A 226,996-nucleotide genomic window follows, 5' to 3' on the forward strand; every position below is an offset into this window, starting at 1 on the left:
CGCTCCCACAGACGAATGCATTCCCCTGTGGGAGCGGGCTTGCTCGCGAAGGCGGCTCGTCATGCCGCATCACTTTCCAGTTGGCAATAAAAAACCGGGAAGCAACATCTTCCCGGTTTTTTATCGAGCAGGCCTCTGTCAGCGGTTAAACCGCTCCACCAAGGAATACTGGGTATTGGCGGTGCGGGTCAGTTCTTCGCTCAGCAACGCCGAGCTGTGGGCCTGGCCCGAGGTCTGGTCGGCCAGTTCCGAGATGTTGCTGATGTTGCGGCTGATCTCTTCGGCCACCGAACTCTGCTCTTCGGTAGCGGCAGCGATCTGTGTGGTCATGTCGGTGATGTTGGCCACCGCTTCACTGATGCCCACCAGCGCCGCGTCCGCTTCCATGACCCGAGCCACGCCTTCTTCGGCCTGGCGGTGGCCGGCATCCATGGTCTGCACGGCATTGGTGGCGGTCTGCTGGAGCTTGGCGATCAGGGCGTGGATCTGCCCCGTGGACTCACTGGTACGTTGCGCCAGTTGTCGTACTTCATCGGCTACCACGGCAAAGCCTCGGCCCATTTCCCCAGCACGGGCTGCTTCGATGGCGGCGTTGAGGGCCAGCAGGTTGGTCTGGTCGGCAATGCCTTTGATCACGTCCACCACGCCACCGATCTCGTCGCTGTCCTTGGCCAGTTGGGTTACGGTCTGCCCGGTCTCGCCCACCACCACCGACAAACGTTCGATGGCTTCACGGGTTTCCCCGGCGATGTCGCGTCCGCGACTGGTCAGGCGATTGGCTTCCTGAGTGGCGTCGGCAGTGCGTTGCACGTGGCTGGCGACCTCCTGGGTGGTCGCAGCCATCTGATTGACCGCTGTGGCGACCTGTTCGGTTTCCACCCGCTGACGCTCCAGCCCACTGGAGCTGTTGTGGGCCAGGGCGTTGGATTGGCTGGCCTGGTCGTTGAGGTGCTCGGCGGTATCCTGCAGGCGCGTCAGACAGGTTTTCAGGCGAGCTTCCTGGCTGAGGATCGACATCTCCAGGCGCGCCTGGACGCCCCGGCTGTCGGTGTACATCCTGGCGATCAATGGGTCGGAGGTGGTTTGTTCGGCCAGGCGCAGCAGGCGCTTGATCCCGCGTTGCTGCCATTGCAGGCCCATCAGGCCCAGCGGCACCGAGAGTGCGGCAGCCAGGGCAAAGCCCCAGGAGGAATTGAGAAACGCGCCAACGACGAAGCTCAACTGGCTGACCAGGATAAACGGCAACCAGTCCTGCAGGATCGGCAGCCACTTGTCGCTGCGCGGGATCGCCGGCTTACCTTGGTTGATGCGTTGATAGAGCGCTTCCGCCCGGGCGATCTGCTCGGCGGTGGGCTTGACCCGCACCGATTCGTAGCCAACCACCTGGTTGCCTTCGAACACGGGGGTGACGTAGGCGTTGACCCAGTAATGGTCGCCGCTCTTGCAGCGATTCTTGACGATGCCCATCCATGGCAAGCCTTGTTTCAGCGTGTCCCACATATGGGCGAACACGGCCGACGGCACATCGGGATGGCGTACCAGGTTGTGGGGCGCGCGGATCAGTTCCTCTTTCGAAAACCCACTGATTTCAACGAACGCGTCGTTGCAATAGGTGATCACACCTTTGGCATCGGTAGTGGAAATCAGACGTTGTTGGGCCGGGAAGGTCCTTTCGCGTTGTGTGACGGGCTGGTTGTTACGCATGATGTGTAGATCCGCAAGGCTGTGAAAGGTTGTCGGCGCCGTCAGGTTTTTATTGAGGTTATTTTTCCGGTCGGTATCACGCCAGCATTGGGTAGGTAAATAGGGCGAAATGAAGCAGATTGAGGCCAAAGTGGGCAGCAATCGCCGCCCCCAGCCCACCAAAGCGATAAGCGAGGCCGTAACCGAGCCCCGCCATGCCTGACAGCAGCACCCATTGCCATCCCGCCCCGGCATGCACCAGGCCGAACAGCAGCGAGGCCAGGAGCAGTGCCAGGTTGTCGCCATAGCTCAGATGCTTGAAGCGCCGGATCAGGCCACCCTGAATGTAGCCACGAAACAGCGCTTCCTCCACCAGCGTCACCAATAAAAGATTATTGAGTACCCATAACCAGGCCAGCTCCGGCCACTTCGGTGCCCAATGGATCATTCCCAGCAGCATTGCCCCGCCCAACGCCAGCACGGCGCTCAGGGTCAGGCCCAGGGCCGTGGCCTGTATCGACAGGCGAAGCGAGCGCCTGCCGATGATCCAGGGACACGCCAGCAGTAACCAGAAGCCGATCAGCGGCTTGTCCTGATTCAGGTACATGGCAAATGGCACGGCATCATCGGTGAAGCGTTGCGGCGGGATCGCCCGACCGTTGAAAAAGCCCGGCATCCAGTGCAAGGCCAGCGCCAGGGCCATCACCACAAATAGGGCATGGCCGAGAAACTGGCCAACCGGCGTCTGCTGCTGGCGCACCGCATACCCGGCGAACAGCAACAGCGCGACCGAGATCGCAGCAGTCCAGGCCAGTTGGCCGAAGGCCAGGGCAAGGGCATAGCCGATGGAAAGAAAGGCCAGGTATGGCCAGGGCAGGGCAGGCATAGCACATCCTTGGAGATTGGAAGCGGTTAGAGCTGGCAAGACGGGCGGGATTATAGGCAGGCCGATACAAAAACACCGCCCATAAAAGGCGGTGTTTTTGTAAGACGCTTCTTTTTATCCCGCAATTAATTGCCGTAGGACGTAATGCAGGATCCCCCCAGCCTTGAAGTACTCCACTTCATTAAGGGTATCGATCCGGCACAACACCTCGATTCGCTCCTGGCGCCCGTCCTCGCGGGTGATGACCAGCGGCAGGTTCATGCGGGGCGTCAGTTCGACGTCGCTCAGGCCCAGGATGTCCAGGGTTTCCTTGCCGGTGAGGTTCAGGCTCTTGCGATTCTGATCGAGCTTGAACTGCAACGGCAGCACGCCCATGCCCACCAGGTTGGAGCGGTGGATGCGCTCGAAACTCTCGGCGATCACCGCCTTGACCCCCAACAGATTGGTGCCCTTGGCTGCCCAGTCCCGACTCGAGCCGGTGCCATATTCCTGTCCGGCGATCACCACCAGAGGCGTGCCGCTGGCCTGATACGACATGGCGGCGTCGTAGATCGGCATTTTCTCGCCACTGGGGATGTAGATCGTATTGCCGCCTTCTTCGCCGCCGAGCATTTCGTTGCGGATGCGGATATTGGCAAAGGTGCCGCGCATCATGACCTGATGGTTACCGCGCCTTGAACCATAGGAGTTGAAGTCCCGGGGCTCCACGCCCTGTTCGCGCAGATAGCGGCCGGCCGGGCTGTCGGTCTTGATATTGCCGGCCGGGGAGATGTGGTCGGTGGTCACCGAGTCGCCGAGCAACGCCAGGACTCGAGCGCCCTCGACATTTTTGATGACCGGCGGTGGCCCGCTGATGTTCTCGAAGAAGGGCGGGTGCTGGATGTAGGTCGAATCCGATTGCCAGACGTAAGTCGCCGCTTGCGGCACCTCGATAGCCTGCCATTGCTCATCACCGGCAAACACGGCGGCGTATTCCTTGTGGAACATGCTCGTGTTCACCTGGGCCACCGCGTGGGCGACTTCCTGGCTGCTGGGCCAGATATCCCGCAGGTACACCGGGTTGCCGTCGCGGTCGTTGCCCAGCGGTTCACTGCTGATGTCGATGCGCACCGTGCCGGCCAGGGCATAGGCGACCACCAGGGGCGGTGATGCCAGCCAGTTGGTTTTGACCAACGGGTGCACGCGGCCTTCGAAATTACGATTACCCGACAGCACCGAGGCCACCGTTAGGTCAGCGCTCTGGATGGCTTTTTCGATGGGCTCGGGCAATGGCCCCGAGTTGCCGATGCAGGTCGTGCAGCCGTAACCCACCAGATCGAAACCCAGTTTGTCCAGGTATTCGGTCAATCCGGCGGCCTTGTAGTAATCGGTGACCACCTTCGAACCCGGCGCCAGGGAACTCTTGACCCACGGTTTACGGGTCAGGCCTTTCTCTACGGCCTTTTTCGCCAGCAGCCCGGCGGCCATCATCACGCTGGGGTTGGACGTGTTGGTGCAGGAGGTAATGGCTGCAATCACCACCGCGCCGTTCTTCAGGCGATGGGTCTGGCCCTCGAATTCGTACTCGGTTTCCCCCACCTGATCGGCGTTGCCTACCGCGACCCCACCGCCCCCCTCGCTTTCCAGGCGGCCCTCTTCCTTGCTGGTGGGTTTGACGTTGAGGCCCAGGAAGTCACTGAAAGCCTGGCCGACATTCGGCAGCGAGACTCGGTCTTGAGGGCGCTTTGGCCCGGCGAGACTGGCCTCGACGCTACCCATGTCCAGTTCCAGTGTGTCGGTGAATACCGGTTCCTGGCCGGGCAGCCGCCACAGGCCCTGGGCCTTGCAATAGACTTCCACCAGCTTCACGGTTTCGGTCGGACGTCCGGACAGGCGCAAGTAGTCCAGCGTCACGTCGTCCACCGGGAAGAAGCCGCAGGTGGCGCCGTATTCCGGGGCCATGTTGGCGATGGTGGCGCGGTCGGCCAACGGCAGGTCGGCAAGGCCGTCGCCATAGAACTCGACGAATTTTCCCACCACACCTTTCTTGCGCAGCATCTGTGTGACCGTCAGCACCAGGTCGGTGGCGGTGATGCCTTCGCGCAGCTTGCCGATGAGCTTGAAACCAATGACTTCTGGAATCAGCATCGACACCGGCTGGCCGAGCATGGCCGCTTCGGCCTCGATCCCACCGACGCCCCAGCCCAGAACACCCAGGCCATTGATCATGGTGGTGTGGGAATCGGTGCCCACCAAGGTGTCCGGGAACGCGTAGGTGCGTCCGTCTTCCTCTTTGGTCCACACGGTGCGGCCCAGGTATTCGAGATTGACCTGGTGGCAGATGCCGGTGCCCGGCGGCACCACGCTGAAGTTGTCGAAGGCGCTCTGGCCCCAACGCAGGAAGGCATAGCGCTCCCCGTTGCGCTGCATTTCGATATCGACGTTCCGTTCGAACGCCTGGCTGCTGGCGAAATTGTCCACCATCACTGAGTGGTCGATCACCAGGTCCACGGGTGAGAGCGGGTTGATCCGCTGCGGATCGCCGCCGGCCTTTTCCATGGCGGCGCGCATGGCGGCTAGGTCGACCACGGCCGGGACGCCAGTGAAGTCTTGCATCAGTACCCGAGCAGGGCGGTATTGAATTTCCCGGTCGGAGCGACGCTCCTTCAGCCAGCCGGCGAGGGCCTTGAGATCGGTGCCGGTGACCGTTTTTTCATCTTCCCAGCGCAGCAGGTTCTCCAGCAGCACTTTGAGGGACATGGGCAACCGGTCCAGGTCACCCAGGCTTCGGGCGGCGTCCGGCAGGCTGAAATAGTGGTAAGTCCTGGAATCGACTTGCAGCGTTTTAAGGGTTTTCAGGCTATCGAGGGACGGCATTGAAATGACTCCTTTGAGTCCGCACGGCTACGGACTGACGGGACGGGCAGAGCCTTTAACCTAGCCCTGTTTTAAGCGTATGACTAATCACAGGACACCATAGGCAGGTTTGGGGTTCCGAACTCCGCTATCATGCGCCGGTTTTCGTGACAGGCTTTGCTACGGAGTTTCAATGAACACGCTTTTCATGCACTGCCGACCAGGTTTCGAAGGCGAGGTCTGTTCCGAGATCGCCGAACACGCCGCGCGGCTGAACGTGGCCGGCTACGCCAAGGCCAAGCCGGCCAGCGCTTGCGCCGAATTTGTCTGCACCGAAGACGACGGCGCCGAGCGACTGATGCGTGGCCAGCGTTTCGCCGAGCTGATTTTTCCGCGTCAGTGGGCGCGCGGCACCTTCATCGATCTGCCGGAAACCGATCGCATCAGTGTCATCCTGGCCCACATGGCCGATTTCCCGACCTGCGGCAGCCTGTGGTTGGAGGTGGTGGACACCAATGACGGTAAAGAACTGTCGAACTTCTGCAAAAAATTCGAAGGGCCGCTGCGCAAGGCGCTGACCGGCGCCGGCAAACTGGTGGATGACCCGTACAAGCCGCGCCTGCTGTTGACCTTCAAGAGCGGTCGCGAAGTGTTCCTGGGCCTGGCGCAGCCCGATAATTCGGCCATGTGGCCGATGGGCATTCCACGCCTGAAATTTCCTCGCGAGGCACCGAGCCGGTCCACCCTCAAGCTGGAAGAGGCCTGGCACCACTTTATTCCTCGGGATCAGTGGGACGAGCGCCTGCACAGCGACATGACCGGTGTGGACCTCGGCGCCGCGCCGGGCGGCTGGACCTGGCAACTGGTCAACCGCGGCATGCTGGTGACGGCCATCGACAACGGGCCGATGGCCGAAAGCCTGATGGAAACCGGTCTGGTGCAGCACCTGATGGCGGACGGCTTTACCTTCAAGCCCAAGCAGCCGGTGGACTGGATGGTCTGTGACATCGTCGAGAAGCCGGCGCGTAATGCGGCGATGCTGGAAGAGTGGATCGGCGAAGGGCACTGCCGCGAGGCGGTGGTCAACCTCAAACTGCCCATGAAACAGCGTTACGCCGAAGTCAAACGCCTGCTCGAACGCATCGCCGAGGGCTTCAAGGCCCGGGGTATCAAGGTCGAGATCGGCTGCAAGCAGCTGTACCACGACCGTGAGGAAGTGACCTGCCACTTGCGGCGGCTGGACACGAAAAAGCCCAAGTCCCGCTAACGATCACAAGGTCATGAAAGTTATCTGTGGGAGCGGGCTTGCTCGCGAAAGCGGTGTGTCAGTCAGCACTTGAATAGCAGACAGATCGCTTTCGCGAGCAAGCCCGCTCCCACAGGTAAAGTGCCAGACCAGGGGTGACCGCGCAGCGACATTGCGCGACAATGCCCGCCAGTTTCAGGAGTAGAGCATGAGTGAAATGAACGATACGCCGGTCGACGGCACGTTGGATGCCACGGGGCTCAATTGCCCGGAGCCGGTGATGATGCTGCACCAGCATATCCGCGACCTGGCCCCCGGCGGATTGCTGAAGGTGATCGCCACCGACCCTTCGACCCGCCGTGACATCCCCAAGTTTTGCGTGTTTCTCGATCACGAACTGGTGTCCCAGCATGAGGAGGCTGGCACGTACCTCTACTGGATCCGCAAGAAGCTCGCTTAACCCGCCGAACGACTGATGCGGATCTGCTTGCGTGCGCTGCGGGCCAGGCGAATCGACAGCATCAGCGCCGCGCAGCTCAAACCCACGATCAGGCCCTGCCACAAGCCACTCGGGCCGCTGGCCGCGCCGAGCCAGTCGGTCAGGCCCAGGATGTAACCCACGGGCAGGCCAATGCCCCAGTAGGCGAACAGCGTCAGGATCATCGTCACCCGGGTGTCCTGGTAGCCGCGCAATGCGCCTGCCGCTGTGACCTGAATCGCATCGGAAAACTGAAACAACGCCGCATAGACGATCAGCATCGACGCCACTTCGATCACCACCGGGTCGCCGGTATAGATCGCCGCGATGGGCCCGCGCAGCCAGAACATCAGGCTCGCCGACAGGCAGGCATACGCCAGCGCCGTACCCATGCCCACTCCGGCGGCGAAGCGCGCTTCGCGAGGCTGGCGCCGCCCCAGGGCCTGGCCGACCCGTACTGTCACGGCCATGCCCAACGAATAGGGAATCATGAACACCAGGGAGCTGAAGTTCAGAGCAATCTGGTGCCCGGCCACCACCGTGGCGCCGAGGCTGCCGATCAACAGGGCAATCACCGCAAAAATGCTCGATTCGGCAAACACCGCGATGCCAATCGGCAGGCCGATGCCCAGCAGGCGCTTGATGACGGCCCATTTCGGCCAGTCGAAGCGGTTGAACAACCGGCTCGACTGGTAGGCCGGTGCCCAGCGCGCCCAGCCGGCCATGCCCAGGGCCATGAACCACATCACCAGGGCCGTGGCCCAGCCGCAACCGACGCCGCCCATGGCGGGCAGGCCCAGATGCCCGTAAATGAAGATGTAATTGAGCGGAATGTTCAGCGCCAGTCCACACAAACCCAGCACCATCGCCGGTCGTGTCCGGCCCAGCCCGTCGCTGAAGCAGCGAAGCACGTGATACAGCGCCACCGCCGGCAGGCCAGTGGCGATGCCTTGCAGGTACTCCATGCAGGGGCCGATCAGTTCGGGGTCCACATTCATGATGTGCAGGATCGGTTCGGCGCCGAGCAGCGCCAGCGTCGCAATCAATCCCACCACCAGCGCCAGCCACAACGCCTGGCGCACCAGCGGACCAATCTCGTCGAACGTGCCGGCGCCGAAGCGCTGGGCGACTTTCGGCGTGGTGGCCAACAGGGTGCCAGTCATCAACAGGAACACCGGTACCCAGATGGAATTACCCAAGGCCACCGCCGCCAGGTCCCGTGGTCCGACTCGCCCGGCCATCACCGCGTCGACAAACCCCATGGCAGTGGTCGCCAACTGCGCCACCATGATCGGCAATGCCAGGGCCAGCAGCGTCTTGAGCTCCAGGCGAACCCGGGCCGGGCGGGAGAGGGAGGTGGTGTCGTCGATCACAGGATTCACAGGCCAAACGTCCGAAAAAAGATAAGCGCGAGGCGCCGCATTCTACGCCTTGACACAGTGGTCAGGAAAAAACCTGTGTTGTGGATTTGTAATCGTTTAGCTGGCATGCGAATACCTTGTGGCGAGGGGATTTATCCCCGCTCGACCGCGCGGCAGTCGCAAAGTCGCAGGGGCGCTGCGCACCCAACGGGGATAAATCCCCTCGCCACAACATCATTCGCTTCGGGTAATGCACAGGCCTAACGGAACGCCTACACTGCCCATCCCGCCAAAGGAGCTCTGCCATGCTGATCGTCGCTGACGAAAATATTCCCCTGCTCGATGCGTTTTTCCAAGGTTTCGGTGATATCCGCCGGGTCCCGGGGCGGGGCATCGACCGGGGGATGGTCGAGCAGGCCGATGTGTTGCTGGTGCGCTCTGTCACCCAGGTCAATCGCGCGTTGCTGGAAGGCAGCAAGGTACGTTTCGTCGGCACCTGCACCATCGGCACCGATCACTTGGATCTGGATTATTTCACCCAGACCGGTATTCGCTGGGCCAGCGCACCGGGCTGTAACGCCCGTGGCGTGGTGGACTACGTGCTGGGCAGTCTGATGACCCTGGCTGAGATCGAAGGCGCGAACCTCAAGCAGCGCACCTTTGGCGTGGTCGGTGCCGGGCAGGTGGGCGGGCGGTTGATTGAGGTGCTCAAGGGCCTGGGGTGGACGGTGAAAGTCTGCGACCCACCCCGTCAGGCTGCCGAAGGCGGCGATTACGTGAGCCTGGAGCAGATCATCGAACAGTGCGATGTGATCAGCCTGCACACACCGTTGACTCGCGACGGGGCGCAACCGACCTGGCACCTGTTCGATGAGCAACGCCTGCGCCGGCTCCAGCCCGGCACCTGGCTGATCAATGCGGCCCGTGGACCGGTGATCGACAACACAGCGCTGCGCGAGGTGCTGCTGGAGCGCGAAGACCTGCAAGCGGTGCTGGATGTCTGGGAGCATGAGCCGACTGTCGATGCGGATCTGGCTGACCTGTGTGTGATCGCGACCCCGCACATTGCCGGTTACAGCCTTGATGGTCGCCAGCGTGGTACGGCGCAAATCTACGAAGCGCTGTGCGCGTTCCTCGAGCAGCCGGTTGCGATCAGGCTGGGCGACCTGTTGCCCCGGCCTTGGCTGGCGGGCATCACACTGGATGCTGAGACGGATCCGGACTGGGCGTTGGCGATGCTGTGCCGTGGCGTGTACGACCCACGCCGCGACGACGCGGATTTTCGTCGCAGCCTGGTGGGAACGGTCAGCGAACAACGCAGTGCCTTCGATGCCTTGCGCAAGCATTACCCTCCGCGTCGGGAGATCGACAGCTTGAAGGTTCGCATCGAAGGGCAGTCGCCGGCGTTGCAACAGATCGTCAGCGCTCTGGGTGCCATCACCCTTTAATCGTCTTGTGGCGAGGGAGCTTGCTCCCGCTCGGCTGCGCAGCAGCCGCCAGGTTTTGGGCCTGCTTCGCAGTCCAGCGGGAGCAAGCTCCCTCGCCACAAGAGACAACCCACAAGTGTCCGCAAAAAGGCTGCGGGCATAAAAAACCCGACATCAAGGTCGGGTTCAATCGAAGACGGGCTGTATCACTTTTGTTCGGCAGGTTTGACCAGTCGTTTTTCCAGCTCGCTGCAGGCTTTCTGGATCATGTCTTCGGTGATCGGTACTTCGCGCCCTTGGGCGTCGATGAACGAGCAGCCCAGAGACTGGTCCGGTTGCGTGCGGATCACTTGAATCTTGTCGTCGCTGCTGTGTTGCAAGGACATGGCCTGTCTCCTCATCAGGTTGTGTGCCTATTTTAGTGTCGCCAGGTGACCGAGCCATGACACTCCTTGTAGGTTCATGGCGACAGCTCCACTCAATCAGAAACGCAGTCACGTTTCCAGCCAGACTTTAGACCGATAACATCTAGCCTCTAGTCGTTACGGTCATATTTAACCTGACTCATTCTGATTCAACCAAGTTCCGCTACGCTTCGGCACCCTGGGTGGTCCATTCCTGCTGTACTTATCGGATGCTTCTGATGCTTTCTTCCCAACAACGCCGCGCGATACGCCTGGCCAGTGGTTTCATTGCTCCTTATCGCAAGCAGGTGGCTGGCGCCTTATTGGCCCTCATCGTCACCGCCGGTATCACCTTGTCCATGGGGCAAGGCATCCGGTTGCTGGTGGACCAGGGGTTCATGACGCGCTCCCCGCACCTGCTCAACCAGTCCATTGGCCTGTTCATGGTGCTCGTGGTGGGATTGGCGATCGGCACTTTTTCCCGTTTCTACCTGGTGTCCTGGATTGGCGAGCGGGTGGTGGCCGATATCCGCCGGCAGGTCTTCAATCATCTGGTGTATTTGCACCCGGGCTTTTACGAGAACAACCGCAGCTCGGAAATCCAGTCGCGCCTGACCGCCGATACAACCTTGTTGCAGTCAGTGATCGGCTCGTCGTTGTCGCTATTTCTGCGCAACGCCTTGATGGTGGTCGGCGGCATTGTGTTGTTGTTCATCACCAACCCCAAGCTCACCAGCATCGTGGTGATCGCGCTGCCGTTGGTCTTGGCGCCGATCCTGATATTCGGGCGGCGAGTGCGCAGCCTGTCGCGCCAGAGTCAGGACCGCATTGCCGATGTCGGCAGCTACGTCTCCGAGACGCTCGGCCAGATCAAAACCGTGCAGGCCTACAACCATCAGGTCCAGGATGAGCGGCGCTTTGCGGTGACCGTGGAGCAGGCCTTCGACACCGCCCGCAAGCGTATTGCCCAGCGGGCCTGGCTGATCACACTGGTGATCGTACTCGTGCTGGGGGCGGTGGGGGTGATGCTCTGGGTCGGGGGGATGGACGTGATCGCCGGGCGGATTTCCGGTGGTGAGCTGGCGGCGTTTGTGTTCTACAGCCTGATCGTCGGCAGCGCCTTTGGCACCCTGAGCGAAGTCATCGGAGAGTTGCAACGGGCGGCCGGAGCGGCTGAGCGCATTGCCGAATTGTTACGTTCGGAAAATATTATTCAGCCGCCGACCTCTGGCGTCGTGACACTGCCTGAGCGGGTTCGGGGCGATTTGCGTCTGGAAGGCGTGCGCTTCGCCTATCCGTCGCGGCCGGACAGTTATGCGGTCGACGGCCTGGATCTGAGCGTCCAGGCTGGCGAGACCCTGGCCCTGGTCGGGCCGTCTGGTGCCGGAAAATCCACGGTGTATGACCTGCTGCTGCGTTTCTACGACCCGGCACAAGGGCAGATCCTTATCGACGATGTACCGCTGACCCTACTCGACCCGCTGGACCTGCGTCGCCATTTCGCCCTGGTTTCGCAGAACCCGGCACTGTTTTTCGGTACGGTTGAAGAGAACATCCGCTACGGCAACCCCGAGGCGACGTCCGAGCAGGTGCGCGAAGCCGCGCAGATCGCCCACGCTCACGATTTCATCGAAAAAATGCCGGAGGGTTACCAGACCCACCTGGGGGACGGCGGTCTGGGGTTATCGGGCGGTCAACGCCAACGCCTGGCCATCGCCCGGGCGCTGCTGGTGGACGCGCCGATCCTGCTATTGGACGAAGCCACCAGTGCCCTCGACGCGCAAAGCGAACACTTGATCCAGCAAGCGCTGCCCAGCCTGATGAAAAATCGCACCACCCTGGTCATCGCCCACCGCCTGGCCACAGTGAAAAATGCCGACCGGATCGCGATGATGGACCAGGGCAAAGTGGTTGCCGTGGGCACCCATCAGGAACTGGTCGCCAGCAATGCCCTGTATGCAAGGCTGGCGGCGTTGCAGTTCAATCAGCAAGGCGAGCCTGCTCAATGACTGACCCCGAATCCCCCAACAGCCCGGCACAGCGGTATCGCCTTACTCAGTCGGATAAGCGGGCTTGCGTGCAGGTTGGTTGAACTCTGCTCCCACAAGTCCCCGCAACCAACCAAAAAAATGCCCGCATCTTTCGATACGGGCATTTTTTGCTGTCCAGGAACAGTTTGCCGCTTGAAGCTTCACGCTTGGCGCTAACGCCTACTGATCATCAAAATACCGCTCATGCCAGTCCACCAGCGGTTGCGGCGAGTTGAGTTTCTGGCCGTAGATCACCGAGTACGACAACACGTTCTGCACGTATTGCCGGGTTTCGTCGAAGGGGATGCTTTCGACCCAGACATCGAAGCTCAGGTGGTCGGCACCGCGCAACCACTGGCGCACCCGACCGGGGCCGGCGTTGTAGGCGGCGGAGGCCAGGACGCGATTGCCGTTGAACTGGCTGTGAACCTGACTCAGGTACGCCGCGCCCAGTTGGATGTTTTTGTCCGGGTTCAGCACTTGCCTGGGCGAGGCCAGGGGAATGTTGAACTTGCGCGCGGTTTCCTTGGCGGTGGCCGGCATCAACTGCATCAGGCCGCTGGCGCCGACACCGGAGCGTGCATCTTCCATGAAGGCACTTTCCTGTCGAGTGATGGCAAACACCCAGCTTGAATGCAGGCCGCGAACCTTGGCTTCCCGCACCAGGGTGTCGCGGTAGGCCATTGGGAAGCGAATATCCAGATCGTCCCAATACTTGGCTTGGCTGATGGTGCGGATCGCCGGAAAGTACCATTTCAGATCGTAGGCCAGTTTCGCCTGGGCGACCATTTCGTCCCGGTTGAAGTGGCGGGTGACGTGATACCACTCGCGGCGACCGTCGACGATCTGACCCCGGGCATGAAACTCCAGGGCGCGACGAATACCTGGTGTGTTGCGCACTTTATTGATCAGCGCCTGGCTCATCACCAGGGGCTTGTTGTTGAGCGAATAGGGCGATTGGGAACGATCGGCGGCCAGGAAACCGTAGAAGTCCCGCTCACGGGCCAGCTGCTTGTAAAGCGTCAGTGCCTCGGGATTCTGAGGCTGCGCCAGCTCCAGGCTGCGAGCCTGCCAGTAACGCCAGCGACTGGTGCTGGCCAGCGTCTCGGGCAGGCGGCGGGTCAACTCATAGGCGTCGTCCCAGCGGGCCAGGCGCAACAGCAGGCGCAAGCGCCATTCCGAGACGGTATCGTCGCGCAGTTCCGGGTCGTATTTTGTCATCACGCCCAGGGCGCGGCTGTCGAAGCGCTTGGCCAGGGTCAGGCCTATTTCCCGGGCGATGGCTACTTTTTCGTTCTTGGAGAAGTGCATGGAGCTGGCGTAGCCGTCCAGCAGCGCCATGGCCTTCTCTGGATCCTGGCGGGCCAGGCGCCGCAAGCCGAGGCTGACGATATCGGCCATTGGCTCATCGGCCGGGCTGAAGCGCGATGGCTGATTGAGCAGTTCCGGTTTTTGCGCCACATCCACCAGTAACTTGCCGCGAGGCGCGAGGGAGGTCAGGCCGCTGATCAGGCTTTTGGCCAGTGGGTAATTGCGGGCGTGGGCGGCCAGTTTGGCGCGCTCCCAGCGTTTCTGTTCAGTCAGTTGACCCTGACTCGCCCACAGGCCGAACAGCGCATCGCACGCGGCCGGTTGGGATTTGCCGGTGAGCCAAAGCTTTTCGGTGTTGGCGTAGCCTTCGGCCTTGAGGCCATGACTGAGCTGATACTGGGCGTTGAGACAGTCCAGTTCGGTGAAGTTGAGCTTGGGGTCGTAATACTTGACGAAGGTTGCCCAATCGCCGCGGTCGGCCAGCCAGCGCAACCAGCGCAATTTCATCCAGCTGGCCTGGGGCAGGTCGCCATGCTCGGCGAGAAATTTCTCGATTTCGGCATTGCTGGCGCTCTTGAGGCGAGCGGTCAGTTCGTCGTAGGCCAGATAGGGCTCCAGCGGGTAATCACGCAGGGCCTGGCTGTAGCGAAAATAGGGGCCGGAATCACCTTTGGCCAAGGCACGCTTGGCTTCATCGTAATACTGACGCTGGGTGGAAATATCCACCGCCTCGGCGGTTTGAACGGCAGTGGCACATACAAAAAAACAAGATAAAACACTGAAAAGGCGACTGCGCATGATACGTCCGGGCAGAAAAAAACATGACAAGCCCAAGGTCTGACCCCGGGTAACTGTCTGTAGCTTAGCCTTTTGCCAGCAATGGGCGAAAGCTTTGCGGGGGCATCCGCGCAAGTTCGCAACATTTGTTATGCAGAGTGCTTCACTGGCGAAATTGGCGGACTTCTGGGGCCTCATCTCAGGTAGAATGCGCGCCCGGTTTTTGGAGAAGCTCATGACCCTGCTCAAATTCAGCGATGTGTCCCTTGCTTTCGGCGCTATGCCGTTGTTGGACAAGGTGTCCTGGCAGATCGCCCGTGGTGAGCGGGTGTGCATCATCGGCCGCAACGGCACTGGCAAATCCAGCATGATGAAGCTGGTCAAGGGCGATCAGAAGCCCGATGACGGCTCGGTCTGGCGCGCGCCAGGCCTGAAAATCGGCGAATTGCCCCAGGAGCTGCCGGTGGCCGACGAGCGGACGGTGTTCGACGTGGTCGCCGAAGGCCTGGACGGTGTCGGCGCGCTGCTGGCGGAGTATCACCACCTGAGCCAGAACATCGTCACCGACGCTGATCTGGACAAGTTGATGCATGTGCAGCATGACCTCGAGGCCCGTGATGGCTGGCGCCTGCAGCAGTTGGTGGACAGCACCCTGAGTCGCCTGCAACTGCCGGCCGACAAGACCCTGGCCGAGCTGTCCGGTGGCTGGCGTCGCCGGGTGCTGCTGGCCCAGGCCCTGGTGTCCGAGCCGGACCTGCTGCTGCTCGACGAGCCCACCAACCACCTGGATATCGGCGCCATCGCCTGGCTTGAAGAAGCCTTGAAGGATTTCCAGGGCGCGGTGCTGTTCATCACCCACGACCGTTCTTTCCTGCAGAACCTGGCGACCCGCATCCTCGAGCTGGATCGTGGCGGCCTGATCGACTGGAACGGCGACTACGCCAGCTTCCTGGTGCACAAGGAAGCGGCGCTGGCGGCGGAAGAAACCGCGAACGCGCTGTTCGACAAAAAGCTGGCCCAGGAAGAAGTCTGGATTCGCCAGGGTATCAAGGCCCGCCGCACCCGCAACGAAGGCCGTGTACGGGCGCTCAAGGCCCTGCGCATGGAGCGCAGCGAGCGTCGCGAGCGCACCGGCAAGGCCAATATTCAGTTGGATACCGCTGACAAGTCCGGCAAGCAGGTGATGGTGCTTGAGAACGTGAGTTTTGCGCACCCTGGTGGCCCGTTCCTGATCAAGGACTTTTCCATGGTGCTGCAGCGCGGTGACCGCATTGGCCTGCTGGGCGCCAACGGCACCGGCAAGACCACCCTGCTCAAGCTGATGCTCGGCGGCCTGGTGCCGACCAGTGGCAAGGTGGAGGAGGGCACAAAGATCGACGTCGCCTACTTCGACCAGTTGCGTCATCAGTTGGATCTGGAGAAAACCGTTATCGACAACGTGGCTGAAGGCCGCGATTTCATCGACATCGACGGCCAGAGCCGCCATGTCTTGAGCTACCTGGGCGACTTCCTGTTCAGCCCTCAACGTGCCCGTACCCCGGTCAAAGCGCTGTCCGGCGGTGAACGTGCGCGTCTGCTGCTGGCCAAACTGTTCAGCAAACCGGCGAACCTGCTGGTGCTCGACGAACCGACCAACGACCTGGACGTGGAAACCCTCGAGTTGCTGGAAGAGGTGCTGCTGACCTTCAACGGCACTGTGCTGATGGTCAGCCACGACCGGGCATTCCTCGACAACGTGGTTACCAGCACCCTGGTGTTCGAAGGCGAAGGCCTGGTGCGTGAATACGTCGGTGGTTATCAGGACTGGCTGCGCCAGGGCGGTTCGCCACGTCTGTTGGGCGTGACTGAGAGCAAGTCCGGCAAGGCCGACCTGAACTCGGCGGTGGTCAAGGCCGAGCCTGCTCCGGTGGCTGCCACAGCGGCCCCGGCCCCGGCGAAAAAGAAGCTCAGCTACAAGTTGCAGCGTGAGCTGGAAGCGTTGCCGGGTGATATCGACGCGAAGGAACAGCAGATCGCAGCGGTGCAGGCCGAAATGGCCGACGCAGGCTTCTACCAGCGACCTGCCGCCGAAACTGCCAAGGTGATCGCGCATCTGGAGCAGTTGCAGGCCGAGCTGGACGCATTGGTCGAACGCTGGGCTGAACTGGACGCTTGATCCCGTACGCTCAATGACTGTGGCGAGGGAGCTTGCTCCCGCTTGAGTGCGAAGCACTCACCGCTAGGGGCCGCTACGCAGCCCAGCGGGAGCAAGCTCCCTCGCCACAGGTTCAGTGAACTCCTTGGGTGAATCAGCTGCGCTTGACCAGATGCACCGCCAGCACGTCGCAAGGCGCGCCATGCAGCACATCGTTGGCGGTCGAGCCCAGCAGCAGCGCCAGGCCGTGACGGCCATGGCTGCCCACGACGATCAGGTCGCAACCCTGTTCCTTGGCCAGGTGATGGATCTCCTGGCGCGGCTGACCGTAGGTCAGGTGGCTGTATTCCTTTTTCAGGGCAGGGTATTTCACGATCAGCCGGTCAAGGCGTTCCTTGGCTTGATCGAATTGTTGTTGTTGCAACTGGGAAAGGTCCATCGGCACATCACCACCGAAGGCCATGGCCATGGGTTCGACGATGTGAACCAGCGACAGTTTGGTGTCTCGACCTTCGCAAAGGGCCAGAGCACGCTTGACGACGGGATCACATTCTTCAGTGAGGTCGACGGCGACCAGGACGTGTTCGTAGTACATGGAAGGTACTCCAGAGAATTGCGATACGTTAAGTATGGCTGGTTTCAAGCGCGTTGACGGCGACGTGGGTCAATCGTCAAGGGGCGCATCAGAATTCGGGGAGTACGAATATGACGGTCTGGATAGTGGTGTCAATCCTGTTGGTGGTATTAAGCCCCCTGGCATGGTTGCGCCCGTCCCGTGTTCAGAACGGTCGCATGGCGTTGCGCATGGAAGCGCGACGCCTTGGCCTGGCCATGCAACTGGCGCCTCAGGAGTGGCCTCACTGGCTCGGGCAACAGGCGCCAAACCCCTGCGCCCAGTACCATCGGCCCCGGCGGGGCAAGCAGCCGGCAATCTGGACCTACTGGCAAACCGCGCCGGGCGTATGGGTCAATCAGTGGCGCGAAGTCTGCCAGGATGAGTCGCTGCTCAATCATTTCGAAAAATTGCCAGCCAACGTCTACAAAGTCGAAGCCGACGGGCAAATGATCGCCTTGTACTGGGGCGAGAAAGGCGAGGCGAGTGTTTTGCAGGAGATTTCCTCGGTGCTGAAGGCGCTGGCCTGAATCTCCTGGCCTGCATCCTCCGTAGGAGCTGTCGAGCGAAGCGAGGCTGCGATCTCTCCTTAAATGATTGAGTCCTGAGCGATCAAAAGCTCGCAGGTTCCGACAGCGTCTATGCCCATAAAAAAGCCCGACAGTCTCATCGGGCGGGTTGGCCAGGCAGGCCGGTAATCGAAGTTGTTTTGTGGGCGTTCGTTCGAAACGTCCTTCTCCAAAGATTTAAAAGCGTTCCCGCCAGCTTAGCCGGTTGAGTCCGACGTGCATGGAATTAGGGCGACTTTTCTAAATATTGATTCTATGAATGGCCGTGTATGCAGCGCCGTGTTGCGGATCCGTGCGGTACGCAAATGACCGGGAAGTCGCGTTAACGCCCCTGTTTAGGGCGATTGACAATTGTCGGAAATTCCGTGAAGGTGGCGTACCCAAATCAAACGGGCGTATGAATTGAGCGTTTGTATTTTCCGAACGTTCCTACAGAACCCCGACTATCGCGTTGACGGGTGTGCCTGGCGGATTGGCGTAGCATCGGCGGTAAACGTCAATGCCGAACCAGCAGTCAGCGTTCAACGTGTACTGTTCAGCTTCCATATCGTGGAGATCAGTTGATGATTTACGAAGGTAAAGCCATCACGGTTAAGGCTCTTGAAAGTGGCATCGTCGAACTGAAGTTCGATCTCAAGGGTGAGTCCGTCAACAAGTTCAACCGTCTAACCCTGAATGAACTGCGTCAGGCCGTGGACACTATCAAGGCAGATGCTTCGATCAAGGGTGTGATCGTCAGCAGCGGCAAGGACGTCTTCATCGTCGGTGCCGACATCACCGAATTCGTCGATAACTTCAAGCTGCCCGATGCCGAACTGATCGCTGGCAACCTCGAAGCGAACCGTATTTTCAGCGACTTCGAAGACCTCAACGTACCGACCGTCGCGGCCATCAACGGCATCGCCCTGGGTGGCGGTCTGGAAATGTGCCTGGCAGCGGATTACCGCGTCATGTCCACCGTGGCCAAGATCGGCCTGCCGGAAGTCAAGCTGGGCATCTACCCGGGCTTTGGCGGTACCGTGCGCCTGCCGCGCCTGATCGGTGCCGACAACGCCATCGAATGGATTGCTGCCGGCAAGGAAAACCGTGCTGAAGACGCGCTGAAAGTCGGCGCCGTGGATGCCGTGGTCGAACCTGGCAAACTCCAGGAAGCGGCCCTTGAAACGCTCAAGCGCGCCATCAGTGGCGAGTTCGACTACAAGGCCAAGCGCCAGCCGAAGCTGGAAAAGCTCAAGCTCAACGCGATCGAGCAAATGATGGCTTTCGAAACCGCCAAGGGTTTCGTCGCCGGTCAAGCTGGCCCGAACTACCCGGCGCCGGTCGAAGCGATCAAGACCATCCAGAAAGCCGCGAACTTCGGTCGCGACAAGGCCTTGGAAGTCGAAGCCGCCGGCTTCGTCAAACTGGCCAAGACCTCGGCTGCCCAAAGCCTGATCGGTCTGTTCCTCAATGATCAGGAGCTGAAGAAAAAGGCCAAGGCCTACGACGAAATCGCCCGTGACGTGAAGCAGGCCGCCGTACTCGGCGCCGGTATCATGGGTGGCGGTATCGCCTACCAGTCGGCGTCCAAAGGCACGCCGATCCTGATGAAAGACATCAACGAACACGGTATCGAGCAAGGCCTGGCCGAGGCGGCCAAGCTGCTGGTGGGTCGCGTCGATAAAGGTCGCATGACCGCAGCGAAGATGGCCGAAGTGCTCAACGGCATTCGTCCAACCCTGTCCTACGGCGATTTCGGCCATGTCGACCTGGTGGTCGAAGCGGTTGTCGAGAACCCGAAGGTCAAGCAGGCGGTATTGGCTGAAGTCGAAGACAAGGTCAAAGAAGACACCATCCTCGCTTCGAACACCTCGACCATTTCCATCTCGCTGTTGGCCAAGGCCCTCAAGCGTCCGGAAAACTTCGTCGGCATGCACTTCTTCAACCCGGTGCACATGATGCCGCTGGTGGAAGTGATCCGAGGCGAGAAGTCCAGCGAACAGGCGATCGCCACCACCGTCGCCTACGCCAAGAAAATGGGCAAGAACCCGATCGTCGTCAATGACTGCCCGGGCTTTTTGGTCAACCGCGTACTGTTCCCTTACTTCGGCGGTTTCGCCAAGCTGGTCAGCGCCGGTGTGGACTTTGTGCGCATCGACAAGATCATGGAAAAATTCGGCTGGCCAATGGGCCCGGCGTATCTGATGGACGTGGTCGGCATCGACACCGGCCACCATGGTCGTGACGTCATGGCTGAAGGCTTCCCGGACCGCATGAAAGACGACCGCCGGTCGGCCGTCGACGTGCTCTACGAAGCCAAGCGCCTGGGCCAGAAGAACGGCAAGGGCTTCTACGCCTACGAAACCGACAAGCGCGGCAAGCAGAAGAAAGTGGCCGATTCGTCGGTGCTGGAAGTGCTCAAGCCGATCGTCTACGAGCAGCGCGAAGTCACCGACGAAGACATCATCAACTGGATGATGATCCCGCTGTGCCTCGAAACCGTGCGTTGCCTGGAAGACGGCATTGTTGAAACCGCCGCCGAAGCCGACATGGGTCTGGTCTACGGTATCGGTTTCCCTCCATTCCGTGGCGGTGCGCTGCGTTACATCGATTCGATCGGTGTAGCCGAGTTCGTTGCCCTGGCAGACCAGTACGCTGATTTGGGCGCGCTGTACCACCCGACCGCGAAGCTGCGTGAAATGGCCAAGAACGGCCAGAGCTTCTTCGGTTAAGCGCCCAACGACTAGAGCGAGAGAACATTTATGAGCTTGAATCCTAGAGACGTCGTGATTGTCGACTTCGGTCGTACGCCGATGGGCCGCTCCAAGGGCGGCATGCACCGCAACACCCGCGCCGAAGACATGTCGGCGCACCTGATCAGCAAGCTGCTGGAACGTAACGTCAAGGTCGACCCCAACGAAGTCGAAGACGTGATCTGGGGCTGTGTGAACCAGACCCTGGAGCAGGGCTGGAACATTGCCCGCATGGCCTCGTTGATGACCCAGATCCCTCACACCGCGGCCGGCCAGACCGTCAGCCGTCTGTGCGGTTCGTCCATGAGCGCGCTGCATACCGCTGCTCAGGCGATCATGACCGGCAACGGTGACGTGTTTGTCGTCGGTGGTGTCGAGCACATGGGCCATGTGAGCATGATGCACGGCGTCGACCCGAATCCGCACATGTCCCTGTACGCGGCAAAAGCCTCGGGCATGATGGGCCTGACTGCGGAAATGCTCGGCAAAATGCACGGCATCACCCGCGAACAGCAGGACGCCTTCGGCGTGCGCTCCCACCAACTCGCCCACAAGGCGACTGTGGAAGGCAAGTTCAAGGACGAAATCATCCCGATGCAGGGCTACGACGAGAACGGTTTCCTGAAACTGTTCGACTATGACGAAACCATTCGTCCGGAAACCACCCTGGAAAGCCTGGCGGCCCTCAAGCCGGCCTTCAATCCAAAGGGCGGCACCGTGACCGCCGGTACGTCTTCGCAGATCACTGACGGTGCCTCGTGCATGATCGTGATGTCGGCCCAGCGTGCCCAGGACCTGGGCATCCAGCCGATGGCGGTGATTCGTTCGATGGCCGTGGCCGGTGTTGACCCGGCAATCATGGGCTATGGTCCAGTACCGGCGACGCAGAAAGCCTTGAAGCGTGCAGGCCTGGGCATTTCCGATATCGACTTCTTCGAGCTCAACGAAGCTTTCGCTGCACAGGCCCTGCCAGTGCTGAAAGATCTGAAAGTGCTCGACAAGATGAACGAGAAGGTTAACCTGCACGGCGGCGCGATCGCCCTGGGTCACCCGTTCGGTTGCTCCGGTGCGCGTATCTCCGGCACGCTGCTCAACGTCATGAAGCAGAACGGCGGCACCTTTGGGGTGTCCACTATGTGCATTGGCCTCGGCCAGGGCATCGCCACTGTCTTCGAACGCGTCTAAGCGTTACGTCGATGGAAGCCGGGGCCAAGTGCCCCGGTTTTTGTTTTTTCCGGGTTTAGAAAAAAAATTTTTGTTTTTATTTTGAAAAGATTTGAGAGAGGGCCAAGACATGCCGATACAACCTGGGCTCTACCAACATTACAAAGGTCCGCAGTACCGCGTATTCAGCATCGCGCGGCATTCCGAGACCGAGGAAGAAGTGGTCTTCTATCAAGCCCTGTATGGCGATTACGGCTTTTGGGTGCGGCCGTTGAGCATGTTCCAGGAGTCTGTCGAAGTTGACGGCGAGCAGGTGCCACGCTTTGCTTTGGTGCAGGCCGAAGAGAGCCTTTTTTCCAAGCCTTGAGGCCGATACCGGGGCAACCCTGCGCTTGACCTCACCTTGCAGCCACTATATATAGCGGTGCCGCGTCAGGCGCCAACCGCCTTTCACTTTTTAGAATTCAGGAATTTTCTGATCCATGGGCAAATCGCTGGTCATTGTGGAATCCCCGGCTAAGGCCAAGACCATCAACAAGTATCTGGGCAACCAATACGTGGTGAAGTCGAGTATCGGCCATATCCGAGACCTGCCCACCAGCGGTTCGGCTAGCGCCAGCAAGGAGCCAGCCGCCAAACGCGGCAAGGCTGCTGCCGGTGAAGCGCCGGCGCTGTCGCCCAAAGACAAGGCGCGCAAGCAGCTGGTCTCACGCATGGGGGTTGATCCGGAACACGGCTGGAAAGCCAAGTACGAGATCCTTCCGGGCAAGGAAAAGGTCATCGAAGAACTGCGTCGGCTGGCCAAGGATGCCGACACCATCTATCTGGCGACGGACTTGGACCGCGAAGGGGAAGCCATTGCCTGGCACCTGCGCGAAGCCATCGGTGGGGATGACAGCCGCTACAAGCGCGTGGTGTTCAACGAAATCACCAAGAAGGCCATCCAGGAGGCCTTCTCCCAGCCGGGCGAGCTGGACATCGATCGGGTCAACGCCCAACAGGCGCGGCGCTTTCTTGACCGCGTGGTGGGCTACATGGTCTCGCCACTGCTGTGGGCCAAGATCGCCCGTGGCCTGTCGGCCGGTCGCGTGCAGTCGGTCGCGGTGAAGCTGGTGGTGGAGCGTGAGCGGGAAATTCGCGCGTTCATCCCTGAAGAGTACTGGGAAGTCCACGCCGACCTCGGCACCGCCAAGGGCGCCACCGTGCGCTTCGACGTGGCCCGCGAGAAGGGCGAAGCTTTCAAGCCGCTCAACGAGACCCAGGCCATGGCTGCGCTGGAGAAGCTCAAGGCTTCCAGCTACAGCATCGTCAAGCGTGAAGACAAGCCGACCAGCAGCAAGCCGTCGGCACCGTTCATCACCTCCACGCTGCAACAGGCCGCGAGCAACCGCCTGGGCTTCGGTGTGAAGAAAACCATGATGATGGCCCAGCGTTTGTACGAAGCAGGCTACATCACGTATATGCGTACCGACTCGACCAACCTCTCGGCCGATGCCGTGACAATGGCGCGCACTTATATAGAAAGCGAGTTCGGCAAGAAGTACCTGCCGGAGACGCCGAACGTCTACAGCAGCAAGGAAGGCGCACAAGAGGCTCACGAAGCGATTCGTCCCTCCGATGCCAACACCGAGCCAAGCAAGCTGTCGGGGATGGAGCGCGATGCCGAGCGCCTCTACGAGCTGATCTGGCGCCAGTTCCTGGCCTGCCAGATGCTGCCGGCGCAATACCTGTCGACCACGGTCACGGTCGGTGCGGGCGACTTCGAGCTGCGCGCCAAGGGCCGCATTCTGAAGTTCGACGGCTACACCCGCGTCATGCCACAAATCACCAAGCCGGGTGATGACGACGTCCTGCCAGACATGGCCCAGGGCGATGTGATGAAGCTGATCAAGCTCGATCCGACCCAGCACTTCACCAAGCCGCCGGCCCGTTATTCGGAAGCCAGCCTGGTCAAGGAAATGGAAAAGCGTGGCATCGGTCGTCCTTCGACCTACGCGGCGATCATTTCCACGATCCAGGACCGCGGTTACGTGGCGCTGCACAACCGTCGGTTCTATTCGGAAAAGATGGGCGACATCGTCACCGAACGTTTGTCCGAGAGCTTCTCCAATCTGATGGACTACGGCTTCACCGCCGGCATGGAAGAGAACCTCGACGACGTGGCCCAGGGTGAGCGGGACTGGAAAAACGTCCTCGACGAGTTTTATGGCGATTTCAAGAAAAAACTCGAAGTAGCCGAAAGTGCCGAGAATGGTATGCGGGCCAACCAGCCTGTGATGACCGACATCCCATGCCTGACGTGTGGTCGTCCGATGCAGATCCGTACCGCCTCGACAGGTGTGTTCCTGGGTTGCTCGGGCTATAGCCTGCCTCCAAAGGAGCGCTGCAAGGCGACGGTCAACCTGGTGCCGGGTGACGAAATCGCCGCGGACGACGAGGGTGAATCGGAATCCCTGGTGCTGCGCGGCAAGCACCGCTGCCCGATCTGCAGCACGGCGATGGATGCCTACCTGTTGGATGAGAAGCGCAAGCTGCACATCTGCGGTAACAATCCCGATTGCGCCGGTTATGAGATCGAAGAGGGCACCTATCGCATCAAGGGCTATGAAGGCCCGAGCCTTGAATGCGACAAGTGTGGCAGTGAGATGCAGCTCAAGACCGGCCGTTTCGGCAAGTTCTTCGGCTGCACCAATCCGACCTGCAAGAACACCCGCAAACTGCTCAAGAGCGGTGACGCGGCGCCGCCGAAGATGGACCCGGTGAAGATGCCTGAACTCAAGTGCGAGAAGGTCAACGACACCTACATCCTGCGCGACGGCGCGTCCGGCCTGTTCCTGGCGGCCAGCCAGTTCCCGAAAAACCGTGAGACCCGTGCGCCGCTGGTGCTGGAGATCGTGCCGCACAAGGACGAAATCGATCCGAAGTACCATTTCCTGTGCGAAGCTCCGCAGAAGGATCCGGAGGGTCGGCCGGCGGTGATTCGTTACAGCCGCAAGACCAAGGAGCAGTACGTGCAGACCGAAGTCGACGGCAAGCCAACTGGCTGGAAGGCGTACTACGACGGTGGCAAATGGACCGTCGAGGACAAGCGCTGAATAGCCTCAAGTAAACAAAAGGCCGCATGACAACCCAAAGGTTTTCATGCGGCCTTTTTGTTTTTGCCTTGCAGTGGCTGCGGTTGTTCCACGACACTGTCGTCCTTGCGTGAAGCTTTTATTTCGTTGGGGAGAATGCCGCCATGGCCCACGAACTCTATACCCGTACCAATCAGAAAATTTATTTCGCCGGCCTGTCGCTCGACGCGCTCGCCAGGGCTGAGGATGGGCGTGCCATGAATTCCCCCGCGCTGACCCAGGCCGGGCGTGAATCAGCGCTGTTCCATCTGTACGGGGCGTTGTTGGGGCTTTGCCATGAAATTGCCGGTTTCTACCGCCTGCCGCAGGCCAATGCACCCCGGGCCGAACTGTTGTTGACACCGCAGGTGTTGGAAACCATCGCTATCCCGGAACTGGCCGAAATGGTCGAGCTGGCGCACAACCCGCAAACCTGGTTGGCCCAACTGTTGGCGGCACACGCGGCACTGTTTGAGCCGCCCCGAGCTCCTCGCAAGCCTAAGGGGGACGTGACTCAGCCTTTGATCATGGCGGTCAATCTGGACGAAGAAGAGCCTGAGCAGGCGTTGAGCCGGGAAGAGCTGGAAAGCTGGCGTCAGAACCTCAAAAGCCTGGCAATCCGTTTTCGCGAAGGGTTGAACGAGTGTTGAGCTTCCTCCCCGATCCGTAATATTCGCCCATAACACTTGGTCAAGATCCCGAGCGAAGCCTGGCCGATGACTATATAATCCTCGCCTTTCGTGGAGAACAGACTTTTATGCCAACGTCCTTTCTAGAAATTGTCGAACTACCTGATGGCCGCATCGAGCTGCGCAGGGCCGAGGACGAGGGTTCTCTGGTTACCTTGAACTTCTCCGAGGATGCCAAGGCCTTCCTGCAAGGCCAGCACGTCGAAGTCGCCAAAGCCATGCTGAGTGTGGGCGTGCAGATGGCTGGTCGTCTGGTTGAAGGTGAATTCAACAAGGAAGAGGGGCCGCGGGTTCTTCATTGATCCCGCCTGTCGGCTTTTCCTGGAAAATAGTGTTCCTGGCCGGCTTCTCTGTCCTGGAGAAGCCCTGCGTTTGTCTTAGCCCAATCGAATATTCAGGCTTTGTGCGTCCCCGGTGCGAGCGGCGCTGATCAACTGCTGCCGTGCAATCGCGGTCAAAGGATTGAGCCAACTGACCACTGTATGACTGCGGCCCAGGCGCAGCGCTTCGCAGGTCAGTTGCTGGGCGCTTTGAGTGCCCCGTGGCTGCAGCAGCAGGATGCGCTCACGGTTCAGGCCCGCATCCCGCAGCCAGGCCTGGGTGACGCTGGCCGGTGGTGCGATCAACGTCAGCCAGCGAGCGTCCTGGTCCTGGCTCAGCTCGCGCAGGATCGGCGCCAGCAAGTTCAGGCAGTTCCCGGCGGCACCACGTAACGACAGTTCACTGAAGGCCTCGGGCTCGGTGCCCCAAGGTGACTCGATCACTTCTTTGAGGGCCGGAACCAGCGGTTGGGCCATGAACGCCTCGAACAGCGGAAGTTGAGTGTGTTGTGGTGTGTGTGGGAACTGCATAAAGCCTCCTTTAGCGGCGTATAACGCCGACACTCAAGCCTTCGATGACCAGATCCTGATCTTTAAGATCGACTTCGATGGGGGCGAACTCGGGATTCTCGGCAATCAGCCAGACCTTGCTACCGTCGCGCTTGAAGCGCTTGACGGTCACTTCATCACCGATTCGCGCCACCACGATCTGGCCGTTGCGGGCTTCGCGAGTGGTGTGGACCGCAAGAAGGTCACCGTCGAAAATGCCGATGTCCTTCATGCTCATGCCGTGCACGCGAAGAAGGTAGTCCGCCCGTGGATGGAAGAACGATGGGTTGATGTTGCAGGACTCTTCGACATGCTGCTCGGCAAGGATCGGGGCGCCTGCTGCTACCCGGCCAATGATCGGTAGGGTGGTTTCGTCAGCCTTGGCTTCAAAGCCAGGGATACGAATGCCGCGGGATGCGCCCGGGGTCATTTCGATAGCGCCCTTGCGAGCCAGCGCCTTGAGGTGCTCTTCAGCCGCGTTGGGCGACTTGAAGCCCAGTTCCTGGGCGATTTCCGCGCGGGTCGGCGGGTAGCCGTTGTCTTCGAGGCAGCGTTTGATGAAGGCCAGAATCTCTGCTTGGCGTGGCGTCAGCTTTAGCATATTGATCGCTCTGTCTTTTTATACAGTGACTGGGATTATATACAGTGGGCGCCGCTTGGCAATCCTCCTTTTCTCGCAGGCCGCTGGACGGTCGGTCGGGCCGCAAAAACGTCATGGGCTACAGCGGGCCATAGGTGTGGTTAAATATCTGACCGAGCGTTCGCAAAACGTCCCGGCAGGCTTGACAACCCTAAGGCTGAAACGTATGTTTCAAACAAGTGTTTGTCAGGCGGAGTAGCCATGGCCCAGTCGGAAACCGTTGAACGCATTCTCGATGCTGCCGAGCAATTGTTCGCGGAAAAAGGTTTCGCTGAAACCTCATTGCGTCTGATCACCAGCAAGGCCGGGGTGAACCTGGCGGCGGTGAATTATCACTTCGGTTCGAAGAAAGCGCTGATCCAGGCCGTGTTCTCGCGTTTCCTCGGGCCTTTCTGTGTCAGCCTGGAACGTGAGCTGGAGCGGCGTCAGGCCAAGCCTGACGTCAAGCCAACCCTGGAAGAGCTGCTTGAGATCCTGGTCGAGCAAGCTCTTGTCGTGCAGCCACGCAGCGGTAACGACCTTTCCATTTTCATGCGCTTGCTGGGCCTGGCATTCAGCCAGAGTCAGGGCCACCTGCGGCGTTATCTGGAAGACATGTACGGCAAGGTTTTCCGCCGCTATATGCTGCTGGTTAACGAAGCCGCTCCGCGCATTCCGCCGATCGAGTTGTTCTGGCGCGTGCATTTCATGCTTGGCGCCGCGGCGTTCAGCATGTCTGGCATCAAGGCGCTGCGGGCCATCGCTGAAACCGATTTCGGCGTGAATACTTCGATTGAGCAAGTGATGCGTCTGATGGTGCCATTTCTGGCCGCTGGCATGCGCGCCGAAAGTGGCGTCACCGATGAGGCCTTGGCCGCTGCGCAGTTGCGCCCGCGCAGCAAATCAACGCCGGCGCTCGCCAAGGCGTGAGGACACGGGTGGGCTCCGCTGCCTACATCCGCTAAGCTAGCGGCCCATGCCGATTCTCGTTCTGAACCCGCTTAATATTTCAATGCATGACCGTGACCTGCCCGGCCTGGTGCTGGGAGGCATGGTTGTGCAGGTGGGGTTCATGGTTATAAAGGAAATGCTATGACTGCTGGCCTGCAAGGCTCGTTGATGGTGGACGTCGCCGGTACCTGGTTGACGGCCGAAGATCGCCACCTGTTGCGCCAGCCCGAAGTGGGTGGCTTGATCATTTTTGCTCGCAACATCCAACATCCCCGCCAAGTGCGCGAGCTCAGCGCCTCGATCCGCGCCATCCGTCCGGACCTGCTGTTGGCGGTCGATCAGGAAGGCGGGCGTGTTCAACGCTTGCGCCAGGGGTTTGTGCGTTTGCCGGCCATGCGGGCGATTGCCGACAACCCGAATGCCGAATACCTGGCCGAGGAATGCGGCTGGATCATGGCCACTGAGGTGCTGGCGGTCGGTCTCGATTTGAGTTTCGCCCCGGTGCTGGACCTCGATTATCAACGCAGCGCGGTGGTTGGCAGTCGTGCCTTCGAGGGCGACCCCGAGCGCGCCGCGCTGTTGGCAGGTGCCTTCATTCGCGGTATGAACGCCGCCGGTATGGCCGCCACCGGCAAGCATTTCCCCGGCCACGGCTGGGCCGAAGCCGACTCCCACGTGGCCATTCCCAACGATGAGCGCAGCCTTGAACAGATCCGCGCCCACGACCTGGTTCCGTTCGCCAAACTCAGCAAGCAACTGGCGGCAGTCATGCCGGCCCATGTCATTTATCCGCAGGTCGATGCCAATCCAGCCGGTTTTTCCCGGCGCTGGCTGCAAGACATCCTGCGTGGGGAATTGCAGTTCGATGGGGTGATCTTCAGCGATGATCTGTCGATGGCGGGGGCTCACGTGGTGGGTGATGCCGCCAGTCGTATCGAGGCGGCGTTGTCGGCGGGTTGCGACATGGGCCTGGTGTGCAACGACCGCGCCGCCGCGGAACTGGCCTTGAGCGCTGCCCAGCGCTTGAAGGTCAAGCCATCGGCGCGCATCGCACGCATGCGTGGCCAGGCCTTCGCCTCCACCGAGTACCGCCAGGCCCCGCGCTGGCTGACGGCAATCGGCGCGCTGAAAGCCGCCCAACTGATCGATTAAGGACATTTGTCATGACCGTTTACGCAATTATCGGCGGCACTGGCCTGACCCAGCTTGAAGGTCTGACCATTCGCCAGTCCTTGGCAGTAGAAACGCCTTATGGTGCGCCATCGGCCGAGGTGCAGATCGGTGACTACGCCGGACGCGAAGTGCTGTTTCTGGCCCGTCACGGCCATCCTCATCGGTTTCCACCTCACCAGGTGAACTATCGCGCCAACCTCTGGGCCCTGAAGCAGGCCGGCGCCGAGGCGATCCTCGCGGTCAACGCGGTGGGCGGGATTCACGCTGCGATGGGCACCGGGCATTTCTGCGTGCCTCACCAATTGATCGATTACACCAGCGGCCGTCAGCACACCTATTTTGCCGATGACCTGGAAGCGGTCACCCACATTGATTTCAGCTACCCCTACAGCGAGGCGCTGCGCCAGCAACTGATCGCCGCCCTGGCCGCCGAAGGCTGTGGCTACAGCAGCCATGGTGTATACGCCTGCACCCAGGGGCCACGCCTGGAAACCGTCGCCGAAATCGCCCGCCTGGAACGCGACGGATGCGACATCGTCGGCATGACCGGCATGCCGGAAGCGGCGCTGGCGCGTGAACTGGAGCTCGATTACGCCTGCCTGGCGCTGGTGGTGAACCCGGCGGCGGGCAAGTCCACGGCTGTGATCACCATGGCGGAAATCGAGCAGGCGCTGCATGACGGGATGGGTCAGGTGAAGTCGACGTTGGCGCGGGTATTGAAGGCTGGCTAGTGGAACAGGCAGTGAAAACGGGCGCAAAGGTTTTCGGCTGTCGGTAAGGGATATTCGTACAAAGCTCTCGGAAGGCTCCGATTTTCGGTTTCGTCATCCATCAGATGAGGCAGCAGAGCGATATCGAAGCGCTGTTTGCGCCGCTGCCCAAGGCCTGATAATCCGTCATCGCGAGTACGCTTAATCCGTAGGAGCTGGCGAAGCCTGCGATCTTTTGATCTTTTTGCGTTGGATTTTATGGGCAGGGGAAAGATCGCAGCCTCGTTGCACGCGACAGCTCCTACGGGTGCCTGCGGGCGCCTATAAGTTCGCTCAGCGTTTTTCCAGCTTGTCCGGCAATGGCGCGAACAGTGCCTCGATATCGTCGCTTTGCAGTTTCCAGTCTCCGGCCACGCGCCCGTCCAGTACGCCGGCTGCGAGGTCGGATTTTTCCTTCTGCAGCAGTTGAATCTTCTCTTCCACCGTGCCTCGGGCAATCATTTTGTAGACGAACACCGGCTTTTCCTGGCCGATGCGATAGGCGCGGTCGGTCGCCTGGTTTTCGGTGGCGGGGTTCCACCATGGATCGTAGTGGATCACCGTGTCCGCCTCGGTCAGGTTCAGGCCTACGCCGCCGGCCTTCAGGCTGATCAGAAAGATCTGCCGCTTGCCGCTCTGAAATTCTTTGACGGGCGTGCGTCGGTCCCGGGTCTGGCCGGTCAGGATGGCGTAATCGACGCCGCGTTTCTTCAGTTCGTCTTCGATCAGCGACAGCATCGAGGTGAACTGAGAAAACAGCAGCACCCGACGACCTTCTTCAAACAGCTCTTCGAGCATCTCCATCAGGCTGTCGAGCTTGCCCGAGGTGCTGCCTCGGGCGGGCAGGGTGGCATCGTTGAGCAGGCGCAGGTCACAACAGACCTGGCGAAGCTTGAGCAGTGCCTCGAGAATGATGATCTGGCTGCGAGCCACGCCTTTGCGAGTGATCTCGTCGCGTACCTTCTTGTCCATGGCCAGGCGCATGGTTTCGTAGACGTCCCGCTGGGCATCGCTGAGCTCGACCCAATGGATGATCTCGGTCTTGGGGGGCAGTTCTGTCGCCACTTGCTCCTTGGTCCGGCGCAACAGAAAAGGTTTGATCCGACCGTTGAGGTGCTGCAGTCGCACGTCGCTGCCGCGCTTTTCAATCGGCACGCGGTAGTCGCGGTTGAAACTCTTGACGTCGCCGAGCCATCCCGGCAGCAGGAAGTGGAACAGCGACCACAACTCGCCCAGGTGGTTTTCCAGGGGCGTACCGGACAGGCACAGCCGCTGCCTCGCGTTGAGTTCGCGGGCGGCCTGGGCGGCTTTGCTGTTCGGGTTCTTGATGTACTGGGCTTCATCGAGGATCAGCACATGCAACGGCTGCGCCGCCAGGCGCTCGACATCCTTGGGCAGCAGCGCATAGGTGGTGAGGACCAGGTCGTAATCGGTCAGCCGGTCAAAATGCTTCTTGCGCCCGGCACCGTACAAGGCCAACACCTTGAGTTGCGGGGTGAAGTGGGCGGCCTCGTCGAGCCAGTTGGGGATCAGGCTGGTGGGCATGACCACCATGCAGGGGCGGTCGAGGCGCCCGGCGTTTTTTTCACTGAGGATGTGCGCCAGGGTTTGTAGGGTTTTGCCCAGGCCCATGTCGTCCGCGAGGATGCCGCCCACTTCCAGTTGCCGCAGCGATTGCATCCAGCTCAACCCTTCGAGCTGATAAGGCCGCAGTGTGGCGTTCAGGCCTTCTGGCGCCGTGCTGGTGTAGTCCTTGATGTCCCGCAGGCGCTGGGCCAGGCCACGGATGTGTTCGCCGCCTTCCCAGCGCAGGGGCATGTCTTGCAGCGGGTTCAGGCGCAGGGCATCTGCGCTGTTCAAGCGCAGTTTGGTGGTGCCCGGTTCTTGCAGGTAAAACTCGCCCAGGGTGGCCAGCACCGGTTTCAGCCGGCCATAGGGCAGGGCCACTTGCTGCGGGCCGAACTCGGAGTTCGGGCGATTAGGCAAGTTGACCAGAATGAGTTCATCATCGCGGCGCCTGGCCAGGCGTTCCGGGTTGAACAGCTCGATGTGCGAACGCATCAGGTTCAGCAGAATCGGCAGCAGGCTCAATCGCTCACCGTTGACGATGATCCCCAGTTCCAGATCGAACCAGTCCCGTTCCGGCGTTTCTTCGACCGTGGCGTACCATTCGTCCACCGCCGTCAGGTCGAAACCGAAATCCTCGTCGATCTGCAACTCCCAGCCCTGGCTACGCAGTTTCGGCAGATCGTTGAGGGTGAACGTCAGCCAGGCACTGTCGTTGACCATCTCGTACAGCTCACCGGCGCTTTCGGGCAGGGCCTTGCTTTGGCGGGTTGCGATTTTGAAGCCGAGGATGCGTAGCTGTTCGCGGTAGGACTGCTCGACTTCCGTCTGGCGTTTAATCCGCAGCGTTTGTGTTTCCTGGCGAATCAGTACGTCAGTGTTGCGCTGGCCGCTGATGTATTCGTCCAGGTAGCTGAAAGACAGGGCGGCGCGGTGCTGGATATAGCGCTGCATCTTGCCGTTGCGCGGCTCGAAAGCGCTGAACTCGATGCTTGCCAGCCACAGCCGCGGCACTGGCTGAACATTGTCCACCAGCACTTGCGGCGGAGCCTTGGGGCTGCGGTTTTCCAGCACGGCCTGGAGTTTCTCCAGCAACTGCGCGTCTTTCTCGGCGGCCGGGTAGGCCAGGGTTTCCTGGACTTGCAGCAGTACTGCCGCGCAGTGTTTGCAGTTGATGCGCACCGGGCAGGTACAGGCGGCTTCGAGCAGAATCAATGTGCCTTTGGCTGACTCTTTCAGGCGAATCGTCTGGCGGTAAACGTTGCCCCCAGAGCCTTCACAACTGGCGGTGATGGTGCTGTCGCCGGCCTCGACGATCCTGACGCGGTTTTCCAGCGCGTAACGACGCCCACGCTCCAGGCTCTGTTCCTTGAATCGATTGACCCAGGAGGGTGCCAGGGGTTTGCTCAGGGGCGAGGGCATAGGCGCGCCGATCAGTCCGCAATGGCGTCAGGCGCCTGCCGTGGCGCAGGCGCAGTCAGCGAGGTGATTTTGATCAGCAGGCCGAGGTGGCCGTTGTCGAGGAAATTCAACTGACCATTTTTGGTATGGCTCTGCTGTTTGAGGCGTTCGCTGGAAGTGACCAGCCCATTGGTGTCGATCTGGTTGATCCAGAAGTCCGCATCCACATCGGTAAACCGCCCCAGTTTCAATTCCAGGGTCCCCTCAATGGGGAACTGACCAAACTGTTCTGCGCCATCACTGACGGCAATTCGGCTGCCCTGTTCGCCCAGGTTCTGCTGCCAGGCTTTGTGCATCAGCACTGTGTACTGGCCGCTGGCGTTGAGTTTTTCCACGACGTGACCCAATGCAGGCGTGCGTTGGCTGTTCGCGTCCAGGCGTTGCGCACCCGCGTCCCAGTTCTCCGGCGCGGCGCGGCTGACAATCGCCGGTTCGGCGTTCTGGCGCATCAGGATCATTTCAACCTGATACAGGTCGTCGGCAAACGCCAGGGGAGCGACCAGGGTCATCAACAAGGTCAGTGAGCGAAACAGGCGCATGGGGCGTCCTTCAAGCAGGGGTCGGAGTGAGGCGCTCGAACAGCGCTTCTACGGTATTGAAACGCTCTTCCGGGCGTTCCATGGGCACCATGAATTTGAACATCGTGGCACCTTCGAACTTGTAGCGTTTGGGCTGGCCCTGGATCAGCTTGATCAGCACCAGCGGATCGACCGGCGTCTGGGCTTCAAACTCGATACGACCGCCATTGGGGCCGCCATCGACTTTCTTGATGCCCAGTTGTTCGGCCTTGAGCTTGAGCCAGGTGGTACGCACCAGGTTCTTGGTGGGCTCCGGTAGCAGGCCGAAGCGGTCGATCATCTCCACTTGCAGGTCTTTGAGGCCTTCTTCGTCGGTGGCCGAGGCGATGCGTTTGTAGAGAATCAGCCGTGCGTGGACATCCGGCAGGTAGTCTTCCGGGATCAGCGCCGGCACCCGCAGATTGATTTCCGGCCCGCCGCCCAACGGCTGGTCGAGGTTTGGTTGCTCACCCTTGCGGATCGACTTGACCGCTCGTTCGAGCATTTCCATGTACAGGGTGAAGCCCACGGCCTGGATCTGGCCGCTCTGGCCGTCGCCCAGCAACTCGCCTGCACCCCGGATTTCCAGGTCGTTGGTGGCCAGCACGAAACCGGCGCCCAGGTCCTGGGTGTTGGCGATGGCCTCCAGGCGCTTTTCCGCGTCCGGGGTGATCTGCTGGCGCGGCGGCGTCAGCAGGTAAGCGTAGGCCTGGTGGTGGCTACGACCGACCCGACCGCGCAACTGGTGCAACTGGGCCAGGCCGAATTTGTCGGCGCGCTCGATGATGATGGTGTTGGCGCTCGGCACGTCGATGCCGGTCTCGATGATGGTCGAGGCGATCAGCACGTTGAAGCGCTTGTGGTAGAAATCGCTCATTACCTGTTCGAGTTCGCGTTCGCGCATCTGCCCGTGGCCGATGCCGATGCGGGCTTCCGGCACCAGCTCGGCCAGGTCGGCGGCGCATTTCTCGATGGTCTTGACGTCGTTGTGCAGGTAATAGACCTGGCCGCCACGCAGCAGCTCGCGCAGCAGGGCTTCCTTGATCGTGCTTTTGTTCTGCTCCATGACGAAGGTGCGCACCGACAGGCGCCGGGCCGGCGGCGTGGCGATGATCGACAGGTCACGCATGCCCGACACGGCCATGTTCAGCGTGCGCGGGATCGGTGTGGCCGTCAGGGTCAGGATGTCGACCTCGCTGCGCAGGGCCTTGAGCTGTTCTTTCTGGCGCACGCCAAAGCGGTGCTCTTCGTCGATGATCACCAGCCCCAGGTTTTTGATCTTCACATCGTCCTGCAGCAGTTTGTGCGTACCGATGACGATGTCGATCTTGCCCTCGGCCAAGTCGGCCACCGCAGCGTTCACTTCCTTGGTGGACTTGAAGCGGCTCATCACCTCCACGGTCACCGGCCAGTCGGCGAAGCGGTCGCGGAAACTGTTGTAGTGCTGCTGGGCGAGCAGGGTGGTGGGCACCAGGATTGCCACCTGTTTACCGCCGTGCACGGCAATGAACGCGGCGCGCATCGCCACTTCGGTCTTGCCAAAACCGACATCGCCGCACACCAGCCGGTCCATCGGCTTGGGCGCGAGCATGTCGGCGCGCACGGCTTCGATAGTGGTCTGCTGGTCGACGGTTTCCTCGAAGGGAAACCCGGCGCTGAAGGTTTCGTAGTCGGCTTTCGGGTCGGCGAAGGCATACCCCTCGCGGGCGGCGCGACGGGCATAGATGTCCAGCAACTCGGCGGCGACATCGCGCACTTGTTCGGCGGCCTTGCGCTTGGCCTTCTGCCAGGTTTCCGAACCCAGGCGATGCAGCGGCGCCAGGGCGTCGTCGCTACCGGTGTAGCGGGCGATCAGGTGCAGGTTAGCCACCGGCACGTAGAGTTTGGCGCCCTCGGCGTATTCCAGGGTGAGGAATTCGGCGGCCTGGTTGTCGATTTCCAGGGTCGCCAGGCCCAGGTAGCGGCCTACGCCGTGGTCGATGTGCACCACTGGCGCGCCTTCGCGCAGCTCGGTGAGGTTCTTGATGACGGCGTCGTTGGCGGCGTCGGCGCGCTTCTCGCGACGACGACGCTGCATGACGCGCTGGCCGAACAATGGGCTTTCGGCCACCAGCGCCAGGGCCGGGTCTTCCAGGACAAGGCCATCGTTGAGCGGCGCGATGGTGATCGCCAGGCGATCTTTGCCGGCGACGAAGTCTGGCCAGCTATCGACGGTTTTCGGTCTCAGCTTCAGGCGTTCAAGCAGTTCCAGCAGCACTTCACGACGACCGGCGGATTCGGCGGTGAACAGCACGCGGCCGGGGAAACCGTCGAGAAAACCGGCCAGGGCCGCCAGTGGCTGCGTGGCCTTGGCTTCGATCGCCAGGTCTGGCAAGGCCTTGGCTGGGAAGCGTTCGCGGCCGACGCCGGTTTCCACGTCCTGCTGGCTCGCCACCACGCGTGGCCAGTTCTTGAGCCGGGCAAAACAGTCTTCCACCGGCAGGAACAGCTCGGCCGGTGGCAGTAAAGGACGGGAAGGATCGACGCGGCGCTCTTCGTAGCGATTGCGCACATCGTTCCAGAAGTTCTCCGCCGCCTGCTCGATGCCGGGCAGGGAAAACACCTGGGTGTCCTGGGGCAGGTAATCGAACAGGGTGGAGGTTTCTTCGAAAAACAGCGGCAGGTAGTACTCGATACCGGCGGGAGTGATCCCGCTGCTCAGGTCCTGGAAGATCGGGCAGCGCCGGAAATCCACATCGAAGCGTTCGCGAAAGCGCGCCTTGAATCGGGTCACGGCGTCTTTTTGCAGCGGGAATTCCTTGGCCGGCAGCAGGCGCACCGACTGTACTTTGTCGATAGAACGTTGGTTTTCCGGATCGAAGGTGCGCAGCGTTTCGATTTCGTCATCGAACAGGTCGATGCGGTAAGGCAACTTGCTACCCATTGGGAACAGGTCGATCAACGCGCCGCGCACCGCAAACTCGCCGTGCTCGTACACCGTATCGACGCAGCGATAGCCACTGGCTTCAAGACGACTGCGCATTTGCTCGACGTCGAGCTTCTGGCCGATGTCCAGCACCAGGCTGCTGCCCAGCAAAAACTGGGTCGGTGCCAGGCGATGTAGGGCTGTGGTGATCGGCACTACCAAAACGCCATGACTGAGCTCCGGCAACCGATAAAGGCTGGCGATTCGCTGGGAAACGATGTCCTGGTGGGGCGAAAACAGATCGTAGGGCAGGGTTTCCCAGTCCGGGAAATGCAGCACGGGCAAATCCGGGGCGAAGAAACTCAGTTCCTGTTCGAGCCGCTCGGCGCTTTGGCTGTCGGCGGTCAGCAGCAGGGTAAAGCGCTTTGCAGCGCTGGCAGCCTCGGCGATGGCCAGGCTCAGGGCGGCACCGGGCAGGTTGCCCCAGTGCTGTTTACCTGCCGCGGCAGGGAGAAGCGGGAGACGCAGAACGGGCACGGAAGGTTGAGCTCCAGCGTTGCGACAAAGTCGGCAATTGTAGCGGGGGAAGGGGGCGGCTGTCAGTCGCAGACTACCCTGGCGAACAGGAAAACCACGGTGCGACAGGCGCGCATTGCTCCGCCGAAGACTCGGCGGCATAATGTAGCCCCTTTTTTCAGCCCCTACATGTGGAAGGTTCCCGTGACTCAGAAGCCCGACCAGTGTCTTGGTGAATGGATCGATCGTGAAGCACTCGCAGAAGCGATGATCCCTCTCATCGGTCAGCTCTACCGCAATAACAACGTGGTGAGCTCGATCTATGGCCGCAGCCTGATCAACCAGTCTGTCATCGCGATTCTCAAGGCTCATCGCTTTGCTCGCCACCGTTCTTCCGACGACAGCGAACTCTCCGTCCACGAAACATTCCCGCTGCTCAAGGCCATGAGCGAGCTCAAGCTCGGCGCGGCTTCGGTGGATCTGGGCAAGTTGGCGTTCAAATTCCGTAACGAAGGCAATGGCCGTAGCGCCGAGCAGTTCGTTCGTGAAGAGATGGCTGATGTGGTTGGCCAGCAGAACGCTTCGCCTCGCAAGGGCACTGATGTGGTCCTGTACGGCTTCGGTCGTATCGGCCGTCTGCTGGCGCGCATCCTGATCGAAAAAACCGGCGGTGGCGACGGTTTGCGCCTGCGGGCCATCGTGGTGCGCAAAGGCGCCGAGAACGACCTGACCAAGCGCGCCAGCCTCCTGCGTCGCGATTCGGTCCATGGTTCGTTCAACGGCACCATCATCATCGATGAAGAAAACAACACCATTCTCGCCAACGGCAACCTGATCCAGGTGATCTACGCGAAGAGCCCGACCGAGGTGGATTACACCCAGTACGGCATCAAGGACGCACTGCTGGTGGACAACACCGGCGTATGGCGTGATGCCGACGGTCTGGGCCAGCACCTGGCTTGCCCGGGCATCGACCGCGTCGTTCTGACCGCGCCTGGCAAAGGCAAGCTGAAGAACATCGTTCACGGCATCAACCACAACGAAATCACCGCTGACGACAAGATCGTCTCCGCCGCCTCCTGCACCACCAACGCCATTGTGCCGGTGCTCAAGGCGGTGAACGACAAGTTCGGCATCATCAACGGTCACGTTGAAACCGTTCACTCGTACACCAACGACCAGAACCTGATCGACAACTTCCACAAGGGCGATCGCCGTGGCCGCAGCGCCGCGCTGAACATGGTGATCACCGAGACCGGTGCCGCCACCGCCGCTGCCAAGGCTCTGCCTGAGCTGGCCGGCAAGCTGACCGGCAACGCGATCCGTGTACCGACGCCGAACGTGTCGATGGCCATCCTCAACCTGAACCTTGAGAAAGCTGCCACCCGTGAAGAGATGAACGAGTACCTGCGCTACATGGCGCTGCACTCCGACCTGCACAAGCAGATCGATTTCGTCAATTCCCAGGAAGTGGTGTCCACCGACTTCGTTGGCTCGCGCCATGCCGGCGTGGTTGACGCTGAAGCGACCATCGTTCAGGACAACCGCGTTGTGCTGTACGTTTGGTACGACAACGAGTTCGGTTACAGCTGCCAGGTGGTTCGCGTGATGGAAGACATGGCCGGTGTAAACCCGCCAGCATTTCCGCGCTAAGCGTTAGCTGCAGATGAAAACGCCCCGACTTGTCGGGGCGTTTTTTTTGTCTGGAGGTTTTGTGTTGAGTGCGCCGGCCTCTTCGTCGGATCGCCGCCCGGAGCAAGCCCGCTCCGGGCGGCGATCTGACGAAGGCAATCTATCAGGCGCCGCTCACCATCGAAGCTTGTGCGGTCCGCAGTTCATGCCGATTACCCTTGAACAATACCAGGGTGGCAATCAACCCCAGCACCGCCGCGCCACTGAGCCAGATCCCCGGCGCGGCTTTGTTGCCCAGTACGTGAATCAGATAAGTGCAGGCCGCTGGGGTAAACCCGCCGAAGGTCGCGGTTGCCAGACTGTAGGCCAGGGAGAAGCCGGTGGTACGCACTTCGAGCGGCATGATTTCCGTCAAGGCGACGACCATGGCGCCGTTGTACGATCCATACAAGAATGACAACCACAATTCCACGATCAGCAAATGGCTGAAGCTGGGGTTCGCCACCAGCCAGGACAGCGCCGGATATGCCGTGAGAATCGCCAGAATAGTCGCACCCAGTAGCAAGGGCTTGCGTCCGATCTTGTCGGAAAACGCGCCCATCACCGGCAGCCAGAAGAAGTTCGACAGCCCGATGCATACCGTGACCAGCAATGCATCCAGGTCCGACAGGTTCAATTCGGCTTTACCGAAGGTCGGGGTGTACGCCGTGATCAGGTAAAACGACACCGTGGTCATCACCACCAGCGCCATGCCCGCCAGGACGATGCCGAAATTCTGACCGATGGAACGGATGATTTCCGACAGGGTAGGGCGATGTTTTCTCGCCTGGAACTCAGGTGTTTCTTCCAGTGAGCGACGGATCACGAATATCACCGGCACAATCATGCAACCCACCAGGAACGGCACGCGCCAGCCCCATTCACCCATCTCCTGGGGACTCAGCCAGTGATTGAGGCCAACGCCCAGCAGACCGGCAAACACGACGGCCGCCTGTTGACTGGCGGATTGCCAACTGACAAAGAACCCCTTGCGCCCCGGCGTGGAAATTTCCGCCAGGTACACCGACACGCCGCCCAGCTCAACACCAGCGGAAAAGCCCTGCAGCAATCGCCCCAGCAGCACCAGCAGCGGTGCCGCCACGCCGAGGGTGGCGTAGCCCGGCACACAGGCGATAAGCACCGTGCCGGCGGCCATCATCACCAGGGTGATAATCAAGCCTTTACGGCGGCCGTGGCGGTCGATGTAGGCACCCAGAAAAATCGCCCCCAGAGGACGCATCAGGAACCCGGCACCGAACGTGGCCAGGGACAGCATCAGCGAGGCGAAAGCACTGTCGGTGGGGAAGAACGTCTTGGCGATGGCCGTGGCGTAGAAGCCGTAGACCATGAAGTCGAACATCTCCAGGAAGTTGCCGCTGACAACGCGAAAAATCGCCTTGCCGTTGCTCGTGGTGGAAGGCATGGGTAGGTACTCGCTCTGACAAATCTTGTATGGAGGCGCTGCACGCTTTGGGGGCTGTGGGAGCAAAGCTTGCTCGCGATGAACGGATAACGCAGCCTTGTAGCTGGACCGTGTCGCATGCATCGCGAGCAAGCTTTGCTCCCACAGGTCTGCTCCCATAGGTTCGCGCATGCACGCGCTGAAGCCCATAATGGCCGGCGCGGTTTTGAGGGGGGATGAAGATTTGTTAACTGGACGGTGGGGAAAGCTTGTGGTCCTGGCCGGTGTCTTGTCCGGCTGCGGCAACGGCGACACCCTGGAGCGCTTCGATGGACCGACCATGGGCAGTCATTATTCCATTCAATACGTCAGGCATTCCGCCACCCCCAATCTGAAAGCGGTGCAGGCCGAGGTGGAAAACATCCTTGCCGAAGTGGATCGGCAATTCTCGACCTACCGTAGCGACTCGGATATCGAACGTTTCAACGCGCTGCCTGCTGATAGCTGCCTGGTCATGCCCGGCCCGGTACTCGAACTGATCGGTGTGGGTGAGCAGTTGTCAGCCCAAAGCGACGGTTCTTTTGACCTGACGGTGGAACCGCTGCTGAACCTGTGGGGTTTCGGTCCCCAGTCCCGAGAAGAGAAAGTGCCGACCACGGCAGCCTTGGCCCAGGTGCGCCAGCGCGTCGGGCAGGGTCATTTGCGCATCGACGGCGACCGGCTGTGCAAGGACGCCGCGGTGGAGGTCGACTTCAACAGCATCGCTGCGGGCTATGCCGTCGACCGGATCGCCGCCAGACTCCAGGCCCTGGGCATCGACAGTTACCTGGCCGAAGCCACCGGTGAACTCAAGGCTGCCGGGCGTAAACCCGACGGCTCGGCCTGGCGCATTGCCCTGGAGGAGCCTCGGGATGACCGGCAAGTGGCTGAGCGTGTCATCGAAGTCAACGGCTACGCAGTCTCGACGTCCGGTGACTACCGTCGTTACTTCGAACAGGACGGGGTGCGTTACTCCCACACCTTTGATGCACGTACCGGTGCACCGGTCCTACACAACCTGGCGTCAGTCACGGTGATTCATCCTTCGGCGTTGATGGCCGATGGACTGTCGACGCTGTTGCTGATTCTCGGTCCCGAACGGGGTTGGGACTATGCCGAAAAACATGGCATCGGGGTATTTTTCGTGTTGCGCGATGGCAATCGTTTTGTCACCCGTACCAACGACATGTTTGAACGGATCAGCAGCGGAAAAACCCAATGATGACATCCTTCAGGATGTAGGCGACCTGTGGCGAGGGAGCTTGCTCCCGCTGGGCCGCGCAGCAGACCCTTTTTTGTGAGCGCTTCGCACTCAAGCGGGAGCAAGCTCCCTCGCCACGATGATTCAGGTAAACGTTGAGTGAGCGACATTGCACCGCTGACAGCGCAATGAAAGCTTGCCTGTGGCGAAATAGCGCAGGCAAAACTAGCCTACGACGCGACCAAGGGGTAATGTGCGCGGCGTTGACGCTTCTATAGACTGTGGCCGGGCTCGTGAACCGGCCTGAAAATTGTTCCTTCATGTCGCTGGCCGGCATGATTTAGCCGTGGTGCCAAATGTGGTGCCGCGGCCTGTTCTGAGGAGTACGCATGGCTGTCTACAACTACGACGTGGTGGTATTGGGTTCCGGCCCGGCGGGAGAAGGCGCGGCAATGAACGCCGCCAAGGCAGGGCGCAAGGTCGCGATGGTCGACAGCCGTCGGCAGGTCGGTGGCAACTGCACCCACTTGGGCACCATCCCGTCCAAGGCCTTGCGTCACTCGGTCCGGCAGATCATGCAGTTCAACACCAACCCGATGTTCCGCGCCATCGGCGAGCCGCGCTGGTTCTCCTTCCCGGACGTGCTCAAGAGCGCCGAGAAGGTGATCTCCAAGCAAGTGGCCTCGCGCACCGGTTACTACGCCCGCAACCGGGTCGACGTGTTCTTCGGCACCGGCAGCTTTGCCGACGAGCAGACCGTTGAAGTGGTGTGCGGCAATGGCGTGGTCGAAAAGCTGGTGGCCAAGCACATCATCATCGCCACCGGCTCGCGCCCGTATCGTCCGGCCGATATCGATTTCAACCACGCGCGTATCTACGATAGCGACACGATCCTGAGCCTGGGCCATACCCCGCGTAAGCTGATTGTCTACGGCGCCGGGGTGATCGGTTGCGAATACGCCTCGATCTTCAGCGGCCTGGGTGTGCTGGTGGAACTGGTGGATAACCGCGGCCAGTTGCTGAGCTTCCTGGATTCGGAAATCTCCCAGGCCCTGAGCTATCACTTCAGCAACAACAACATCACCGTGCGCCACAACGAAGACTACGACCGCGTCGAAGGCGTGGACAACGGCGTGATCCTGCACCTCAAGTCCGGCAAGAAAATCAAGGCCGATGCCTTGCTCTGGTGCAACGGCCGTACCGGTAACACCGACACCCTGGGCCTGGAAAACATCGGCGTGAAGGTCAACAGCCGTGGCCAGATCGAAGTTGACGAGAACTACCGCACCTGTGTGACGAACATCTACGGCGCCGGTGACGTGATCGGCTGGCCAAGCTTGGCCAGCGCCGCCCATGACCAGGGCCGTTCAGCGGCTGGCAGCATTGTCGACAACGGGAGCTGGCGCTTTGTCAATGACGTACCGACCGGTATCTATACCATTCCGGAGATCAGCTCGATCGGCAAGAACGAGCAGGAACTGACCCAGGCCAAGGTGCCCTATGAAGTGGGCAAGGCCTTCTTCAAGAGCATGGCGCGAGCGCAGATCGCCGGTGAGCCGCAGGGCATGCTGAAGATCCTGTTCCACCGCGAGACGCTGGAGGTGCTGGGCGTGCATTGCTTCGGTTACCAGGCCTCGGAGATCGTTCACATCGGCCAGGCGATCATGAACCAGCCGGGTGAGCTGAACACCCTGAAGTACTTCGTCAACACGACCTTCAACTACCCGACCATGGCCGAAGCCTATCGGGTAGCGGCCTATGACGGGCTCAACCGGCTTTTTTGAGCGGCTCCGGCCGGTGGCCTGAGCCGGCCGGGGAGACCGATTTCAGCAATTCTCGAGAGTGGCAGTGGCCAAACCGGGAAAGTCTGTAATCAGGCTGTCAACGCCGAAGTCGGCGAGCCTGCGCATCAGCGCGGGTTCGTTGACGGTCCACACCGAGACATGCAACCCCTGACGCTGGGCCTTGATCAGGCGTTCCGGCGTACACAGCGTCCAGTTAAGCGCCAGAATCTGGCAGCCATAACTTTGCGCGACCTTCAGCGGGTCGAGCCAGGCGTACTCGGCCACCAGCCCGCGGGCGATGTCCGGGGTCAGGTCCAGGGCAGCCTTGAGTACTTCCCGGGAACCTGAGGTGATGGTGATTTTGTCCAGCAAGCCGAAACGCTGGGCCATCTCGCGGATCCCCAGCACGGTGGCGGCGGCGCGGGTGCGTGAGGCACTCTTGACCTCCAGTTGCCAATGCTCGAAATCACATTGTTCGAACAGTTCCTCCAGGCGCGGGATCGGGCACGGCTTGATCCAGCCCGGGCCACCCTTGCGTGCATCGTAGGTCACCAGCTCGGCAGCGGTATGTTCCACCACCTTGCCCCGGCGATCGGTGGTGCGCTTGAGGGTCGGGTCGTGGATGACCATCAACTCGCCGTCCATGGACAGGTGCAGGTCCAGCTCGCATCGGCGCACGCCGTGCTTGAGGCATTCCTGGAAACCGGTCAGGGTATTTTCTGGCGCTTCGCCCTTGGCGCCGCGGTGGCCATAAATGAGGGTCACGGTTCTTCCTTATTGATGCCGGATTCGTTCAGTTCTCGTGCCAGGCGCCGCTCTTGCGCCTGTTTTTGCAGGATGTAGCGGGCCAGCAGCTGGCGCTGGGCATCGGTAGGGCGCTCGAACTCGGTGCCCACGTCGTAGCCATCGCCCTTGGGGTCGCAATGAGTCACCCGGGCCCGCAGCAACAGCCCCAGGGCCTGGGGCATCAGCACCATCTTGATCGACAGATGCGCGCCGACGGCAATGGGAGTGGGGTATTGGAAGTCGACGCCCCCTTCAGAAATGATCACCGGCTGCGGCTCGCCGATTTCGCCGAGCGCGGTCAGGGCAATGACCTGACTGAGCAGGTCGATGCGTTTGTTCATCGCTTTGAGGTAAGCCGCGATGCTGCGCTCGCGCTCGCTGATCTGGCGCAGCAGGTGTTGCGATTCGAATTCGCTCAGGTGCAGTTCACTGAGCAGATTGAAAAGTGGAGAAGCATCCTGCAACACTTCCTGGTCAGCAGCTTCAGGAATGGAGAGGGGCCGAATTTCCAGTGCGATCGTGTCCTCGATACGGTAGTATTCGCGGCGATCTTCTTCATCTAATGTCGACATGGCGAACCCATGGTAGCGGCGGTGGTCTGAGTGTAAAGCTGGTTTGTGACCCCCGCCACAAGGACGTTCCTTTTCCCTCCGAACAAGCCCCGACATGTTCAGACCTCTCTTCGTATTTATCGGCACGCGTTATACCCGTGCAAAACGTCGCAATCATTTCGTATCGTTCATTTCCCTGACTTCAATCATCGGACTGGCCCTTGGCGTGGTCGTGATGATCGTCGTGCTGTCGGTGATGAACGGCTTCGACCATGAAATGCGCACTCGCGTGCTGGGCATGGTGCCCCACGCCACCCTCGAAACCGGCGAGGCCATCAGCGACTGGCCGAGCCTGGCCGCCAAGGTCATGCAGAACCCGCAGGTGCTGGCGGTGGCGCCGTTCACCCAGATGCAGGGGCTGCTGACCCACAACGGCAAGGTTTCCAAGGTCTTGCTCAATGGCATTGACCCCGGGCTTGAGCGGCAGGTGTCGATCATCGACAACTTCATGAAGCAGGGCCAACTCGACGACCTGGCGCCCGGCAGCTTTGGCATCGTGATCGGCGACAAGGCCGCGGCCAAGCTTGGCGCGACCATCGGCGACAAGCTGACCTTTGTGGCACCGGAAGTCACCGTGACCCCGGGGGGTATGTTCCCGCGTATGAAACGCTTTACCGTGGTCGGCATTTTCCATGTCGGTGCCGGCGAGCTGGACGGTTACCTGGGCGTGACCAACCTTCAGGACCTGGCCCGTCTGCATCGCTGGAAGCCGGACCAGGTCCAGGGCCTGCGCTTGAAGTTCGACGACCTGTTCCAGGCGCCGCGGGTTGCCTGGACCATCGCCCAGCAGCTCGGCGAAGACCGTTACTACGCCCGGGACTGGACGCGCACCCACGGCAATCTGTACCAGGCGATTCGCATGGAAAAAGCCATGATCGGCCTGTTGTTGCTGCTGATCGTCGCCGTGGCGGCGTTCAATATCATTTCCACCCTGGTGATGGTGGTGAACGACAAGAAGGGCGACATCGCCATTCTGCGCACCCTCGGCGCCACGCCGGGGCAGATCATGCGGATCTTCATGGTCCAGGGCACGGTCATTGGCGTGATCGGTACCCTCGTCGGTGCCTTGGTCGGCATGTTTGCCGCGCTCAACGTCAGCGCCGCGATTGCCGCCCTCGAAGGCCTGATCGGGCACAAGTTTCTCAACGCCGACGTGTATTTCATCGACTACCTGCCGTCGCAGTTGCAGACAGACGATGTGTTGATGGTCTGCGGCGCCGCGTTGGTCCTGAGTTTTCTCGCCACCCTGTATCCAGCCTGGCGTGCCGCGCGCACCCAGCCGGCGGAGGCGTTACGTTATGAGTGAGTTGGGTATGAGTGAAAAAGCAATCTTGAGCTGCCGTAACCTGGGCAAATCCTACGAGGAGGGTCCGGAGTCGGTGGTGGTGTTGTCGGGCTTGCAGCTGGAGCTGCACCCGGGCGAACGTGTGGCGATTGTCGGCACCTCCGGGTCGGGCAAGAGTACCTTGCTCAACCTGCTGGGCGGCCTCGATACACCGACGGCCGGCAGTGTCTGGCTGGCGGGCGAAGAGCTCTCGGCGCTGAACGAGAAGGCCCGTGGCCTGCTGCGCAACCGCTCCCTGGGCTTCGTTTATCAGTTCCACCATTTGCTGCCTGAGTTCACCGCGCTGGAAAACGTCTGCATGCCGCTGTTGATCGGCCGCACCGCGATTCCCGAAGCACGTCAGCGCGCCACGGCGTTGCTGGAGCGGGTAGGGTTGGGCCATCGCCTGGAACACAAGCCGGCCGAGCTGTCCGGTGGCGAGCGCCAGCGTGTGGCCATCGCCCGGGCCCTGGTCAACAAGCCTGGGCTGGTGATGCTCGACGAACCCACCGGCAACCTCGACTCCCACACCGCCCAAGGCATTCAGGACCTGATGCTGGAGCTCAGCACGTCGATGCGCACCGCGTTCCTGGTGGTGACCCACGACATGAACCTGGCCCGGCAGATGGACCGCGTCCTGCACTTGCAGGAAGGTTGCCTGACGCCCATTTGACCGACCGAAACCCGGCGCTTGCTGCAAGCGCCGGGTCTTTTATTTTCATACGGTGCCCCGCGAATGTTCAGACCGTTATCGATCTTCATCGGCACGCGCTATACCCGCGCCAAGCGCCGCAATCGCTTTGTTTCGTTCATCTCCATGACCTCGATGATCGGCCTCGCCCTGGGGGTGCTGGCGATGATCGTGGTGTTGTCGGTGATGAACGGCTTCCAGCGCGAAATGAGCTCGCGCATCCTCGGCATGGTGCCCCACGCCACCATTGTCGGCGTCAAGCCGATTGATGATTGGCAGCCGGTGGCCGCCGCGGCGCTGAAAAATCCTGAAGTGATCGCCGCTGTTCCGTTCACTGAAATGGAAGGCATGCTCAGCCATAAAGGCGCGATGCAACCCATCCAGATCAGCGGCATCGACCCGGCCCAGGAAGGCAAGGTGTCCATCGTTGCCCAGCATATTGTCCAGGGGCGGCTCGATGCCTTGAAACCGGGCGAGTTTGGCGTGGTGATCGGTGAAATCACCGCCCGGCGCTTCCGGCTGAACGTCGGTGACAAATTGACCCTGATCGTGCCGGAAATCAGCACCGCGCCGGGTGGCATCACCCCGCGGATGCAGCGCTTGAATGTGGTCGGCGTGTTCAAGGTGGGCGCCGAGCTGGACGGCTCCATGGCGCTGATCCACGTGGCCGACGCCGCGCAAATGCAGCATTGGCAGCCGAACCAGGTGCAAAGCGTGCGCCTGGCGGTCAAGGACCTGTACGCCGCGCCGCAAGTGTCCGCCGACATCGCCACGGGCCTCGGTGCGGCCTACAAGGCCGACGACTGGACCCACACCCAGGGCAGCCTGTTCAGTGCCATGAAGATGGAAAAAACCATGATCGGCCTGCTGTTATTGATGATTGTCGCGGTGGCGGCATTCAACATCATCGCGACCCTGATCATGGTGGTGAACGATAAAGGCGCAGATATCGCGATCTTGCGCACCATCGGCGCCACGCCGCGGCAGATCATGGCGATCTTCATGGTCCAGGGCACGGTGATTGGCGTGGTCGGCACGCTGATCGGCGGCGTGCTGGGGGTGATTGCGGCGCTGAACGTCAGTGATTTAGTGGGGTGGTTCGAAAGGGTCACTGGCCAGCATATTTTCAGTTCCGACGTGTATTTCGTCAGCAACCTGCCTTCGGAGCTTCAACGCGGTGATGTGGTGCTGATCTGCTCGGCCGGGTTCATCCTCAGCTTCCTCGCCACGGTTTACCCGGCCTGGCGTGCGGCGAAGGTCGAGCCTGCACAGGCGTTGCGGTATTCCTGAGTCACCGCAAAATCTTGTGTCAAGTGGACACTCTCTGTGGCGAGGGGATTTATCCCCGCTGGGTCGCGAAGCGACCCTAAATCCTGGCACCTGAGTGTAGCAGGCAGGTTGAGTTGACTGTATTGGGGCTGCTTCGCAGCCCAGCGGGGATAAATCCCCTCGCCACAGGGAGCGTCGGGCTTAATCCTCTTTCGGCAACTCAATCAAAAACCGTGTCCAGCCATCGGCCGATTCGCAGCGGATCTGCCCGCCATGGGCGCGGACGATGGAGCGGGTGATGGCCAGTCCCAACCCGGCGTGTTCACTGCTGCCTTCCTGGCGGGCCGGGTCGGCGCGATAGAAGCGGTCGAACAAACGCGGCAGCAAATCCGCTGAAATCCCGTCACCGCTGTTCTCCACATTCACCTGCACCTGCCCGGTGCCCTCGACAATATGGACCCGCACTTCGCCACCGTTGGGCGTGAAGCGCAAAGCATTGTCCAGCAAATTGGACAGGGCTCGGCGCAACATGCTGCGGTCGCCCTCGATACGGCCGTTGCCTTCACGGCTCAAGCGCACGTGGGCGTCTTCGGCCAGCGGGGCAAAAAACTCCAGCAGCAGATCCACTTCCTGAGCCAGTTCCAGCGGTTCGCGGCTGGGTGCCAGCAAGCCGTGGTCAGCCTTGGCCAGGTAGAGCATGTCGTTGACCAATTGCGCCATCCATTGCAGCTCTTCAAGATTGCTGTGCAACGCTTCGCGATAGTCCTCCAGCGAGCGTTCGCGGGTGAGGGTGACCTGGGTGTGGGTCAACAGGTTCGATAACGGGGTGCGCAATTCATGGGCGATGTCGGCAGAGAACGCCGAGAGCCGTTGAAACGCATCATCGAGGCGTCGCAGCATGTCGTTGATGCTGTGGGCCAGTTCTGCCAGTTCGGCGGGCATGTGTTCTTCCGGCAATCGGGCATTGAGCGAACGGGCCGAGACGCTGCCGGCAATGGCCCCCATGCGCCGCAACGGTCGCAAGCCGCGCCGGGCGGCCCAGGCACCGAGCAGGGCGGTAGCCAGGGCCGAGAGGCCGACTGTCAGCCAGATCAGGCGCTGCATGCGTTGCAGGAAGTGCTGGTGGTGGGTGATGTCCAGCAGCAGCGTCAGTTGCGGTGAGTCCGCGCGCTCGGGGTACAACGGCGCATTCAATACCCGGTAGTCAGTGTCGGCATCGCTGAGGGTGGACAGGCCGGGACGCTCCGGCAACTGAGCCGGAATCCGCAGCGAACTGTCGTACCAGCGCACGCCATCGCGATCCTTGATGCGCAAGGCCAGGTCGGCCTGGCGACTGAGCTCATCTGCCAGACGGCTTTGGGTTTGCTCGGCATCAAGCCCTTGCAGGGCGCGACGCAGGCCGATCAGTTTGCCTTCGAGCAATTGCTGATCCAGCTCGATGAAGTGCGCCTCGCTGCCACGGCTGAACAGCACGCCGGCAAACAGGGATACCACGGCGGTGCAGGCGGCGAACAGCAGCGCCAGCCGGCTGCTCAGCGACCAACGCCCCCTCACAGGCTGCGCTCTTCAAGCACATACCCCATGCCCCGCACGGTGTGGATCAGCTTGCTGGGAAAGTCATCGTCGATCTTGATTCGCAGGCGCCGTATCGCGACTTCGATGACGTTGGTGTCGCTGTCGAAATTCATATCCCAGACCTGGGAGGCAATCAGGGATTTGGGCAGGACCTCGCCCTGGCGACGCAGGAGCAGCTCCAGCAATGCGAACTCCTTGGCCGTCAGGTCGATGCGCCGGCCGCTACGTTCGACGCGGCGGCGGATCAGGTCCAGGCGCAGGTCTGCCAGTCGCAGGCTGGTTTCCTGGGGTGCCGAGCTACCCCGGCGCAACAGGCTGCGTACTCGCGCCAGCAGTTCGGAGAAGGCAAAGGGTTTGACCAAGTAATCGTCGGCGCCCAACTCCAGGCCATGCACGCGATCCTGAACCGCATCCCGCGCGGTGAGAAACAGTACTGGCGTATCCAGGCCGGCCCCGCGCACGGCCTGCAGAATCTGCCAGCCATCGCGGCCGGGCAGCATCACATCAAGGATCAGCAAGGCGTATTCGCCGCTCAGGGCCAACTGCTGGCCGGTAATGCCATCGGCCACCAGATCGGCGTTGAACCCGGCTTCGGTCAGGCCTTGGCGCAGGTATTGGCCGGTTTTGGTTTGGTCTTCGACGATCAGCAGTTTCATGGGCAGCTCAAGGCGTTGTTGGAACGAGGGCGTTATACCGCGTCGGGCTGGGCCGTGGCGCTACCTGACAAAGTTGTAATCGAGCCGTCAGCCGATTGGCAGGCGTACAGGGATAGAGTTCCCCCACGCTCAATCCCATAGGAGTATGGACATGTTAATGGCAAACCGCTTGATCCTGGCCGCCTTTGCACTGGTGCTCAGCGCGCCATCGTGGGCGTCACCGGGCCATTTTGATTTCGGCCAGCCTGCATCGGCGGCCAAGGCCACTCGCAGCATCGATGTGGTGATGGGGGACATGACGTTCGATCCCGGTGCGCTGGATATCAAGGCTGGGGAGACCGTTCGGTTTGTACTGATCAATAACGGACAGTTGCTGCATGAGTTCAATCTGGGCAATGCCGCGATGCACGCCGAACATCAGCAGCAAATGCTCAAGATGCAACAGAGCGGGCAGTTGACCCCGACCGCCATGAAGCCAGGCATGGCTCATGACGCGATGGGTCACGGGCAGGCCGGTATGCGCCACGAAGACCCCAACAGTGTGTTGGTGGAACCGGGCAAAACCGCTGAACTGACCTGGACCTTCAGCAAGGCCATGCGCCTGGAATTCGCCTGTAATGTGCCCGGCCATTACCAGGCCGGCATGAAAGGCAAGTTGACAGTCAGTCAGTAAGCACTCAAAGGCTGGGGCAAAGGCTGATAGAATCGGCTGATTCTTCAGTCAGGTTTCCGTCATGCATCCCGCAGCCGAACATTCGCCGCTGGGCAAATCCAGCGAATACATCGCCACGTACACGCCGTCACTGCTGTTTCCGATCCCGCGCACCGCGAAATGGGCGGAGCTGGGCCTGACGGCCGAGACCCTGCCGTACAAGGGCGTGGATTTCTGGAACTGTTTCGAGCTGTCGTGGCTGCTGCCGTCCGGCAAACCGGTGGTGGCCATTGGCGAATTCGCAATCGCGGCGGACTCACCGAACATCATCGAATCCAAATCTTTCAAGCTGTATCTCAACTCACTGAACCAGACGCCATTCGCTGATACCGCGAGCCTGGAAGCGACCCTGCGCCAGGACCTGTCGGCGGCTGCCGGCAAACCGGTGGGCGTGCGGATCCGCAGCCTGAAAGAGGTGGAAAGTGAAGGTGTTGTGGCGCTGCCCGGTGTATGCATCGATGACCTGGACATCAGCGTCGACTCTTACGCCCATCCGCGCCCGGAGCTGCTGCGTTGCGATGAGTCGCGCATCGTGGAGGAAAGTCTGCACAGTCATCTGCTCAAATCCAACTGCCCGGTCACCAGCCAGCCAGACTGGGGCAGCGTGGCGGTGCAATATCGCGGTGCGGCGCTGGACCCTGCCAGCCTGTTGGCCTACATCGTCAGCTTCCGCCAGCATTCGGATTTCCACGAGCAGTGCGTGGAGCGGATCTTTCTCGACCTGCAGCGATTGCTCAAACCGGAAAAATTGACGGTGTATGCGCGTTATGTGCGACGGGGTGGGCTGGACATCAACCCGTATCGCAGTACCGAAGAGGTGCAGCTGCCGAACCATCGCCTGGTCCGGCAATGAAGATCTAATGTGGGAGCGGGCTTGCTCGCGAATGCGGTGTGTCAGTCGACATCTGTGTTGGATGTACCATCGCCTTCGCGAGCAAGCCCGCTCCCACAGGAGAGGGGATTTCATATCGTTGAAACTGAAAAGCCCCGCTATCAATAGCGGGGCTTTTTTGCATCTGGCGGGCTCAGATCCCCATGTTGCCCAAGGCTTGCACGATGTTGCGCAAGGTCCCGGCAATAGTGGGGTGATCCAGTTCGAAGCGTTCGACGGCCAGGTTCACGCCATCGACGAGGTCGGCGTTTTGAAGCTTGTTATCCAGTTCGATTTCGGCTTCGAGCTGAATCATCAGGTGATGCAGATTCTCGCGCTCAGGCCCCGAAAGCGGCGGGTTCTGTTCCAATTGCTCGCGCAGTTCATCAAGTTGTTTCTGCAGTTCGCGGGCAGGCATTGGCGTACTCCCTTTATTGATAGGCACAGCCATGGACCGCGACGGTGCGTCAAAAGTCCGTGGCTTGTCTTTAAGAGTAATCCACCCTCGTGCACCCTGCATGATCTCGGTCAGGGCTTTTCACCTTTGAGCCGACGCAGGCTGATATCCGCCAGGCAGGTGTCGAGCTCACCCAGGTGATCGATCACCGAATGCACGCCCAGGCCGAACAACTGCACGGTGGCCCTGGCACGCTTGGTCTCCCGTTCCTGTTGGCTCAAGACCTGCCATTCGTTCGGCGCCAGGCCACACAGCGAGCCGCAGGATGCCAGCCCGATGGTCCACAAGCCGGCATTGAGCCCCGACTGCAACAAGCGAGGCTCGCCGCTGACCAGCACGCAGCCGTCCAACTGCTGCACGTTCAACGCCATCAAGGCTTGCCAGCAGGCATGCGGGGCCGGCCACGGATAATTTGTTGCTGGAAGTTGCGGAGCTTTGATCCACGCCGGTAACGAAGCTGCCAGGCTATGACTGACGGCGGGGGGCAGTTCGTCGAGCCAGGCGCAGGGAATCTCCTGAAGCTGCAAAAGGCGCAGGCTTTCGAGGGCGCCGGGGGTTGGCTGCGAATGCTCGGTTGGCGTTGCGCCTGACGGTCGCGCCCGTGCCCCGAAGTCCACCAGGCAACCGCTCAAGCCAAACAGAACGGCGGTCAGGCTGGGGGCGGGCACAGGGAGGGTTTCGGCGCGGGGCATGGGAACGTCCTTGAAATACCCTGCAGCCTAACGGCCCTCGGTGACAGTCCGGTGACAGTGAAATGAAGGCGCCGAATTGCAGAAATATCCTACGGGCTGCTTCTCTTTCAGTGCTGTCTATCCCTGCGTTCCGCTTTATACTAGCTACCTTACCGCCTGGGCTCGGCGCCCTTGCCTGAATAATCCAAGGAGTTTTCCCCTATGCGCTGGAGCCATTGTCTAGCTCAGCTGAGTTTCTCTGCCTGCGTCCTGCTGGTTCCATTTGCCGCCCAGGCCGCAACGGAAGAAGATCCTTGGGAAAGCATCAACCGTCCGATCTTCACTTTCAACGACACCGTCGATACCTATGCGCTCAAGCCTTTGGCCCAGGGCTATCAGTACGTGACGCCGCAATTTCTCGAAGACGGCATCCACAACATGTTCCGCAACATCGGCGACGTGGGCAATCTGGCCAACAATGTGTTGCAGGCCAAGCCGGCCGCCGCCGGGGTCGACACTGCCCGCTTGATCTTCAACACCACCTTCGGCCTGTTGGGTTTCTTCGACGTGGGTACCCGGATGGGCCTGCAACGCAGCGATGAAGATTTCGGCCAGACCCTGGGTTACTGGGGCGTGGGCAGTGGCCCGTACGTCATGCTGCCACTGCTGGGGCCAAGCACCCTGCGTGACGCGCCGGCCAGGCTCGTCGATAACTACGCGGCCCCCTATCGTTACATCGACAACGTTTCGGTGCGTAATTCGATCTTCGGCCTCAACATCGTTGATACCCGCGCCAGTCTGTTGTCCGCCGATAAACTGGTGAGTGGCGACAAGTACGTGTTTATCCGCAACGCCTTCTTGCAAAACCGTGAATTCAAGGTCAAGGATGGCCAGGTCGAAGATGATTTTTAATTTTGACCGGTAACCCTCAGGAAGGCGGCCCTACGGCCGCCTTCTTTGCTTTGATGCACTGTTTGAACAGGGATCCAACCTTCCATTGAGTTACGCTTCGCCCGGTTCTTATAACTCTCTGTACTTTGACAAACCAAGACGGCAAGCGGCTATCTGCATGAGCTTGAAACACCCCGCGGATGGGAGTACCGTCTGCGCCTTAGAAGGGCACCTCTGATGTAACTGTGTGTAGGACAAGGACCTGCGTGCGGTGCGACAGAGAGGCTAGAAAGCGAATCCAGTAGCCAGCGCCAGGCCCAGTTGCCCAGCCCGCTACGCCAACCTAATTCTGGCGCCGTTTGCCCACATGCCAAAAACCAGTGCCACGCTGCTGATAATCGATGATGACGAAGTGGTGCGAGCCAGCCTCGCAGCCTACTTGGAAGACAGTGGTTTCAGCGTCCTGCAGGCCAGCAACGGTCAACAGGGTCTTCAGGTATTCGAGCAAGACAAGCCCGACCTGGTCATCTGCGACCTGCGCATGCCGCAGATGGGCGGACTCGAGCTCATTCGCCAGGTCACCGAGCTTTCCTCGCAGACCCCGGTCATCGTGGTTTCCGGCGCGGGTGTGATGAATGACGCGGTCGAGGCGTTGCGCCTGGGCGCGGCCGATTACCTGATCAAGCCCCTTGAAGACCTGGCCGTGCTCGAGCACTCGGTGCGCCGGGCCCTGGACCGTTCACGCCTGTTGGTGGAGAACCAGCGTTATCGCGAAAAGCTGGAAACCGCCAACCGCGAGCTGGAAGCCAGCCTGAACCTGTTGCAGGAAGACCAGAACGCCGGCCGCCAGGTGCAGATGAACATGTTGCCGGTCAGTCCCTGGACCGTCGACGATTTCCGGTTTGCCCACCAGATCATCCCGTCTTTGTATCTGTCGGGGGATTTCGTCGACTATTTCCGGGTCGATGAACGTCGCGTGGCGTTCTACCTGGCGGACGTTTCCGGCCATGGCGCGTCGTCAGCATTCGTGACGGTCCTGTTGAAGTTCATGACCACGCGCCTGCTGTTCGAATCCAAGCGCAACGGCACGTTGCCTGAGTTCAAGCCTTCAGAAGTCCTTGGTCATATCAACCGAGGCCTGATCAGTTGTAAGCTGGGCAAACACGTCACGATGGTCGGTGGAGTCATCGACGAGGAGACGGGTTTGTTGACCTATAGCATCGGCGGTCATCTGCCGTTGCCGGTGTTGTACACGCCAGACAGTGTTCGTTATCTGGAAGGGCGCGGTTTGCCTGTGGGCCTGTTCAACGAGGCCACCTACGAAGACCACGTACTGGAACTGCCATCGACTTTCAGCCTGACGCTGATGTCTGATGGCATTCTGGACCTTTTGTCAGAACCTACACTCAAAGAGAAAGAAGCGGCCTTGCCTGAACGGGTAAGCGCAGCGGGCGGCAGCCTGGAAGGCTTGCGTCAAGTGTTTGGATTAGCCACGCTAGGGGAGATGCCGGATGATATCGCCCTGTTAGTGTTGAGCAGGAATCTTTGATGAGTACCGGTAGAATCCAGTTCGCCGAGCAGGATGGCACCTTTGTCCTGAAGTTTGTCGGTGAAGTGCGCCTGACCCTCTGTTCGGCGCTGGATGCGACTATTGAGCGGATCTTCACCGCGTTGAATTTCAACGCCATCGTGATCGACCTGACCGAAACCCGCAGCATCGACAGCACCACCCTGGGCCTGCTGGCCAAGCTGTCGATCCTTTCGCGGCAAAAGGTCGGCCTGCTGCCGACCGTGGTCACCACCCACAACGACATCACCCGTTTGCTGCAATCGATGGGCTTCGACCAGGTATTCAATATCGTCGGCGATCCCGTGCCATGCCCTGAATGCCTGGACGATCTACCCGATCAGGATCAGTCGGAAGAGGAAGTGCGGATCAAGGTGCTCGAAGCCCATAAGATCCTCATGGGTCTGAACGATTCCAATCGTGAAGCGTTCCATGACCTGGTGAGTGCGCTGGAGCGGCCCTGATCCATAGGGCTTGCGTCGGCTGAGCGGGCCTCATCGCGAGCAGGCTCGCTCCCACAAGGCCACGCATCGACCACGATATCCGAATCTGCCCAAATCCCCCTGAGGGAGCGGGCTTGCTCGCGAAAGCGGTGGGTCAGCTTGCATCGATGCTGAATCTACCGGCCCCTTCGCGAGCAAGCCCGCTCCCACAGGGGGGTGGGTTCTGAGCACACAATCGAAGAACACCATCGATCCATTGTGGGAGCGAGCTTGCTCGCGATGACGCCCGGTCAGCCGCCACCTTCCCAAGCCTATAAAAAAGGGCGAACCCACCAAGGTTCGCCCTTTTGCATCACCTTTGAATCACCTCAAAGCTTGGCTTGCAGCAACGCCTCAAGTTTTTCCTGGTCCCGAGCGAACTGACGAATGCCTTCAGCCAGTTTCTCAGTTGCCATGGCGTCCTCGTTGGACAACCAGCGGAACTGAGCTTCATTGAGACTCAAGCGTGCTTCGCCGGCTTGCCCAGGCGCCAGTTTACGTTCCAGCTTGCCCTCGTCGGCGGCCAGTTTCTCCAGCAGTTCCGGGCTGACCGTCAAACGGTCGCAGCCGGCCAATTGCTCGATCTGGTTGAGGTTGCGGAAGCTTGCGCCCATGACCACGGTTTTGTAGTCATTGGCTTTGTAGTAGTTGTAGATGCGGGTCACCGACTGCACGCCCGGATCATCGGCACCGGTGTAGTCGTTGCCATTGGCCTTCTTGTACCAGTCGTAGATACGGCCGACGAAGGGCGAAATCAGGAACACGCCGGCATCGGCACAGGCCGCGGCCTGGGCGAAGGAGAACAGCAGCGTCAGGTTGCACTGGATGCCTTCACGCTCCAGCTGCTCGGCGGCGCGAATACCTTCCCAGGTGGACGCGATCTTGATCAGCACGCGATCGCGGCCAACACCGGCTTTTTCGTACAGGTCGATCAGGCGATGCGCACGTTTCAACACGGCCTCGGTATCGAATGACAGACGCGCATCCACTTCAGTGGAAATACGCCCCGGAATCACCTTGAGAATCTCTTGCCCGACCGCTACGCCGAAGCGGTCGCTGGCCAAGCCCACATCGCCCTTGCAATCCGCCACACAGGCGTTCAGCAGCTCGGCGTAGCCTTGAATGGCCGAGGCCTTGAGCAGCAGGGAAGGGTTGGTGGTGGCATCCACGGGTTTAACGCGGGCGATGGCTTCGAAGTCGCCGGTATCGGCCACTACGGTAGTGAATTGTTTGAGTTGTTCCAGCTTGGAAGTCATGAGCGTGCTCTGTCCTATGGGTCTGTTGACATTACCCGAGGGCCGGCAGCCACTCAAGGGCGTGAAGGGGGATCGATGGCCCCAGCGGCAACAACCTGAAAACGGCTGTTTGAAAGGCCGGGGCGGGTATCGATAGATACGATGCCAAAACAGGACTCAGGTTCAACACCATCGCCTGACGGTCAGGGTTGCTGTGCGTTCAGGAACAAGCCTGCGATACCTTCTGGCAGGCGTGCCGTCGAGATCAGGATCAGTCGCTGGCCTGCCCGGGTCATTGCCATGTAGAGTTTTCGCGAGTTTTGTTCGCACTCCTGGGCCGAGAGTACTCCCGCCTGGGACGTTTCCCTCATGAGCCTTTCCAGGCCCAACAGGAACACGACACTGGCTTCAAGCCCGGTTGCGGTGTCCAGGCTGGAAACACGCAGGTTGTCTGTGTCTACGTGCACAGACTCCATGCTGTTCAGATCCCAGATTTTGCGCGAACCGAATCGCTCGCTCAATGCCTTGAACAAAAGCTTCTTGTTGGTATCTCGTCCATACAGAACCAGCATATTGGATAGATTGATCTGCTGGGTTTGCAGGTAGCCGGCTATTTCGTTACAGGTCTGTATGACCGCATCCTGAGGCGTATCTGACCGGATCAATAGCGGGGCGATGCCTTCATCCATACCGGCGAAATCAGGTTGCAGATAATCGTCCGGGTCGGTTTGGGTGAATTCGGCCAGGACTAGGCCGGCCGCCCGCAATATGGCCTGAGTGGTTCGATAGGAGTGGTGAAGCTTCTTGGTTTTACCCGCCACATCCAAGCCGACACGCTTCCAGCTGAGTCGGCTTTTCAAAAAGCCCTGGTTAGGGTCGGCACATAAAAACAGGCTGCCTTCGGAGTCGCTCAAGGTGCTCTTGACCAGTTGAAACCAGGTCGGCGCGAAGAATTGCGCTTCGTCTACCAGGATATGCTGGTATTTATCCAGCTTGTCGAGCTTGGTCAGACATAGGTCCCGGGACAGTGAACTCCATAAACGGGCGCCTTTTTTGCTCAGCGCGTCATTGACTTGCCCGTAGAGCGACCACACTTGCACCCGTTCTTCCTTGCGCAAGGCAAACCCTTGGCCGGCGCGTTCAGCAGCCAGATAGTTCTGCTCGTCGCAGATCAGTGATTCATTGATGAAGTCGAACTCATCCAGAAGTTGCTGATCGCTGGGCTTCAGGTCCGCAAAGGACTTTCGATAATGGGCGATCTGGCTTGTCACCTCTTTAGGAAACGCCATCTCTGGCTGTGGCTCAAAATGATTGACCCATTGCTGCCGTATCCAGGCCAGGGCGGTCATGATGGTCAGGTTGCGCGGTAAACCCTCGGGGCTGGCCTTCTTCAAGCGATGCTTGAGGTCTTTGACCACCGGGACATTGTGGATCAGTATCAATATCTTCTGATCGGGAAATTTTTTTGCCAGGATCAATGCCCTGTTGGCGGCGATCAATGTTTTGCCGCTACCCGCCACGCCGTTGACCAGACGCACCGAAAAGTCATTCAAGGTTTGCGTCTGTTCTTCAGGCAGCTCCAGATCCAGCTTGCTGGCCCACTCTTGTTGGGAGTCCAGGAAGTATCGGGTGGTCTTGGGTGAGTTGTCCCGCGAGAAATGCCGGCGAGTCGTACATATCGAGGGTATCTCAGCTTCTGGAAAGTAATGGCCCATGAGCGTGTCGCTGGCTTCGTGGCTCAACGAGCTAAGCAATTTGAGCAGCTGTTCATGGCCATGTTCAATAAAGGTGCTCTTGGACATCAGCCGCGGGCCATCAGGCGTTGAATAGTGCTGCCACAACCGCTTGGTCTGGTCGGGTGTGCAGTTCCACATGACGATCAGCTTACCGAGCCGCTGCCCGGTCGGCATTGCGTCGGGCTCGGTTGTTTCCAGGCGTGAGAGCAGGTCCTTGAAAACCTGCTGTCCGGTCGCCGCGAACAGTTGATCAGGGTCCAGTGCTTCAAAAGAGAGTTCACACAGCACCATTGCCAGCCATTGATGTTGCGCGTGTTGCAGGAAAAAATCCGGCGCCCAAGCCTCTCGTGGGAGGCACTGGCGAACGACATGGTGGTCGTCCAGCTTGCGCAACACCCGTTTGACTTGCACATGTGCGCCCGTGCTGCGTTGCCATTCAGGGATAAACAACGTCATGGGGCGAGCACCACTTTGCGGCATCGACTGACCAGGCTCAAATAGTCATTGGCCCATTGCTGCGTGATGCGATTGCTGCATTCAATTCCTTGACTCAGTTCAGGCCCGATGATGATCAATTTAGTCATCGCCCGAGTGATGGATACATTCAACCGCTCAGGTTGGAAGAAAAACTCCGCTACAGACCCAATGAACGTCTCATCGCCACTGGCCAACGAGACGATGATGAGTTCACGTTCCTGTCCCTGCATGCGTTCAACCGTATCCGCGACAATGGTGCTGGCCGTTTCGCGCCCGAAACTGCGCGCCAACAGCGTTCGAATCGTCCGGCCCTGGGCTCGGTAAGGCGTGACGATGCCGATATCAGACAGGGCAAGGCCCATGGTTTGGGCGACCTTGCACAGTTCGAGTACACGCTGAGCGTCGCGATAATTGCGGGTCTTGGCCGTTCTGTCAGTTGTGGGGATAAACACGGCGCTTGCCTCTGGATCGAATACGCGATCCATGGGCGCCTCGACCTCAACGTAATTGAAACGCCGTTCCTTGTTAGGGCCCGCTGCGCGTAATTTGCCTTTGTAGTAGTTGTGGCTCGGCCATTCGGTCAACCACTGGTTCATTCGATACGTTTCTTCGAGCATCACCGTGTGGTCGGCGGTTTGGGCGGTGAGGCGACCAAATATCGACATCGATTCGCCAGAAAGAATCGACTGGGACAACAGCACCGGCGGCAGCTGTTTCTGATCGCCGATGAAGATAAACCGCCTGCCTTTGCGCATGGCCATTAGCGCGAGGGGGAGGGTGATCTGACTGGCTTCGTCAAAGATCACCGTGTCGAATTTGAAATGTTCCAGCTGACTGCAGGTGGCGAAGGGGGTCGCGCCAATGACATAGCCACCTCCGTGCGCCGGTAGATTTTCCCAGTCGGCGGGTGTTTTTGCCCAATCCACGGTCTTGCTTAGATCTTCCCGGCGACCCCCAATCTTCACGGTGGGGATGTTGCGCTCGGCGATCTTTGCGAGGGCATTGTTGATAGCCATGTGCGTATGGGAGGTGACGAACACCCGCTCTTGACGCTCTACCAGCAATTGGACGATCAGGGCCAGAGCACGGGTCTTGCCTGTCCCTGGTGGGCCCTGAATGCAAGCAATCTGCTCGGCGGCAAAGGCCATGGCGACGGCCCGGGCCTGATGCTCGTTACACTGGTTCTTGATCGCGAAACTTTCAGCGTAATCCAGGTCCGTGTCGTCGAACGTGATCACCGGTGCATCGCCGAGCAGCGGGACAATGATGTTGTCGGCATTGATCGAATCGGCGATATCTTCCAGGGCCTTTTCATAGCGAGACGTCAGGTCCAGCGCGTCCATGTCGGCATAGCAAGGTCCGTCCTGATAGGTGTCCCAGACCGTATTGGCCAGCTTTTCGCTCAGTAGCCATCGGCCGTCTTCTTCACGCTCAAACGTCATCCGGGCACATAACAAGCCTGTGGACGGATCGCCCAGGTGCAAGCGCAGCATGTCCCCTTCACGAAAGCGTGATTCGCTGTCATCGAGGTACGCCCAAAGACACGTAGCCTTGTCGGCTTTTTCAAGACGCGTGAAACCTTGGGTCAGACCCTTTTCAAGCTTCTGATGTAACGGTCGCTGCCAGGTTTGCAGGAGTTGATGAAGGTTCGCATCGCGCTCGGCATGGACAAACGCAAAAAGCTTTTCAATAAGCGGATGTTGCCCTTGCATGCGGTACTCGTCCTTGTGATCCGTGATGGCACAACAGTTTTACATACTGTTGGAGCAAGGCGCGAGTGTTGTGGATCCAGGATACGCCCGTTTTGGGGGAGGAAGAGCCGTGAATCGGATCAGTGAAGGCAAGTAGCGGTGGCCAACAAACTATAGTTGCGTTAACTGCGCGCGTCAGCGCCCCTCCAGCAACTGCCCTGCCTGATCCAGCAGCGCCAGCGGGTCGTTGGTTTTGTGAATATCCACCGACAACAATTGGCGAAAACGCCGTGCCCCCGGAAAACCGCTGCCCAACCCCAGTACATGACGAGTGATGTGGTGCATCGCCCCGCCAGCGGCCAGGTGCTTGGCGATATAGGGCCGCAACTGCGCTAACGCCTCGGCGCGGGTGATGACAGGCGCGCTGCTGCCAAACAGTTGTTGATCCACCTCGGCCAGCAGATAAGGGTTGTGATAGGCCTCGCGCCCCAGCATCACGCCATCGAATGTCTGCAAATGCTCATGGCAGGCTTCCAGCGTCTTGATCCCACCGTTGAGCACAATCTCCAGCTCCGGGAAGTCCTTTTTCAGCCGTGCCGCCACGTCGTAACGCAGCGGCGGGATGTCGCGATTTTCCTTCGGCGACAACCCCTCCAGAATCGCAATCCGCGCATGCACGGTAAAACTCGTACACCCGGCCTCATGCACCGTCCCCACGAACTCACACAACTGCTCGTAACTGTCCCGCCCGTTGATCCCGATCCGATGCTTGACCGTCACCGGTATCGACACCGCATCACGCATCGCCTTCACACAATCGGCCACCAGCTCGGGATGCCCCATCAGGCATGCGCCGATCATGTTGTTCTGCACACGATCGCTTGGGCAGCCGACGTTGAGGTTGACCTCATCGTAGCCGTGCTCCTGGCCCATGCGGGCGCAGGCGGCCAAGTCGGCTGGAACACTGCCGCCCAACTGGAGCGCCAGGGGATGTTCGGCTTCGTGGTGACGCAGAAAGCGTTCGTGATCGCCGTTGAGCAAGGCGCCGGTGGTGACCATTTCGGTGTAGAGCAGGGCGTGTTTGGAGAGGATGCGTAGGAAGAACCTGCAGTGGGGGTCCGTCCAATCCATCATGGGTGCAACGCTGAAACGACGGCAGATAGGCATTACAGTGATTGAGGGCATCGAGAGTATCTGGATTGGACGAGGGGCGAATAAGGCGACAGTTTATCAGGAATGAGCCTTGCGTTTTTAAGGCTGGATTAGATCCTTAGCTGACTGGCCTTGGCCACTGAAAGGGGCTATTTGTGCAGAAACCAAACAAGTCCTGTTCCATCCGCACTGTGTTTCATCAAGCGCTCTCCCCCTAGCATTCCTTCACTCAATCCCTAATGAAGGAATTTCCATGCAACGTTTCACTCGTCGTTTACTCGCCGCCTGTGCATTCTCCGGCATTGTCGCCAGCACCGGTGCATTGGCTGAAGCTCATCCAACCATCCGGGCCATGTCTGGCGCGGCACCGATCGGTCAACTGCCGGCCGGTAAAACCGCGCTACTGGTAATCGACTTTCAGAACGAATACTTCACCGGCAAAATGCCTATCCCTGACGGCGCCGCAGCGCTGGCCAATACCCGTGAGCTGATCACGTTCGCCGATGAACACAAGATGCCGGTCTATCACGTCCAGCACATAGCGCCCGCAGGTTCGCCGGTGTTCGCGCAGGATGGCGAAACCGTGAAATTCCACCCGGACATGCAGCCCAGGGCTCAGGATGTTGTTTTGCAAAAGACCACGGTCAGCGTCTTCGGCAGTACTGACCTGGACAAGCGTTTGAAGCGCGCGGGCATCGAAAACCTGATCATCTCCGGTCTCATGACCCACGCGTGCGTGGCGGGTGCTGCCCGTGATGCAGCGCCGCTTGGCTACAATGTGTTGGTCGCCTCCGATGCCTCGGCCACCCGCGCGATCACCCGGGCCAGTGGCGACGCTATCGACAAGGACGCCTTGCACAAGGCCGCACTGGCCGAAGTCGAGGATACGTTCGGTGATGTGATGACCACCGCCCAAATCATCAAGCTGCCGGTACGCTAAGAATATGAATCAGATGCTCGCCATGCGCGTGTTTCGCTGCATCGTGGAGGCTCAGGGTTTTTCAGCCGCGGCCGAGCGGCTGGACACCACTCACTCGTCGGTGTCGCGCCACTTGCAGCAATTGGAGTCCGCGCTGGGCGTGCGTCTGATCCATCGCAATACTCGGCGCATGAGCCTGACGGCAGCAGGTGAGCGCTATTACGCCGCTTGCGTGGATATTCTGGATCGGGTGGAGGCCGCGTCCCAGGCCGTGACCCTGGAACAGGAGCGGCCCTCGGGACTGCTTCGCATCAGTGCCCCGCTGGTAGTCGGTACGCTGGAGCTGGCCCGTTGGTTACCGGCATTCCAGGAGCGATATCCGGACATCCAGGTCGATCTGTCCTGCTCGGATCCGCTTGTCGATCTGGTGGCCGACGGGTTCGATGTGGCGTTACGGATTTCTGGACCGCTGGCCGACAGCAGTCTTGTCGCGCGCTTGCTCAGCGTTTCGCCGCTGGTTCTGGTGGCGGCACCGGCCTATGTATTCAAGCGCGGGCTGCCGCGCTGCATGGCTGAACTCAAAGACCATCGGCTGCTGACGTATGCCTCGACCACTCAGTGGGTGCTGGTGGGTGAAGCAGGGGAGTCGAGCACGGTGGATTGCGCCAGCAGCTTTCATACGGACACCATTACCGCCTTGCACGCCTGCGCCCTGGCGGGCAGGGGCATCGCCGCGTTTACCCTGGCGACGGTGCAGGATGATCTGTTGACGGGAAGACTGGTGCGGATTCTGCCTGAGTACACCCTTGGGGAGCGGCATTACTATGCGCTTTATCCGCATGCCCGGAATTTGCCGGCCAAGGTGCGAGTGTTTGTGGATTACATGGCGCAGTACTACGGCGGTAAGGTCTGATTGTCCCCTGAGTGAACAAGTGACCGTTGAGCGCCTCCGGTTGGTGGCACATTGATATGTTGGTAGGCTAAGTGCTCGTTACCTATCGAGTGGGTCAGTGTGTCTGCCGAACGAATTTGTCAGTTGGAACAAGCCCTTATGGCCGTGATCGCGGCGGCGGGAAAGATGGGGGTAAGCAGTGATGAGCTGTGTGCTCAGGCGGTGGGTGGGTTGATGTTTGAACACCACTGGGGCTGGGCAAACGTGCAATACGCACAAGGGGCGGCCGACGAGATCGACAACGCGTTGAGCCTGCTCGTGGGGAAAACCCCAGTGGATAAACGGAAATCGGCGATTGAGGCCGGCTCCGATGCGCTGCTCCATCGGCAAGCCAATCGGCGGCCTGTCAGGTTTATTTGATACGAGTGGGCGTCCATTTGCGTGTCCGCCCTCATCGCGAGCAAGCTTCGCTCCCACAGGGCAAGTGCTGACTGTGAGATTGGATATTAATGCTGCGATCGATACTCAGGCGCGGCCTCCAGCGAGGTCTTGTGACCGCTGTCCTTGGACGTTTGCCCCGGTGCATCAGGTAGCGAAGCGACATGAACGGTACGCGCCGGGATCGCGAACCGCACACCGATTCTGGCGAATTCTTCCATCATGCCCAGGTTGATCGCCTGTTGGACATCCATGTAAACGTTGTAGCTGGGGTCCAGCACGATGTACACCGTTTCGAATTCCAGTGCGCTCTCGCCAAAGCCGCGAAAGTGCGAGCGGTCGAAGCGGGTCTTTTCCTGGGCCTTGATGATGTTTTCGACAATAACTGGCACTTGCCTTAGCTGTTCTGTCGAGCAGTCATGGGGCAGGGCGAATTCAAAGACGATGCGTCGCTCCTGAAGCCGTTTGTAGTTCTGGATGGTGGTGCTGATCATTCCGGCATTGGCCATCACGATTTGCTCGCCACCCAGGCTGCGGATCCGCGTGGTTTTCAAACCGACATGTTCCACGGTGCCGGCCAGTGAACCCACGACAATGAAGTCGCCGACCTCGAACGGTTTGTCCACGGCGATGGACAGCGAGGCGAACAAATCACCGAGAATGTTCTGCACCGCCAGCGCCACGGCGATCCCCCCGACCCCAAGGCTGGCGATAAAGGCGGTGATGTTCACGCCCAGGTTGGAGAGCATCGCCAGGAGCACCACGGCCCAGAGAAACACCTTTGCGCCCCACAGGCTCAGGGTGGCCAAGGCACTTTTCTGATGGATGTCGGAATGGCTATGGCGGGCGAAGTAATGCAGCAACGCCAGGGCGATTGCCCGATTGGCCCACAGCCCTACTTGCAACGCTGCGACCACGAACCAGAGGCTGCTGACCCGGTCGAGCCAACGCTCTGGCAGGTCCAATACACCGACGCCAATAAGGATGGAGGCCAGTAACACCAGCGTATTGCTGGTGCTGGACAGTACTTCGACGGCGATGTGGCTGACGTAAGCGTCGGGTTTCTGTGCCCGGCCCCGCACTTTTCTCAACAACAAGCCGATGCCGGCCCTGACGATGGTAAAACTCACCACCATCACCCCCAGGGCCAGGAGCCAGTTGGCGATGGAGATGCCCAGCAATTGGGTGTCGGTAAGAAATTGGAGAGAGCTTGAGTCCATGTGAACGGTCACCTGTGCCATTGCTGTTCAGGTTTTGGCCCTGCCGACTGTGGCGTGAGAGCCTGGGCAAGGCATGAACCTGGTTAGTTCGCGCAAAGCGCGGGCCGTTCAATTTTGTTCTCCGCGAGCAGTTGCATACGAGGGTGCTGGCGGCGTAGTTTTCTATGCAGAACCTCTGTCAGAGCAATGCCATGCACATGACCGAACTGAGTAATGAGGCGTTGGAGCCGTTGCGCCAGGCGCTGATCCTGGCGGGGCTGCCAGTGGACGACCTGAACCAGCAGGGCCGACGTTTTTTCAGTTTCAGGCAAGCAGACGCTCAGGCGGCGTTTGGCGGGATCGAGGGGGAGGGCGCGGACCGATTGTTACGTTCGCTGGTGGTCCCTGAGGGACTGCGGGGGCGCGGTATAGGTGCAGCGATGCTGGTCGCTCTGGAAGACTTTGCGAAAAACCAGGGCGTGGAACGCCTTCACCTGCTCACTGACAGTGCCGCCGCGTTTTTTGTCGCCCAGGGATATAAGGCGCGTGACCGTTCGCTGGCGCCGATGCCGATCAGCCAAACAGCCCAATTCAAGTCCTTGTGCCCGGCCTCGGCGACCTACCTGAGCAAACGCCTCATTTAGTGGCCTGTGCGGCTAATTCCTGGACTCAAATCAACCCTGCCTGGATGGGCGAATTCGACAGGGTGATGGGCAGGTTTTTGGATCCATTGAGCCACCCATCGGCTACGCCACACCGGCAAATTGCCGCCCCCCCAAGCGGTAGGCTAAGCTCACGAATATTGGGGGCTTTGAGGGTTTCGCTCATGCTTTGCCCCCCTCAGGAATTCGCTTGCCTATCCCCCATTTCGATCCGTTCCATGTTCCGGGCGGTGCCCTCAAGCGCCTGCCGTTGCTCAAGGCAGCGGTGGCGTTTATCGCAGCGGTCTGCCTGTGTCTGTGTGGCTTGCTTTATTTGCAGCTGGAGCAGTCTCGTCGCTATGACCTGGAGTCGGCACGCGTCGCCTCGGCCAACCTTACCCGGGCCATGGCCCAGCAGGCCCAGGACACGTTCCAGCAGACGGACCTGGTCCTGACCTCCCTCGCGGACTGGATAGAAAGCGATGGTTTCGGTCCGGCGCTGCAACCACGCCTGCAGAAAACCTTCGCCCGGCGCGTGCAGTCACTGGAGCAATTGCATGGCCTGTTTCTGTTCGACAAGCACGGTCAGTGGGTCATTACGTCCTTTGAAGAACTGCACCGAGGGCCGGGGGTAGCAGATCGGGACTACTTTACTTTCCACCAGCAGAACACCGCGCTCATCGCCCATGTCGGGCCGGCTATCCGCAGTCGACAAAATGGCGAGTGGATCATCCCGGTGTCACGGCGCCTGAATGATCGGGACGGCAATTTCCAAGGCGTATTGCTGGCCGGGATCAAGATGTCGTACTTCGATCAATTCTTCGAAAGCTTCAGCCTCGATGACAAGGATGAAATGGTTCTGGCCTTGTCCGACGGGACCTTGCTGGCCCGGCGGCCCTTCGATGAGGCGAAAATCGGTCGATCCCTGGCCCAGGAACCCGTCTTTCAGCATGAGCCGTACAGCGACACCGGCACCGCGACCATCCGTTCCGCCGCCGATGGCGTCCTCAGACTCTATGATCACCAGCATTTGCAAGCCTATCCGCTGGTGGTCACCGCCGCGATGTCCGAACAGGCGATCCTGGCGGGTTGGCACGACAGGGCCTTCAAATCCAGTCTCATCGTGGCATTGGTGGTGTTGGGCATCTGCCTGTTCGGCTGGGTGTTCGTGCGTCAGGTGCGCAACAGCGAAAGGATCGAAGCCGACCTGCGCAAGGCCCAGGAAGCGTTGGAGCTGATTGCCACCCATGACAGCCTGACCGGGCTTGCGAACCGTCGGCTGTTCGAGCGGGCCCTGGACATCGAGTTCGGCCGCGGCGCCCGCCAGCGCAGCCCATTGAGCCTGATCATGCTCGATATCGATTTTTTCAAGCGTTACAACGACACCTATGGACACGTGGCCGGGGATCATTGCCTGGCAGAAATGGCGAAGGTGCTCAAAGGTTGCGTTCATCGCAAGGCTGACCTCGCCGTGCGTTATGGCGGCGAAGAATTCGCTGTGCTGCTGCCCGATACCAACCTGCAAGGGGCCTTGGCCCTGGCCGAGCAGATCCGCCGTAGCGTTATCGAACAACACATCACCCACGCCGGCTCTCCTACCGGCTACCTGACGGTGAGCCTGGGCTGCTACGCGTTTGTGCCCAGCAGTCTGGACAGCATTGAAGTGTTCCTCCAGCGGGCCGACGCGGCGCTTTATCAGGCCAAGCACAGCGGTCGCAATCGGGTGGCGGCGCTATCGATGGGAGACGGGTTTGATGCGCTGGCGCGCTCGGATCGTTGAGATCGTGGAATCATCGGCGGGTTGTCGCGGTCCACTGTTCAGGCACTTGGCCCGCGAAATGGCAATGATGTGCAGGCCCTGTCTTCTAACCCGGGGGCTTGCCAACTGTTCCGGCAGTGGGTGCTGAGGTCGAGGGCGTGAAGGAAGCTGGGCGCTGCCTGTTCTTGCACGTCGAAGCCAGCGTCGAAAGGACAGGAGCAGGTCAATGGATAGCGCTGCCGATACCCCTGCACATACCACGCGTCACACCCCCATCACCCGTCGTCTGGTGGTGGCCGTCGCCGGCCTGTTTGTCCTGGGTGTGCTGGTGGCCGTTGCTGCGCTGTTCAATATCGCCCATGAGCTGGACACGCAGGATGCGCGCAAGACCCATTTCTATACGGAGCGAGCCCTCGAGAACCGTATCACTGCCTCGAAAAACTACATCGCCAGTTATACCTACTGGACCACGGCCTATGAGCACCTCAACGGTGAGGTCGATGTGCGATGGGCCTACACCGAACAGAATATGGGCAAGACGCTCTTCACCAACGATGAATACGAGGGCGTGTTTGTCATTGACCGGGAGCGCACCAAGTACGCGGTGGTACGCGGGCAGAATGTCCAGGGGGATGCGGCGGCTTACATGAACCTGCCCCTGGCCGGTCTGGTGGCGCAGCTTCAGGATCAACCCGATCTGACCGTGTCTGCGGTTCGTTACACGCTGTTCGAAGGCTGGCCCGCCATTGTCACCGCGTCAGTGATTCTTCCCAATGACGAGCGCCCCCAGGTCGAATCCAAGGGGACATCGGTCCTGCTGTTCGTCGACCAGTTGACCCCGGTCAAGCTCCGCAAACTGGGGAAAAGTTACGGGCTGACCGATCTGACGCTCAAGCAAGACACGGCGCTGCAACCCGGGCAGGCAGCCGTGCCACTGGACAGTACCGGTTACAGCCTGGTGTCGCGGCTGGAGCGGCCGGGCCAGCAATTGCTCTGGTCGCTGATACCGCCCCTGGGCGGCGCGTTGTTGATTCTGGCGCTATTGACCGCTTACTTTTTTCGCTATGCAATGCGCACCGCGCGGCATGTGGATGCCAGCTACGACAGCCTGGAAATGTCGACCCAGGCCCTTGAAGCCAGCGAAGAACGTTTTCGGGCCGTGGCCGAGGCCGCTTCCGACTGGATCTGGGAAATTGACGAGCGGCAGCACATCACTTATCTGTCGGGACGTTTCAACACGGTCACCGGGTTCTCCGATCAGCAGTGGCTGGGCCAGGACCTCGAACAGCTGTTGTATTGCGACACGACCCCGATCGCCTTGTGGCTGGGCAAGCTGACGGAAGAACAGAGCGCCAGCAACCTGCGCTGTTCCTACCGCGATCATTCCGGGCAACTGCGCTTCTGTCGAGTGTCGGCGCGGCCGATCTACAACAAGGCGCAGGTGGTGGGTTATCGCGGCACTGCCAGTGACATCACCGACGAAGTGGCCGCTCATGCCCAGGTACAGCATCTGTCGCTGCACGATGCGCTGACGGGCTTGCCGAACCGCAACAAGCTGGCGCGGCATCTGGATGATGCGCTGGCGGCCAAGGAGCATGCGGCGCCGTTGACGCTGCTGATGGTGGACCTGGACAATTTCAAACCGATCAACGATTCACTCGGTCACCCGGCCGGCGACGCGGTGCTGCTGGAAGTAGCCCAGCGTCTGCGCGACAGTACGCGCGAGCAGGACCTGGTGGCGCGGTTGGGGGGCGATGAGTTCGTGGTGGTGCTCAGCGGGATGGAGAACAGCACCGAGATCGATCGGTTCTGTGGGCGACTGATCGAAAGCCTGCAGCAACCGATCCATTACGAAACCCATGCGTTGCACATTGGTGCCAGCATCGGCATTGCCGTCAGCCGTCGCCAGGGTTATGTGCCGGGAGAGTTGATCCGTTGCGCCGATATTGCCTTGTACCAGGCCAAGTCCGAGGGTAAGAAAACCTGGTGCTATTTTGCCTCGCAGATGAACGATCAAATCCAGCATCGACGGCAACTGGAAAGCGACTTGCGTCAGGCCGTGAAGAACAATGAGTTCGTCCTGCATTTCCAGCCGCGCTACAAAGTCGATGGCCGCGAGATCGTGGCCGTCGAGGCGTTGGTTCGCTGGCAGCATCCGACCCAGGGCTTGCTGGGCCCCGACGCGTTCATTCCTTTGGCCGAGCAAACCGAGCTGATTGTCCCGCTGTCGCGTTGGGTGTTGCGCGAGGCCTGTGAAACCGCGTTGACCTGGCCGGGTGAACTGATGGTCTCGGTCAACCTGTCGCCCGCGCAATTCGAGCGCAGCGATGTGGTGCAGGATGTGCGGCAGGTATTGATCGACACCCGTTTCCCGGCGAGTCGCCTGGAGCTTGAGATCACCGAAAACGTGATGCTCAACGATGTGGACGGTGCCCTCCAAGTCATGAATGCCCTGAAGGAGCTGGGCGTGCGCTTGAACATGGATGATTTCGGTACCGGCTATTCGTCACTTGGCTATCTGCGTACCTATCCCTTCGACGGCATCAAGATCGACAAGCGCTTCATTGCGTCCATGAGCAACAGCAGCAACGATCGCGCGGTGGTGCAGGCGATCATCAACCTGGGCAAGGCCATGGGCTTGACCGTTACGGCTGAAGGCGTGGAAACCCTCGCGCAATTGGGCTCGCTGGGTACGGACCAATGTCACGAAGTGCAGGGCTATTTCCTCAGTCGACCGATCGACAAACAGGCGTTTGCTAATTTGCTCGAGAGCGGCCGGCCGTTGCCGAAAACCGGTTCGTGAACGTCCGTTGCAACCACCACGGTGGCTTGTCGGTCACAGCTAGTGTCCTGGTTCTGGAGCTCTGGCCTGATGAAAAAACTGCGCATAGCAACCTTCAATATCAATGGCATTCGGGCCCGACTGCCCAATCTGCTGGAGTGGCTGGAGCGGGAGAAACCCGACATTGTCTGCTTGCAGGAACTCAAGGCCGCGGACAAGGATTTTCCCGCTGCACAGCTGGAATCGGCCGGGTATGGATCGCTCTGGCACGGCCAGGCATCCTGGAATGGCGTTGCGATCCTGGCCCGTGATGCGCAACCGCTGGAGAGCCGCCGTGGTTTGCCCGGCGGCGATGATGACCGCCACAGTCGTTATCTGGAGGCAGCGGTGCATGGTGTACTGGTGGGGTGTCTTTATCTGCCTAACGGCAATCCACAGCCTGGACCGAAATTCGATTACAAGCTGGCCTGGTTCGAACGGCTGATCGCTTATGCCCAGGAGCTGCAGGCCAGTGATCATCCGGTGGTGCTGGCGGGCGATTACAACGTGGTGCCCACCGACATGGACATCTACAACCCGCGTTCCTGGCTCAAGGATGCACTGCTGCAACCTGAAAGCCGCGAGTGCTATCAGCGGCTGCTCGACCAGGGCTGGACCGATTCGTTGCGCCATCTGTACCCGGACGAGCGGGTGTACACCTTCTGGGATTATTTCCGTCAGCACTGGCAGAAGAACGCCGGGCTGCGCATCGATCACCTGCTGCTCAACCCAGCGGCCAGTGCGTACCTGAGCGAGGCGGGCGTGGACGCATGGGTCAGGAATCAACCGCACCCCAGCGACCATGCCCCCACCTGGATCCGGCTCGCTTCGCGAAAACGTCGGTGACGGACGAGATCTCCCGGCCGGTTATTGTCTCGCAAAGGGGAATACCTTATATCTGACCCCCAGCAGCGTGCTTTTTGTAAGCCCTGCACTGGACAGGAAAGGACACCCTCATGAGCCAAACCCGACTGACCGACTCGGGCCGTTATCTGCAACGCCTGGGCTTCGACAAACCGCCAGCCCCGACCCTCGACACCTTGCGTCAGCTTCAACGACGCCATACCGCAGAGTTCCCCTTTGAAACCCTTTCAACGCTGCTGGGCCAACCCGTGCCCATTGACCTCGAATCAGTGGAGCGAAAAGTCTTCGAGCAAGGCCGCGGCGGCTACTGCTATGAGCTCAATCAATTGTTCCTGGCGTTGCTCCTGGAGCTGGGCTTCGAAGCCCGAGGCATCACCGGGCGGGTGGTGATGAATGCCCCCGAAGGTGCCTGGCCGGCCCGCACCCACCGCCTCAGCCTGGTGACGCTTGATGGGGTGCGATACACCACCGATGTCGGCTTCGGTGGCATGGTGCCTACCGCGCCGCTGCTGCTGGACAGTCGTGATACCCAGGCCACTCCCCACGAACCCTATCGTATCGAGACTCACCCAGACGGTTATCTGCTGCGTGCCTGCGTGGCCGGCGAATGGCGGCCGATGTACCTGTTCGATCTGCAGCGCCAGGAAGACATCGACTACATCGTTGGCAATTGGTATGTCAGCAACCACCCCGAGTCGCCGTTCATGGGCCGGTTGATGGTGGCTCGCACCGGTGATGGATTGCGCAAGACCCTCAACGGCAACAGCTATGCCTTGCATCGGATAGGCGAGCAGAGCGAGCGCCGGACAATCACCGACGCCGACGAACTGATCGACTTGCTGGAAAACGAGTTTGGTCTGCGCGTACCGCCCCGTGAGCTTTTACGGCCCGCAGTGGTCGGGCTTCTGTAGCGAAGTCAGGGAGCAGGGGGCGGAAGGAAGCGCGGGAGAGGAGGGGAGTGCGCAATAAGTTGTATACAACTCTATGGACATTTGTCCTAAGTTTTGAATACAGTGTGCGCATAACAAAAAACAGGGAACTCCCGAACCATGAAAACGCCCCATGTTTCACTCCCACGGCCCGAGGACGAAAACCTTGGCGTCGGCGCGAATATGGCTTACGGCCTGCAACATGTGTTGACCATGTACGGTGGCATCGTCGCTGTGCCACTGATCATCGGTCAGGCCGCCGGGTTGTCACCGGCGGACATCGGCCTGTTGATCGCGGCGTCATTGTTTGCGGGAGGGCTGGCAACATTGTTGCAAACCCTTGGCCTGCCATTTTTCGGCTGTCAGTTACCCCTTGTGCAGGGCGTTTCGTTTTCCGGGGTTGCGACCATGGTGGCGATCGTCGGCAGCGGCGGAGAAGGGGGATTCCAGGCCATCCTCGGCGCGGTGATCGCCGCGTCCTTGATCGGCTTGCTGATTACCCCGGTGTTCTCGCGAATCACCCGGTTCTTTCCACCGCTGGTTACCGGCATCGTCATCACCACCATTGGTCTGACCTTGATGCCGGTCGCGGCACGCTGGGCGATGGGGGGCAACAGCCACGCCGCCGATTTCGGCAGCATGGCCAATATCGGTTTGGCCGCCGTCACTCTGGTCCTGGTGTTGCTGCTGAGCAAAATGGGCAGCGCGACGATCTCGCGGCTGTCGATTCTGCTGGCAATGGTCATTGGCACCGTCATTGCCGTATTCCTGGGCATGGCGGACTTCTCATCCGTCAGCCAGGGCCCGATGTTCGGCTTCCCCACCCCCTTCCACTTCGGCATGCCGACTTTTCATGTCGCGGCCATTCTGTCGATGTGCATCGTGATCATGGTGACATTGGTGGAAACGTCCGCCGATATCCTCGCGGTGGGCGAGATCATCGACACCAAAGTCGACTCCAGGCGTCTGGGCAACGGCCTGCGGGCCGATATGCTGTCGAGCATGATCGCGCCGATCTTTGGCTCTTTCACCCAGAGCGCCTTTGCCCAGAATGTCGGGCTGGTGGCGGTGACGGGGATCAAGAGCCGCTTCGTGGTGGCCACCGGTGGGGTATTTCTGGTGGTGCTGGGCCTGCTGCCGTTCATGGGCCGAGTGATCGCGGCGGTGCCGACCTCGGTGCTGGGCGGTGCCGGTATCGTGCTGTTTGGCACCGTGGCGGCGAGCGGCATCCGGACGCTGTCGAAGGTCGACTACCGCAACAACGTCAACCTGATCATCGTCGCCACCTCCATCGGTTTCGGCATGATTCCCATCGCCGCACCGAATTTCTACGATCAGTTCCCGAGCTGGTTCGCGACGATCTTCCATTCGGGCATCAGTTCTTCGGCGATCATGGCCATCGTGCTGAACCTGGCCTTCAATCACTTCACTCAGGGCAACTCGGATCAGCAGTCCGTATTCGCCGCCGGTACCGAGCGGGTGTTGCGCTACCAGGATCTGGCGGCGCTGCGGGAAGGCGACTACTTCAGTGACGGCAAGCTGCACGATTGCGATGGCAACGAGATTCCCGTGGTGGCGGAAGCTGTCCATGCACCGGTAGAGCATGGCCCGGTACGACTGAAAAGCAGTGAGCATGTCTAACCCATGACAGCCGCGGCGAGCGCGCTTGCTCGCTTTCATGTCTCTCAAAAGAAAGGCCTGTGATCCTCGATCACAGGCCTTTCTTTATGCCTCGGAGACGGGTTACCAGCGCCCGTGATGACCACGAGGTGGGCCGTAGTAATAGCCCCGTGGTGGCCCGTAATACACCGGGGCCGGGCGATAGTAGACAGGTCGCTCGATGTAGACCGGCTGTGGCTGGTAGTAGACCGGTGGCGGCTGCTGTACATAAACCGGTTGTGGCTGGACGTAGACCGGTTGCTGCACGTAAACCGGACGATCACGGTTGATGATCGCCGAGCCGACGATGGCCGAACCAACGATTGCACCAAACACGGCGGGCCCCTCCCAACCACCTCGACCATGGGCGGATGCCTGGCCGGTGACCGCGAGTGCCCCCATGAGCAGGGCGATGATGGGAAGTTGACGGTTCATAACGATTCCTCGTTTCGGCCCCGGCGCCTGTGGTCTGCTACAGACCCGGATGAGGGTCGCGGGGATACTTGCTATGACCGCGATTTTTCCAGAATTTGCCGTGCCGTTGGGTAAATATTGTGTAAGGTCTGTAGCGGTTTATTTACTACAAGGAGTCACGCATGCAGATCAATCCTGACAAAGACACCCAGCTTTGCATGTCGCTATCGGGCCGCCCCGGGAATTTCGGCCTGCGCTTTCATAATCACTTGTATGAGCAACTGGGGCTGAACTTCTACTACAAGGCGTTTAGCAGCCAGGACCTGCCCGGTGCCATCGGCGGTATTCGGGCCTTGGGCATCCGTGGATGCGGGGTGTCGATGCCGTTCAAGGAGGCCTGCATTGCCCTGGTCGATGAACTGGATCCCTCGGCTGCTGCAATCCAGTCCATCAACACCATCGTCAACAGTAACGGCCATTTAAAGGCTTACAACACCGACTACATTGCTATTGCCCAATTGTTGAAAACCCATGCTGTGCCCAAGGACTCCACCTTTGCCTTGCGCGGCAGCGGCGGCATGGCCAAGGCGGTGGCCAGCGCTTTGCGCGACGGCGGCTATAAAAACGGTTTGATCGTTGCCCGCAATGAAACCGCCGGGCAAGCCCTGGCCAGCGCGTTGGGCTACGAGTGGCAGGCTGAACTGGGGGAGCGACGGCCGCAGATGCTGATCAATGTCACGCCGATCGGCATGACCGGCGGCCCGGAAGCCGACCAGTTGGCGTTCGAACCCGATGCGATTGCAGGCGCCGAAACCGTGTTCGATGTGGTGGCGATTCCGTCGCAAACACCGCTGATCGTGCGTGCCCAGGCCGAGGGCAAACGGGTCATCACTGGGCTCGAAGTGATTGCGATCCAGGCCCTGGAACAGTTTGTCCTGTACACCGGCGTGCGGCCGAGCGCGGAGCAGTTCGACAAAGCCGTGGCGTTCGCCCGGGCTGTGTAGCGATCTTTGGACTTTGATCTTTCGCGCTCGACTCAATTGTCCGGAACAAGATCGCAGCCTCGTTGCGCTCGACAGCTCCTACAAGGCTATTCCAGTCTGGCCAGACGCTCCTCCAGTGCGGCGATCCGCGCTTCGAGTTCTTCGATGCGCTCCAGTGACACGCCGCTGCCGGCACCACGCTCCACGGGATGCTGGCGGGCGGCGAGGATCGCTTCGATATCCGCCGGGTCGCCCATGGCGTGCATATAGCGGTCTTCCCGCTGGCCGGGCTGGCGCGGTACCAACAGCGCCAAGCCACGGGCGATCAGCCGTTCAAGCTGATGCACCACCTGTTCAGTGTCTTCGAAGTCGTGCATCCGGCCGCTACGGGTCAGCAGTTCATTGACTGTCTGCGGGCCGCGCAAGAACAGCAAACCCATCAGAATCACCTGGGCCGGCACCAGCTCCAGGGCTTTGTCGACCCGATGCTCCCAACGGTCGGCGCGGCTGCCCATCACCAGTTTGGTAAAGCCGCGACCTTCCAGCGCACGCAGGCTCTGGCCGACCTGGCCCGGGTTGAGGTTCATGACCGGCTCACGGCTGGTCTTCTGGTTGCAGGCCAGTACCAGGGCATTGAGCGTCAGCGGGTAGGTCTCAGGGTTGGTAGCCTGCTTTTCGACCAGCGCGCCGAGAATGCGGATTTCCGTGCTGTTGAGCCGCGGTTCTTCGGCCGGGCTTTGTTCTTCGATACTCATCGCGCGTTCCCTCTGCTGTGGAAGCCGCCTAGCCTAATCCTTGCGCAATAAAAGACAAGCTGTGCAATAAGGCGTGGCTATAATCGCACCCGTTTGATTTGTCCTTTCCTGCCACCTGCATGAGATCGCCATGACTATTTCCCTGTACGCCGCTTCCATCCCGGTTTTCAAGCAGATGCTCAACGCCCTGAGTGATGTCCTGAACAAGGCTGAAGCCCACGCCACTGCGAAAAACATCGACCCGAACGCGTTCCTGCAAGCCCGTCTGTACCCGGACATGTTCCCGCTGGTACGCCAGGTGCAGATCGCAGTGGATTTTGCCAAAGGTGTATCCGCGCGCCTGGCGGAACTTGAAGTGCCAAAATATGACGACAGCGAAACCACTTTCGCCGAACTGCAAGCCCTGATCGCTAAGGTATTGGCGTTCATCGACGGTATCAGCCCCGAGCAGATCGATGGCAAGGAAGGCATCGAAATCGTCACCCGTCCGGGCACGCCGAAGGAAAAACGCTTCACCGGGCAGAACTACCTGCTGACCTATGGTCTGCCGCAGTTCTTCTTCCACGTCACCACCACCTATGCACTGCTGCGCCACAATGGCGTGGAAGTGGGCAAGCGCGACTACATGGGCGCGTTCTAAACCCGCGAGTAAGAAAAAGCCCGGGACGGTGTGGGCCGTCCCGGGCTTTTTGGTGTTTGTTTGTTAGATCGGCGGCGGATGTACCACCGCTATCGCGAGCAGGCTCGCTCCCACATGGGCTTTGTGTGTGCCCAAAACCTGTGGGAGCGAGCTTGCTCGCGATGACGTCCGTACAGGCAACACATTTGTTACGCCGTACGCTCGCGCTTTTCTTCCTCACCCAAGCAAGCCGCCGCGGTGAACAGCACATCGGTAGAGGAGTTGAGCGCAGTCTCCGCCGAATCCTGCAGGACACCGATAATGAAGCCCACGGCGACCACCTGCATGGCAATGTCGCTGGGAATGCCGAACAGGCTGCAGGCCAGGGGAATCAGCAACAGCGAACCACCGGCCACTCCGGACGCGCCGCAGGCACAAATGGCCGCGACCACGCTCAGCAGCACGGCTGTCGGCACGTCCACCACGATACCCAGGGTATGCACCGCCGCCAGGGTCAGTACGGTGATGGTAATGGCGGCACCGGCCATGTTGATGGTCGCGCCCAGCGGGATCGATACCGAATAGGTGTCTTCGTGCAGGCCCAGGCGTTTGCTCAGTTCCAGGTTGACCGGGATATTCGCCGCCGAACTGCGGGTGAAGAACGCGGTGATGCCGCTCTCGCGCAGGCAGGTGAAGACCAGTGGGTACGGGTTACGACGCAGCTTCCAGAACACGATGAGCGGATTCATCACCAGCGCCACGAACAGCATGCAGCCAATCAGCACGGTCAACAGGTGAAGGTAGCCCAGCAATGCGCTGAAACCTGAGGTTGCCAGGGTAGAAGCCACCAGGCCGAAGATCCCCAGCGGGGCGAAGCAGATCACCACGCGCACGATCACCGTCACGCCGTTGGACAGGTCCCCGAGCACGGTACGGGTGGTTTCGCCAGCATGGCGAATGGCAATGCCCATGCCGATGGCCCAGGCCAGAATACCGATGAAGTTGGCATTCATCAGGGCGCTGACCGGATTGTCCACCACACTGAGCATCAAACTCTGCAGTACTTCGCTGATGCCGCCGGGGGCGGTGACGGCGACGTCATGGGACACCAGGACAAGGCTGGACGGAAACAGGGTACTGGCAACCACCGCGACCACTGCGGCTGCAAAAGTGCCGAGCAGGTACAGGAAGAGAATGGGCCGGATATGGGTTTCCTGACCGTGCTTGTGGTTGGCGATCGACGCCATGACCAGCACGAACACCAGGATCGGTGCCACGGCCTTGAGCGCTGACACAAAGACCTTGCCGATGAAGGCGGTGGACTTGGCAAGGTCCGGCGCCAGCCACGCCAGGATGATGCCGGCGATCAGACCGATGACGATTTGCGTCACCAGGCCGGTGCGTTTGAGGCGGTGTAGAACGGAAGGGGACAAAGCAGTCATAACGGCATCTCTGATTTTTTTTGTGTGCAACGGTCGACCCCTCAGGGCAACAAGCGGGCAGGCCACATGAGCGGGACCGAAAAGAAAGTACGGCGTTTGCAGGCCGCGGACTTTATCACAGCCGGTTGAAAAATCTGACGGACCTGTGACGATCCGTCGCTTGGGCGTTCACGCGCGTTTGTCTGAGGGGCACATTCTGTTAGGCTTTGGGCCAATCCCCTTTCTACTCTGCCAGCGGCCCTTCTGGGCTGACGCTGGTGTCGTTGTTTCGCTGGAGCTCTGCATGTTGTCTGTTTTTCTGTTGTCGGCGGCTGGTTTTACAGTGCTGACCACCGAATTCATCATCGTCGGCCTGTTGCCATCCATTGCCCGCGACCTGCAAGTTTCGATTGCCCAGGCCGGGCTGCTGGTGACGCTGTTTGCATTTACCGTGGCGGCATTCGGGCCGTTTCTGACCGCCTGGTTCGCCCGCTTTGAGCGGCGCAAGCTGTTTATCAGCGTGTTGGTGATGTTTGGCCTGGCCAACACACTGGCGGCTCTGGCGCCCAATATCGGCGTAATGGCCATCGCCCGATTGATCCCAGCGCTGGGGCTACCGGTGTTCTGGGCATTGGCCAGTGAGACGGCAGTGGACATTGTTGGGCCGCAGTTTGCCGGGCGGGCCATCGCCCGGATCGGGTTCGGCATCGTCTGTGCCACGGTGTTCGGTATTCCGGTAGGCACGCTGATTTCTGATGCGTTCGGCTGGCGCAGCGCCTTTGCGATCCTGGCGTTCATTGCGTTCGCCAAGGCTTTGCTGCTGTTCATCTACCTGCCCAAAACCAATCTGCACCAGCGTCAAGTCAGTTTGCGTTCGCAACTCAAGATCTTGCGCAGCCCTTTGATGCAGGGCCATGTGCTGCTGTCGATCCTGGTGTTCAGCGGCATGTTCACCGCGTACACCTACCTGGCCGACATCCTCGAGCGCCTGGCCGGGTTCGACGGCACGCTGGTGGGCTGGTGCCTGATGGGCTTCGGGGCCGTGGGGCTGGTGGGCAACTCCTTGGGCGGGCGCGCGGTGGACCGGCACCCATTGATCGCCTCGATGGTGTTTTGTCTGTTCATGATCGGCGGCATGGTGGCGCTGGTGCCGAGCATTCATTCCACCGTTGGGCTGGCGGCAGCGATGGGCATCTGGGGTGTGACCCAGGCGGCTCTGTTCCTGGTCAGCCATGTACGGCTGATGAAGGCCGCGCCTGAGGCTCCCGCCTTTGCCGCATCGCTGAACATTGCCGGGGCCAACCTGGGAATTGGCCTGGGGGCGATGGTCGGTGGACGCGTCATCGATACCCTGGGCTTGGGTAGCCTTGGTTTTGCCGCGTCCGGATTCATCCTCATATCGATCCTGCTGGCGTTGTGGCTGATGACCTTCAAGCCCCGTGCCGCCTGCGCGCAGGGCTAAGCGCTGAACAGCTCGCGTCGCGCGCCTTCGGCGATGGCGACGATGCCGGGGTGGCTGACCTTGCGCTCCACGGAGATGGCATAGAACGACTCGCTGACGGCATCGGTCTGGCCGATCACCTGTACGTTGTACTGGCGCTGAACTTCTTCGGCGATCACGCTAGGGCCGATGAAAATTCCGCTGCCTGATTGCCCAAAGGCCTGCATCAGCGCGCTGTCGTCGAATTCGCCAACGATGCGTGGCTGGATCTGTTGCTCGGCGAACCAGCGCTGCAAGCGGCTGCGTACCACGGTTTCGGCACCGGGAATCAGCAGTGGGGCATCCTGCAGACTGCGGGGAAAATCCTGCCCGTAGCGCTCGGCCAGCGCAGCGGTGGCAAAGAAGCTGATTCCACACTCCCCCAACTTCTGGCTATAGCCCTTGATGTCCAGGTGGGTCGGCATCGGGCTGTCGGAAATCACCAGGTCCAACCGCTGGATCGCCAGGTCGGCCAACAGCCGCTCGAGTTTGTCTTCGCGGCAGGTGATGCGCAGCGGCTCACTGAGCTCCATGGTCGGCGCCAGCAGCCGATAGACGATGGACTTGGGCACCACATCGGCCACCCCGACTCGGAAAAGCGTTTGCTGTTCGTTGGGTTGGGCCCGGAGCATCAATTCCAGTTCGCCGCCCAACTGGAACATGTGTTCGGCATAGGGCAGCGTCTGGCGGCCGGCCTCGGTCAGTTCCAGCTGTCGCCCGACGCGGCGAAACAACTTGATGTTGAAGGTTTGCTCGAGCAGAGAAATCTGCCCGCTGATGGTTTGTGGTGTCAGGTTCAGTTGCTCGCAGGCCCGCACGATGCTGCCGGTTTTGGCCACCACCCAGAAGTAATGCAACTGTCGGTAATTAAGCATGGGTTCGCCGATTCGTAAAACTCGAAGTATAACCGCTGAAAATACGAATTTTCCTGAAGTATCCCACTCTCTAGAATGCCGGGCCATCGGTGAGCCACCTTTGGTGCTCTGTTTAACCCTGAGAGGCATTTATCCATGACGTACAAAACCCTGGGTTTTGCGGCCTTGTTGGCAGTGTCTACACTAGCCCTCGTTGGCTGTGAACAGGCCGAAAAAAGTGCCCAGCAGTTGATGGGGCAAGCAGCCGAAACGGCCAAGCAGGCTATCGATGACACGCATAAGGCTGCGGAACAGGCTATCAGCGAGGCTACCGGCGGGTTGATCAGCCCCAAGAAGAAGCCGGCGGATGAGGCTGAAGAATCCGAAACCTCCACCCAAACCCTCTAACCCCGTCATATCGAGTCAGGACTGACCCATGGATTATCTTTTACAACTCGCTGCCAGCCCCACTGCATGGATCGCGCTGGCGACTTTGGTCGTCATGGAAATCGTGCTGGGCATCGATAACCTGATCTTCATTTCGATCCTGACCAATAAATTGCCTGAACAGCACCGCGCCAAGGCGCGGCGTATCGGCATTGGCATGGCACTGATCCTGCGTCTGGGCTTGTTGAGTACCATTGCTTTCATCGTGCAGTTGACTGAGCCGGTTATCGAAATCCTCGGCCAGGCGTTCTCCTGGAAGGACATGATCCTGATCGCCGGTGGCCTGTTCCTGCTGTGGAAAGCCACCACCGAGATCCATCACAGCATGGACCCGGCGCCGGATGATCCCAAATCCGCCACCTCCGGCGTGACCCTCGGCTTTGCCGCTGCGATCGGTCAGATCCTGATGCTGGACCTGGTGTTTTCCATCGACAGCATCATTACTGCGGTGGGCATGACCGAGCACCTGCCGATCATGATCATCGCCGTCGTGATCTCGGTGCTGGTGATGTTGCTGGCGGCCGAACCGCTGGCCAAGTTCATCAATGACAACCCGACGGTGGTCATGCTGGCGCTGGGCTTCCTGATCATGATCGGCATGACGCTGATCGCCGAAGGCTTTGGTGCTCATGTGCCCAAGGGTTACATCTACGCAGCCATGGCGTTCTCGGCAGCGATCGAGGTGTTGAACATGATGTCGCGTCGTCGTCAGCAGAAGGCCTTGGCCGAAAAAGCCTGATTGCAGACAGTCAAAAGCCGCCCGGGTCGATGCCCGGGCGGCTTTTTTGATTATTGAACGGCGGACGGGAGGGTCAGTGTGCGGCTGCGTGGCGCCTGGCCGGTTTTGGCGCTTTTTCCGCCCGCGTGGGTGAGGGAGCTGGATGATGGCGGCGTGCAATGCGCAAAACGCCCCACAGCATGGCTGTGGCGACGCTTAACCAGCCGAATATCAGCATCAGAATAGTTGTGGTCAGGCTCATCTGTGCCTCCTTCTGCCCAAGTTCAGGGCGACGCACTCGTTACAATGGACAGTCTAGTCGCTAAAGTGTTGCAGGGAGTCGATCGGTACTGACGACAGACGGACCGGTTCGTTCTATCGCTGCGGTGGGACTGTTGTTTAAGGCTATACCCACGTCTGTCTGCGCCTTATGATCGACGGCCCTTGCCTGGCCCGATGTCGGGTGCCTTAACAAGAGAGTCCTAATGTTGCCGGTAATTTCCTCTTTTCGATCACTGGTGCTGGTGACGGCCTGCCTGACAGCCCTGGCGGGTTGCGCAGGGAGTGTGTCGCCGCAGATTCAGCGCCTGCCCGAGCGGGTCGAACTCAACAGCGTGCCGTTCTTTCGTGGCGAGATGTACCAGGGCGGGCCCCAGTCGCTGGCCAGCCTCTTGACGCTGCAAGGCACGGTGATTACGCCGGGGCTGCTGGAGAAGCCTCTGCATCTGCCGGAAGGCGAAGCTCATTTGCAGCAGAACCTGCAGACCCTGGCGCGCGAGTATGGGTTGGTGGTGTACCCCCTCGACAGCGAGCTGCCGGCACTGTTGGAGCAAGTCGCAGCGGGTTATCCGGTGCTGGTGCGCTATACGCAGGGGTCGACCTTCTGGTCTGGGCCCAGGTACAGCATTCTCGTCGGTTATGACCGCCAAAAGCAGACGGTCTTGCTGCGATCGGGGATGAACCGGCGGCTGCTGATGAGCTTCAGTGGGTTTGAGTCGGCTCTCAAAGATGCGGGCGGCTGGGCGGTGTTGGTCCAGCGACCTACGCAGCTCCCGGCCAACGTCGACTCCCAGCGCTGGCTGAAAGCTGCGGGCGAACTGGCCGGGGCAGGGCAGGAACAGGCAGCGGCTCGGGCCACTCAAGCCCTGAGCGCCGCACACTGACTTCAGGCCTCCGTTCGTCACCTGTCGGGCACCACGCCTTATGCCAGAGGCTCCTAACATCAGGGCTGGAATATCCGGCCCATGATTGCGAGGAGAGAAGCATGGCACAGTCGAAAACACCTACGGGGCCACATTCTTCCGAACACTCTAGCGGCGATGATCTGGGGTTTGATCCCGACTCGCCGGATCTGGGTGACCCTCAAGTCGATCCGATCGGCCCCGCCAAGGCGCCTTTGGATGAAGACGACGAGCAGGAGGAACCCGGATCCAAGGCGTATGATCCGCTGGGTGACCTAAAGCCTTGAATAAAACAAAGCCCCGTTGATTCGGGGCTTTGTTTGCCAGATTAATTAGTTGGACGCCTCGACTACGCCGGTTTGGCGACTCTTGAGGTTCTTGGCCGCCTTGTATTGAAGGGCTGCGGCAGGGACGCTGGCGCTTTTGCCGGTTTCCACCCAGCTACGGATCCGGCTGGCGTCGGCGAAGTGGGTGTATTTGCCAAACGCATCCAGCACCACCAGCGCCATCGGTCGATTGCTCATTTTCGTCACCAGTACCAGGCAGTGGCCGGCCTGATTGGTAAAGCCGGTCTTGGTCAGTTGGATGTCCCAGCCGGCCTTGTGGACCAAGTGGTCGGTATTGCGAAAGCCCAGGCTATAAACCGGTTTGCGGAAGGTTACGGTCTTTTCCTTGGTGGTACTCAGTTCGCTCAGCAATGGATATTTGCGGGCCGCGATCAGCAGCTTGGTCAGGTCACGGGCGGTGGAAACGTTGTGAATCGACAGGCCTGTGGGCTCGACATAGTGGGTGCTGCTCATGCCCAGCGCCTTGGCCTTGGCGTTCATGGCCGCGATGAACGCTGCGTAACCGCCCGGGTAGTGGTGGGCGAGGCTGGCGGCGGCGCGGTTTTCCGATGACATCAGGGCGATCAGTAACACGTCCCGGCGTGACAGTTCGCTGTTGAGCTTGACCCGGGAAAATACACCTTTCATCTCCGGTGTATTGGCGATGGTCATGGAGATGTATTCATTCAGATCCTGCTTGGCATCCAGCACGATCAGACCGGTCATCAATTTGGTCACCGAAGCGATGGGCACCACTACGTCGGGATTGCTGGCATAAACGACTTTATTCGTCTGCAAGTCCAGCAGGATCGCACTGCCCGAGGCGACTTGCAGTTTTGAGGTGTCTCGGGGGGTGGCGATGGTTTCCCGCGCGTCGACATTTTGCGTGATGAAGGTGCCTGTGAAAGCGATGAGCAGGCTGAGGATCGAAAGACGGATTTTCACGCGAGTAGACTCGATAGAGTTGAAGGTGCCGTGCAGCAATGGCTTGTTAAAAAGCGCTGCATTTTATGAGTATGGGCGACGACAGCGCTATACGCCTGTACCGCCGGGGCTTGCGATTAAATAAAGTTTAATGAAGGGGCCGTAAACACCTGTGGGAGCGAGCCTGCTCGCGATGGCGGTGTGTCAGTCAACAATGATGAGGGCTGATACAAGGCTATCGCGAGGGGGGCGCGCTCCCACAGGGTTTGGAACTGGGCTGAAAAGGCGTATCAGCTATGCAGGGTCTCCGCCGCATACAAGGTGTTTTCCAGCAGGCAGGCGCGGGTCATCGGACCTACACCGCCAGGGACCGGAGTAATCCAGCCTGCACGGGGCAGGGCGGTTTCGTAGATCACGTCGCCGACCAGTTTGCCGTCATCCTGGCGGTTGATACCCACGTCAATGACGATGGCGCCTTCCTTGATCCACTCGCCCTTTACCAGGCCGGGCTTGCCGGCGGCAACTACTACCAGGTCGGCGCGGCCGACGTGACCAGCCAGGTCCTTGGTAAAGCGATGGGTCACGGTGACGGTGCAGCCGGCCAGCAGCAACTCCATGGCCATCGGACGGCCAACGATGTTGGACGCGCCAACAACCACGGCATCGAGACCGTAAAGGTCCACGCCAGTGCTTTCCAGCAGCGTCATGATGCCTTTGGGGGTGCAGGGGCGCAGCAGCGGGATACGCTGGGCCAGGCGGCCGACATTATAAGGATGGAAGCCGTCGACATCTTTGTCCGGGCGGATACGCTCCAGCAGTCTGGAGGCGTCGAGGTGTTCAGGCAGGGGCAGTTGGAGCAGAACGCCATCGATGTTCGGGTCGTCGTTCAGGCGATCAATCAGATCAGCCAACGCTTGCTGAGTGGTTTCGGAAGGCAGGTCGTAGGCCTGGGAAAGGAAGCCGACCTCTTCACAGTCTTTACGCTTGTGCGAGACATAAACCTGAGAGGCAGGATCGCTGCCGACCAGGATCACCGCAAGACCGGGCGTGCGCAGGCCTTGCTGGCGGCGCTCGGTGACTCGTTGGGCGATCTGCTGGCGCAGGCTGGCGGCGATCGATTTGCCGTCGATAAGTTGTGCAGTCATTGCGCGTGGTTAACCATCGAGAGGGGAAAAAAAGAGAACGCATTCTCGCATGCCGAGGCGTGAGGGCAAAGGCGCTTGGTCTGCAAATTCCCCTAACCCCTTTAATTAAATGAATTTTTTTTAAAAAAGAGTTGACGACCTATCAGGCCGTCTATAACATTCGTCGCACTTGTCGGGCACAGCCTAGCACTGGTTAAGAAGGTGAAGCGGAGTTAGTTGTTTTTAACTCGGTAACACTGAAAGCACTTAGTTTGTAATCGTCCAAGAATACAGATTAAAAAGGCGCCCGTAGCTCAGCTGGATAGAGCATCCGCCTTCTAAGCGGATGGTCGCAGGTTCGAGTCCTGCCGGGTGCGCCAATTAGGCAGCTTTGGCACAAGTAAGGCAACAAGGCAATATGGTGGGCGTAGCTCAGTTGGTAGAGCACGGGATTGTGACTCCCGTTGTCGTGGGTTCGATCCCCATCGTCCACCCCATATTCTAGAAAGGCGCCAGATTAACAATCTGGCGCCTTTGCTTTAAAAGCTTGATACGCGGATGTGGTGGAATTGGTAGACACACTGGATTTAGGTTCCAGCGCCGCAAGGTGTGAGAGTTCGAGTCTCTCCGTCCGCACCATACAAGTCGCTATTTAAATAGCAGAGAACGGCGCAGTACCTGAAGAGGGCTGCGCCGTTTTTGTATTCGCGGTTTTGTGTATCACCGGCCCCGGTTCGGGGGTGTGCGGGGTGCTCGGGTCGTCGCGATTGTGTTTCCTGATGATGCGCGGCATGCCGTCGGTCTCCTCGCGAGTCCGGATGCCGGGCGTGCGGGTTTGCTGCTTCTATATATAGAAGCATTGACCCAGAGCCTTGCGATGATCGACTGTATTTGCAATCCGGGTGAGGCATGACCGTATGTCCGCTCCTAAATTCGGCGCCTGTTTCCAGCCCTTTTTCAGTAGGGTGACTTCTTGAGTTTGACCTACTAGAATGCATGCCCTTGATTCTGGGGTCGGAAACGCCCGGCCAACGTCTGTGCAACGAGGAATATCCATGCAAGTTTCTGTTGAAAATACTTCTGCTCTTGAGCGCCGCATGAGCATCACCGTGCCGGCTGAGCGCATCGAGACTCAGGTCAACAAGCGTCTGCAGCAGACTGCCCAAAAGGCCAAAATCCCAGGTTTCCGCCCAGGCAAAGTGCCCATGAGCGTGATCCGTCAGCGTTATGAAGCTGACGCACGCCAGGAAGCCGTGGGTGATGTGATCCAGTCTTCGTTCTACGAAGCGGTCGTCGAGCAGAAGCTGAACCCGGCCGGCGCCCCGTCCGTCGAGCCTAAAGTGCTGGAAAAGGGCAAGGACCTGGAATTCGTCGCCACGTTCGAAGTCTTCCCTGAGTTTACGGTTGCCGGTTTCGAGTCCATCGCTGTCGAGCGTCTGAGTGCTGATGTTTCGGATGCCGACCTGGACAAGATGCTGGACATCCTGCGCAAGCAGAACACCCGTTTCGAAGTGGCCGATCGTGCTGCCCAGAACGAAGATCAACTGAACATCGATTTCGTCGGCAAGGTCGACGGTGAAGTGTTCGCCGGTGGTTCCGCCAAGGCTACTCAGTTGGTACTGGGTTCTGGCCGCATGATCCCTGGCTTCGAAGATGGCCTGGTGGGCGCCAAGGCGGGTGAAGAGCGCGTTCTGAACCTGACCTTCCCTGAGGACTATCAGAACCTGGACCTGGCTGGCAAAGCCGCCGAGTTCACCGTGACCGTCAACAGCGTTTCCGAGCCGAAACTGCCAGAACTGAACGAAGAGTTCTTCGCCCAGTTCGGCATCAAGGAAACCGGTCTGGAAGGTTTCCGCGCCGAAGTTCGCAAGAACATGGAGCGTGAACTGCGCCAGGCGATCAAATCCAAGGTCAAGAACCAGGTCATGGACGGTCTGCTGGCCTCCAACCCGATCGAAGTGCCAAAGGCTTTGCTGGACAACGAAGTGAACCGTCTGCGTGTGCAGGCTGTTCAACAGTTCGGCGGCAACATCAAGCCGGACCAGCTGCCAGCTGAGCTGTTCGAAGAACAAGCCAAGCGCCGCGTTGTGCTGGGCCTGATCGTTGCTGAAGTGGTCAAGCAGTTCGAACTCAAGCCTGACGAAGCCCGCGTGCGCGAGCTGATCCAGGAAATGGCTTCGGCCTACCAAGAGCCTGAGCAAGTCGTGTCCTGGTACTACAAGAACGACCAGCAGATGAACGAAGTCCGTTCGGTTGTGCTGGAAGAACAAGTTGTGGATACTGTTCTGCAGAAAGCTAGCGTGACCGATAAAGCGGTCTCTTACGAAGAAGCGGTCAAGCCGGTGGAAGCTCCACAAGCCGATTGATCGTTCTGCGGTAAGAAATACACACCCATAAGCCAGCCTTCGCGCTGGCTTATGCGTATTCAAGACATAACTATTTGGGAGTGACTGCGAGACATGTCCCGCAATTCTTTTTATCAGCAGAGCTCTGACATCCAAGCCGCAGGCGGCCTGGTCCCGATGGTTATCGAGCAGTCTGCCCGTGGCGAACGTGCTTATGACATCTACTCGCGTCTGCTCAAGGAACGCGTCATCTTCCTGATCGGCCCCGTTGAAGACTACATGGCCAACCTGGTTGCGGCGCAACTGTTGTTCCTTGAAGCGGAAAACCCGGACAAGGATATCCATCTGTACATCAACTCACCGGGCGGCTCGGTGACGGCTGGCATGTCGATCTACGACACCATGCAGTTCATCAAGCCCGACGTTTCCACCATCTGCATCGGCCAGGCCTGCAGCATGGGCGCATTCCTGCTCGCCGGTGGCGCTGCGGGCAAGCGTCACTGCCTGCCTAATTCGCGCATGATGATTCACCAGCCATTGGGTGGTTTCCAGGGGCAGGCGTCGGATATCGACATTCATGCCAAGGAAATCCTCCACATTCGTTCGCGCTTGAACTCGTTGCTGGCCCATCACACCGGCCAAAGCCTCGAAACCATTGAGCGCGACACCGAGCGTGACAACTTCATGAGCGCTGAGCGTGCGGCCGAATATGGCCTGATCGACTCCGTGATCAACAAGCGTCAAATGCCTGCCTAAGCCGCTCAAAATGCAGGTGGTTGGGATGACCGGCCGCCTGCGGGCTTGAAAAAGCCCGCAATTGCCTTCATCTTGTGTTGCAAGCCTATCGGATTTGGATCGATCGAATGACTGACACCCGCAACGGCGAGGACAACGGCAAACTGCTTTATTGCTCCTTCTGTGGCAAAAGCCAGCATGAAGTACGCAAATTGATTGCCGGCCCCTCGGTCTTCATTTGCGACGAGTGCGTCGACCTGTGCAATGACATCATCCGTGAGGAGGTGCAGGAAGCCCAGGCCGAAAGCAGCGCGCATAAGTTGCCTTCGCCTAAAGAAATCAGCGGCATCCTTGATCAATATGTCATTGGTCAGGAACGCGCGAAAAAGGTACTGGCCGTAGCGGTGTACAACCACTACAAGCGCCTGAACCAACGTGACAAAAAGAATGACGAGGTCGAACTCGGCAAGAGCAACATCCTGCTGATCGGCCCGACAGGCTCGGGTAAAACCCTGCTTGCCGAAACCCTGGCCCGTTTGCTGAACGTTCCGTTCACCATCGCCGACGCAACCACCCTCACCGAGGCGGGTTATGTGGGTGAGGATGTCGAGAACATCATTCAGAAACTGTTGCAGAAGTGCGATTACGATGTGGAAAAGGCCCAGATGGGTATTGTCTACATCGACGAAATCGACAAGATTTCCCGCAAGTCCGACAACCCGTCCATCACCCGGGATGTCTCCGGTGAAGGCGTACAGCAGGCCTTGCTCAAGTTGATCGAAGGTACGGTGGCTTCCGTTCCGCCTCAGGGTGGGCGCAAGCACCCGCAGCAGGAGTTCCTGCAGGTCGACACGCGTAATATTCTGTTCATCTGCGGCGGCGCGTTCTCAGGCCTGGAAAAGGTTATTCAAAACCGTTCCACCCGTGGCGGCATTGGTTTCAATGCCGAAGTGCGCAGCAAGGAAGAGGGTAAGAAGGTCGGTGAATCCCTGCGTGAAGTCGAACCTGATGATCTGGTCAAGTTCGGTCTGATCCCGGAATTCGTGGGCCGCTTGCCGGTCTTGGCCACGCTGGACGAGTTGGATGAAGCTGCATTGATGCAGATTCTGACCGAGCCGAAGAATGCCCTGACCAAGCAATATGCCAAGCTGTTCGAGATGGAAGGTGTAGACCTGGAGTTCCGTTCCGACGCGCTGAAATCGGTCGCCAAACGAGCCTTGGAACGTAAAACCGGTGCCCGTGGGTTGCGCTCGATTCTGGAAGGCGTATTGCTCGACACGATGTATGAGATCCCCTCGCAGTCTGAGGTGAGTAAAGTCGTGATCGACGAAAGCGTTATAGAAGGTAAGTCCAAGCCTTTGTATATCTACGAAAACAAAGAGCCGGCTGCCAAGGCCGCGCCGGACGCTTAAGCGTCCCGGTGCCGGAATAAAGAAGGGGCCTTCGGGCCCCTTTGCTTTTTGCGCGTTTTAGACGTGTCTTTGCGCTTGTTTTTTTTTAAGGCTGCCCCCATCTTGGTTTCAAGCTTACTTCCATCTGTTTCCGGCCTTGTGGCCGCCGTAGAGGCGAAATCATGAAGACAACCATCGAATTGCCTCTCCTGCCATTGCGTGATGTCGTGGTGTATCCGCACATGGTTATCCCGCTGTTCGTGGGGCGCGAGAAGTCTATCGAAGCCCTCGAGGCTGCGATGACGGGTGACAAGCAGATTCTTCTGTTGGCGCAGAGAAACCCTGCTGACGATGATCCCGGTGAAGACGCACTGTATCGCGTAGGCACAATTGCAACCGTTCTGCAGCTGCTCAAACTGCCCGATGGCACCGTCAAGGTCCTGGTCGAAGGCGAGCAGCGGGGCACGGTCGAGCGTTTCAGCGAAGTGGACGGCCATTGCCGGGCCGAAGTGTCGCTGATCGACGAAGTGGACGCGCCCGAGCGTGAGTCTGAGGTGTTTGTCCGCAGTCTCTTGTCGCAGTTCGAGCAATACGTGCAGTTGGGCAAGAAGGTGCCTGCTGAGGTCCTGTCGTCGCTTAACAGCATCGACGAACCTGGGCGGCTGGTCGATACGATGGCGGCCCACATGGCCCTCAAGATCGAGCAGAAGCAGGAAATACTCGAAATCATCGATTTGTCTGCCCGTGTCGAACACGTGCTGGCATTGCTGGATGGCGAAATCGATCTGCTGCAGGTCGAGAAGCGCATTCGTGGTCGTGTCAAAAAGCAGATGGAGCGCAGTCAACGCGAGTACTACCTGAATGAGCAGATGAAGGCCATTCAGAAGGAACTTGGCGATGGTGACGAAGGGCACAACGAAATCGAAGAGCTGAAAAAGCGCATCGATGCCGCCGGCCTGCCCAAGGATGCGCTTGCCAAGGCCCAGGCCGAGCTGAACAAGCTCAAGCAAATGTCGCCCATGTCTGCCGAAGCCACCGTGGTGCGCTCCTACATCGACTGGCTGGTTCAGGTGCCCTGGAAGGCTCAGAGCAAGGTCCGTCTGGACCTGGCCCGTGCCGAAGACATTCTCGACGCCGACCATTACGGTCTGGAAGAGGTCAAGGAACGTATCCTCGAATACCTCGCCGTGCAAAAGCGCGTGAAGAAAATTCGCGGACCGGTATTGTGCCTGGTGGGACCTCCTGGGGTCGGTAAAACATCGTTGGCCGAGTCGATTGCCCACGCGACCAATCGTAAATTCGTGCGCATGGCCCTCGGTGGCGTGCGCGATGAAGCGGAAATTCGTGGTCATCGCCGCACTTATATCGGGTCGATGCCAGGAAGATTGATTCAAAAGATGACCAAGGTCGGCGTGCGCAATCCGCTGTTCCTTTTGGATGAAATCGACAAGATGGGCAGCGATATGCGCGGCGATCCCGCTTCTGCGCTGCTCGAAGTGCTCGATCCGGAGCAGAATCACAATTTCAACGATCACTACCTGGAGGTCGACTACGACCTGTCGGACGTGATGTTCCTCTGCACCTCCAACTCCATGAATATTCCGCCAGCGCTGCTGGACCGGATGGAGGTGATTCGTCTGCCGGGCTACACCGAAGACGAGAAAATCAACATCGCCGTCAAATACCTTTCGCCCAAGCAGATCCAAGCCAACGGCCTGAAAAAAGGCGAGCTGGAATTTGACGAGGAAGCGATCCGCGACATTATCCGCTACTACACCCGCGAGGCGGGTGTGCGTGGTCTGGAGCGGCAAATTGCCAAGGTCTGCCGCAAGGCGGTCAAAGAGCATGCCCTGGAAAAACGCTTCGCGGTCAAGGTTACAGCAGACCTGCTGGAGCACTTCCTGGGGGTGCGCAAGTTCCGCTACGGCCTCGCCGAGCAGCAGGATCAGATTGGCCAGGTGACCGGCCTTGCGTGGACTCAGGTCGGTGGTGAGTTGCTGACTATTGAAGCGGCCGTGGTGCCGGGCAAGGGTCAACTGATCAAGACCGGTTCCCTGGGCGATGTGATGGTCGAGTCGATCACTGCCGCGCTGACGGTCGTGCGCAGCCGTGCGCGGAGCCTGGGCATTCCCCTGGACTTCCATGAGAAGCGCGACACCCATATCCATATGCCAGAAGGGGCTACGCCCAAGGACGGCCCTAGCGCCGGCGTGGGCATGTGTACGGCCCTGGTCTCCGCGCTGACCGGCATCCCGGTGCGTGCCGATGTCGCCATGACCGGTGAAATCACTCTGCGTGGCCAGGTATTGGCCATTGGCGGCCTGAAGGAAAAACTGCTGGCGGCTCACCGTGGCGGGATCAAGATCGTGATCATTCCTGAAGAGAATGTCCGCGATCTGAAGGAGATTCCTGACAACATTAAGCAGGATCTTCAGATCAAACCGGTTAAATGGATTGACGAGGTCCTGCAAATTGCGCTGCAATACGCGCCGGAGCCCTTGCCGGATGTGGCTCCAGAGATAGTCGCGAAGGACGATAAGCGCGAGTCTGACTCTAAGGAAAGAATTAGCACGCATTAATACGTATTTGCTTGGGGGGCTTCCTTGACAGTTTTTTAGAGCCCTTGTTATAAAGCGGCTCTTAAGTGTCTGTAGGCCATTCAGCACTCGTTTTTGCTTTCACCAAAAAAACTTAGAATCATCTCAAAATAGATATAAGGGGACTTAGAGTGAACAAGTCGGAACTGATTGATGCTATCGCTGCATCCGCTGATATCCCGAAAGCTGCTGCTGGCCGTGCGCTGGACGCTGTGATCGAATCCGTCACTGGCGCTCTCAAGGCCGGCGACTCCGTAGTTCTGGTTGGTTTCGGCACCTTCTCCGTGACTGATCGCCCCGCGCGTACCGGCCGCAACCCGCAGACCGGTCAGACGCTGGAAATCCCTGCTGCCAAGAAGCCTGGTTTCAAAGCGGGCAAGGCATTGAAAGAAGCTGTTAACGACTAAGGTTTTACCGAGTTTATCCGGGTCGGGGTCATGCCTGGCTTGGCAGCGGAGCGGTCATACAGCCGGTTTGTAGCCGGTGTGTCACGCCAGGGCTCGCGGGTTTGAGTCCGGTCCGCTCCGCCAGTTACGAGAAGGCGCATCCTCGGATGCGCCTTTCTTCTATCCGGATTCTACCCACGCTCCACGGTTGCCTAAATTTGAAGTTCAACCGTTTCTGGGGGACGCATGCTGCAGAATATCAGGGACAATTCACAAGGCTGGATTGCCAAAACCATCATCGGGGTCATCGTCGTATTGATGGCGTTGACCGGTTTCGATGCCATTTTTCAAGCCACCACCAACAGCAATGACGCAGCCAAGGTCAACGGCGAAGAGATCAGCCAGAACGAGCTGAGCCAGGCGGTCGACATGCAACGTCGTCAGCTCATGCAACAGTTGGGCAAGGATTTCGACGCTTCGTTGCTGGACGAAAAAATGCTGCGCGACTCAGCGCTCAAAGGCCTGATCGATCGCAAGCTGTTGCTGCAAGGCGCGCAAGATTCGAAATTCGCCTTCTCCGAAGCCGCGCTGGATCAAGTGATCCTGCAAACGCCTGAGTTTCAGGTCGATGGCAAGTTCAGCGCCGAGCGTTTCGATCAGGTGATCCGCCAGCTGGGTTACAGCCGCATGCAATTTCGTCAGATGCTGGCTCAGGAGATGCTGATCGGCCAGTTGCGCGCAGGTCTGGCGGGAAGTGGTTTTGTCACCGACGCCCAGGTGTTGGCCTTCGCCCGTCTGGAAAAACAGACCCGGGATTTCGCCACCTTGAATATCCAGGCCGACTCGTCGACGGTGAAACTGACCGATGATGAGGTCAAGGCTTACTACGATAAGCATGCCAAGGAATTCATGACGCCAGACCAGGTGGTCATCGACTACGTTGAGCTGAAGAAGGCTTCTTTCTTCGATCAGGTCAGCGTCAAGGATGAAGACCTGCAAGCGGCCTATCAGAAAGAAATCGCGAATCTGTCCGAACAGCGTCGTGCTGCGCACATCCTGATCGAAGTGAACGACAAGGTCACCGAAGCCCAGGCCAAGGCCAAGATCGAAGAGATTCAGGCTCGTTTGGCCAAGGGCGAATCGTTTGAGGCGTTGGCCAAGGAGTTCTCCCAGGACCCTGGTTCTGCTAGCAATGGCGGCGATCTCGGTTATGCCGGTCCGGGCGTCTACGATCCGGAGTTCGAAAAGGCTCTGTATGCCTTGAGCAAGGATCAGGTATCGGCGCCGGTACGTACCGATTTCGGTTTCCACCTGATCAAGTTGTTGGGAGTCGAAGCGCCTGAAGTGCCAACGTTTGCCAGCCTGAAGGACAAACTTGTCCGCGATCTGAAAACCCAGCAGGTTGAGCAGCGTTTCGTGGAGGCGACCAAGCAACTGGAGGATGCCGCTTTCGAAGCCTCCGATCTGGCACAGCCGGCCCAGGACCTGAAACTGACCGTTCACACGTCGGCACCATTTGGCCGTGAGGGTGGGGAAGGGATTGCGGCCAATCGCGCCGTGGTGACGGCCGCGTTCAGCCCGGAAGTATTGGATGAGGGTGCAAACAGCACCGCCATCGAACTGGACCCGGAAACCGTGGTGGTGCTGCGTGCCAAGGAGCACCGCAAACCTGAGCAGATGCCACTGGAAAGCGTGGACGGGGCCATTCGCGCTCAACTGGCAAAGGAACATGCCAGTGCGGCGGCCAAGACCCGGGCTGATGAGTTGATCGCCGGTTTGCGCGATGGCAAGACGGCCTTGGACAAACCTGTCGACGGCCAGAACTGGAAAGTCATCGAGGCGGCGAGCCGAAGCCAGGAAGGTATCGACCCGGCGGTGCTGCAGGCGTTGTTCCGGATGCCGAAGCCCGAATCGAAAGACAAGCCGACGTTCAGCAGCGTGACGTTGCCCGACGGCAGTCTGGTCGTCGTGCGTTTGAACCGTGTGAACGAAGCGGCAGCACCGAGCGATGAGGAGAAGGCGCAATATCGCCGTTATCTCGCTTCTCGCGTGGGTCAGCAGGATTTCGCCGCCTATCGCAAGCAGTTGGAGAGTGAGGCGGACATCGAGCGCTTCTAAGTGCCCTGATGGCTTGCCTCAAAACGACCCGGCCGAAAGGCCGGGTTTTTTGTGTCCGCTTGTTGCATCGGGCAGTATCTTCGTCGATCCATCGAATGGGCGTCTTTTTCCGGCAAATAACCCCCAGTAGACTTGTAACCCGTTTGAGACAAGATTAGCCACGCTGCCCGGCAGCGTTCTGTTGCACAATACGCCCCGGATCGTTTTCCTCAGGATGTTCAATGTTCAAATCATTTCCTATGCGCACCGTCGGGCTTGCGCTGGTGCTGGCCGTTGCAGCCGGTTGTTCGTCGAAGAAAACCGCGATTTACGAGCACGAAAACTTCGATGACTCCGGTACGTTCTCGCGCTCTTATTCAGTGAATGATGCGGCGACCTGCGAAGCCGGGCGCCGGGCATTGCTCAGCCAGGGCTACATCATTACCAGCAGCGATCCGAAGCTGGTCAGCGGTCACAAGAGTTTTCAGCAGACCGGCGAAACCCATATGGAGATCAGTTTCAATCTGGTCTGTGCTGAAGACAGCGGTCCCGGACACCGCGCGACTATGTTTGCCAACGCCTTGCAGGACCGTTATGCGCTGAAGAAAACCAACAACTCCGCCAGCCTCGGCGTGGGGGTGTTGGGATCGGTGTCGATGCCGATCGGCTCGTCCGATGATTCGATGGTCAAGGTCGCCAGCGAAACCGTGTCGTCGGCGAAGTTCTATGAGCGTTTCTTTGCCCTGGTGGAGTTGTTCCTGCCTCCCGAGGCGAAGAAACCCGTAGAGGAAACCGAAAAGCCCAAAGCCGAGCTTGGCGTTCCGGAAGCCCAGGTCGAGCCGGCAGCGTTGTCACCGGTTTCTACCCCAGCGCCGGCAGTGATGCCCACACCCGCTCCGCCTCCAGAGCCGGAACCTGCTCCTGCTCCTGCTCCTGCTCCTGCTCCAGAGCCAGAGCCAGAGCCTGCGCCAGAACCGGCACCTGTCGCGCCGATAGAGGAGGCCTCGCCCGCGCCTGTCGAGACTTCTCCTGCCAGTTCGGAGCCGGTCGCGCCGCCGGCAGAGCCCGCGCCCATCGCACCCAGCGAGCCTGAATCATCCGAGCCAGAGCCGTCGACGCCAGCCGTTACCCCGCCACCCTCCAGCGGCTTACCGGCCCCCGCCGAGCCAATCCAGCCGCTTCCCGCCTCTTGATGCTCAGTGGCAAGGGTGGAAATCCCTTGCCACACCTGCACACAGTAATTTCCCAGCGCTGTGCTACGTTTAATTCATGAAGCTTTTGCTTCATGTTTTGTTCATAAAGCGGCTTTATGCTGATTCCAGCGCCATCAGGCATCGGTTTCAACGTTACGTTATGGGAAGGATTCAAGATGGACGATTATCAGGAAGAGTTGCTGGAATATCAGGCGTATGAGCTTGATCCCCTGGAACCTGCCGAGGATGCGACGGAGTTGTAGATCAAGCCACACGTTGTAAGCGGCAAGCTTGAACTTAAGTGCTTCTCCGACTGCGCCGGAACTCTCCCGGAGTCTGGTTGTTCCAGCGCTTGAAGGCGCGTTGAAATGCCTCGGCCGAGGCGAACCCCAGTAAGTAAGCGATTTCGCCGAATGCCAGTTCAGTGTCGCGAATGTAGGTCATGGCCAGATCGCGGCGGGTGTCGTTGAGGATTGCGCGAAATTGCGTGCCTTCTTCGGCCAGTTTGCGCCGCAGCGTCCACGTTGGCAGCTTCAGACGCATCGCCACTTCTTCCAGGTCGGGTTCCCGGCCACCATTGAGCAATGGCCCCAGCAGTTGGATGATGCGCTCGCGCAGGCTGCGGGTGCGGGTCAATTGCTCCAGTTCCCGTTCACACAGCTGAACCAGGTGACGCCAGGTACCGGGGCAGTGTTGGGGGTTGCGTTCGGCGAGACTGTCGAGCCCAAGGCGTAGCTGATTGTGTTCTGCACCGAACTGGATAGGGCAGTCACCGAGTGCGCGATAGGCCTCCAGGTATGCTGGTTCTTCGAACTCGATTTCTACACGTTCAGCCCGCAACGCGACACCACTCACGCAGGACAATTGCGCCAGCCAGCCGGCGATGATCGAATCCACGACGAAGCGGTTGTAGGCGTTATAGGGGCTGATGGAATAGAACCGCAGCCACGCGCCTCGGGCGTCCTCATGAAAACTCGACTGACCGCGATAGTTGGAGCCGTACAGCGGCTCGAAGCGGATCATGCATCGCGCGGCTTCGCGCACTGTCGGTGCCTGGGCCGCCGTCACGCCTGCCAGCCCGGCCTGGCTCAAGCGGCTAAGTTGGCCCATGCGCAAACCCAAGGCAGGATCCTGGGTTTGTTGGATGGCGGCGTGCCCCAGGCGCATGTAGCGAGGGATCGACAAACGCGCTCCGGGCTCGGCCAGGCGTGCCGCATCCAGACCGTATTGTTCGAGCAAAGGCTGGGGATCCTGCCCATGGCTGGCAACCGCATCGGCCAGGCTGTGGACGAAGCTGACTGACAAGTCTCCCAGCCGCATCGGTTGCGGTTTCATGGTGTTACAGCCACAGGTTCAGCAGACGGGCGCCACGAGCTTCGCCGTCGGCGAAATGTTCGCCGTTATGGCTGATGAAACTCTGCCCCGCGCTGCCGCTGTCCCAAAACTGTCCTCGCAGGAAGACACTGACGCCGCCCTTGGCTTGGCTGCTGGGCGGCTGGCTGGTCAGTGTCAGGCGATGCCAGGCCTGGCCTTCACTCACTTCACCTGCCTTGAGACTTACTTCGCTCGGCGTCGGCAGCCCTTTATAGCCACTCCAGGGTTTGTCCCAAGCATCGCGACCGTTGACGAACGCAGGCACCGCCACCAGTTGCGCACCTTGTTCATTAAGCTGCCGATAGTGGAGCGGGTACCAACTGTCACTTCCGATCAGCACGCCCAGGCGCCCGGCGGGAGTGTCGACGACGCGGAGGGTGTCCGGGTGGTCTGCCCCAAGCACGTCCTGTTGCTCGAACACCGGATGCCGTTGGCGCTGCGGCTGGCCCAGCGGCCGACCGTCACTGCCGAACACCAGGCTAGTGTTGTACAGCGCGCCGCGGCCCACCTTGAGTTCGCCATCGCTGACACTCGGCTCGGGCAGCACGATGGAGCCGGCCACCAGGGTCACGCCGAACTCCTTGGCGAGCCTGCCGAACAGTGCCTGGTAGTCACGGGCCATGATGTCGGCTTTCATGCGCAGGTAAGCGTCGTCCAGGCGGTTGTCTCCTTTTGCGCTGACCAACGCCCGGATAAATGCCAGCGGGTTGCTGACCGCCAGCCAGTTCATGGCTTCCTTCAACGTGGCGGCCTGATACAACTCGTCTTTTTCACCGGTGATCATCAGCCAGGTGCCAATGTGCTCGGGCAAGACCACCACGGTTTTGTCATTGAGCAAGCCTTGGTCACGAGCGGTTTGCAGATAGGCCGCCAGTTTGCGGTGCAGGCGCTCGGGGCTCTGGTAGTCGGTGGGGAACAGTTCGGGCTGGATGCCCAGCAAGTTGCCTCGATCGGCGGGGGTGCCCTGGTTCACCGCCAGGTTGATGCGAAGGTCTGACAGGTAATGACCCGCCGGACGATCCACCGTCCACAGTGCGTAGGTGATCAGGGCGGCAATCAAGGCCAGTGACAACAGCAGGTACAGAAGTTTGCGCATGGGAAACAGTCAGCGGCCGTGTGCGGATTCGCTGACTAGGGTAGGGCCCACGATGGGGTGTTGCCAAGGGGCGTTGCGCATTTGGATCATTAAGTTGTCAGTTACGGCCATTGAGCACGCAGCTTCCGGCTCTTAGGCTGTTTGGCATGACCGATGGAAGCCACAGAGCCTCCACATTTTTCCGTGATCGCCCGTTGTGGAGTTATCGATGACCGCCCCTCATTACCCGCACCTGCTGGCCCCGCTGGACCTGGGTTTTACCACGTTGCGCAACCGCACCCTGATGGGGTCGATGCACACGGGCCTTGAAGAAAAACCCGGTGGTTTCGAGCGCATGGCGGCGTATTTTGCCGAGCGCGCGCGTGGCGGCGTGGGGCTGATGGTCACCGGCGGAATCGGGCCGAACGACGAGGGCGGCGTGTACTCCGGCGCGGCCAAGCTGACCACCGAGGAAGAAGCCCTCAAGCACCAGATTGTTACCCGTGCCGTGCATGAGGCCGGTGGCAAGATCTGCATGCAGATTCTTCACGCCGGGCGCTATGCCTACAGCCCCAAGCAGGTAGCGCCGAGCGCGATCCAGGCACCGATCAACCCGTTCAAGCCCAAGGAGCTGGACGAGGAGGGGATCGAGAAACAGATCAGCGATTTCGTCACCTGTTCGGTGCTGGCCCAGAAAGCCGAGTATGACGGCGTCGAGATCATGGGCTCGGAAGGTTATTTCATTAACCAGTTCCTGGCGGCCCATACCAACCACCGCACCGATCGCTGGGGCGGCAGCTATGAAAACCGCATGCGCCTGCCGGTGGAAATCGTGCGTCGGGTGCGTGAGGCGGTCGGTCCCAATTTCATCATTATCTTTCGCCTGTCGATGCTCGACCTGGTGGAAGGTGGCAGCAGCTGGGATGAAATCGTTCAGTTGGCCAAAGCCATCGAGCAGGCCGGGGCGACGATCATCAACACCGGTATTGGCTGGCATGAGGCGCGGATTCCTACCATCGCCACCAAGGTTCCGCGGGCGGCGTTCAGCAAGGTCACAGCCAAACTGCGCGGCTCAGTGAGTATTCCGCTGATCACCACCAACCGCATCAACACCCCGGAGGTGGCCGAACAGATCCTGGCCGAAGGCGACGCCGATATGGTGTCCATGGCGCGGCCGTTCCTGGCCGATCCGGAATTCGTCAACAAGGCTGCCGCCGGGCGCGCGGATGAAATCAACACTTGCATCGGCTGTAACCAGGCTTGTCTGGACCATACCTTTGGCGGCAAGCTCACCAGTTGCCTGGTGAACCCGCGGGCATGCCATGAAACCGAACTCAATTACTTGCCGGTCACCCAGGTGAAAAAAATCGCCGTGGTCGGCGCCGGTCCGGCCGGTTTGTCCGCTGCTACCGTGGCAGCCGAACGGGGGCATCAGGTGACGCTGTTCGATTCGGCCAGCGAAATAGGCGGCCAGTTCAACATCGCCAAGCGGGTGCCGGGCAAGGAGGAGTTCTTCGAAACCCTGCGTTATTTCAAGCGCAAGTTGCAAACCAGCCACGTCGAGCTGTGTCTCAACACGCGGGTGGATGTGGCGCAATTGGTCGCGGGCGGTTTTGACGAGATCATCCTGGCCACCGGTATTGCGCCGCGGGTGCCGGCGATTCCTGGGGTGGAGCATGCCAAGGTCCTCAGCTATCTGGATGTGATTCTGGAGCGTAAGCCGGTGGGCCGCAGTGTCGCGGTGATCGGCGCCGGCGGTATCGGCTTTGACGTGTCGGAGTTCCTGGTCCATCAGGGGGTTGCCACCAGCCAGGACCGTGAAGCGTTCTGGAAAGAGTGGGGTATCGATACCCGGCTCCAGGCGCGCGGCGGGGTCGCCGGGATCAAGGCCGAGCCCCATGCTCCGGCGCGGCAGGTGTTCTTGTTGCAGCGCAAGAAATCCAAGGTTGGCGAGGGCCTGGGCAAGACCACCGGCTGGATTCACCGCACGGGTCTGAAGAACAAGCAGGTGCAAATGCTCAACAGTGTCGAGTACCTGAAAATCGATGACCAAGGCTTGCACATTCGTATCGGTGAGGCCGGCGAGCCGCAAGTGCTGGCCGTGGACAACATCGTGATCTGCGCCGGTCAGGATCCGTTGCGCGAGTTGCAGCAAGGCCTGGAAGCGGCGGGGCAGACTGTCCACCTCATCGGCGGTGCCGACGTCGCGGCAGAGCTGGATGCCAAGCGGGCGATCAATCAGGGATCGCGATTGGCGGCGCAGTTGTAAGGCACAAAATTGAAGCCACAATCCCCCTGTGGGAGCGGGCTTGCTCGCGATAGCGGCAGGTCAGTCGACATTTATGCAACTGACAAACCGCTATCGCGAGCAAGCTCGCTCCCACAGGGAGGGCGGTGCACTCAGATCCTGAAGTCTCCCAACACCGAGCTGTTAAGATGCCGGCATCTTCCTATCCGGCCCTGCTGCAATGCTGCTTTCCTGCCTCGACTGGCACCCCCGACCCCGCCTGGAACCTCTACATCTGGATTGGCTCGCCCGTGCCGGCGTTGAAGTGGCGGTGTTGCGTCTGGACCGGATCGACCCGCTGATCAGTGGTAACAAGTGGTTCAAGCTGATTCACCATGTGCGCGCTGCCCATGAGGCCGGTGCCAAGGGGATCATGAGCGTGGGCGGCGCTTATTCCAACCATCTGCATGCCCTGGCCGCGGCGGGCAAGCGCTTCGGTTTTGCTACCGTCGGGTTATTGCGCGGCCATCCTCAGGACACGCCGACGGTGCTCGACCTGAAAGCGTTCGACATGGAACTGCATTGGTTGGGTTATGGCGGATATCGAGCGCGGCACGCTGCGGACTTCTGGGGGGCGCGTTATCCACATTTGCATCCGGTGCCCGAGGGCGGTTCAGGATGGCCCGGCGCGCAGGGCTGCATGGGCTGGCTGACCAGTGCCCGGGAGCAACTGGCGACAGTGGGATGGGCGGATTATCACGGCTGGTGGTTGGCCTGCGGCACCGGAACATCGCTGGCGGGGCTGGTGCTGGCTGAAGCGGGGGCGCACCCGGTCTACGGCGTGCTGGCGGTGCCTGAGGACCATGGCGTGGCGCAACAGGTCGAACGCATCGTGGGGCAGGCAGGCCTTTGCAACCCGCATTATGAGTTGTTCGATGGCAGTCGTGGTGGGTTCGCCAGGGTCGATGCCGAACTCAGCGCCTTCATCCAGACCACGGGCGCCATCGAACTGGAACCGCTGTACACCGGCAAGGCGTTGATGCTGCTCAAGGCCCGGGTCGAGGCCGGACAGTTTGTCCGCGGCACCCGCTTGATTTTCGTTCACACCGGCGGCCTGCAAGGCCGCCGAGGGTTTGAATAACCGGCGTCAGCCGCGTTTGGGCATCATCCGCAGCAGGGTGTTATCACGCACGATGTAGTGGTGGTACAGCCCCGCCAGGGCATGCAGGCCAATCAGCCAGTAGCCGATCGTGCCCCCCAACTCATGCCAGCCCTCCAGTTGCTTGGCAAAGTCTTTGTCCTGATCGATCAGCAGCGGCAAGTCAAAACCATAGAACATCACCTGATGTCCTTCAGCACTGGTAATCAGCCACCCCAGCAATGGCATGGCGATCATGAGCAGGTACAACGCCCCGTGCATCAGGTGTGCAAGGAAGGTCTGCCAGGCAGGCGAAGCGGGAAAAATGGCCGGGGCCTTGCCCATGCCACGGGCAAACAGGCGCAGCCAGACCAGCACAAACACGGTCAGGCCAAGCATGAAGTGAGCTTCCTTGATCAGGGTTCGGCCTTCACTGCCCTTGGGGAATATCCCTCGCAGTTCGATGCAGGCATAAACCACAGCCAGCAGAATCAGCATCAGCCAGTGCAAGGCGACCGTGACGGTGCTGTAGCGGTTTTCCGAGCTTTTCCAGGGCATCCGGGTATCTCCAGTCATCAGGTAGAGCACCGTCTTGAGCGGCGTTGTGCTTTTACTGTAAGCCCGTTTCGCTGGGTTTGCTTGAGCCAGATCACGTTTGCCGGCATGCAATCGGTCACTGCATTCACATGACGGCGGCTGTTGCGCAGCCGTGCGGGAGCAAGCTTGATCGCTGTGCAGAGGTGTCAGGGCGTCAGGTCTGGCGGGTTCAGGAGCCAATCCAATAGCGGCCGCGCATCATTGTGGACCTGCACCGGTTTGGGCGGCGTAGGAGGCTGTCCTCCGCCGGTATCGACTCCCCCCAGGCAGAGCACCGGCCGGTCGGGGTCGCCGTCGAGAAAACTCACCAGCACTTCGCTGCCGGCCATCAGGGCTGGGCTGTCGTTCAGCGTCTGTCGCGACACCGGCAGCGTGATGCCTTCGCCATCCGGCGTCCACAGGCTGACGGTGACATGGCCGCGCTCATCGCGGCCGGCCGGCTGACCGGCAGGGCCTAGCACATGAGCCAGGTGGTAACCGGGGATGCATGGCTTGGGATGCTTGAGGGCCGGCCGGAACACAGTGGACCATGGAATGGCCGAGAACCGGTTGCGGTAGTCCCGAGTTGCCGGTGTGCGCGGCAGGTTCGTTTCAAGGATGGAGAACTGCCGCCCGCGGTGCTGGATCTCGGTGATCAGCCATTGGTCGTTGAAGTTGGAGACCGGATGTTCACAGATCTGCACGATATGGCCGCTGCGCAGGACGGGGTGAGTACTGTGGCCTTGGATTTCCCGCTGTCGGCAGCGTAGTCGCTCAAGTTTCCGGCGACCGGTTTGATAACGATGAGCCAGCATCGGATTGCCCCGCATCCTCTCGTGGTTCTCACCTTCGAAGGCGTGGTTCGCCGCGCTGTCGCCGGCCCGGGCTATCTCGCGATCGCTGTATCCGAGCGGCAGGCCGGGCGCCATGGAATGGTGACGCTGGTACAACTGTTTGATGCTCGGCTGGTGGCCGGCATTCGGGCGCTGGGTCAGTTCGACAGGACGCGCACAGAAACTTTTCGGGTCTTCGGCGAACACCAGGACATGATCATGGAATGTGTGTTCGAAGTGGTAATGAATGCCTTCTTCTTCGCACAACCGGTGCAGCAGTTCCAGGTCGCTCTCATCGTACTGGATACAGAACGGGCGGCAGGGATACTGCCCATGGGGCAGATCGAAGCGGTAACTGTGGGCGGGTAGCGCGTGATCTTCCAACAGGCGATGCAGTATCTGCACAACGTTGAGCCGATAGAAAACCCGTCGCCGCGGGCCCTGTTCCAGGCGCTGGAGGTAAGGAACCAGCGTTAAGCGATAGCCGATGCGCAGCGATGCATGGGAAGTCAGGCCGACGCTTTGCACAATTGCATGCACGCCGGATTCGCCATCCAGTCGCAGGAAGGCTGGCTGGCCCAGCAGAATGTCGGGATTGATCGGCGGCGCCAGGCCGATCAGTTCAAGGTCGAAGCGGTACGGCTGGTTAAGGGCTTCGCGACCGTTGAACCTCAGTACTTGCAGTCGCAAGTTGCTTTGCGTGAGTGTCAGGCTGAAGGGACTTTCCGTGTCGTTGCGCATCGCCGTTCTTACTTGCTGAGGGAGAAGGCCATGAGAGTACGGAACCACGGGATGAAAGGGGGGGGCGAATCGTTGTTTCAGAAATTCCCTACAACACGCTGGGGAAATGTTGATTCATCAGGGGCAATTTTTTGGTCGATCAGCCGGTTTAGGCCGTATAAACTTGCGCCACAGCGCCGGCCAGCAGATGTCTCGGCGCGACAGACAAGAGAGTGAGTAATGGGCGCACAGTGGAAGGTTAAACACAAAGAAGCGGCTGCCAACGCCAAGGGCAAGATCTTCGGCAAGCTGGTGAAGGAAATCACCATTGCCGCGCGCAACGGCGCTGACACTGCCACCAATGCGCACCTGCGACTGGTGGTCGAGCAGGCGAAGAAGGCCTCGATGCCCCGCGAAACCCTGGAGCGCGCGATCAAGAAAGGCTCCGGCCAGCTCGGTGAAACCGTGCAATACCACCGTGTGACCTACGAAGGGTTCGCACCGCATCAGGTGCCGCTGATCGTCGAATGCGTGACCGACAACATCAACCGCACTGTTGCCGAGATTCGCGTTGCGTTCCGCAAGGGCCAATTGGGCGCCTCGGGTTCGGTTGCATGGGACTTCAACCATGTCGGTATGATCGAGGCCTCCCCGGACAGCCCGGACGCCGATCCGGAAATGGCCGCTATCGAAGCCGGTGCCCAGGATTTCGAGCCGGGCGAAGACGGCGCGACGCTGTTCCTCACGGACCCTTCCGACCTCGATGCGGTGCAGAAGGCGCTGCCGGAGCAAGGTTTCACCGTGCTGTCCGCCAAGCTCGGCTACCAGCCGAAAAACCCGGTCAGCGGCCTGACGGACGAGCAGATGGCCGAAGTCGAGGCGTTCCTTGAGGGCCTGGACAATCACGACGACGTGCAGGACATGTTTGTCGGATTGGCCGATTAAGCTCCACAAGACCTTGTGGCGAGGGAGCTTGCTCCCGCTCGGTGGCGAAGCCGTCGTGAACCGGGCGATGCGGTTTTACTGACAGACGGTGGTGCCTGTTTAGGGCTGCTGCGCAGCCCAGCGGGAGCAAGCTCCCTCGCCACAGTCGCGCAGTAAGCCTTCAATCTCCTCAAACCCCGGCCGCCCCAGCACCTCGGGCTGACAGCAGCGCGCCTGCAGATCCTGCAACGTTGCCAGTCCCTCAGCACTGAGCCCCGGTTCGATCCGCGCCAGCAATTCCCCCAGCAGTATCCCGAACGCCCGCACTTCGATGCGTTGTAACGCACGGGTTTGCACCGTGTCGGCAGTGGCGTGGAAAGACGCCGCGCCAAAGTCGCCCAACAGACAATCGCCCTGGTCATTGCACAGAATATTGTGCCCGTACAAATCGCCGTGAGTGATGCCCTGGCGGTGCAGGTGCGCCGCCACCGAGGCGATGCCCAGGGCGATGCGCAAAGCCGCGGGAGCGCTTAGATGCAGTGCGTCGGCATACACGTCGCGGGTGCAGGACGCCAGGCTCGGCAGCCCCGCCAGGTTGCGGTAGCTGGGCTCGATCAGTTCCATCACCAGTCCGGCCTGTTGCTCGGGGTGCCCGGTGATCTGGCCCAGCACGTCGATCAGATTCGGATGACGACCTGCGGTAATGCAGGCGTGCATTTCATGCAATGGCGAGCCGTCGCTGGTCATCTGGCCTTTGTACAGCTTGAGCGCGACGTTTCGCGCGACCTGGCCCAGGGGCTGCCACAGCGCCTGATGAATCACCCCCGAAGCGCCTTCGCCTAACGGTTGGTGCACGTTCAGTTGCGACCAGTCGATGGACGTCGCTTCGGCCAGGATATCGGCATTGGCCTGGGTTTCCAGCGGGTTGCCGGCATAAGCCAGCCAGCTCAGGCTGGGCAAATCCAGCAGCCATTGCGGCAGCTCGGTCAGTTGGTTGGCGGCGATGCGCAGCAGTTCAAGACGATGGCACTGCCCCAGGGTCGTGGGCAACTGCTGCAACCGGTTGCCGGCGAGCATGAGCTTTTGCAAGAACGGGCGTTGGCCGAGCTCATGGGGTAACTGACTGATGCGGTTGTCCGTCAGGATCAACCAGCGCAGCAGCGGCGGCAGGGCAGTGCCAGGCACATGTTCGATGCGGTTGGCCTTGAAGCCGACCATGGTCAAGGCCGCGCAGCGGCCCAGGCATTCGGGCAATTCAATGAAATGGTTGTCCGAGCAGAACAACACCCGCAGGTGGGTCAGGCGATGCAGATCGTCGGGCAGCGCAGTCAACTGGTTGCCGCTGAGATTGAGGACTTCGAGCGAGTCGGCCAGGTCGAAGATTTCCCGGGGGAACTGCGTCAGGCCGCAGGACAGATCCAGCCGTTTGATGCCCGATAGCTGGCCGGCGCGCAGTTGAGCGAGGGTGTGCATGAGAGGTTCGCTGCTGATCAAGGGGGCGTAGCGCCCGAGGCCAGACAGTTAACCAATAATCAGCCCAACACAAAACCCTGTTGCGAAGGTTTTATCTGTGGGAGCAAGGCTTGCCCGCGATGCAGGCACCTCGCTTTCTCAAAGACCGCGTTGCCTGCATCGCGGGCAAGCCTTGCTCCCACAAACGTGTCTAGCGTTCGACGCTGCGGTTCCAACGAGCGTTCCAGGCCGGGCGTTGCTCGTTGACCTGGTCCCAATCTACCGCAATGGCCGTTTCCAGGTACTGCTTCATCGCCTCTACCTGGCCGCGGGTTTTGTCAGTGGTGGGTGTGGTGGGGTTGGACGGGATCTGATCGCCTTCTTCCAGGGCAATGGCCTGGGCTTGGGGCGTGAGCAGGAAGGCGGCGAGCTTTTGCGCCAGTTCAGGCTGGGTGTTCTGGGCAATGGCGCATTCAGCGACGTTGAGCACCACCGCGCCTTCCTTGGGCTGCGCATACTCGACCGGCATGCCCTTGAGTTTGAGCGCGGTCACTTGGGTAGGCGTCAACGGGAACAGTGCGGCTTCGTCGGTCTGCAGCATTTCGGAGATCTTTGCGGAGCTCGGGATATATTCCAGCACGTTGCGTCCGACGGTGTTTGGCCAGGCCTTGAAGCCCGGTTCGACGTCGGCTTCGCTGCCGCCCTGAATACGGTTGAACATCAGGAAACCGTGCAGGCCGAAGGTCGAGGAAGCCAGGGACTGGAACACCAGTTTGTCCTTGAAACGCGGGTCGGCCATGTCCATCCAGGAGGTGGGCGCGCTCCAGCCATGTTCCTTGAACAACCGTGTGTTGTAGGCCAGTCCCGTGACACCGAGGCTGACGGCCACGGCTTGGTCCTTGATGCGACCCTTGGCCGGAATCTGCGCCAGGGGCGGGCTGTCTTCGAGCTTGTCGCACAGCCCCATGGCGATGGCCCGGTACATGATGCCGTCATCGAGGAACATCACGTGCATTTGCGGATTGCCTTTACTGGCCTGGACTTTCGCCAGGATGTCGGCGGAGGTGCCGGGCACGATCACCACTTTGACGTTGTTGGCTTTTTCGAAGGCCGGCAAGACCTTGTCGGCGTAAAGCCGCTCCATGGTCCCACCGTTCATGCCCAGATAAAGCGTCGTCTCGGCCAGCGCCTGGGTGACCGGGAGCAGGGCGCCCAGGCAGGAGAAACCCAACGAGCAGAAACCGAACAATGCACTGCGTTTGACGTTATTCATTGGCGCGACCTTCCTCTATCAAGCAACGGAGATGGAGTGAAACCGGGTGATTGAAAACGCATCCAGCGACGTTTTTGACGCGCCGCAGCAGATGATCTCGGTGAGCGCCTGGCCCACCGCGGGGCCGATCTGAAAACCCGCGCCGGCAAAGCCAAACGCGTGCAACAGGCCGGGTTGGGTGCTGCTGGGGCCGATCACCGGTTGGCGATCGGGCAGGTAACCTTCGGTGCCGCTCCAGGTGCGAATCGCCTGGGCACCCTCCAAAAAAGGGTAGAGCTCCACGGCTTGGCGCAGGATGTCGATCACTGCGTTCTGGCCGGGTCGGGCGCGGGCATCGTCCAGGGCGAAACCCTGGCCGCCCCCCAGCACGCAATTGCCACGGGCGACCTGACGCGCGTAGATGCCGCCACCCTCCACGCCGGTGCTGGCATCCATCACCAAAGGTAAGGGCTCAGTGACCAGCATCGCCGGATGCCCGGCATGCATTGGCACCGCTTCGCCAAATTGCCCGGCAAAATGGCTCGCCCAGGCGCCCGCGCAGTTCAGCAGCCAGGGCGCCTGGAGCGCCAGGCCTGTTTCGGTACGCACGCCAAAGCGCTGGCCGTCATGTTGCACATGGCTGACTGTGCATTGTTCAAAGACCTGTGCGCCATGCCTGCGGGCCGCCTGGGCAAATGCCGGGGACACCAGTCGCGGGTTGGCGTGGCCGTCGTCCGGGCAGAGGGATGCTCCGACTGCAACTGCGCCGACCCATGGGAAGCGGGCGCGCAACTGGTCACGGTCCAGCAGTTGCAGATCAAGGCCGAAGCCCTGGCTGCTGGCGGCATAGTCGTGCAGGGCTTGCAGGTCGTCGGAGCTGCGGGCCAGTTTCAGGTGACCGCTGCGCTGGTACTCCCCATCGATGCCGATCAACTGCGGTAACTGGCTCCAGATTTCATGGGCCCGTTGCGACAGCGGCAGTTGTGACAACGGTCGACCCTGGCGCCGCACGCCGCCGTAGTTGACACCGCTGGAGTGCGAACCGCAGAAGTCTCGCTCCAGCAACGCCACCCGGCGGCCGGCTTTGCTCAGGAACAGCGCGGCCGAGGCGCCGACGATACCGCCGCCAATGATCACGACATCCACTTCGATCATGGCTCGACCTCCAGGCCAAACGGTAGCGGTTTGACCGGTGCTTGCGCCCGCATCCGGCCGATTTCGCCGACCGGACGCCCGCTCTCGCTGGCAATGATTTCCGCCGCTGCCGCGCCGCACATTCTCCCTTGGCAACGCCCCATGCCGACCCGGCAATGGGCCTTGACCCGGTTGATTTCCCAATGGCCTTCACCCACTACCTGGCGGATCTCGCCGGCGCTGACTTCTTCGCAGCGGCAGATCATCAGCTCGTCAGCGGCGTGGGCGGCCCAATCCGTGGGAAAGACAAAGGCGCGCTCCAAGCCCTGTCGGAAACGGCCGATGCGTTTCAGGGATTGTTCCAGTTGGGCGCAACGCCGCGGGTCGACGAGGTAGCCGAGGTCTTCGAGCAAGGCCAGGGCTGCACGTTCGCCGGCTATCTCCGCAGCGTCGGCACCCATGATTCCAGCGCCGTCGCCTGCCAGGTAGACCCCTGGCACGCTGCTGCGACCGGCAGGGTCGCGCTGTGGCAGCCAGGCGCGGTTCAGGTGACTCCAGGAAAATTCGCAGCCCAGCAGATCAGCCAGTTGGGTTTCGCTGCGCAAGCCGTGGGCGAAGGCCACCGCGTCGCAATCGAGGGTTTGCTCGCCTTTGGCGTTGCGCCATTTCAGGGTCTGGACGCGCCTTTCTCCGTCGATACGCGACAGGCTCGCCCCCTGATGCACAGTGATGCCGTGGGCGGTCAGCCAGGCGCGATAGTAGAGCCCCTTGGCCAGTGTGGCCGGTTGAGCCAGCAGGCCGGGCAGGGCGCGGGCCTGGGCGCTCAAGGGCGAGCTGTCGAGTACCGCGACCACCTTGGCACCGGCTCTGGCGTATTGATAAGCCACCAGATAAAGCAATGGGCCGCTGCCGGCGAACACCACCCGTTCACCGATGGCGCACCCCTGAAACTTCAGGGCGATCTGCGCCGCGCCCAGGCTGTACACACCCGGCAGGGTCCATCCCGGAGCGGGAAGGATTCGGTCGGTGGCGCCCGTTGCGACGATCACACGGGAGTAATCCAGGCGCGCGGCGCGGCCCTCATGCAAGGTGTCCAGCAGGCCGGCCTCGGCGTTCCACACCAGTGTTTCAGGTCGGTAATCAAGCTGTTCGCGCAGGTCATTGAAGGTTTGGTGCAAGGCGCTGGCTTTGTGTGCCTCAAAGCCATACAGCTTGGCCGGCGAGCGTTTGAAATTGGCCGGTTGTTGCCGATAGATTTGTCCGCCACCGCGTGCGGCTTCGTCCAGCAGAATGGGGTATACGCCGTGGGCGACCAGGGTCTGGGCGGCGCGGATACCCGCCGGGCCGGCACCGATGATGGCGACCGGTTTCATAGCCACCTCGCAGGCGATGCTGTGGGATTTATGGTGCTATCGCCGCCGCCATCGCGAGCAGGCTCGCTCCCACAGGGGGACGGTGGTGATGCTTGCTGCAAGTCCCTTGTGGGAGCGAGCTTGCTCGCGATGAGGCCATCCCTACCGGCGCTGTTCATAGCTGACGCCCCGGTTCACGGATGACGTGCTGGCCGGCTTCAAGCAGCGTCGAGCAGGCGCGCACGCGGCGGCCGTCGCCCAGGCGGACCCAGCAATCCTGGCAGGCGCCCATCAGGCAAAAACCGGCCCGGGGCTCGGCGCTGAAGTCACTGCCGCGCAAATGGTCGCTGCAGGTCAGCACAGCGGTGAGCAGGGTATCGCCCAGCAGACCGATGGCCGGTTTGCCGTCGAGGGTAAAGTCCAGTGCCGGGCGGTCGCCTTCGGCCAGTCGTGTCAGCAGAGCCATGGCGCCCTCATTGTTTGCCCACCAGAACCCGATCCAGGCCATAGACCCGGTCGAGCAGAATCATGGTCAGCGCCGTGAGCGCGATGACCAGCGCCGACACCGCCGCCATCATCGGGTCGATGGATTCGGTGGCGTAGACATACATGCGTACCGGCAGGGTTTGCGTGGCCGGTGACGTGACGAAGATCGACAGCGTGACCTCATCGAAACTGTTGATGAACGCCAGCAACCAGCCGCCGGCCACCCCAGGCAGAATCATCGGCAAGGTGATTTTCCGAAACAGCGTGAAGCGCCCGGCCCCCAGCGATTGCGCGGCCTGCTCGGCGCTGCGGTCCAGACCGATGGCCGAGGCCAGCACCAGGCGCAGCACATACGGGGTAATCACCAGCACGTGGGCGAAGATCAGCCAGGTGAAGCTGCCGTTCACGCCCATCAGCGCAAACAGCCGCAGCAACGCCACACCCAGCACCAGGTGCGGAATGATGATCGGCGACAGGAACAGAGCATTGAAAAAATCCCGGCCAGGGAATTCGAGTCGAGTGATCGCCAGCGCTGCCGGCACCGCGATCAGCGTCGCCAACGACGCCGCGCTGAACGCCAGGATCAGGCTGTTGTAGAACGCATCGATAAAGTCGGCACGTTCGAACACCGCACGGAACCAGCGCAGGGAAAACGCCGTGGTCGGCAGGCTCAGGGTGTTTTCCGGGGTGAAGGCAACCAGACACACCACCACCAGGGGCGCCATCATGAACACCACCACCAGGGCATGAAACAACAGGGCGAAAGGACCGTTCCTGGACATGACGAGTTACCCCAATGACTTCTTGTAGCGGCCTTCGATCATCCGGTTCCACGACAGCATGATCAGCAGGTTGAGCAGCAGCAACGCGACGGCAATCGCCGCGCCCATTGGCCAGTTCAGCTCCGACAGGTACTGGTCGTAGATCAGCGTGGCGACCATTTTCAGACGGCGTCCGCCGAGCAGGCCGGGAATGGCGAAGGAGCTGGCGGCGAGGCCGAACACGATGAGGGTGCCGGACAACACGCCGGGCATGATCTGCGGTAGCACGACCTTGCGCATCACCGTGAACTGGCTGGCACCCAAGGACAGCGCGGCCTGTTCGGCGGCTGGGTCAAGCTTTTGTAGCGAGGTCCAGACCGGGATGATCATGAAGGGCAGCATCACATGCACCAGGGCGATGACCACGGCAAACGGCGTATAAAGCAGCTTCATCGGGGAGCCGCCGAAGGCTTGAAAAGTCTGGTTGACCAGCCCGTCGGCACCCAGCAGCAGGCTCCAGCCGAAGGCTCGCACCACCACCGAAATCAGCAGCGGCGTGAGAATCAGAATGAGGAAAATCGAGCGCCACGGCGCGCCCATGCGACTGAGGATATAGGCTTCGGGCACACCGATCAGCACGCACAATAGGGTGGTGAGTGCGCTGATCCAGAACGTGCGCAAAAAGATCTCGTAATAGTATGGGTCGCTCAGCAGGCTGGCGTAGTGGTCGAGGGTGTAGGCGTCCCCGTCGATGCCGGTGCCGTAGTCGAAGACGTTGAACGACAGCACCAACGTCAGCCCCAAGGGAATGACCAGCAGGCCCAGGTACCAGGCCAGGGCGGGGGCGGACATCAGGTAGCCCGGCCTTCCCCGGCGCATTGCATCGATCAGCTTCATGCCGGGACCTCGTCCACGCTCAGTACGCGCAGCAGCGCCGGATCCCAGTCAAGACCCACCGCCGTGCCTTCGCTCATCGGCGCGCAGCCGTCGTTGCGGCGCACCACGCTGAGTTCGCCCAGGTTGGTCGAAACACCGTACAGCCATTGGCTGCCGAGAAAGAAGCGGCTGACGATGACGCCTTGCAAGCGCCCCGAGCCGGCTTGGCACAGATCGATTTTCTCTGGACGCAGGCTCAAGACCAGTGGGCCGTGGCCCTGGCGACAAGCTTGAACGTTGCCCTGGCTGTCGCGCTCGCCGGGCAGCAGGTTGGCTTTGCCGACGAAGCCGGAAATGAACTCGGTGCGCGGGTGTTCGTAAAGGGTGTACGGCGCGTCGATCTGAGTGATGCGCCCGGCTTGCATCACCACGACCCGGTCACTGATGGACAGTGCTTCGGATTGGTCGTGGGTCACCATCAATGTAGTGATGCCGACTTCGCGCTGAATGCGGCGGATTTCGTACTGCATTTCCTCGCGCAGGTTGGCGTCGAGGTTGGACAGCGGTTCGTCGAGCAGCAATACCGGCGGTTCGATCACCAGCGCCCGCGCCAGTGCCACACGCTGGCGCTGGCCGCCCGAGAGCTCCCGCGGGTAGCGCTCGGCGTGCAGGTCCAGACGCACCAGTTTGAGCACCCGATTCACCCGTTGCTGCAGTTCGGCGCCGGGCACTTTGCGCATGCGCAGGCCGAAGGCGACGTTGTCCTTGACGGTCATGTGGGGGAACAGCGCGTAGCTTTGGAACACGACGCCCAGGCCCCGGCTGGCGGGCTTGGCGTGGGTGATATCGCGACCGTCCAGCAGGATGCGTCCACTGCTGACTTCGACGAAACCGGCGATCATTTGCAAGGTGGTGGTTTTGCCGCAGCCGGAGGGGCCCAGCAGCGAGACGAATTCGCCTTTTTCCACCGAGAGATGGGTGTCCACCACGGCATCGATATCGCCGTAACGTTTGCCAAGTCCTTCAAGTTGCACAAAAGCCATGATTGCGCTCCACCTGAGATTGTTATGCGTCGCCACAAGGCGCGCTTTTTTGTATGGGCAGATACGAAAAGATGCTGCGGGGTGCGTTGGCGCTCGACGTGAGGTCGGCTGCCGCTGTTGTTCGAATCGCCCCTGTATGGACGCAGAGTAGGACGAAGAATAGGATGGGCTCAATGGACTATTTCACTGAAGCGACGACTATTTTTAGTTTCCTTCGGTGAGTAAATTAACTACCGAGAAATTTCATGTCAGATTCCATTGATCGGAATAATGAAAAAAACGAAGTCGGGGTCGGCGCGGTCTCCCGACTGTTCGCCGTGTTGCGCAGCCTGGGAGAAACCATCGAGGGCGGGGAGCGGGTCACGCAGTTGGCTCAGCGCATCGGCCTGTCTCAACCAACCACGCATCGCATGCTGCGCAGCCTGATGGACGAAGGCATGGTCGAGCAGGACGCGCGCAGCAAACGCTATCGCCTGAGCCTGGACTTCTTTGCCTTGGCCGCGCGCGCCGGGAACACCGGCAACCTGCGTGAGCTGACGCGGCCCGCCATGCTACGGCTGTCGGCGTCCCTGGGGGATTCGTTATTTCTGCTGGCGCGCAGTGGTTTTGATGCGATCTGCCTGGACCGCAGTGAAGGTCCTTTCCCGATCCGCACGTTCACCGGCGACATCGGCGGTCGCGTGGCGTTGGGTGTGGGGCAGGGCAGCCTGGCGATCCTGGCGTTCCTGCCGGAAGAAGAGCGCGACACGGTGATCCAGTACAACCTGCCACGGCTCAAGGATTTTCATCTGTACGATGAAGTCTTCCTGCGCACGGAAGTGGAGAACGTGCGCGCACTGGGCTACGCCGGACGCAATACCGGCGTGTTGCAGGGCATGGCCGGAGTGGCTGTGCCGATCCTGGACCGGGAGGGCCGCGCCGTGGCGGCGTTGAGCGTGGCGACCGTGAGTGATCGACTGGGGCCCGACCGCCTGCCGACGGTGGTGGAGATGCTCAAGCGCGAGGCGGCGCTGATCGGGCCGCGGATCAATCCGTTCGACCCACTGCTGCGCAGGCCTTCGCAGGTGTTTGGGCAGGGTTAAATTTCACGGACATCCCCGACCCCTGTGGGAGCGGGCTTGCTCGCGAAAGCGGTGTGCCAAGCGACATTGATGTTGAGTGTCGCGAGCAAGCCCGCTCCCACAGGGATCTGCGGTGCTCAGAAATTCAGGGTCTGCTTGAGCTTTTGCGCCGCTGGCGTATCACTGGGTATGACCATCGCATAGTTGTATCCCGGCCCGGACCAATACTCGGCCTGCAACTCGCCGTCGCGACGGCTGCCGCGCGGTAGCAGGAAGTTTTTCGGGCCCGGTGGACGCACGTAGAAGCTGATCTTCTGGCCGCTCGGGTCCTGATAAACCACCATCGCCGCCGCCCCTTGCTCAGTGCTCAGCAATCGCCCGCTGACCGGCTTGAATCCTGCCCCCGACAGATCTGGCAGGCGGTTGGCCCGGGTGAAGTAACGGTCGAGCCAGCCTTGCATGGTGCTCTCGTCGCCGCCTTGATAATCGGCCGGCAGGATGCCTTGTTGGGCAAACAGTCGATACGCCTGCAAGGCGTCGGTCATGGGCAGCATAGCGCTGGCCAGCGTCATCTCCCGGGCCTTCCAGCCGCTCAAACCGCCGACACTGACGGCCAGCAGCAACACTGCCGCGCTGGCCAGATGACGATGGAACCGATGTTTCAGGCGTTGGCGGATCGCTGTCGGGTCGAGGTCCGGATTGGGCGCGTGTTGCAGGCCTGCGTTCAGGGCCGCGCGCAAGTGTTGTGCGTCCTGTTGCCAGGCCTGGACGCGGGCGGCGACTTCCGGGTGATTGGCCAGGTAGTTTTCCATCAGACGCTGGTCGGCTTCGCTCAGTTGACGATCGACGAAGGCGTGCAGGTCGTTGTCGCTGGGGGGCATGCTGATCATTTGAGTATCCGCAGGGCAGGGCGGGTGATTTCGCCGTCGCTGAGTTGGCGCAGGGCCTGGCGGGCGCGGGATATGCGTGACATTACGGTGCCGGTCGGTACGTCGAGGATGTCGGCCACTTGCTGATAGCTCAAGCCTTCCACCGAGACCCACAGCAACAGCGCGCGTTGTTCGGTGGTCAGTTGATCGAAAGCCTCGAGGGACGATTGGGCGATTACGCTGCGCTCGGCCGAAGGGTGAGCGTCGTCGCGGCCGGTGAAAAATTCCAGCATGCGGGCATAGCGTCGGGAGCGACGATGGCTGTCGAGAAACTGTCGATACAGAATCGAAAACAGCCAGGCTCGAAGGTCACCGTCGGCACGTTTGTCGTTCCATTTTGACAAGGCCCGCTCCAGGCACGCTTGCACCAGGTCGTCAGCGTTGCTGGGGTTGCGCGTCAACGACACGGCAAAGCGCCGTAGTCGGGGGATGAGCATACGCAACTGTTCGTCGAGTTCGTTCATGGCTGTGCTTCTTTGGCAGTCACTGCGCCGGGAGTGGAAAGACGACTCCCAAACGAGATTATTCCAGCCTGGAAAAAATAAATACGAAGCGTGGGAATAAAACCCTCAGGCTTTCGTCTGACGGGTCCTTTGTACAAATGGCCTTGGGCCTTGGAGCTTCGTCATGGTTGACCCTTCCTCTGAACCGAGCCGGCCGCCGTTGGGGGCCACCAGCCTGGCGCTGCGCCTGACCGGCATCGCCGTGATTGTCGCCGCGTTGGCCGGGACATTTGCCTACGTCAATGGAACCCTTGACCCACAACGCCTGACGCCGAATGCGCTGGTCAATGTGCTGGAAAAGAACAACGGCGTGCACCCCGGCTTTCGTCGCAATCACTCCAAAGGGGTTTGCGTTGCGGGCTATTTCCAAAGCAGCGGTGAAGCTCGCCCCTATTCCAGTGCGCAGGTCTTCATGGAGGCGCGCACGCCGGTCGTCGGGCGATTTGCCTTGCCCAGCGGCAACCCCTATGCGCCGGACAACAGTGTGCCGATTCGCAGTCTGGCGTTGCGCTTCACCCAGGCCAACGGCCAGCAGTGGCGTACCGGGATGAACAGTATGCCGGTGTTTCCGGTGGGCACGCCCGAAGCGTTCTATCAGTTGCAACAGGCCCAGTCGCCGGATCCCGCCACGGGCAAACCCAACCCTGCGGCCGTCCCGGCTTTCTTTGCTGCGCACCCGGAAGCCAAACCGTTCCTGCAATGGATCAAGACCGCGAAGCCCTCGGCCAGCTATGCCACCGAAACCTATAACGGCATCAATGCGTTTTACCTGGTCAATCCTGCGGGACAACGCCAGGCGGTGCGCTGGGGCGTGGTGCCGGTGATTTCGGATGCTACGGAAGTGGCGCCACCCCAGGGCGCTGATTTTCTGGAGCAGGATCTGGTGAAACGGCTGGCGGCGGGGCCGCTGCGCTGGCAGCTGAATATCACTTTGGCCAATCCAGGCGATCCGGTGAATGACGCCAGCAAAGCCTGGCCCGCAGATCGTAAGGTGCTCAACGCCGGTACGCTGGTGCTGGAGCGCACCCAGGCGCAGGACGACGGCGAATGCCGTGACATCAACTATGACCCGTTGATTCTGCCCAGCGGCATCGAAGGTTCAGAAGACCCGCTTTTGGCGGCGCGCTCTGCCGCGTATGCCAGTTCGTACTTGCGGCGCACCAGCGAAGTCAGTCAATTGCCCGCTAACAAGGAGTCCCGCCCATGAACGCCCCTCGACACTTCGCACCGCTGGCGCGACTGCTGCATTGGTTGATGGCATTGATGGTCATCGCCATGCTCTTTATCGGCGCGGGTATGGTGGCCTCGGTGTCCGAGCGCCATGAATGGCTGCTTCAGTTGCACAAACCCTTGGGCATCGCGATTTTGCTGCTGGTGATCGTGCGCCTGGTGGTGCGCTTTACGACGCGCCAACCGCCATTGCCGGCCGATCTGCCAGGCTGGCAGGCGTTGGCGGCCAAGGCGTCCCATGCGCTGCTGTATGCCTTGATGTTGATTTTGCCATTGTTGGGCTGGGGCATGATTTCAGCGGCGGGAGACCCGGTGATGCTCAGCAGTTCCCTGCAATTGCCTTCCATCGTGCCGGCAGATGCCCAGACCTTCGCACTGTTGCGCAAGGCCCACGGCTACCTGGCTTACCTATTGTTCCTGACCGTGCTGGTGCATCTGGCGGCAGCACTGTTTCATGGTTGGGTGCGTCGGGATGAGGTGTTGGACAGTATGTTGCGAGGCAAGGGCTGAAGGGCAAAACCCCGCGGCGAGGGAGCAAGTTCCCTGGCCACGGGGAAGGTGACAAGTCGTTGGATTAGCGCAATTCGTCGACCATGTTCGCTATGGTGCTCAATACATCCTTGCCCAGTTGCATCGAGCGTTTGCCGGACCAGCCGGTGCGAGGATCCGGGTGGTCGTCATGATCCTTGAACGGCATCTCCAGGGTCAGGGACAGGCAGTCGTATTTCTGCCCGACCGCGTTACAGGCCAGGGTCATGTTGGCCTGGCCCGGTTCGTCGCGGGTATAGCCGTGAGTGGTCTGAAAGTCTTTGGTCTGATGCTTGAGATCGCTGCGAAAGCGCTCTTCGAGTTCGGCAAGGCGTGGCGTGTAGCCAGGGTTACCTTCGCAACCGGCAGTGAAGACGTGCGGGATTTCCTCGTCTCCGTGAACGTCCAGGAATAAATCTACGCCGTATTTTTCCATTTGCTGCTGGACGAAAAATACCTCAGGACTGATTTGCGGACTGGCGCTCTGCCACGCGCGGTTGAGGTCCTGACCCATGGCATTGGTGCGCAGATGGCCGTGGAAGGCACCGTCAGGATTCATGTTGGGCACCAGATACAGATCGGCATTGGCCAGCAGTTGGTTCAAGCGCGTGTCGTCCTGATGTTGCAGGCGTTCGATCACGCCCTCCATGAACCACTCAGCCATGTGCTCGCCGGGATGCTGCTGGGCGATGATCCAGACCTTGCGTCGACCTTCGGCACCGCTGCCCTTGCGCAGTAGTTGAATGTCGCGGCCTTCCACGCTTTTGCCAATGGCCAGCAGTTCGGTCCCGGCCTTGTGCAGTGCCTGCTCGATCAACCAGTCGTGGCGGCCACGGCTATAGGGTTCGAAATAGGCAAACCAGGCGTGAGACTGTTCGGCTTCCAAGTGAAAGCGCAGGGCGTCGCCTTCGAACTGTGTGGGAATACGGAACCAGTTGACGTGATCGTAAGAAGCGACGGTCTGGTAACCCGTCCATGCTTTGTTGTAGGAAGATTGACTGGCATTGAGCAGGCGAAAGGAATATTCCTGGCCGACGTGCAAGCCGCTGGCCTTGAAGTGAAACCACTGGAAGTGGGCGCTACGGGTGTCGGGTCTGATCTTCAGCAGTGATTGCAAAGGGTTGCTGATGTCGACGATCTCGATATTGCCGCTGTCGAAATTGGCGCTGATATCAAAGGAAGATTTAGCCACGGTCACGGTTCCTGTGATGGATTTTATGACCGTTACTTTACACGCAAGGAGGAGGATGTCGGGACGATTTGCGTGACAGAAAAGAGGGGGCGTCCTCCCTGGACGCTATGGGAGCTTAGTGAGTCCGCGATTGATTCTCAAGTGCTGCCTGTCGATAGTTTTCGTCGGTAGGGCTGGGAGCGCTTGTAACGGGATATTCATTTGCTATCATCGCCGCCATTCAATCAGCGACACCCCAAAGACTTCATTAGCCTGAAGCCATAAGCCGAAAAATCGGCAAAAAAAGACCCGGCAAAAAGCCGGGTCAAAAACCGTGATTAGCCTGATGAGGAGATATTCCAGAAGTCCGACCTAAGGTCTTCTGGCCTATCGACTGATCTCGCGACCAGCTGATGCAATAATAATCATTATCATTTGCAAGTCAAATGTTTTTATCCCGTCTATTGGAAAATATTTTCCCGGTCCCGCATTCGCGGTGCCATTCCCAAGCGTTACGCCTAGCGAGTAGGGTAGCCATCCAGTGACCGGTCAAGCATCACCTTGACCAGATCAATCATATGCACCACAGAAAAAGCCAGGTCGCGGCTCGACCCTTGTAATCGGTTGGCGGATTCGTGGGCGGTGGCTGAAGCGCAGCGCAGCAGGTCGCACGCGTGAACCAAGGCTTCTTCCCCGCTGATATGACGGTTTACGTCGAAGAAACGATGGTCTGAAGGCGCATCTGAAACACCTGGTTTCAAGTAATAGTCCAAAGCGCGTTGGGCTGCCGGGCAGTCCTGCAGTGAGGTGAACGTACTGTCGAACGGGTGGGTGGTCTCATCGTTATTGAGTCTATCCATGGGGTCTAGATTCTCCGTGTGTGGGTTGAAATCCTGAATCCAGAATAGTACCTATCGTAATTGTGACGACAATTTAAATACTACATTTTGTGTTTTGATGGTCGGAGCCATCCAAGTATCGTGCCGCACATGGATAAATGGATAGAGTTGGTCAAGGCCAAGATGAAGGAGCTGCGCATCACGCAAGTGGTGCTCGCAGAACGTTTGGGGATGTCCCAGGGCGGGGTCGGCCATTGGCTGACCAAGCGCCGGCAACCCAGTGTCGACGACATGAACCGGGTCTTGCGGGAGCTGGGGCTGGAGTTTCTTGAAGTGGCGATGGTGATCCGCGAGCCGGACACCTCCACCGAGGAAGGCATGGCTCTGGCGCAGAAGTACAATCCGTACTTCCGCTACCCGGTAAGTGATTGGAGCGAGGTAGGCGAAATCCGTGAAGGAGATCTGGCGTCCTACAGTCAGGCGCGCTATGAACTGACGGATTATCACGCTCAGGGGGACGCGTTCTGGTTGGTGGTGATGGGGGATGCGATGACGTCACCCAGTGGGTTGAGCATTCCGGAGGGAATGTCGATCCTGGTGGACCCGGCCATTGAAGCCGTGCCCGGCAAACTGGTGATTGCCCAGTTGCCTGACAGCAGTGACGCCACCTTTCGCAAGTTGATTGAAGAGAGCGGGCAGCGTTATCTGGTTCCGCTCAATCCCACTTACCCGAAAAACCTCTACACCGAGCAATGCCGCATCATCGGTGTGGTCGTGCAGGCCACCATCAGGTTCTAACCGGATCGGCCCGGCGGAGCGGGCCGATACTTATTCTTCAAACGCCACCAACGCGCAGCCCTCGCTGACCATTTCGCCTTCCTGGCAATACAGGGCCTTGATCACACCGGCCTGGGGGGCGCGAATACTGTGCTCCATTTTCATCGCCTCCAGTACCACCAACTGCGCCCCGGCTTCCACCGTTTGGCCGGCGCTCACCAGTACCCGAACGATACTGCCGTTCATGGGGGCAGTCAGGCCGCCTGGATGGCTGTGGCTGGCTTCGGCGGCCGCCAGCGGGTCATACATGTCGACTCGGTGCAGGTCACCTTCCCATTGCAGATACAGGCTGTCGCCTTGGCGGATGGCGCGATGACTGCGACGCAGGCAGTTGCGCTCGATCACCAGTTGCTCATCCTTGAGCTCCGTCGGGCCGGCCGTGACGTCCAGGGTCAACGCTCGATCCTGGCCCTCACAGCCCAGGTGCAGAGTGATCTGCCTTGGCAGCCCCAGACGCAGGCCGGCGGTGTTGGCCCAAGGTGAGTTGGCGTCGTCGGGCCGTACGTGCGGCGTCAGACTCAAGGCGAAGCCATGGGCCGCCGCGAGCCAGAAGTCGTCATCCAATTCGCCAGTCTCTGGCAATAGTTGCGCCTGGTAACGTGGGATAAATCCGGTGTCCAGCTCCGCCGCCGCAAAGGCCGGGTGGGCCACGATACGTCGTAGAAAGCTGATGTTGGTTTTCAATCCGCCGATGGCAAACTCGTCGAGCATGCTCAAAAGTCGCAACCGCGCCTGTTCACGGTCTTCGCCCCAGGCAATCAGCTTGCCGAGCATCGGGTCGTAGAACGGTGAAATCTCGTCGCCTTCCTCCACCCCGCTGTCGACCCGACGACCCGGTGCCGCACTCGACTCGCGATATAACGCCAGGCGGCCGGTAGCCGGCAGGAAGTCGTTGGCCGGGTCTTCGGCGTATAGGCGCACTTCGATGGCGTGGCCCAGCAGTGGCACTTGCTCCTGCGTCATGGGCAGCCGCTCGCCACGTGCCACGCGAATCTGCCAGGCCACCAGATCGAGACCGGTAATGGCTTCGGTGACCGGGTGTTCGACTTGCAGGCGCGTGTTCATCTCCATGAAGAAGAACTCCCCGCGTGCATCCAGCAAGAACTCCACGGTACCGGCACCGACATAACCGATGGCCTGTGCCGAACGCACAGCGGCTTCGCCCATGGCCCGCCGCAGTTCCGGACTCAGGCCCGGCGCGGGTGCTTCTTCGACGACCTTCTGATGCCGCCGCTGGATCGAGCAATCACGCTCATTGAGGTACAGGCAATTGCCGTGTTGATCGGCAAAAATCTGGATTTCCACGTGCCGTGGCTTGAGCAGGTACTTTTCCACCAGCATCCGCGAGTCGCCGAACGACGATTGCGCTTCACGTTGCGCCGAAGTCAGCGCTTCGGCCAGTTGGCTGACGTCCTCGACCACTTTCATGCCTTTGCCGCCGCCACCGGCAGTGGCCTTGAGCAGTACCGGATAGCCGATGCGTTCGCAGGCGTCGCGGAAGGTGTCCAGGTCCTGGGCTTCACCGTGATAACCGGGCACCAGGGGCACGCCGGCGGTTTCCATCAGGGCTTTGGCAGCGGACTTGCTGCCCATGGCATCGATGGCCGAGGCGGGCGGGCCGAGGAAGATCAAACCGGCGTTTTCGATGGCCCGGGCGAACCCGGCATTTTCCGAAAGAAAACCATAACCGGGATGGATAGCCTGGGCGCCGCTGGTCTTGGCTGCGTCGATCAGTTTGTCGATTTGCAGGTAGCTGTCAGCAGCCTTGCTGCCACCCAGGTCAACGCGGATATCGGCTTCACGGCTGTGACGGGCATCGCGGTCAGTGGCGCTATGGACGGCAACCGTGGTCAGACCCATGGCCTTGGCGGTACGCATCACGCGGCAAGCGATTTCACCGCGGTTGGCCACCAGCAAGGTGGTGAGTATGGGGGCGCTCATCAACGCGGCTCCTTGGTGTTCGACTCGGCTTGCCAGCTTGGCGAGCGCTTTTGCAGGAACGCTCGTAAACCTTCCTGGCCTTGCGCACTGACGCGGATGCGGGCGATGGCGTTTTCGGTGTAGCGCCGCAATGCCGGTGTGAGGGCGCCGTTGCCGACTTCACGCAACAGTTCCTTGCTGGCGCGCATGGCCGCCGGACTGTTGAGCAACAGGTTGTCGACCCATTGTTCGACCTGCTGCTCCAGTGTTTCGGCCGGGTAACTTTCCGACAGCAACCCGATGGCTTTCGCCCGCTGTCCGTCGAAGCGTTCGGCGGTCAGGGCGTAACGGCGCGCGGCCCGCTCTCCGATGGCTTGCACCACGAACGGGCTGATCACCGCCGGCGCCAGGCCAATGCGCACTTCCGACAGACAGAACTGTGCTTGATCGGCGCCAATGGCCATGTCGCAGGCGCTGATCAGCCCCAGCGCGCCGCCAAAGGCCGCGCCCTGGACCACCGCCAGGGTAGGAATTTTCAACTTGGCGAGGTTGTACATCAGTTCCGCCAGTTCCCGGGCGTCGTCGAGGTTGGTGTGGTAATCAAGTTCGGCCGACTGCTGCATCCAGGCCAGGTCGGCACCGGCGCTGAAGTGTTTACCGCGACCACGGATCAGCAAAAAGCGCAGGTTCGGATCACTGCTGACCTGGTCCAGGGCGAGGATCAACTCGCGGATCATTTCGGCGTTGAACGCGTTGTTTTTCTGCTCACGGCTGAGCCACAAGGTGGCAAAGCCGCGGGGGTCGTTGAGCAGTTCGAGGGTGTTGAAGTTATCCATGTGTATTCCCCGTTTACATCCGGAACACGCCGAAGCGGCTCGGTTCGATGGGCGCGTTCAACGACGCGGACAAGGCCAGGCCCAGTACATCGCGGGTCTGGGCCGGGTCGATGACGCCGTCGTCCCACAGCCTCGCGCTGGAATAGTAGGGGTGACCCTGCTCTTCGTACTGGTCGAGAATCGGTTGTTTGATTTCAGCTTCCTGGGCGGCGCTGAACGGATGGCCGCTACGTTCGGCCTGTTCGCGCTTGACCTGCACCAGCACGCCAGCGGCCTGTTCGGCCCCCATCACGCCAATCCGCGCATTCGGCCACATCCACAAGAACCGCGGGTCGTAGGCGCGGCCGCACATGCCATAGTTGCCGGCCCCAAAGCTACCGCCGATGATGACCGTGAATTTCGGCACCTTGGCGCAGGCCACCGCCGTCACCAGCTTCGCGCCGTGCTTGGCGATGCCGCCGGCTTCGTATTTCTGCCCGACCATGAAACCCGTGATGTTTTGCAGGAACAGCAGCGGGATACCCCGCTGACAGGCCAGCTCGATGAAGTGCGCGCCTTTCTGTGCGGCTTCGGCGAAGAGGATGCCGTTGTTGGCGAGAATGGCGATCGGGTAGCCGTGCACGTGAGCAAAACCGCATACCAGCGTCGTCCCGAACAGCGCCTTGAACTCATCGAACACAGAACCGTCCACCAGCCGCGCAATCACTTCACGTACGTCAAAAGGCTGCTTGGCGTCGGCCGACACGACGCCGTACAGCTCGTCGCTCGAGTACAGCGGGGCGATGGGGGCACGTTGCTGCACTTCGCCGAGCTTGCGCCAGTTGAGGTTGGCAATGCTGCGCCGAGCAATGGCCAGGGCATGTTCATCGTTGTCGGCATAGTGATCGGCGACGCCAGAAATCTTGCAATGCACATCGGCACCGCCCAGGTCTTCGGCACTGACCACTTCACCGGTGGCCGCTTTTACCAGCGGTGGTCCGGCGAGAAAGATCGTCGCCTGCTGGCGGACCATGATCGCTTCGTCGGCCATCGCCGGCACGTAGGCGCCACCGGCGGTGCAGGAACCCATGACCACGGCAATCTGTGGAATGCCCATGGCACTCATGTTTGCCTGATTGAAGAAGATCCGTCCGAAGTGTTCACGGTCGGGAAACACTTCGTCCTGGCGCGGCAGGTTGGCACCGCCCGAATCCACCAGATAAATGCACGGCAGGCGATTTTGCTGGGCGATGGTCTGGGCTCGCAGATGTTTCTTCACCGTCAGCGGATAGTAGGAACCGCCTTTTACCGTCGCGTCGTTGGCGACAATCATGCACTCGACGCCTTCGACACGGCCGATCCCGGCAATCACGCCTGCGGCGGGGACATCTTCGCCATACACCTGGTAGGCCGCCAGTTGGCTGATTTCCAGAAACGGCGAACCGGGATCGAGCAAGCGGTTGATGCGCTCACGGGGCAGCAGTTTGCCCCGCGAGGTGTGGCGTTCCTGCGCCTTGGGGCCGCCACCTTGTTGAACCTGAGCGAGCAAGGTGTACAGCGCATCGACCTGTTTGAGCATCGCTTCGCGGTTGGCAATAAATTCCGCTGAGCGCGGATTGAGCTGGGTATGCAGCGTGGCCATGGACAGCTCCGTTTAGCGGGTTTCGTTGAACAGTTCACGACCGATCAACATCCGACGAATCTCACTGGTGCCGGCACCGATTTCGTACAGCTTGGCGTCACGCAGTAGGCGACCGGCCGGGAATTCATTGATGTAGCCGTTACCCCCCAGAATCTGGATGGCGTCGAGGGCCATCTGCGTGGCGCGTTCGGCGCTGTAGAGGATGACCCCGGCGGCGTCCTTGCGGGTGGTTTCGCCGCGCTCGCAGGCTTGGGCCACGGCATAAAGGTAGGCGCGGCTGGCGTTGAGTTGGGTGTACATGTCCGCGACTTTGCCCTGGATCAACTGGAACTCGCCGATGCTCTGGCCGAACTGCTTGCGGTCGTGGATGTACGGCACGATCAGGTCCATGCAGGCCTGCATGATCCCGGTAGGGCCGCCCGACAGCACGACACGCTCGTAATCGAGGCCGCTCATCAACACTTTCACGCCGCCGTTGAGCACCCCGAGGATGTTTTCTTCCGGGACTTCGACGTCATCGAAAAACAACTCGCAGGTGTTGGAGCCGCGCATGCCGAGCTTGTCGAATTTGTTGCTGCGACTGAAGCCCTTCCAGTCGCGCTCGACGATGAAGGCGGTAATGCCGTGGGGGCCTTTTTCCAGGTCGGTCTTGGCGTAGATCACGTAGGTGTTGGCGTCGGGACCGTTGGTGATCCAGGTCTTGCTGCCGTTGAGCACGTAGTGATCGCCGCGCTTGTCGGCCCGCAGCTTCATCGACACCACGTCTGAGCCGGCGTTGGGTTCGCTCATGGCCAATGCGCCGATGTGTTCGCCGCTGATCAGCTTGGGCAGGTACTTGGTTTTCTGTTCGTGATTGCCGTTGCGGTTGATCTGGTTGACGCAAAGGTTGGAGTGAGCACCGTAGGAGAGGGCGACCGAGGCCGAGCCGCGGCTGATTTCTTCCATGGTCACAACGTGGGCCAGATAGCCCAGACCAGCGCCGCCATATTCTTCCGGGACGGTGATGCCCAGCAGGCCCATGTCGCCGAATTTTCGCCACATATCGGCGGGGAACAGGTTGTCGATGTCTATTTGTGCCGCCCGTGGCGCCAGCTCAGCTTTGACGAAGGACTGAACCTGATCACGGAGCATGTCGATGGTTTCGCCGAGGGCAAAGTTCAGGGATGGGTAGCTCATGGGACACCTTTTGGCTTTTTTGTCGGGTATGGAGAGGGGGGGATTGGCTCTCACCTTTACGTTAACGTAAGCCTGTGACGAATGGCTGTCAATCACCCTTTACGTTAACGTCAACTTGCGCCACAGTAAGTGCGCTTGAGTCAGCAGGTTCACCGATACACCCACTAATAAAGACAAGAGGGGTCATCATGGATCAACCCGGTTCGCAATCGCAGCTCAGCTACACCCGCGGCTCTCAGGACAAGACTCTACTGGCGCAGACCATCGGCGAGGCCTTCGATCAGACTGTGGCCCGGTATCCCGATGGCGAGGCGTTGGTGGTTCGCCACCAATCGTTGCGTTATACCTGGCGGCAACTGGCCGACGCTGTCGACTTGCACGCCCGAGCCCTATTGGCGCTGGGCTTGAAAGCCGGCGACCGTTTGGGCGTATGGGCCCCCAACTGTGCTCAGTGGTGCATCAGCCAGTTCGCCAGTGCGAAGATCGGTGTCATTCTGGTCAACATCAACCCGGCGTATCGCAGTTCCGAACTCGAATACGTGCTCAAGCAGTCGGGTTGCCAATGGCTGGTCTGCGCCGCAGCGTTCAAAACCTCGGATTATCACGCCATGGTGCAAGCGCTTGCACCTGAGCTGGCGCAGCAGTCGATAGGTCAGTTGCACAGCGAGGGTCTGCCGGAGCTACGCGGGGTCATCAGTCTGGATGCTCAACCCCCCTCAGGTTTTTTGCCCTGGTCGCAACTGGCAGCCCTTGGCGCTGCGGTTTCGCCTGAGCAACTGGTCGAGCGCCAGGCCAGCCTGCATCATGATGACCCGGTCAATATCCAGTACACCTCCGGCACCACCGGGTTCCCCAAGGGCGCAACCCTCAGCCATCACAACATCCTCAACAACGGTTACATGGTCGGCGAAAGCCTGGGCCTGACGGCCAGTGAGCGACTGGTGATCCCGGTGCCGCTCTACCATTGCTTCGGCATGGTCATGGGGAATCTGGGCTGCATGACCCACGGCAGCACCATGATCTACCCCAGCGACGCCTTCGATCCGTTGCTGACCCTGCGTACCGTGGCCGAAGAACACGCCACGGCGCTGTATGGCGTGCCCACCATGTTCATCGCCATGCTGGATCAGCCGCAACGAGGCGATTTTGATTTGTCCAGCCTGCGCACCGGGATCATGGCCGGGGCCACTTGCCCCATTGAGGTGATGCGCCGGGTCATCAGCGAGATGCACATGGCGCAAGTGCAGATTGCCTACGGCATGACGGAAACCAGCCCGGTGTCGTTGCAGACCGGTCCGTCAGACGAACTGGAGTTGCGCGTCACCACCGTCGGCCGCACCCAGCCACAGTTGGAAAGCAAGATCGTCGACGAGGCTGGCAATATCGTTCCCCGTGGCACTATTGGCGAGTTGTGTACCCGTGGCTACAGCGTGATGCTCGGTTACTGGAACAACCCCAAGGGCACCGCCGACGCCATCGATCGGGACGGCTGGATGCACACCGGCGACCTGGCGAGCATGGACGAACAGGGTTACGTCTGCATCGTCGGACGCAACAAGGACATGATCATCCGGGGTGGTGAGAACATTTACCCGCGTGAGCTGGAAGAGTTTTTCTTCACTCACCCCGCCGTTGCTGATGTGCAGGTGATCGGCATCCCGTGCTCGCGCTACGGTGAAGAAATCGTCGCCTGGATCAAGTTTCACCCCGAGCACAGCGCCACCGAACAAGCGTTGCAAGCCTGGTGCAAAGAGCGCATTGCCCACTTCAAGACGCCACGTCATTTCAAGTTCGTCGAGGAGTTCCCGATGACCGTGACCGGCAAGATCCAGAAATTTCGCATGCGCGAGATCAGCATCGAAGAACTGCGTGATAAAGAAGGCTGAACAAGATCCTCTGTGGGAGCGGGCTTGCTCGCGAAGACGGCGGCATAGTCAACATTTAGGTCGCTTGGCACACCGCTTTCGCGAGCAAGCCCGCTTCTACAAGAAAACAGCAAACGCCAGACAGCACAAAGGGGAGCCGAAGCTCCCCTTTAATTTTGTCGTCACGTGCTCTTTTTTTATTATTGAGGGGCGGCCTATTGTTGTTTTTAGCAGCCGTGACCCTTTACCGCTGTTTCGGTGATCCCCATCCGGGATCAAGAGCAAACGTATTTTTTTGAGCGCTGATCTGCTTTTTCGCTTTGCGATCCAACCGATTCGGGGGCTACCTGAGGGTAGTTTTATTGTTCTCTGCCCGGTTGCGGGTGACTCCTGAAAGCACCCTGAAAAGCACATCTTCTCCAAAAAAATCTGTTAGCTGCGCCTCTGCCGTGTTGTTTTTGTTATGTCAGAGTCGTTTCGTCTTGTTTTTATTGGGTTTGTCGCTTTTTTTTATTCTTGTTATGCCAGAGATATAGCAGGTGTCGTGCCAACTTTTAAAATGTGATTAAAATCAACAAGTTATAGATTCTGTCAGAAAAAGCAGTCAGGCCAAACCTGACAAATTGTTTCCGTGTTACTCGTTTCGCCGTTGTTACACCCCGGTGCGGTAACACCTCAATGTGCCGCGCGAGCCTTGGCTACCCGCGAACCGGTCGGGCGACCCAGCACGGCACAGATCTGTCGGCCGGCAGCAATCAGCGCGTCCAGGTCGACGCCGGTGTCAATGCCCAGGCCATTGAGCAGGTACAACACGTCTTCGGTGGCGACGTTACCGCTGGCGCCCTTGGCATACGGGCAACCGCCCAGGCCTGCGATAGAGCTGTCGAACACGGCGATGCCTTCCAGCAGACTGGCGTAGACGTTGGCCATGGCTTGGCCGTAGGTGTCGTGGAAGTGCCCGGCAAGCTTGTCCCTGGGCACTTGTGCCGAAACTACCTCGAACATCTTGCGTGTGGCGCCAGCGGTGCCGGTGCCGATGGTGTCCCCCAAGGACACTTCGTAGCAGCCCATTGCGTACAGTTCGTGGGCGACCCACGCCACTTGTTCGGGCTTGACCGCGCCTTCGTACGGGCAGCCCAGCACGCAGGAGACGTAACCGCGCACGCTGACACCGTTCTGCTGGGCGGCTTCCATGATCGGCGCGAAGCGCTCAAGGCTTTCCTTGATGGAACAGTTGATGTTGCGCTGGGAGAACGCTTCGGACGCGGCGGCGAATACGGCGACCTCTTTGACGCCGGCCGCCAGTGCGTCTTCAAAACCCCGCAGGTTCGGCGCCAGGGCACCATAGGTAACGCCGGGCTTGCGCTGGATCTGCGCGAAAACTTCGGCGGAGCCGGCCATTTGCGGCACCCACTTGGGCGAGACAAAACTGCCGACTTCGATGTAACCCAGGCCGGCGGCGCTCAGGGCATCCACCAGGCGCACTTTGTCGGCGACACTGATGGGTTGTGCTTCATTCTGCAGGCCGTCGCGAGGGCCGACTTCAATCAGGCGTACAAAGGAGGGGAGGGACATGGGGATTGACCTGTAGTTGAGTGCGCCGATCCAATGTGGGAGCGGGCTTGCTCGCGAAAGCAGTATGACAGTCGCCAGATGAGCTGAATGTAAGTCTGCATTCGCGAGCAAGCCCGCTTCCACATGGGATTGGCGTCGTTATTGGATGAATTCCTGGCCTTTGATCGTCTGCTCCAGGGCCTGGATGCAGCGTTCTTCGGCGGTGTCGAGTTCCAGTTTCATCTGTTCGATGTCCAGCAGTTGCTGTTCGAGCTGCTCCCGGCGCTTGGTGATCTTTGCCAGCATGCTGTGCAGCTGTTTCTGATTGCCGCTGGTGGGGTCGTAGAGTTCGATCAGTTCACGACATTCGGCCAGGGAAAAACCGATGCGCTTGCCCCGCAGGATCAGCTTCAGGCTGACCTTGTCCCGAGGCGAATAAATGCGTTCCTGACCACGCCGCTCCGGGCTCAGCAGGCCTTGCTCTTCGTAGAAGCGGATGGCGCGGGTGGTGATATCCAGTTCGCGGGCGAGATCGGAAATGCTGTAGGTCTGGCTGCTCATGGAAGCGCTCGAAACGAAAGGGGCTGGCGCTAAACTACTGGCAGGTTGACGTTCGCGTCAAGCAGTCGTAGGTGCGTTGCCTGTACAGATCTATTCGCGAGCAAGCCCGCTCCCACAGGTTCTGCGTGGTACACAAATGTTGCCTGCACTGCAGGTCCAATGTGGGAGCGGGCTTGCTCGCGAAGAACGATGACGCGGCCCTAAGTTTTACACCACCTTATCAAGCTTCTTCTCATGAGCGGTCACTTGCTGGCACAGCTCGATCATCTGTTCGCGCATCCAGCGGTTGGCCGGATCCTGGTCGGTGCTCTCATGCCAGTAGAGATGGGTTTCCACCGGTGGCACGTCGTTGACTGGCAATACAAAGGCATGCAGATCGTGACGACGGGCAAAACGTTCGGGCACGGTCATGACCATGTCGGTCTGCTGTAACACTTGGGACGCCATCAAATAATGCTGGGAGCGCAGGGCGATCTTGCGCTGGATGCCCATCTTGCCCAGCGCGAGGTCGACATACCCCAGACCGTTACGGCGGCTGGAAATATGCACATGAGTCTGGGCCAGGTAATCATCGAGGCTGAGCTTTTCCTTGCCCGCCAAGGGGTGGCCCTTGCGCATGGCGCACACGTACCGGTCTTCCATCAGCTTGACGTGGCGCACTTGCGGGTCGGTATTGAGGGGCGCGTCGACGGCGAAGTCGAGGCGACCGGCGGCCAGCTCCTTGGTGGTTTCACGGCGCTTGGACAGGAAACTCTCGATGGCCACGGTCGGCGCCAGGCGTCGCAGGCGCTGGAACAGCAGCGGCAGGATTACGCCTTCGGTGAGGTCGGTCATGCTGATGCGGTAAGTCTTTACCGCCTGCAGCGGGTTGAAAATTCGGCTTTCCTGCACCGACACCCGCAGCAGCGACAACGCATTGCGCACCGGGCCAATGATGTTCTGGGCCATGGGCGTGGGCACCATGCCCTGGGCGGTGCGCACGAACAGCGGGTCATTGAAGGTCTCGCGCAAACGCGCCAGGGCATTGGACACCGCCGGCTGAGTGATGCCGACGATCTGCCCGGCGCGGGTCAGGTTGGCTTCGGTGTAGATCGCATCAAAGACGATGAAAAGGTTGAGGTCGACCTTGCTCAGATTCATGGCGCTGCACTCTTGTTATTGGGCTTGTTCTCAAGCTTGTTGTGAGGTGCCGGGTGGCGATGCAAATCAGTGAACCATATATCGGTGATGAATGTTAATACATGCCGAGAATAGGTTAGGTAAATTTTCGTAGCTGAACTAGCATCGATTTCATGACCTAAAAACAACCTCTGCCAAGAAGGTGCTTCTCATGGATTTTGCGTATTCCCCCAAGGTTCAGGAACTGCGTGAACGTGTCACCGCGTTCATGGACGCCTACGTATACCCGGCTGAAGCAGTGTTCGAACGACAAGTGGCCGAAGGCGACCGCTGGCAGCCCACCGCCATCATGGAAGAGCTCAAGGCCAAGGCCAAAGCCGAGGGGCTGTGGAATCTGTTTCTGCCCGAGTCTGAGCTGGGCGCTGGCCTGACCAACCTCGAATACGCGCCGCTGGCAGAGATCATGGGCCGTTCGTTGCTGGGGCCGGAGCCGTTCAACTGCTCGGCGCCGGACACGGGCAACATGGAAGTGCTGGTGCGTTACGCCAATGAAGAACAAAAACAACGCTGGCTGGAACCGCTGCTGCGCGGCGAGATCCGCTCGGCCTTCGCCATGACCGAGCCGGACGTTGCGTCTTCGGACGCCACCAACATGGCCGCCCGCGCCGAGCGCGATGGCGACGAGTGGGTGATCAACGGCAAGAAGTGGTGGACCTCAGGAGCCTGCGATCCGCGCTGCAAGATTCTGATCTTCATGGGCCTGAGCAACCCCGACGCGCCGCGCCATGCCCAGCACTCGATGATTCTGGTGCCGGTGGATACGCCTGGGGTCAAAATCGTCCGTCCGCTGCCGGTGTTCGGCTACGACGATGCGCCCCACGGCCACGCTGAAGTGTTGTTCGATAATGTGCGGGTGCCGTACGAAAACGTCTTGCTGGGCGAAGGGCGTGGTTTTGAAATTGCCCAGGGTCGCCTCGGCCCGGGCCGGATCCACCACTGCATGCGTTCCATCGGCATGGCCGAGCGTGCATTGGAGTTGATGTGCAAACGTGCCGTCAGCCGCACCGCCTTCGGCCAGCCATTGGCGCGCCTGGGCGGCAACGTCGACAAGATCGCCGACTCACGGATGGAAATCGACATGGCGCGCCTGCTGACCTTGAAAGCGGCGTACATGATGGACACCGTCGGTAATAAGGTCGCCAAGAGCGAGATCGCCCAGATCAAGGTCGTTGCCCCGAACGTGGCCCTGAAGGTGATCGACCGGGCCATCCAGATCCATGGTGGCGCCGGGGTTTCCAACGATTTCCCGCTGGCCTACATGTACGCCATGCAACGCACCTTGCGCTTGGCCGACGGTCCGGATGAAGTGCACCGCGCCGCCATCGGCAAGTTCGAACTCGGCAAGTACGTGCCCAAGGAGATGTTGCGTAGCGGGCGTTGAAGGCTTCGTTTAGCGGCTTTCTATTGGATGAGCCAGTCCAGAGCCCACTGCCATTCTCTGTGGGAGCGGGCTTGCTCGCGAAGACGCAGGCACATTCAACATCAACTGTTCAGACAAACCGCATTCGCGAGCAAGCCCGCTTCTACTGTTGATTGCAGGCGTCCATTAATGGATGACCCTGTGGGAGCGAGCCTGCTCGCGATGCGTCCTGCAATGTGACGCGGGAAGTCAGCTCACTCCTTGACGCTCATGTATTCCTCGGCCCAACGGATGTAGTCCTCGGGCTGGGTGTACGTGTGGGTCAGCTCGGTGGCGCTCAGGTCCGACGCCTGGGTGAAGATCTGCCGCTGTTCGCGCAGGCTGTCATAGGTGGCCTTGATCGCGGCGAAGTAGGCACCGTGACCATCAATGGTGACGCGCACGCCGAGCTCTGCCAGGCGTTTGTCGTCACGCAGCAATGGATTGCCATAGGTGACGAGCATCAACGGCACGCTCAGGTTTTCGCTGATCTGCGCCAGGTGGTCGAAGTCCTGCACACCCACCATGCAAATCCCGTCGGCGCCGGCACGTTCATATTGCTGGGTCCGACTGATGATTTCCTGGACCGGTAAGATCCCGGCGTTGGTGCGGGCAATGATCGCCATTTCCGGGTCGACCCGGGCTTCCAGCGCCGCGCGAATCTTGCCGACGCCTTCGGCAACGCCGATCAGGTCGGTGGATTTGCGGCCGAACTGGGCCGGCAGCAGCGTGTCTTCGATGGTCAGGGCCGCCACGCCGGCGCGCTCGAGTTCGATGATGGTGCGCATCACGTTCAGGGCATTGCCATAGCCGTGATCGGCGTCGGCAATCACCGGCAGTTGGGCTACGCGACCGATGCGCGTGGCCTGCTCGGCGAATTCGCTGAGTGTGATGAGGGCAAAGTCCGGCGCCCCCAACACTTGCAGCGACGCGACCGAGCCTCCCAGTATCCCTACTTCAAAACCCAGGTCGGCGGCGATACGCGCTGACATCGGATCAAACACCGAGGCGGTGTGGTAACAGGTTTCGCTCGCCAGCAGTTGGCGAAAGTTGCGACGCAAGTCTTGATGGGAAAGCCTGGGCATATGAGTTCCACCATTGGAATGGAAAGGCTTGAGCAAAAGTGTCAACGCCGAAAGATCCAAAGGCTATCACGGGCAAGGTTCAAAGATGATGACGAATGTGCATGGGCGATGCCGGATTGAACAGCAACTCGACAGGTTGCACGCAATGATTGACGTGACCAGGGTGCGGCAAAGGGTCGGTGGTTAACGCGTTTCAGTGGACGAGATATTTGTGCTCGAACCAGGCCTACGCCGCCACCGCCTGCCGCCCCTGTTTAAGCAACGCCACGGCGCGCACCGTGTCACCGGGTTGCATTTGCAGGCGTTTGGCGGTGAGACGGTCCACCAGCAGGCTGTGGCCGTGCAGGTGTGCTCGGGCACTGGTGACGCGACAGCTTTCCAGCCGTCGGTTATGGATCAGCCAGACCGGTGCCTGGTCATCCGGGGTGCCGATTTCCAGAGTCAGCGACTGGCTGTCGCGCACGGTGCGGATATTCGCTACCGGCGCCTCGATCACCGGGCCGCCATCGAAAATGTCGATGTAGCCTTTATGGGTAAACCCCTCGGCGCCTAGGATTTTCAGGGCCGGCTCGGTATTTGGGTGGGCCCTGCCGATGGCCGCCTGGGCCTGTTCGGTGAGCAGGCAGGTGTACAGGGGTTGGCGTGGCATCAGCTCGGCGATAAAGGATTTGTTGCCCATGCCGGACAATTGGTCGGCGTAGCTGAAGTCTTTCTGGAAGAAGTGTCGGCCCAGGCTGTCCCAGAACGGTGAGCAGCCGTGCTCGTCGGCGTGTCCGCGCAACTCGGCGATCAGCTTTTCACCGAACAGCTGGGAAAACTCGGCCACGAACAGCAGGCGCGCCAGGGACAACAGGCGCCCGTTATGGCCGCGGCGTTGTTCCGGGTGCAGGAACAAGGAGCAGATCTCCGATTGCCCGGTCATCTCATTGTTGAGGAACAGCGTGGGTATCTGCCGCTGGATGCCCAGTTCAGGCGCGGAGCTGACGGTGATGCCAACCCGATAGTTGTACCAGGGCTCCCGCAGCCCGACCGCACCGGTCAGGGCGCTGATGCCAACCACTTGCCGGTCATCGTCCTCGAGCACGAACAGGTAATCGGCATCGGCGCGCTCGACTTGTCCGGCAAAGGTGCGCTGGGCCCAGCGCACTCGATGGGCCAGACGTTCTTCGTTGGCCGGCAGGCTGGTGAACCCGGGGCCTGCGCAATGGGCCAGGTCCAGCAAGGCGGGCAAATCCGTCAGAGCGACCGGACGGACAATCATGATGCAGCTCCTTCATCGTGCCAGTCGGGGCGCTGATGCCAGGCAAGGGGGCGAGTGAGGTTCATAACGCGACCACCCGGATCTGTTCGTCGGCCGTGATGTCCAGTGCTGCCAGCATTTGCGGTGTCAGGGACACGGTGCCCTCGGCAATGACGTCAAGCTCGGCCACGATGGCCCGGTAATTCTTCAAGCCGTCGTTGCTCAGCAGAAAGCGCCCGCCCAGGTCAATGTTTGAGCATTGTCGGGCCGTGGCTATACGGCTTTGGGTAATCGATCGGATGTTCGCCACACGAGCATGCAGTGTCGGCCCGCCGTCGAAGATATCCACGTAGCTGTTGGTCTCGAAACCCTCGCGCTCCAGGATGTCGAAGGCCTCCTGGCCGTCGGGATGCACTCGGCCGATACAGGCTTGGGCCGCCTGGGACAGCATGGGTACATAAATCGGGTATTGCGGCATCAGTTCGGCGAGAAAGGTGCGGCTCTGCAGACCGCACAAGCGTTCGGCTTCGGCGTAGGGCAGGTCGAAAAAATGCTGGCCGACGGCATCCCAGAAGGGTGACTGACCGTCATCGCTGCTGAAGCCAACGATCTCGGTGATCACTGATTCGGCAAAACGCTGCGGATGGGCGGCGATGAACATCAGCCGCGCCCGGGACAGCAACTCCGATTCCGGCGTGCGTACCCGTTCGGCGTCGATATGAAAGCCGCGCAGCAGCGTCTGGCCATTGAGGTCCTGGCACAGCGACAGCGCGGGTACGCCGTGCTGGATGTTCAGTTCTCGCGACTCGCTGGTAAACGGGCGATGACGCAGGCTGTAGAACGGCTCATTGCAGCCGGTGCTGGCGAGGATCTCGGAACAGCCGGTCAGTTGCCCGGATGCCAGGTCCTCCAGGACGAAGAAATAATTCTCGGCGCCAGGGCTCTGCACGTCGGTCTCGAACGAGGCACATGAATCGAGGATTTTGTCCCTCAGGCGTTCGGTATCGTCGGGAAGCGATGTGACGCCCACCAGACTGTCACGGGCCAGTTGCTGCAATTGCGGCAGGTCGCTTAATTGAACTGGACGTAAGGCCAGCATGGATTGCACTCCTTTTCCAAAGAGCCCGGTGACGTGCACCGGGCTTGACGATCACTGTCGATGTCCACGCATTGTGACGACGGCTGGTCGAACCCCTTCGACCGCCGATCCTCACTGTCCCGCAGGGTCAGGCAGGGCAGTATCGGTGCCGAACTTATTGAGCACGGCCAGATAGACCAGGCCTGCGGCAATCCATATCAGGCCGAGCTTCTGCGCATCCACGCCCATGTTGTACATGATGGCCGCGACGATGGCGAAGCCGATCAAAGGGCAGACCAGGTGGCGAATCACCTGGCCGGACCGCTGGCGGCGCCAGTGATGGTTGATCACGGTGATATGCAACAACATGAAGCCGCTCAAGGCGCCGAAATTGACCAGGGAGGTCAGGGTGTCCACGGCATCGATGAACAGGTAGCAGATCAACAGCGACAGCACCGCTACCAGATAGATGCTCAAGTATGGGGTGTTATGTTTCGGATGGACCTTGGCCAGCACCTTGGGCAACTTGCCGTCCCGGGCCATGCCGAACAACAGGCGTGATACCGCCGCTTGCGAGGTGATCGCCACGGCCACGCCCCAGGCCAGCGCCGTGGCGACGGCGGTCAAAGTGGCCAGCCAACTGCCGGCCGCCAACTCGGCGATTTCATAAAACGCGGTATCGGCCGATTTGAAGCCCATGCCGGCCGCCAGGTCGGTGGCAATCCAGGTCTGCACGACGAAAATCACCCCCATCACCAGCAGCGTGATCAACGCTGCCTTGCCCACGCTGCGCCCCGGATCGTTCTTGATTTCTTCGGCCAGGGTGGAAATGGCATCGAAGCCCAGGAACGACAACACGGCGATGGACACCGCCTGCATCAACAGGGCGAAATCAAAACGCTCCGGGCTGTACAGCGGCGCCAGGGTCAGTTGGCCGTTACCGGCGCCACCCTGCAAGGCATTCCAGGCGTAGAACAGGAAGATGGCCAGCACCATCAGTTGTGCCAGCAGGAAAATGATGTTCATTCGTGCGGTGAAGGTGATGCCCCGCAGATTGACGAAGGTCGCGCTGACCAGGAATGCCAGAATGAAACCGACCTTGGGAACCTCCGGGTACAGGTGGTTCAGCGCCATGGCGGCGTAGACATAGAGCAGGGGCGGGATCAGCAGATAGTCCAGCAGCATCAGCCAACCAGCGATGAAGCCCACGTGTGGGTTAAGGCCCCGTTGCGCGTAGGAATAGACGGAGCCGGCCACCGGAAAAGCCCTGGCCATGCTGCCGTAGCTCAAGGCCGTGAACAGCATCGCCACCATGCCGATGATATACGCCAACGGCACCATCCCCGGCGCCTCGGCATTGACGTAGCCATACACGCCGAACGGTGCGATGGGGATCATGAAAATCATCCCGTACACCACCAGGTCCGTCAGCGACAGGCTGCGCTTCAACTCCTGTTTGTAGCCAAATGCCTCGATACTCATAAGCCGTTCTCCTTCTCAGCTGTGTGTGGGGGTGTTCTTGCTTGTCGCTCAAACCTTGTCGCTGCTTTCCTACAACAATGGCGCCAGGTAAGCACTCCAGGTTTGCACCGCTGTCGGGCTGCGTAGCAGGTCGTTGCGCACTTCGATCAACACCGAATCCAGACCGCGTCCATCGCCATGTACCGGAACCGTCATATCGGTCAAGGGGTTGATCTTGTATGGCTGGTTGCCGGCTACCCGCAGCGAGTGCCCGCTCAGGCCGTCGACGATGCGCTGGGCATAGTCCTTGGCTTCGCCGAACAGCACGCCGGCTTCCAGGGCGCGCGGTTGGCCGTAGAACACCGGCGTAAAACTGTGGATGCCCACCACCCGCACCGTCCGGTTGTCGGCCAGACGCTGGTCGATCAACGCTCGCAGTCGATCATGGAAGGGATGGAACAGGCACCGCTGGCGATATTCGCGGGTGGCCTCATCCAGCGACTGGTTGCCCGGAATCTGGTAGATCTCGCTCTGGGGCGGGATGCTGTCGGGTACGTGAAGCGGACGATTCAGGTCGATCAGCAGCCGTGAATAGGTCGCTGCCAGCAAGGTCGCTCCCAGGGTTTCGGACAGTCGTTCGGCCAGCGCCAGGGCGCCGATATCCCAGGCAATGTGCTCCTGGGCCGCGGTCTCATCCAGGCCAAGATCGTTCAACGCTGCGGGGATGAAACGGTCGGCGTGTTCGCACACCAGGATCAACGGGTGTTCGGCGTCTTCCCGGATCAAGCGATAGGCCGGCCCGGTATAAAGGCCCGATTCAGCACATTCAATAGATTCGCGCATAGTGCTCACACAGCTCGGCAGGTGACAGCGCCTGGGTCAAGGCCAGCTCCTGGGCCTTCAAGGCGAAATAGGTTTCGACCAGCGGGCCGGGCAGGGCTTCGAACAGCGCCCCGCTGTGGCGCAGGCAATCCAGCGCCTGGGCCAGGGTCGTCGGCAGGGCGATAATGCCACGGGCACGACGTTGTTCTTCGTTCAATTCATCGGGTATTTCATCGGTGACCGCCGTGAGCGCCAGCCGTTGCTCGATGCCCAGTCGCCCGGCGATCAACAGCGCCGCCAGCGCCAGGTGCGGCGAAGCGGTGCCATCCATGGCGCGAAATTCCAGGTTGTACTGGGTCGCCAGCGGTTTGCCGCTCACGCTTACCGTCGGGCAGATGCGCAGCGCCGCTTCGCGGTTACGTTGCCCCAGGCAGGCGTAGGAGGCGCTCCAGTGATGGGGTTGCAGACGTTCGTAGGACACTGGCGTCGGTGCGGTGATTGCGCACAGGGCGGGCAGGTAGTGCAGCACCCCGGCCGCCCAATGCTGGCCCAGGCCCGACAGGCCGTTGGCGCCGCCAGCATCATGCAGCACGGGGACGCCGTCCAGGTCTTGCAGACTCATGTGCAAATGCACGCCGTTGCACACGGCGTGTTCCGAAATCTTGGGGGCGAAACTCACCTCCAGGCCCATCTGCCGGGCGATCTCCCGGGTGATTTCCCGCACGTTCACCGCACGGTCGGCGGCGGCCACGCCCAGGGTCGGGCGGCAGGTGATTTCATACTGATGCTTGCCGTATTCCGGCAGGAACATTTCCGGTTCGACGCCGCCTGCCCGCAATGCGCTGAGCAACCAACCGGCAAACCCGGCCTGCTGGCGCTGGGCCTGAAGACTGAAGGCGAGGCGATCCGGTTGGGGGGAGGGGGTGTGGAGGCTGAATTCATGCTCGAACGCGGCGAACACCTGCAAGCCCAACTCGGCGCGATAACGTTGCACTTCGTCGTGCAGCAAGGTGCGAGGGCAAGCGGACCAGGGCCGACCGTCGGTTTCCCGCACATCGCAATGAATGAAATCCAGGGCGGGTGCCTGGGCATCCGGGCCATTGTCGACCGTTACCCGACTGGACAGGTCCGGGATCAGTCGCAGGTCGCCATAAGCCCCCCATGGGTTGGCCGATGCAATGATGTCCTGGGGCGTCAGCGCACTGTTGGCCGGCACCCAGCCACAACCGGCGTCGACGTAATGGGGCAGTTCATCACTGGGAAACGAGCGCCCACGGGTTACGCCGATCAGGTCGGTGCAGACCAGCGTGGACATGGGCAGCGGTGCCAGGGGTGTTCCGGGCTCGAGACGGCTCATGGCTGCATCTCCTGCAAACGACCCAGTACGGTGTCGGTATCGGTGATCCAGCAATAGCCTTTGATCGCGTTCAGGCAGGCCAGATGGCGTTGTTCGGTGTAAGTGGCGCACGCGTCTTCCACCAGTGTGACCAGATAGCCGCGGTCGGCGGCGTCGCGCACGGCCATGTCGACGCACTGGTCGGTGACGATACCGGCGATGATCAGATGACGGGTCTGCAGGTTGCGCAGCACGTAGTCGATGTTGGTGGAGTTGAAGACCCCCGAAGAGGTCTTGGGCAATACGATTTCGTTTTCCTGCGGCGTCAGCTCGGCAATGATTTGCGCTTGCGGGCTGCCCTTGGGCAGGTGCATGTCCGACAACTTGTGGTCCAGCGAGCGGTCGCGACCATCGGCGGTCAGGCTCTGTATGTGGGTGTGCAACACGTTTTGCCGCGCTGTACGCACCGCTTCGAGCAGGCGCTGCTGATTGGGAATCACCTGCTGGCGGGCACGGCGGATGAAATAGTCGGCCTCGGGCGTGACCAGGTGCGCATCGAATTGCGGTTCCAGCCAGGCGCGTTGCATGTCCACCAGCAACAGGGCCGTATGGTCACGGGTGAATGGCAAATCCCGAGGGGAGTGGTGGGGGAGCGAGAACATCCTTATTTTTCCTCCAGCAGGTGCGTGTTGAACTCCGTGCGCAAGGTGTCGATACCTTCCAGGCGCTCGGCCAGATCAGGGCATTGCAGGGTCAGGCAGGCGATAAGCGCTTCGACCTGGGCCAGCGCCGGCACCAGGCTGTCGAAGGCCGAGATCGATTCCACCGGAGCGCTGATGATCAGGTCGGCCAGTTCGCGTAGCGGTGAGGTGTAGACGTCGCTGAACAGTACGACCCGCGCATGGCGCGCCTTCGCCGCGCTGGCCACGCGTTGGGCCTGGGCCTGGTAGCGCCGATAATCGAAAATCAGCACCACGTCCTGGCGTTGCACGTCGAACAACCGATCGGGTAACTGAGCGTTGTCTTCCAGGGCAAAACAACCCGCACGCAGCAAGCGCAAGTGGTTGAGCAGGTATTGCGCAAGGAAGCTGCTGAAACGCCCGCCAAAACAATGCACCTGATGCCGGCTGTCGAGCAGCCATTGCACGAGAATACGCACGTCTTCGGGTTGAGTCAGGGCCTGGGTGTCGGTGAGGATACGCTGGCTGGTGGCCAGGTACTGGCTCCAGGTGTCGCCTTGCTGCAACTTGGCCCGCGGTTGCAACAGGGTGCGAGGGGAGCGCAGGCGATGGTCCATGTCACTGAGCAGCGCATCCTGGAATTCGGCATAACCGCCAAATCCGAGTTTTTTCACCAGCCGCACGATCGTCGGATCGCTGACGCCAGCATGATCGGCCAGACGCGACATCGGCCCCAGGCCGTTGCGCGGGTAATGATCAAGCAGGGCCCGTACGACCTTGCGTTCCGACGGCGTCAAAACCAGGCCCGGATCGGTCATCAGGTCTCTAAGAGGCGGCATCCGTGCTCCTTGCCTGGATGGGTGTTGGATTTCTTTCATAACTCCTGAAAATAGTATTTATGTAGCAGGTACTACATGTCCAGCGCTTTTTACGTTCTGTTTAAAATGCTCGAAAGTAGTGCGAAATCCTTGTAGGACGGGGACTTGATCACGTAGATCCGTTACGTCAGTTGATGCCTCTGACGATGTAAGACATAACGCCTTTTTGTCTCGGTTATTTGATTTCATATAAGGTGCTGTACAAGAAAAGCCTGCATATCGCCTCCATGAATCCCGTTCGATTACCTGAGTACCCCGCGTGCACGCCACTCGCCTGACCCTGATCTGCCATGCCCGCACCGTCGCCCAGAAACAGGCGCGTTTCGGCCTGGATGAACCGCTGGATGCAGCCTGGCTGGCCAAGCGCCCGGAGCCGGGGCACGGTTACCGAAATGTCCGGCAATGGTTCTGCGGGCCGGAGTTGCGCACCCGGCAGACTGCCGCCCTGTTCGGTGACGAGGCCCAGGTGGTCGCTGACTTGGCCGACTGCGATCTGGGACGCTGGCGTGGGTTGTCCATCGACGAGTTGCTCAAGGCTGAACCCAAACCACTGCAAGCCTGGCTTGACGATCCCGATGCCGCGCCCCATGGCGGCGAATCCGTCACCCGTTTGTGCCATCGTGTCGCAGCCTGGTTGGCGAGTCTGGAAGGCCGGTCGGGCCATCTGCTGGCCGTTACCCATCCGTTCGTGATCCGTGCGGCGCTGGTGACGGTGTTGCGCTGTCCGGCAGCCGCCTTCAACCGTATCGACATCGAACCGCTGTCCACTGTCGAGTTGCGTTTCAACGGGGTGTGGCGGTTGCGCACCCAGGGGGTCGGCCAGGAGTCACTCGAATGAAAAAACTGTCAGTCATCGGTATCGGTGCCGGCGATCCGGATTACCTGACCATCCAGGCGGTGAAGGCCTTGAATCGGGTGGATGTGTTCTTTCTCATGGACAAGGGGCCTGCCAAGCAGACGTTATTGGATCTGCGGCGGGAAATCTGCCAACGCTACATCGTTGATCGTACGTACCGTTTCGTCGAAGCCTACAGCCCCGAGCGACAACGCGACGACGTGGACTACGCCGCCAGTGTCGAAGATCTGAACCGGGCGAAGCAGGCCACCTTCGAGCGGTTGATCAATGATGAGTTGTCTGACGGGCAGTGCGGCGGTTTCCTGGTCTGGGGCGACCCGTCGTTGTACGACAGCACCGTGCGTATCTTGCAGTCAATCCTCGACGCGGGTCGCTGCGCCTTCGAATTCGAGGTGATTGCGGGCATCACCAGCGTCCAGGCCCTGGCGGCGCAACACAAGGTGCCATTGAACAGTATTGGTGGTTCGCTGGAGATCACCACCGGCCGCCGGTTGGCGGCGGGGCAGGTGGGTGACTCGGCAAGCGTGGTGGTGATGCTCGATGCCGACGATGCGTATCGTCAGGTGAACGAGCCTGATACGCATATTTACTGGGGGGCCTATGTGGGGACCCCGGATGAAATCCTCCTCGCCGGTCGGCTGGGGGATGTGGCTGATGACATCGAACGTGCCCGCAAGGCTGCGCGGCAGGCCAATGGGTGGATCATGGATACTTATTTGTTGCGCAAACCGTGATGGCTCAAATCCCAATGTTCGGCAGTTCCCGCGTCAGCTGACCGCCTTCGCCCCACGCCCAAACCGCTCCCGGTACACTGAGGGCGCCAGCCCCACCACGCTGCGAAATGCCACGCGAAAGCTTTCCACCGAGCGGTAACCGCACAACTGGGCGATGTTGTCGGTGTTGTCTTCGGTGCTTTCCAGCAGTTCACGCGCCCGGGCCAGACGCTCATGTTGCAGCCAGGCCTTGGGCGACAGGCCGCAGGCCTGGGTGAAGTGTCGCAAGAAGGTTCGCTCGCTCATGGCCGCCTGGCTGGCCAGTTCGCGCACACCGAGCGGCTCGTGCAGGCGTTCGCGGGCCCAGTGCATGACACCGGACAAATCGCTGCGTGGCGTGCGGCTGACCGGCGAAGGAATGAACTGCGCCTGGCCGCCCGTGCGTTGCGGTGACATCACCAGTCGCCGCGCCACGGTGTTGGCGACCTGAGTGCCGAAATCCCGCGCCACCAAGTGCAGGCAGGCATCAATGCCCGCAGCGCTACCGGCCGAGGTAATGACTTGCCCGGAATCCACGTACAGCACATCCGGGTCTACCAGGATGGCGGGAAAACTTTTGGCCAGTTCGTCGGTGTAGCGCCAGTGAGTGGTCGCGCCCAGCCCATCGAGCAACCCGGCGGCGGCCAGCACGAACGCCCCGGAGCAGATCGAGAGCAGGCGCGCGCCTCGGGCGTGAGCGCTGCGCAGAGCCTCAAGCAGCGCCGGCGGCGGTGGTTCGTCGCGACTGTGCCAGCCGGGCACCACGATGGTTCGCGCCGTTTGCAGCAGTTCCATGCCGCCATCGGCCAGGATCTGGAAGCCGCCCATGGCCCGCATCGGGCCGTCGTCAACGGCCACGATCCGGTGTTTGTACCAAGGGAAATCGAACTCAGGTCGGGCAAGGCCGAATATCTCGATGGCGATGCCGAATTCGAAGGTGCACAGGCCGTCGTAGGCGAGGATGGCGACCAGACCGGGATTGGGCGGCATATGGCGGAAAATTCCCACAGAGTGTCTTGTGCGCCACTGTAGCGGTAAGCATCGGCCGGATAAAGTCTGCTCACCCCCTCATTTGTCTGTGGAGTACACCCTCATGACCAGCCTGGTTCGCCAAGTGCCCGCCGCTCCGTCCGACGTTGCCCTGCAACATTTCAGCCGGCGTCTGACGTTCGAAACCGATTGCTCCGACGTCCACGCCAGCCAACAGGCGGGAGAAGTCGATTTTGTGCTGGTGGATGTGCGCGGGCCACTGGCTTTCGAGCGCGGACATGTGCCTGGGTCGATCAACCTGCCAACCCGCTCGCTGACCGCCCAGGCGCTGGCGGCTTACCCCAAGACCACGCTGTTCGTGGTTTATTGCGCGGGCCCGCACTGCAACGGCGCGAACAAAGCGGCAGTGCGTCTGGCGACCCTGGGTTATCCGGTCAAGGAAATGATTGGCGGTGTCATGGGCTGGCTGGACGAAGGCTTGCGCCTGAATGGTGCAGTGGAGTGTGTGCTGGACACGGCAGTCGGCTGCGATTGCTGATCCTTCCCAGCCAGTAGGATGCAATCCCTGTGACCCGGTTGTTTCTATAAATATTTGTCGCCTCAACACAATTCGCCTCCTGAGCGCCCCTCTAGACTGCCGGCCACTTCGGTTTTATTGACCGAACGCTGCCTAAACATCTGCCGATAACCTGCTAATAAAAAAACTGCGCCTCAGGAGCGAAAATGAACAAACTAGCAATGTTTGGTGCCCTGGCACTGTCCGTGTTGTCCTTGTCGGCCGTGGCCGAAGACGCCAAGCCGATCCGCCTCGGAATCGAAGCGGGATATCCCCCTTTCTCGATGAAAACCCCCGACGGCAAACTGACGGGTTTCGATGTTGATATCGGCGACGCGCTGTGCGAACAGATGAAGGTCAAGTGCACCTGGGTCGAGCAGGAATTTGACGGCCTGATTCCGGCGCTGAAAGTGAAGAAAATCGACGCGATCCTGTCGTCCATGACCATCACCGATGACCGTAAGAAGAACGTCGACTTCACCATCAAGTACTACCACACCCCGGCGCGTTTCGTGATGAAGGAAGGCAGCGACGTCAAGGATCCGCTGACCGAACTCAAGGGCAAGAAAGTCGGTGTACTGCGCGCCAGTACCCACGACCGTTTCGCCACCGAGGTGCTGGTGCCCGCCGGTATCAATCTGGTGCGCTACGGTTCCCAGCAGGAAGCCAACCTGGACATGGTCGCCGGTCGTCTCGACGCCATGCTCGCCGACTCGGTCAACCTCGACGACGGCTTCCTGAAAACGGATGCCGGCAAAGGTTTTGCCTTCGTGGGCCCGACCTATGAAGATGCCAAATACTTCGGTGGCGGTGCCGGCATTGCTGTGCGCAAGGGGGATAAGGCCCTGGCCGAAAAATTCAACGCTGCCATCACCGAAATCCGTGCCAACGGCACGTACAAGAAAGTGCAGGACAAGTACTTCGCTTTTGATGTCTACGGGCATTAATCGCTGAAACCAAGGTGGCCCGCCGTTGACCCGGTCGGCCACCTTTTTCATGGGCGAGTGTTTTACCCCGGCGCCCGTCGAAATACCGTTATTGGGAGTTCCTCATGCAACGTATCGACCATCCCCTGCCATGGAGCCACCTGGGCACCGAGCGCCGGCTCAGTGTGTTTCGTTACGGCCACGGTCCGCGCAAGGCGTATATCCAGGCCAGCCTGCACGCCGATGAATTGCCCGGCATGCGCACGGCATGGGAACTGAAGCAACGACTCAACGAGCTTGAGACCCAAGGCTTGCTCAACGGCGTGATCGAACTGGTGCCCGTGGCCAACCCCATCGGCCTGGACCAGCATGTGCAGAGTGCTCACCTGGGGCGTTTCGAACTGGGCAGTGGCAAGAACTTCAATCGTTCTTTCGTGGAACTCAGCGCACCGGTGGCACACCGCATCGGTGATCGCCTGGGCGACGACCCGGCCGCCAATATCACGCTGATCCGCCAGACCATGGTTCAGGTGCTGGATGATCTGCCGGCGCCGCCCTCACAACTCGAGGCCCTGCATCGCCTGCTGCTGCGCCATGCCTGCGACGCCGATGTCACCCTGGACCTGCATTGCGACTTCGAGGCGGCGATTCACTTGTACGCCTTGCCGCAACACTGGCCGCAGTGGCGCTCCCTGGCCGCGCGGTTGAAGGCGGGCGTGGCGTTGCTGTGCGAAGACTCTGGCGGCAGTTCGTTCGACGAGTCCTGTTCCTCACCCTGGCTACGCCTGGCCAAGGCCTACCCCGAGGCCGCGATCCCGCCGGCCAACCTGGCGACCACGCTGGAACTGGGTAGCATGGGCGACACCCGGGTGGATCAGGCCCAGGCCAATTGCGAAGCCATTCTCGGGTTCCTGGCCGAGCAGGGTTTCATCGGGGGGGACTGGCCGCCCGTGCCAGCGCAATGTTGTGAAGGTTTTCCGTTCGAAGGCACTGAGTACCTGTTTGCGCCGCATCATGGGGTGGTGAGCTTCCTGCGCGAGGCCGGTGAGTGGGTGGAGCAGGGCGATCCATTGTTCGAAGTGGTCGATCCGTTGAACGATCGGGTCACCACTGTACGGGCCGGCACCCGCGGCGTGTTGTTTGCCCTGGACCGTGGGCGCTATACCCAGCCTGGCATCTGGCAGGCGAAAGTTGCCGGACGAGAGCCGATTCGCGCGGGGAAATTGATCAACGACTGATAACTGCTGTCTACCTCAGCGCACGCTCGTTGCCGTGCGGCTATCGAATGATGGAGGAAGACTGATGTTCAAAGCGCTCGCCCTGTTGCTGTTGGTCGTGTCTTGCGGTGTGCAGGCTCAGCCTGCGCTGCACACCGATTTGCCCCTCAAGTACCTGGCCCACGCCGATGAGCAGGCCAGGAACCGGCCGCTGGTGATTTTCCTGCATGGCTCCGGCGGCAGCGAACAAGACCTGTTCGACCTCAAGGATGAACTGCCCAGTGACTACAACTACCTATCGGTACGAGCGCCCAAGACCGTGGAACGGGGCCAGTATCAATGGTTTGCCAAGAAGGGCGAGGGTGCCTACGACGGCGATACGGCGGACCTGAAAGCCAGCGGCCAGATGCTGTTGGATTTCATCGAGAAGGCCCGGGTCAAGTACCCGACCGATGCGAGCAACGTCTACCTGGTCGGTTTTAGCCAAGGCGCGATGATGAGTTACGAGGTCGCCTTGCGCCATCCCGAGGCCGTCGGTGGCATTGCCGCGCTGGGCGGGCGGGTGCTGTCAGTGCTGCGGGCCGAGCTGACCCCCGACGAGTCGCGTCGGACGCTGGCGGTGTTCATCGGTCATGGTACGGCGGATTCTGTGATCCCGTACCATGACGGCACCGAGGCCGACAGCTTTCTCAAGACCCTGGCCTTGGAGCCCGAATTCCATGCCTATCCGGGCGTTGGCCACAGCGTCAGTGCCATGCAGGTGCGGGATCTGCGCGCCTGGCTGGAGCGGCTTAATCCCTGATCAGTGACAGGGATCCTGAGTGTGCCACCGCCATCGCGAGCAGGCTCGCTCCCACAGGACCGGTGGCAATCCAGCATTTGAGCACCGCTCGGAAAAATGTGGGAGCGAGCTTGCTCGCGATGAAAACAACCCAGTCTATCGGGTCACTGACCCGCGACGATCTGCTTCACCAGTGCCTCATGCCCGGCCTTGTCGCTGGCCCGGGAAATGATCTGTACCACGGCCATACGCGTGCCGGAAGCACCCAGCAAGGTGGTATCGAGGGTAGGTCCACCGCCTTGGGTCGCGCGGGTATCGAGCTGGCGCAGACCCAGGCCGGTGCCTTTTTGGGTCAGGCTTTTCTCGCTCAGGATCTTGGCGTCCGGCAGAGCCTTGGTTTTCTGGACGGCGAAGTCGGCCATGGTGGCATCAAGGAATGTGCTGTCATCGTCCTTCACATTCGTGCCATCGATGATGGTGTTTTCAGCCGTGATCACCACGGTTTTGCTCGTGGCATTGCTGTACATCGTCCCCTTCGCCCCAGCCGTGCCCTGGGCGGCGTCGCCGGCCGGAAGCGGTGTCGCCGTGAACCCCTTGGGCAGGGTGAAGTTGAACTGGCCACTCAGCAGGGACACCTTTTGTGCCGGGGCTGCGCCGCCGGTTTTGGGCTGTGCGGCATAAGCAGGCATCACCATCAGGCAGGCGATGGCCGTCAGCGCCAGGGCAGTGGCTTGTTTTCTTACCATTGACATTGAAACGCTCCACAGAGGGGGGGCTTGAGCGCGATCATCCCATGGGCGTCCAACCGGCTCCAGCGCCGGTCACGAGTGCGCCACATCATTTGTGCGTGGAGCAGAGGCGCGCACCAGCAGGCGGCGGGTCACCAGCAGCATGACCACTGACACCGCGACACTCACGACAAAGGCCGGCATGCCGACAAGCGGCAAGGTGAGGGCCAGGGTCAGGCAAAACGCGGTGAAGCAATACATACCGGTGGCCGTGGCCCGCAGCAACGCGGCGGTGAAGGCCGCGCCCCGGGTTTGCTGGGAGAACACCGCCATGACGCTGCCCAGCACCGGGAACACCGCCAATAGCCCGCTCCAGCGTTCACCCACGGTGCTGGCCAGCAGCGTCACCGCGAGGGTCAACAGCGCGCCGGCGACCATGCGTAGCAGCAGTTTGTCGGATTTGGGCGCCGGACCGGTCATCACCGGTCGAACCGTCGGGAACAGATAAGGCGCGGCCAGTAACGCAACAATGGCGATCACGCTCGACAGCGGCAGCGAGGCCGGCAACCAGGACAGCACCATCGCCACCAGCGCCCAGACGCCCAACGCGATACCCAGCGCCCACGGCCAGTCACGATGTTGGGCGACCCGGGCGTACACCACGCAAAATGCAATCATTGCGAACATGGCCGACAGCGCCGCTGTGGCCGACTGAGCGGCAAATGCCTCGCCCTGTTCCAGGGCCAGGAACAACAGAATCGGACCCACCACCACCGGTAACCCCGACAGCCAACCGGCCACGCTCGGCCCCCAGCGCCTGCCGGCCAGGGAAATCAGCAGCAGGAAAGCGGGAATCACCAATAATTTGAGCAGCAGCACAGAGTTGTCCTTGTCAGGCGTCGGGCCGACACGTTAGCACCGACCTTCCAGTTTCAGCGATCCCAGTAGGGCACTTCGCCAAAGCACTGCAGAAAAAAGTCGATCACGGTACGCACTTTTACCGACAGACGTCGGCTGCCCGGCCAGAGAATGGCGATCTGTTGGGGCTCAAGGCTGTTGGAGGCTTCGTAGTCGCGCAATACCGGCACCAAGGTGCCGTTGCGCACGGCTTCGCCGATCAGCCACGACGGAAACATCACCAGCCCCAGGCCTTGTTCGGCCGCCTGGGTCAGGGTGTCGGCGTGGTTGCCGGTGATCGGCCCTTTGACGCTGTAGGGCGTCCAGGCCTGACCCGGACGGCGGAAAAACCAGCGCTGCTGGCCGGCCACACCCTTGTAGGCCAGACACTGATGGTTCGCCAGATCCTTTGGTTCGAACGGCGTGCCGTGACGGGCCAGGTAAGCGGGGCTGGCGGCGATCTGAAAGCGGTGAGGGGCGAGGATTCGCGCCTGCATGCCTGAATCGTGCAGCGGGCCGATGCGAAACAGCAGGTCCGCGCCTTCCTGCAGTGGGTCGACGTAGCTGTCGGTTTGCTGGATGTCCAGTTGCAGCTTCGGGTAGCGCTCACACAATGACCCCAGCCAAGGCGTCAGATGGCGCTGGCCGAACACCACCGGGGCATTGATCCGCACCAGTCCGGCCGGCTCACTGTGTTGCTCCTGCAGCGCCTGTTCGGCTTCTTCCAGTTGCACCAGCAACAGGCGTGCATGATGGCCCAGCAGGCGGCCCGCCTCGGTGGGCGAAACGGCGCGGGTGTGTCGATACAGCAACTGCTGGTTGAGGGCCTGTTCCATCAACTGGATTTGCCGGGAAATCGACGACGGCGCCAAGCCCTCGCGCCGGGCCACCTCCGAGAAGCTGCCGTGGTCGAGCACGGCGACAAACAATCGCAGGGCCTTGAAGCCGAGTTCATTGAGACCGTGCATGGACTGCTCCGCTGTGCGAGTTACGCAAAAGTGTTGTCGGGATGCTCCCATTTATCGCACAGCTGCGCCAGCCGATAATCCCGCTCATTGTTCTTCTCACAGGTTCTGATCATGCAAGCGTCTTCACTCAACGCCGCCGCTCCGGCGGCTGCCTCCAAACCCCGAGCGCTTTTGCGCTGGCTGTTATTGCCCCTGGTGATTCTGGCCGGCATGGGCCTGTCGGTCGAGGCCGGTCTGCTGGGGCCATTGGGGGTTCAAGTGGGGCATCTCTGGGCGACGCTGAGCATATTCGGCGTCGGTTCGGCGATTCTGTTTCTGCTGTTGCTGCTCAGTGGCCCGCAGCAGGGCCCCGCCTTGAATGAGTTGCCGCGCTGGCAATTGATCGGCGGTTTCCTGGGGCCGATCTATGTGGTGGTGCTGACGCTTGCCACGCCCCACATCGGCATTGCCATGACCATGGTCGCAATCCTTTCCGGGCAAGTGGGCAAAAGCGTGCTGATCGACCATTTCGGCTGGTTCGGCGCAACCCGCAAACGGGTCAACGGCGAGCGCTGGCTCGCCTTGGCGCTGATTGTCGTAGCCCTTGTCCTGATTGCCCGAGGTTGAACATGAATCTGTTTCTGCTATTGCTGCTGGTCGTTGTTGCCGGTGCGGTGTTGAGTGTGCAGGCGGCCATCAACGGTCGCCTGGGTCAGACGGTCGGTGTGCTGCGCAGCAGTCTGCTGACATTCGTGGTGGGGACGGTGATCACCGGGTTACTGATCGTGTTTTTTGAACCCGCTCACGCCGTCAGCTTGCTGGACGTGCCGAAATGGCAACTTGGCGGTGCCTTGTTTGGCGTGGTGTACATGATGGTCATGGTCGGCGCGGTGCCAAGGGTCGGCACCGCCGTGGCGACCGTGGCGGTGATCCTCGGGCAGTTGGCCATGGGCATGCTGATCGACAATTTCGGCTGGTTGGGCAACCCCGCTATGGCGTTGTCCGGGAACCGGGTACTGGCAATGGCCTGCCTGGCACTGGCGCTGGTGTTCATGTATCGCAGCAGTGCGCGGCAGGCCTGAGAACGGTCAGTCGGGCTCGACGTCCAGTTGCAGGCTGCCATCGTCCAGGCGCTTGGCAAGCCGGACAATACCGCCGATATGCCGGCCTTCAGTGCTGAAGACCACGACCTGGGCTTTTTCCAGATCATCCGGCAGTGGCGGCTGTACGTGGAGGGCGAACCACGGCGGTTCACCGTCATCCAGGCGTTGGACTTCGTAGCGGCAATCGACGCTTTTGGTCTGGCGGCCAAACAGCGTGTCGAGGCCATATTTAAGGTCGGTGCTGTCGTCGGCAGCAGGGGCGAGGGGCATCGGCGGTCTCCTGAGATGAGTGCTCGGCGGGTCTTCTAGTGATTCCTCTGCTGGGGGAAAATTCAATGGGTTCGCGTCGGCACAGAACCGGCGGCGTTGCTGCTAGAATCGCCCCCCTTGACTTACGAGAGGTATGCCCATGAGCGAGCCGATTCGCCTGACCCAGTACAGCCACGGCGCCGGTTGCGGCTGCAAGATTTCGCCACAGGTGCTGGAAGTGATCCTGGCCGGCAGCGGTGCGCAGAACCTTGACCCCAAGTTGTGGGTTGGCAATGCCTCCCGTGACGACGCCGCGGTGTACGCCATCGACGAGGAGCGTGGGGTGGTTTCCACCACCGATTTCTTCATGCCGATTGTCGACGATCCTTTTGATTTCGGTCGCATCGCTGCCACCAATGCCATCAGCGACATCTACGCCATGGGCGGTGATCCGTTGATGGCGATTGCGATTCTCGGCTGGCCGGTCAATGTGCTGGCCCCGGAAATCGCTCGTGAAGTGATTCGCGGCGGTCGTTCCGTGTGTGACGAGGCTGGCATTCCCCTGGCGGGCGGCCATTCGATCGACGCGCCGGAGCCGATTTTCGGCCTGGCGGTCACGGGCCTGGTGCAAAAGCGTCATATGAAGCGCAACGACACCGCCACTGCCGGTTGCCGCCTGTACCTGACCAAGCCTTTGGGCATCGGCATCCTCACCACCGCGGAAAAGAAAGGCAAGCTGCGCGCTGCCGATGTGGGCCTGGCCCGCGACTGGATGTGTACCCTCAACAAACCGGGCAGCCGCTTCGGCAAGCTCGACGGCGTGGCGGCGATGACCGACGTCACCGGTTTCGGCCTGCTCGGGCATCTGGTGGAAATGGCCGATGGCAGCCAGGTGACCGCACGTATCCGCTACGACGCGGTGCCGCGTCTGCCGGGCGTCGAGTATTACCTTGACCAGGGCTGCGTGCCGGGCGGTACGTTGCGCAACTACGACAGCTACGCCAGCAAGGTCGGGCGTCTGCAGGAACTGCACAAGCGAGTGCTGTGCGACCCGCAGACCAGCGGTGGCCTGCTGATCGCTGTCACGCCCGAGGGCAACGAAGCGTTTCTGGCGGTGGCCGCGCAACTGGGGCTTGCACTGGAGCCGATCGGTGAACTGGTCGAGCGACAGACCTGTGCGGTCGAGGTGTCTTGATGGCCAACGACCTCACCGATTACCGCGACATTTTTCTCAATGACCGGCCGATGATGGACACCCGTGCCCCCGTCGAATTTCTCAAGGGTGCATTCCCCGGCGTAGTCAATCTGCCGTTGATGACCGACATCGAACGGCAACGGATCGGCACCTGCTACAAGCAGCAGGGCCAGCAGGCGGCCATTGTCCTCGGGCATCAATTGGTGTCCGGCGATACCAAGGCGCAACGCATCCAGGCCTGGGCCGAGTTCGCAACGACCCATCCTGACGGCGTGTTGTATTGTTTCAGGGGGGGCTTGCGGTCACAGATTGTCCAGCAGTGGCTCAAGGACGAGGCGGGTATTGACTATCCCAGGGTCGGCGGTGGCTACAAGGCCATGCGTACATTCTTGCTCGACACCGTCGAGCAAGCGGTTGCCCAATGCGACCTGGTGTTACTGGGCGGCATGACCGGCACCGGCAAGACAGAAGTGTTGACTCAACTGGGCAACAGCCTGGATCTGGAGGGCTACGCCAACCATCGCGGCTCGAGCTTCGGCAAGCGCGCCACCGGGCAGCCTTCCAATATCGATTTCGAGAACCTGCTGGCGGTGGATGTGCTGAAAAAACGTGCCGCCGGTATCGAGCAATTCGTGCTGGAAGATGAAAGCCGCATGGTCGGCAGTTGCGCCTTGCCACTGCCTTTGTACCAGCGCATGCAACAGGTACCGATGGTCTGGCTTGAGGACAGCCTGGAGCGACGGGTCGAGCGGATCCTGCGCGATTACGTCATCAACCTGTGCGGCGAATTTGTCGCTGTGCATGGCGATGAAGGGTTCTCGCTGTTTTGCGAACGGTTGTTGGGCAGCCTCAACAACATCCACAAACGCCTGGGGGGCGACCGCCATCGACGTTTGCTTCAGATCATGGAAGCTGCCCTGGTCGAGCAGGCTTCCAGCGGCGCCGTCGACTTGCATCGCGGCTGGATCGAAGGCCTGTTGCGTGAATACTACGACCCGATGTATGTGTTCCAGCGCGAGAAGAAGGGCGGGCGGATCGAATTCGCGGGTGAGCAGGGCGCGGTGCTGGAATATCTGCGAGAGCGAGCGGCCCGCAAAGGATGATCGCTTCTTTCCAGACACAGCAGTCTATGTCGGACAAGTTTCCTGCCCGTTGTCCAGGCCTTGCTTGTAGTTCTGGCTGGTGAGACTGGCCTTGCCGTTGTGCCACGTCAGGGTCAGCACGTACAGCGAATCGAAATCCCCCGATTCCCAGTCATCGGTAATCGTCTGCTTCTTGCCCATCGCGTCGCTGGCGACCTCGTTGATCAGCTCCGGCAGATAGCCGTGCGACCAGGCCGTGTAGATGATCGAGTCGTGGTACTTGTCGTCCAGCAGTTCGTCCGCCAGGTCGCTGGTGTCATTGGCTGAATACTCGATGTTCACCGGCAGCCCGAGCTTGATGGCACTGGGGCTGATGGTCATCAGTGGGCGGATGTAGCTGTAGGAGTTGTCCAGCTCACCCTCTTCGACGTTGCGCGTAGGGTTGGCCGCAAACACATAGTCGGCCTTGCCGAATTTCTCCGGGAGCAGGGTGGCCAGGTCGATGGCGCGATTAAGACCCTGGCAGTTGAGCTGACCCAGGCCGCCGGCGGGTTTCTCGGCGTGGCGCAGGAACACCAAGGTCTGGATGCCGTCGGCCGGTTGGGCGCGACTGACGCTCGATTCCAGCAACAGCCCCAGGCCACAAGCAACAAGCAGCGTAGGTAACATCAGCCACGGTCGGCGCTTGAAGCGTTTGGCGAATTTCAGTGGGTTCATCATCGAATAATATTCTTCGGCTCTCTCTCATCAGGCTGACAAACCCGGGCACCACAGAGTTTTTGGCTTCAGGTGTTTTCCTTGTCGTGACGCCGCTTCGATTTCTCGGGGCATTGCTCAGAGTCTTCTGGCGCCCTTTGGTTCGATACCGACCGATTCCCTGCACTGTACGGCCTCCTGGCAGGAGGTAGGGCGAATGTTAGCGACAGGATGTTGCGGATTTAAGAATGGGGCGTGCGAGTTTCGTGACGCGTTCATTTGGGTTTTGTATTTAAAGAATCGCCTTACACCTGCCGTCTCCTCCTCTGACTTATTTTTCCTGCCGTCCTCGGCAAAGTCTCGCGTCCGTTTCCGCACCGCGAGATTCCCGCATGTTCGCCCCCGACAAACTCTTGGCTTTGAATAACGTCATCGGCTCGCTGGTGATTGCGGCCATGGACCCCGAACAGCCGAATGTCGAAGCGGTGCTGGCGGATTTCCGCACTTGTCTGAACGACTACGACAGCTGGGCTGAAAGCTTTTGGGCCGGCTGGGCGCTGGATATCGAGCAGGTGTTCAAGGTCGGCAACGAAGTGTCCCTGGCGGCGCCGAAGGACCTTGATCAACCCGTCAGCGCCACGGTCGTCGCTTGTCCGGCGGGCGGTCCGCTGACGCTGGTGCACATGTTCCAGGCGGCGCGCTTCGTCCCGATCGGCGACACGCCGGTGATGCTGGAGCCGGTCACCGGGGGCGAGCCGGGGAAGGAAACCTTCGGCGAGCCGGTCCATCACATGATCGGCCCCAGCGGCATCCTGGAAATCCCCAAGTGTTGGCGCGGGCAGCGTTATCGCATCAGCTTTTTTCCAAACGTGACGGCGGACCATACCCGGGCACTTTTTGCCTCTTACCAAGACGTGATCGGCGAACTCGAAGGTTGGCTGAAAGCGGAGTGGGAAAACGAATTTCAACCGCTGTGGGCGGCGTTTTCCGACAGCGGATTTCTCGAGCGCTACGACGTATTGCAGCAAGCCGATTGGCGCGGTTTCACAAACGCCCTGCATCAACTGTGGGATGACGTCAAACAGGTCTTCGAGCTGCTGGCGGACTTGCAGGTCAATAGCGAAAAACTGCTGGAATACTTGACCCAGGTCGAGCTTGAACAACTGCTCAAAGCTTCTTCGGATGCGATCGCCAAAGGGTTGATGGTGTTGAGCGACGAGCCGTTGCTCTTCGTGCATATGGCGGCGTTCGCCAGTTGGCTGCGAATGTTGCCGCCTCAGTACGCCGCTGAAGTCGTGGGCGAGATGCGCGCCTCGGTGCTGATCAATTTCCTGCTGATGCGTTTGACCGGGGGGCTGGGCCTGGGTGTGCGCATGAGCGGCAAAGTGCTGGGCCGGCTCCGCTCGGAGCGTGCCCGGGAGTGGTTGCTGGCGTCGAGCCTGAGATTGGGCCACCTCACCCCCGGCCGGCTCAATCAGCATGCCGATGTGCTCAAACCGTTGGTGGTCAGCCAGCGCGGGCCTTTAAAACCGACGCCTGTTGGCCCTTTGCACATCACCCCCGAACACTCTGCACCATTGTCCGTCAGTAACCCGGCCGCTGTGGCGCGGGAAAAATCCCAGGGTTCCACACGCCTTAGCCAGTTCGAACCCCGCGACGACGCCCCGGCCCAATCGAAAAATCCCAACGGTGACAGCGCCGACACCGCAGCCCTGACCCAAACCAGCGGCTGCCCGGTGTCGATGGTCACCGGCGAGGAACTGCTGACCCTGGACGACGGCACCCTCGATGGCTGCTTGCCGTTTGTCTTCACCCGTTTGTACCGCACCAGCGCGGTGGACCTGGACGTCGGCCTGGGCCGTGGCTGGAGCCATGCCCTGGCGCATCGTTTGTTGCTTGAGGGCGAGCAGGTCATCTGGCTCGACCAGGAAAACCGCCGTACGCCTTTTCCGCTGCCCACCGAGCAGCGCCCGGCGATCCACAACAGCCTGGCCCGGGCAGCCATTTACCTCGGGATCGAGCCGGACGAACTGATCATCGCCCAACCCGGGGAAAACGCCCCGTTCCTGCACTTTCGCGACGGCCATCTGACCGCCCTCAGCGACCGCTACGCCAACCGCCTGACGGTCCAGCGCAACATCCACGGCGCCATCAGCCGCCTGGACAACGGCGCCGGGCGTGCCCTGCGCCTGCGTTACGAACAGCGTCACCTGGTCGCCATCGATTATCAGCGCTTTCACCCGGCCCTAACCCTTGATGAGGCCTGGCGCACCGAACAGACGCTGGTCTCCTACCGTTACGACGGACGTTTCCGACTGATCGAAGCGACCAACGCCGCCGGCGAAAGCGAACGCTACGACTACGACGACCAGCACGTCATCCTCCAGCGGCAACTGGCCGGCGGCGCGAGTTTTTTCTGGGAATGGGAAGGCATCGGCAAAGCGGCGCGCTGCGTGCGGCACTGGGCCTCGTTTGCGCAGATGGACAGCCGCTACACCTGGGGCGAGGACGGGCAGGTCACGGTCCAGCATCTGGATGGCAGCCAGGAGGTGTACGTCCACGACGAGCGGGCGCGGCTGGTGCGCAAGGTCGAGCCTGATGGCGGCGAGCACCTCAAGGCCTATGACCCACAGGGCCGGCTGATCGCCGAACAGGACCCGCTGGGTGCCGTCACCGAATACCGCTACGACGAAGCCGGACGGCTGGTGGCGCTGATTCCACCGGACGATGAGCCCACGTCCTACGAATACCGCAACGGTTTCCTGCACGCCCGCTCGCGCGGCAAAGCCGTGTGGACCTACCGGCGCAACGCCCAGGGCGATGTGATCGAGGTCATCGACCCGGATCAACAACGCACCGCTTATGACTACGACGCCCAAGGGCAACTGCGGACGATCCGTTACCCGGACGGTGGCGAACACCGGTTGACCCGCAATCAGTTGGGCCAACTGACAGAAGAAACCCTGCCGGACGGCGGGCAGCGGTGTTTTTCCTACGACGCCCTGGGGCGTTTGCTGACCCGCCAGGACCCACACGGCGCCGTCACGCACTACCGATGGGACGCGGTGGGTCGTCTGCTCGAAACCACCTTGCCGAATGGCTCGACCCGCGCCTGGTGCTACAACGCCTACGGCAAGGTCACCGCCGAGCGCGATGAGCTGGGGCGGACCACCCGTTATGAATACGCCGATGACCTGCACCTGATCAGCCGCCGCCTCAATCCCGACGGCAGCGAACTGAAGTATCGCTACGACTCGGCGCGGCTGTTGCTGACTGAGATCGAAAACGAATCCGGCGAAAAATATCAGCTGGACTACACGCCTGGCGGATTGATCCGACAGCAGATCGGCTTTGACGGGCAACGCACCGCCTACGCCTACGACCTCAACGGCCACCTGCTGGAGAAAACCGAGCACGGCGCGGACGGCGCCCAATGGGTCACCCGCTACCAGCGCGATGCGGCCGGGCGGCTGCTGCTCAAGACCCTGCCCGACGGCCAGACCATCGAATACCGCTACGACGGGCTGGGCCGGCTGGTCCACGTCAACGACGGCAGCGATCACCCGCTGGCCTTCGAATACGACGCCCAGGACCGGCTGATCAGCGAACACCAGGGCTGGGGCACCCTGCGTTATCGCTACGACGCCTGCGGGCGCCTCAACCACCTGCGTCTGCCGGACAACAGCCAGCTCGACTACCACCACGCCCGGGGTGGCGCGCTGACGGCCATCGACCTGAACGGCTCGCGCCTGACCGGGCACCAGATCCGTGGCGGTCGCGAAGTGCAGCGCCAGCAAGGCCTGCTGCTCAGCCAGTACGCCTACGACGAACAGGGCCGGCTCAAGGCCCAGACGGTGTGGTAGCACCAGCAGCAACTGTTCTGGCGCGACTATGCCTACAGCGCCAACGGCAATCTGCAGTCCATTTCCGACAACCGCAATCGCCGCCATTACCAGTACGACCCGCTGGATCGCCTGATCGGCATCGACTATTCCCACAGCGAGCCGCCGGAGCACTTCGCCCACGACCCGGCCGGCAACCTGCTGATGCAGGACCGCCCCGGCCCGACCACCCTCAAGGGCAACCGCCTGCTGATGGAGGGTGACCGTCACTACGACTACGACGCCTTCGGCAACCTGATCCGCGAACGGCGCGGCAAGGCCCAGTGCCTCGTCAGCGAATACCGCTACGACAGCCAACACCGGCTGATCGGCGTCACCACGGCGGACGGACGCGAAACATCCTACCGCTACGACGCCTTCGGCCGACGCATCAGCAAGACCGTGGACGGCTTGACCACAGAGTTTTTCTGGCAAGGCGACCAGGTCGTCGCCGAAAGCAGCCCGCGCCACCATCGCAGCTACGTCTACGAACCGGGCACCTTCCGCCCACTGGCCCTGCTCGACGGCAAAGGCCCGAACGCCTGCCCGTTCTACTACCACCTCGACCACCTGGGCACACCCCAGGAACTGACTAACTACGGCGGCACCATCGTCTGGTCGGCGCGCTACAACGGCTACGGCCAAGTCCGCGAGATCCAGCACGGCGGCGGCGAACAGCTGGACCAACCGCTGCGCTTCCAGGGCCAATACTTCGACCCGGAAAGCGGCCTGCACTACAACCGGCACCGCTACTACAATCCCGAAACCGGCCGCTACCTGACGCCCGACCCGAGCAAACTGGCGGGTGGCCTCAACGGGTATCGCTACACCCTGAACCCGACGGGGTGGGTGGATCCGTTGGGGTTGGTGGATTGTCCGGGGAAGGGTGGGTGCAGGTCGGCGGTTGGGGAGCGGGATCCGGCGGGTAAGGTTGGGGTGGATGAGGGTGAGCCTACGCTCCCTCAAACCAAGCCCCAAAATACCTATACGTATCGAGGTGATACAAGGGAACCTTGGGAGATTTTTGACGTAGGTTTCGAGCCGTTAGGCTTTAGTACAGATCTATATCGGCATGCCAAGGATAATCGAAATCCGCCTAGTATTTATATTAGTACAAGTGTCTCAGAGTCGGAGGCGATAGAGTTTGCGACAAGCTTTGGATTTCAATCAGGGTATGTGTATGTCCTCAAAAATGTCCGAGGTATTGACGTTAATAAGAAGCTCGGTTTGTTGTCGCCACATCGAAAAGAAGTGGAGATAGCTGTGCCCGGTGGAGTTGACAGAAAGGATATAGTAGGGGCAACTCCTGTAAATGATGACGGGTCGTACGTGGGGTACTCTATACCTAATTTTGATAGGTGGTGAATATGGACGCGCGGGAAGTGTTAGTGGCAGTTGAAATTGACGGAATTGTGACGAGTGCGTTGTTTGAATGTGCGCGAGGAACTATTGAAATGAAAGTTAAGATGCCTGGTGAAGAGGCCCGAATCTACACCGGCTTGGATTATTACATCTGTTTAGGACAGGTTAGAGCGGATTTCCCTAATGTTAAATTTTTGTGTAAGGGTGCTAAGGTTAACGTGCATACGTCACGGATGTCTTCGCAGATGTCTTCTGGAATAGTTGCATATGAAGTTCGTTGGGGGGAACCGGCGGACAAAGGAGATATAGTAAATATTTTTAAGTATGAGGATCAAAATTTAACCAACGATATCCAGGAACAGGCCGAATATTATCGGCGCTGGCTGCAATCCTTTACCGGAGGATCATGACTTGGGATCCAAAATTCCCATGATCTGATTTATGCTTCAGCTCTCTCTAGCTAATACTGGGAATTCGCCTCATGCCCAACCTAACCCCATTCCCCATCACCCAAAAATGGCCCGCCCAATACCCGGAGTGGATCCAGCTCTACTCCTTGCCGACCCCCAACGGCGTAAAAGTCTCGATCATGCTGGAAGAAATCGGTCTGCCCTACGAACCCCACAAAGTGGATTTCGCCAGCAACGACCAACTGTCTCCCGAGTTCCTCTCCCTGAACCCCAACAACAAGATCCCGGCGATTCTCGACCCTCATGGGCCGGGGGATCAGCCGTTGGCGTTGTTCGAGTCGGGGGCGATTCTGATTTATCTGGCGGACAAGAGCGGGCAGTTGCTGGCCCAGGAGTCGGCGGCGCGCTACGAGACGATCCAATGGCTGATGTTCCAGATGGGCGTGATCGGGCCGATGTTCGGGCAGTTGGGTTTCTTCAACAAGTTCGCGGGCAAGGACTACGAAGACAAGCGACCTCGTGACCGTTACGTCGAGGAAAGCAAGCGTCTGCTCAAGGTGCTTGAGGGGCGTCTTGAAGGCCGGGACTGGATCATGGGCGAGCGCTACACCATCGCCGATATCGCCACGTTTCCCTGGGTGCGCAACCTGATCGGTTTTTATGAAGCAGGGGATCTGGTGGGTATCCAGAATTTCCCGAATGTTACGCGGGTGTTGGAGCGTTTCCTGGCGCGGCCGGCAGTGGCACGCGGGTTGAAAATTCCGGCATGAGTGAACCGATGACGAGCTGTTTCAATTTCAAGCAATTGGATGTGTTCAGTGAAGTGCCGCTCAAAGGTAATGCGCTGGCGGTGGTGCTCGGGGCAGACGAGATCAGTGACGAGCGCATGGCCGCTTTTGCCAACTGGACCAACCTCAGCGAAACCACTTTTCTGCTGGCGCCGCAGCATCCGGAGGCGGATTACCGGGTACGCATCTTCACCACCTCAACTGAACTGCCGTTTGCCGGCCATCCGACTCTGGGCAGTTGTCATGCCTGGTTGGAGGCCGGAGGCGTGCCGAAAGGGCCGCAGATCGTGCAGGAATGTGGCGTTGGCCTGGTAAGAATTCGCCGCAGCGATTTCGGCTTGGCTTTTCAGGCGCCGCCGTTGCTCAAGTCTGGTCCGCTAGAGGCCGAAGTGCTTGAGCGAGTGCGCAAGGGGCTGGGGTTGCAGGCCGAGGCGATTGTCGAGGCGCAGTGGGTTGATAACGGCGCCGGTTGGCTGGCCTTGATGCTCAAGGACCGCCAGCAGGTGCTGACGCTCACGCCCGATTACCATCAGTTGCGGGATCTGGCTGTGGGTGTCATCGCACCTTGGGACCCGACCGCGGATGGCGAGGAGGCGCAATTCGAGGTGCGCGGTTTCATTGCCGGCGACGGCATGCCGGAGGATCCTGCCACCGGCAGCCTGAACGCCGGGCTGGCCCAGTGGATGTTGGCCAAGGGACTGGCTCCGTCGCGCTATGTGGTCAGCCAGGGCTTGACCATGGGCCGGGCGGGGCGGATTCATGTTGAACAGGTGGGCGAGGACGTCTGGATTGGTGGTGCGGTGGTGACCTGTATCAATGGCTCGCTGACCTTGTAAGCCGATTATTGCCCGGCCGGTAAAACTCTGTTTTCCGGTCGGCGTTTGTGCCCAAGGACGGTGAGGGCATAAGCTTTGTCCCCTGCGATCGAACAGCCATTTTCCAGGAGTCCCATGTCTAGTCAGTTCCCCGAAGCACGTCCACGTCGCCTGCGTCGCAATGCGAGCCTGCGCAGCCTGTTCCAGGAAACCGAGTTCACCCTGAACGACCTGGTGCTGCCGATTTTCGTCGAAGAAGAAATCGATGACTTTGTGCCGATCAAGAGCATGCCGGGCGTGGCGCGCATTCCTGAATCGAAACTGGCCGGTGAGATCGAGCGCTATGCCCGTGCCGGCATCAAGTCAGTGATGACCTTTGGCGTGTCCCACCACCTGGACAGCGATGGCAGCGACACCTGGAACGAGCGCGGCCTGGTGTCGCGCATGGCCGGGATCTGCAAGGACGCGGTACCGGAAATGATCGTGATGTCTGACACCTGTTTTTGCGAGTACACCGATCACGGCCATTGCGGGGTGCTTCATGGGCATGAGGTGGACAATGACCGGACCTTGCTCAACCTGGGTAAACAGGCTGTGGCGGCGGCCCGTGCCGGGGCCGATGTGATCGCGCCGTCCGCCGCCATGGATGGGCAGGTCCAGGCCATTCGCCAAGCCCTGGACGACGCCGGTTTCAGCCAGACGGCAATCATGGCCTATTCAACCAAGTTCGCGTCTGCGCTCTACGGCCCGTTCCGCGAGGCGGGCGGCAGTGCTTTGAAAGGCGACCGCAAAAGCTACCAGATGAACCCGATGAACCGCCGCGAAGCCCTGCGCGAATCCTTGCTCGATGAGCAGGAAGGGGCCGATGCACTGATGGTCAAACCTGCCGGTGCGTACCTGGATATCATCCGCGACATTCGCCAGGCTTCGAACCTGCCCCTGTCGGCCTATCAGGTCAGCGGCGAGTACGCGATGATCAAGTTCGCCGCCCAGGCCGGCGCCATCGACGAAGCCCGCGTAGTGCGCGAAAGTCTTGGCGCGATAAAACGCGCCGGTGCGGACCTGATCTTCACCTACTTTGCGATGGATCTGGCGTTAAGCGGGATCTGAAGTCGAACTGCCTTTTCTGTGGGAGCTGAGCTTGCTCGCGAAAGCGGCGGCTCAGCTTGCATCACTGCTGGATGTGCCACCGTCATCGCGAGCAAGCTCGCTCCCACAGTTGATCAATGTCGGGCACAAAATCATCTTCACCGCAGCGCCCTATGTGGGAGCGAGCCTGCTCGCGATAGCGGCGGCTCAGCTTGCATCACTGCTGGCTCTGCCTCCTCCATCGCGGGCAACCCTGCTCCCATAATGCGTGCTTCGCCGGGAGGATTCTGGTGGCGGTCGAACCCGTGTTGTTCCCGGACTATTTTGTTGCCCAGATGAACGGGACATAGCCCATGTCTGCTTTTGATCGTATGGTTGCTGCGCAATAACAGACTTGATGGAGCAACATGCAACTCAATCGTTTGATGATAAGTCTCACCGCGTTGCTGGCCCTGGCCGGTTGCGGCACCCGCCAGGCGCAGGAGCCTGAGCGTCAACCTGCCGAGGTCAAGGCGCAGATCGTGCGATTGCTGCCGGCCAAGACCGTCGATCGCGAAGGCTGGGCGACGGATATCTACGTGGCTTTTGCCGCTCAGCAAATCTCACCCACGACGCAGAATATCTGTTCTGTCCTGGCGGTGACTGAACAGGAATCGACATTCCAGGCTGATCCGGCGGTGCCGGGGTTGGGCAAGATCGCCCGGCAGGAAATCGATCGTCGGGCGGCAAAGATGCACATTCCGGGTCTGTTGATCAGTGGCGCGCTCCAGGTGCGTTCGCCCAATGGCAAAAGCTACAGTGATCGGCTCAATGCTGCGCGCAGCGAGAAGGAGTTGAGTGCGATTTTCGATGACTTCATTGGCATGGTGCCTTTGGGTAAGACGCTGTTCGGCAGTTTCAATCCTGTGCACACCGGTGGGCCGATGCAGGTCAGCATCGCGTTTGCCCAGGCCAATGCCCGGGATTATCCCTATGCGGTGGAGGGGTCGATTCGTCGAGAGGTGTTCAGTCGTCGCGGCGGGATGTATTTCGGTATTGCGCATCTGTTGGGGTATCCGGTGAGCTACACCGAACCGCTGTATCGTTTCGCCGATTTCAATGCCGGGTGGTACGCCAGCCGCAACGCGGCATTCCAGCATGCAGTGAGTCGTGCCTCAGGCATTCCCCTGGCCCTCGACGGCGATTTGATCTTGCATGATTCCATCATGCCAGGCAGCACCGAGTTGGCGGTGCGCACCTTGGGCCGGTCACTGGGGATGCGCAACCCGACCATTCGCGACCAGTTGGAGCAGGGCGATAGCCTGGCATTCGAGGACAGCAAACTGTACAAGCGGGTGTTCGAATTGGCTGAGAAAGCTGAGGGTAAACGGTTGCCGCGGGAGGTATTGCCGGGAATCGTGCTCAAAAGCCCGAAGATTACGCGCAAGCTGACCACGGCGTGGTTCGCCAAGCGGGTGGATGAGCGCTATCGGCGTTGCATGACGCGGGCTGCGGGACGCTAGGCAATGGGCGGGTGACGAAAAAGCCCGGCGAATAAGGCCGGGCTTTCATTGTGATGCGTCAGGGGCCAGAGGTGTTTGATGCACGGTGGCGAGGGAGCTCCTTCGCCACACATAGCGTTGAACGTCATGGGGGCCTTCGTCAGGCATGTGGGTTGAACAGCTCATACGCGGTTCTGGGTTACGCGATCAGAGCCACCTTCGGCAACACGGTTCTGGAGCAGACGATCAGAGCCACCTTCGGCAACGCGGTTCTGTTGCAGACGATCGGAACCACCTTCGGCAACGCGGTTCTGGAGCAGGCGATCAGAGCCACCTTCGGCAACGCGGTTCTGGATCAGGCGATCGGAACCACCTTCGGCAACACGGTTCTGGAGCAGACGATCAGAGCCACCTTCGGCAACGCGGTTCTGGATCAGACGATCGGAACCACCTTCGGCAACGCGGTTCTGGATCAGACGATCGGAACCACCTTCGGCGACGCGGTTCTGGATCAGACGATCAGAGCCGCCTTCGGCAACGCGGTTCTGGATCAGACGATCGGAACCACCTTCGGCACGCGACGCGGTTCTGGATCAAACGATCAGAGCCGCCTTCGGCAACGACTGGATGGGAGGTGGCGGCGAATGCGTTGGCTGCCAGTACCGAGAAAGCGAGGCTGAGGATGATTTGACGTTTCATGATGGTGTGCTCCGGGGGTGCAGTGGGTTGGTGTGGAGCCATTGTTGTCCGGGGCGCCAATCAAGAGAACTTCATTGGCCTGATGGTGAATATCGACGGCGGTGATAACTGGCTGGATTGCTATCAGCCAATATCGATGTTGACTGATCCACCGGTATCGCCAGCAGGCCTGCTTCCAGGGAGTGTGCGTGTCGTCTAGCGGGTGGAACACTGGCGTGCGTGCGAGTTCTACCGGCTATCCCAACGCAGGAGGCAAGTTCATGTATCAGTTATTCGGCTACGGGCAATCGGGCTCCTCGGCTGTGGAGATCGCCCTGTGCCTGTGTGGCGTGCCCTATCGCCGCGTCGATGCCTATTCGACCGAAGACAACGAGGCGGCGAAAGAACTCAAAATGTTAAATCCTCAAATACAGGTCCCGACCTTGCAGTTACCGGACGGTTCGGTGCTGACCGAGGCTGCGGCAATTCTGATTCACCTCGGCCTGGTTTTCCCCGAATCGAAGTTGCTGCCGGAAGATCCCGCCCAACGTGCTCAAGCCATACGGGGCTTGGTCTATATCGTCGCCAATTGCTACACGCCCATCGGCATCATCGATTTTCCAGAGCGCTGGCTGGTCGATGCGGATGAAGCGACCCGGCAGCAATTGGTAGCGGGCACCCGGCAGCGGCTATATCGAAACTGGGCGCTGTTTGCCGACCAGTTTGCGGCTCGCCCTTTTCTCAGCGGTGCCGAGCCGGGCGCACTGGATATCCTGGCGGCAGTGGTCACGAAGTGGGAAGACACGCGGCAGGCCATGCTAAACGCCCGGCCGCCATTCTACGAACTACTGGAGCGCATCGACCGCCATCCACGCATTGCGCCGGTGCTGTCGCTGCACTGGCCTGTGTAGGAGCTGCGTAGGAGCTGACGAGTGCAACGAGGCTGCGAGCTTTCCTGGCGCGAACGTTCAAAAGGAGCGCAAGCCCCTGGTCAAGGGCACGCGTTTCGGGCGGCAGCTTGCTCAACGAGGCCGACAAGCTGCCGGACATTTTGCTGATGAGCCGTCACCAGTTCGTCGATGCTGCTTCCCGCCGGCGTTTGCAGGCTGTTACGACAAGTCAGGGTACGGGCTTCGTTGCCCAGGTCGCGCAGGCGCCATTGCACGTCCATGCGGGCATATTGGCCCGGGATCGAATCAAAGCGCTGCACATCCACCCGTAGCAATAACTTCGGTGCGCCGGGGTTGCTCAGTTGTTCGTCCAGGCTGCTGTGCAGTTCATCGGCCAGACTGGCGCCCCACCATTGCGTTTCCAGAATCGCCAGCCCGCTGTTGCCTTGGCGAATGACCATTTGCGCGCGGTCCACTTGAGGCGGAACGCTCACCTGCTCGAGCTGGATGTCCACGTTCGTGCGTGGCTGGCCGGCCGGTTGGGCGGGGCTGAGAGTGTGGTACTGAATCGGGTCGCCGCGGCAGGCGGCAAGCAGCAGCGCCAAGGCAACCAGGGTAAGTTTCAGCATCGGCGGCATGGGGCGTGCTCCTGTGGTCATTCTTTCACCGGCAATGTGAGGTTCTGCGCCGGTGCATCCTTGGGACGGCCGCGAAGCAGTGATTCGGGATGGCGGCTCAGGTAGTCGGACAGCTCACGCAGCGAACGCGACATACGCCCAAGATCATCCAGGGTCTGGGTCAGTTGTTCGCGTTGCGGCGAATCTTCGGCGAGGGTGGAGTTGGCTGATTGCAGGGTCTTGCTTACGTCCTGCAAGGTGTTTTGCACGCTTGGCAAGGTCTTGCTGTTGAACTGGGCCAGGCCTTTGCGCAATTCCACCAGGTTGCCGTTCAAGTTGCTGGCCACACTTTCCAGAGGCAGTTTGTTGATCCGCTCGACCATTACCTGCAGTTGTTCTTGCAGTTGCTGGAGGCTGCCCGGGATGGTCGGTATACGGACGGGGCGGGCGTTGGCATCGAAAGCGACTTTTTCGGCCTTGGGGTAGAAGTCCAGCGAGATGTACAACTGCCCGGTCAGCAGGTTGCCGCTGCGGGCCTGGGCACGCAGGCCGCGCTCGACGAAACTGCCGATCAGGCGAGCGCCGGCCGCTTCGTCGTCCGGGTTGTGATTGAGGGACTTGAGCAGCTTCTCATGGGCTTTCCCCAGGCGTTGGGGATAAATCACCACGCCGACGTTGACCGGAAAGCTGCGTTGCTTCTCATCGAAATCCAGGTTGATGGCTACAACCCTGCCCACTTCGACGCCCAGGAATTCGACCGGCGCTCCGACCCGCAAGCCGCGTAGTGCCTGATCGAAACGTAAAGCCAGGTATTGCGCCTTGCCGTCCGGCGGGGCCAGGGCGCTCTGCTGGTCGGCAAACAGCTCGAACGTCTTGTCCTCGTTGGCCGGGGTGTCGTTGGGGCTGTATTCCGGTGCCCGAAACGCGATGCCGCCCACCAGCAGCGCCGAGAGTGATTCGGTCTTGACCGCAAAACCGTTGGCCCCGACATTCACGTCCACGCCGCTGACGTTCCAGAACCGGGTGTTTTCGGTGACATGGACATCGTTGGGCGCATTGACGAATACGTCGATGTTGACCCCTTTGCCATCGGTGTCCAGCGCATAGGACACCACCTGGCCCACCGGGATCTTGCGCAGGTACACCGGCGAGCCGATGTCCAGAGAACCGAGGTCTTGGGAATGCAGGGTGAAGCGCTTGCCCGGTTCACCGTAGGTGATCGGTGGCGGGGCTTCCAGGCCGGTAAAAGACTTGGCACGAACTTTCGATTGACCGGCGTCGGCCCCGATGAAATCCCCCGACAGCAGGGTATCGATCCCGGAAATGCCGCCGGCTCCGATGCGCGGCCGTACGACCCAGAACACCGAGTCCTCGTGCGTGAAGGTATCCGCCGTCTTGGCCAGCTTGACCGTGGCGGTGACGTTCTTCTGGTCGTCGCTCAACTGCACGTCGGTGACCTGGCCGATGACCACGTTGCGATATTTGACCGGCGTCTTGTTGGCGGTCAGGCCCTGGCCGGTCTTGAAGGTGATGGTGATGGTCGGACCTTCCTGCAGCCAGTTGTTGACCACCAGGGACAACCCTACCAGCACCGCGATGATCGGCACTATCCATACCAGCGACACCGTCCAACGGCGGCGGGTGACGTGGGCGCGACCGGGTGCCGGTTGCTGCCCGTCAGTGGCTTGCGACTTCATCCATGGCCTCCTCGGATGGTGGGGTGTCCCAGATCAGGCGCGGGTCGAAGCTCATGGCCGACAGCATGGTGAACAGCACCACGAGGCCAAAAAACAGGATGCCCGGTCGCGGTTCGATATCGCTCAGTGCCTGGAATTTCACCAGGGCCGCTACCAGCGCCACGACCAGCACGTCGAGCATCGACCAGTAGCCGATGACTTCCACCAGCCGATACAGTTTCGCCCGCTGAAGCTGGGCCCAGGTGCTGCGCCGCTGCACGGTGACCAGCAGCAAGGTCAGTACCACGAACTTGATGCCTGGTACCGCGATGCTGGCGATGAAAATGATCAGGGCGATGTCCCAGGCGCCGCCCTGCCAGAATTCGATGACGCCGCTGATGATGGTGCTGTCGGCGCCATCCCCGAGCATCTGGGTATTCATCACCGGCAGCAGGTTGGCCGGAATGTAGAACACCAACGCTGCCAGCATGTAGGCCCAGGTGCGGGTGAGGGTGTCGGGTTTGCGCCGATGCAACGGGGCGTCGCAGCGGGGGCAGGTCTCGGGTTCGTCGCTCATGTCACAGGCCAGGCCACAGCTGTGGCACAGGCACAGGTTCAGGTCGCGGGCCAAGGGCGGGGGAGGCAACGGTTCACGGTTCATAGGTCGTCCCACAAATCGCGCACGTCGCGTCCGGCGATGCGGATCATCAGCAGGCTCAGGGCCGCCAGGGCAAACAGGCCGATGCCCGGCAGCACGTCCAGCAGCCCGGCCAGTTTGATCACCGCCACCAGCGCACCCAAGAGGCAAACCTCCAGCATGCTCCAGGGCCGCAGGGTTTCCAGGCCGCGCATGCATAGGCTGAACCCCGGCGCTCGTTGGTTGGCGTGGGCATAGACCAGCACCCAGATCAGCAGAACCAACTGAAAGACCGGTGCGATGATGATCGCCACCGCGGCCACCAAGGCGATGAAGGTGATGGGCCCCTGGCTCAGTGCCACGATGGAATCCCACAGCGTCGCGCTGTTGCTCAGGCCCTGGAGACGGATGCTCATCACGGGATAGATGTTGGCGAAGGCCCACAACACCGCTGCCGTCACGCTCAAGGCCAGGCGCTGTTCAATGGTCAGGCCGTTGTAGCGCTGGATCACCGCGCCACATCGCACGCACGAGGCTTTCTGATGCGCAACGAGCACCATCGGCTCGTACACCGCATCACAATGTTCGCAAATGATCAGTCGGTCGGTATCGGCCATCGGGATGCTCGGCAGGACAACTCCTTCAATATAGAAGGCGGTTGAGATTGAGCAACCCGACCGAGCGGGTCATTCGCCGCGAATGTATTGCTCCAGTTGTCGAATCAGATCCGCCTGTTCGGCAATCGCTTCCTTGACCAGGTCACCAATGGACAGCAGACCGACAAGCTTGCCGTTTTCTACCACCGGCAAATGCCGCAGATGCTTTTCGGTCATGATGCTCAGGCAGGCTTCGACATTCTGGTGGGGGTCTATCGTGATCACGGGCGATACCATGATGTCGCTCACTTTCGTGCCGACGGAAGAGCGGCCATGCAAGACCATTTTGCGTGCGTAGTCGCGCTCACTGATGATCCCCAGTACTTCACCGTTTTTCACCACCAGCAGGGCGCCGACGTTTTTCTCGGCCATGCGCATCAGGGCCTGCAGCACCATGTCGTCCGGTGAGATGGTGTGCACTTGCTGGTTTTTCTCGTCTTTGATCCGGAGCAACTGCGCGACGGTTTTCATGGAGAGCCTCAGGTGTTGTTTTTACGGGTGGTTTAAGAATCGTAGACCCAACGGCGCAGAGCAAGCGGTAAAGCGGCAGTCAGTCGTCCAAAAGCGTCATTGGCCGTGAATTCACCACCGAAGTGAGGCCATACCCGGTTGGAGCGAGGGGGTTTTTCGCCACGGTGGGAGCAAGGCTTGCCCGCGATGCGGGCGCCTCGTTTCCCTGGGAGACCGCGTCGTCTTCATCGCGGGCAAGCCTTGCTCCCACAGATAAATCCCCTCGCTACAGGTAGAATCGCAACTTACGCAAAATTCGAGGTTGCAGCGGTGGATTTACAGCAGGGCTTCGTCCTGACCCGGCATTGGCGCGATACCCCGGCTGGCACCGAAGTCGAATTCTGGCTGGCGACCGACGCCGGCCCCCGTCGCCTGCGCCTGCCGATGCAGTCTTCGGTGGCGTTCGTGCCACAGATTCAGCGCGGTCAGGTCGAAGCCTTGCTGCAAGGGGAGAAGGACGTTGAGTTGCGTCCCCTGGACCTGCTGGATTTCGAGCACCGCCCGGTGTTGGGCCTGTATTGCCGGCAACATGCCCAACTGATGCGCCTGGACACCACCTTGCGTCGGGCCGGCGTGGATGTGTTCGAAGCTGACATCCGTCCACCGGAACGCTACCTGATGGAGCGTTTCATCACCGCGCCGGTCTGGTTCGGTGGCACCGAGGCCGCTGATGGCCTGCTGCTGGACGCCCAGATGAAGCCGGCGCCCGACTATCGTCCGCCATTGCGTCTGGTCTCCCTGGACATCGAAACCACCGCCCAAGGCGATTTGTACTCCATTGCCCTTGAAGGCTGCGGCGAACATCAGGTGTATATGCTCGGCCCGCCCAATGGCGACGATACTGCCGTGGATTTCCAGCTCGAGTATTGTGAATCGCGCACGTTGCTGCTCAAGAAACTCAACGACTGGTTTGACCGTTTCGACCCCGACGCGATCATTGGCTGGAACCTGGTGCAGTTCGATTTGCGCGTGTTGCATGAGCACGCCCGGCGCCTGGCCGTGCCGCTGCGCCTGGGGCGAGGCGGGGAGGAGATGCAGTGGCGCGAGCATGGCGCGCGCAACAATCACTTTTTCGCCTCGGCGGCAGGCCGGCTGATCATCGACGGCATTGAGTCGCTGCGTTCGGCGACTTGGAGTTTCCCTTCGTTCAGCCTGGAAAATGTCGCCCAGACGCTGCTGGGAGAGGGTAAGTCCATCGACAACCCGTACCAGCGCATGGACGAGATCAACCGCATGTTTGCCGAGGACAAACCGGCCCTGGCCCGTTACAACCTCAAGGACTGTGAGCTGGTGACACGGATCTTCGCCAAGACCGAGCTGCTCAAGTTCCTGCTGGAGCGGGCCAGCGTCACCGGTCTGCCGGCGGACCGCAGCGGTGGTTCGGTGGCGGCCTTCACCCACTTGTACATGCCGCTGATGCACCGCCAGGGTTTCGTCGCGCCGAACCTTGGCCAGCGCCCGCCCGAGGCCAGCCCGGGTGGTTTTGTCATGGATTCCCAGCCGGGGCTCTACGAGTCGGTGCTGGTGCTGGACTACAAGAGCCTGTATCCGTCGATCATCCGCACCTTCCTGATCGACCCGGTAGGCCTGATCGAGGGCCTGCGCCACCCGGACGAAAGCCAGTCGGTGCCAGGTTTTCGCGGGGCACGTTTCTCCCGCACGCGGCATTGCCTGCCGGCCATCGTGGCGCGAGTGGCCGAAGGCCGGGAAACCGCCAAGCGTGAACACAATGCACCGCTGTCCCAGGCCCTGAAAATCATCATGAACGCCTTCTATGGCGTGCTCGGCTCCAGCGGTTGTCGTTTCTTCGATCCGCGGCTGGCGTCATCCATTACTCTGCGGGGCCACCAGATCATGCAGCGCACCCGGCAGTTGGTCGAAGCCCGGGGGCATGTGGTGATTTACGGTGATACCGACTCCACGTTCGTCTGGCTGCGCCGGGCCCACGGTCAACAAGAGGCAGCGTCCATCGGCCAGGAACTGGTGGCATACGTCAATCAGTGGTGGCGCGAACATGTGCGTGACGAGTTCGGGCTGGAGAGTGCGCTGGAGTTGCAGTTCGAAACCCATTTCAAACGCTTTCTGATGCCCACCATTCGTGGCGCGGAAGAGGGCAGCAAGAAGCGCTATGCCGGATTGGTAACCCGCGCCGACGGCAGCGACGAGATCGTCTACAAGGGCCTGGAAACCGTGCGCACCGACTGGTCGCCGCTGGCCCGGCAGTTCCAGCAGGAGCTGTACGGGCGGATTTTCCACCGCAAGCCTTACCAGGATTATGTGCGCGATTATGTGCAGCAGACCCTGGCCGGAGCGTTCGATGATCGGCTGGTCTACCGCAAGCGCTTGCGCCGGCCTCTGGAAGACTACGAACGCAACGTACCGCCCCATGTGCGGGCTGCCCGCCTGGCCGACGAGTTCAACCAGCGCCAGGGCCGTACGCGGCAATACCAGAACGGCGGGTGGATTAGCTACGTGATCACGGTCGCCGGCCCCGAGCCGCTGGAAACCCGCAGCGCGCCGATCGATTACGACCATTACGTGACCAAACAGCTGCAACCGGTGGCGGACGCGATCCTGCCGTTTGTGGATGATGATTTCTCGACCCTGGTGGGGGGGCAGATGGGCTTGTTCTGAGATTCCGTTGTACTCACGCCAAATCTTGTCTCCGGATCTGTGGGAGCAAGGCTTGCCCGCGATACAGACGCCTCGTTACCCAAGGAGACCGCGTTGTTTTCATCGCGGGCAAGCCTTGCTCCCACAGACCGGCTCGCAACAAGCCGGTGAGCCTCCCAAGCCCTGTGCCAGGTGTCAGACCATCGCCAACCGCTGCTTGCCCTCAGGTTGCGGGAACATCAAGTCCAGCGCCGCCAGATCCTGGGGTGCGAGCTTCAGGTTGGCCGCTTCGGCGTTCAAGCGCACATGTTCAGTCTGAACGGCTTTGGGAATGGCAATGACATTGTCCTGACGCAACAGCCAGGCCAGGGCGATCTGTGCCGGCGTTGCGCCATGGTGTTCGGCGATCTGCCCCAAGGTGGGGTCCTTGAGCAGTTGCCCGCCCTGGCCGACCGGGCAGTAAGCCATGACTGGCATGCGCTGCTGTTGGCACCAGGGCAGCAGGTCGAATTCGATGCCACGCTCCTGCAGATTGTACAGCACCTGGTTGGTGGCGCAGGCCGGTGAAGCCAGTTCTTCAAGGTCCGCGACATCAAAGTTCGACACGCCCCAGCGGCCGATCTTGCCTTCTTCGCGCAGGCGTTCGAACGCTTCGACGGTTTCTTCCAGCGGGTATTGCCCGCGCCAATGCAGCAGATAAAGGTCGATGTAATCGGTGTCCAGTCGCCGCAAGCTGCGTTCGCAGGCCAAGGGAATGCCTTTGCGGCTGGCATTGTGGGGATACACCTTGCTCACCAGGAAAACCTGGTCCCGCAGGCCGGTGATCGCTTCCCCAACGACTTCTTCCGCGCCGCCCTCGGCGTACATCTCCGCTGTGTCGATCAGTGTCATGCCCAGCTCGATGCCCAGGCGCAGGGCCGCTACTTCTTTCTTGTGACGGGACGGTTCTTCCCCCATGCGCCAGGTGCCCTGGCCAATCACCGGTACGGCCTCGCCAGCCAGTTCCAGAGTCCTCATGTCTACCTCCTGTTTGCAGAACATCAGACGTGTGGCAGCAGGATAGACCAGGTGTTCAAGGTTGATCGTCCCCACCGCCGTGGGAACGATCTTTTCGAAGGGCAGGATTTATTGCGCGGAGAACTTCAACACCATGGTCTGGGTGTAGGTCTGGCCGGGGTCAAGCCGGGTCGACGGGAAGTTCGGCTGGTTGGGCGAGTCGGGGTAGTGTTGGGTTTCCAAGGTGAACGCGCCCCAGTGTGGATACACCTTGCCTTGCTTGCCCTTGACCGTGCCGTCGAGAAAGTTGCTGGTATAGAACTGCACGCCAGGCTCGGTGGTGTAGAGCTGCAAGCGTCGTCCGGACTGGGGGTCGTGGACGTCGGCGGCGAGTTTGCTCACGTCGCCCTTGGCATCGAGCGCCCAGTTGAAATCGAAGCCGCCTTGTTTGGGCTCGGCAAATTTGAGCTGCGGATGATCAGCCTGGATATGGGTGCCGATGGCGGTGGGTTTAGTGAAGTCCATCGGCGTGCCGGCCACGGGGGCCAGTTCACCGGTGGGGATAAGCTTGTCGGTCACCGGGGTGTAATGGGCGGCGTGCAGGGTCGCGACCTGTTTCAGTATGTCGCCGTTCCCAGCGCCGGCGAGGTTGAAATAGCTGTGGTTGGTCAGGTTCAGCACCGTGGGTTTGTCAGTGGTGGCCTGGTACTCGATACGTAATTCGTTCTGTTCGTTGAGGCTGTAGGTGACATCTGTTTTCAGTGCGCCAGGGAAGCTCATCTCGCCATCGGCCGACAGGTAGGTCAGGGTCACGCCCACCGAGTCCTTGCCGTCATGGGGTTCGGCCTTCCAGACGCGCTTGTCGAAACCTTGCGGTCCGCCATGCAGGGAGTTGCTCTTGTCGTTCTGCGGCACCTGGTAGCGCTTGCCATCCAACTCGAATGCACCGCCCGCCAGGCGATTGCCGAAGCGACCAATGGTTGCGCCGAAATACACGTTGCCGTTCTTCTGGTAACCCTGCACATCGTCGAAGCCCAGCACCACATCGGCGGCCTGGCCGTTCTTGTCCGGCACGATCAGTGACTGGAGGATCCCGCCGTACGTGATGACAGTGGCCTCCATGCCATGGCTGTTGCGCAGTACGAATTTTTCCACTGCGGTACCGTCGTTGGTCTTGCCGAACGCTGCGCGTTCATTGCTCAGGCCGGCGGCCTGGGAAGCAGAGGTGGCGATCATCAGAGACACTCCGAGAGCCGTGAGCAGATGTCTGGATTCAAGCATGGTGTGACCTTCCTTCCTGTCTTGTTGTTGTGTGGAACGCGGGTCGAGTCCGGTGTTTAGTCGGACAGCGATGAAGGCTTATTCGATAAGTAGTCTTTCTATTTGAAAGGCTTGAAGAGGATATATAGCCATTAATCGCGATTAATCAATTAAAAAGTCATACTAATTGAGTGAGGCGGATCTTTTCCGTCTGTGTGGTTTTCCCTCGTCCATCGCACTTTTACGTTTTTTGCCGCTCTATCCATGGCCAGGAAGCGGCGACTCCCACCGCCTCCCCAAGCCCAGACCGAGACTCGATGGCCGGTGTTTTTCATTTCGTGATGGTGTCGCGACGTCGCTGTTCAGCGCTGTTGGCCGGCGTGTTGATGTTGCTTGGCAGCGGGTGCAGTCATCAGCAGGGGCAGGACATGGTCACCCAGTTCAGCAGCACCAGGCCCCAGGAGCTGCTGCAGACCAGCGTTGACCGCATGGCCACACTGGCGATGCACGACAATTTGCAAAGCCTCTATCTGCTGATGAACAAGCTCTATCTGCGCAACCCCGAAGAGTTGCGCAAGTCCGGATTTCTCGACGCCCGAGCCGCTGAAAAGCAGGTACGCCTGGCCATTGAGCAGCAACAACCGTTACCGACCCTGGGCGGCAAGAAGGACCTGGCCGCCCTGAGCTTTGCCATGAGTCCCGAGTTCCTGGGGGATCGGGTGGGGGCGTTCATCTACGCCATTGGCAGCATGCTGGTCACGGCCCACGGCAATCGTCTCGAGTTCTACATGACCGACACGATCGACCCGCGCTTTGTCAGCAACGCGGCGCGCAACATCGAAAAAGCCACTTGGATACTGAGCCAGCGACAGGACAAGGACGGCAAGCCGCTGCTGTTTTCCAATGAGATTTCGGAAGAGGGCAGTAATCTGAGCTTCGCCGTGGAATTCGGGAAAATCGTGGCGCGCCTGGACCTGCTCACTCAAATGCTGGACGAGCGATACCGGCGGATCGGTCTGAACTATGCACAGAGTTTGCTCTTTCTCAACTTCCTGCCGGTCCAGTAACGGAGGGGCAAAAAGGAATAAAGATAGATCACATCGATATAGGTGGTTATAAGAAAAATCGATATGCTCGCGACCAGATTTTTTTTTATGCGGTCGCGCTTAATGGATATCGGTAGTGTCGGTTTAGTCATCGCGGGCCTGGTCGTCGGTTTCATCGTCGGGATGACCGGCGTGGGCGGTGGTTCGTTGATGACCCCCATTTTGTTGTGGTTTGGTATCAACCCTGCAACCGCAGTGGGCACGGATCTGCTGTACGCGGCGATTACCAAGTCGGGCGGTGTCCTGGTTCACGCCAAAAACCGCAACATCGATTGGGCCATTACTGGCTGGCTGACCTTGGGCAGCGTGCCAGCGGTCGGCCTGACGCTATGGTTTCTCAGCAGCCTGCACAGTTCGCCCGACGCCATGAATGCGGTGATCAAGCAAGCCTTGGGTTTTGTGCTGTTCGCCACCGCCCTGGCGATTCTGTTCAAGAAACGCCTTTTGCAATTTGCCCATGATCGTGCGGGCGGCCACTACAATCCCACCGGCTCGCGGCTCAATGTGCTCACCGTCATCACGGGCCTGATATTGGGCGTCATGGTTGCACTGACGTCCATTGGTGCGGGCGCGCTGGGCACTGTCGCCCTGTTCATTCTCTATCCATTCCTGGTCACCAAGCGCCTGGTGGGCACTGAAATCGCCCACGCTGTACCGCTGACCCTGGTCGCCGGCCTGGGCCACGCGAGCATGGGCAACATGGACTGGCACATCCTGGGTTACTTGCTGATCGGCTCGTTGCCGGGGATCTACATGGGCAGTCACTTGTCGGGGCGCATTTCCGATGAGGTGCTGCGCCCATGCCTGGCAGTGATGCTGGCGATGATCGGGTTCAAGTTGGCGTTCTAGCCTTCACCCGATCTATGTGGGAGCGGAACTGCTCATCTCCGACGCCACGTTTGCGCAATGAACCCCCTGGCCTAAGCTTCAAGGCAGACAGACACGGCAATGGGCGACTGTCGCGGAACAATCGCCGCCATGCGCAATCAGTACAGCGTAGATATCAAAAGGAGAGGCGCATGCTCATTCGGTCGTTGACCTTCGCTACCTTGCTGGCCATTGCAGGTCCCTTGTTCGCCGCGGATGGCGACTCACCCTTGGCGGCGGACAAGGGCAAATCCCGCCCCTTGATTGTCATCGCGCCAAGCACTGTTGACCCGGTATGGGTCAGCCTGAAAAAAGCCCTGGAGGAACCGGCCGGCAAGCAGGGTTTTTCCGAGCGCAACCTGGTGCTTTACACCGTGCTCAACACGATGGGGCAGCGCGACGGCAAAGACCTGGACCCGCAAAGCACCATGGCGCTGATCCGTTCACTGAAGTTGGGGGCCGGTGCCCAGACCAAGATCATCCTGGTGGGCAAGGACGGAGAAAAGAAGCTTGAGCACTCAGGAGCGATTGAGCTGAAGGACATCTTCGACACGGTCGATAAGCTGCCTCCAGCAGAAAAGGAAGCGGCGGCGCCAGCCCCGACTCCCGCGCCTGAAGCCGCGCCGGCCCAGGAAGGCAAGGGCGCCAAGGCGGGCAAGGCAGGTAAGCCAATGACTGAGCCGAAGCCGCTGGAGGATTGACCGGGCAGGCGATGAGAGCCCTTTGTGGCGAGGGCGCTTGCTCCCTCGCCACAATAATTTGCGTAGCCTATTGTTTCTCCAGCGCCGTCAGGATCTTGTGCGCGGCTTTCACCCGTTCCTCGATCGGGTAGTTTTTGTTTGCCAGTATCACGATCCCCATATCCTTCCCTGGGACGAATGCCGCGTAGGCACCGAAGCCGCCGGTCGACCCCGTCTTGTTGATCCAGCTGTCAACCGGCGCGGGCGAGGGTGGGTCGAGCGGTGCCACTTTTTGTGGCATCAGCGCCATTTGCGGTGTATTGCCGGCCAATAACGCGTCAAGCGTGACCGGGTAGGGATAGAACTCCCAACCCAGCCCCTGGGTCATGCCATTGACCTTGTAGAACCCGGTGTGTGTCGTGGCAATGGCCTGCCGCAGATCGGCGTCGAGCTTCTCAGGCCGCAGGTTCGCCTCGATGAAGCGAATCAGGTCCGATGAACTGGTTTTCACGCCATAGGCCTCGGCGTCCAGCGCCCCCGGTCCAACCCGCACAGGCTTGCCGTCCTTCGCGTAGCCTTGGGCGTATCGGTTGAGGTGATCCTCGGGCACCCGCACATAACTGTGCTTGAGGCCCAATCCCGGCATCAGCGTCTGTTCCATCACCTCATCAAACGGTCGTCCCAGGCTGCGGGCCGCGAGGTAGCCGAACAAGCCGATGCTCGGGTTTGAATAGAGCCGCTGGGTACCGGCCGGGTAGAGGGGTTTCCAGGCCTTGTAGTAATTGAACATCCGGTCCGGATGGTCCGCATCGCCAGGAAACTGCAACGGCAGGCCACCCGGCGTGTAGGTGGCAAGGTTGAGCAGGCTGATGCCTTGCAGCGCGCTGCCGCTCAGCTCGGGGGCGAAGCGACCGGCCGGGTCCGACAGGGACAGCTTGCCTTGAGCCTGGGCGTAGGCACCAAGGGTGGCGGTGAAGGTCTTGCTGACCGAGCCGATTTCGAACAACGTCTGGTCGGTTACTGCCTGCTTCGTGTCCTTGGAGGCCACCCCGTAATTGAAGTAATGACGTTCCCCGTTGTGAGTGATCGCCACGGCCATGCCGGCGATGTCCTGCTGTTTCATCAAGGGCTGGATCACGGCATTGACCGTGTCTTCAATGCGTTCCTGGGCAAAGCCCGTTGTCGTTCCACAGGCCAGGAAAAAAGCGCCGGTGAGTATCGATTTGGCGATGTGCATGTATGACCGTTCTCCATGAGTCCTGATGATGCCAGCCGCTCTGCCAGCAGCGTTGGGGGCACTCAATCTAGGGCGTTTTCGGTTGTCCGGCAATCGGGAGCCTGCCGATCCGAACCGGGTTGCGAGTCATCTGACCGGGTTGAAAGAGACTTCCTACAAAAATCTTTGGCTTCCGGGCTTCGACAGCCCCATGGCGAACCACACAAACCACCGGTCGCCGGGTAAACTTGCGCTCTTTCTAAAGGAGTCCCCATGAGCTACTACCAGCCCGGCATTCTCGCCACCCCTGTTCCGCCTCAGGCCCGTCACTTGTTTTTTGCCCTGGAATCGGTCGAGGCGTTGCCGGCTGCGATCGATAAGCTTTTGTTGCAAGTCGACGATCGAGTGGTGATCGGTTTTGGCGAGTCACTGGTCCAGGCGCTGGGCGCGCAGGTCGAAGGCCTGCGGGCGTTTCCGGCCCTGGCCGGCGTGGGCGTGGACAACCCTTCGACCCAGCACGCGCTGTGGTGCTGGCTACACGGCGAAGACCGTGGCGAGCTGCTGCACCGTAGCCGTGCCATCGAGGCCGCTCTGGCCCCGGCGTTGCGCCTGGTGCAGATGAACGAAACCTTCCGCCACATGAGCGGCCATGACCTGACCGGTTATGAAGACGGCACTGAGAACCCTCACGATGAAGCGGCCATCGCCGCGGCCCTGGCTCAGGGTGTCGATGGGGTACGCGGTGGCAGTTTCGCGGCGATCCAGCAATGGCAACACGACCTGGATGGTTTCGCCGCCATGCCGCCCCATGAGCGCGACAACATCATGGGCCGGCGCCTGAGCGACAACGAAGAAATCGACGATGCCCCGGAGTCGGCCCACGTCAAACGCACCGCCCAAGAGAGTTTCGCTCCCGAAGCCTTCGTCGTACGCCGCTCCATGCCGTGGATTGAAGGGGATCGCGCCGGCCTGATGTTCCTGGCGTTCGGCTTCTCTCTCGATGCCTTCGAGGCTCAACTGCGGCGCATGAGCGGCCTGGAGGATGGCATCACCGACGGCCTGTATCGCATGAGCCGGCCGATCACGGGCGGCTACTACTGGTGCCCGCCTTTGCTGGATGGGCGTCTGGATCTACGGGCATTGGCGCGCTGAACCCAGCGCAAGCGCAACGGTTTGTGCAAAGCGCAGCGTGAACGCTATTCTTGGGCCGCACGTCTATCCGTGAATGGGGAGAGCAAACGTGGATAAAGTCATCGTCATCACCGGTGGCGGGCGCGGGATCGGGGCAGCCACGGCGCTGTTGGCTGCCGACCTTGGCTATCGGATCTGCATCAATTACCAGTCCGATGAAGGCGCCGCGCAGGAGGTGCTCGGACAGGTCCGGGCCCAGGGCGCACAGGCAATTGCCGTGCGGGCCGATGTCAGTATCGAAGACGAGGTGGTCGCGCTGTTCGGCCGGGTGGACGCCGAGTTGGGCCGCGTCACCGCTTTGGTGAACAACGCCGGCACGGTCGCCCACAAGTCCCGGCTTGACGAAATGTCCGAGTTTCGCATTCAAAAGATCATGAAGACCAACGTCCTGGGGCCGATCCTGTGCGCCAAGCACGCGGTGTTGCGCATGTCGCCCAGGCATGGCGGGCAGGGTGGCAGTATCGTGAACGTCTCCTCGGTGGCCGCCCGCTTGGGCGCGCCGGGCGAATATGTCGACTATGCGGCCTCCAAGGGCGCGCTGGACACCTTCACCATTGGCCTGTCCAAGGAAGTGGCTGGGGAAGGAATCCGCGTCAATGCGGTTCGCCCAGGTTATATCTATACCGATTTCCATGCCCTCAGCGGCGATCCGGACCGGGTCAGCAAGCTGGAATCGGCGATTCCCATGGCCAGGGGCGGCCGCCCCGATGAAGTGGCTGAAGCAATTATCTGGTTGCTGTCGGACAAGGCTTCGTATGCGACCGGGACATTTGTGGATTTGGGCGGCGGGCGCTGAGCTTTGAAATATAAGTTGTCTGTTCTGCCGCCATCGCGAGCAGGCTCGCTCCCACAGTGGGTTTGCGGTGAGAAGAATCTCTCAGTTACTCAGCAGATCTCATGTGGGAGCGAGCCTGCTCGCGATGGGGCAATAACAGACAACCCCATATCAAAACGACCGAATAATCCGCCCCAACGTCTCCATGGCTTTCTCCGACACGTCGGTCCACGGGCTGCCGTAGTTCAAGCGGATGCAATTGCCGAAACGCCGGGTCGGTGAAAAGATCGGCCCCGGAGCGATGCTGATGCCTTGGGCTAAGGCCATCTGGAACAGTTTCAGTGAGTCCATCTGCTCTGGCAGTTCCAGCCACAGGAAATACCCCCCCGCCGGCTGGCTGACGCGGGTCTGGGCGGGGAAGTAGCGGGCGATGGCGGCGAGCATGGCGCTTTGCTGTTCTTCCAGGGCGTAGCGCAGTTTGCGCAGATGACGATCATAACCACCGTGTTGCAGGTAATCGGCGATGGCTGCCTGGGCCGGCATCGAGGCGCACAGCGAGGTCATGAGTTTGAGCCGTTCGATCTTCTGAGCGTAACGCCCGGCGGCGACCCAGCCGACGCGATAGCCCGGCGCCAGGCTCTTGGCGAACGAACCGCAATGCATCACCAGCCCTTCGGTGTCGAACGCCTTGGCCGGCTTGGGTGCCTGCTGGCCGTAGTAGAGTTCTGCGTAAACGTCGTCCTCGATCAGCGGCACCTGATGACGGCGTAGCAACTGCACCAACGCCTGTTTTCTTTCCTCGGGCATGGTCGCGCCCATGGGATTCTGGAAACTGGTCATGCACCAGCACGCTTTGATCGGGTGGCGCTCCAGCGTCTGCTCCAATACATCCAGATCGATGCCGTCACGCGGGTGCACTGGAATTTCCACCGCCTTGAGCTTGAGCCGCTCCAGCACTTGCAGGCTGGCGTAGAACGCCGGCGCCTCGATGGCCACCAGGTCACCGGGCTCGGTGACGGCTTGCAGACACAAGTTCAAGGCTTCCAGGGCGCCGTTGGTGACCAGCAGTTCTTCCATGGGCAGCATCAGCCCGCCGACCATGTAGCGCAGGGCGATCTGACGGAGCAATTGCGGATTGCCCGGTGACATGTCCGTGACCACCATTCGAGGGTCCATGTCCCGCGTTGCGCTGGACAGCGAGCGGGACAGTCGTTGCAGGGGGAACAGGGTCGGGCTGGGGAACGCCGAACCGAACGGTACGGTGGCCGGATCCTTGATCGAGTCCAGCACTGAAAACACCAGCTCGCTGACGTCGACTTCGGTGCTGTCGTGCACCGGGGGGCTGATCACCGGCTCGGCGAAGGGATTGGGGGCATGGGCGTTGACGAAGTAACCGGAGCGTGGGCGAGCCCGGATCAACCCGCGACGTTCCAGCAGGTAGTAGGCCTGGAACACCGTGGACGGGCTGACGCCGTAGGTCTGGCTGGCATAACGCACCGATGGCACACGCTGCCCTGGGCCCAGCACGCCGGAGCGGATCAGTTCAGCGATGTCATCGGCGAATTTCTCGTAGCGTTTCATGGTGGGCCTAGTCTTAAGTGACACATGATTTGCGTTTTTTAAACCGTGGGAGCAAAGCTTGCTCGCGATGCAGGCGACACGGATCAACAGTAAGGTCGCGTCATCGTTCTTCGCGAGCAAGCTTTGCTCCCACAAGCCCGCGGCATCTTAAAGCCTCACCGATTCATCGGCGCTACAAAACGGCTCGTGGCCACGCTGTAGATGTCGGGCTCGTCACTGTCGGCCACCTTGAAGATCATCTCCCGAGAGCCGCTACGGGGTCGTTCGCTGAGCATTGCCACGGACACCGGTACGTCGAGGATTTCCCCCGGCGCCAGGCTCAAGTGCGTTCTGCCCTGCAGGACAAAGCCTTCGGCGTCCGCCAGGGACAGCTGATAGTCCTGGCGCTGCTGGGTCTTGTTGATGATTTTCAGGCTGTAGATGTTCTCGATCTGGCCCAGGCTGTTTTCGCGGAACAGCCCGCGGTCCTTGGTCACGTCCAGCGATACCATGGGGCGTTCTGCCAGTGCCACGACCAATGCGCCGATCATCACCAGCAGCACGGCGGTGTAGCCAACCAACCGGGGCCGCAACAGGTGAGTCCTGCCGCCTTGCAACTGGTGTTCAGAGGTGTACTTGATCAGGCCACGGGCGTAACCCATCTTGTCCATGATCGAGTCGCAGGCGTCGATGCAGGCGGCGCAGCCGATGCACTCCATTTGCAGGCCGTCGCGAATGTCGATGCCGGTGGGGCAAACCTGCACGCACATCTGGCAATCGATGCAATCGCCCAAGCCGACATTGGCCGGGTTCACTTCGCGCTTGCGCGGGCCACGGATTTCGCCACGAGCCGTGTCATAGGAAATGGTCAGGGTGTCTTTGTCGAACATCACGCTCTGAAACCGTGCATAGGGGCACATGTGCATGCACACCGCTTCACGCAGCCAGCCGGCGTTGAGGTAGGTAGCGCCGGTAAAGAACAGCACCCAGAACAGGCTGACACCGGCCATTTGCAAGGTCAGAAGTTCTTCGGCCAGTGGGCGGATCGGCGTGAAATAGCCGACAAAGGTCAATCCGGTGAGCAGGCTGATTGCCAGCCACAACGTATGTTTGGCTGAGCGACGCAGCAGCTTGTTCAAGCTCCAGGGCGCTGCTTGCAACTTGATTCGCTGGTGCCGTTCGCCTTCGGTGATTTTCTCGCACCACATGAAGATCCAGGTCCAGGAACTCTGCGGGCAGGTGTAGCCGCACCATACCCGACCGGCAAATACGGTGATTGCGAACAGGCCGAAGGCGGCAATGATCAGCAGTGCCGACAGCAGGATGAAATCCTGGGGCCAGAAGGTCGCGCCGAAAATGTGGAATTTGCTGTCGGCAAGGTCCCAGAGCACGGCCTGACGGTCGCCCCAGTTCAGCCATACGGTGCCGAAAAACAGCAGGAACAGAACCCCCGCACCGCCGATGCGCAAGCTGCGAAACAAACCGGTAAAGCTGCGGGTGTGGATCAGGTTATCGGTGGTCCGGGTCTTTATCTTCGTCGGCGCGGGGTCGAAGTGCTGTATCAACTGGACGGGAATTCTTTCGCTCATGGTCGGTCGCTCCTCAGCCTGTAACTGGCCGGCGCACTATGACCATCGAACTGTTTACATAACAGACTCAGGTATCTCGATAAAAACCGGATCAGATGCCGTGAGGCCCCCGCCCTGCGACACTTTGATGCAGTCGGGGTCAGACGAATAAATCTTTATGGCGAGGATCTCAGTGGGAGCAAAGCTTGCTCGCGATACAGGCTCCTCGGTGCCATGGATACCCCGTTGTTTTCGTCGCGGGCAAGCCTTGCTCCCACAGATCAATCAGATAACCGAATCGCTGTCGGTGGCTTTGAGGTTCTTACGTCCGTCGGCTGCCCCGGCCACGGTCAGGGCATCGGCTTCGGCCTCGGTGATGTAGACCCGACCACCGTTGAGTTCAACCGCCGACATGGCTTTGTCCGGGACAGTGATAACGGTCAGCTCGCTGGCGGGCCGTTGTTCCTTGAACTCTTCGGTGTCGAAAGAGCAGATTTGGTTGCTATCGATACTTACACTCATGGTCAAGCTTCCTTCTGGATGTCCTGAACGTTAGGCGCTGGCCCGCGGCCGAGGTTCGTTACGTCTGATCAGCGGTCGAGCGCACCTCTGGCCAGGCTTGCGGTCCATCGTTTATCGACTGGAAAGAGGACCGTCCATGGACGCTTGGTGGCATGAAGTCTGGATCACCCTGCAATCGGAGTTCGCCGATATCACCGATGCGCAGCAGATGACGCGCGTAACCGTGCGCCTGCTGATGGCTGCGTTGTTGGGCGGCATCCTGGGTTTTGAGCGCGAGCACAAGGGCAAGGCCGCCGGGGTGCGGACCCATATGCTGGTGGCCTTGGGGGCGGCGCTGTTTGTGCTGGTGCCGCAGATGTCCGGTTCCGAGGCTGACGCCATGAGCCGTGTGGTGCAAGGGGTCATCGCCGGCATCGGCTTTCTCGGCGCGGGGACTATCCTCAAAGGCAACGATGCTGACGAAAGCCACGTAAAAGGCCTGACCACTGCCGCCGGCCTGTGGATGACCGCCGCCATCGGCGTCGCCGCCGGATTGGGGCGGGAATCCACGGCAGTGCTCAGTACGGTGTTGGCATTGGCGATCTTCAGTGTGATGCCACTGATTGTCCGGGCGCTGGAGAAGGAGGAAAAACCGTGACCGCGATCTCCAGCCAGAACACATAACCCAGTGTGGGAGCGAGCAAGCCCGCTCCCACAGGTTTTTTTGTTATCCACTAGGCTGTGGGATCAAACCCGCTCCGGCGGCGCCTCGCTCGGTGGGTCGCCCAACGGCGGCTGAGGATCGAGCGGCGGGTCTTTTTCCGGAATCGGCTCCGGCTCAGGACCGGGCGGCGGCAGGTTGGGATCGTCAATGTTGGGATCCGGGGTTTCAGCCGGGATGGGAATATTCATCAGGACGGGTCTCCTTGACGCACATGTTGACGCACATGGCTTGAGTCGTGCTTAACCTTGTTGACCACCTGGCGCCTGGTTTGATCCCTCAGCCCTTGGGGCAAATCACTCTGAACTTTTAACCGTGGGTTCGGTTCGGAGTTTAAGTGAGTTTTTTCAGGGATCCATTTTTTCAAGGACTACTGGGCCTTTACCGCCACAACGTCCATGGGGCGTAAAAGGAGCGATGCTCGATGACTGCTGAACACCCGACTGACCTGTCGTACAACCCGCACTTGCCACTGTCCCAGGCCCTGTTACTGCCACGTATTGCTATTGAAAGCACCATGCCGGTCATCGAGGGTGGGCAATTCGCCGCCAAGGCTGTGGCCGGGCAAGACATGACGGTGACCAGTAAAGTGTTCGCCGATGGCCATGACAAACTGGCCGTGCACATTCGTTGGCGCGCGCTGAAGGATGAGTCCTGGAACAGCGCGGTCATGACCGAGCTGGGCAACAACGGCTGGCAAGGCCAGTTCAATGTGCCTGAGCAGGGCTTTTATGTGTTTCGCATCGAGGCCTGGATCGATCAGTTCGCCAGTTTCCGCTATGAGTTGGAAAAAAAATTCGCTGCCGGGGTGCCCATCAGCCTGGAATTGCAGGAAGGACGCAATCAGGTGCAGATGGCGGCCGAGCGTAGTGAAGGTGAGCTGAGGGAGCAGTTGACCGCGTTGCACCATGAGCTCTCCGGCTTGTTACCCGCCGAGCAGGTGGCATTGTTCCTGGCGCCGCGCAGTGCCGCTCTCATGTCCCAGGCCGATCATCGGCCCTACTTGAGTCTCAGCCCGCAATACCCTCTGGACGTCGAGCGCAAGCTGGCCGAGTTCGCCAGTTGGTACGAGCTGTTTCCCCGCTCGATCACCGATGATCCCCAGCGGCATGGCACCTTCAATGACGTGCATTCGCGTCTGGCCGTGATCCAGGACATGGGTTTCGATGTGCTGTACTTCCCGCCGATCCACCCCATCGGTCGCAGCTTTCGCAAGGGGCCGAACAACTCCCTCACCGCCGGTCCTGACGATCCGGGCAGCCCTTATGCCATCGGGAGCGAGGAGGGCGGTCATGAGGCGATTCACCCGCAGTTGGGCTCGCGCGAGGATTTCCGGCGTCTGGTGGCGGCTGCGGCCGACCACGGCCTGGAAATTGCCCTCGACTTTGCCATCCAGTGTTCCCAGGACCACCCGTGGCTCAAGCAGCATCCGGGCTGGTTCAGCTGGCGGCCGGACGGCACGATCAAATATGCGGAAAACCCGCCGAAGAAATACCAGGACATCGTCAACGTCGATTTCTACGCCGCGGATGCGATTCCCAGCCTGTGGCTGGAACTGCGGGACGTGGTGGTGGGGTGGGTCAATGAAGGCGTGAAGATCTTCCGCGTCGATAACCCCCACACCAAGCCGTTGCCGTTCTGGCAGTGGTTGATTGCCGATGTGCGGGCCCAGCACCCTGAAGTGATGTTCCTCGCCGAAGCCTTCACCACGCCGGCCATGATGGCCCGCCTGGGCAAGGTCGGTTATTCCCAGAGCTACACCTATTTCACCTGGCGCAATACCAAGACCGAACTGGCGACGTATTTCACCGAGCTCAACGAATCACCGTTACGCGAGTGCTACCGGCCGAACTTTTTCGTCAACACGCCGGACATCAACCCGGCGTTTCTCCACGAGTCGGGGCGCGCCGGGTTTCTGATCCGCGCGGCCCTGGCAACCATGGGCTCGGGCCTGTGGGGCATGTATTCGGGGTTTGAGTTGTGCGAATCGGCGCCAGTGCCGGGCAAGGAGGAGTACCTCGACTCGGAGAAGTATGAGATCCGCCCCCGGGACTTCACCGCGCCGGGCAACATCATTGCCGAAATCGCCCAGCTCAACCGCATCCGCCGGCAGAATCCGGCGTTGCATACGCACTTGGGCCTGACGATCTACAACGCCTGGAACGACAACATCCTGTACTTCGGCAAACGCACCGCCGACGGCAGCAATTTCATTCTGGTGGCGGTGAGTCTCGACCCGCACAACCCGCAGGAAGCCAATTTCGAGTTGCCGCTGTGGGAGATGGGGCTGCCGGACGATGCCCAGACCCAGGGCGAAGATTTGATGAGCGGGCATCGTTGGACGTGGTATGGCAAGTACCAGTTCATGCGCATCGACCCGGCTCACCAGCCCTTTGGGATATGGCGGATCAGTGTGGCGTGAGACAGACGCGAGGCTGAGAGAGCGTTGTTGTGGCGAGGGAGCTTGCTCCCGCTGGGCTGCGCAGCGGCCCCAAAAATGCGAATGAGCGCTTCGCACTCAAGCGGGAGCAAGCTCCCTCGCCACAACAGCTCCCTGGCCACACAACAGCGGCCTTGCCACAAAAAGACCTCACAAGCCTGTTTCAGCGGCTTTACAGAATTTCTCAGGAGTTGCAAATGGCGAAGAAACCCCGGTCTGCCACCTTTATCAAAGACCCGCTCTGGTACAAGGACGCGGTGATTTATCAGGTCCACGTCAAATCCTATTTCGATTCCAATAACGACGGGATCGGTGATTTTCCTGGACTGATCGAAAAGCTCGACTACATCGCCGATCTGGGCGTCAACACCATCTGGTTGCTGCCGTTCTATCCGTCGCCCCGGCGCGATGATGGTTATGACATTGCCGAGTACCGAGGCGTCAGCCCCGACTATGGCACCATGGCCGATGCGCGGCGTTTCATCGCCGAAGCCCACAAGCGTAATCTGCGGGTGATTACCGAGCTGGTCATCAACCACACCTCCGACCAGCATCCGTGGTTCCAGCGCGCGCGCAAAGCCAAGCCGGGTTCGAAGGCGCGGGATTTCTACGTCTGGTCCGACGACGACCACAAATACGACGGCACCCGGATCATTTTCCTCGACACCGAGAAATCCAACTGGACCTGGGATCCGGTCGCCGGCCAGTACTTCTGGCACCGTTTCTATTCCCACCAGCCGGACCTCAACTTCGATAACCCCCAAGTGATCAAAGCCGTCCTGTCGGTGATGCGCTACTGGCTGGACATGGGCATCGACGGCCTGCGCCTGGATGCGATCCCGTACCTGATCGAGCGCGACGGCACCAACAACGAGAACCTGCCCGAGACCCACGACGTCCTCAAGCAGATCCGTGCCGAGATCGATGCCAATTACCCCGACCGTATGCTGTTGGCCGAGGCCAACCAGTGGCCGGAAGACACTCAGTTGTACTTCGGCGATGTCGACGCCCAGGGTTTGAACGGTGACGAATGCCACATGGCGTTCCACTTCCCGCTGATGCCGCGCATGTACATGGCGCTGGCCCAGGAAGACCGCTTTCCCATCACTGACATTCTGCGGCAGACCCCGGAAATTCCGGCCAATTGCCAATGGGCGATTTTCCTGCGCAACCACGATGAATTGACCCTGGAGATGGTCACCGACAAGGAGCGCGATTACCTGTGGAATTACTACGCGGCCGACCGTCGGGCGCGGATTAACCTGGGGATCCGCCGACGTCTGGCGCCGTTGATGGAGCGCGACCGCCGCCGTGTCGAGTTGCTCAACAGCCTGCTGCTGTCGATGCCCGGCACGCCGACCTTGTACTACGGTGATGAAATCGGCATGGGCGACAACATCTATCTGGGCGACCGCGATGGCGTACGCACGCCGATGCAGTGGTCCATCGACCGCAATGGCGGTTTCTCCCGCGCCGACCCGGCGAGCCTGGTGCTGCCGCCGATCATGGACCCGCAATACGGCTATCAGTCGGTCAACGTCGAGACCCAGGCCGGCGACCCTCATTCATTGCTTAACTGGACCCGGCGGATGCTGGCGGTGCGCAAGCAGTCCAAGGCCTTTGGCCGTGGCACGCTGAAGATGCTGTCACCGAGCAACCGACGGATCCTGGCTTATACCCGCGAATACACCGGCCCCGATGGCAAGCACGAAATCATCCTGTGCGTGGCCAACGTATCCCGTAGCGCCCAGGCCGCCGAACTGGACCTGTCGGGCTATGCCGGCATGGTTCCGGTGGAGATGCTGGGGGGCAACGCCTTCCCGCCCATCGGCCAGCTGAATTTCCTGCTGACCCTGCCGCCATATGGTTTCTACTGGTTTGCCCTGGCCACAGAAAACCAGATGCCGAGCTGGCATGTGGAGCCGGCCCAGAGCTTGCCGGACTTCACCACGCTGGTGCTGAAGAAACGCCTGGAAGAGTTGCTCGAAGCACCGTCGCGCACCATGCTGGAGCAGACTATCCTGCCGAGCTGGCTGCAGAACCGTCGCTGGTTTGCCGGCAAAGACAGTGCGATCGAGAAGGTCAATATTGTCTATGGCGTGCGTTTCGGCGATCCGCAGCATCCGGTGCTGCTAAGCGAAGTCGACGTCACCAGCGCTGGCCAGACACTGCGTTATCAACTGCCCTTCGGTCTGCTGGCCGAGGACCAGGTGGGCGCGGCGTTGCCGCAGCAATTGGCGCTGTCTCGGGTCCGCCGGGTGCGTCAGGTCGGTTTGATCACCGATGCATTCAGCCTGGAAAGTTTTGTGCGGGCGGTTCTGCAAAGCATGCAGGCCGGCACGGTGCTGCCTTGCAGCGAGGGCGAGTTGCGCTTTGAGCCCACCGCAGGCCTGGCCGCATTGAGCCTGGGAGATGAGCCGGAGGTGCGTTACCTGTCCGCCGAGCAGTCCAACAGCTCCGTGGTGGTGGGCAGCAGTCTTGTCCTCAAACTGATCCGCAAAGTGGCGTCGGGCGTACACCCGGAACTGGAAATGAGCGCTTACCTGACCGCCGCAGGTTTCAGCAATATTTCGCCGCTGCTGGGTTCGGTGATCCGCCGCGATACTGCGGGCGAAGATGCGCTGCTGATGATCGCCCAGGGCTATTTAAGCAATCAGGGCGACGCCTGGGAGTGGACCCAGAACAACCTCGAACGCGCCCTGCGCGATGAGCTGGCCGATGCCGTGTCCGAGCAGGAACAGCATTACAACGCCTTGGGCGAACTCAAGGACTTCGCTGGCATGCTCGGCCAGCGTCTGGGGGAAATGCACGAGGTACTGGCCCAGGCCACCGATAATCCGGACTTCGCGCCCCAGGCCACCAACGCCAAGGAAGCCCAGGCCATCGGCAAGGATGTGGCCGCGCAGGTAGAGAACGCCTTGCGACTGCTCAAGCAGAACCAGGGGCAATTGAGCTCCGCCGACCAGGCCATGGTCGCGCGCTTGCTGGAACACAAGAAGACCGTTCTGGCGCACATTCAGGAACTGGCCGGCAAGGCGGTCGGTGGCTTGCGTATCCGCGTCCACGGTGACCTGCACCTGGGGCAGGTACTGGTGATCAAGGGCGATGCCTACCTGATCGACTTCGAGGGCGAGCCGGCACGGCCACTGCATGAGCGCCGCGGCAAGCACAGCCCGTACAAGGACGTCAGCGGCGTGCTGCGCTCCTTCGATTACGCCGCCGCCATGGCGATCCACCTGAACACTGTCGACAGCACCGCCGACGCCGACGCGGCGCGGCAACGGGTGGCTGATCGTTATTTGAAAGAGGCCCGTCAGGCATTTGTTGAGGCATATCGGCTGGCGGCAGCTAGTCTTGCCCATGAGTGGAAGGATGCTGAAGGCGAAGACGCCGCACTGGCGTTGTTCGGCCTGGAGAAGGCGGCCTATGAAGTGGCCTATGAAGCCGAGAATCGCCCCGCCTGGCTGCCCGTGCCATTGCACGGTCTGTACGGGTTATTGAGCGGGCTGAAACCCTTTTCCGACTTAGCCGGACCGATTTAGTGGAGAGAATCATGAGTGTCTCGAACAAAGAACCACAGGGGCAGGCCAAAGAGTCGTTGCTGCCGTCCCCCCATGACATCGACGCGCTGGTGCGCGCAGAACATCAGGACCCGTTTTCCATCCTCGGGCCCCACGGCGATGGCGCCGGCGGGCAGTTCATCCGGGCGTACCTGCCCGGCGCCTTGAGCGTGCAAGTACTGGCCCGTGATGGCGGCGAAGTACTGGGCGATTTGCAGCTCAGCGAAACCCCGGGTCTGTTCGTCGGCCATTTCGACCGCGCCCAGCCCTACTTGTTGCGCACCCGCTGGGCCGGCGGTGAGCAGGTGGCCGAAGACCCCTACAGCTTCGGGCCACTGCTGGGGGAAATGGACCTTTATCTGTTTGCCGAAGGTAATCATCGCGACCTCAGTTCCTGCCTGGGCGCGCAGTTGACCACGGTCGATGGTGTCGACGGCGTGCGCTTTGCCGTATGGGCACCGAATGCGCGGCGCGTCTCGGTGGTGGGCGATTTCAACGTCTGGGATGGGCGTCGGCATCCCATGCGCATCCGTTATCCGTCCGGGGTGTGGGAGTTGTTCATCCCGCGGCTGGGCGCGGGCGAGGGTTACAAATACGAAATCCTCGGCGCCCACGGCATTCTGCCGCTCAAGGCTGACCCGGTGGCGCTGGCCACCCAAATGCCGCCGGATACCGCTTCCAAGGTCGCCTCGCCGCTGAAAATCGAGTGGCAGGATGAGCAGTGGATGCAACATCGCCGCGAGCGGCAGTTGCCGGGCGCGCCGTTGTCGATCTATGAATTGCACGCCGGTTCCTGGCAGTGCGAAATCGACGAGGCGGGAGAGGTTGCCCGGCAATACACCTGGCATGAAATGGCCGAACGGCTGATTCCCTACGTCAAGGACCTGGGGTTCACCCACATCGAGCTGATGCCGATCATGGAGCATCCGTTCGGGGGCTCCTGGGGTTACCAGCCGCTGTCACAATTTGCCCCGACGGCGCGTTTCGGCTCGCCGGACGATTTCGCTGCCTTCGTCAATGCCTGTCACCAGGCCGACATCGGCGTGATTCTCGATTGGGTGCCAGCGCATTTTCCCACCGATACCCACGGCCTGGCCCAGTTCGACGGCACCGCGCTGTACGAATACGGCAACCCGCTCGAAGGCTTCCACCAGGATTGGGACACGCTGATCTACAACCTGGGGCGCACCGAAGTCCATGGTTTCATGCTCGCTTCGGCGCTGCATTGGTTAAAGCATTTTCACATCGACGGTTTGCGTGTGGATGCCGTCGCCTCGATGTTGTATCGCGACTATTCACGCAAGGCCGGCGAGTGGGTGCCCAATCGCCACGGTGGGCGGGAGAACCTGGAAGCCATCGATTTTCTGCGGCACCTCAATGACGTGGTGGCGCTGGAAACCCCCGGTGCATTGGTGATCGCCGAAGAATCCACCGCCTGGCCGGGCGTCAGCCAGAGCACGCAACAGGGCGGCCTGGGTTTTGCCTATAAGTGGAACATGGGCTGGATGCACGATTCGCTGCATTACATCCAGCAGGACCCGGTGTACCGCGCCCACCATCACAACGAACTGAGTTTCGGCCTGATGTATGCGTGGTCCGAGCGCTTTGTCCTGCCGATTTCCCATGACGAAGTGGTGCATGGCAAACGCTCGTTGATCGACAAGATGCCCGGCGATCGCTGGCAGAAATTCGCCAACTTGCGGGCTTATCTGAGCTTCATGTGGGGCCATCCCGGCAAGAAGCTGCTGTTCATGGGGTGCGAGTTCGGCCAATGGCGCGAGTGGAACCACGACCAGCAGTTGGACTGGTATCTGTTGCAATACCCGGAGCACCGTGGGGTGCAGAAGCTGGTGAGCGACCTGAACCGTCTCTATCGCGAAGAGCCGGCGCTGCACGATCAGGACGACGCGCCTCAGGGTTTCCAGTGGCTGATTGGTGACGATGCGGTCAACAGCGTCTACGCCTGGTTGCGTTGGAGCAAGGAAGGCCGGCCGGTGCTGGTGGTTGCCAACTTCACGCCCGTGCCGCGCGCGGCCTACCGCATAGGCGTACCGTTTGCCGGCCGCTGGGTGGAATTGCTCAACAGTGATGCCGACACCTATGCCGGTTCCAACTACGGCAACAGCGGCGGTGCCTTCACCGAAGAAGTGGCCAGCCATGGACAGGCGCTGTCGCTGGAGCTCAATTTGCCGCCATTGGCGGTGTTGATTCTGCGACCGGAGGGTTAGTCGCGGGTCCTATCACGCAGTAACCCTGTGGGAGCGGGCTTGCTCGCGAAAGCGGTCTGACAGTCGACATCAACAGTGACTGTCAGGCCCCCTTCGCGATCAAGCCCGCTCCCACAATATGGGCTCACCTACAGAGATTCGGTGATCGTTCAGCGCACCAGGCACGGCTGCTTGTTGTTGAACGTCCAACCCGGAATCAGATACTGCATTGCCACCGCATCATCCCGCGCGCCAAGCCCCATCCCTTTGTACAGTTCATGAGCCTTGGCCAATTGGTCGGTGTCCAGTTCGATCCCCAGTCCCGGTTTTTTCGGCACCTGTACGCAGCCACCCTGGATCTGCAATGGAGCCTTGGTCAGCCGCTGGCCATCCTGCCAGATCCAGTGCGTGTCGATTGCCGTGATGTCACCCGGTGCGGCCGCAGCTACGTGGGTGAACATCGCCAGGGAAATGTCGAAGTGGTTGTTGGAGTGCGAGCCCCAGGTCAGGCCCCATTCGTTGCACATCTGCGCCACTCGAACCGAACCTTGCATGGTCCAGAAGTGTGGGTCGGCCAGGGGGATGTCCACCGACTGCAGGGTGATGGCATGGCCCATCTCGCGCCAATCGGTGGCGATCATGTTGGTGGCGGTCTTAAGACCGGTGGCGCGACGGAACTCGGCCATCACTTCACGGCCCGAATAACCATTCTCGGCACCGCAAGGGTCTTCGGCGTAAGCCAGGACCTTGTGCTGGTCGCGGCACAAGCGGATGGCCTCCTTGAGTGACCAGGCGCCGTTCGGGTCCAGGGTGATACGTGCCTGAGGAAAGCGTTCGGCCAGGGCGGTGACCGCTTCGATTTCTTCGTCGCCCTTGAGCACGCCGCCCTTGAGCTTGAAGTCCTGAAAGCCATAGTGCGAATGAGCCGCTTCGGCCAGGCGCACCACGGCGTCGGCGTCCAGGGCTTTTTCGTGACGTACGCGGAACCAGTCGTTGTCGGCGTCCGGCTCGCTGCGGTAGGGCAGGTCAGTCTGCTGGCGATCACCGACATAAAACAGATAACCGAGCATCTTCACTTCATCACGCTGCTGGCCTTCGCCGAGGAGGGCGGCGACCGGTACATCCAGATGCTGGCCCAGCAGGTCCAGCAACGCCGCTTCCAGGCCGGTGACCGCGTGGATGGTGATGCGCAGGTCGAACGTCTGCAAGCCACGACCACCGGCATCCCGGTCAGCGAAGGCCTGGCGTACGGTGTTGAGAATCTTCTGATAGGTGCCGATGGGGCTGCCGACTACCAGCGAGCGGGCATCTTCGAGGGTCTGGCGAATGCGCTCGCCGCCGGGCACTTCGCCCACGCCGGTGTGGCCGGCGTTGTCTTTGAGGATGACGATGTTGCGGGTAAAGAACGGGCCATGGGCGCCACTGAGATTCAGCAGCATGCCGTCATGACCGGCCACCGGCACGACCTGCATGCTGGTGATGATGGGAGCTTTGGTGGCTTCTTGGGTCTGCATGTTTTTCCCACTCGTTGTTTTTATGCGGGGCATCGCAGGAGGGCGATGTTGATAGACATCATACAACTTGATTTTTTTATCTTACAAGGGAGGCGGGTCGGTTTTTTTGGATGGTTTGCCTTAAAAAACTCGGAAACACCTTTATTTTCTGGATTTTTGTACAAGGAAAAGAAACATAGGGAAGATCAGCTTAGCGCTGGCGGAACCGTTCGATGACTGAGATGATTGCACTTGTCATACAAGCTAAGGGGCGTGGAGTTTTTTCCTCACGACCCGCCTGCTCCGTTTCGAGGACCCACGGCCCATGCAGCCAGACATCGAGGCAACGCCGCGCAAACGCACCCACAACCTGGCCCATGACCTGGTGGCGAAGCTGAGCCAGAGCATTTTGCTGGGGCAGTTGAAACCGGGGGAAAAACTGCCGTCCGAAGGTGCCATTGTGCAGGCCCATGGGGTCAGCCGCACGGTAGTGCGCGAGGCGATATCCAAGCTGCAGGCCTCGGGGTTGGTGGAAACTCGCCACGGCATCGGCACCTTTGTGCTGGAGCAGACCGGTGAGCCGGGCCTGAGGCTCAATGTCGACACCGCCGCCGGTGTGCGGGGGATTCTGGAACTGCGCCTGGGCCTGGAAACCCAGGCAGCGGCCCTGGCGGCCGTGCGCCGCAACGAACGCCAACTGCAGCAGATGCGCCAGGCCCTGGATGATTACCAGCGGTTGCTCAGCAATAACGACAGTTGCGTCGACGCCGACCGGCGCTTTCATTTGCTCATCGCTGAAGCCACGGACAACACCTGTTTTGTCGAAATCATGCAGCACCTGGGCAGTGCGATGATTCCCCGAACGCGGGTGAACGTGGTCGAGCGCGGTCAAGCAGACTTGGGCAAGCTGGCTCAATTGGCCAACCTTGAGCACGAGGCGATCTTCAATGCCATCAAACGCCAGGACCCGGACGCCGCCCGCGCCGCCATGTGGCTGCACCTGACCAACAGCCGCGACCGGTTTGGCGCGGGGACCTGAAGGCTCATCGTCGCCTGACCCACCGCCATCGCGAGCAAGCCCGCTCCCACAGGGTATCGATGGTGTGCTTCGGTTTTGTGCTCAAAACCCAATGCCCCGGTGGGAGCGGGCTTGCTCGCGAAGGGGCCGGCCCATTCAACATCGACGCAAGCTGACCCACCGCCATCGCGAGCAAGCTCGCTCCCACAATGGATCGATGGTGTGCTTCGGTTTTGCGCTCAAAACCCAATCCTCCTGTGGGAGCGGGCTTGCTCGCGAAGGGGCCGGCCCATTCAGCATCGACGCAAGCTGACCCACCGCCATCGCGAGCAAGCTCGCTCCCACAGTGGACCTATGGTGTGCTTCGGTTTTGCGCTCAAAACCCAATCCCCCTGTGGGAGCGAGCTTGCTCGCGATGGGGCCGGCAAGTCGTACTCAAAACCAGCAGGCAAAAAAAACCGGCGCAACCCAGGTTGCGCCGGTGGTGTTGCCAGTGGATGGGCGGATGTTCGTGGGTCCGCGCATTCACTGTCGGGCTCTTTGCCGCTTACGCTCGTTCCAGCGCCAAGGCCACGCCCTGTCCACCGCCGATGCACAGCGTGGCGAGGCCTTTTTTGGCGTCGCGCTTGATCATTTCATGGAGCAACGACACCAGCACCCGGCAACCCGAAGCCCCGATCGGGTGGCCCAGGGCGATGGCGCCGCCATTGACGTTGACCTTCGCCATGTCCCATTTCAGCTCTCTGGCCACGGCAAGCGACTGGGCGGCGAACGCTTCGTTGGCTTCGATCAGGTCCAGTTGGTCCAAAGACCAGCCGGCCTTGTCCAGGCAGCGACGAGTGGCCGACACCGGGCCGATGCCCATGATGGCCGGGTCTACCCCTGCATTGGCATAGGCGCTGATTTTCGCCAGGACCGGCAAGCCCAATGCCTTGGCTTTTTCCGCGCTCATCAGCAGCACGGCGGCGGCGCCATCGTTGAGCGACGAGGCATTGCCGGCGGTCACGCTGCCGTCCTTCTTGAACGCTGGCTTGAGCTTGCCCAGGGATTCGGCGGTGGTGCCGGCCCGGGGTTGTTCGTCGGTGGCGAAGGCCACAGGATCGCCTTTGCGCTGGGGAATCAGGATCGGTGTGATCTCATCGGCAAACCGGCCACCTTCAATCGCCGCCACGGCCTTCTGCTGGGAAGCGGCGGCAAAAGCGTCCTGCTCCTCGCGGCTGATGGCGTACTTGTCCACCAGGTTCTCGGCGGTGATGCCCATGTGGTAATCGTTGAACGCATCCCACAGACCATCGGTAATCATGCTGTCGATCATCTGCGCATGGCCCATGCGCAGGCCAGTGCGGGCAGCCGGCAGCACGTACGGGGCCAGGCTCATGTTTTCCATGCCGCCGGCAATGATCACCTCGGCATCGCCACAGCGGATCGCCTGGGCACCCAGGTGCAGAGCCTTGAGCCCCGAGCCGCAGACCTTGTTCAGGGTCAGTGCCGGCACCGCGTGGGGCAGGCCAGCGAGGATCGACGCCTGGCGTGCCGGGTTTTGCCCACTGCCAGCGGTCAACACCTGGCCGAGGATCACCTCGTCAACCTGCTCACCCGAAAGCCCCGTCTGTTCCAGCAACCGACGAATCACCGCAGCACCGAGCTGCGGTGCGGGAATGGAGGCCAGCGAACCCTGGAAGCTGCCAATGGCGGTACGGGTGGCGGCGACAATCACGACTTCTTGCATCGAATTTCTCCTCACTGGGCAGCGAACTGCATTTCAGGCACATGGTCCGGCACGATCAGTTTGCCGGCGGTCTTGGCGACGATTTCCTCGACGCTGACCCCTGGGGCACGTTCTTTGAGAATGAAGGCGCCGTCCTGGATTTCCAGGTAGGCCAGGTCAGTCAGCACGCGCTTGATGCAGCCGGCACCGGTCAGCGGCAGGCTGCACCGGGGCAGCAGTTTCGACTCACCGTCCTTGGACGCGTGAGTCATGGTGACGATGATGTTCTCGGCACCGGCCACCAGGTCCATCGCGCCGCCCATGCCCTTGACCAGCTTGCCAGGGATCATCCACGAGGCAATATTACCTTCCACGTCTACCTCGAAGGCGCCCAGCACAGTCAGGTCGATGTGCCCGCCACGGATCATGGCAAAGGACTCGGCCGAAGAGAAGATCGAGGCCCCGATGCGCGCGGTGACGGTCTGCTTGCCGGCGTTGATCATGTCGGCATCGACCTCGGCTTCGGTGGGGAACGCCCCCATGCCGAGCAGGCCGTTTTCCGACTGCAGCATGACTTCCATGCCTTCGGGGATGTAGTTGGCAACCAGGGTCGGAATGCCGATGCCCAGGTTCACGTAGTAGCCGTCCTGCATTTCGCGGGCGACGCGTTGAGCCATTTGTTCGCGGGAAAGTGCCATGTTGTTATTCCTTCATTCGGGCTGGGGGCGGGGTCACTTGCGCACGGTGCGCTGTTCGATACGTTTTTCGAACGTGCCACAAATGATCCGGTCGACGTAGATGCCTGGGGTGTGGATCTGCGTCGGGTCCAGCTCGCCGGGTTCGACGATTTCTTCGACTTCCACCACAGTGATCTTGCCGGCCGTGGCCGCCAGCGGGTTGAAGTTCTGGGCGGTGTGGCGATAGACCACGTTGCCGAAATGGTCGGCTTTCCAGCCTTTGACGATGGCGAAGTCGCCCGTGATTGATTCTTCCATCAGGTACTGGCGGCCATGGAATTCACGCACTTCCTTGCCTTCGGCCACGGGCGTGCCGACCCCGGTGGCGGTGAAAAACGCCGGAATGCCCGCGCCGCCGGCGCGCATTTTTTCGGCGAGGGTGCCTTGGGGAGTCAACACGACTTCAATTTCGCCGCTCAGCAATTGCTTTTCGAAAAGCGCGTTTTCGCCGACGTAAGACGCGACCACCTTGCGGATCTGCCGATCTTCCAGCAATACACCCAGGCCGAAGCCGTCGACGCCGCAGTTATTGGAAACCACGGTGAGGTCGCGGATGCCCTTGCGCTTGATCTCGGCGATCAGGTTCTCTGGAATGCCGCAGAGGCCAAAACCGCCGGCGATCACCGTCATGCCATCTTGCAGGCCTTCCAGCGCTTCTTCGTAGCTACTCACACGTTTGTCGAAACCTGCCATAGACACCTCTTTTATTCTTGATGGGGTCGCAATGAAATGCAGTGTTGCGCCAAGTCATATATTTGTTAAGTTGATTTTTAGGTTGGATTGATTGATAAAACTCAATAGTTACTTCCCTCTGTAGACGCTTTGTAGGAGCTTTGTAGGAGCTTTGTAGGAGCTGTCGAGTGCAACGAGGCTGCGATCTTCCCAAAAACACTTGAATCCCAGGCAAAAGATCGCAGCCTTCGGCAGCTCCTACGCAACCGGACACAGGACGCCCATGACCCTCAAGCAAATTCGCGCTTTCCTCGCCGTGGCCCAAAGCCTGAGCTTCGCCGTGGCCTGCGAGCGGCTGCACCTGTCACAGTCGGCCCTGAGCCTGACCATCAAGGCCTTGGAAGAAGGCTTGGGTGGGCGCCTGTTCAGCCGCAATACCCGCAACGTGGCGCTGACGCCCGAAGGCGAATCGCTGCTGCCCCTGGCCCGGCGGTTGATTGCCGATTGGGACAATGCCGAGGATGAAATGCGCCAACGCTTCACCTTGCAACGCGGGCGCGTCACATTGGCGGCAATGCCGTCCTTTGCCGGCAACCTGCTGCCGCCGATCCTCAAGACCTTCCGCGCCCGCTATCCGAATGTCAACGTCACGGTCAACGATGTGATCAACGAACAGGTGCTGGAAATGGTTCGGGATCGACACGTCGAACTGGGGGTCGCGTTCGAGCCGATGCAGAGTTCGTCGCTGGCCTTTACCCCGTTGTATCTGGACCGCTTCGTCGCGGTGGTGCCGCTGGATTCGCCACTGGCCCAGCGCAGCGAGATCCAGTGGCAGACGTTGCTGGAGCAGCCGTTTATCACGCTGCAGCGGCCTTCCACCGTGCGGGTGATGCTGGAAGAACATTTGCAAAGCCGAGGCATGAAACTGCCGGTGGAATTCGAGAGCCATCAGTTGGCGACGGTCGGCCGAATGGTCGCCAGCGGGTTGGGGGTGAGTGCGGTCCCGGCGTTGTGTGTCGGGCAGATGCATGAGCTGGGCGCCCGCTGTATCACCCTGAGCGATCCGGTGATAGAGCGGGCCATTGGTGTACTGACCAAGCCGGGGCATGAACTGTCGGCGGCGGCGCAGGCGTTGTTCGATACGTTCAGGGATCAGGACATCGGTGCGCAGTTGACGCCGAAGTAACCACAATCTCCTGTGGGAGCGGGCTTGCTCGCGAAGGCGGTAGATCAGTCGGTATCTGCGTAGCTGACACACTGCTTTCGCGAGCAAGCCCGCTCCCACCGGCGTATTGCATGGTGTCAGATCAATAGTGGCAACAGTTCCTCACAAGGCTCTTCAAGCTTCAGATCCAGCAACTCATCGGCCCGTGTCTTGCCCCGGTTGATCGCCAGCAGCGGCTTGCCCTGTTCCTTGATCGCTCGGCACAGGCGAAATGCCGACCAGGCCATCAGTGAGGAGCCCACCACCAGCAGGCCGTCAGCCTCCTGAACGGCTTCAGTGGCGCGGGCCGCGGTGGCGGCGGCGACGTTTTCGCCGAAAAACACCACGTCGGGTTTCAAGCGCTCGCCGTCGCAATAAGGGCAGCGGGGCACCTGGAAGCGCGCCTCGAACGCGGCGTCCAGCAGGGTATCGCCGTCCGGCGCCTGTACCGCGTCGACACCGGCCAGATAAGGATTCTGCGCTTGCATCAATAACTGGATCTGCTGGCGCTCACTGCGCTGCTCGCAATCCAGGCACAGCACCCGATGCAGGCTTCCGTGAAGTTCGATCACGTCGTGGCTGCCAGCCTGGTCATGCAGGGTGTCGACATTCTGGGTGATCAGGCCGCTGATGCGTTGCTGTGCCTGCAACAGCGTCAACGCCTCGTGGGCGGCGTTCGGCCGGGCCTGGCGAACCCGCGGCCAGCCCAGCATCGCCCGCGCCCAGTAGCGCCGCCGTGCTTCGGGTTTGGCGAGGAACTCCTGGTACATCATGGGTTGCCGACCCCGTCGCACACCCTCGCTGTCCCGGTAGTCGGGAATGCCCGACGGGGTGCTGATGCCAGCGCCGGTAAGCACCAGGAAACGGCGCCCGGCCATATGCTCCAGCAATTGATCGATCGGTTGACGGTGAAGATCGTCGGGCATAGGTGTCGCTCCGCTGGCCTGGAGTCGTTGAGGTTAGCACCGTGGTTCGTCGAGAGGGCTGTGAGAATGCCTTTCGTCGCACTGCGTTGTTGTCTCTTCAAACTTTCCCCGGTTGCGCGACATCCACCTCTATGTACGGCACTCAAAACTGTCGTGTAGCAATGCCGTGTCGACCCCAAGCGCTGAGCGTGAAAAATGCGGCCGTTGACGTGCTTCGGTCGCATTTAACGCACCGAGAAGAGGAGGCGTATGAAACAGACCACCGGTGAAGTACGGGCCATCAATCGACAGAGGGCAATGGTCGGTGTGTATGTCGAGCAAGAAGACAACCACACAATCCTTGAGCTCGGTTCAGCCAATGACATCGATATTGGCGACGTCATGGAGTGGGACAGTGGCAAGGCCTTGGGCACCCAGTCTTATCGCAACCTGACCAAAGGCTGGACCGCCGAGGTCTATGTGGCGAACCATGGCGTTGCGGCGGCGAACCTTGAGGTTCAATTGCTGGTGTGATCCTGACGACAGCGTTAAAACCGGAACCCAGGAGAACGAACATGAGCGAATTAAAGTGTGCTTGCCCCGATTGCCAATGCGATGTGGACCCGCAACAGGTGTTCAATCACGATGGCGAGGCCTATTGCAGTCAAGCCTGCGCCGAGCAACATCCTAATGGTGAACCTTGTCCGGCACCGGATTGCCATTGCGAACGCAGCGGCAAGAATGGCGGGCCAGACGTGGACGGCAATTAATTGGATGACGCGCTGGAGGATACCTTTGCGGCGAGCGATCCCATTTCATCCTGAATATAAATCGGGATTGCGTCCCGCTAATGATTGGCATGGCTCAAGTTGAGTACTTGAATTCATTATTGAGCGTCATTTCTTTGAAAGCCATTGCAACTCGACGCCGCAGTCAGCACGTTGGATTGCATGAGCCGTTCGTCGCCGTTTGCAAGATATGTTTAAAACCTTGTCGGCGTCAGGTTTTCCGAATACTACGAGCCAACAGGTTCGTAACATCAATTAACGAGGTGAATGAAATGGCTAACACAGGGAATAAGAATCCTGGCAATTTCGCTAACGATCGTGAAAAGGCATCGCAAGCCGGGAAGAAGGGCGGCCACGCGTCGGGGGGTAACTTCGCGAATAATCCGCAACGAGCATCCGAGGCCGGGCGCAAGGGAGGGCAAGCTTCGGGCGGAAATTTCGCCAATGACCCAGAACGAGCAGCCGCGGCAGGCCGAAAAGGTGGCCAGGCCTCGGGCGGCAATTTTGCCAAAGACCCTGAGCGGGCCTCCGAGGCCGGTCGAAAGGGCGGTCAGGCATCCGGCAACAACGTGACCAGCGACCGCTAGTCAGTTTGCGAAACAAGTCGAAAAGGCCCTGGAAACAGCCAGGGTGATGGGCGCAACGCTGAACACCCAATGATGTTACGGGCCCTGTGTTAATCGCATGGGGTCTGCCGGATTTATATATAGCAGGATCGCGGTAATGAATATCTTCATGCGTGAGGGGACTGTAAGTTGTTCAGTTGCCTGGCATTTCTGCGAGAGCGAGTTACCGATTACCGTTCGTCTCGTTTATTAAATATAAAATTAAATTTTAACTCTTTAACTTCTTCAGATTTTCTGTGGGCTTGCTCCCGGCAGTGTCCCCTTGGCGTGTGTTCTGAACGAGGAGTGTCATCATGTTTTTACATAACAAAAGACTGCAGTACACCGTGCGTGTCGCCGAGCCCAACCCAGGGCTCGCTAACCTGTTACTTGAACAGTTTGGTGGTGCCCAGGGTGAGCTTGCGGCGGCGTCGCGCTACTTTACCCAGGCCCTGTCCGAGGATGATCCCGGCCGCAAGGATCTATTGATGGACATTGCCACCGAAGAGCTCAGTCATCTGGAGGTGATCGGCTCGATCATCGTGATGCTCAATAAAGGCGCCAAGGGCAGAATGGCCGAGGGTGTGGAAAAGGAAGGCCAGTTGTACCGGGACATCAACGGCGCCGGCAACGACTCTCACATCACCAGCCTGCTTTATGGAGCCGGTTCCCCGCTGACCAATTCGGCCGGTGTACCTTGGACAGCCGCTTACGTCGACACCATAGGCGAGCCGACAGCGGACATGCGATCCAACATCGCCGCCGAGGCACGGGCGAAAATCATCTATGAGCGCCTGATGAATCTCACCGATGATCCTGGGGTAAAAGAAGCGCTGGGTTTTTTGATGACCCGTGAAATCGCACACCAGATGTCCTTCGAAAAAGCCCTGCACTCGATCCAGCCAAATTTCCCTCAAGGTAAATTGCCAGGCATGCCAGAGTTCACCAACGTGTACTTCAACATGTCCCAAGGCGAGCCTACGGTGCGTGGCCCATGGAACCAGGGCGATGAGTGGGAATTCGTCGAGAACCCAACGCCGGCGGTGGATGGCGGTGATGGTCTGGCGAGTGTGCAACTGAGTAAAAAAGACGAAGCGCTGCTGATGGACATGAAGGCGCGGACAATGTCCAACCCGGAAAGCGACCCCATGACAGGTGCCGACTTGGGTTCAGGGATGCAAGGTGACAAACTGTAGGAAACCGGCGAGGGGGCCTGGCTCCTTCGCCTGAAAATTGCGTCGGGTCGTGCGTGAGCGATCAGACATGACCTGGCAGAAAACCAGTAAGGATATTCGATGGACCAGCCCACCTCCCGGATCCGATCGCCCTGGCGTACCTGGCTGGACCCTTTACAGAACAACCTGCTGCTGGGGGTGAGCTTCTGGCTGGGGCTGGCGGTGATCGCCGCGTTGTTGCTCTACAGCGGTTACAACGCATTGGTGGGGGCTGACCGGCACAACCTGGGCTACGCCGTCCTGGGCGGCACCGCCGGTTTCGCCGCCACGGCCCTGGGCGCGTTGATGGCGGTGGTGCTGCGGGACATCTCCTCGCGGACCCAGGACATCATGCTGGGCTTCGCGGCGGGCATGATGCTCGCGGCCAGTTCGTTTTCGCTGATCCTGCCAGGTATCGAGGCTGCACAGAGCATCGTTGGCAATCAGTTGCTCGCCGCGTTTGTCGTAGTACTCGGCCTGGGTCTGGGCGTGCTCCTGATGATCGGCCTTGACCGTTTCGTGCCCCACGAACACGAAGTGAGTGGCCGGCGCGGTCCGCAATCGGAACGTATCAACCGTGTCTGGTTGTTCGTGCTCGCCATCACCTTGCACAATTTGCCCGAGGGCATGGCCATCGGCGTCAGTTTTGCTAACGGTGATCTGAGGGTCGGCATGCCGCTGACCACTGCCATTGCGATCCAGGACATCCCCGAAGGGCTTGCCATTGCCATGGCGCTGCGGGTTACCGGGATCAGTGCGCTACGGGCTGCGCTGATCGCGGTGGGCTCGGGACTGATGGAACCGCTGGGCGCGGTGATCGGTCTGGGCATGTCCTCCGGCGTGGCCGTGGCGTATCCCATCAGCCTGGGGTTGGCGGCGGGGGCCATGATCTTCGTGGTGTCCCATGAAGTGATTCCGGAAACCCACCGCAACGGCCACGAAACACCCGCCACGCTGGGGTTGATGATGGGGTTTGCGGTGATGATGTTCCTCGACACGGCACTGGGTTAGCAGGCCGTCGAACACTGAACCCGCGAAGGGTTTTGCGAGATCGGAATCGGGCCCGGCGAATGCGCCAGCGCCCGATTTTTTGTGCCCGCAGACAAACCGACGGCCTGTGATACCGCACGGCGTCCCGCAGTGAAACTCCTTTGAACTACGCCTCATTCGGCTGCGTCATCTATTACTGGGAGGCACGTGGTCTGGCGGTCGGCACGGTCCTGTCTGGCAGGCTGGGCACTTCATGACTGGCGCGCATTACACGGTGCGGGGCCGTCCGCTTGCGCCGGACTCCTGTCGAGTCTGACAGTAGCCAACGCTCCGTGACCGGTATTTCATGGCTCCATTGTTCACCTCCCCGGGAGACAGCACATGCAACACCGGGTCAAGTTTACCGGGCATCTGATCTTCATCGGTTTTGGCTCCATTACCCGTGCGACGCTACCGCTGCTGTTGCGGCAGGACCACGTTCCGGTCAACCAGATCACGGTCATCGCCCCCGTGATCGAGAAGAACATCTGGTTCAAGGAGCGGGGCATTTGCTTTGTCCGCAAAGCGTTGACTGAGCACACCTTCACTCAAACCCTGGACCGCTTCATCAAACCCGGCGACTTCATCGTCAACCTGTCGGTGGAAGTCAGTTCGCTGGCCCTGATGACCTATGCCTTCAGCAAGGGCGCGCTGTACCTGGATACCTGCATTGAGCCTTGGGCCGGTGGCTACGATGACCCTTCATTGGATTTATCACATCGCACCAATTACGCGTTGCGCTACCAGATGCTGGGCCTGCGCAAAAAATTGGGCAATGGTCCGACCGCCGTCGTGGCCCATGGTGCCAACCCCGGCTTGATCAGTCATCTGCTCAAGGCTGGCCTGGTGGAACTGGCGGTGCAATTGAACCATCGCTTGCCGCAGAACCGCGAAGGCGTGGACTGGGCCAGGCTGTGCATGGAGACAGGCATCAAGGTGATTCATTTTGCCGAGCGCGACACCCAGCGCTCCAGCCGCCTCAAGCAGGACGATGAGTTCGTCAATACGTGGTCGGTGGAAGGCCTGATCAACGAGGGCCACCAATCGGCCGAGTTGGGCTGGGGCACCCACGAGCGTACCTGGCCGACATCTGCCAGACGCCATCGCTTCGGCAGCCGCAATGCCATCTACCTCGAGCGCCCGAGCGCCACCGTGCCGGTCAAGACCTGGACACCGTTGGGCGGGCCGTGCCTGGGGCTGATGATCACCCATCATGAAACCGCCTCGACCGCCGACCTGCTGACACTCAAGGACCAGCACAAACTGATCTATCGCCCCACGCTGCACTACGCCTACCACCCCTGCAACGACGCCTTGCTGTCCATCCATGAGTTGATCGGTCGAGGTTGGCAGAGCCAACATCGGCAACGCATTCTCAACGGTGAAATCGACAGCATCGGCGCCGATGCGCTGGGCGTCCTGCTGATGGGACATGAACTCAATGCCTTCTGGTTCGGCTCGGTGCTGACCATCGACGAAGCCCGGGCGCTCTTGCCCTTCAACAATGCCACCAGTTTGCAAGTGGCGGCGGGGGTTCTGTCGGGGATTGTCTGGGCGGTGGAAAACCCGGATCGCGGTATCGTCGAGCCAGAGCAAATGGGCTACGAACGTGTGCTGGAAGTGGCCAGGCCTTACCTCGGCACCTTGGTGGGCAAGCAGACCGACTGGAGGCCGAGCGGCGCGGTGCCTAAGACCTCCCAAGACGCAGCAGCGGATGATTGGCAGTTCGAGCATTTCACGCGGTTTTGAGCCGCCATCGCGAACAGACTCGCTCCCACATTGGTTTTGTGCGTTTCCTCCAAGCCCGTGTTCCTCGCGACCTATACTCAACCCCGTGGATGACTTGACCTCGGGATGGCGCAACCGTGCTGCGTTCGCTGATGCTGGCCGTTTTGTTGGTTCTGGCGGGGTGCGCCACGTCGCCGCGCGAGCAGCAGGTCGCCACCGTGGCGGTTTCCCAGGACACCTGGCGGCAGGTTGACCGGCAGATCGTCGCGGCGTCGAAAAGTGCTATCGAACAGGCCGGGCTCTACGCACGCGGTTCGATGGAGCATTGGCGTCGGCTCGTGTACGAACGCACCGAGGTCCAATTCATCCCCTGGTTCAGCAGCTACTGGACCCAGGAATGGCTGGCAGTCAAGGTCAGTTGGTATGCCGCCAGTGCCGAAGGCGAAGAGGACTCTGCGGCCAGGCGCCTTGCGGTTTATCTACAAGAGCAGTATCGCGAGCAGGTGCTGGCACCTGTGGCGGTGGAGATTGACCCCGAGGCGATCAGGGCCAACGCGACGGGCTATTACGTGCGCCTGCTCAATCAACAGGTCCAGGCGATTGCCCGGCAGCACCGAATCCCGCCGGAGCTGATGAATCGGCGCCTGCACGGCATTCCTGCTGTCAGCCTGGGTCCGCCAGCGGCGCGTAACGCCTCGTTGTATGAGATGGCTCATACTGAGCCGCTCAATACATTGCCGGCGTACGCCGCGCTGATCGACCACGTCAATAAGGCCGCCATCACCGGTTCGGGGCCTTCGGATGCGGTGATCGCCACAGTGGCACAACGCACCAGTGAAAAGATCGAAGCGCAATTCGCCACGCGAGGTGCGGCCGGTGCGGCGGCGGCCGTGGCCGGGAAAGCGGCGGGGGCGTTGATTTCAGTTGGCGTGGCGGGGATTCGCGCGATCATTCATGAGGGCGAACGCCCGGAAATGGAAACGCAGATTCGCAAGAGCCTGAGCGGCGCGTTCGACGAAGCCTGGGTCCAGTCCCTTAAACATCCCCTCAGCGGGGTGATGGCACCGGTGTACTACCTCGCCGAGGAAATCGAAGGCAGCCTGGTGGCGGCGGATCTGGCCAATCGGGCAGTGGAGTTGCCGCTCATCAAACCGTGACGGACGGTTCATTCTGCCCCGAGGGTAACGCGGCAACCCTTGCGATGACGGATCTGTTCGTCCGAGGGCCGCTCCTTGATGAATTCAAAGCGCGGCTCACCTTCGCTGTAAATCACCAGCCAACCCCATTCCAGCTCACTTTCATCTTGCCCGGGCCTGGGGGGCGAGGCCCACCAGGGCTCTTTCTGCATGATCTGTCGCATCGATGTCTCCTGCCGATTGATCCCTTCAACTATAGACCGCTCGATTTGATGACAAGCGCCCGTGAAATCTCTTGAATTGTGTGGGAGCAAGGCCTGCCCGCGAAGGAGGCGATTCGGTTCCAGGCAGACCGCGTGAGCTTCATCGCGAGCAAGCTTTGCTCCCACGGATCGCCTCGCAACAGATGTTGCTGGTCTATTCAGTGTGCTCTGATCGCACCCATCAGCGTCTAGCGTCTGTATCCCCGCACTCGAACGGGGAATGATTGGACCCATGCGCATATGCAAGCATTGTTGAACGAGATCCTCGATGCGGTTCGCCCCCTGATCGGTCAGGGCAAGGTGGCCGACTACATTCCTGCCCTTGGCACCGTTGCGGCCAACCAGTTGGGCATTGCCGTCTACGGCAACGACGGTGAAATGTATTGTTCGGGCGACGCTGATACGCCGTTTTCGGTGCAGAGTATTTCCAAGGTCTTCAGCCTGGTGCAGGCGATTGGCCATTCCGGCGAGGCAATCTGGGAGCGATTGGGCCATGAGCCCTCCGGCCAGCCCTTCAATTCCCTGGTGCAGCTGGAATTCGAACGCGGTCGCCCGCGCAACCCGTTCATCAATGCCGGCGCCTTGGTGATCTGCGACATCAATCAGTCGCGTTTCGCCGCTCCAGCCCTGTCGATGCGTGATTTCGTACGGCGCCTGTCGGGCAATCCGCAGGTCATGGTGGACGGCAAGGTCGCTGAGTCGGAATACCAGCATCGCGCCCGTAATGCGGCGATGGCCTACCTGATGCAATCCTTTGGCAACTTCCATAACGACGTAGAAGCGGTGCTGCGCAGCTATTTCAGTCACTGCGCATTGCGCATGAGCTGCATCGACCTGGCCCGGGCGTTCTGCTTCCTGGCCAACGACGGCTTCTGCAAGCACAGCGGCGAGCAGATTCTCAGTGCCCGCCAGACCCAGCAGGTCAACTCCATCATGGCCACCAGCGGGCTGTACGATGAGGCCGGCAACTTTGCCTATCGCGTTGGCCTGCCGGGCAAGAGTGGGGTGGGCGGCGGAATTGTCGCGGTGGTGCCGGGGCGTTTTACGGTGTGCGTCTGGTCGCCGGAACTCAATGTCGCCGGCAATTCCCTGGCGGGCATGGCGGCGCTGGAATTGCTTAGCCAGCGGATCGGCTGGTCAGTGTTCTAACGCACAAAAAAAGGCCCGTTCCTGATCAGGAACGGGCCTTTGTCTTAAGCGTGATCAGCACAAGCGGTCGATGACCTGCACTTTGGAGGTGTTTTGCATCGACTGCCAAGCCTGGGTCAGCGTTTGCAGCACGCTGCCAATGAAGTCTTTGTCGGCTGCGGCCTTCTTGCCAACATAACCTTGGCCGCGGCGGTACATCTTCAGTCGGGCACACAGGTCTTGCTGGTTTTTCTCGAATTCGTCTTCCTGGGTGAACGGCGACAGGCAATCCATGTGGACTTGGCCATTCTTGCTGATCCACAGGATATGGCTGTCCAGGGTGTCCTTGTGCGCTGCGAATAGGCGAGCCAGTTCATCAATAGATGGTTGATTATTCAGATTCATGTGTAAGCCCCTTGACCATTTGGTTGATCTGTCTGGTGGTTCGCAACAACTTCGCTTCTTTCGGTAAGTGCCTGGCAGTGCTGCATGGCTAGCACCGAAACCAGGCCGTCAGCGCTCATCCGTCAAACGTCGACGGGGTCGTGCATCGGTTGTGTAGTGTTATCGAAGGGCTGCTACGCAAATACGCTGCAACGAAGAGAAACAGCGAAGAACCTTCAGGCATTGTCAACTTTCGAGGGTCGACCACGCGCGTCATGAGGATCTTCGCCGACGTTTCTCGTCCTTGTCACCGGACGGTCATGCCAGGTCAGCACCTTCAATCTGCCTTGTGGGCAGTCCCTTATCCAAAAAACAGCTCGGCGGTCAGACGAGCTTGCTCAAGCATTTACCTGTACTCCCGATCGGGGAGACGTCTGCATCATGCAAGGCCAAATCGGAGGCGTCAACGGTTTTGTAGTGATTATTTTTGGTCACTACATATTGTCGGACAAAATGGTTTGGGTATGAAAAATGGGCGAAAGGGTGTGTAGGGCGGTCGTTGTGGCGAGGGGATTTATCCCCGCTGGGCTGCGAAGCAGCCCCAAGTGAGTCGACTCAATCTGCCTGATACACCGAGGTGTTGGGGTTTAGGGCCGCTTCGCGCCCCAGCGGGGCGGTGCGACGTTTCGCTAAATCCCCTCGCCACAGGAAGATTCTCGCCACGCTCAGGTCGCCTTGGCTTTGCTCGTCTTGCGCGGTGTACCGCCGGCCTTGCGCTTGGCCGGCTTGCGTTTGTTTTTCCATGGGGTGGCCCCACGGCCGGCAGGGCTGGCCGGGCCGCTGATGGTCAGGCTCATGCCCTGGCAGCGGGCGATGTGCTTGCTCATCCAGGCGGCCTGGCGGGTCACGAACTCTTCCAGGCTCATCTCACCGCTTTGCACCATGTCCAGCGCCTGTTCCCAGATGGCGGTGGTGCCCGGATCGGCGATGGCGCGGGGCACTGCATCGATCAGGCTGAAGGCCGCCGGTGTGGCGGACAAGGCCTTGCCGTTTTTTACCAGGTAACCGCGGTCGAGCAGGCCCTGGATGATCGAGGCCCGGGTCGCTTCGGTGCCGATGCCGGTGGTGTCCTTGAGCTTTTGCTTGAGCAGTGGATCCTCCACCAACCGGGCAACGTTCTTCATCGCCTTGATCAGGTCGCCCTCGGTGAACGGCTTGGGGGGCTGGGTCCACAGGTCCTTGGGTTTCACCTCGTCCACCGTGCAGTCGCGACCTTCGACCAGGGCCGGCAAGGTTTGTGGTACCGGTGCTTCACGGCCTCGTGCCGGGGCCAGTGCTTCGGGCAGGGCGCGTTTCCAGCCGGGTTCGACGATTTGCTTGCCCACGGCCCGCAATGACTGGGCGGCGCAGTCGAAGTCGGCCTGGGTCCGGTCGTATTCGTGGTTGGGCAGGAACTGGGCCAGATACCGCGCCCGTATCAGCGTATAGACGGCCCGCTGCTTGCCGGCGAGTTTGTCGAGATTCTTCGCCGCAGCGGTAGGGATGATGCCGTGGTGGGCGCTGACCTTGGCGTCGTTCCAGGCCCTGGATTTGCGCTGCGGTTGCAGGTGCTCGCGCAGTGGCGCAAGACCCGGATCGGCCTGGGCGAGGGCGGCGAGGATGGTCGCCGCTTCGCCGTGCTGGCTCAACGGCAGGAAACCGCAATCGCTGCGCGGATAGGTAATCAGCTTGTAGGTCTCGTACAGCGACTGGGCAATGTCCAGGGTCTCTTGGGCGCCCAGGCCGAGTTTCTTTGAACAGACCTCCTGCAGGGTACCCAGGTCGAACGGCAACGGCGGTGCTTCGCGCAAGCGCTCGGTGCGCACTTTTAGCGTGCGCGCGGTGGTGGCATTGCTCATGGCTTGAGCCGCTTGCTGGGCCAGGGCCTGGTTGAGGCAACGCTCCTGGTCGTCGCAGGCGTCAGGGTCGGCGCGCCACTGGGCGGTGAAGGCCAGGCCTTCGTGGCTGAGCTGCACCTCGATGGCCCAGTAGGCGACCGGCACAAAATCGGCAATGCTGCGGTCGCGATCCACCACCAGTCGCAGGGTGGGGGTCTGCACCCGGCCTACCGGTAACACGCCCTGATAACCGGACTGGCGTCCCAGCAGCGTGAACAGGCGGCTCATGTTCATGCCGATCAGCCAGTCGGCCCGGGAGCGGCCGAGGGCCGAATGGTAGAGGTTGAAGGTTTCGGCCCCCGGTTTGAGCGCGGCCAGGGCCTTGCGGATCGAGGCGTCGTCCAGGGCCGACAGCCACAGCCGCTGGATCGGCCCACGGTAGCGGCAATGCTCCAGCAGCTCCCGGGCGATCATTTCGCCCTCACGGTCGGCGTCGGTGGCGATGACCAGGGACTTGGCTTCACCCAACAGGCGCTTGACCGCCTTGTACTGGCTCGCGGTTTTCGGCTTGACGGTCATTTTCCACTGCGTCGGCACGATAGGCAGGTCCGCCAGTACCCAGCGCTTGTAGCGGGCATCGTAGGCGTCGGGCGGGGCGGTCTCCAGCAGATGGCCAATGCACCAGGTGACGGTGACGTTCGTGCCCAGCCAGCAACCGTCACCGCGCCGCGTGGCCCCGAGTACGGCAGCAATGTCCTTGGCTTGGGACGGTTTTTCACACAGATACAGCTGCATAGCGCCCTTTTCCTAAGCAGATTTCATGGGGCTGTAGCATGGTCATGGATGGGCGTTGGAGCAAGTTTTATCTGTATGGATATACAGATAAAACATTGCGCAACGTTGCTCCAGGGCGGTTGTCGCAACGTTTGGCGGTGTATTTGCACGCAGAATGAATTTCTCGCCAGGGCATCGCTCATAACTTGCAGAGCGGCTTAAACCGCAAAGCATGTTTATGGGGTCAAGGAGAGTCACTTAAATGAATTCGATGCCAAAGGGCAACGGACAGGCGACCACACGTTTGATTCTCGTCGTTGAAGATGATCAGACCATTCTGGAGTTTCTGTGCGAAATCCTGCAGGACGAGGGCTTTGTCGTTGAACCTCGGGAAAGTGCCGACGCGGCGCTGGAGTTCCTTGAGCAGAGCGCTGACGATGTGGACTTGCTACTCACCGATATCACCATGCCGGGCAAGCTGGACGGCGCGGACCTGGCCAACCTGACCGGCGACCGCTGGCCGCAGATCCCTTTGTTGATCATGTCCGGTTTCGAAACCCCGGAAAGCGCCGGGATCAAGCATCACGCCTCGTTCATCGCCAAGCCCTGGGCGCTGGGGCAGATGCTGGATCTGGTGGAGAGCACGGTCAAAGATCATTCTGTGCATTGATGGCTTGACCCTGAAAGTGGTGTCAGGCGCGGACTTTGTGGCGAGGGGATTTATCCCCGCTGGGTTGCGCAGCAACCCTAAGGCCGACGCTACCAATGGGCCTGAAACACCGAGATCGCTGGCATAGAGGGGCGCTACGCGCCCCGGCGGGGATAAATCCCCTCGCCACAAAATGGTGTGCAGGGCTCGCTAGCCTCAGTTTTTATCCAGGTCCACGTTCCGGGTTTCGCGCAGGCAAATCATGCCCACCACCAGGCTCACTCCAGTGATCACCACCGGGTACCACAGCCCGTAGAAAATGTCCCCGGTATAGACCACCAGGGCAAACGACACGGTGGGCAGGAAACCGCCGAACCAGCCGTTGCCGATGTGGTAGGGCAGGGACATGGAGGTGTAGCGGATGCGGGTTGGAAACAGCTCGACCATCAGCGCCGCCAGCGGGCCGTAGCACATGGCTGAAATGATGATCAGTGCGACGATCAGCGCCACGATCATCGGCCGGTTGACTTGCTGGGCATCGGCCTGTTGCGGGTAACCGGCCAGGGTCACTGCGCCGCGCAGGGCCGCTTCGTCGTAGCCGTCAAGTTTCACATCCCCGATGCTGACTTGCACATCACTGCCGGCTGGCGCCGCGACACTGCTGTAGGGCAGGCCTTGCTTGACCAGGAAGGTCTTGACCTTGTCGCATGGGCTATCGAAACGCGCCTTGCCCACCGGGTCGAACTGGAACGTGCAAGTGGCCGGGTCGGCGATCACGGTGATCGGTGCCTGGCGACTCGCCTGATCGATGGCCGGGTTGGCGTAATGGGCCAGCGTCTTGAAGATCGGGAAGTACAACGCCGTCGCCAGCAACAGACCGATCATCAGCACCGGTTTGCGTCCGACCTTGTCCGACAGCCAGCCAAAAAAGATGAAGAACGGCGCGCCGATCACCACACTGACGATCAGCAAACTGTTAGCCAGGGCCGGGTCCATCTTCAGGAACTGGGTAAGGAAAAACAGCACGTAGAATTGCGCGGCGTAGAAGGTCACCGCTTGGCCGGCGTTGATGCTGAAAAGGGCGATCAGCACCACCTTCAGATTTTCCCATTTGCCAAAAGACTCTCGGATCGGCGCCTTGCTGGACTTGCCTTCTTCTTTCATTTTCAAGAAGGACGGCGACTCATGCAGGCTCAGGCGAATCCAGGTGGAGATGCCCAGCAACACGATCGACAGCAGAAACGGAATGCGCCAGCCCCAGACTTCGAACTGATCGCCCGTGAAATAACGACAGCCCAGTACCACCAGCAGCGAGAGCAGCAGCCCGAGGGTGGCGGTGGACTGAATCCAGCTGGTGTGGAAACCGCGCTTGCCCATCGGCGCGTGTTCGGCGACGTAGGTGGCAGCGCCGCCGTACTCACCGCCCAAGGCCAGGCCCTGAAGCATGCGCAGCACCACGAGGATAATCGGTGCGGCAATGCCGATGCTGGCGTAGTTGGGTAACAGGCCGACGCAGAACGTCGCCACGCCCATGAGAATGATGGTGGCCAGGAAGGTGTATTTGCGTCCGATCATGTCCCCCAGCCGTCCGAACACCAATGCGCCGAAAGGCCGCACAATAAAGCCAGCGGCGAACGCCATCAGGGCGAAGATAAAAGCCGTGGTGTCATTGACCCCGGCAAAGAACTGCTTGCTGATGACCGCCGCCAGAGCGCCATAGAGGAAAAAGTCGTACCACTCGAACACCGTCCCCAAGGACGAGGCAAAGATGACTTTCTGGGTTTCCTGGTTGGTGCCGGCGCTGCGCGTGGCTTCCAGGGGCTGAACATGTTCAGACATTTGGGTATCCCTCACAGTGATTGTTTTTGTTGTTCCACTGTCGACGCCGGTACAGCGTCTCCTGTTTTGATACGTTCCCTTTGCTTACACATTTCTCCCCTGTGGGAGCGGGCTTGCTCGCGAAGCGGTGTGCCAGTCAACATCATCGGTAGCTGATACACCGCCTTCGCGAGCAAGCCCGCTCCCACAGGGGACTTACTTGTTCATCAGACCGTGGCGGGTTCCTTTTGGGGCGTGGTGCGGCGGATGTCCGCCTCGAGGATCATCTGCGCGGCCTTTTCGGCAATCATCAAAGTTGGCGAGCAGGTGTTGCCCGAGGTGATACGCGGCATGATCGAGGCGTCGACGACGCGCAGGCCGTTGACGCCGTGAACTCGCAGTTGCGCATCCACCACCGCGTCGCGGTCCTGGCCCATGCGGCAGGTGCCCACGGGGTGGAAAATCGTCGTGCCGATGCGGGCGGCGGCCTGGTGCAGTTCTTCCTCGGTTTGCAGGCTTGGTCCCGGCAGGTATTCCACCGGCTTGAAGGCGCTCAACGCCGGGGCGGCGACGATGCGTCGGGTCAGGCGGATGGCGTCGGCGGCGACCCGCAAGTCTTCGGGATGGCTCAGGTAATTGGGCTGGATCAGCGGCGCCTCATGCGGGTCGGCCGAGCGAATGTCCACCCGGCCACGGCTTTGCGGACGCAAGTCACAGACCGACGCGGTGAACGCCGGGAAGCTGTGCAATGGTTCGCCGAAACGTTCCAAGGACAATGGTTGGACGTGATATTCGAGGTTGGCCGAGGTCTGTTCCGGCCCCGAACGGGCGAATGCGCCGAGTTGGCTGGGGGCCATGGACAGCGGGCCGCTACGGTCATACAAGTAGCGCAGGCCCATGCCCATCTTGCCCCACAAAGTGCCGGCGATCTGGTTCAGGGTACGGGCGTTTTCCAGTTGGTAGATCAAGCGCAGTTGCAGGTGATCTTGCAGATTGCCGCCCACGCCAGGCAGTTCATGCGTTACCCCGATGCCCAGGCGTTGCAGCAGGCTGCGCGGGCCGATCCCGGAGCGCTGCAGGATGCCCGGCGACCCCACGGCGCCGGCGCACAAGACGATTTCCTTGCGGGCCTTGAAAGTCATGCCCTTGCCTTGCCAGCGGGCGCTGATGGCATGGGCGCGGTCGTCGCGCAACAGCACGCGGTCGACTTCGACATCGGTCATGACCGTGAGGTTGGGGCGTTGGCGAACCGGTTTGAGAAAGGCCTTGGCCGCGTTCCAGCGGACCCCGGCTTTCTGGTTGACCTGAAAGTAGCCGCAGCCTTCGTTGTCGCCGCCGTTGAAGTCGTCGACGCTGGGAATGCCACTCTGTTCGGCGGCCGTGCGAAACGCGTCGAGAATCGGCCATGACAGGCGCTGGCGTTCGACCCGCCATTCCCCGGCGGCGCCATGGAACTCGGAGTCTCCGGCAAAGTGGTTTTCGCTCTGTCTGAACAACGGCAGCACGTCTTTCCAGGCCCAGCCAGGATTGCCCTCGGCGGCCCAACTGTCGTAATCCGCGGCCTGGCCGCGCATGTAGATCATGCCGTTGATGGAGGAGCAGCCCCCCAGCACCTTGCCCCGTGGGTAACTCAGTGCGCGCCCTTGCAGACCCGGTTGCGCCTCGGTCTTGAAGCACCAGTCGGTGCGCGGGTTGCCGATGCAGAACAGGTAGCCGACCGGGATGTGAATCCACGGATAGTTGTCCCGTCCGCCGGCTTCGAGCAACAGCACCCGGTGTTGCGCGTTGGCGCTAAGCCGGTTGGCCAGCAGACATCCGGCAGGGCCGGCGCCCACGATCACGTAATCGTATTCATCGACGACAGGTTGCATTCGCGACCTCATTTTTGTTCTTGTGGGATGCATCCTAGTTGTTAGGTTTCGTCAAAAGAATGTTAGTTTTTGCGCAACCACTGTGCGTTTTTAAACAGTCCTGCCTTCAGGCGTGTTCAAGGATGGCCCATGTTCGACTGGAATGACCTGCGCTACTTTCTGGAACTGCAACGCAGCGGCCGTTTACTCACGGCCGCACGACGCCTGAACACCACCCATGCCACCGTGGCCCGGCACATCGAAGCCATCGAGAAAAGCCTGGGCACCGCGTTGTTTGTCCAGCATGCCCAAGGTTATGAACTGACCCCGGCCGGCGAGACGTTGCTCAAGCACGCCGAAGCCATGGAAAACGTGGCGCTGCTGGCTCAGGAGGACATCACCCAGTCCAGTGCGCCCTTGGGCAAGATCCGCGTGGGGGTGACCGAAGGGCTGGGGATCATGTTCCTCGCCAGTCGCATGGACGGACTGTTCCAGCGCTATCCGGGGCTGGAAGTGGAGTTGGTGGCGGTGCCGCGTTTTGTCAGCATCCTCAACCGTGAGGCGGAAATCAGCATCCACCTCGAACGCCCGGCGGCCGACCTGCTGGTGACCCGCAAGCTCACCGACTACAGTCTGGCGCTGTACGCCAGCCAGGCCTACCTGGACCGCTCCCCAGCGTTGCGCAGTCGCGAAGACCTGGCCCGTCATGCCTGGATCGGGTATGTCGACGACCTGCTGTTCAGCCAGGAGCTGATGTTTCTCAACAGCTTTTGCCGCAACCCTCGGGTGGTGTTTCACAGCACCAGCGTCATCGCCCAGCAACAGGCTGCACGCTCGGGATTGGGGATTGCCGTACTGCCTTGCTACATGGCCAGCAGCGACCCGGCCCTGGTCCCATTGCTGCCGGATGAAACCATTCGCCGCAGCTACTGGATCAGCACCCGCCGCGAACTGCACAAGTCTGTGCGCCTGCGGGTGCTGTGGGATTACGTGGTGCAGTTGTGCGAGCGCGAGCAGGGGCTGTTGCTGCCCTGATCACGCAATAGTCGGGACGGCCAGCGATCGGCTTCCTATGGTTGACTGACTGGCGGTGCTTGTCAGAAAAAACCGACAAGAGTACAAATGTACTCCATGACGACTCTCACTCCCCGCCGTACCGCCATCCTGACCTTCATCCGCGAACGTATCGCCGAGCAGGGCCAGCCCCCCAGCCTCGCTGAAATCAGCGAGGCATTCGGTTTCGCCTCCCGCAGCGTGGCGCGCAAGCATGTGCTGGCGTTGACCGAAGCCGGTTTCATCGAAGTCAATCCGCACCAGGCCCGGGGTATCCGCTTGCTGAACCAGCCGCCGCGTCCCGAGCTACTGGACGTACCGGTGCTGGGGCGAGTGGCTGCCGGTCTGCCGATCGGTGCCGATGCGGAGGTCCACAGCCGTCTGATGCTGGACCCGGCGATGTTCACCAAGGCGCCGGATTACCTGCTACGGGTCCAGGGTGACTCGATGATCGAGGATGGCATTCTCGACGGCGACTTGGTGGGCGTGCAGCGTACGCCCCAGGCCTCCAACGGCCAGATCGTCGTGGCGCGCCTGGACGGTGAAGTCACCATCAAGCGTTTCGAGCGAATCGGCGAGCGGGTACGTTTGTTGCCGCGCAACCCGGCCTACCAGCCGATCATTGTCGAAGCCGACCAGGACCTGGCCATCGAAGGCGTGTTCTGTGGCTTGCTGAGGCAAGGCTGATGGGCGCTGTCGTTGCGCTGGACACGCTGTTCAACGGTGGTCAGGTCTGGAAAGGCCGACCCGCACCACCGGCCGCCAGCCCGCAACCCACCGGTCATGCGGCATTGGACGCAGCATTGCCCAGTGGCGGCTGGCCGGAAGCGGCGCTGACGGAACTGCTCGTTGCCGCGCCGGGCGTGGGCGAATTGCAACTGGTCTGGCCAACCCTGGCGCGGCTGACGGCGGCGGGGGAGCGGATCGTGTTGGTGGCGCCGCCGTTCGTGCCCTATCCCCAGGCCTGGCAGAACGCCGGGGTGGACCTGCGCCAGTTGTCAGTGATCCGGGCCGATGAGCGCGATGCCTTGTGGGCCGCCGAACAATGCCTGCGTTCGGGCAGTTGCGGCGCGGTGTTGTGCTGGCCCCGCCAGGCTGACGATAGAGCTTTGCGCCGCTTGCAAGTGGCGGCGGAAACCGGCCAGACCCTGGCGTTCGCCTGGCGCTCGATTCAGGAAGCCATCAACCCGTCGCCGGCGGCCCTGCGCATCGCCCTCGATGGCCGGCCAGGACAATTGCGGGTGCTCAAGTGTCGAGGCGGGCTGGCTCGCTCAACGCCCATTGCCTTCGCCACGCTCACCCCACCGACAGAGCATTGAGGTTGCGATGCGCTGGGTCTGCATTCTCTTCCCGCAATTGGCGCTGGACGCCGCGCTGCGTCAGCGTCCCGATCCTGGCGAGCCGTTGGCGCTGCTGACCGGCCCGGCCCAGCGCCGGGTGCTGCAAGCGGTCAATGAGCCAGCACGAGCGCTGGGCTTGCGTCCCGGCCAGACCATGACGGCCGCCCAGGCCCTGAGCAAAGGGTTTGCCACGGCCGAATACGACGCGGCGCAGATCCAACACTGGCAGCAGTTTCTGGCGGCCTGGGCCTACCGTTTCAGCTCCCAGGTCAGCGTGCATTACCCACGCACGGTGGTATTCGAGATCGAGTCGAGCCTGGGCCTGTTTGGCCCCTGGCCGGCGTTCGAAAAACGCCTGCGGGCCGAGCTGACGCAACTGGGATTCCGGCATCGCATTGTGCAATCCCACCAGGCGTTGTTGTTTCCGTTGCGCCGGTTGACCGGTGATCTCTCGGCGTTCCTGTGCGGTCGTGACAGCGGCGTGCAGCGGTTCGACCTGCACCTGGAACACGCCGGGTTGCCTGACACGCTGATCAAGGTCGGCCTGCTCAGCGCCGAGCGGGATCCTGCGATGCTTTTCGAGCTGGCCCGTGGTCGGCTGGAGCAGGTGCAGGTCGAGGCACCGGTACGTGGCTTTCGTTTGTGTGCCGAAGACTTGCCCAGTTTCGTGCCCCAGCGCCTGGAGCTGTTCGACGAGCGTCCTCAGCAGTCCTTGCCTTGGGAGCAATTGCGCGAGCGGCTGCGGGCCCGGCTGGGGGACGACGCAGTGCAGGGCCTGGGGTTTCGCGATGACCATCGGCCTGAATGTGCCTGGCAGATGACCTCTGAACGCCAGCCCCAGGCATGTCCGGTGCGCGAGGGCGTCCGGCGTCCCGGCTGGCTGCTGGACGAACCCCAGGCCTTGCAGGAGGGCCAGACGCGAATCCTCATGGGCCCGGAGCGCATCGAGTCCGGCTGGTGGGACGGCGCCGACGTACGCCGTGATTACTATCTGATTGAAACCCGCGCGGGCCAACGCGGTTGGGCCTATCGACCGGTGGGCGAGGGCGGGCCATTGTGGCTGCAAGGCTGGTTCGCATGAACATCGACTATGCCGAGCTGCATTGCCTGTCGAACTTCAGTTTCCAGCGCGGTGCCTCCAGCGCCCTGGAGCTGTGCCGTCGTGCGCAACAACAGGGTTACACGGCTCTGGCAATCACCGATGAGTGCACCCTGGCCGGGATTGTCCGAGCCTGGCAGGCTGCCAGGGAACTGGGCCTGCACTTGATCATCGGCAGTGAGATCCAGATCGAGAGCGGGCCGAAACTGGTGCTGCTGGTGGAGAATCTGCAAGGCTATCAAGCCCTGTGCCGGCTGATCACCCGCGCCCGTCGACGCAGCGAGAAAGGTCGCTATCGCATCGTGCGCGAAGACTTCGACGAGCCCTTGCCGGGGTTACTGGCGTTGTGGGTGCCCGGTGACAGCGATCCCGAAGGTCAGGGGCGCTGGCTGCGGCAGATATTTGCCGAGCGCTTGTGGCTGTCGGTCCAGTTGCATTGCGGGCAGGACGACCGGCGTCGGCTGGCGGACTTGTTGGCGCTGGCGCAACGGTTGAACCTTGCGGCCGTCGCCACGGGGGACGTGCACATGCACGCACGTGGCCGGCGCGCCCTGCAGGACACCATGACCGCCATCCGGCACCACGTCACGGTGGCCGAGGCCGGCCAGCGCCTGCACCCCAACGGCGAGCGCCATCTGCGCAGTCTCCAGGCCCTGGCCGACATCTACCCACGCGCCTTGCTCGACGAAACGTTGAACATCGCTCGGCGCTGTACCTTCGACCTTGGCCAACTGCGTTATCAATACCCCCGTGAACTGGTGCCTGAGGGGCATGATCCGGCGTCCTGGCTGCGGGCGTTGACCGAGCGCGGCATGCGCCAGCGATGGGAAAAAGGTCTGCCGGACAAGGTCCGCCAGCAGATCGACAAGGAGCTGGCCCTGATCGCCGAGTTGGGCTACGACAGCTATTTCCTGACTGTGCAGGACATCGTCAGCTTCGCCCGCGAGCGGCATATTCTCTGCCAGGGCCGTGGTTCGGCGGCCAACTCAGCGGTGTGCTACGCCTTGGGGATCACCGAAATCGACCCGAGCCAGACCAGCATGCTGTTCGAGCGATTCCTGTCCCGCGAGCGCAACGAACCGCCGGACATCGACGTCGATTTTGAACACGAGCGTCGTGAAGAAGTGCTGCAGTACGTGTTCCAGCGCTACGGTCGCCATCGTGCGGCCTTGACGGCGGTGGTCAGCAGCTACCACGGTGCCGGCGCGGTGCGCGACGTCGCCAAGGCCTTGGGCCTGCCGCCGGATCAGGTCAACGCGCTGGCCGACTGTTGTGGGCGCTGGAGTGACGAGGTGCCGCCCGTGGATCGCCTGCGCGAAGGTGGTTTCGACCCGGACAGCCCGGTGTTGCGCCGGGTCCTGAGCCTGACCCGACAACTGATCGGTTTTCCCCGGCACCTGTCCCAGCACCCTGGCGGCTTCGTGATTTCCGAACAGCCCCTGGACACCCTGGTGCCAGTGGAAAACGCCGCCATGGCCGAGCGCACCATCATCCAGTGGGACAAGGACGACCTGGACGCGGTCGGGTTGCTCAAGGTGGATATCCTGGCCCTGGGCATGCTCAGTGCAATTCGTCGCTGTTTTGATCTGATCGCGCAGTACCGCGACCAGCACTACACCTTGGCGACGTTGCCCAAGGACGACGCGGCCACCTACGAAATGATCACCCGCGCCGACACCATCGGCGTGTTCCAGATCGAGTCGCGCGCGCAGATGGCGATGTTGCCTCGGCTCAAACCCGAGTCCTTTTATGACCTGGTGATTGAGGTGGCCATCGTGCGACCGGGGCCGATCCAGGGGGGAATGGTGCATCCGTATCTGCGGCGTAAAAACAAGGAAGAAGCGGTGACTTATCCCTCCAAGGCATTGGAAGAAGTGCTCAAGCGCACCTTGGGCGTGCCTCTGTTTCAGGAGCAGGTCATGCAGATCGCCATCGTTGCGGCGGATTACAGTCCCGGCGAAGCTGACCAGTTGCGTCGCTCCATGGCCGCCTGGAAACGCCACGGTGGCCTGGAACCGCATCGGGAGCGTTTGGCGGCGGGGATGGCGAGAAACGGCTATACCGCCGAATTCGCCGCGCAAATCTTTGAGCAGATCAAAGGCTTCGGCAATTACGGTTTTCCTGAATCCCACGCCGCCAGCTTCGCCTTGCTGACCTACGCCAGCAGTTGGCTCAAATGCCATGAACCGGCGGCGTTCGCCTGTGCCCTGATCAACAGCTGGCCCATGGGGTTCTACAGCCCGGACCAGATCCTTCAGGATGCCCGCCGGCATCAGTTGCAGATCCGCCCGGTGGACGTGCGTGCCAGTGATTGGGATTGCAGCCTCGAACCCATGGAAGGCCGACAACCGGCGCTTCGCCTGGGCCTGCGCATGATCAAGGGTTTTCGCCAAGACGATGCCCAGCGTATCGCAGCGGCCCGCCGGCATCGGCCTTTCAGTGACGTGGCCGACCTTGGCGAGCGCGCGCAACTCGATGCCCGGGCCCAGGCGCAACTGGCCGACGCCGGTGCCTTGCGGGGCTTGGCCGGTGATCGTCATCGCGCCCGCTGGGAAGTGGCCGGGGTACAGAAACAACTGGGCTTGTTCGCCGGTTTACCCAACCAGGAAGAACCGCCCGTGGACCTGCCAAAACCCACGGTGGGGGAGAACCTGTTTGCCGATTACGCCAGCGTCGGTACCACTCTGGGGCCCCATCCGCTGGCCTTGTTGCGCCCCGAACTGCGCGCCCGGCGCTGTCGCAGCTCACGGGAATTGCAGGACGTGGAGCATGGCCGCAACGTCAGCGTGGCCGGGCTGGTCACCGGCCGCCAACGGCCAGGCACGGCCAGCGGCGTGACGTTCGTCACCCTGGAAGATGAGTTTGGTAACCTCAATGTGGTGGTCTGGCGCGACCTGGCCGAGCGTCAACGTAAAGCGTTGGTGGGTTCGCAATTGCTCAGGGTCGACGGACGTTGGGAAAGTGTCGGTGAAGTTCGTCATCTGATCGCCGGCCGCTTGAGCGACCTGACCGAGTTGCTGGCGGGTATCCAGGTGCATAGCCGCGATTTCCGCTGAACTCAGCTGCCACACAGCAAGCATGCCCCTAGTCCGAGCAGGTTTGCAGCATGACCTCACCATGAAACCAAACGCCAACCCAGCGCTCGAAGCTCTGAGCACAAGGGACTTGTGGTAGGCCGATTCCCTGCTGGCATATTCGAGGTTCAGAATCGACTCATGCAGTTTTTATCCCAGAATCATGGATGCCCCGGTTGGGGTGGTGAAATGGCCGGGCGTATCCGTGCGTTTGATTGGAGCCAGACCGAACTCGGCGCCATCGAGCACTGGTCCGCCAGTCTGCGCAGCGCAGTCCAGATGCTGCTGGCTTCGCCTTTGCCGATGGTCATGTTGTGGGGGCGTCAGGGTTTCATGGTCTACAACGATGCCTACGCCGAGTTCGCCGGCGGGCGCCATCCATACCTGCTGGGCTGCGCGGTAGAGTTGGGCTGGCCGGAAGTGGCCGAATTCAATCGTCACGTCCTGGATGTCTGCCTGGCCGGTGGCACCTTGTCCTATCGCAGCAAGGAGCTGGTATTGCTACGCAATGGCAAGCCGGAAGATGTATGGATGGATCTTTATTACAGCCCGGTGCCCGACGATGATCAGTCTCCGGGCGGCGTGTTGGCGATCGTCGTGGAAACCACCGAGCTTGTGCTGACCGAGCGCGCCCGTCAGGAGGCGGAACGCAGCTACCGCGCCGTCAACGAGCGCATTCAGTTGGCCCTCTCGGCCGGGCCCTTGCTGGGATCGTTTGTCTGGGACATCCAGAACGACACTCTTTCCGGCGATGAGCGCTTTTCCCGAACGTTCAATTACCCGCCGGACACACCCCTGGATGCATTGCCTGTCGAGATTGCCCGCCAGAACATCCACCCCGATGACCTTGAGGAAGTGAACCGGCGGGTCGAACTGACCTTGCGCACCGGGACCCCCTACAACGCTGAGTATCGGGTGCGCCGCCTGGGCGGTGATTACCTGTGGGTGCTGGCAAGCGGGCGATGTGAGTTCGATACGTTGGGCACGCCCTTGCGTTTTCCCGGCGTGCTGATTGATATCAACGAACGCAAGGCGGCTGAAGCCTCGCTGCTCAAGTTCACCCGTGATCTGGAACTGCGTGTCGCCGAGGAAGTGCATGCGCGGTTGACGGCCGAAGAACAGTTGCGCCAGTCGCAGAAACTCGAAGCCATTGGCGGACTCACCGGTGGTGTGGCCCATGATTTCAACAACTTATTGCAGGTGATCGCCGGCAACCTGCACCTGCTGGCTCGCCACGAACCGGACAACGCCAATGTGCAGCGACGGGTCAGTGCTTCCATCGAAGCGGTGGAACGGGGCGCCAAACTGTCCTCGCAATTGCTGGCGTTTGCCCGGCGCCAGCCGTTGTCACCGGCGGTCTACAACCCACGACGGATCTTCGACGGCCTGGGCGAATTGCTGCAGCGGGCCTTGGGCGAAACCATCCAGATCGAAGTGGCCTTGCCTGCCGAGCCCTGGTGCATCCACGTCGATCGCAACCAGCTTGAAAACGCTTTGTTGAACCTGGCGATCAATGCCCGCGATGCCATGGGCGGTGAGGGCACCATTGGCCTGATCGGCGAAAACATCGTGCTCGACGAATCGTCCTGCGCCGGAAAAGACATTCCGGCCGGTGACTATGTGCGTCTGTCGGTGATCGACCGCGGCGCGGGCATGCCTCCCGATGTGCTGAATCATGTGTTCGAGCCGTTTTTCACCACCAAGACCGACGGCCAGGGCACCGGGCTCGGACTGAGCATGGTGTTCGGGTTCGTCAAGCAAAGTGGCGGGCATATCGAGATTGCCAGTGACGTGGGAGAGGGCACGCGGGCGCAGATGTATTTCCCCCGCAGTCGGCAACCTGAAACAGGTGAAGAGGCGCCCCACGGCCCGCTTCTGGCCGGTGGGCAGGAGACGATTCTGGTGGTGGAAGATAACGAAGAGGTGCGCAGCGCGTCAGTGGAGCTGCTGGAGCAGTCCGGTTATCGAACCCTCACGGCCGCCAACGCTGACGCGGCCATGGCGCTTTTGCTCGAAGGTGCCTCGGTGGATCTGATTTTTACCGATGTGGTCATGCCAGGCCTGATCAAGAGCTCTGACCTGGCGGCCTGGGCCAAGGTACAGGCCCCGCCGTTGCCTGTGCTGTTCACCTCGGGCCACACTCGGGACATCATTTCCCGCAACCACCAATTGAGCCCCGATACCCATCTGCTGAGCAAACCTTACGGCCCGGATGCCTTGATCACCATGGTGAGGACTGTGTTGGGCAGTTGATCGCGGCGCGCTAAACAAATGGAACCGAAGCCGCCATGCCACCTTCAAATGACCATGACCGGTCATCAATCCGGCCTGTCATGAATGAGGTGCCTATGAACCAAGATCCTGCAAACACCCAGCAACAAGGCCAGACGCAGGCCCCGTCACCGCGCAATGATCCGGCGATCGATCCTCAGGTCTCCCCTGAGCCCGCTGGCACCCAGCCAGTCAGCCCGGCCGGGGCAGGCAAAGCCCAAAGCGCCGACAGCGAAGTCGATCAAAAGAATCACCACCAGGACAACGACAACACCTTCAGCCCTGGCTTCAAGCCTGACCCGGACCGCCCGGAATCCGGTGAGAGCACTGACGCCGATATCGATACGGATGGCGGTTAGCCAATGAGCCCTGCTTCTTTTTTTGAAGCTGGGCTTTCGCATTTCACGACGCCGTTGGGTGGCTGGCGCAGCTATTGAGTGGATGAGTGAGGCTACAGGTCCATCCGATACCCAGCCCCCGGCTTGCCTTCATGTAATGCCGACTGGATTTTTTCATACAATGCATTGGCCTCGACAGTCGTGATTGACCGCGAGCAATCCCGCAATACGACGCGCAACAGAGCATTTTCCTGGCCAGGTAACAGCCCGAGTCGCTCGATGGCCTGTGGTGGTAATTCAGACGAAGTCCAACGGCCTTTGACTTGCATCTCCTCAATCCAACCAGAGCAGTCGCCAGCCGCCTGGAGCATTTTTTCAGTCAGTACTTCCTCACTCAAACCCGGAGTCACGGCCACTGAAATGTCCCGAGTAATTGAAGGCAAACGCGAAACCGTACTCCAAGGACGTAAATCTTGCATCTGGGCCTGAACTCGCTCATTAGGGTCACGCAACAGGCGAATATCCGGGATTCCCTTTCGTAGCATAGCCAACCGGTCCAGCCCCATCCCCAACGCCAGACCGCCATGACGCTGCGCATCGATTCCTAGCCGTTGTAATAACGAAGTGGCAATAAGCCCACACTCCAGCACTTCGACAGCAGAACCATCGTTTATCACATTCACCTCGATGCCACCTTCGGTGTAATGATGCGGACTGTCGCTGTAAACCCAAGGTTTATCGGGGACGGCGACCCCAAGGATATCGCCGACCAAGCGCAAAAGGTGTTCGCGCGCCGAGAGCTCGGGTTCACCCAGCACCCATATGTCCATCTGATGTGGCTCGGCGCAGTGCCAACGATCACGACTGTCGCGGCGGAACGTGATACCCGGAGCGGCCAGCAAAATGACCTCTCCAAGTTTGCGTTCCTGAGCCGCACGTTGCAGCACAATTGGAATCTGGCTAGTGGTTTGTGTACGCAACAGTGAATGTTCGTCTATCCACCGGGTGTGTTCGCTGCCTAAAGTGATTTCTGCCGGGTCATAACCGAGCAGTCCGTAGTTCTCTTCGGCGGATACGATTCGTGGGCCGGTTTGTATTAGAGCCTGCGGCCAACCAGCACTGACCAGCCCTTCAATGATTTCGTTCATGATCAGACGGACCGCATGTGCGGGCGAGTGCGCCTCAGTCAGATCTGTAATGGATAACGCCTGCTGAAGCGCGACGTCAGTCAGGTATTTCTTGGTAACACCCATTATTGGCCCCTTTGAAAAAGTGTTTGCTACGGCTTGAACAGTCGGAGGAAAAACCTATCAATGCCGGACCAGTCAAACAACTTAATAAGGCGAATTTTGGTGTTTTCAGAAATCTACTACAGACACTTCCTGCATAAGTAATCTATCTGCTTCATTAATAGGCTATCGGTCTAAAAATAGTTGAAATATTTCATGATCAGCATACAAGTTGAATTCAGCCAGAAACACACGATGGCTCCGATGGTTATCACATTGATTTTCTTAGCCCAGCGGTCAATGTCGACCCCATGGCTCAATGACGTTAATAGTGGCGTCTGGCAAAGAGAGCAACTTCTAACTGGGGCAGGACTCATGCTCTTTTTTTGTGAAGTAAAACATCAAGGGAGCGACCTCTCGAAGATGCTCAGAGGCATTTCGGTATTCTGAGAAGATCCCACGTTTGAAAACAAGAAAGCCCTGCTGGATTAAACCTGCAGGGCTTCTCGGTCAGGCTGATGATCTCGCCAAGCCCGACGCCGTGATCGGGCTTTTTCGTACCTCTCCCGCTATTTACTTGGATGAGCGGCCTGGAGTTTCTTGGCCATTTCCAGATGTTTTTCCAAGTCAGGAAGCATTTTTTGCGCGAACGCCTTCAGCTCGGTGTTGCCGGGCTTCTTGTCGTCCGTGACGGTCTCGGCTTCTTTCTTGAACAGGGCGATGGTTTCTTCGTGGGCCATCACCTGGTTGTTGGCGTAGGCCGCATCAAACGATTCATCGCGCATGTCAAGAATCTTGGCCTTGGCCTTTTTCACCAGCGTGGTTTCGTCCGGTACTTCGATATCGTGTTTTTTCGCCAGCGAGATTAACTCTTCGTTGGCTTTGGTGTGGTCGGAAATCATCATGTTGGCGAAGTCCTTGACGTCCGCCGAGCTGCTTTTTTCCAGGGCCAGTTTGCTGGTTTCGATTTCCGCGATACCACCGGCCGCCGCGT

General features: G+C 60.5%; 195 protein-coding genes, 3 tRNA genes and 2 pseudogenes (1 of these 200 cut by a window edge). 107 read left to right on the forward strand and 93 right to left on the reverse strand.

Annotation, left to right across the window (positions count from 1 at the left end):
- Positions 1-138 precede the first annotated feature (138 nt).
- The 3 genes from AAIS01_RS13925 to acnA form a co-directional block, all read right to left on the reverse strand.
- Entirely contained in the window at positions 139-1,704 is a 1,566-nt protein-coding gene (locus AAIS01_RS13925) for a methyl-accepting chemotaxis protein (protein ID WP_343469432.1), read from the reverse strand.
- A gap of 76 nt (positions 1,705-1,780) precedes the next feature.
- The gene (locus AAIS01_RS13930) at positions 1,781-2,569 is read right to left on the reverse strand and encodes a CPBP family intramembrane glutamic endopeptidase (RefSeq protein ID WP_343469433.1); all 789 of its coding nucleotides are present in this window, start codon (positions 2,567-2,569) and stop codon (positions 1,781-1,783) included.
- Between the two features lie 114 nt (positions 2,570-2,683).
- On the reverse strand, positions 2,684-5,425 hold the full coding sequence (gene acnA, locus AAIS01_RS13935; protein ID WP_343469434.1) for an aconitate hydratase AcnA: 2,742 nt from the start codon (positions 5,423-5,425) through the stop codon (positions 2,684-2,686).
- A gap of 172 nt (positions 5,426-5,597) precedes the next feature.
- Between acnA and rlmM the strand changes: the two genes are divergently transcribed.
- Positions 5,598-6,671, forward strand: coding sequence for a 23S rRNA (cytidine(2498)-2'-O)-methyltransferase RlmM (gene rlmM, locus AAIS01_RS13940; RefSeq protein ID WP_343469435.1), 1,074 nt, complete (start codon positions 5,598-5,600; stop codon positions 6,669-6,671).
- Positions 6,672-6,858: 187 nt separating this feature from the next.
- Positions 6,859-7,110, forward strand: a complete 252-nt coding sequence (gene tusA / locus AAIS01_RS13945) for a sulfurtransferase TusA (protein WP_343469436.1) — start codon at positions 6,859-6,861, stop codon at positions 7,108-7,110.
- On the opposite strand, the gene AAIS01_RS13950 is transcribed toward tusA, so the two are convergent.
- Positions 7,107-8,510, reverse strand: coding sequence for an MATE family efflux transporter (locus AAIS01_RS13950; RefSeq protein WP_343469437.1), 1,404 nt, complete (start codon positions 8,508-8,510; stop codon positions 7,107-7,109). The two genes, tusA and AAIS01_RS13950, sit on opposite strands and share 4 nt — an antisense overlap.
- A gap of 284 nt (positions 8,511-8,794) precedes the next feature.
- Between AAIS01_RS13950 and pdxB the strand changes: the two genes are divergently transcribed.
- The gene (pdxB, locus tag AAIS01_RS13955; RefSeq protein ID WP_343469438.1) at positions 8,795-9,937 is read left to right on the forward strand and encodes a 4-phosphoerythronate dehydrogenase PdxB; all 1,143 of its coding nucleotides are present in this window, start codon (positions 8,795-8,797) and stop codon (positions 9,935-9,937) included.
- Between the two features lie 185 nt (positions 9,938-10,122).
- Here pdxB and AAIS01_RS13960 read toward each other — a convergent pair whose 3' ends face one another.
- The gene (locus AAIS01_RS13960; protein ID WP_003199629.1) at positions 10,123-10,302 is read right to left on the reverse strand and encodes a PA1571 family protein; all 180 of its coding nucleotides are present in this window, start codon (positions 10,300-10,302) and stop codon (positions 10,123-10,125) included.
- Between the two features lie 248 nt (positions 10,303-10,550).
- Between AAIS01_RS13960 and AAIS01_RS13965 the strand changes: the two genes are divergently transcribed.
- Positions 10,551-12,329, forward strand: coding sequence for an ABC transporter transmembrane domain-containing protein (locus AAIS01_RS13965; protein WP_343469439.1), 1,779 nt, complete (start codon positions 10,551-10,553; stop codon positions 12,327-12,329).
- Positions 12,330-12,530: 201 nt separating this feature from the next.
- Here AAIS01_RS13965 and AAIS01_RS13970 read toward each other — a convergent pair whose 3' ends face one another.
- Complete coding sequence (locus tag AAIS01_RS13970) at positions 12,531-14,459, reverse strand: transglycosylase SLT domain-containing protein (RefSeq protein WP_343469440.1); 1,929 nt, start codon at positions 14,457-14,459, stop codon at positions 12,531-12,533.
- Between the two features lie 214 nt (positions 14,460-14,673).
- On the opposite strand from AAIS01_RS13970, the gene AAIS01_RS13975 reads away from it, so the two are divergent.
- Positions 14,674-16,593 (forward strand): ATP-binding cassette domain-containing protein, encoded by a 1,920-nt coding sequence (locus AAIS01_RS13975; protein ID WP_343469441.1) that lies wholly within the window; start codon positions 14,674-14,676, stop codon positions 16,591-16,593.
- Between the two features lie 133 nt (positions 16,594-16,726).
- On the opposite strand, the gene AAIS01_RS13980 is transcribed toward AAIS01_RS13975, so the two are convergent.
- Positions 16,727-17,167: a universal stress protein gene (locus AAIS01_RS13980; RefSeq protein WP_343469442.1), complete on the reverse strand. Its 441-nt coding sequence runs from the start codon at positions 17,165-17,167 to the stop codon at positions 16,727-16,729.
- Between the two features lie 110 nt (positions 17,168-17,277).
- On the opposite strand from AAIS01_RS13980, the gene AAIS01_RS13985 reads away from it, so the two are divergent.
- The 7 genes from AAIS01_RS13985 (at position 17,278) to AAIS01_RS14015 (ending at position 25,754) form a co-directional block, all read left to right on the forward strand.
- Positions 17,278-17,715 (forward strand): hypothetical protein, encoded by a 438-nt coding sequence (locus AAIS01_RS13985; RefSeq protein WP_343469443.1) that lies wholly within the window; start codon positions 17,278-17,280, stop codon positions 17,713-17,715.
- Between the two features lie 602 nt (positions 17,716-18,317).
- Positions 18,318-20,465 (forward strand): fatty acid oxidation complex subunit alpha FadB, encoded by a 2,148-nt coding sequence (gene fadB, locus AAIS01_RS13990; protein ID WP_343469444.1) that lies wholly within the window; start codon positions 18,318-18,320, stop codon positions 20,463-20,465.
- A 30-nt stretch (positions 20,466-20,495) separates the two neighbouring features.
- On the forward strand, positions 20,496-21,671 hold the full coding sequence (gene fadA / locus AAIS01_RS13995; RefSeq protein WP_210643672.1) for an acetyl-CoA C-acyltransferase FadA: 1,176 nt from the start codon (positions 20,496-20,498) through the stop codon (positions 21,669-21,671).
- A 109-nt stretch (positions 21,672-21,780) separates the two neighbouring features.
- The gene (locus tag AAIS01_RS14000; RefSeq protein ID WP_047227205.1) at positions 21,781-22,017 is read left to right on the forward strand and encodes a DUF1653 domain-containing protein; all 237 of its coding nucleotides are present in this window, start codon (positions 21,781-21,783) and stop codon (positions 22,015-22,017) included.
- Positions 22,018-22,132: 115 nt separating this feature from the next.
- Positions 22,133-24,745 carry a type I DNA topoisomerase gene (gene topA, locus AAIS01_RS14005; protein WP_214912866.1) on the forward strand — a complete coding sequence of 871 codons (2,613 nt, stop codon included), beginning with the start codon at positions 22,133-22,135 and terminating at the stop codon, positions 24,743-24,745.
- Positions 24,746-24,888: 143 nt separating this feature from the next.
- Positions 24,889-25,413 carry a DUF6586 family protein gene (locus AAIS01_RS14010; protein WP_343469445.1) on the forward strand — a complete coding sequence of 175 codons (525 nt, stop codon included), beginning with the start codon at positions 24,889-24,891 and terminating at the stop codon, positions 25,411-25,413.
- A 107-nt stretch (positions 25,414-25,520) separates the two neighbouring features.
- On the forward strand, positions 25,521-25,754 hold the full coding sequence (locus AAIS01_RS14015; RefSeq protein WP_047227208.1) for a hypothetical protein: 234 nt from the start codon (positions 25,521-25,523) through the stop codon (positions 25,752-25,754).
- A gap of 75 nt (positions 25,755-25,829) precedes the next feature.
- Here the strand turns inward: AAIS01_RS14015 and sulA are convergent, their stop codons facing one another.
- Together sulA and lexA (AAIS01_RS14025) are read right to left on the reverse strand one after the other, a co-directional pair.
- The gene (gene sulA / locus AAIS01_RS14020; protein WP_343469446.1) at positions 25,830-26,303 is read right to left on the reverse strand and encodes an SOS-induced cell division inhibitor SulA; all 474 of its coding nucleotides are present in this window, start codon (positions 26,301-26,303) and stop codon (positions 25,830-25,832) included.
- A gap of 10 nt (positions 26,304-26,313) precedes the next feature.
- A complete protein-coding gene (gene lexA / locus AAIS01_RS14025) occupies positions 26,314-26,922 on the reverse strand; it encodes a transcriptional repressor LexA (protein WP_092403120.1) in 609 nt (202 codons plus the stop codon).
- 240 nt (positions 26,923-27,162) lie between these two features.
- Between lexA (AAIS01_RS14025) and AAIS01_RS14030 the strand changes: the two genes are divergently transcribed.
- From AAIS01_RS14030 to AAIS01_RS14040, 3 genes are all read left to right on the forward strand, one after another.
- On the forward strand, positions 27,163-27,870 hold the full coding sequence (locus AAIS01_RS14030; RefSeq protein WP_343469447.1) for a TetR/AcrR family transcriptional regulator: 708 nt from the start codon (positions 27,163-27,165) through the stop codon (positions 27,868-27,870).
- Positions 27,871-28,044: 174 nt separating this feature from the next.
- The gene (gene nagZ, locus AAIS01_RS14035) at positions 28,045-29,043 is read left to right on the forward strand and encodes a beta-N-acetylhexosaminidase (protein WP_343469593.1); all 999 of its coding nucleotides are present in this window, start codon (positions 28,045-28,047) and stop codon (positions 29,041-29,043) included.
- A gap of 11 nt (positions 29,044-29,054) precedes the next feature.
- Positions 29,055-29,795, forward strand: a complete 741-nt coding sequence (locus AAIS01_RS14040) for an S-methyl-5'-thioinosine phosphorylase (RefSeq protein ID WP_343469448.1) — start codon at positions 29,055-29,057, stop codon at positions 29,793-29,795.
- Between the two features lie 312 nt (positions 29,796-30,107).
- On the opposite strand, the gene AAIS01_RS14045 is transcribed toward AAIS01_RS14040, so the two are convergent.
- From AAIS01_RS14045 to mfd, 3 genes are read right to left on the reverse strand one after another with little or no spacing between them, the layout of a single operon-like run.
- The gene (locus AAIS01_RS14045) at positions 30,108-32,801 is read right to left on the reverse strand and encodes an SNF2-related protein (protein WP_343469449.1); all 2,694 of its coding nucleotides are present in this window, start codon (positions 32,799-32,801) and stop codon (positions 30,108-30,110) included.
- Between the two features lie 11 nt (positions 32,802-32,812).
- Positions 32,813-33,379: a CsiV family protein gene (locus AAIS01_RS14050; protein WP_343469450.1), complete on the reverse strand. Its 567-nt coding sequence runs from the start codon at positions 33,377-33,379 to the stop codon at positions 32,813-32,815.
- Positions 33,380-33,389: 10 nt separating this feature from the next.
- Positions 33,390-36,839 (reverse strand): transcription-repair coupling factor, encoded by a 3,450-nt coding sequence (gene mfd / locus AAIS01_RS14055; RefSeq protein WP_343469451.1) that lies wholly within the window; start codon positions 36,837-36,839, stop codon positions 33,390-33,392.
- A 168-nt stretch (positions 36,840-37,007) separates the two neighbouring features.
- Between mfd and AAIS01_RS14060 the strand changes: the two genes are divergently transcribed.
- Complete coding sequence (locus AAIS01_RS14060; protein ID WP_343469452.1) at positions 37,008-38,471, forward strand: glyceraldehyde-3-phosphate dehydrogenase; 1,464 nt, start codon at positions 37,008-37,010, stop codon at positions 38,469-38,471.
- A gap of 142 nt (positions 38,472-38,613) precedes the next feature.
- Here AAIS01_RS14060 and AAIS01_RS14065 read toward each other — a convergent pair whose 3' ends face one another.
- Positions 38,614-39,912 carry an MFS transporter gene (locus AAIS01_RS14065; protein WP_343469453.1) on the reverse strand — a complete coding sequence of 433 codons (1,299 nt, stop codon included), beginning with the start codon at positions 39,910-39,912 and terminating at the stop codon, positions 38,614-38,616.
- A gap of 250 nt (positions 39,913-40,162) precedes the next feature.
- Here AAIS01_RS14065 and AAIS01_RS14070 point away from each other — a divergent pair, with 250 nt between their 5' ends.
- Entirely contained in the window at positions 40,163-41,152 is a 990-nt protein-coding gene (locus AAIS01_RS14070; RefSeq protein WP_343469454.1) for an FAD:protein FMN transferase, read from the forward strand.
- Between the two features lie 368 nt (positions 41,153-41,520).
- Entirely contained in the window at positions 41,521-42,915 is a 1,395-nt protein-coding gene (sthA, locus tag AAIS01_RS14075; protein WP_047227219.1) for a Si-specific NAD(P)(+) transhydrogenase, read from the forward strand.
- Positions 42,916-42,957: 42 nt separating this feature from the next.
- Here sthA and AAIS01_RS14080 read toward each other — a convergent pair whose 3' ends face one another.
- Together AAIS01_RS14080 and AAIS01_RS14085 are read right to left on the reverse strand one after the other, a co-directional pair.
- Positions 42,958-43,680, reverse strand: a complete 723-nt coding sequence (locus tag AAIS01_RS14080; protein WP_214912858.1) for a glycerophosphodiester phosphodiesterase — start codon at positions 43,678-43,680, stop codon at positions 42,958-42,960.
- The gene (locus AAIS01_RS14085; protein ID WP_343469455.1) at positions 43,677-44,273 is read right to left on the reverse strand and encodes a PilZ domain-containing protein; all 597 of its coding nucleotides are present in this window, start codon (positions 44,271-44,273) and stop codon (positions 43,677-43,679) included. The genes AAIS01_RS14080 and AAIS01_RS14085 overlap by 4 nt, the downstream gene beginning before the upstream one ends.
- A gap of 94 nt (positions 44,274-44,367) precedes the next feature.
- Between AAIS01_RS14085 and AAIS01_RS14090 the strand changes: the two genes are divergently transcribed.
- From AAIS01_RS14090 to AAIS01_RS14100, 3 genes are all read left to right on the forward strand, one after another.
- Positions 44,368-45,618: a lipoprotein-releasing ABC transporter permease subunit gene (locus tag AAIS01_RS14090; RefSeq protein WP_343469456.1), complete on the forward strand. Its 1,251-nt coding sequence runs from the start codon at positions 44,368-44,370 to the stop codon at positions 45,616-45,618.
- A 7-nt stretch (positions 45,619-45,625) separates the two neighbouring features.
- Positions 45,626-46,309, forward strand: a complete 684-nt coding sequence (lolD, locus tag AAIS01_RS14095) for a lipoprotein-releasing ABC transporter ATP-binding protein LolD (RefSeq protein WP_162843734.1) — start codon at positions 45,626-45,628, stop codon at positions 46,307-46,309.
- A gap of 63 nt (positions 46,310-46,372) precedes the next feature.
- A complete protein-coding gene (locus AAIS01_RS14100; RefSeq protein WP_343469457.1) occupies positions 46,373-47,617 on the forward strand; it encodes a lipoprotein-releasing ABC transporter permease subunit in 1,245 nt (414 codons plus the stop codon).
- A gap of 180 nt (positions 47,618-47,797) precedes the next feature.
- Here the strand turns inward: AAIS01_RS14100 and AAIS01_RS14105 are convergent, their stop codons facing one another.
- Together AAIS01_RS14105 and AAIS01_RS14110 are read right to left on the reverse strand one after the other, a co-directional pair.
- Positions 47,798-49,150, reverse strand: a complete 1,353-nt coding sequence (locus AAIS01_RS14105) for a heavy metal sensor histidine kinase (RefSeq protein WP_343469458.1) — start codon at positions 49,148-49,150, stop codon at positions 47,798-47,800.
- Positions 49,147-49,827 (reverse strand): heavy metal response regulator transcription factor, encoded by a 681-nt coding sequence (locus tag AAIS01_RS14110; RefSeq protein WP_092459115.1) that lies wholly within the window; start codon positions 49,825-49,827, stop codon positions 49,147-49,149. Before AAIS01_RS14110 ends, AAIS01_RS14105 begins: the two co-directional genes overlap by 4 nt.
- Before the next feature lie 151 nt (positions 49,828-49,978).
- Between AAIS01_RS14110 and copI the strand changes: the two genes are divergently transcribed.
- Positions 49,979-50,500, forward strand: coding sequence for a copper-resistant cuproprotein CopI (copI, locus tag AAIS01_RS14115; RefSeq protein ID WP_343469459.1), 522 nt, complete (start codon positions 49,979-49,981; stop codon positions 50,498-50,500).
- Positions 50,501-50,561: 61 nt separating this feature from the next.
- Positions 50,562-51,392 (forward strand): NADPH-dependent 7-cyano-7-deazaguanine reductase QueF, encoded by an 831-nt coding sequence (gene queF, locus AAIS01_RS14120; RefSeq protein ID WP_092403223.1) that lies wholly within the window; start codon positions 50,562-50,564, stop codon positions 51,390-51,392.
- Between the two features lie 172 nt (positions 51,393-51,564).
- On the opposite strand, the gene AAIS01_RS14125 is transcribed toward queF, so the two are convergent.
- Positions 51,565-51,828, reverse strand: a complete 264-nt coding sequence (locus AAIS01_RS14125; protein WP_214912851.1) for a DUF4404 family protein — start codon at positions 51,826-51,828, stop codon at positions 51,565-51,567.
- 110 nt (positions 51,829-51,938) lie between these two features.
- Positions 51,939-52,559, reverse strand: coding sequence for an HAD superfamily inactivated hydrolase PcrP (gene pcrP / locus AAIS01_RS14130; RefSeq protein WP_343469460.1), 621 nt, complete (start codon positions 52,557-52,559; stop codon positions 51,939-51,941).
- Between the two features lie 201 nt (positions 52,560-52,760).
- On the opposite strand from pcrP, the gene AAIS01_RS14135 reads away from it, so the two are divergent.
- From AAIS01_RS14135 to rssC, 3 genes are all read left to right on the forward strand, one after another.
- Positions 52,761-53,450, forward strand: coding sequence for an MlaA family lipoprotein (locus AAIS01_RS14135; protein WP_343469461.1), 690 nt, complete (start codon positions 52,761-52,763; stop codon positions 53,448-53,450).
- Positions 53,451-53,796: 346 nt separating this feature from the next.
- A complete protein-coding gene (rssB, locus tag AAIS01_RS14140; RefSeq protein ID WP_092403215.1) occupies positions 53,797-54,978 on the forward strand; it encodes a two-component system response regulator RssB in 1,182 nt (393 codons plus the stop codon).
- The gene (gene rssC / locus AAIS01_RS14145; RefSeq protein ID WP_047227232.1) at positions 54,978-55,460 is read left to right on the forward strand and encodes an anti-sigma factor antagonist RssC; all 483 of its coding nucleotides are present in this window, start codon (positions 54,978-54,980) and stop codon (positions 55,458-55,460) included. The genes rssB and rssC overlap by 1 nt, the downstream gene beginning before the upstream one ends.
- A gap of 347 nt (positions 55,461-55,807) precedes the next feature.
- On the opposite strand, the gene tal is transcribed toward rssC, so the two are convergent.
- The 4 genes from tal to dusA all read right to left on the reverse strand — a co-directional run bounded on the left by tal (position 55,808) and on the right by dusA (position 61,802).
- Positions 55,808-56,734: a transaldolase gene (gene tal, locus AAIS01_RS14150; protein WP_343469462.1), complete on the reverse strand. Its 927-nt coding sequence runs from the start codon at positions 56,732-56,734 to the stop codon at positions 55,808-55,810.
- Between the two features lie 182 nt (positions 56,735-56,916).
- Entirely contained in the window at positions 56,917-58,905 is a 1,989-nt protein-coding gene (locus AAIS01_RS14155) for a UvrD-helicase domain-containing protein (protein WP_343469463.1), read from the reverse strand.
- Positions 58,902-60,638 carry a DEAD/DEAH box helicase gene (locus tag AAIS01_RS14160; RefSeq protein WP_343469464.1) on the reverse strand — a complete coding sequence of 579 codons (1,737 nt, stop codon included), beginning with the start codon at positions 60,636-60,638 and terminating at the stop codon, positions 58,902-58,904. The genes AAIS01_RS14155 and AAIS01_RS14160 overlap by 4 nt, the downstream gene beginning before the upstream one ends.
- Positions 60,639-60,812: 174 nt before the next feature.
- Complete coding sequence (gene dusA, locus AAIS01_RS14165) at positions 60,813-61,802, reverse strand: tRNA dihydrouridine(20/20a) synthase DusA (RefSeq protein ID WP_343469465.1); 990 nt, start codon at positions 61,800-61,802, stop codon at positions 60,813-60,815.
- A gap of 220 nt (positions 61,803-62,022) precedes the next feature.
- On the opposite strand from dusA, the gene AAIS01_RS14170 reads away from it, so the two are divergent.
- The 3 genes from AAIS01_RS14170 to AAIS01_RS14180 all read left to right on the forward strand — a co-directional run bounded on the left by AAIS01_RS14170 (position 62,023) and on the right by AAIS01_RS14180 (position 64,000).
- Positions 62,023-62,709: a cysteine hydrolase family protein gene (locus tag AAIS01_RS14170; protein ID WP_343469466.1), complete on the forward strand. Its 687-nt coding sequence runs from the start codon at positions 62,023-62,025 to the stop codon at positions 62,707-62,709.
- Between the two features lie 4 nt (positions 62,710-62,713).
- Positions 62,714-63,601 (forward strand): LysR family transcriptional regulator, encoded by an 888-nt coding sequence (locus tag AAIS01_RS14175; RefSeq protein WP_343469467.1) that lies wholly within the window; start codon positions 62,714-62,716, stop codon positions 63,599-63,601.
- 138 nt (positions 63,602-63,739) lie between these two features.
- On the forward strand, positions 63,740-64,000 hold the full coding sequence (locus tag AAIS01_RS14180; protein ID WP_343469468.1) for a hypothetical protein: 261 nt from the start codon (positions 63,740-63,742) through the stop codon (positions 63,998-64,000).
- An 86-nt stretch (positions 64,001-64,086) separates the two neighbouring features.
- On the opposite strand, the gene AAIS01_RS14185 is transcribed toward AAIS01_RS14180, so the two are convergent.
- The gene (locus tag AAIS01_RS14185) at positions 64,087-65,238 is read right to left on the reverse strand and encodes a mechanosensitive ion channel family protein (protein WP_343469469.1); all 1,152 of its coding nucleotides are present in this window, start codon (positions 65,236-65,238) and stop codon (positions 64,087-64,089) included.
- A 164-nt stretch (positions 65,239-65,402) separates the two neighbouring features.
- Between AAIS01_RS14185 and arsN2 the strand changes: the two genes are divergently transcribed.
- The 6 genes from arsN2 (at position 65,403) to AAIS01_RS14215 (ending at position 73,872) form a co-directional block, all read left to right on the forward strand.
- Positions 65,403-65,861: an arsenic resistance N-acetyltransferase ArsN2 gene (gene arsN2, locus AAIS01_RS14190; protein ID WP_343469470.1), complete on the forward strand. Its 459-nt coding sequence runs from the start codon at positions 65,403-65,405 to the stop codon at positions 65,859-65,861.
- Between the two features lie 208 nt (positions 65,862-66,069).
- The gene (locus AAIS01_RS14195) at positions 66,070-67,638 is read left to right on the forward strand and encodes a sensor domain-containing diguanylate cyclase (RefSeq protein WP_343469471.1); all 1,569 of its coding nucleotides are present in this window, start codon (positions 66,070-66,072) and stop codon (positions 67,636-67,638) included.
- 205 nt (positions 67,639-67,843) lie between these two features.
- Positions 67,844-70,420, forward strand: coding sequence for a bifunctional diguanylate cyclase/phosphodiesterase (locus tag AAIS01_RS14200; protein WP_343469472.1), 2,577 nt, complete (start codon positions 67,844-67,846; stop codon positions 70,418-70,420).
- A 69-nt stretch (positions 70,421-70,489) separates the two neighbouring features.
- A complete protein-coding gene (xth, locus tag AAIS01_RS14205; protein WP_343469473.1) occupies positions 70,490-71,284 on the forward strand; it encodes an exodeoxyribonuclease III in 795 nt (264 codons plus the stop codon).
- 110 nt (positions 71,285-71,394) lie between these two features.
- On the forward strand, positions 71,395-72,213 hold the full coding sequence (locus AAIS01_RS14210; protein WP_343469474.1) for an arylamine N-acetyltransferase family protein: 819 nt from the start codon (positions 71,395-71,397) through the stop codon (positions 72,211-72,213).
- A 138-nt stretch (positions 72,214-72,351) separates the two neighbouring features.
- Positions 72,352-73,872 carry a nucleobase:cation symporter-2 family protein gene (locus AAIS01_RS14215; RefSeq protein WP_343469475.1) on the forward strand — a complete coding sequence of 507 codons (1,521 nt, stop codon included), beginning with the start codon at positions 72,352-72,354 and terminating at the stop codon, positions 73,870-73,872.
- A 102-nt stretch (positions 73,873-73,974) separates the two neighbouring features.
- Here AAIS01_RS14215 and AAIS01_RS14220 read toward each other — a convergent pair whose 3' ends face one another.
- Positions 73,975-74,325 (reverse strand): hypothetical protein, encoded by a 351-nt coding sequence (locus tag AAIS01_RS14220; protein ID WP_343469476.1) that lies wholly within the window; start codon positions 74,323-74,325, stop codon positions 73,975-73,977.
- Positions 74,326-74,486: 161 nt separating this feature from the next.
- On the opposite strand from AAIS01_RS14220, the gene AAIS01_RS14225 reads away from it, so the two are divergent.
- On the forward strand, positions 74,487-75,308 hold the full coding sequence (locus tag AAIS01_RS14225; protein ID WP_343469477.1) for a shikimate 5-dehydrogenase: 822 nt from the start codon (positions 74,487-74,489) through the stop codon (positions 75,306-75,308).
- A gap of 86 nt (positions 75,309-75,394) precedes the next feature.
- On the opposite strand, the gene AAIS01_RS14230 is transcribed toward AAIS01_RS14225, so the two are convergent.
- Positions 75,395-76,042 (reverse strand): YceH family protein, encoded by a 648-nt coding sequence (locus AAIS01_RS14230; protein ID WP_047228508.1) that lies wholly within the window; start codon positions 76,040-76,042, stop codon positions 75,395-75,397.
- A 130-nt stretch (positions 76,043-76,172) separates the two neighbouring features.
- On the opposite strand from AAIS01_RS14230, the gene AAIS01_RS14235 reads away from it, so the two are divergent.
- A complete protein-coding gene (locus AAIS01_RS14235) occupies positions 76,173-76,682 on the forward strand; it encodes a DUF1993 domain-containing protein (protein ID WP_092400556.1) in 510 nt (169 codons plus the stop codon).
- A 188-nt stretch (positions 76,683-76,870) separates the two neighbouring features.
- Here the strand turns inward: AAIS01_RS14235 and sstT are convergent, their stop codons facing one another.
- A complete protein-coding gene (gene sstT / locus AAIS01_RS14240; RefSeq protein WP_343469478.1) occupies positions 76,871-78,103 on the reverse strand; it encodes a serine/threonine transporter SstT in 1,233 nt (410 codons plus the stop codon).
- A gap of 283 nt (positions 78,104-78,386) precedes the next feature.
- On the opposite strand from sstT, the gene AAIS01_RS14245 reads away from it, so the two are divergent.
- Positions 78,387-79,544 carry an MFS transporter gene (locus tag AAIS01_RS14245; protein ID WP_343469479.1) on the forward strand — a complete coding sequence of 386 codons (1,158 nt, stop codon included), beginning with the start codon at positions 78,387-78,389 and terminating at the stop codon, positions 79,542-79,544.
- Here AAIS01_RS14245 and nhaR read toward each other — a convergent pair.
- Positions 79,541-80,437, reverse strand: coding sequence for a transcriptional activator NhaR (gene nhaR / locus AAIS01_RS14250; RefSeq protein WP_343469480.1), 897 nt, complete (start codon positions 80,435-80,437; stop codon positions 79,541-79,543). The two genes, AAIS01_RS14245 and nhaR, sit on opposite strands and share 4 nt — an antisense overlap.
- 135 nt (positions 80,438-80,572) lie before the next feature.
- Between nhaR and AAIS01_RS14255 the strand changes: the two genes are divergently transcribed.
- Positions 80,573-80,824, forward strand: a complete 252-nt coding sequence (locus tag AAIS01_RS14255) for a hypothetical protein (protein ID WP_343469481.1) — start codon at positions 80,573-80,575, stop codon at positions 80,822-80,824.
- Positions 80,825-80,852: 28 nt separating this feature from the next.
- Entirely contained in the window at positions 80,853-81,602 is a 750-nt protein-coding gene (locus tag AAIS01_RS14260; protein WP_343469482.1) for a TerC family protein, read from the forward strand.
- 73 nt (positions 81,603-81,675) lie between these two features.
- On the opposite strand, the gene AAIS01_RS14265 is transcribed toward AAIS01_RS14260, so the two are convergent.
- Entirely contained in the window at positions 81,676-81,843 is a 168-nt protein-coding gene (locus AAIS01_RS14265) for a hypothetical protein (RefSeq protein ID WP_214914626.1), read from the reverse strand.
- Positions 81,844-82,066: 223 nt separating this feature from the next.
- Here AAIS01_RS14265 and AAIS01_RS14270 point away from each other — a divergent pair, with 223 nt between their 5' ends.
- Positions 82,067-82,744: a peptidase C39 family protein gene (locus tag AAIS01_RS14270; protein WP_343469483.1), complete on the forward strand. Its 678-nt coding sequence runs from the start codon at positions 82,067-82,069 to the stop codon at positions 82,742-82,744.
- A 101-nt stretch (positions 82,745-82,845) separates the two neighbouring features.
- Positions 82,846-83,049 (forward strand): DUF6021 family protein, encoded by a 204-nt coding sequence (locus AAIS01_RS14275; protein WP_343469484.1) that lies wholly within the window; start codon positions 82,846-82,848, stop codon positions 83,047-83,049.
- A 45-nt stretch (positions 83,050-83,094) separates the two neighbouring features.
- On the opposite strand, the gene pbpG is transcribed toward AAIS01_RS14275, so the two are convergent.
- Positions 83,095-84,033, reverse strand: coding sequence for a D-alanyl-D-alanine endopeptidase (pbpG, locus tag AAIS01_RS14280; RefSeq protein ID WP_343469485.1), 939 nt, complete (start codon positions 84,031-84,033; stop codon positions 83,095-83,097).
- A 269-nt stretch (positions 84,034-84,302) separates the two neighbouring features.
- On the reverse strand, positions 84,303-85,157 hold the full coding sequence (gene folD, locus AAIS01_RS14285) for a bifunctional methylenetetrahydrofolate dehydrogenase/methenyltetrahydrofolate cyclohydrolase FolD (protein WP_343469486.1): 855 nt from the start codon (positions 85,155-85,157) through the stop codon (positions 84,303-84,305).
- A gap of 282 nt (positions 85,158-85,439) precedes the next feature.
- Between folD and AAIS01_RS14290 the strand changes: the two genes are divergently transcribed.
- The 11 genes from AAIS01_RS14290 to AAIS01_RS14340 all read left to right on the forward strand — a co-directional run bounded on the left by AAIS01_RS14290 (position 85,440) and on the right by AAIS01_RS14340 (position 96,143).
- Positions 85,440-85,516, forward strand: a tRNA-Arg gene (locus AAIS01_RS14290).
- Positions 85,517-85,557: 41 nt separating this feature from the next.
- Positions 85,558-85,633, forward strand: a tRNA-His gene (locus AAIS01_RS14295).
- 57 nt (positions 85,634-85,690) lie between these two features.
- Positions 85,691-85,775 (forward strand) — tRNA-Leu (locus AAIS01_RS14300).
- A gap of 416 nt (positions 85,776-86,191) precedes the next feature.
- Entirely contained in the window at positions 86,192-87,502 is a 1,311-nt protein-coding gene (gene tig, locus AAIS01_RS14305) for a trigger factor (protein WP_214914639.1), read from the forward strand.
- A 93-nt stretch (positions 87,503-87,595) separates the two neighbouring features.
- Complete coding sequence (gene clpP / locus AAIS01_RS14310; protein WP_003183177.1) at positions 87,596-88,237, forward strand: ATP-dependent Clp endopeptidase proteolytic subunit ClpP; 642 nt, start codon at positions 87,596-87,598, stop codon at positions 88,235-88,237.
- 107 nt (positions 88,238-88,344) lie between these two features.
- Positions 88,345-89,628: an ATP-dependent Clp protease ATP-binding subunit ClpX gene (clpX, locus tag AAIS01_RS14315; RefSeq protein WP_047228498.1), complete on the forward strand. Its 1,284-nt coding sequence runs from the start codon at positions 88,345-88,347 to the stop codon at positions 89,626-89,628.
- 161 nt (positions 89,629-89,789) lie between these two features.
- Positions 89,790-92,186: an endopeptidase La gene (gene lon, locus AAIS01_RS14320; protein ID WP_092400572.1), complete on the forward strand. Its 2,397-nt coding sequence runs from the start codon at positions 89,790-89,792 to the stop codon at positions 92,184-92,186.
- Positions 92,187-92,335: 149 nt separating this feature from the next.
- Complete coding sequence (locus AAIS01_RS14325; RefSeq protein WP_047228496.1) at positions 92,336-92,611, forward strand: HU family DNA-binding protein; 276 nt, start codon at positions 92,336-92,338, stop codon at positions 92,609-92,611.
- Between the two features lie 225 nt (positions 92,612-92,836).
- On the forward strand, positions 92,837-94,708 hold the full coding sequence (locus AAIS01_RS14330; RefSeq protein WP_343469487.1) for a SurA N-terminal domain-containing protein: 1,872 nt from the start codon (positions 92,837-92,839) through the stop codon (positions 94,706-94,708).
- A 221-nt stretch (positions 94,709-94,929) separates the two neighbouring features.
- A complete protein-coding gene (locus AAIS01_RS14335) occupies positions 94,930-95,880 on the forward strand; it encodes a DUF2242 domain-containing protein (RefSeq protein WP_343469488.1) in 951 nt (316 codons plus the stop codon).
- Between the two features lie 116 nt (positions 95,881-95,996).
- Positions 95,997-96,143, forward strand: coding sequence for a hypothetical protein (locus AAIS01_RS14340; RefSeq protein ID WP_171061343.1), 147 nt, complete (start codon positions 95,997-95,999; stop codon positions 96,141-96,143).
- Positions 96,144-96,177: 34 nt separating this feature from the next.
- Here AAIS01_RS14340 and AAIS01_RS14345 read toward each other — a convergent pair whose 3' ends face one another.
- Together AAIS01_RS14345 and AAIS01_RS14350 are read right to left on the reverse strand one after the other, a co-directional pair.
- Positions 96,178-97,215: an AraC family transcriptional regulator gene (locus AAIS01_RS14345; RefSeq protein WP_343469489.1), complete on the reverse strand. Its 1,038-nt coding sequence runs from the start codon at positions 97,213-97,215 to the stop codon at positions 96,178-96,180.
- Between the two features lie 4 nt (positions 97,216-97,219).
- Entirely contained in the window at positions 97,220-98,350 is a 1,131-nt protein-coding gene (locus AAIS01_RS14350; protein WP_343469490.1) for a carbon-nitrogen hydrolase family protein, read from the reverse strand.
- 208 nt (positions 98,351-98,558) lie between these two features.
- Between AAIS01_RS14350 and AAIS01_RS14355 the strand changes: the two genes are divergently transcribed.
- Positions 98,559-100,598: an oxidoreductase gene (locus AAIS01_RS14355; protein WP_343469491.1), complete on the forward strand. Its 2,040-nt coding sequence runs from the start codon at positions 98,559-98,561 to the stop codon at positions 100,596-100,598.
- A gap of 199 nt (positions 100,599-100,797) precedes the next feature.
- Positions 100,798-101,697 carry a 1-aminocyclopropane-1-carboxylate deaminase/D-cysteine desulfhydrase gene (locus AAIS01_RS14360; RefSeq protein ID WP_343469492.1) on the forward strand — a complete coding sequence of 300 codons (900 nt, stop codon included), beginning with the start codon at positions 100,798-100,800 and terminating at the stop codon, positions 101,695-101,697.
- Positions 101,698-101,703: 6 nt separating this feature from the next.
- Here the strand turns inward: AAIS01_RS14360 and AAIS01_RS14365 are convergent, their stop codons facing one another.
- Positions 101,704-102,252 (reverse strand): cytochrome b, encoded by a 549-nt coding sequence (locus AAIS01_RS14365; RefSeq protein ID WP_343469493.1) that lies wholly within the window; start codon positions 102,250-102,252, stop codon positions 101,704-101,706.
- A 185-nt stretch (positions 102,253-102,437) separates the two neighbouring features.
- Positions 102,438-103,844 carry a type VI secretion system Vgr family protein gene (locus AAIS01_RS14370; protein WP_343469494.1) on the reverse strand — a complete coding sequence of 469 codons (1,407 nt, stop codon included), beginning with the start codon at positions 103,842-103,844 and terminating at the stop codon, positions 102,438-102,440.
- A 219-nt stretch (positions 103,845-104,063) separates the two neighbouring features.
- On the opposite strand from AAIS01_RS14370, the gene AAIS01_RS14375 reads away from it, so the two are divergent.
- On the forward strand, positions 104,064-104,768 hold the full coding sequence (locus AAIS01_RS14375) for a YebC/PmpR family DNA-binding transcriptional regulator (protein WP_343469495.1): 705 nt from the start codon (positions 104,064-104,066) through the stop codon (positions 104,766-104,768).
- A 99-nt stretch (positions 104,769-104,867) separates the two neighbouring features.
- Here the strand turns inward: AAIS01_RS14375 and AAIS01_RS14380 are convergent, their stop codons facing one another.
- The 8 genes from AAIS01_RS14380 to AAIS01_RS14415 all read right to left on the reverse strand — a co-directional run bounded on the left by AAIS01_RS14380 (position 104,868) and on the right by AAIS01_RS14415 (position 113,103).
- Positions 104,868-106,220 (reverse strand): leucine-rich repeat-containing protein kinase family protein, encoded by a 1,353-nt coding sequence (locus tag AAIS01_RS14380; RefSeq protein WP_343469496.1) that lies wholly within the window; start codon positions 106,218-106,220, stop codon positions 104,868-104,870.
- 190 nt (positions 106,221-106,410) lie between these two features.
- Positions 106,411-107,472, reverse strand: coding sequence for an ABC transporter substrate-binding protein (locus tag AAIS01_RS14385; protein WP_343469497.1), 1,062 nt, complete (start codon positions 107,470-107,472; stop codon positions 106,411-106,413).
- Positions 107,473-107,490: 18 nt separating this feature from the next.
- On the reverse strand, positions 107,491-108,606 hold the full coding sequence (locus tag AAIS01_RS14390; RefSeq protein ID WP_343469498.1) for an NAD(P)/FAD-dependent oxidoreductase: 1,116 nt from the start codon (positions 108,604-108,606) through the stop codon (positions 107,491-107,493).
- On the reverse strand, positions 108,603-109,958 hold the full coding sequence (locus tag AAIS01_RS14395) for an FAD/NAD(P)-dependent oxidoreductase (RefSeq protein ID WP_343469499.1): 1,356 nt from the start codon (positions 109,956-109,958) through the stop codon (positions 108,603-108,605). Before AAIS01_RS14395 ends, AAIS01_RS14390 begins: the two co-directional genes overlap by 4 nt.
- 154 nt (positions 109,959-110,112) lie before the next feature.
- On the reverse strand, positions 110,113-110,403 hold the full coding sequence (locus tag AAIS01_RS14400) for a (2Fe-2S)-binding protein (RefSeq protein WP_343469500.1): 291 nt from the start codon (positions 110,401-110,403) through the stop codon (positions 110,113-110,115).
- Positions 110,404-110,410: 7 nt separating this feature from the next.
- On the reverse strand, positions 110,411-111,205 hold the full coding sequence (locus tag AAIS01_RS14405) for an ABC transporter permease (RefSeq protein WP_343469501.1): 795 nt from the start codon (positions 111,203-111,205) through the stop codon (positions 110,411-110,413).
- Between the two features lie 6 nt (positions 111,206-111,211).
- Complete coding sequence (locus AAIS01_RS14410; protein ID WP_343469502.1) at positions 111,212-112,081, reverse strand: ABC transporter permease; 870 nt, start codon at positions 112,079-112,081, stop codon at positions 111,212-111,214.
- Positions 112,078-113,103, reverse strand: a complete 1,026-nt coding sequence (locus AAIS01_RS14415; RefSeq protein ID WP_343469503.1) for an ABC transporter ATP-binding protein — start codon at positions 113,101-113,103, stop codon at positions 112,078-112,080. Before AAIS01_RS14415 ends, AAIS01_RS14410 begins: the two co-directional genes overlap by 4 nt.
- Before the next feature lie 245 nt (positions 113,104-113,348).
- Here AAIS01_RS14415 and AAIS01_RS14420 point away from each other — a divergent pair, with 245 nt between their 5' ends.
- Positions 113,349-114,185, forward strand: coding sequence for an IclR family transcriptional regulator (locus tag AAIS01_RS14420; protein ID WP_343469504.1), 837 nt, complete (start codon positions 113,349-113,351; stop codon positions 114,183-114,185).
- Between the two features lie 116 nt (positions 114,186-114,301).
- On the opposite strand, the gene AAIS01_RS14425 is transcribed toward AAIS01_RS14420, so the two are convergent.
- Both AAIS01_RS14425 and AAIS01_RS14430 read right to left on the reverse strand, forming a co-directional pair.
- Positions 114,302-115,054 (reverse strand): anti-sigma factor family protein, encoded by a 753-nt coding sequence (locus AAIS01_RS14425; protein ID WP_343469505.1) that lies wholly within the window; start codon positions 115,052-115,054, stop codon positions 114,302-114,304.
- The gene (locus AAIS01_RS14430; RefSeq protein WP_343469506.1) at positions 115,051-115,557 is read right to left on the reverse strand and encodes a sigma-70 family RNA polymerase sigma factor; all 507 of its coding nucleotides are present in this window, start codon (positions 115,555-115,557) and stop codon (positions 115,051-115,053) included. Before AAIS01_RS14430 ends, AAIS01_RS14425 begins: the two co-directional genes overlap by 4 nt.
- 163 nt (positions 115,558-115,720) lie before the next feature.
- On the opposite strand from AAIS01_RS14430, the gene AAIS01_RS14435 reads away from it, so the two are divergent.
- On the forward strand, positions 115,721-116,803 hold the full coding sequence (locus AAIS01_RS14435; RefSeq protein ID WP_343469507.1) for a catalase family peroxidase: 1,083 nt from the start codon (positions 115,721-115,723) through the stop codon (positions 116,801-116,803).
- Entirely contained in the window at positions 116,800-117,336 is a 537-nt protein-coding gene (locus tag AAIS01_RS14440; RefSeq protein WP_343469508.1) for a cytochrome b, read from the forward strand. Before AAIS01_RS14435 ends, AAIS01_RS14440 begins: the two co-directional genes overlap by 4 nt.
- Positions 117,337-117,400: 64 nt before the next feature.
- Here AAIS01_RS14440 and AAIS01_RS14445 read toward each other — a convergent pair whose 3' ends face one another.
- Both AAIS01_RS14445 and AAIS01_RS14450 read right to left on the reverse strand, forming a co-directional pair.
- A complete protein-coding gene (locus AAIS01_RS14445) occupies positions 117,401-118,552 on the reverse strand; it encodes a M14 family metallopeptidase (protein ID WP_343469509.1) in 1,152 nt (383 codons plus the stop codon).
- A gap of 491 nt (positions 118,553-119,043) precedes the next feature.
- Complete coding sequence (locus AAIS01_RS14450; protein WP_343469510.1) at positions 119,044-119,385, reverse strand: DUF6124 family protein; 342 nt, start codon at positions 119,383-119,385, stop codon at positions 119,044-119,046.
- Positions 119,386-119,514: 129 nt separating this feature from the next.
- Between AAIS01_RS14450 and AAIS01_RS14455 the strand changes: the two genes are divergently transcribed.
- Positions 119,515-120,162, forward strand: a complete 648-nt coding sequence (locus tag AAIS01_RS14455) for a LexA family protein (RefSeq protein ID WP_343469511.1) — start codon at positions 119,515-119,517, stop codon at positions 120,160-120,162.
- A gap of 30 nt (positions 120,163-120,192) precedes the next feature.
- Here the strand turns inward: AAIS01_RS14455 and AAIS01_RS14460 are convergent, their stop codons facing one another.
- The 4 genes from AAIS01_RS14460 to AAIS01_RS14475 are packed head-to-tail and all read right to left on the reverse strand — an operon-like array spanning position 120,193 to position 125,754.
- Entirely contained in the window at positions 120,193-122,142 is a 1,950-nt protein-coding gene (locus AAIS01_RS14460) for an acetyl/propionyl/methylcrotonyl-CoA carboxylase subunit alpha (RefSeq protein WP_343469512.1), read from the reverse strand.
- Positions 122,142-122,957, reverse strand: a complete 816-nt coding sequence (locus AAIS01_RS14465) for a gamma-carboxygeranoyl-CoA hydratase (protein WP_343469513.1) — start codon at positions 122,955-122,957, stop codon at positions 122,142-122,144. The genes AAIS01_RS14460 and AAIS01_RS14465 overlap by 1 nt, the downstream gene beginning before the upstream one ends.
- A 13-nt stretch (positions 122,958-122,970) precedes the next feature.
- Positions 122,971-124,578 carry a carboxyl transferase domain-containing protein gene (locus AAIS01_RS14470; protein WP_343469514.1) on the reverse strand — a complete coding sequence of 536 codons (1,608 nt, stop codon included), beginning with the start codon at positions 124,576-124,578 and terminating at the stop codon, positions 122,971-122,973.
- 12 nt (positions 124,579-124,590) lie between these two features.
- The gene (locus tag AAIS01_RS14475) at positions 124,591-125,754 is read right to left on the reverse strand and encodes an isovaleryl-CoA dehydrogenase (RefSeq protein ID WP_305389225.1); all 1,164 of its coding nucleotides are present in this window, start codon (positions 125,752-125,754) and stop codon (positions 124,591-124,593) included.
- Positions 125,755-125,942: 188 nt separating this feature from the next.
- Between AAIS01_RS14475 and AAIS01_RS14480 the strand changes: the two genes are divergently transcribed.
- Positions 125,943-127,640 carry an AMP-binding protein gene (locus AAIS01_RS14480; protein WP_343469515.1) on the forward strand — a complete coding sequence of 566 codons (1,698 nt, stop codon included), beginning with the start codon at positions 125,943-125,945 and terminating at the stop codon, positions 127,638-127,640.
- A 654-nt stretch (positions 127,641-128,294) separates the two neighbouring features.
- Here AAIS01_RS14480 and AAIS01_RS14485 read toward each other — a convergent pair.
- From AAIS01_RS14485 to AAIS01_RS14495, 3 genes are all read right to left on the reverse strand, one after another.
- A complete protein-coding gene (locus AAIS01_RS14485; protein WP_343469516.1) occupies positions 128,295-129,194 on the reverse strand; it encodes a hydroxymethylglutaryl-CoA lyase in 900 nt (299 codons plus the stop codon).
- Positions 129,195-129,332: 138 nt separating this feature from the next.
- A complete protein-coding gene (locus AAIS01_RS14490) occupies positions 129,333-129,734 on the reverse strand; it encodes a MerR family transcriptional regulator (protein WP_343469517.1) in 402 nt (133 codons plus the stop codon).
- A gap of 207 nt (positions 129,735-129,941) precedes the next feature.
- Entirely contained in the window at positions 129,942-130,874 is a 933-nt protein-coding gene (locus AAIS01_RS14495) for a LysR family transcriptional regulator (protein ID WP_343469518.1), read from the reverse strand.
- 190 nt (positions 130,875-131,064) lie between these two features.
- On the opposite strand from AAIS01_RS14495, the gene AAIS01_RS14500 reads away from it, so the two are divergent.
- Positions 131,065-132,294 carry an acyl-CoA dehydrogenase gene (locus AAIS01_RS14500; protein ID WP_343469519.1) on the forward strand — a complete coding sequence of 410 codons (1,230 nt, stop codon included), beginning with the start codon at positions 131,065-131,067 and terminating at the stop codon, positions 132,292-132,294.
- Positions 132,295-132,527: 233 nt separating this feature from the next.
- Here AAIS01_RS14500 and AAIS01_RS14505 read toward each other — a convergent pair whose 3' ends face one another.
- The 8 genes from AAIS01_RS14505 to AAIS01_RS14540 all read right to left on the reverse strand — a co-directional run bounded on the left by AAIS01_RS14505 (position 132,528) and on the right by AAIS01_RS14540 (position 140,853).
- Positions 132,528-133,397: an isocitrate lyase/PEP mutase family protein gene (locus AAIS01_RS14505; protein WP_047228462.1), complete on the reverse strand. Its 870-nt coding sequence runs from the start codon at positions 133,395-133,397 to the stop codon at positions 132,528-132,530.
- A 226-nt stretch (positions 133,398-133,623) separates the two neighbouring features.
- Positions 133,624-134,658 (reverse strand): arginine N-succinyltransferase, encoded by a 1,035-nt coding sequence (astA, locus tag AAIS01_RS14510; RefSeq protein ID WP_343469520.1) that lies wholly within the window; start codon positions 134,656-134,658, stop codon positions 133,624-133,626.
- A 61-nt stretch (positions 134,659-134,719) separates the two neighbouring features.
- On the reverse strand, positions 134,720-135,736 hold the full coding sequence (locus AAIS01_RS14515; protein ID WP_343469521.1) for an arginine N-succinyltransferase: 1,017 nt from the start codon (positions 135,734-135,736) through the stop codon (positions 134,720-134,722).
- A gap of 111 nt (positions 135,737-135,847) precedes the next feature.
- Complete coding sequence (locus AAIS01_RS14520) at positions 135,848-137,197, reverse strand: APC family permease (protein ID WP_343469522.1); 1,350 nt, start codon at positions 137,195-137,197, stop codon at positions 135,848-135,850.
- Between the two features lie 69 nt (positions 137,198-137,266).
- On the reverse strand, positions 137,267-138,019 hold the full coding sequence (locus AAIS01_RS14525; RefSeq protein WP_343469523.1) for an N-formylglutamate amidohydrolase: 753 nt from the start codon (positions 138,017-138,019) through the stop codon (positions 137,267-137,269).
- Complete coding sequence (locus AAIS01_RS14530) at positions 138,003-139,355, reverse strand: type I glutamate--ammonia ligase (protein WP_343469524.1); 1,353 nt, start codon at positions 139,353-139,355, stop codon at positions 138,003-138,005. The genes AAIS01_RS14525 and AAIS01_RS14530 overlap by 17 nt, the downstream gene beginning before the upstream one ends.
- On the reverse strand, positions 139,352-139,996 hold the full coding sequence (locus AAIS01_RS14535; RefSeq protein WP_343469525.1) for a cysteine hydrolase family protein: 645 nt from the start codon (positions 139,994-139,996) through the stop codon (positions 139,352-139,354). Before AAIS01_RS14535 ends, AAIS01_RS14530 begins: the two co-directional genes overlap by 4 nt.
- Positions 139,997-139,998: 2 nt before the next feature.
- Entirely contained in the window at positions 139,999-140,853 is an 855-nt protein-coding gene (locus AAIS01_RS14540; protein ID WP_343469526.1) for a MurR/RpiR family transcriptional regulator, read from the reverse strand.
- 298 nt (positions 140,854-141,151) lie between these two features.
- Here AAIS01_RS14540 and AAIS01_RS14545 point away from each other — a divergent pair, with 298 nt between their 5' ends.
- Both AAIS01_RS14545 and cobF read left to right on the forward strand, forming a co-directional pair.
- Positions 141,152-141,730, forward strand: coding sequence for a histidine phosphatase family protein (locus tag AAIS01_RS14545; RefSeq protein ID WP_343469527.1), 579 nt, complete (start codon positions 141,152-141,154; stop codon positions 141,728-141,730).
- Entirely contained in the window at positions 141,727-142,482 is a 756-nt protein-coding gene (gene cobF, locus AAIS01_RS14550; protein WP_343469528.1) for a precorrin-6A synthase (deacetylating), read from the forward strand. Before AAIS01_RS14545 ends, cobF begins: the two co-directional genes overlap by 4 nt.
- 33 nt (positions 142,483-142,515) lie before the next feature.
- On the opposite strand, the gene ftrA is transcribed toward cobF, so the two are convergent.
- Positions 142,516-143,490 carry a transcriptional regulator FtrA gene (gene ftrA / locus AAIS01_RS14555; protein ID WP_343469529.1) on the reverse strand — a complete coding sequence of 325 codons (975 nt, stop codon included), beginning with the start codon at positions 143,488-143,490 and terminating at the stop codon, positions 142,516-142,518.
- Between the two features lie 103 nt (positions 143,491-143,593).
- On the opposite strand from ftrA, the gene AAIS01_RS14560 reads away from it, so the two are divergent.
- The 4 genes from AAIS01_RS14560 (at position 143,594) to AAIS01_RS14575 (ending at position 146,991) form a co-directional block, all read left to right on the forward strand.
- Entirely contained in the window at positions 143,594-144,028 is a 435-nt protein-coding gene (locus AAIS01_RS14560; RefSeq protein WP_343469530.1) for a rhodanese-like domain-containing protein, read from the forward strand.
- 185 nt (positions 144,029-144,213) lie between these two features.
- Positions 144,214-144,993 (forward strand): ABC transporter substrate-binding protein, encoded by a 780-nt coding sequence (locus AAIS01_RS14565; RefSeq protein WP_343469531.1) that lies wholly within the window; start codon positions 144,214-144,216, stop codon positions 144,991-144,993.
- A gap of 104 nt (positions 144,994-145,097) precedes the next feature.
- Positions 145,098-146,210: a M14 family metallopeptidase gene (locus tag AAIS01_RS14570; protein ID WP_343469532.1), complete on the forward strand. Its 1,113-nt coding sequence runs from the start codon at positions 145,098-145,100 to the stop codon at positions 146,208-146,210.
- A gap of 64 nt (positions 146,211-146,274) precedes the next feature.
- On the forward strand, positions 146,275-146,991 hold the full coding sequence (locus tag AAIS01_RS14575; RefSeq protein ID WP_343469533.1) for an alpha/beta hydrolase: 717 nt from the start codon (positions 146,275-146,277) through the stop codon (positions 146,989-146,991).
- A gap of 143 nt (positions 146,992-147,134) precedes the next feature.
- On the opposite strand, the gene AAIS01_RS14580 is transcribed toward AAIS01_RS14575, so the two are convergent.
- The 3 genes from AAIS01_RS14580 to AAIS01_RS14590 form a co-directional block, all read right to left on the reverse strand.
- Positions 147,135-147,722, reverse strand: coding sequence for a DcrB/PsbP domain-containing protein (locus tag AAIS01_RS14580; RefSeq protein ID WP_343469534.1), 588 nt, complete (start codon positions 147,720-147,722; stop codon positions 147,135-147,137).
- Positions 147,723-147,791: 69 nt separating this feature from the next.
- Positions 147,792-148,577: a hypothetical protein gene (locus AAIS01_RS14585; RefSeq protein ID WP_343469535.1), complete on the reverse strand. Its 786-nt coding sequence runs from the start codon at positions 148,575-148,577 to the stop codon at positions 147,792-147,794.
- Between the two features lie 53 nt (positions 148,578-148,630).
- Positions 148,631-149,563, reverse strand: a complete 933-nt coding sequence (locus AAIS01_RS14590; RefSeq protein ID WP_343469536.1) for a LysR family transcriptional regulator — start codon at positions 149,561-149,563, stop codon at positions 148,631-148,633.
- A gap of 111 nt (positions 149,564-149,674) precedes the next feature.
- Here AAIS01_RS14590 and AAIS01_RS14595 point away from each other — a divergent pair, with 111 nt between their 5' ends.
- Both AAIS01_RS14595 and AAIS01_RS14600 read left to right on the forward strand, forming a co-directional pair.
- Positions 149,675-150,169, forward strand: a complete 495-nt coding sequence (locus tag AAIS01_RS14595) for a DMT family transporter (RefSeq protein WP_047228444.1) — start codon at positions 149,675-149,677, stop codon at positions 150,167-150,169.
- 2 nt (positions 150,170-150,171) lie between these two features.
- The gene (locus AAIS01_RS14600; RefSeq protein WP_343469537.1) at positions 150,172-150,624 is read left to right on the forward strand and encodes a DMT family transporter; all 453 of its coding nucleotides are present in this window, start codon (positions 150,172-150,174) and stop codon (positions 150,622-150,624) included.
- A gap of 6 nt (positions 150,625-150,630) precedes the next feature.
- On the opposite strand, the gene AAIS01_RS14605 is transcribed toward AAIS01_RS14600, so the two are convergent.
- On the reverse strand, positions 150,631-150,915 hold the full coding sequence (locus tag AAIS01_RS14605; protein ID WP_343469538.1) for a hypothetical protein: 285 nt from the start codon (positions 150,913-150,915) through the stop codon (positions 150,631-150,633).
- A gap of 139 nt (positions 150,916-151,054) precedes the next feature.
- On the opposite strand from AAIS01_RS14605, the gene selD reads away from it, so the two are divergent.
- Positions 151,055-152,089, forward strand: coding sequence for a selenide, water dikinase SelD (gene selD, locus AAIS01_RS14610; RefSeq protein ID WP_343469539.1), 1,035 nt, complete (start codon positions 151,055-151,057; stop codon positions 152,087-152,089).
- Positions 152,089-153,192, forward strand: a complete 1,104-nt coding sequence (mnmH, locus tag AAIS01_RS14615) for a tRNA 2-selenouridine(34) synthase MnmH (protein ID WP_343469540.1) — start codon at positions 152,089-152,091, stop codon at positions 153,190-153,192. Before selD ends, mnmH begins: the two co-directional genes overlap by 1 nt.
- Positions 153,193-153,216: 24 nt before the next feature.
- On the opposite strand, the gene AAIS01_RS14620 is transcribed toward mnmH, so the two are convergent.
- Complete coding sequence (locus tag AAIS01_RS14620) at positions 153,217-153,891, reverse strand: histidine phosphatase family protein (RefSeq protein WP_343469541.1); 675 nt, start codon at positions 153,889-153,891, stop codon at positions 153,217-153,219.
- A 368-nt stretch (positions 153,892-154,259) separates the two neighbouring features.
- Between AAIS01_RS14620 and AAIS01_RS14625 the strand changes: the two are divergent.
- The 6 genes and pseudogenes from AAIS01_RS14625 (at position 154,260) to AAIS01_RS14650 (ending at position 163,714) form a co-directional block, all read left to right on the forward strand.
- Positions 154,260-159,113, forward strand: a pseudogene (locus AAIS01_RS14625) (RHS repeat-associated core domain-containing protein).
- 23 nt (positions 159,114-159,136) lie between these two features.
- Positions 159,137-159,520, forward strand: a complete 384-nt coding sequence (locus AAIS01_RS14630; RefSeq protein ID WP_343469542.1) for a hypothetical protein — start codon at positions 159,137-159,139, stop codon at positions 159,518-159,520.
- A gap of 71 nt (positions 159,521-159,591) precedes the next feature.
- Entirely contained in the window at positions 159,592-160,290 is a 699-nt protein-coding gene (locus AAIS01_RS14635) for a glutathione S-transferase family protein (protein ID WP_343469543.1), read from the forward strand.
- A gap of 8 nt (positions 160,291-160,298) precedes the next feature.
- Positions 160,299-161,144, forward strand: a complete 846-nt coding sequence (locus AAIS01_RS14640) for a PhzF family phenazine biosynthesis protein (protein WP_343469544.1) — start codon at positions 160,299-160,301, stop codon at positions 161,142-161,144.
- Positions 161,145-161,258: 114 nt separating this feature from the next.
- Positions 161,259-162,233: a porphobilinogen synthase gene (hemB, locus tag AAIS01_RS14645; RefSeq protein ID WP_343469545.1), complete on the forward strand. Its 975-nt coding sequence runs from the start codon at positions 161,259-161,261 to the stop codon at positions 162,231-162,233.
- A gap of 386 nt (positions 162,234-162,619) precedes the next feature.
- Entirely contained in the window at positions 162,620-163,714 is a 1,095-nt protein-coding gene (locus AAIS01_RS14650; RefSeq protein ID WP_343469546.1) for a DUF1615 domain-containing protein, read from the forward strand.
- A gap of 161 nt (positions 163,715-163,875) precedes the next feature.
- Here the strand turns inward: AAIS01_RS14650 and AAIS01_RS14655 are convergent.
- Positions 163,876-164,392, reverse strand: a pseudogene (locus AAIS01_RS14655) (phage infection protein).
- Between the two features lie 260 nt (positions 164,393-164,652).
- Here AAIS01_RS14655 and AAIS01_RS14660 point away from each other — a divergent pair.
- Positions 164,653-165,282 carry a glutathione S-transferase family protein gene (locus tag AAIS01_RS14660; RefSeq protein WP_343469547.1) on the forward strand — a complete coding sequence of 210 codons (630 nt, stop codon included), beginning with the start codon at positions 164,653-164,655 and terminating at the stop codon, positions 165,280-165,282.
- 80 nt (positions 165,283-165,362) lie between these two features.
- Here the strand turns inward: AAIS01_RS14660 and AAIS01_RS14665 are convergent, their stop codons facing one another.
- The 5 genes from AAIS01_RS14665 to AAIS01_RS14685 form a co-directional block, all read right to left on the reverse strand.
- Entirely contained in the window at positions 165,363-165,899 is a 537-nt protein-coding gene (locus AAIS01_RS14665) for a PqiC family protein (protein WP_343469548.1), read from the reverse strand.
- Between the two features lie 17 nt (positions 165,900-165,916).
- A complete protein-coding gene (locus AAIS01_RS14670) occupies positions 165,917-167,575 on the reverse strand; it encodes a PqiB family protein (RefSeq protein ID WP_343469549.1) in 1,659 nt (552 codons plus the stop codon).
- On the reverse strand, positions 167,556-168,215 hold the full coding sequence (locus AAIS01_RS14675; protein ID WP_343469550.1) for a paraquat-inducible protein A: 660 nt from the start codon (positions 168,213-168,215) through the stop codon (positions 167,556-167,558). Before AAIS01_RS14675 ends, AAIS01_RS14670 begins: the two co-directional genes overlap by 20 nt.
- On the reverse strand, positions 168,212-168,808 hold the full coding sequence (locus AAIS01_RS14680) for a paraquat-inducible protein A (protein WP_343469551.1): 597 nt from the start codon (positions 168,806-168,808) through the stop codon (positions 168,212-168,214). The genes AAIS01_RS14675 and AAIS01_RS14680 overlap by 4 nt, the downstream gene beginning before the upstream one ends.
- A gap of 69 nt (positions 168,809-168,877) precedes the next feature.
- Positions 168,878-169,318, reverse strand: a complete 441-nt coding sequence (locus AAIS01_RS14685; RefSeq protein WP_092402952.1) for a CBS domain-containing protein — start codon at positions 169,316-169,318, stop codon at positions 168,878-168,880.
- 309 nt (positions 169,319-169,627) lie between these two features.
- On the opposite strand from AAIS01_RS14685, the gene AAIS01_RS14690 reads away from it, so the two are divergent.
- Positions 169,628-171,991, forward strand: coding sequence for a DNA polymerase II (locus tag AAIS01_RS14690; RefSeq protein ID WP_343469552.1), 2,364 nt, complete (start codon positions 169,628-169,630; stop codon positions 171,989-171,991).
- Between the two features lie 174 nt (positions 171,992-172,165).
- Here the strand turns inward: AAIS01_RS14690 and AAIS01_RS14695 are convergent, their stop codons facing one another.
- Both AAIS01_RS14695 and AAIS01_RS14700 read right to left on the reverse strand, forming a co-directional pair.
- The gene (locus AAIS01_RS14695; RefSeq protein ID WP_343469553.1) at positions 172,166-172,987 is read right to left on the reverse strand and encodes an aldo/keto reductase; all 822 of its coding nucleotides are present in this window, start codon (positions 172,985-172,987) and stop codon (positions 172,166-172,168) included.
- Between the two features lie 108 nt (positions 172,988-173,095).
- Positions 173,096-174,247, reverse strand: a complete 1,152-nt coding sequence (locus AAIS01_RS14700; protein WP_343469554.1) for an aldose epimerase family protein — start codon at positions 174,245-174,247, stop codon at positions 173,096-173,098.
- 296 nt (positions 174,248-174,543) lie between these two features.
- On the opposite strand from AAIS01_RS14700, the gene AAIS01_RS14705 reads away from it, so the two are divergent.
- From AAIS01_RS14705 to AAIS01_RS14715, 3 genes are all read left to right on the forward strand, one after another.
- Positions 174,544-175,293, forward strand: a complete 750-nt coding sequence (locus AAIS01_RS14705) for a hypothetical protein (protein WP_343469555.1) — start codon at positions 174,544-174,546, stop codon at positions 175,291-175,293.
- Positions 175,294-175,395: 102 nt separating this feature from the next.
- Positions 175,396-176,181 (forward strand): sulfite exporter TauE/SafE family protein, encoded by a 786-nt coding sequence (locus tag AAIS01_RS14710; RefSeq protein WP_343469556.1) that lies wholly within the window; start codon positions 175,396-175,398, stop codon positions 176,179-176,181.
- Between the two features lie 170 nt (positions 176,182-176,351).
- Positions 176,352-176,900, forward strand: a complete 549-nt coding sequence (locus AAIS01_RS14715) for a DUF4174 domain-containing protein (RefSeq protein ID WP_343469557.1) — start codon at positions 176,352-176,354, stop codon at positions 176,898-176,900.
- A gap of 67 nt (positions 176,901-176,967) precedes the next feature.
- On the opposite strand, the gene ampC is transcribed toward AAIS01_RS14715, so the two are convergent.
- Positions 176,968-178,116, reverse strand: a complete 1,149-nt coding sequence (ampC, locus tag AAIS01_RS14720; protein ID WP_343469558.1) for a class C beta-lactamase — start codon at positions 178,114-178,116, stop codon at positions 176,968-176,970.
- A gap of 252 nt (positions 178,117-178,368) precedes the next feature.
- Between ampC and AAIS01_RS14725 the strand changes: the two genes are divergently transcribed.
- Positions 178,369-179,247, forward strand: coding sequence for a Dyp-type peroxidase (locus AAIS01_RS14725; protein ID WP_343469559.1), 879 nt, complete (start codon positions 178,369-178,371; stop codon positions 179,245-179,247).
- 88 nt (positions 179,248-179,335) lie between these two features.
- On the forward strand, positions 179,336-180,082 hold the full coding sequence (locus AAIS01_RS14730; protein ID WP_343469560.1) for an SDR family oxidoreductase: 747 nt from the start codon (positions 179,336-179,338) through the stop codon (positions 180,080-180,082).
- 150 nt (positions 180,083-180,232) lie between these two features.
- Here the strand turns inward: AAIS01_RS14730 and mapR are convergent, their stop codons facing one another.
- The 3 genes from mapR to AAIS01_RS14745 all read right to left on the reverse strand — a co-directional run bounded on the left by mapR (position 180,233) and on the right by AAIS01_RS14745 (position 183,711).
- Positions 180,233-181,642 carry a GntR family transcriptional regulator MpaR gene (mapR, locus tag AAIS01_RS14735; RefSeq protein WP_343469561.1) on the reverse strand — a complete coding sequence of 470 codons (1,410 nt, stop codon included), beginning with the start codon at positions 181,640-181,642 and terminating at the stop codon, positions 180,233-180,235.
- Between the two features lie 155 nt (positions 181,643-181,797).
- Positions 181,798-183,210, reverse strand: a complete 1,413-nt coding sequence (gene ccoG / locus AAIS01_RS14740; RefSeq protein WP_343469562.1) for a cytochrome c oxidase accessory protein CcoG — start codon at positions 183,208-183,210, stop codon at positions 181,798-181,800.
- 264 nt (positions 183,211-183,474) lie between these two features.
- Positions 183,475-183,711 carry a DUF3203 family protein gene (locus AAIS01_RS14745; RefSeq protein WP_343469563.1) on the reverse strand — a complete coding sequence of 79 codons (237 nt, stop codon included), beginning with the start codon at positions 183,709-183,711 and terminating at the stop codon, positions 183,475-183,477.
- Positions 183,712-183,847: 136 nt separating this feature from the next.
- On the opposite strand from AAIS01_RS14745, the gene AAIS01_RS14750 reads away from it, so the two are divergent.
- Positions 183,848-184,348, forward strand: a complete 501-nt coding sequence (locus AAIS01_RS14750) for an MgtC/SapB family protein (RefSeq protein WP_343469564.1) — start codon at positions 183,848-183,850, stop codon at positions 184,346-184,348.
- An 89-nt stretch (positions 184,349-184,437) separates the two neighbouring features.
- On the opposite strand, the gene AAIS01_RS14755 is transcribed toward AAIS01_RS14750, so the two are convergent.
- Entirely contained in the window at positions 184,438-184,602 is a 165-nt protein-coding gene (locus AAIS01_RS14755; RefSeq protein ID WP_343469565.1) for a hypothetical protein, read from the reverse strand.
- A 233-nt stretch (positions 184,603-184,835) separates the two neighbouring features.
- On the opposite strand from AAIS01_RS14755, the gene AAIS01_RS14760 reads away from it, so the two are divergent.
- The 3 genes from AAIS01_RS14760 to glgB all read left to right on the forward strand — a co-directional run bounded on the left by AAIS01_RS14760 (position 184,836) and on the right by glgB (position 192,639).
- Complete coding sequence (locus AAIS01_RS14760; protein ID WP_343469566.1) at positions 184,836-186,833, forward strand: alpha-1,4-glucan--maltose-1-phosphate maltosyltransferase; 1,998 nt, start codon at positions 184,836-184,838, stop codon at positions 186,831-186,833.
- Positions 186,834-187,048: 215 nt separating this feature from the next.
- Complete coding sequence (treS, locus tag AAIS01_RS14765) at positions 187,049-190,393, forward strand: maltose alpha-D-glucosyltransferase (RefSeq protein WP_343469567.1); 3,345 nt, start codon at positions 187,049-187,051, stop codon at positions 190,391-190,393.
- Positions 190,394-190,404: 11 nt separating this feature from the next.
- Positions 190,405-192,639, forward strand: coding sequence for a 1,4-alpha-glucan branching protein GlgB (gene glgB, locus AAIS01_RS14770; protein WP_214916777.1), 2,235 nt, complete (start codon positions 190,405-190,407; stop codon positions 192,637-192,639).
- Between the two features lie 149 nt (positions 192,640-192,788).
- On the opposite strand, the gene gudD is transcribed toward glgB, so the two are convergent.
- On the reverse strand, positions 192,789-194,132 hold the full coding sequence (gene gudD / locus AAIS01_RS14775) for a glucarate dehydratase (RefSeq protein ID WP_343469568.1): 1,344 nt from the start codon (positions 194,130-194,132) through the stop codon (positions 192,789-192,791).
- 304 nt (positions 194,133-194,436) lie between these two features.
- On the opposite strand from gudD, the gene AAIS01_RS14780 reads away from it, so the two are divergent.
- Complete coding sequence (locus tag AAIS01_RS14780) at positions 194,437-195,150, forward strand: FadR/GntR family transcriptional regulator (RefSeq protein ID WP_343469569.1); 714 nt, start codon at positions 194,437-194,439, stop codon at positions 195,148-195,150.
- A gap of 526 nt (positions 195,151-195,676) precedes the next feature.
- Here the strand turns inward: AAIS01_RS14780 and AAIS01_RS14785 are convergent.
- The 3 genes from AAIS01_RS14785 to AAIS01_RS14795 are packed head-to-tail and all read right to left on the reverse strand — an operon-like array spanning position 195,677 to position 198,267.
- Positions 195,677-196,858 (reverse strand): acetyl-CoA C-acetyltransferase, encoded by a 1,182-nt coding sequence (locus AAIS01_RS14785; RefSeq protein ID WP_343469570.1) that lies wholly within the window; start codon positions 196,856-196,858, stop codon positions 195,677-195,679.
- A gap of 11 nt (positions 196,859-196,869) precedes the next feature.
- A complete protein-coding gene (locus AAIS01_RS14790) occupies positions 196,870-197,535 on the reverse strand; it encodes a CoA transferase subunit B (RefSeq protein ID WP_003180355.1) in 666 nt (221 codons plus the stop codon).
- Positions 197,536-197,568: 33 nt separating this feature from the next.
- Entirely contained in the window at positions 197,569-198,267 is a 699-nt protein-coding gene (locus AAIS01_RS14795; RefSeq protein ID WP_047227779.1) for a CoA transferase subunit A, read from the reverse strand.
- A gap of 262 nt (positions 198,268-198,529) precedes the next feature.
- On the opposite strand from AAIS01_RS14795, the gene AAIS01_RS14800 reads away from it, so the two are divergent.
- Positions 198,530-199,432 (forward strand): LysR family transcriptional regulator, encoded by a 903-nt coding sequence (locus AAIS01_RS14800; protein WP_343469571.1) that lies wholly within the window; start codon positions 198,530-198,532, stop codon positions 199,430-199,432.
- 116 nt (positions 199,433-199,548) lie between these two features.
- On the opposite strand, the gene AAIS01_RS14805 is transcribed toward AAIS01_RS14800, so the two are convergent.
- Positions 199,549-200,376, reverse strand: a complete 828-nt coding sequence (locus tag AAIS01_RS14805; protein ID WP_343469572.1) for an NAD-dependent protein deacetylase — start codon at positions 200,374-200,376, stop codon at positions 199,549-199,551.
- A 249-nt stretch (positions 200,377-200,625) separates the two neighbouring features.
- Here AAIS01_RS14805 and AAIS01_RS14810 point away from each other — a divergent pair, with 249 nt between their 5' ends.
- The 7 genes from AAIS01_RS14810 (at position 200,626) to AAIS01_RS14840 (ending at position 206,876) form a co-directional block, all read left to right on the forward strand.
- Complete coding sequence (locus tag AAIS01_RS14810) at positions 200,626-200,889, forward strand: hypothetical protein (protein WP_343469573.1); 264 nt, start codon at positions 200,626-200,628, stop codon at positions 200,887-200,889.
- A 41-nt stretch (positions 200,890-200,930) separates the two neighbouring features.
- Positions 200,931-201,125: a metallothionein gene (locus AAIS01_RS14815; protein ID WP_343469574.1), complete on the forward strand. Its 195-nt coding sequence runs from the start codon at positions 200,931-200,933 to the stop codon at positions 201,123-201,125.
- Between the two features lie 290 nt (positions 201,126-201,415).
- Positions 201,416-201,730, forward strand: a complete 315-nt coding sequence (locus AAIS01_RS14820; protein WP_343469594.1) for a con-10 family general stress protein — start codon at positions 201,416-201,418, stop codon at positions 201,728-201,730.
- Positions 201,731-202,062: 332 nt separating this feature from the next.
- On the forward strand, positions 202,063-202,944 hold the full coding sequence (locus AAIS01_RS14825; protein ID WP_092402900.1) for a manganese catalase family protein: 882 nt from the start codon (positions 202,063-202,065) through the stop codon (positions 202,942-202,944).
- A 99-nt stretch (positions 202,945-203,043) separates the two neighbouring features.
- Positions 203,044-203,973 carry a ZIP family metal transporter gene (locus AAIS01_RS14830; protein ID WP_343469575.1) on the forward strand — a complete coding sequence of 310 codons (930 nt, stop codon included), beginning with the start codon at positions 203,044-203,046 and terminating at the stop codon, positions 203,971-203,973.
- A 360-nt stretch (positions 203,974-204,333) separates the two neighbouring features.
- Positions 204,334-205,740 carry a saccharopine dehydrogenase NADP-binding domain-containing protein gene (locus AAIS01_RS14835; protein ID WP_343469576.1) on the forward strand — a complete coding sequence of 469 codons (1,407 nt, stop codon included), beginning with the start codon at positions 204,334-204,336 and terminating at the stop codon, positions 205,738-205,740.
- Positions 205,741-205,856: 116 nt separating this feature from the next.
- A complete protein-coding gene (locus AAIS01_RS14840) occupies positions 205,857-206,876 on the forward strand; it encodes a hypothetical protein (protein ID WP_343469577.1) in 1,020 nt (339 codons plus the stop codon).
- Between the two features lie 8 nt (positions 206,877-206,884).
- Here the strand turns inward: AAIS01_RS14840 and AAIS01_RS14845 are convergent, their stop codons facing one another.
- Positions 206,885-207,079: a hypothetical protein gene (locus tag AAIS01_RS14845; RefSeq protein ID WP_047227792.1), complete on the reverse strand. Its 195-nt coding sequence runs from the start codon at positions 207,077-207,079 to the stop codon at positions 206,885-206,887.
- A 279-nt stretch (positions 207,080-207,358) separates the two neighbouring features.
- Between AAIS01_RS14845 and glsB the strand changes: the two genes are divergently transcribed.
- The gene (gene glsB, locus AAIS01_RS14850) at positions 207,359-208,267 is read left to right on the forward strand and encodes a glutaminase B (RefSeq protein WP_343469578.1); all 909 of its coding nucleotides are present in this window, start codon (positions 207,359-207,361) and stop codon (positions 208,265-208,267) included.
- 54 nt (positions 208,268-208,321) lie between these two features.
- On the opposite strand, the gene AAIS01_RS14855 is transcribed toward glsB, so the two are convergent.
- Both AAIS01_RS14855 and AAIS01_RS14860 read right to left on the reverse strand, forming a co-directional pair.
- Positions 208,322-208,651 (reverse strand): hypothetical protein, encoded by a 330-nt coding sequence (locus tag AAIS01_RS14855; protein WP_214916811.1) that lies wholly within the window; start codon positions 208,649-208,651, stop codon positions 208,322-208,324.
- A 704-nt stretch (positions 208,652-209,355) separates the two neighbouring features.
- Positions 209,356-211,302, reverse strand: coding sequence for a DNA topoisomerase III (locus AAIS01_RS14860; RefSeq protein WP_343469579.1), 1,947 nt, complete (start codon positions 211,300-211,302; stop codon positions 209,356-209,358).
- A 241-nt stretch (positions 211,303-211,543) separates the two neighbouring features.
- Between AAIS01_RS14860 and AAIS01_RS14865 the strand changes: the two genes are divergently transcribed.
- On the forward strand, positions 211,544-211,951 hold the full coding sequence (locus tag AAIS01_RS14865) for a response regulator (RefSeq protein WP_214916816.1): 408 nt from the start codon (positions 211,544-211,546) through the stop codon (positions 211,949-211,951).
- A gap of 195 nt (positions 211,952-212,146) precedes the next feature.
- Here AAIS01_RS14865 and AAIS01_RS14870 read toward each other — a convergent pair whose 3' ends face one another.
- Together AAIS01_RS14870 and AAIS01_RS14875 are read right to left on the reverse strand one after the other, a co-directional pair.
- Positions 212,147-213,769: an MFS transporter gene (locus AAIS01_RS14870; RefSeq protein WP_343469580.1), complete on the reverse strand. Its 1,623-nt coding sequence runs from the start codon at positions 213,767-213,769 to the stop codon at positions 212,147-212,149.
- Between the two features lie 206 nt (positions 213,770-213,975).
- The gene (locus tag AAIS01_RS14875) at positions 213,976-215,619 is read right to left on the reverse strand and encodes a GMC family oxidoreductase (protein ID WP_343469581.1); all 1,644 of its coding nucleotides are present in this window, start codon (positions 215,617-215,619) and stop codon (positions 213,976-213,978) included.
- Positions 215,620-215,748: 129 nt separating this feature from the next.
- Here AAIS01_RS14875 and AAIS01_RS14880 point away from each other — a divergent pair, with 129 nt between their 5' ends.
- From AAIS01_RS14880 to AAIS01_RS14910, 7 genes are all read left to right on the forward strand, one after another.
- On the forward strand, positions 215,749-216,633 hold the full coding sequence (locus AAIS01_RS14880) for a LysR family transcriptional regulator (RefSeq protein WP_343469582.1): 885 nt from the start codon (positions 215,749-215,751) through the stop codon (positions 216,631-216,633).
- An 87-nt stretch (positions 216,634-216,720) separates the two neighbouring features.
- Positions 216,721-217,338 carry a transcriptional repressor LexA gene (gene lexA / locus AAIS01_RS14885; RefSeq protein ID WP_214916823.1) on the forward strand — a complete coding sequence of 206 codons (618 nt, stop codon included), beginning with the start codon at positions 216,721-216,723 and terminating at the stop codon, positions 217,336-217,338.
- Entirely contained in the window at positions 217,338-217,970 is a 633-nt protein-coding gene (gene imuA / locus AAIS01_RS14890) for a translesion DNA synthesis-associated protein ImuA (protein ID WP_343469583.1), read from the forward strand. The genes lexA (AAIS01_RS14885) and imuA overlap by 1 nt, the downstream gene beginning before the upstream one ends.
- Positions 217,971-217,977: 7 nt before the next feature.
- A complete protein-coding gene (locus tag AAIS01_RS14895) occupies positions 217,978-219,072 on the forward strand; it encodes a Y-family DNA polymerase (protein ID WP_343469584.1) in 1,095 nt (364 codons plus the stop codon).
- Complete coding sequence (locus AAIS01_RS14900; RefSeq protein WP_343469585.1) at positions 219,069-222,146, forward strand: error-prone DNA polymerase; 3,078 nt, start codon at positions 219,069-219,071, stop codon at positions 222,144-222,146. The genes AAIS01_RS14895 and AAIS01_RS14900 overlap by 4 nt, the downstream gene beginning before the upstream one ends.
- Before the next feature lie 159 nt (positions 222,147-222,305).
- Entirely contained in the window at positions 222,306-224,417 is a 2,112-nt protein-coding gene (locus AAIS01_RS14905) for a hybrid sensor histidine kinase/response regulator (protein ID WP_343469586.1), read from the forward strand.
- A 95-nt stretch (positions 224,418-224,512) separates the two neighbouring features.
- Positions 224,513-224,794: a hypothetical protein gene (locus AAIS01_RS14910; RefSeq protein WP_047227813.1), complete on the forward strand. Its 282-nt coding sequence runs from the start codon at positions 224,513-224,515 to the stop codon at positions 224,792-224,794.
- A 92-nt stretch (positions 224,795-224,886) separates the two neighbouring features.
- On the opposite strand, the gene srmL is transcribed toward AAIS01_RS14910, so the two are convergent.
- Positions 224,887-226,026 (reverse strand): PheS-related mystery ligase SrmL, encoded by a 1,140-nt coding sequence (gene srmL, locus AAIS01_RS14915; RefSeq protein ID WP_343469587.1) that lies wholly within the window; start codon positions 226,024-226,026, stop codon positions 224,887-224,889.
- Positions 226,027-226,571: 545 nt separating this feature from the next.
- Positions 226,572-226,996: the 3' portion of a DUF4142 domain-containing protein gene (locus AAIS01_RS14920; RefSeq protein WP_343469588.1), read on the reverse strand. The gene runs 97 nt beyond the window's last position; the window shows 425 of its 522 coding nt (coding positions 98-522); the start codon falls outside the window, past its right edge; it ends in the stop codon at positions 226,572-226,574.

Origin of the sequence: Pseudomonas halotolerans (assembly GCF_039581215.1) — a bacterium.
GTDB classification, from domain to species: domain Bacteria; phylum Pseudomonadota; class Gammaproteobacteria; order Pseudomonadales; family Pseudomonadaceae; genus Aquipseudomonas; species Aquipseudomonas tehranensis.

What these genes read in the sequence shown, in the direction of transcription:
- AAIS01_RS13925 (WP_343469432.1), bottom strand. Translation starts at nt 1,704, where the DNA reads ATGCGTAACAACCAGCCCGTCACACAACGCGAAAGGACCTTCCCGGCC.
- AAIS01_RS13930 (WP_343469433.1), bottom strand. Translation starts at nt 2,569, where the DNA reads ATGCCTGCCCTGCCCTGGCCATACCTGGCCTTTCTTTCCATCGGCTAT.
- acnA (WP_343469434.1), bottom strand. Translation starts at nt 5,425, where the DNA reads ATGCCGTCCCTCGATAGCCTGAAAACCCTTAAAACGCTGCAAGTCGAT.
- rlmM (WP_343469435.1), top strand. Translation starts at nt 5,598, where the DNA reads ATGAACACGCTTTTCATGCACTGCCGACCAGGTTTCGAAGGCGAGGTC.
- tusA (WP_343469436.1), top strand. Translation starts at nt 6,859, where the DNA reads ATGAGTGAAATGAACGATACGCCGGTCGACGGCACGTTGGATGCCACG.
- pdxB (WP_343469438.1), top strand. Translation starts at nt 8,795, where the DNA reads ATGCTGATCGTCGCTGACGAAAATATTCCCCTGCTCGATGCGTTTTTC.
- AAIS01_RS13960 (WP_003199629.1), bottom strand. Translation starts at nt 10,302, where the DNA reads ATGTCCTTGCAACACAGCAGCGACGACAAGATTCAAGTGATCCGCACG.
- AAIS01_RS13965 (WP_343469439.1), top strand. Translation starts at nt 10,551, where the DNA reads ATGCTTCTGATGCTTTCTTCCCAACAACGCCGCGCGATACGCCTGGCC.
- AAIS01_RS13970 (WP_343469440.1), bottom strand. Translation starts at nt 14,459, where the DNA reads ATGCGCAGTCGCCTTTTCAGTGTTTTATCTTGTTTTTTTGTATGTGCC.
- AAIS01_RS13975 (WP_343469441.1), top strand. Translation starts at nt 14,674, where the DNA reads ATGACCCTGCTCAAATTCAGCGATGTGTCCCTTGCTTTCGGCGCTATG.
- AAIS01_RS13980 (WP_343469442.1), bottom strand. Translation starts at nt 17,167, where the DNA reads ATGTACTACGAACACGTCCTGGTCGCCGTCGACCTCACTGAAGAATGT.
- AAIS01_RS13985 (WP_343469443.1), top strand. Translation starts at nt 17,278, where the DNA reads ATGACGGTCTGGATAGTGGTGTCAATCCTGTTGGTGGTATTAAGCCCC.
- fadB (WP_343469444.1), top strand. Translation starts at nt 18,318, where the DNA reads ATGATTTACGAAGGTAAAGCCATCACGGTTAAGGCTCTTGAAAGTGGC.
- fadA (WP_210643672.1), top strand. Translation starts at nt 20,496, where the DNA reads ATGAGCTTGAATCCTAGAGACGTCGTGATTGTCGACTTCGGTCGTACG.
- AAIS01_RS14000 (WP_047227205.1), top strand. Translation starts at nt 21,781, where the DNA reads ATGCCGATACAACCTGGGCTCTACCAACATTACAAAGGTCCGCAGTAC.
- topA (WP_214912866.1), top strand. Translation starts at nt 22,133, where the DNA reads ATGGGCAAATCGCTGGTCATTGTGGAATCCCCGGCTAAGGCCAAGACC.
- AAIS01_RS14010 (WP_343469445.1), top strand. Translation starts at nt 24,889, where the DNA reads ATGGCCCACGAACTCTATACCCGTACCAATCAGAAAATTTATTTCGCC.
- AAIS01_RS14015 (WP_047227208.1), top strand. Translation starts at nt 25,521, where the DNA reads ATGCCAACGTCCTTTCTAGAAATTGTCGAACTACCTGATGGCCGCATC.
- sulA (WP_343469446.1), bottom strand. Translation starts at nt 26,303, where the DNA reads ATGCAGTTCCCACACACACCACAACACACTCAACTTCCGCTGTTCGAG.
- lexA (WP_092403120.1), bottom strand. Translation starts at nt 26,922, where the DNA reads ATGCTAAAGCTGACGCCACGCCAAGCAGAGATTCTGGCCTTCATCAAA.
- AAIS01_RS14030 (WP_343469447.1), top strand. Translation starts at nt 27,163, where the DNA reads ATGGCCCAGTCGGAAACCGTTGAACGCATTCTCGATGCTGCCGAGCAA.
- AAIS01_RS14040 (WP_343469448.1), top strand. Translation starts at nt 29,055, where the DNA reads ATGACCGTTTACGCAATTATCGGCGGCACTGGCCTGACCCAGCTTGAA.
- AAIS01_RS14045 (WP_343469449.1), bottom strand. Translation starts at nt 32,801, where the DNA reads ATGCCCTCGCCCCTGAGCAAACCCCTGGCACCCTCCTGGGTCAATCGA.
- AAIS01_RS14050 (WP_343469450.1), bottom strand. Translation starts at nt 33,379, where the DNA reads ATGCGCCTGTTTCGCTCACTGACCTTGTTGATGACCCTGGTCGCTCCC.
- AAIS01_RS14060 (WP_343469452.1), top strand. Translation starts at nt 37,008, where the DNA reads ATGTGGAAGGTTCCCGTGACTCAGAAGCCCGACCAGTGTCTTGGTGAA.
- AAIS01_RS14065 (WP_343469453.1), bottom strand. Translation starts at nt 39,912, where the DNA reads ATGCCTTCCACCACGAGCAACGGCAAGGCGATTTTTCGCGTTGTCAGC.
- sthA (WP_047227219.1), top strand. Translation starts at nt 41,521, where the DNA reads ATGGCTGTCTACAACTACGACGTGGTGGTATTGGGTTCCGGCCCGGCG.
- AAIS01_RS14085 (WP_343469455.1), bottom strand. Translation starts at nt 44,273, where the DNA reads ATGTCGACATTAGATGAAGAAGATCGCCGCGAATACTACCGTATCGAG.
- AAIS01_RS14090 (WP_343469456.1), top strand. Translation starts at nt 44,368, where the DNA reads ATGTTCAGACCTCTCTTCGTATTTATCGGCACGCGTTATACCCGTGCA.
- lolD (WP_162843734.1), top strand. Translation starts at nt 45,626, where the DNA reads ATGAGTGAAAAAGCAATCTTGAGCTGCCGTAACCTGGGCAAATCCTAC.
- AAIS01_RS14100 (WP_343469457.1), top strand. Translation starts at nt 46,373, where the DNA reads ATGTTCAGACCGTTATCGATCTTCATCGGCACGCGCTATACCCGCGCC.
- AAIS01_RS14110 (WP_092459115.1), bottom strand. Translation starts at nt 49,827, where the DNA reads ATGAAACTGCTGATCGTCGAAGACCAAACCAAAACCGGCCAATACCTG.
- copI (WP_343469459.1), top strand. Translation starts at nt 49,979, where the DNA reads ATGTTAATGGCAAACCGCTTGATCCTGGCCGCCTTTGCACTGGTGCTC.
- queF (WP_092403223.1), top strand. Translation starts at nt 50,562, where the DNA reads ATGCATCCCGCAGCCGAACATTCGCCGCTGGGCAAATCCAGCGAATAC.
- AAIS01_RS14125 (WP_214912851.1), bottom strand. Translation starts at nt 51,828, where the DNA reads ATGCCTGCCCGCGAACTGCAGAAACAACTTGATGAACTGCGCGAGCAA.
- pcrP (WP_343469460.1), bottom strand. Translation starts at nt 52,559, where the DNA reads ATGCCCCGCGCCGAAACCCTCCCTGTGCCCGCCCCCAGCCTGACCGCC.
- AAIS01_RS14135 (WP_343469461.1), top strand. Translation starts at nt 52,761, where the DNA reads ATGCGCTGGAGCCATTGTCTAGCTCAGCTGAGTTTCTCTGCCTGCGTC.
- rssB (WP_092403215.1), top strand. Translation starts at nt 53,797, where the DNA reads ATGCCAAAAACCAGTGCCACGCTGCTGATAATCGATGATGACGAAGTG.
- rssC (WP_047227232.1), top strand. Translation starts at nt 54,978, where the DNA reads ATGAGTACCGGTAGAATCCAGTTCGCCGAGCAGGATGGCACCTTTGTC.
- tal (WP_343469462.1), bottom strand. Translation starts at nt 56,734, where the DNA reads ATGACTTCCAAGCTGGAACAACTCAAACAATTCACTACCGTAGTGGCC.
- AAIS01_RS14155 (WP_343469463.1), bottom strand. Translation starts at nt 58,905, where the DNA reads ATGACGTTGTTTATCCCTGAATGGCAACGCAGCACGGGCGCACATGTG.
- AAIS01_RS14160 (WP_343469464.1), bottom strand. Translation starts at nt 60,638, where the DNA reads ATGCAAGGGCAACATCCGCTTATTGAAAAGCTTTTTGCGTTTGTCCAT.
- dusA (WP_343469465.1), bottom strand. Translation starts at nt 61,802, where the DNA reads ATGCCCTCAATCACTGTAATGCCTATCTGCCGTCGTTTCAGCGTTGCA.
- AAIS01_RS14170 (WP_343469466.1), top strand. Translation starts at nt 62,023, where the DNA reads ATGCAACGTTTCACTCGTCGTTTACTCGCCGCCTGTGCATTCTCCGGC.
- AAIS01_RS14175 (WP_343469467.1), top strand. Translation starts at nt 62,714, where the DNA reads ATGAATCAGATGCTCGCCATGCGCGTGTTTCGCTGCATCGTGGAGGCT.
- AAIS01_RS14180 (WP_343469468.1), top strand. Translation starts at nt 63,740, where the DNA reads ATGGCCGTGATCGCGGCGGCGGGAAAGATGGGGGTAAGCAGTGATGAG.
- AAIS01_RS14185 (WP_343469469.1), bottom strand. Translation starts at nt 65,238, where the DNA reads ATGGACTCAAGCTCTCTCCAATTTCTTACCGACACCCAATTGCTGGGC.
- arsN2 (WP_343469470.1), top strand. Translation starts at nt 65,403, where the DNA reads ATGCAGAACCTCTGTCAGAGCAATGCCATGCACATGACCGAACTGAGT.
- AAIS01_RS14200 (WP_343469472.1), top strand. Translation starts at nt 67,844, where the DNA reads ATGGATAGCGCTGCCGATACCCCTGCACATACCACGCGTCACACCCCC.
- xth (WP_343469473.1), top strand. Translation starts at nt 70,490, where the DNA reads ATGAAAAAACTGCGCATAGCAACCTTCAATATCAATGGCATTCGGGCC.
- AAIS01_RS14210 (WP_343469474.1), top strand. Translation starts at nt 71,395, where the DNA reads ATGAGCCAAACCCGACTGACCGACTCGGGCCGTTATCTGCAACGCCTG.
- AAIS01_RS14215 (WP_343469475.1), top strand. Translation starts at nt 72,352, where the DNA reads ATGAAAACGCCCCATGTTTCACTCCCACGGCCCGAGGACGAAAACCTT.
- AAIS01_RS14220 (WP_343469476.1), bottom strand. Translation starts at nt 74,325, where the DNA reads ATGAACCGTCAACTTCCCATCATCGCCCTGCTCATGGGGGCACTCGCG.
- AAIS01_RS14225 (WP_343469477.1), top strand. Translation starts at nt 74,487, where the DNA reads ATGCAGATCAATCCTGACAAAGACACCCAGCTTTGCATGTCGCTATCG.
- AAIS01_RS14230 (WP_047228508.1), bottom strand. Translation starts at nt 76,042, where the DNA reads ATGAGTATCGAAGAACAAAGCCCGGCCGAAGAACCGCGGCTCAACAGC.
- AAIS01_RS14235 (WP_092400556.1), top strand. Translation starts at nt 76,173, where the DNA reads ATGACTATTTCCCTGTACGCCGCTTCCATCCCGGTTTTCAAGCAGATG.
- sstT (WP_343469478.1), bottom strand. Translation starts at nt 78,103, where the DNA reads ATGACTGCTTTGTCCCCTTCCGTTCTACACCGCCTCAAACGCACCGGC.
- AAIS01_RS14245 (WP_343469479.1), top strand. Translation starts at nt 78,387, where the DNA reads ATGTTGTCTGTTTTTCTGTTGTCGGCGGCTGGTTTTACAGTGCTGACC.
- nhaR (WP_343469480.1), bottom strand. Translation starts at nt 80,437, where the DNA reads ATGCTTAATTACCGACAGTTGCATTACTTCTGGGTGGTGGCCAAAACC.
- AAIS01_RS14255 (WP_343469481.1), top strand. Translation starts at nt 80,573, where the DNA reads ATGACGTACAAAACCCTGGGTTTTGCGGCCTTGTTGGCAGTGTCTACA.
- AAIS01_RS14260 (WP_343469482.1), top strand. Translation starts at nt 80,853, where the DNA reads ATGGATTATCTTTTACAACTCGCTGCCAGCCCCACTGCATGGATCGCG.
- AAIS01_RS14265 (WP_214914626.1), bottom strand. Translation starts at nt 81,843, where the DNA reads ATGAGCCTGACCACAACTATTCTGATGCTGATATTCGGCTGGTTAAGC.
- AAIS01_RS14270 (WP_343469483.1), top strand. Translation starts at nt 82,067, where the DNA reads ATGTTGCCGGTAATTTCCTCTTTTCGATCACTGGTGCTGGTGACGGCC.
- AAIS01_RS14275 (WP_343469484.1), top strand. Translation starts at nt 82,846, where the DNA reads ATGGCACAGTCGAAAACACCTACGGGGCCACATTCTTCCGAACACTCT.
- folD (WP_343469486.1), bottom strand. Translation starts at nt 85,157, where the DNA reads ATGACTGCACAACTTATCGACGGCAAATCGATCGCCGCCAGCCTGCGC.
- tig (WP_214914639.1), top strand. Translation starts at nt 86,192, where the DNA reads ATGCAAGTTTCTGTTGAAAATACTTCTGCTCTTGAGCGCCGCATGAGC.
- clpP (WP_003183177.1), top strand. Translation starts at nt 87,596, where the DNA reads ATGTCCCGCAATTCTTTTTATCAGCAGAGCTCTGACATCCAAGCCGCA.
- clpX (WP_047228498.1), top strand. Translation starts at nt 88,345, where the DNA reads ATGACTGACACCCGCAACGGCGAGGACAACGGCAAACTGCTTTATTGC.
- lon (WP_092400572.1), top strand. Translation starts at nt 89,790, where the DNA reads ATGAAGACAACCATCGAATTGCCTCTCCTGCCATTGCGTGATGTCGTG.
- AAIS01_RS14330 (WP_343469487.1), top strand. Translation starts at nt 92,837, where the DNA reads ATGCTGCAGAATATCAGGGACAATTCACAAGGCTGGATTGCCAAAACC.
- AAIS01_RS14335 (WP_343469488.1), top strand. Translation starts at nt 94,930, where the DNA reads ATGTTCAAATCATTTCCTATGCGCACCGTCGGGCTTGCGCTGGTGCTG.
- AAIS01_RS14340 (WP_171061343.1), top strand. Translation starts at nt 95,997, where the DNA reads ATGCTGATTCCAGCGCCATCAGGCATCGGTTTCAACGTTACGTTATGG.
- AAIS01_RS14345 (WP_343469489.1), bottom strand. Translation starts at nt 97,215, where the DNA reads ATGAAACCGCAACCGATGCGGCTGGGAGACTTGTCAGTCAGCTTCGTC.
- AAIS01_RS14350 (WP_343469490.1), bottom strand. Translation starts at nt 98,350, where the DNA reads ATGCGCAAACTTCTGTACCTGCTGTTGTCACTGGCCTTGATTGCCGCC.
- AAIS01_RS14355 (WP_343469491.1), top strand. Translation starts at nt 98,559, where the DNA reads ATGACCGCCCCTCATTACCCGCACCTGCTGGCCCCGCTGGACCTGGGT.
- AAIS01_RS14360 (WP_343469492.1), top strand. Translation starts at nt 100,798, where the DNA reads ATGCTGCTTTCCTGCCTCGACTGGCACCCCCGACCCCGCCTGGAACCT.
- AAIS01_RS14365 (WP_343469493.1), bottom strand. Translation starts at nt 102,252, where the DNA reads ATGCCCTGGAAAAGCTCGGAAAACCGCTACAGCACCGTCACGGTCGCC.
- AAIS01_RS14370 (WP_343469494.1), bottom strand. Translation starts at nt 103,844, where the DNA reads ATGCGCAACGACACGGAAAGTCCCTTCAGCCTGACACTCACGCAAAGC.
- AAIS01_RS14375 (WP_343469495.1), top strand. Translation starts at nt 104,064, where the DNA reads ATGGGCGCACAGTGGAAGGTTAAACACAAAGAAGCGGCTGCCAACGCC.
- AAIS01_RS14380 (WP_343469496.1), bottom strand. Translation starts at nt 106,220, where the DNA reads ATGCACACCCTCGCTCAACTGCGCGCCGGCCAGCTATCGGGCATCAAA.
- AAIS01_RS14385 (WP_343469497.1), bottom strand. Translation starts at nt 107,472, where the DNA reads ATGAATAACGTCAAACGCAGTGCATTGTTCGGTTTCTGCTCGTTGGGT.
- AAIS01_RS14390 (WP_343469498.1), bottom strand. Translation starts at nt 108,606, where the DNA reads ATGATCGAAGTGGATGTCGTGATCATTGGCGGCGGTATCGTCGGCGCC.
- AAIS01_RS14395 (WP_343469499.1), bottom strand. Translation starts at nt 109,958, where the DNA reads ATGAAACCGGTCGCCATCATCGGTGCCGGCCCGGCGGGTATCCGCGCC.
- AAIS01_RS14400 (WP_343469500.1), bottom strand. Translation starts at nt 110,403, where the DNA reads ATGGCTCTGCTGACACGACTGGCCGAAGGCGACCGCCCGGCACTGGAC.
- AAIS01_RS14405 (WP_343469501.1), bottom strand. Translation starts at nt 111,205, where the DNA reads ATGTCCAGGAACGGTCCTTTCGCCCTGTTGTTTCATGCCCTGGTGGTG.
- AAIS01_RS14410 (WP_343469502.1), bottom strand. Translation starts at nt 112,081, where the DNA reads ATGAAGCTGATCGATGCAATGCGCCGGGGAAGGCCGGGCTACCTGATG.
- AAIS01_RS14415 (WP_343469503.1), bottom strand. Translation starts at nt 113,103, where the DNA reads ATGGCTTTTGTGCAACTTGAAGGACTTGGCAAACGTTACGGCGATATC.
- AAIS01_RS14420 (WP_343469504.1), top strand. Translation starts at nt 113,349, where the DNA reads ATGTCAGATTCCATTGATCGGAATAATGAAAAAAACGAAGTCGGGGTC.
- AAIS01_RS14425 (WP_343469505.1), bottom strand. Translation starts at nt 115,054, where the DNA reads ATGATCAGCATGCCCCCCAGCGACAACGACCTGCACGCCTTCGTCGAT.
- AAIS01_RS14430 (WP_343469506.1), bottom strand. Translation starts at nt 115,557, where the DNA reads ATGAACGAACTCGACGAACAGTTGCGTATGCTCATCCCCCGACTACGG.
- AAIS01_RS14435 (WP_343469507.1), top strand. Translation starts at nt 115,721, where the DNA reads ATGGTTGACCCTTCCTCTGAACCGAGCCGGCCGCCGTTGGGGGCCACC.
- AAIS01_RS14440 (WP_343469508.1), top strand. Translation starts at nt 116,800, where the DNA reads ATGAACGCCCCTCGACACTTCGCACCGCTGGCGCGACTGCTGCATTGG.
- AAIS01_RS14450 (WP_343469510.1), bottom strand. Translation starts at nt 119,385, where the DNA reads ATGGATAGACTCAATAACGATGAGACCACCCACCCGTTCGACAGTACG.
- AAIS01_RS14455 (WP_343469511.1), top strand. Translation starts at nt 119,515, where the DNA reads ATGGATAAATGGATAGAGTTGGTCAAGGCCAAGATGAAGGAGCTGCGC.
- AAIS01_RS14460 (WP_343469512.1), bottom strand. Translation starts at nt 122,142, where the DNA reads ATGAGCGCCCCCATACTCACCACCTTGCTGGTGGCCAACCGCGGTGAA.
- AAIS01_RS14465 (WP_343469513.1), bottom strand. Translation starts at nt 122,957, where the DNA reads ATGGATAACTTCAACACCCTCGAACTGCTCAACGACCCCCGCGGCTTT.
- AAIS01_RS14470 (WP_343469514.1), bottom strand. Translation starts at nt 124,578, where the DNA reads ATGGCCACGCTGCATACCCAGCTCAATCCGCGCTCAGCGGAATTTATT.
- AAIS01_RS14475 (WP_305389225.1), bottom strand. Translation starts at nt 125,754, where the DNA reads ATGAGCTACCCATCCCTGAACTTTGCCCTCGGCGAAACCATCGACATG.
- AAIS01_RS14480 (WP_343469515.1), top strand. Translation starts at nt 125,943, where the DNA reads ATGGATCAACCCGGTTCGCAATCGCAGCTCAGCTACACCCGCGGCTCT.
- AAIS01_RS14485 (WP_343469516.1), bottom strand. Translation starts at nt 129,194, where the DNA reads ATGTCCCTCCCCTCCTTTGTACGCCTGATTGAAGTCGGCCCTCGCGAC.
- AAIS01_RS14490 (WP_343469517.1), bottom strand. Translation starts at nt 129,734, where the DNA reads ATGAGCAGCCAGACCTACAGCATTTCCGATCTCGCCCGCGAACTGGAT.
- AAIS01_RS14495 (WP_343469518.1), bottom strand. Translation starts at nt 130,874, where the DNA reads ATGAATCTGAGCAAGGTCGACCTCAACCTTTTCATCGTCTTTGATGCG.
- AAIS01_RS14500 (WP_343469519.1), top strand. Translation starts at nt 131,065, where the DNA reads ATGGATTTTGCGTATTCCCCCAAGGTTCAGGAACTGCGTGAACGTGTC.
- AAIS01_RS14505 (WP_047228462.1), bottom strand. Translation starts at nt 133,397, where the DNA reads ATGCCCAGGCTTTCCCATCAAGACTTGCGTCGCAACTTTCGCCAACTG.
- astA (WP_343469520.1), bottom strand. Translation starts at nt 134,658, where the DNA reads ATGATTGTCCGTCCGGTCGCTCTGACGGATTTGCCCGCCTTGCTGGAC.
- AAIS01_RS14515 (WP_343469521.1), bottom strand. Translation starts at nt 135,736, where the DNA reads ATGCTGGCCTTACGTCCAGTTCAATTAAGCGACCTGCCGCAATTGCAG.
- AAIS01_RS14520 (WP_343469522.1), bottom strand. Translation starts at nt 137,197, where the DNA reads ATGAGTATCGAGGCATTTGGCTACAAACAGGAGTTGAAGCGCAGCCTG.
- AAIS01_RS14525 (WP_343469523.1), bottom strand. Translation starts at nt 138,019, where the DNA reads ATGCGCGAATCTATTGAATGTGCTGAATCGGGCCTTTATACCGGGCCG.
- AAIS01_RS14530 (WP_343469524.1), bottom strand. Translation starts at nt 139,355, where the DNA reads ATGAGCCGTCTCGAGCCCGGAACACCCCTGGCACCGCTGCCCATGTCC.
- AAIS01_RS14535 (WP_343469525.1), bottom strand. Translation starts at nt 139,996, where the DNA reads ATGTTCTCGCTCCCCCACCACTCCCCTCGGGATTTGCCATTCACCCGT.
- AAIS01_RS14540 (WP_343469526.1), bottom strand. Translation starts at nt 140,853, where the DNA reads ATGCCGCCTCTTAGAGACCTGATGACCGATCCGGGCCTGGTTTTGACG.
- cobF (WP_343469528.1), top strand. Translation starts at nt 141,727, where the DNA reads ATGAAAAAACTGTCAGTCATCGGTATCGGTGCCGGCGATCCGGATTAC.
- ftrA (WP_343469529.1), bottom strand. Translation starts at nt 143,490, where the DNA reads ATGCCGCCCAATCCCGGTCTGGTCGCCATCCTCGCCTACGACGGCCTG.
- AAIS01_RS14560 (WP_343469530.1), top strand. Translation starts at nt 143,594, where the DNA reads ATGACCAGCCTGGTTCGCCAAGTGCCCGCCGCTCCGTCCGACGTTGCC.
- AAIS01_RS14565 (WP_343469531.1), top strand. Translation starts at nt 144,214, where the DNA reads ATGAACAAACTAGCAATGTTTGGTGCCCTGGCACTGTCCGTGTTGTCC.
- AAIS01_RS14570 (WP_343469532.1), top strand. Translation starts at nt 145,098, where the DNA reads ATGCAACGTATCGACCATCCCCTGCCATGGAGCCACCTGGGCACCGAG.
- AAIS01_RS14575 (WP_343469533.1), top strand. Translation starts at nt 146,275, where the DNA reads ATGTTCAAAGCGCTCGCCCTGTTGCTGTTGGTCGTGTCTTGCGGTGTG.
- AAIS01_RS14580 (WP_343469534.1), bottom strand. Translation starts at nt 147,722, where the DNA reads ATGTCAATGGTAAGAAAACAAGCCACTGCCCTGGCGCTGACGGCCATC.
- AAIS01_RS14590 (WP_343469536.1), bottom strand. Translation starts at nt 149,563, where the DNA reads ATGCACGGTCTCAATGAACTCGGCTTCAAGGCCCTGCGATTGTTTGTC.
- AAIS01_RS14595 (WP_047228444.1), top strand. Translation starts at nt 149,675, where the DNA reads ATGCAAGCGTCTTCACTCAACGCCGCCGCTCCGGCGGCTGCCTCCAAA.
- AAIS01_RS14600 (WP_343469537.1), top strand. Translation starts at nt 150,172, where the DNA reads ATGAATCTGTTTCTGCTATTGCTGCTGGTCGTTGTTGCCGGTGCGGTG.
- AAIS01_RS14605 (WP_343469538.1), bottom strand. Translation starts at nt 150,915, where the DNA reads ATGCCCCTCGCCCCTGCTGCCGACGACAGCACCGACCTTAAATATGGC.
- selD (WP_343469539.1), top strand. Translation starts at nt 151,055, where the DNA reads ATGAGCGAGCCGATTCGCCTGACCCAGTACAGCCACGGCGCCGGTTGC.
- mnmH (WP_343469540.1), top strand. Translation starts at nt 152,089, where the DNA reads ATGGCCAACGACCTCACCGATTACCGCGACATTTTTCTCAATGACCGG.
- AAIS01_RS14620 (WP_343469541.1), bottom strand. Translation starts at nt 153,891, where the DNA reads ATGATGAACCCACTGAAATTCGCCAAACGCTTCAAGCGCCGACCGTGG.
- AAIS01_RS14635 (WP_343469543.1), top strand. Translation starts at nt 159,592, where the DNA reads ATGCCCAACCTAACCCCATTCCCCATCACCCAAAAATGGCCCGCCCAA.
- AAIS01_RS14640 (WP_343469544.1), top strand. Translation starts at nt 160,299, where the DNA reads ATGACGAGCTGTTTCAATTTCAAGCAATTGGATGTGTTCAGTGAAGTG.
- hemB (WP_343469545.1), top strand. Translation starts at nt 161,259, where the DNA reads ATGTCTAGTCAGTTCCCCGAAGCACGTCCACGTCGCCTGCGTCGCAAT.
- AAIS01_RS14650 (WP_343469546.1), top strand. Translation starts at nt 162,620, where the DNA reads ATGCAACTCAATCGTTTGATGATAAGTCTCACCGCGTTGCTGGCCCTG.
- AAIS01_RS14660 (WP_343469547.1), top strand. Translation starts at nt 164,653, where the DNA reads ATGTATCAGTTATTCGGCTACGGGCAATCGGGCTCCTCGGCTGTGGAG.
- AAIS01_RS14665 (WP_343469548.1), bottom strand. Translation starts at nt 165,899, where the DNA reads ATGCCGCCGATGCTGAAACTTACCCTGGTTGCCTTGGCGCTGCTGCTT.
- AAIS01_RS14670 (WP_343469549.1), bottom strand. Translation starts at nt 167,575, where the DNA reads ATGAAGTCGCAAGCCACTGACGGGCAGCAACCGGCACCCGGTCGCGCC.
- AAIS01_RS14675 (WP_343469550.1), bottom strand. Translation starts at nt 168,215, where the DNA reads ATGAACCGTGAACCGTTGCCTCCCCCGCCCTTGGCCCGCGACCTGAAC.
- AAIS01_RS14680 (WP_343469551.1), bottom strand. Translation starts at nt 168,808, where the DNA reads ATGGCCGATACCGACCGACTGATCATTTGCGAACATTGTGATGCGGTG.
- AAIS01_RS14685 (WP_092402952.1), bottom strand. Translation starts at nt 169,318, where the DNA reads ATGAAAACCGTCGCGCAGTTGCTCCGGATCAAAGACGAGAAAAACCAG.
- AAIS01_RS14695 (WP_343469553.1), bottom strand. Translation starts at nt 172,987, where the DNA reads ATGAGGACTCTGGAACTGGCTGGCGAGGCCGTACCGGTGATTGGCCAG.
- AAIS01_RS14700 (WP_343469554.1), bottom strand. Translation starts at nt 174,247, where the DNA reads ATGCTTGAATCCAGACATCTGCTCACGGCTCTCGGAGTGTCTCTGATG.
- AAIS01_RS14705 (WP_343469555.1), top strand. Translation starts at nt 174,544, where the DNA reads ATGGCCGGTGTTTTTCATTTCGTGATGGTGTCGCGACGTCGCTGTTCA.
- AAIS01_RS14710 (WP_343469556.1), top strand. Translation starts at nt 175,396, where the DNA reads ATGGATATCGGTAGTGTCGGTTTAGTCATCGCGGGCCTGGTCGTCGGT.
- AAIS01_RS14715 (WP_343469557.1), top strand. Translation starts at nt 176,352, where the DNA reads ATGCTCATTCGGTCGTTGACCTTCGCTACCTTGCTGGCCATTGCAGGT.
- ampC (WP_343469558.1), bottom strand. Translation starts at nt 178,116, where the DNA reads ATGCACATCGCCAAATCGATACTCACCGGCGCTTTTTTCCTGGCCTGT.
- AAIS01_RS14725 (WP_343469559.1), top strand. Translation starts at nt 178,369, where the DNA reads ATGAGCTACTACCAGCCCGGCATTCTCGCCACCCCTGTTCCGCCTCAG.
- mapR (WP_343469561.1), bottom strand. Translation starts at nt 181,642, where the DNA reads ATGAAACGCTACGAGAAATTCGCCGATGACATCGCTGAACTGATCCGC.
- ccoG (WP_343469562.1), bottom strand. Translation starts at nt 183,210, where the DNA reads ATGAGCGAAAGAATTCCCGTCCAGTTGATACAGCACTTCGACCCCGCG.
- AAIS01_RS14745 (WP_343469563.1), bottom strand. Translation starts at nt 183,711, where the DNA reads ATGAGTGTAAGTATCGATAGCAACCAAATCTGCTCTTTCGACACCGAA.
- AAIS01_RS14750 (WP_343469564.1), top strand. Translation starts at nt 183,848, where the DNA reads ATGGACGCTTGGTGGCATGAAGTCTGGATCACCCTGCAATCGGAGTTC.
- AAIS01_RS14755 (WP_343469565.1), bottom strand. Translation starts at nt 184,602, where the DNA reads ATGAATATTCCCATCCCGGCTGAAACCCCGGATCCCAACATTGACGAT.
- AAIS01_RS14760 (WP_343469566.1), top strand. Translation starts at nt 184,836, where the DNA reads ATGACTGCTGAACACCCGACTGACCTGTCGTACAACCCGCACTTGCCA.
- treS (WP_343469567.1), top strand. Translation starts at nt 187,049, where the DNA reads ATGGCGAAGAAACCCCGGTCTGCCACCTTTATCAAAGACCCGCTCTGG.
- glgB (WP_214916777.1), top strand. Translation starts at nt 190,405, where the DNA reads ATGAGTGTCTCGAACAAAGAACCACAGGGGCAGGCCAAAGAGTCGTTG.
- gudD (WP_343469568.1), bottom strand. Translation starts at nt 194,132, where the DNA reads ATGCAGACCCAAGAAGCCACCAAAGCTCCCATCATCACCAGCATGCAG.
- AAIS01_RS14780 (WP_343469569.1), top strand. Translation starts at nt 194,437, where the DNA reads ATGCAGCCAGACATCGAGGCAACGCCGCGCAAACGCACCCACAACCTG.
- AAIS01_RS14785 (WP_343469570.1), bottom strand. Translation starts at nt 196,858, where the DNA reads ATGCAAGAAGTCGTGATTGTCGCCGCCACCCGTACCGCCATTGGCAGC.
- AAIS01_RS14790 (WP_003180355.1), bottom strand. Translation starts at nt 197,535, where the DNA reads ATGGCACTTTCCCGCGAACAAATGGCTCAACGCGTCGCCCGCGAAATG.
- AAIS01_RS14795 (WP_047227779.1), bottom strand. Translation starts at nt 198,267, where the DNA reads ATGGCAGGTTTCGACAAACGTGTGAGTAGCTACGAAGAAGCGCTGGAA.
- AAIS01_RS14800 (WP_343469571.1), top strand. Translation starts at nt 198,530, where the DNA reads ATGACCCTCAAGCAAATTCGCGCTTTCCTCGCCGTGGCCCAAAGCCTG.
- AAIS01_RS14805 (WP_343469572.1), bottom strand. Translation starts at nt 200,376, where the DNA reads ATGCCCGACGATCTTCACCGTCAACCGATCGATCAATTGCTGGAGCAT.
- AAIS01_RS14810 (WP_343469573.1), top strand. Translation starts at nt 200,626, where the DNA reads ATGAAACAGACCACCGGTGAAGTACGGGCCATCAATCGACAGAGGGCA.
- AAIS01_RS14815 (WP_343469574.1), top strand. Translation starts at nt 200,931, where the DNA reads ATGAGCGAATTAAAGTGTGCTTGCCCCGATTGCCAATGCGATGTGGAC.
- AAIS01_RS14820 (WP_343469594.1), top strand. Translation starts at nt 201,416, where the DNA reads ATGGCTAACACAGGGAATAAGAATCCTGGCAATTTCGCTAACGATCGT.
- AAIS01_RS14825 (WP_092402900.1), top strand. Translation starts at nt 202,063, where the DNA reads ATGTTTTTACATAACAAAAGACTGCAGTACACCGTGCGTGTCGCCGAG.
- AAIS01_RS14830 (WP_343469575.1), top strand. Translation starts at nt 203,044, where the DNA reads ATGGACCAGCCCACCTCCCGGATCCGATCGCCCTGGCGTACCTGGCTG.
- AAIS01_RS14835 (WP_343469576.1), top strand. Translation starts at nt 204,334, where the DNA reads ATGCAACACCGGGTCAAGTTTACCGGGCATCTGATCTTCATCGGTTTT.
- AAIS01_RS14845 (WP_047227792.1), bottom strand. Translation starts at nt 207,079, where the DNA reads ATGCGACAGATCATGCAGAAAGAGCCCTGGTGGGCCTCGCCCCCCAGG.
- glsB (WP_343469578.1), top strand. Translation starts at nt 207,359, where the DNA reads ATGCAAGCATTGTTGAACGAGATCCTCGATGCGGTTCGCCCCCTGATC.
- AAIS01_RS14855 (WP_214916811.1), bottom strand. Translation starts at nt 208,651, where the DNA reads ATGAATCTGAATAATCAACCATCTATTGATGAACTGGCTCGCCTATTC.
- AAIS01_RS14860 (WP_343469579.1), bottom strand. Translation starts at nt 211,302, where the DNA reads ATGCAGCTGTATCTGTGTGAAAAACCGTCCCAAGCCAAGGACATTGCT.
- AAIS01_RS14865 (WP_214916816.1), top strand. Translation starts at nt 211,544, where the DNA reads ATGAATTCGATGCCAAAGGGCAACGGACAGGCGACCACACGTTTGATT.
- AAIS01_RS14870 (WP_343469580.1), bottom strand. Translation starts at nt 213,769, where the DNA reads ATGTCTGAACATGTTCAGCCCCTGGAAGCCACGCGCAGCGCCGGCACC.
- AAIS01_RS14875 (WP_343469581.1), bottom strand. Translation starts at nt 215,619, where the DNA reads ATGCAACCTGTCGTCGATGAATACGATTACGTGATCGTGGGCGCCGGC.
- AAIS01_RS14880 (WP_343469582.1), top strand. Translation starts at nt 215,749, where the DNA reads ATGTTCGACTGGAATGACCTGCGCTACTTTCTGGAACTGCAACGCAGC.
- lexA (WP_214916823.1), top strand. Translation starts at nt 216,721, where the DNA reads ATGTACTCCATGACGACTCTCACTCCCCGCCGTACCGCCATCCTGACC.
- imuA (WP_343469583.1), top strand. Translation starts at nt 217,338, where the DNA reads ATGGGCGCTGTCGTTGCGCTGGACACGCTGTTCAACGGTGGTCAGGTC.
- AAIS01_RS14895 (WP_343469584.1), top strand. Translation starts at nt 217,978, where the DNA reads ATGCGCTGGGTCTGCATTCTCTTCCCGCAATTGGCGCTGGACGCCGCG.
- AAIS01_RS14900 (WP_343469585.1), top strand. Translation starts at nt 219,069, where the DNA reads ATGAACATCGACTATGCCGAGCTGCATTGCCTGTCGAACTTCAGTTTC.
- AAIS01_RS14905 (WP_343469586.1), top strand. Translation starts at nt 222,306, where the DNA reads ATGCAGTTTTTATCCCAGAATCATGGATGCCCCGGTTGGGGTGGTGAA.
- AAIS01_RS14910 (WP_047227813.1), top strand. Translation starts at nt 224,513, where the DNA reads ATGAACCAAGATCCTGCAAACACCCAGCAACAAGGCCAGACGCAGGCC.
- srmL (WP_343469587.1), bottom strand. Translation starts at nt 226,026, where the DNA reads ATGGGTGTTACCAAGAAATACCTGACTGACGTCGCGCTTCAGCAGGCG.